Here is a 230686-nt window from a genome sequence, read left to right as displayed (position 1 = left end):
CCGCTAGAATACCGCCCCCAACACCACTTTTACCCGGTAAACCCACGGTATATGCCCAATCTCCTGAGCTGCCATACATCCCTTCCATTGTCATTTCAGCTAGAATAAATGAGGTGTTTGACGCTGTCAGAACCTGCTTTTTCGTGACCGGATTAACACCGCTTGCCGCAAAAGTTGCCCCCATCGTTGCCAGTTCAATGGTGTTGAGCAACGTTGAACATTGACGAGTGTAGACGTCACATGCCTCCATCGGATCGCAGTACATTGCTTGCGCAGAATAGAGTAGCCACGCAATGGCGCGATTATGAAAATTAGTAGTTTGCTCTGAATGGTTCACTTCATCCGACATCGAAATTGGTGCGCCCGCGAGTTGCTGTTGGATCTCTAAAATTCGCGCCCAGCGATTTTCCCGATCACTCGCCTTAATCAGACTCACTGTAGACATCGCGCCGGCGTTAACCAGTGGCGACAACGGCTTACCATTATGTAGCTCCAATGCAATAACCGAGTTAAAAGGCAAACCGGTAGGGTCGGCACCAATTTTGTCTTGCACCGCCTGTGGACCAACATCTTCTAGAGCTAAGGCGAGGGAACATACTTTCGAAATCGACTCAAGGGCAAAGCGAAAATCAGCATCGCCTTGCGAGATAATATCGCCATCAACGGTCACAATGGCCACTGCAGCGAGTTGACTGGGAACACTGGCCAGATAGGGAATATAGCTGGCATTTTCCCCTCCGGAGAGGGTGGCATATTGTGAATAAGCATTCTTAACAGCTTGATTTAGATGAGCTAGGCCAATAGTCATAACACTGACTCCACCGCTTAATGTCATTGAGCAGGGAGCCGAAGCCGCCCTGCTTATACAGAGGAAGGAAACTAACTTTTTGGCGTGTTTGCCGCAGGTATTTTAGTTGCAGCCGTTGCCGTCACATCACTGGTATGTGTTGCCGATAAATTTGGGATGCCCGGATGTCCATTCTCGGCTTCCCACGTAAATGGCGCAAAATCACTGTTGGCATCACGCCAGTGAGGTTTACGAACGAGATAAATCAAAAATGGTAATACAACAAAGAACAATGTCGTGGCGATCAAAATGCCCACATATTCCGTAGGACTCCCTACCGAGATTTGGCTGGGTGGAATAAAGCTGAAGACGAAAGCCAGAATCGAGCCAAGTAGCCCCGCACCACCAATAATCCACATCCCGATAGTCCCACCGGGAATATGATACGGACGAGGCCGGTTCGGCTGGCTGTAGCGTAGATAAATAGCGGAGCCAAACATCAGCATGTACATGATGAGATACAAGATAACGGTCAGTTGACTCATTATTTGATACGCAGCTTGCACCGAAGGTAATACGACAAACAGGATTGCCAGTAAAGTCACCAATAATGCCTGAAGCAACAGTATATGTGTCGCCATGCCATTTTGATTAGTATGTTGCCACCAGCGCGGCAAATATCCGGCTTTAGCCACAACCAGTAAACCAGAGGATGGGCCAGCGACCCAAGTCACAACCCCCGCCAATACACCAATCGCCAATGCAAACGCGACAATCGGCCCCAACCACTCTAGTCCAGCCCACTTAAACATGGCGTCATAAGCAACTAACAGACTTTGTGTCAGGCTAATGTCCGACTGCGGGATAATAAAGGCGATAGCTAAAGTCCCTAATACGAAAATAAGCACCGTTCCCACGGCTGAAAACATAATGGCAATCGGGTAATTTCTATTGGGATTATCCACGTCTTTAACATGGATGGCATTCATCTCCATACCGGCATAGAACAAGAAAATACTCGCTGCCAGTACCACGTTATCGAAGTTGGTAAAATCAGGGACCACCTGATCCCAAGCCAATTCAATTTGTGGTGCTCCTCCGCCAAGTAAGTAGGCGAACCCCAATACAATCAAAATAATCGCCGGAATAATGGTGCCAATAATACCGCCCCATTTTGATACTTTGGCGAACGTCGCAACCCCTTTAAAGGCAATAAAGGTCGCGAGCCAATAAATAAATAGCACTATTCCCAAGACAAAGAATTTATTGGCAGATAGAGCCTCATCCCATCGTTGTTCTGGGCCAATGAAAGCCAGTGAAACAGCTGCAAATGTCAGCGCAGTGGGGAACCATACGGTGACCTCAATCCACAACATAAACATGGCAAGAAAGGCTAAACGGGGGCCAAAGGCTTCACCAACCCAACGGAATACCCCTCCTTTTTCAGGCCAACCCGTGGCTAGTTCAGCAGCAACTAATGACACTGGAATTAAGAAAAATACAGCGGCAAAGAGATAATAAAATATTGAACTCAAGCCATATTCAGCTTCAGCGGGTAATCCCCTGAGACTGACAACGGCCACAATATTCATGATCGCAAGCGTAGCAATACCCAGTTTTTTTACCGGAGCGGCTGGCTTGGCAGTACTGGAGACATTATTCGGCATAATTTATCCACCTTATTCGCTGGCATGACGCCACCTTGGTTTAAAGGCTCAAATCAGAATAAGAACTGCCTAGCCTTAGGTATGATTAAAACTATTCTGACTAGCCTCGCCACCTAGGGATGGATGTTCACTCAGGTATTTCAGTGAGGATTTAAAATCGTCTAATAGCAACCCTGCAAAATCCATTTCGAATCCGCGGCGGCACATAATACGCATCACGACCACATCGGACATACCACCGCTGAGTGTAAATGCAGGGACTTGCCAGCCACGTAGCCTCAAACGTTCCGAAAGATCATAGAGGGTATAACCCGGTTTAGCCCCCTCTTTGACACGGAAACAGATAGCAGGAATCCCCTCATACGGGCCGCCACTGCAATAGAATTCATAAGGCCCCAATGGAGCAATCTCTTTCGCCAGAAACTCTGCAACCTGATAACAGGCGCTCTGTACCTTGGTATAGCCTTCACGCCCCAAGCGAATAAACTCATAATATTGGGAAATAACCTGCCCCGCCGGACGCGAGAAGTTGATAGCAAAGGTACCCACTTGGCCACCAAGATAATCGACATTAAATATCAGCTCTTCAGGTAAGGCCGCAGCATCACGCCAAATAACCCAACCACAACCCAATGGAGCCAGCCCGAATTTGTGCCCGGATGTACTGATCGATTTCACTCGAGGCAAACGGAAATCCCACTCAATATCTGGGGCCACAAAAGGCGCTAAGAAACCGCCACTTGCGGCATCGATATGCATGTCTATATCGAGACCTTTTTCTTTGTGCAGCTTATCTAGTGCATCATGCAGCGGTTTAGGAAACTCATAGTTTCCGGTATAAGTCACACCGAAAGTTGGTACTACACCAATGGTATTTTCATCACAGGCATCCACCATCCGTTGTGGATCCATAAATAATTGCCCCGGTGCCATGGGGATTTCACGCATTTCTACATCCCAGTAACGAGCAAATTTATGCCAACACACCTGCACTGGCCCACAAACAAAATTAGGTTTATTCGTCGGTTTACCGGCCGCCTCCATTTTTTTACGCCAACGCCATTTCATGGCCATACCACCGAGCATACAGGCCTCTGAAGAGCCTATCGTATTGGTTCCAACACCTTGCCCATCCTTTGATTTAGGTGCATTCCATAAATCCGCCATCATATTTACACAGCGCATATCTATCGCCGCTGATTGCGGATATTCCTCTTTATCAATCCAGTTTTTATTTATCGAAAGATCCATCAGCTTGTGGACATTATCGTCATCCCACGTCTGACAAAATGTTGCGAGGTTTTGCCGCGCATTTCCATCAAGAAATAGCTCATCGCTAATGATTTGAAAGGCAATATCTTCGCGCATTTCTTCTTGGGGAAAATTTTTATCTTCCGTCATATTACGGATTGCTTGAGAACCAAAGCGGGAATCCAATAATGTCGAACGATAATCATCTGCAGATTTTTTAGTCATTTACGACCCCTATTCTAATTGAGGAGAATTCAATTAAAAGCTTATGAAATCAAAAAACTATAAAATATGATGTTATTATTGAATTTATTTAAAAAATACATCACCAACGAAATATTATAATTTCACGTGATGATAAAAAGTTAGCACCAGATAAAAAATGCGCCACTATAAATACAAATATGTTTTTTAATAGATAGATAATTACCATATTATTTACATTGTATTTTTCATTTATTTGGAAACTTATAAGAATTATTTTTCTATTCAACAATTACAGATCATGGCCATCGAGCATTTCATCAAATGAAATTGAAGTTTTCACACTTGTAAACGCTACCATTAATATCCTGTCAGGCTATTTTTACCGCTGATGTACAGGAAAAATTCCACCGCATAATCAGTTGAATCTCATTAATTTTTTTAATATATATTGTTCGACCTATACTCATGGGAGTTATCGATAACTCAGTTCAGACCTTACAGGAGTCATAGTCATGCTGAATATAGATCGGAAATACCTTATGGATATTGATGAAGGAACGTTGAAAAAACAACGGCTTATTATGCGAATCATTGCAGTCCTGTTGCTATTAGGCGGGATTTTCTGCTTGATTAACCCATTAGCCTCTGGTGCGGCCTTGAGTACTATCATCGGTATTCTACTGCTGCTCAGTGGTATTGCGCTTATCATCGGGATGATAGCTAATCGCTCTCATAACCTCTGGCCGATGGTGACGGGTATTTTAGTGGGTGTGGCATACATAGTGATGGGTTATGTATTTATTACCAATCCTACAATTGGGATGATAAGTCTGGCCATTGTACTCGGCGTGCTGTTTGCTTTTGGTGGGGTGATGCGGCTGATAACTGGTTTTAAAACATGGGGATTGCCTGGCGCATGGCTGCAAATCTTATTAGGTGTGCTTGATCTGTTTATTACCTATCTGCTGGTGAGCGCTGGGCCACTAATGTCTATCACGATGGTGACCACATTGGTCGGGATTGAAATGTTGTTTAGCTCATTTAGCTGTTTTATGGTCGCGGGCTTATTTAAACGTAACTCATAAATTTCCTTCCTCCGCGGTATCGTGAACAGCGATACCGCTATTCTGAAAATAAGACGAAAGGTATATAGTCAATTTTTCTGCTTTGACGAGAGTCACTATGTCCCGTAGTCAGCGCCTACTTGATTTAATTCAAATTTTACGCCGTCATCGCTATCCGATGACTGGGGCAGCGCTGGCAAATGAGCTGGCAATCAGCGTGCGAACACTTTATCGCGATATCGCCACCCTGCAACAACAAGGTGCTGATATTACAGGTGAACCCGGATTAGGCTATGTGCTGCGCCCTGGTTTTATGCTACCGCCATTAATGTTTTCTGAAGAGGAAATTGAAGCGCTGGTACTGGGGTCACGCTGGGTTAGTGATCGTGGCGATACACAGCTTAGGGCGGCAGCTCATAATGCTTTAGCAAAAATTGCGGCCGTTTTACCCGCGGACTTACGCGACGAGCTAGATGCTTCAACGCTGTTGATCGGCCCGGTCGATCATATGCCAGACTGCGAGTTGGCCTTGCCTATATTGCGCCGCGCAATACGTGGTGAGCGAAAAGTCGATATGACTTATCGAGATTTGAAAGGGGCGGAGTCCAGTCGCCGTATCTGGCCGTTTGCTATTGGCTTTTTTGAACAAGTCCGTGTGGTGATTGCTTGGTGTGAGTTACGCCAAACTATCCGTAATTTCCGGGCAGATCGTATCAGCGCGATTGCATTGACCGAACAGCGTTATCCTCAACGTCGGCATCTATTATTAAAACAGTGGCGTGAAGCTGAAGGAATCGAAGAACAATCATTGCTATCTACACCGCCCAGAAAATGACTTTTTCTCTCTCTTTGAAATAGATAATCACTACTGACAGAAACTGTCAGTAGGCCCCACTAAGATAGAACTCAGTTAAGCGACATTGAGCTGACACACTGCGTATCCATCTCATTATATTGGGGAAATATTATGACAGATCCAAACTTCATCATTTTATACGTTGATAGCCCGACCCAAAGTGCCGCATTTTACACCGACCTATTGGCGAAAGATCCGGTGGAGTTACATCCTACTTTTGCCATGTTTGCACTGGATTCGGGTGTCATGCTGGGATTATGGTCAAAACATGATGTTGAGCCAGCAGCGACCGCTACAGGAGGTGGCGCTGAAGTGGCTTTTGCTCTGGCAGACAAAGCGGCAGTGCAATCTTTATATGATGACTGGCAGCAGCGTGGTCTACCGATTTTGCAAATGCCTTTGCAAATGGATTTTGGTTATACTTTTGTGGCATTAGACCCTGATGGTCACCGCCTGCGGGTCTTTGGTGATTAACTGGCAATCATATTGATAAATGAAGGGAATATGCTCTACCCGCATCATCCCTTCATTTGATACTTATCTCCCAACCAATGTCATATTCATGACGGCTATCACAATCAGCACATTGTAATTTCCCAAGCCGCATTGCACCGTCTAAATTTGATTAAAAAATCTCATCCGACCACTTGGTTTAATTCCACCATGGCGGTAGAGAAATAACGATATTGGAGACTGCAATGTTAGCTTACCCTCACCTGCTCGCGCCCCTTGATCTCGGCTTTACTACCTTGAAGAATCGCGTATTAATGGGATCGATGCATACCGGACTAGAAGAGTTACCCGATGGGCCACAGCGTCTGGCGGCGTTCTACGCCGAACGTGCTGCCGGAGGAGTCGGTCTGATTGTCACTGGCGGCATTGCCCCCAATAAAAAAGGTGTCGTGTATCAAGGCGCATCCGTACTAAACGACGAGATGGATGTACCACACCATCAGATAGTCACTGACGCCGTACATCGGGCGGGGGGAAAGATCGCGCTGCAAATTCTTCATGCAGGCCGTTACAGTTATCAAAAGCAGCCTGTCGCCCCATCAGCATTACAAGCCCCCATTAATCCTTTTGCCCCACAAGCATTAAGTGGTGATGAAGTGCGGCAAACTATTGCTGATTTCGCCCATTGCGCCCAACTTGCCAAATGTGCTGGTTACGATGGTGTCGAAGTCATGGGTTCCGAGGGCTATTTAATTAATCAGTTTTTGGCTGCCAGAACCAATCAGCGCGATGACGAATGGGGCGGCAACTTCACTCACCGTATGCGCTTTGCCGTTGAAATTGTCCGCGCAGTTCGGCTGGCAACCGGGCCTGATTTCATCCTGATTTATCGCCTTTCTATGCTCGATTTGGTGGAAGAAGGCTCCAGTTGGGATGAAATTGAACAGTTGGCGCTGGCGATAGAACAGGCTGGAGCCACTTTGATTAACACCGGTATTGGTTGGCATGAGGCACGTATTCCCACAATCGCCACCATGGTACCGCGCGCCGGATTCAGTTGGGTCACCCGCAAATTGATGGGGAAAGTCCGCATTCCACTGATCACCACCAATCGGATTAATGCTCCTGACGTGGCGGAGCAAGTGCTCGCTGACGGCTGTGCGGATATGGTGTCAATGGCCCGCCCGTTTCTCGCCGATGCCGCTTTTGTTCACAAGGCTGCGCAAAATCGGGCCGATGAAATCAATACTTGCATTGGTTGTAACCAGGCCTGTCTGGACCAAATTTTCGAGGGCAAGCTGACGTCGTGCCTGGTTAATCCGCGCGCCTGTCGTGAAACTGAAATGCCCATCATACCGACTGAAACACCAAAACGATTAGCGGTGGTTGGTTCTGGGCCTGCCGGATTGGCTTTTGCCGTGACCGCTGCCAGCCGTGGTCATCAGGTGACGCTTTTTGATGCCGCAGCGGACATTGGCGGGCAATTTAATATCGCCAAGCAGATCCCCGGCAAAGAAGAGTTCTACGAAACATTGCGCTATTTCCGCCGTCAGTTAGTTCTTCATGGCGTCATCCAGCAGCTCAATACTCAAGTAACCGCACAGCAACTAACTGATTTTGATGAAGTGATCCTCGCTTGCGGTATTCAGCCGCGCTTGCCCACCATCCCGGGTATTGACCACCCCAAAGTGTTGACTTATCTGGATGTGCTGCGCGATAAAAAGCCGGTTGGTGAGCGAGTCGCTATTATTGGTGCTGGCGGAATTGGGTTTGATACGGCGGAATATCTCAGCCAGTCGGGCGATTCTAGCAGTCTGGATTGCCGTGCATTCAGTCGTGAATGGGGCATTGATCAAGACCTCACTCATCGTGGCGGTTTATCCCCACAGGGGCCTATAGTTCATCCTTCACCACGACAAATTTTTCTATTACAGCGAAAAACCAGCAAAGTGGGCGAAGGCTTGGGTAAAACCACCGGCTGGATCCACCGCACCAGTCTGGCTATGCGCGGTGTCACGATGCTCAACAGTGTCAGCTATGAACATATCGATGATGAGGGCTTGCACATCACCCGTGGCGAACAGGCTAGTTGTCTACCGGTAGATACCATTATTATTTGTGCAGGTCAGGAACCACGCAGAGAACTCCACCAACCCTTAATGGCGATGGGCAAAGCAGTACATTTGATTGGCGGAGCTGATGTTGCTGTCGAGCTAGATGCTCGCCGGGCGATTGATCAAGGAACACGTCTGGCGCTGGCTATATAGCCGGTAACAAAAAACAGGGGTGGCCTAAGCCCCCCTGTTAGGCATTGATGTTGCAGCAAGGTCTATGCTGCAACGTCACAGCCAAAAGGTCATTAGAAATCGCTGTACGACATATCCAAACTCCCCGAACCACCGCCTTCTGAACGGGATGATGCTGTTTTAACCGCTTTCAGCACCATGAATTTCTGATTGGAATCCAGCGTCTCGCAGTTACCAAACAGGCGTTTCAGTTTGTGGAAATAATCCAAATGACGGTTACCCACGATCATCAGTTCCCCGCCCACTTGCAGGCAACGCTTGGCATCGCAGAACATTTGCCAAGCCACATGATCACTGACGGCATGCTGCTGATGGAATGGCGGATTGCATAGCACCAGTTGCAGGCTCTCACGTTCCACACCGGCCAGACCATGGCTGACCATAAACTCACAACGCGATAAATCTTGCGGGCGGTTGTACGTGATATTCAACTCGCTGGATGCCACAGCCATATATGATTCGTCGACAAACAGCATTTCCGCCAACGGGTTTTGCTCAAGTGCAATTAAACCCACAACCCCGTTACCACAGCCCAGATCCGCTATTCTACCGGTCACATCGTAAGGCAGGATTTCCATAAAGAAACGCGCGCCAATATCCAGATTATTACGGGAGAAAACATTCGCGTGGTTATGGATGACATACTCGGTATTTGCCAGCGGCCAATCCGTTGTCTCTGGTACATCTTCCTGCGGAATATCGGCCACTTCACAGTGAATCAAGCGTGCTTTTTTCCAGGCCAATGTGGTTTTCGTTGGCCCCAGAATTTTTTCAAATAATTGCAGGGTTGAGTTATGTACATCACGGGATTTCGCCCCCGCAATAATGACTGTGTCAGGTGCCACGACGCGGCGCAAAGCACGCAATTGATGCTCTAACAACGCCAATGCTTTAGGGATCTTTATCACTACCAACTTAGGCGCTGGCGGTAACGCATCCATACTACTTAGCAAGGTGACCGCGTCTTCATCAAGATGGTTTAAGCGCAAATTATGCGCCGTTGCCAGTTGGCTCATGTAGGAGTCACTAACACTAAATGGACGATAAGCGTGTAAAGCGCAGGCCAGCGTTCCAAACTGATCATTAAATACCAGTACCGGACGACCATCAATTTGGCTTAAGTCAATGTTTTGTAGCAGATATTCATCCGCTGCTTCCCACGCCTGTAAGGTATTGGAATTTTCTTGTGGGGGGAAACGCTCAAGCTCAAGGCTTTGTGTCCCCAGTAAGAGTTGGCTCATCACCGCTCCTGAATAATAAATTTGGGCTGTTTATCCCCTAAAACGGGCCTTCAGTAAAATGTTTTTTTACTTAAATGCCGTTTTATCTAAACCAAAGCCGATAAAACGTGAGGCATGCCTGAGGCATAACAGAGAGGCCCTCTGGCATACAGCTTAAGGCAGCGTAATGAATTGTCCCATACTTTACGATATCAATCATTACCAAGTCTTATTTTTGTGTTGATTCATTATCAATAACCTCTATTTCTGCTGACTCAACATAAAATAGCTCGCCAGATAAATATCTGCATTAATCTATTATTCTTATGCATTCGTGAAACAAATAAAATATAGATAATTTGTTATTTGTATTTTAATCATAAATGCCAAAGTCACCAATATATTATATTGATATCAAATCTGTATTTTATCGCTGGAAGCAATCATCCCCAGTAAATTTAAATACAAAAGATATAAAGCTTGGATATCAATTACCAGGAAGGTAAACCAACAATGTCTATATCATATTTTATTCAGCGCCCCATTAATTCATGTTCATTACCTTATCGTATAGCACCTTGCGCCAAAGCGATTAGCGCACTGTTGTTGGTATTCAGTAGCACTGCTGTGTGGGCAGAGACTCATAGTCTGAAGCAATTCTATGAGGACATAAGCCAACCAAAACGACAAATATCCGAAGAGTCACATATTCCGGTAACTGATTTTGGTGTCCCCACAATAGTCACTACCCTGTCCGAGACATTACCCATAGTTTCAAGCCATCTAAATGAACTAAAAATAGAAAAACAGAAACATCAGAAGGAGAAACAGCAGCAGGACCAGCAAATATTTAATAGAAAGTATGTAGGGAACTATTTAAAAGATATGCTGGATGGCAAGCCACCAGCAGACTATAAAACAGCTTATGAGGCTTATAAGGAAAATAGACCCAAAGCCGATATTGTCACTGAAATCGATGCTGCGGCTACAGAAGTTGGTCATGTTACTAACGCAATCTACTCTACAATAACCAATATTATCTCCCCAGCACCTGAGAATACGGATAAGACAATAACTGAAGATCCGGAACCAGAAAATACCCAAACGGCCACCGCCGCACCGGAGCCTCAAAAGGTTAAAAAAGCCCTCGCTAGCACTCAAAAAGTCGCTGCTCCATCGACACCAAAGCCAGCGCCTAAACAGATCATTAAATACGCACCGATCACGGGTCATAATCCGCAAGTGGGCAGCTATATTGCAAACCAGCTCGCCGCTCAACAGATGTTTATTGCTGATGACTTGCAATATCGCCATGGGGAAAGACTTTATACTGATACCACCACCGGAGAAACAGAAGTCACTAGCATGTGGCTCAATACTACTGGCTCAAAAAGCCGTTTTAACTCAGGACAAGGTCAATTGCATACAAAAAGTGACCGCTACGCTATCCAGCTTGGGGGGACATTGGGCACATGGAGCAGCGGTGGCAATGGTCAGGGGCTTTTGGGGTTAACAACGGGGTTAGGTAAATCCACTAACCATAGTCGCTCCACATTATCTCATCATCAGGCCCAAGGTTCTGTTGATGGCTATAACTTGGGTTTATACAGCATCTGGTATGCCGATAACCAAACTAAACTCGGGCCTTATATTGACTTACTGGCACAACATAGCTGGTTCAATAATCAGATTAAAGCCGCAGATATCGTCACGAGCGCAAATTACCGATCTTATCTGTTTACGACAGCATTAGAGAGTGGCTACAAAGTACAAGTATTCGAAAAAACTGGCTCTCGGTTCTTCGTACAACCCAAGGCAAAAGTATTATGGCAGCGTACCAGCGGGCTATTACATGTTGAACCAAACGGTACACAGGTTAGAGTTGAGGAAAACAGCGGAGTCACCACCAAACTGGGGGTGCGAACAGCAATGGAATTCGATATTGACACCTTATCTTCGACTCGAACGCTGCAAATCAGCCCCTCCTTTGAAGCAAATTGGATTCATAGCCGAATGAATCAAGGAGTACAATTATCAAACGTGTACATCATCAAGAGGCCGCTACAAAATCAGACAGAGTTAACAAGTATCAATGTGATGCCGCAAGGGAATAGCAATATTGCAGACCTTAAAGTGGGCATTGAAGCAAACGTTAACAACAACCTGCGGCTGTGGACACATTTAGGTCATCAATTTGGTGGCCACAATTACAGTGATACTCAAGCCAGTGTGGGCGCCAATTATCGCTTCTAACTTGATGATAAATTCCGTTTTTCTCCCCCATTAAGTCAAAGCTCGCTGTTGGTAACAATACCGGCAGTGGGCTTTGTTTGAATCCCTATATATCTTCAAGTACGATAATCAATTTACTTAGGGCAAATACCTACTATGGCGGAACTGACCTATCTACAAGGTTATCCCGAACACTTACAGTCTCAGGTACATCAGTTGATTACCGAGCAGCGATTGGGGAATGTATTGCGTCAGCGCTATCCACAACCTCATGATTACAATACAGATAAAATGCTGTATCAATATACGGTTGATTTAAAAAACCAATATCTGCGCAATGCCCAACCATTAAGTAAAGTCGCCTACGACAGTAAAATTCAGGTGATGAAACATGCACTCGGCCTGCACACTGCGATTTCCAGAGTGCAAGGCGGTAAATTGAAAGCCAAAGCAGAAATTCGGGTTGCTACCGTGTTTAAAAACGCCCCGGAAGCCTTCCTAAAAATGATTGTGGTGCATGAATTGGCTCATTTGAAAGAGAAAGATCACAACAAAGCATTCTACAGTTTGTGCTGTCATATGGAGCCGCAATATCATCAGTTAGAGTTTGATACACGTCTCTACCTGACACATTTGGATCTGTTTGGCAGTATCTATTAGCTTTTGATTTATAACTAACCGCATCTAGTCACTGAAGTATTCATTCGCCAAGAAATTCAGCCGTGGTTCTGCGGGCCATGATAATCTGGCGGTTCAACGTGTTTTTCTTCTAGTCGGAATGGAGTTCACTATGATTCGCTTCGCTGTCATTGGCACCAATTGGATCACCGCGCGCTTTGTTGATGCTGCCCACGAGAGTGGCAAAATGAAACTGGTGGCTGTTTACTCTCGCAAATTGGAACAAGCTAAGCAGTTTGGTGAGGATTATAACGTTACCGAATGCTTTGATAATCTGGAAGCAATGGCAACAAGTGAACTGATCGATGCTGTCTATATCGCCAGCCCGAACGCCTTACATTATCCTCAAACTAAGCTGTTTCTCAGCCACAAAAAACACGTTATTTGCGAAAAATCACTGGCCTCTAACTTTGCCGAAGCCGAAGACTTGGTTGCCTGCGCCCGCGAGCACCAAGTGGTGCTATTCGAAGCCTTTAAAACAGCCTATCTCCCTAATTTTATTCAAATAAAACAGTCTCTACCGCGAGTGGGTAAATTACGTAAGGCTTTTATTAATTTCTGCCAATATTCCTCACGTTATCAACGTTATCTGAATGGTGAAAATCCCAATACATTTAATCCGGCATTTTCTAATGGCTCGATTATGGATATTGGTTACTACTGCCTAGCTAGCGCCTTAGCCCTGTGGGGGGAACCCAAATCAGTGCTTGCCAGTGCCAGTTTACTGCCAAGTGGTGTTGATGCGCACGGCACGGTTTGCTTAAATTATGGCGATTTTGATGTGGTTATCATCCATTCCAAAGTCAGCCAATCCGATATTCCCAGCGAGATTCAGGGAGAAGATGGTTCACTGGTGATTGAAAGTATCTCTGAATGTCTATCCGTCGCCTTTACCCCACGAGGCAGCCACTCGCAAGATCTCACGCAACCTCAACATATTAATACTATGCTGTATGAAGCTGAGGTTTTTGCCAATCTGGTGGAAAATAAACAGGTGGAACATGATGGCTTGCAGTTGTCATTGCTCACATCGCGTATACAAACGGAGATTCGTCGTCAAACTGGTGTTATCTTCCCGGCAGACTCCCAGCCGCCAGCGATATAACTCAAATCATTGGCATTGCAGGTAGGTGGCAAGTCAGCAAATCCGGATGAACTTATTCGAGCATCATCAGCATTGCCAGCTCCCTGCATCTTCAATAATAAAGGGTATCATTAATATTTTGTTTCAATGATTGACCCGCAGTCCATTTTCAATTATTTTTGCGCGGCAAAGGGGAGTAACTTCATTGCCGGTTTGCCGTCATTACGGTGCGAAAGCACCCGGTTACCGGGCAACCTCATTAATGTATTGAGTACCCACTTGGGCTTTTACATTAATAGAGTTGTAAGTGAGACCTTGCCGGAAGGCGAGGTTTGCTTGCAGCTCAATCATAGCGGCTAGCGTCTTCCGACGTTGGCCGTTTTTGTTTTTATGAGGTTCCTTAATGATGAATACCGTGGGTACTCCTTTACTATGGGGTGGTTTTGCTGTCGTAGTGACCATTATGCTCGCTATCGACTTACTGTTGCAGGGGCGCCGTGGCTCACAAACCATGACACTGCGCCAAGCAGCCTGTTGGTCGCTGGTATGGGTAAGTTTATCTTTGCTATTCAATGCCGGTTTCTGGTGGTATCTGGCCGAAACCGTGGGTCGCGAAATTGCCGATAAGCAAGCGCTGGCCTTCCTCACCGGCTACCTGATTGAAAAAGCCCTCGCTGTTGATAACGTTTTTGTTTGGCTAATGCTCTTTAGCTACTTTGCTGTTCCTGCCAATCTACAGCGTCGGGTACTGATCTATGGTGTGCTGGGCGCGATTGTACTGCGTACTATTATGATCTTCGCCGGCAGTTGGCTGGTATCGCAATTTAGCTGGATCCTGTATTTATTCGGTGCATTTTTACTGTTTACCGGTATCAAAATGGCCATGGCGAAAGACGACAATACGCCCATCGGTGAGAAGCCGCTGGTTCGCTGGATCCGTAATCATCTGCGCATGACAGATGAGTTGCATGGCGACCGCTTTACGGTGCGCAAAAATGGCGTGCTCTATGCCACCCCATTAGTGCTGGTTTTAATTCTGGTTGAATTGAGCGATGTGATTTTCGCCGTTGACAGTATTCCGGCCATTTTTGCCGTGACGACCGATCCCTTTATCGTTCTGACTTCTAACTTATTTGCGATTTTGGGCTTACGTGCCATGTACTTCTTGTTGGCAAACGTGGCAGAACGCTTCTCAATGTTGAAGTACGGTTTATCCGTGATTTTGGTCTTTATCGGTATCAAAATGATGCTCATCGATCTGTTCCATATCCCTATTGGCATTTCATTGGGTGTCGTGGCAGGCATTTTGGCGCTGACGTTGATCATTAATGCTTGGGCAAATCATCGTGCAGACCGTCGTTTAGCAGCAGATAAAACCTCAGACAAAAAGTCAGGTTAACGGGACAATATCGCCTACGGGGTGACTCTCACCCCGTATTTATCCCGCGATTCTGATTATTCACCAAATGTTATTACGATCACACAAATGTAAACAAAATGTTATGCAAATTTGATCCCCATTGGATTTTGCTGATTGTCTCTTTCCAGCTCAATAGATTCCCTTATACTGTCAAAGCAAACACACCCAGTTACAAATAATATAAAGAGCTTATCCCAGTATGCGTCATTGTTGCCGTCAGTTTGAATACGGACAGCGCGCAAGAACCGAAGCGTACACAGTACGTGAGGATTAAGAGCACTGCACAGGTTCAACATGGCAAATAAAGCCTTAGTGGGTAAGCTCCTAGTTACAGGTGTGAGACTAAACACTGAGCCACGTTCCGGCTCTTGTGTTGATCGGCCAAAAAGAAAACAAGTTTAACTTGGGAAGAGGCATCACTGGAAAACTATGGAAAAGACACAATCTGGTTTTATCGGATTTATTATCCGCGGCAGTTTGGTTAAACAAATTCTGGTCGGCTTGATTGCCGGGATTATTTTAGCGTTAGTATCAACTCAAGCCGCATTGGCCGTGGGTTTATTGGGCACACTCTTTGTTGGCGCATTAAAAGCTGTCGCGCCAGTTCTGGTTTTGATGTTAGTGATGTCCTCTATTGCTAACCATAAGCAAGGTCAAAAAACCAATATTCGCCCTATTCTGTTCTTGTATCTGTTGGGGACTTTCTCTGCGGCACTGATTGCGGTGGTTGTCAGCTTTATGTTTCCATCAACCTTGGTATTAGCCACCCTGAATGCAGATATCTCCCCGCCAACCGGGATTGTCGAAGTACTAAAAGGTTTACTAAACAGTGTGGTTGCGAACCCGATTAATGCTCTGCTTAATGCTAACTATATCGGGATTCTGGCTTGGGCTGTCGGCCTCGGTATTGCCCTGCGTCATGCTGCGGATACCACCAAGGCATTGATTAATGACATGTCTGATGCTGTCACTAAAGTCGTTCGTGTAGTTATCCGCTTTGCTCCATTGGGTATTTTTGGTCTGGTGTCATCCACCATGGCTGAAACTGGCTTTGGTGTGTTGCTGGGCTATGCGCAACTGCTGGTGGTACTGATTGGTTGTATGTTATTAGTCGCATTAGTGGTCAACCCACTGATTGTTTATTGGAAAATCCGTCGTAACCCTTATCCGCTGGTATTTGCTTGCCTGCGTGAAAGTGGCGTTACTGCCTTCTTCACCCGCAGTTCAGCCGCTAACATTCCCGTTAATATGGAAATGTGCAAAAAGCTGAACTTACACGAAGATACTTACTCCGTTTCGATTCCATTGGGTGCCACCATTAACATGGCAGGCGCGGCGATTACTATTACGGTGTTAACACTGGCGGCCGTGCATACCCTCGGTATTCCTGTGGACCTGTTAACCGCACTGCTGTTAAGTGTGGTTGCTTCAATCTGCGCTTGTGGCGCATCGGGTGTCGCCGGTGGTTCGCTGCTGTTGATTCCGCTGGCTTGCGGCATGTTTGGTATTCCAAACGAAGTGGCGATGCAAGTCGTTGCCGTTGGCTTTATCATCGGGGTGCTACAAGATTCTGCTGAAACTGCGCTGAACTCTTCAACTGACGTCATCTTTACTGCTGCCGTTTGTCAGGCTGAAGATATCAAGCTGGCCGATCCAGATCCGTTGGCAAGCCGTAAAAACGTCTGAGTTCGGACCTTAAAATGATGATCGGGGGCTATCTAGCCCCCGTTTTTATTGGCTAACATCTTCTTTCACGATTTTCTTTTCAACCCGAAAAGGATCTATCCCTTTCAATTGCAAACGGCGGAAACGAATAATATTAAAGCCGTTGAGCAGCAAGAAACTGCCCTCAATCAATGAACCACCAATAGAACCCAACCAAACATTATGGATAACCCAACATACCGTGGATACCCACATCACACATCGAGTCGTCAGCCCGGTCGTGCGAAAGAGCGCCCAGGTACTGATCACCGTGCCAAATATCGGCAATATCTCTACTGCGTGCTGCATACGCCATAGCCCAAACGCCAGCGTCAGAATGATGAATACCATCATTGCAACATTGCTGCGGGTTTTGGAGGCGACCAGATTACGCAGTGCATTCAGCATGGCGCTGCTGCCGGCAGCACTGGCTCCCATAAGAAAGAAATGGCAGCCAATAATGGCGCTGTAAGCAGAAAGCTGAAGTCTGAAACGCCGCTCATCGCGGTTGAAGAACATGGTGATGCCGACAAAAAATGCCAGTACACCAATAGATTGAGCAAACCAATAGAAAGTCATGGTGGGTGAGTCCTGGTGTGCGGATAGCCGCACTGAGTCTTACATGATTAAAACGTAAACGGTGTTCTATTCATAAAAAATAAAACACCGTTTCATATTAATCAAAAAGCACAGCTTTTACAAGGTTACGCCACTTTTAAAGATTGCCAGTTCACGGAAATCATTCACTTCATTACGTGCTGGTTTGCCATTGGCAATGTCGACTATCAAATCAACAAACTCAGTCAATAATGTGTCCATGGACGTACCGTGAATCAATTTACCAGCATCGAAATCGATCCAATGAGGTTTTTTGGCAGCCAGTTCACTGTTAGTTGCCAGTTTCACTGTCGGCACAAAACCACCATAAGGAGTGCCGCGGCCAGTACTGAACAGCACCATATGGCAACCCGCTCCAGCTAAGGCACTGGTTGCCACCGCGTCATTACCCGGAGCACTGAGCAAATTCAAACCAGGACGTTGTAAGCGTTCACCGTATTTCAGCACATCGACCACTTTGCTCTGACCCGCTTTTTGGGTGCAGCCCAAGGATTTCTCTTCCAGCGTGGTAATACCACCGGCTTTATTACCCGGTGATGGGTTTTCATAGATAGGTTGGTTGTGAGCAATAAAGTACTGTTTGAAATCATTGACCATGCTGACTGTCTTTTCAAACGTAGCTTCATCACGGCAACGGCTCATCAGGATCCTTTCGGCACCAAACATTTCCGGTACTTCAGTCAGAACCGATGTGCCACCATTGGCAATCACATAATCAGAGAAACGCCCCAGTAATGGGTTAGCAGTAATGCCTGATAAACCATCAGAACCACCACATTCCAAACCAAACTTCAGTTCACTCAGCTTGCCCGGAACCCGTTTGTCATTACGCATGGTTTGATAGAGTGCATGCAGATGCTCAAGGCCAGCTTCCACTTCATCATCTTGCTGCTGACAGACCATAAAATGCACACGATCTTCATCAACCTTGCCCAACGTTGTCTGGAAAACATCGACCTGATTATTTTCACATCCTAGCCCAATCACCAGTACCGCACCGGCATTGGGGTGACGCACCATATTTTGTAGCATGGTGCGAGTATTTTCATGATCCTGACCCAGCTGTGAACAACCAAATGGGTGGCTGAACAAATAGACGCCATCAATACCTTCGGCATCTTGTGTTTCCTTCAGAAAACGTTGCTGGATCTGCCGGGCAATGCCATTAACACACCCTACCGTTGGAATGATCCATAATTCATTGCGGATCCCGACATTACCATTCGCACGGCGGTAGATCTGGACTTCACGATCTGCCATTTGCGGCGGTAAATCCATAAACTCCGGCTGATATTCATACTCATCCAGATCACTAAGATTGGTTTTAGCATTTTGCGAATGAATATGCTCGCCGGGCTGGATCAGGGTTAATGCATGCCCGATCGGCAAACCATACTTAACGATCATTTGCCCTGGCTCAATGGCCGTCAGAGCAAATTTATGGCCACGCGCCACGGGTTGCGCCAACTTAACGTGAAACTCCCCGATATCGAGGACATCATCGGCAGCGAGGTCTTGCAATGCGACAGCAACATTATCTAACGGGTGAATTTTTATAATACTTTGCATAGTTAAACCTTTAGCTGTATGCCGCGACAGCAGCTCTCATACCGCGATCAATGATAGTTTGCAGTTGTTCTGTAACTTGATTTGCCAGTTGCGGCACAGCGGTCAGATCCTGTCCCCAGTGGGCGGTATCAGACAGCACGCTGTTAACCAACTCAGCCAACGCGATATCACCGTGTTTGACACCACTCCACAGCATTGAATAACGCTCCAGCCAGTGGGCATCATCCTGTAGTGGATAGGTTTGACCATCACGTTCGCCACGGTAAAAGGCGATAAGCGCGGCCAGTGCAAAAGTCAGACGTGGTGGTAACTTGCCTTGCTGCTGCTGATAAGTCAGCAATTGTGGCAAGATGCGAGTGCGGAATTTTGTCATTCCGTTCAAAGCGATAGACAACAATTGATGCTGAATGAACGGGTTGCGGAACCGGCTCAATACGGCTTGAGAGAATGACAACAACTCATCTTCAGGCAAATCCAATACCGGCACAATTTCTTCGGTAATAGTTTTCTCTACAAAGCTGCTGATTTGCGCGTCGTCCATAGTCTGCCCGACAGTATCTAACCCCGACAGGTAAGCGACCGGTACCAGCGCGGTGTGCGCGCCATTCAAAATGGCGACTTTGCGTTCTTTGTACGGTTTGATGTCATCAACAATGCGCACATTCAGATCTAATTTATCCAGACGAAGTTCTTGTGCCAGTTCTTTTGGCCCTTGGATAACAAACAGATAGAAATATTCAGCAGTATCGAGGAAGCTGTCTTGATAACCCAACTCAGCTTGCAGCGCGGCCACTTCATCACGTGGATAACCAGTCACAATGCGGTCCACTAATGTGGAGCAGAAGGTATTATTTTCAGTCAGCCACTGAGTGAATGCTGCCGGCAATTGCCAATGGCTGGCATAACGCAACACCAATTCACGCAGTGCTTCGCCGTTATAATCAATCAGTTCGCACGGCAGCAGTACCCAGCCTTTATCCGCAGCACCTTTAAAATGCTCAAAACGCTCGAACAGCAAACGCGTCAATTTGGCGGGGAAAGAACTTGGCGGTGCATCATTGAATTGATCCGCTTCATTCCAGGCAATACCGGCTTCGGTGGTATTTGAGAACATAAAGCGAATATTAGGATCACGTGCCAGTGCCAGATATTCATCAAACTGGCGGTAGATATTGATTTCACGATTAACAGAACGGATCAGACGGGATTCCCGCACCGCTTCTCCCTGCTCATTCAAACCACGAATCACCGCAGTGTACAGGCCATCCTGCGTACTGAGTGACGGTGGGAAATCAGTGTCGATCGGGCGGATCACGACGATCCCGGCATTCAGATCAGTATGTTCATTGAGGAGATCAATCTGCCAATCGACGAAAGCACGCAGGAAGTTGCCTTCACCAAATTGAATGATTTTGTCAGGATGGCTACGGCCAGGAAAGTCACGACGGTTCAGGGTTTGCATCAGGGTTCACCTTATAACGCATACAGCCGTGGCCTATCATTACTGACAGTCCTCGCTTGACGGAGAGTTTATCTTCCGCGGCGTAGCCGGGCGCTAAATAATCAATAAGTTATAGTCATAAGGGCCATGGAAACTGGCCCTGTTATTAGCTTAATTTGTGGTTATCTTTGGCTGTAACGATCACAGCTCAATGGCAAAGTACTGTTTCGCATTATCGAAGCAGATGTTTTTCACCATGGATCCCAGCAGTTCAATATCCGCCGGTGCCTCACCATCTTCGACCCAACGGCCAATCATCTGGCACAGAATGCGGCGGAAGTATTCATGGCGGGTATAAGACAAGAAGCTACGGCTATCAGTCAGCATGCCGACGAAACGGCTGAGTAAACCAAGCTGTGCCAACTGAGTCATTTGGCGTTGCATGCCATCTTTTTGGTCGTTGAACCACCAGCCTGAACCGAACTGCATTTTCCCAGCAGCACCTTCACCTTGGAAGTTACCTACCATGGTACCGATCACTTCGTTATCGCGTGGATTCAAGCAGTAAAGGATGGTTTTTGGCAGAGCATTACGCAGGCCCTGTGCATCCAGCAGGCGGGATAGAGGCTGCGCCAGTGGTTGGTCATTAATCGAGTCGAAGCCAATATCCGGCCCAACCAGATTGAACATGCGGCTGTTGTTGTTACGCAGTGCGCCAATGTGATACTGCTGCACCCATTCGCGACGATGATATTCACCAGACAGGAATAACAATACGGCGGTTTTAAACTGAGCAATCTCTTCGGTACTTGGTTGATTACCGGCCAGGCGACGCGCCAGAATAGCATCCAGCGTGGCTTCATCAGCTTCGCCGTAAACCACGACGTCCAACGCATGGTCAGAAACTTTGCAACCATGTGCTGCGAAGTGATCCATACGTTTATTTAGCGCCGTGCAGAGATCAGCAAAGCGGCTGATAGAGGTGTCGGCAGCCGCTTCCAAACGTTGCATATAGTCGTTGAAACCTGCGGCTTCAATATTGAACGCTTTGTCTGGACGCCAGCTTGGCAACACTTTGATATTGAAGCTACCATCAGCGGCGATGGCTTTGTGATGACGCAGGTCGTCGATTGGGTCATCTGTAGTGCCAACCATTTTTACATTCATCTGCTGCATGATGCCACGCGCGGAGAAATTGTCCTGAGCCAGCAATTCATTACCGCGCTGCCAGATTTCTTCTGATGTTGCAGGGGATAGCAGTTTACCTGTAATACCAAATGGGCGACGCAATTCAAGATGCGTCCAGTGGTACAGCGGGTTACCGATAGTATGTGGAACCGTGGCCGCCCAAGCTTCAAACTTTTCGCGATCACTGGCATCGCCAGTACACAGACGTTCTGCAACACCATTAGTGCGCATAGCACGCCATTTATAATGGTCACCTTTCAACCAGATGTCATACAGGTTCTTAAAGCGGTAATTTTCTGCAATCTGTTCTGGTGGTAAATGGCAGTGATAATCAAAGATCGGCTGATCTTTTGCGTAGTCATGATACAGACGACGGGCGAATTCGGTGTCGAGCAAAAAGTCTTCGGTCAAAAACTGCGCCATATTAGGTTCCTCACTTGAGTACATCTTAGAGTACTGCTTTCTGTTATCGCGAAGTTATCACACCAATTTCATCTATCGTCCAGCATTTTTTTATAGATGGAGATCGCAAAAACCTAACAAAAAGAACAAATACTCAACATTTATAGTTTATTTAGTCCCTTGCGGCACTAAGTCTGCCGGGTTCTATTATTCCCTAATTGAAAAGTGGTTTTTGTGATATCACTCAACTTTTAAATCTGTATGACAAGTTATTGTTGCGTCGCCATCAGTCATCTCAACCGCCATGTTCGATTAAATGCGCTGATTTGACCCAAATGGGTACATCAAAGTGAGGCCGTACCAGCACTGCGGCCTCAGATAGCAAGGGTAAGGTCGTCGCTGATGGAACACATCGACAAATATCACTGACTACAAACGGCTTAAGACCGAAGTGATATCGGGCACAGCAATTTTCTGATTACCCCTCTCTGGGAAACAGAATGCTGTGTCACTCGGCCGTAAAGGGAGCATCAGGTACCACCGCATGCACAGCAATGTCGGATTGGACCAAATTGCGCTATGAAACGTAGCGATAAACTGCGTTACATAGCAGTAATCTTAGACTGGGAGAAAGTTATAAATGATGCGTAAAATTAAAGGCTTACGCTGGTACATGATCGCTTTGGTCACTGTCGGTACTATATTGGGTTACTTAACACGTAACGCCATTGCCGTTGCCGCACCGACGCTGCAAGAGCAGTTACATATCACAACACAGCAATATTCTTATATTATCGCCGCTTATTCTGCTGCTTACACCTTGATGCAACCGGTCGCCGGTTATGTTCTGGATGTTATGGGCACGAAAGTGGGCTATGCCATGTTTGCCATTATGTGGGCCATATTCTGTATGAGTACTGCATTGGCCAGTAGCTGGGGTGGTTTAGCTATCGCCCGTGGTGCGGTAGGTATGGCAGAGGCTGCTATGATCCCTGCTGGCCTGAAAGCCAGTAGTGAATGGTTCCCTGCAAAAGAACGTTCTATTGCTGTGGGTTACTTCAATGTCGGTTCCTCTATCGGCGGTATGATTGCCCCCCCATTAGTGGTGTGGGCTATCGTGATGCATAGCTGGCAGATGGCATTTATCATCACCGGTGTGCTCAGTCTGATTTGGGCAATTGCTTGGTTAATCCTCTACAAACACCCGAAAGATCAGAAAAAACTGACGGATGAAGAACGTGAATACATCCTCAGTGGTCAGGAAGCACAGCACTCCACTGCTAACGCTAAAAAGATGTCTGCAATGCAGATTATCCGTAACCGTCAGTTCTGGGGTATTGCAATCCCACGTTTTCTGGCAGAACCGGCTTGGGGGACATTCAACGCGTGGATCCCACTGTTCATGTTTAAAGCCTATGGTTTTAACTTGAAAGAAATTGCTATGTTCGCCTGGATGCCAATGCTGTTTGCCGACTTAGGCTGTATCTTGGGTGGTTATCTGCCGCCATTATTCCAGAAATATTTCAAAGTTAACCTGATTGTTTCCCGTAAGTTAGTGGTAACAATGGGTGGCCTGTTGATGATTGCTCCAGGGACGATTGGCCTGTTCACTAGCCCTTATATTGCGATTGCATTGCTGTGTGTTGGCGGCTTTGCGCACCAATCACTGTCCGGCGCACTGATCACCTTGTCATCCGACGTCTTTGGTCGTAACGAAGTGGCAACCGCCAACGGCTTGACGGGAATGGCGGCTTGGACTGCCAGTACCCTGTTTGCACTGGTGGTCGGGGCTTTGGCAGACACCATGGGCTTCAGCCCACTGTTTGCTGCACTGGCTGTGTTTGACGTGTTGGCCGTCGTGGTTATCTGGACGGTGCTGCAAAACCGCCCGGCAGCCGAACCGGCTATCGACCCGATTCAACAATCTCCGGCCGGGCAGAATTAAGCTAAATTATCACCTTATTCTGTGCCCTATAGATTAGCTTTCAAATTATCGGTAGGTGGAAACTAAATTTCACCCAATAAATTTAGTAAATTCAATATATTGGGTGATTAATTATCGTGTTACCGCCTACCGTTTGAAAGATAACAGGGATATAGCCCGGCAATGATTTGTCGGGCTTTTTTATGCGCCCTTTTTGCACCTTATTAACTGCACGTTTTCCATCACAACTGTGATAGCAATAACTAGAACCTAAAAGGGATAAGTGGTATAACAAGTCCAATTGTATCTCCTTCGGGATATCATGCCTTCCAGACAAAATGAGTCGCTAAATTTGCGGCCTCAATTGATCTCAAGAGCCTTAATCATGGAATTCACAGAAACCAGACGGTTGTACCAGCAGTTAGCCGCAGAGTTAAAGCAGCGCATCGAAGCCGGAGTTTATCCGGTGGGCGATAAATTGCCCGCAGAACGCTACATTTCCGAAGAAATGAATGTCAGCCGAACCGTGGTCCGTGAAGCGATTATCATGTTGGAAGTGGAAGGTTATGTCGAAGTGCGCAAAGGTTCCGGCATCCATGTCATGTCGAATCAGCAAAAGCATTTGGTGATGCCCAACCAAGGCATTGAATTCGCCACAGCAGGTCCTTTTGAGCTGTTACAGGCGCGCCAACTGATCGAAAGTAACATTGCTGAATTCGCGGCCACTCAAGTGACCCGGCAAGATATTGTGCAATTAATTGAGATCCAGAAACATGCGCGGCAAGAAGATCGCTTTCGCGACTCTCAGTGGGATCTGAAATTTCATGTGCAGGTCGCGCTGGCAACGCAAAATACTGCCATGGCAACTATTGTCGAAAAAATGTGGAGCCAGCGGGTGCATAACCCCTACTGGATCAAGCTGCACGAACATATTGATGATAAATCGATCGAAAGCTGGTGCGAAGATCATGACAGGATCCTTGAAGCACTAATGCGCAAAGATCCTTACGCCAGTAAACTCGCTATGTGGCAGCACTTGGAAAACACGAAACAAATGCTGTTCCGTGCTACCACCGACGATTTTGAATTTAATGTGGATCGCTATCTATTTACTGAGAACCCTGTTGTTCATCTCGATATCCCCAAAGAGCTTGGCGTGACAGGGCTAGTATCCAATAAGTGATGCAGTGACAGGGAAGAGAAACTGACGCAATTGTTTCTCTTCCTTGCAAGATTATGTCGCTTTGTGGTCAGTAAATGTCGACTTCTGTCAGCAAACGTCAGTGCTAGACTTGTTTTTAAACTATTGCTTAAAAAACACTCAATTACCCCCCATATTTCCCTGTTTCAAATCCCGCGATTTTGCTAAAGTGACAGCACTTTTTTTACTCGGATGCTTTGGGAGCGAAACGCAAATACATGCGCTGGTTGTTTGCTCTGTTTATTGCAGTATCTTGCTGGACCAGTTCGGTCTCCGGCAGTCTGCTATCGCCCACACATCCCCCATCACGCGTAACCTTATCCACGCTTGATTGCCACTATGCCAGCAATGCAGCGTCATCTGTCAGCGCGCTTTCGCCGTACTTGCATCTGGAAAAGAAAAGCCTGTACTCGCAATTGCGTCTAATGGGCGTCCCAGTCAAAAAAATAGCCATAAAAAATCGACTAGGTACTACCAAATTTACCGGCTCGGCTAATCCTTCATTAGCCAACAATGCTTGGCATGGTACATATCTGGCAATATCCCGCAGTAGTAGAGCGGATGAAATCTACAAACAACCGCGGCAATCCCTGCCGCTAGTAAAGTATTCCGATTGGATATTCCATGTATCGGCACAGCAAAATCGTGTGGGTGGCTGGAAAGAGAGTAATATTCAATATAGCGGGATGCTGACCTACCACCATTTTGACGTGATGACTTCTTTGTCGGCTTAGTTTCTAAAACCACTCAGCAAGAAGTCAATTTACCTCTAGCTATCAGCGAATTGGTTTGTTCTACGTGCCCTTAGGCATATTTATCAAAACCATCGCTTAAACACGAAAACCATCAGATCTCTTTGTTATCGTGTTTATATCCATAACGATGCTTACAACAAACAATGACGTTTTAGGAATACCAGATGGATATCATTAAAGAACTCTTACATGCTTTATGGGCACAAGATTATGAGACACTGGCGAACCCTTCTCTGGTCTGGGCCATCTACATCCTGCTGTTTATGATACTTTTTCTGGAAAATGGTTTGCTTCCAGCGGCCTTTTTACCGGGCGATAGTTTGCTGATTCTGGTGGGTGTCCTGATTGCAAAAGGGGCGATGAGTTTCCCTGTAACACTGGTGGTACTGACCACCGCGGCCAGTTTGGGATGTTGGCTCAGTTATATTCAGGGACGATGGTTGGGGAATACAAAAATTGTACAAGGGTGGCTATCCCACCTGCCCGCCCATTACCACCAGCGCGCCCATAATTTGTTCCACCGCCATGGGTTATCCGCTTTGCTGATTGGTCGCTTCTTGGCATTTGTGCGCACCTTGTTGCCAACCATTGCGGGTCTTTCCGGTCTGAACAATGCCCGTTTTCAATTTTTTAACTGGATGAGTGGTCTGCTTTGGGTCTTGATCCTGACCACCATGGGCTTTGCATTTGGTAAAACGCCGGTATTCCTAAAATACGAAGATGAAGTCATGTTCGTGTTGATGTTGCTGCCTTTAGCACTCTTGGTGATTGGTCTGGTGGGCTCTTTATATGTGCTGTGGCGCAAAAAAAACGCGGCTCCCGTTGCAGATAACAAAGACAAAGGTAAGCCAGAGTGATCAATATCAGGGGCCGTTTTGGCCGCCCGATCTGGCACTATCTTGCCCTGCCAGTGACGGCTTTATTGTTAGCTGCACTGCTGTTTACGCCCATTATTCTGCGCACAGAAAGTGCATTGAAAATTCGGCCTAACCAGCAGGGGTTGTCATTACCTGACGGGTTTTATCTGTATCAACATCTTGATCAACGCGGGATTCGCATCAAAAGTATTACTCCAGAGAATGACAGCCTGGTTGTTAGTCTGGAATCACCAGAACAACAAAAAGAAGCCATTGAAGTTTTGCAGGATATCCTGCCAAGCGGCTATGTCATTGTCTCGAGTGAGTCAAAGAAACGTCAGCGTTTATTGCCCGCATTCAGAAGTAACCTACAAAAAATAGGGTAATTTCTATCACGGGGAGTTATCTCCCCGTCATTATCTTCTCTTTATTACCCTTTAATCCTGCTGATATATGATTAATCTATAAAAAATCCCGTAGTAAACTTGGGTATCGCATCATTCAGCGCTATGCTTAGTCATTCACGGCAACCTATTTCCCCCTGATTCTGCTGTAAAAGGAAGCAATACTATGTTGTTACGTACCGTTTTTTCGCTACGGTCCTCTCTCCTGTTGGTGTTACCTATCATTGCGTTTTGTAGTGCCGCCCAAGCTAATGAATGCGACACCAAAGCCAAAGAAATCCAACAGCAGATTGATTATGCCAAACAGCATGGCAATACTCGCCGCGCCGCAGGTCTGGAAACTGCATTAAAAGAAGTTAAAAGAAACTGCACAGTTGAAGGCCTAGAAGCGGAGCGGCAGGAAAAGATTCAAGAAAAGCAGCACAAAGTTACTGAGCGTAAGCAAGAGCTAAAAGAGGCACAACAAAAAGGTGATGCCAGCAAAATTGCCAAGCAACAGAAGAAATTAGCACAAGCGCAGGCTGAGTTAAAACAAGCTCAGACACAAAAGTAGCGTCGCCAGATTTAAAGACGGTTCAATACAAGCATAGTGAATTATTCGGAATTTATTAGGATTTTTAACCTATCAACTTCCAGAGAAATTCACTAAATTAGATATTCATCTCAGTTATGTTAAGGAGCTATTACATGCCACAAGATAAAACCTCTGAACATTTACGCGCTGAACTTAAGTCACTTGCAGATACTTTGGAAGAAGTGCTGCAATCTTCGACCGATAAGCCGAAAGCTGAGTTAGATAAGCTGCGGGCGAAAGCGGAAAATGCGTTGAAAGATACTCGTGAACGTCTGAGCGAAACGGGCGACCGTATCGCGGCCCAAACCAAAGAAATTGCTGATAAAGCTGACACTTATGTCCATGACAACCCATGGCATGGTGTCGGTATCGGTGCTGCTATCGGCGTGGTGTTAGGCGTGCTGCTGTCTCGTCGCTGATTATGGCTGAACTTCCTCAAACTCAGGGCCCCGGCAAAGGGGTCCTTGATACTGTTCACCGCATTGCCACTATTGTCGTTGGCATGGTTGAAACCCGTGTCCGTCTGGCAGCGATTGAACTGGAAGAAGAAAAAGCGACACTGATTCAGTTGCTAATGATGGCGGGGATCACCCTGCTGTTGACCGCTTTCGGTTTAATGAGTTTGCTGGTATTGGTGATATGGGCTATTGATCCTGCCTATCGTTTAATCGCGTTGGGATCGACGACCGCGGTGTTATTGGCACTGGCAATCATCGGTGTTATCTGGACCCTTGCTAAAGCGCGCCACTCCACACTGTTGGGTTCTACCCGTAAACAGCTGGAAACGGACCGCGAATTATTGGAGAAAGAGCGTTGAATCACCGCCAACTTGCGCAAGAGAAAGCCATATTATTGCGGCAGATCGAGCAGCAACGTTTGGATCTTGCTAACAGCACTGCGCATTGGATTGAAGTCACCGCACCTTATGATCGCGGCTGGGCAAAGATTGTCAGTATGCGAAAATATTTGATGGTTGGCTCTAGTTTAGTGGCGTTATACGGTATCCGGCACCCCAGCAAAATCGTTCGCTGGTCGCGCAGAGCTGTCAGTGTCTGGGGCGCTATCCGATTGTTTCGCAATACTTTTCTACTACGTTGATTTTTCTATAATGGCGATACTTCCATGCCATTATTATCCTACCGCTAAAAAAATCAGACGATAACTCAGCCTGCTGAACGTGGCTTTCCGCCATAGGCAGGCTTTTATCTTCTGTCACTTCAGTTTTTTTGATGAAAAACGACAGTTTTACTTGCTAACAACTTCTCTACTTCTCTACTAACATTCTCTCATCAACTCAGGGCGTTTGCGGAAACCTCGCAGATAACCCAATACCGATGTTCTTTATTATTCATTAACGCCAGCAGATGCCAGGCATTAATACAAACAACTTTTTGGAGAAGTGGTCGATGAACAAATTACAAGATACTGGCCTGTTGGTAGCGCGCATTTTGATGCCGATTCTGTTTATTGTTGCCGGTTACGGCAAAATGGGTGATGCCTATGCGGGCACCCAACAATATATGCAAGCCATGGGTGTCCCTGGTTTCTTCCTGCCACTGACTATTTTGTTAGAGTTTGGCGGCGGCTTGGCAATTTTGTTCGGTTTCCTGACCCGTACCACTGCATTATTCACTGCCGGTTTCACCATTCTGACCGCATTGATCTTCCACACTAACTTTGCGGAAGGCGTGAACCAACTGATGTTTATGAAAAACCTGACCATCGCTGGCGGCTTCATCGTACTGGCAGTAGCAGGTCCCGGTGGTTTCAGTATTGACCGCCTGTTGGGTAAAAAGTGGTAAGTCACTTTATATCGACTATAAATACCCAAAGTCATTGGAATTGCAGCTAGCCAGTCAGCGCTAGCCCGCAGAGTGGGCCTCAAGGATGAGGCTCATTAATTTCGATGAGCCTCATCCAGGTCAGTGATTCGGGTTAGTGAAAGCAGCTAACCGCGCTGCAACTTCAAGTACAAAGGGGATTTTATGGGACAACTCGTTGACGGCATCTGGAAAGACATCTGGTATGACACTAAATCTACCGGCGGTCATTTCAAGCGCAGTACCTCACAGTTTCGCAATTGGGTAACGGCTGACGGTCAGGCTGGTCCGCAGGGCAAAGCAGGTTTTAAAGCTGAAGCTCATCGTTACCATCTGTATGTCTCACTCGCCTGCCCGTGGGCGCACCGTACTTTACTCATGCGTACCCTGAAGGGTCTGGAATCACTGATTTCAGTTTCTGTTGTGCATCCACTGATGTTGGAAAATGGTTGGACGTTCGGCCATGATTTTCCGGCGGCTACCGGCGATTCTCTCTATAACCTCGATTATCTTTACCAACTCTATCTTCGTGCGGATCCCCATTACTGCGGGCGCGTGACGGTCCCAGTATTATGGGATAAGCAACAACAGACAGTGGTTAGCAATGAGTCAGCCGATATCATTCGTATGTTTAATAGTGCTTTTGATGGTGTAGGGGCTAAAGCTGGCGATTATTACCCACCGGCATTGCGCCACGACATTGATGATATTAATGGGTGGGTTTACGACCAAGTGAATAATGGTGTGTATAAAGCGGGTTTTGCGACCACACAAGCCGCCTATGACGAAGCTGTCACGACCTTATTTGATGCCTTGGCTCATTTGGAACAGATTTTGGGACAGCAACGTTATTTGGCTGGCGAGCAACTAACAGAAGCCGATTTGCGTTTATGGACGACATTAGTTCGTTTTGATCCCGTATATGTCACGCATTTCAAATGTGATCGACGCCGGATCAGTGATTACCTCAATTTATCTGGTTTCCTGCGAGATATTTATCAGATGCCCGGCATCGCTGAGACTGTGGATTTTGCACATATCCGCCATCATTATTACCGCAGCCACGGCACAATAAACCCTTACGGGATTATCTCCATCGGCCCGCAACAAAACCTGCTGGAGCCGCATGGTAGAGAAACTCGCTTTGCTCAAAGGCAGTAGCCAGTTACTTATTCATATTGGCAAATAACTTAGGGATCTCGCGCAAACACCACGACTTTGCCTCCCCCATGCTGTCACGACGCCACGCCATAATAATATCGGCCTCACGGCTGTACTCTGGCCCGACAACTCGTAAGCGCCCTGCTTCAATGTCTTCTTCGACCATGTTATAAGGCATGGTCGCCACACCTAAACCGGCCAATAAAGCTCGCCGCTTATCTTCGATGGTACTGACGGTGAGTCGTTGCTGTTTATCCAGCAATTGCACCGTTAATACTGGCCGCTCGCGGGCAGTATCTGCCACGGCGACACCACGGTATTTCACCCGAGTCAACTCTGACAGAGGTTCTGGCTCCAGATGGATGGGGTGGTCAGGGCTGGCAACATAGACACTGGTGACTTTGTACAATTTACGGCTGTTAATCTCCGAAGATGCACGAAAATGCATATCCGGGGCAATGACAATATCAGCCCGCCCCTGCTCCAAACGCTCCCATGCCCCCGCCAAAACCTCAGTGAAAATGGAAACTTGCGTATTGGCTTTCAACGCCAATTTGTCAACTAACGGGAACAACTTCCACGCCGGAGACAGTGCTTCACTCACGATAGTGATATGAGTTTCCCAACCCCGGGCCAGTGCCTCGGCATCCGTGGTCAACTTGTCTGCGGCCTCCAGCAGGACTCGCCCGCGATCCAATAGCATACGACCAACATTGGTAAATTTGGTCCGGTGCCCGGAGCGATCGAATAGCACCACGTCCAGCTCTTCTTCAAGCTTTTGCATGGTGTAACTCAATGCAGAAGGGACTCTCCCCAATTCATCAGCCGCCGCAGCAAAACTGCCACGGCGGTCAATGGCATCCATCACTCTCAATGCTTCTAACGTTAGCGCCCGATCTTTACCCATCTTGTTCTCAATCAGGAAATTTGAATATGGCGACCAGATTAACTGGCTAACAATCTGCCGTCCAGACGCTTACCATTTGTTTACACATTATACTCGTCATACTTCAAGCCACGGGGGCGTTGGCTACGAGTTTTCACCCCTGTCACTTACTCAAGTAAGCTACAGAGGTTCGCTCTCTTACCGCCTACCTGCAACTCGAATTAGTTAGAGTATATATTCACTTATTATATATACCCGATAGATTTCGGGTTGCAGGAGACCATTGTCATGATCACATGCAGAACAGCAAAACAGTGCGGGCAAGCTGACTTTGGTTGGCTTCAAGCGCGTTATACTTTCTCTTTCGGTCACTATTTTGACCCGAAATTATTAGGCTATGCCTCGCTGCGCGTTTTAAATCAGGAAGTGCTGGCCCCCGGCGCATCATTCCAGCCACGTACCTACCCTCGCGTTGATATTCTGAATCTGATTTTACAAGGTGAGGCTGAGTATCGGGACAGCTTGGGCAACCATGTTCGCGGCAAAACCGGCGATGTTCTATTATTTTCGACACAACCGGGAGTCAGCTATAGCGAGCATAATCTAAGTACCGATAAGCCCTTAACCCGTATTCAGTTATGGCTCAATGCGTGTCCAGAACAGGAAAGCCACCCAGCCCAACGTATATCATTGTGCACCCAACCATTGCGGTTGCTGGCTTCTCCCGACGGTGAACAAAACAGCCTGAAATTGCGCCAACAAGTATGGATACATCATTTGGATTTAGCAGCAGGCGAGCAATATACCATTGATTTACACGGACCTAGGGCTTACCTGCAATCCATACACGGGACGATTACCGTGGAAGGCCCACAAGTCAGTGAAGCGCAGCGCCTAACCTGCGGCGATGGTGCATTTGTGCAAGAAGAGCGGCATTTAGTGATTAAAGCAGAAACCCCACTACGGGCATTGTTGATCGACTTACCGGAATGATTAGATGAAGAGAGATAAAATAGATTTTTTTATCTCTCTTCATAATATTAACGTCTTACGCTTTCAACGACGCCATATCAATCACAAAGCGATATTTCACATCGCTTTTCAGCATCCGTTCATATGCTTCGTTAATATCCTGAATATTAATCATCTCTATATCTGAAACAATGCCGTGTTTGGCACAAAAATCCAGCATTTCCTGAGTTTCCGCAATACCACCAATGCAGGAACCCGCCACTGAGCGCCGCGCCAGAATCAGCGGCATGGTGTTGATCATCGGGCTAAGATCCCCAAGATAGCCCACAAATACCAGTGTGCCATTCACATTCAGTGTTGGCATATAGGGATTGATATCATGTACATAAGGCACAGTATCGATGATCAGATCAAACTGCCCTTTCACTGCGGCCATTTGTGCATCATCAGTGGATAATACGATGTGATGCGCTCCTAAACGGCGAGCATCCGCCTCTTTACTCGGTGAGCGAGTAAAGAGTGTCACTTCAGCCCCCAACGCATTCGCCAACTTCAAAGCCATATGACCTAAACCACCCAAGCCGACAACCGCAACTTTGCTCCCTTTCCCCACTTTCCAATGGCGCAGCGGTGACCATGTAGTGATACCCGCACACAGTAGCGGCGCGGCGGCCTTCAAATCCAGACCCGCGGGCATTTTCAACACAAAATCTTGAGAGGCGACAATAGCTTGCGAATAACCGCCGTAGGTTGGCGTATGGTCATGGCGATCAACGCCATTGTAGGTTTGCACATTGCCCTCTTCGCAATACTGCTCCAGGCCTTGTTTACAGGGTTGGCACACGCGACAGGAGTCCACCATGCAGCCAATCCCCGCAAAATCGCCTACTTTAAATTTTGTGACATTTTGACCAACCGCCGTAACTCGACCAATCACTTCATGACCGGGCACCAATGGATACGTGCTGAACCCCCAATCATTTCGAGCCTGATGTAAGTCAGAATGGCAAACACCGCAATAGAGCACCTCCATCACCACATCATCTGGGCGAGGATCCCGACGGGTAAACTCAAGTGGTGCAAGAGGAACTTGTGCTGACTTGGCAGCATAACCGAGAACTTTCATTGTCATGTTGTATCTCCGGCAGTAGTACGTTAAACCCAATAAACCTTAGTGGGTATATTGGGTTTTAAAGAAGAGAGAAGGTAATGCGCTGGAACCTCTGCCATGTGCAGAGCAATAATCAAAGTTCTTGTTTAGTCGGGCGGAATAAGACTTCATTGATATCCACATCCTCCGGCTGGCTGATAGCAAACGCCACAATACTGGCAAAGGCATCAGCAGAAATGGCGACTTCGTCATAAAACTGTTTAATACCTGCGGCAACATCCGTTTCAGTAATGCTGTCCACTAACTCGCTGCTGACTGCGCCGGGAGAAATAATGGTCGTCCGAATATTGTACGGTTTCACTTCCTGACGTAGCCCCTCGGAAATCACCCGAACCGCTGTTTTAGTTGCCGCATATACCGCACTGCCCGGTCTAACCTTGTGGCCCGCAACCGAGGACGTATTGATGATATGTCCACTTTTCTGATCTTTCATATAAGGCAGCGCAGCCGCGATACCATAAAGAACCCCTTTCAGGTTCACGTCAATCATCGCATTCCAATCGCTAATCTTGCAGCGTTCCAGCAGCGAGTGTGGCATCAACCCCGCATTGTTCACCATCACATCAATGCGTCCGTACAGCCTGACGGCGGTATCCACCAGCGCCTGAACTTGCTCTGCCTGCGTGACATCGGTTTTGACGACAGCTGCTTTATTCAATGATAACGCTTCAGCCAATTTCTCCAGCCGGTCAAGGCGGCGAGCGCCCAACACAACATTTGCGCCATCCTTTGCCAAACGGCGAGCCAAGGCTTCACCAAGGCCACTACTGGCTCCGGCGATAACCACCACTTTATTTTCAATACCTTGTGCCATATTCCCTCCAGAATTACTTCTGATACTGCGCATCGCTGACTTTTTCCATCCACTCAACAGGACTGCCGTTGAGGGATTCAGCAATTGCAATGTGAGTCATCGCGGTATCTGGGGTTGCCCCATGCCAGTGCTTAACCCCTTCAGGGATCCAGATGATATCGCCCTGATTCATCTCTTTAATCTCACTGCCCCACTCCTGAATCCAGCCGCGTCCTTGGGTGATAATCAAAGTCTGGCCCAGCGGATGGGTGTGCCACGCAGTACGAGCACCCGGCTCAAAGGTCACACTAGCACCACCGACACGAGCTGGGGAGGTTGCCTGAAAAGGGGCATCAATACGCACTTGACCGGTAAAGTAATTTTCTGGGCCAGGCTGAGAGGGTTGGGAACCACTTTGGATAATTTTCACTTTTTCCTCCACATCGGCGAAAGCCGCCGGACTTAACATGGACAAGATAACTGTAGACGCTGCGAGCAATTTCATCGTTATTCCTTACCTAAGATTTGACGGGCACATCGGCATTTCGCTGCGCAAAAACGCTTTTCACTACAGGTACTGCCGACATGGCATTAGGCCAGCCCACATAAAAAGCCAGATGAGTCACCACCTCTGCGGCCTGTGCCTGTGTTAACCCATTGTCCATCGCTTTATTGAGATGGAAGGTCACTTGGGCTACCTGCCCCGCAGCAATCAGTGCACTAACGGTAATGAGGCTGCGATCCCGTGGCGCCAGTGCCGGGCGTAGCCAAAGATCACGAAATAGCACATCGGTGGTATAGGTCACCAGTCCTGGAAACTGCTGACTTCCAACCGACTGCTCAACTGCATTGAGGCGTAACTGTTCGGCTGTTTGGTTGAGTGGTAGCAACTCGGGTTGTGCTGTCGGTAGTGTAGTGGCTGCGATACCTCGCTGCTGGAAGAGGGTCTGCGCCACAGTCGCCGCAGACATGGCATTACCCCAACCGGAATAAAACGCGAGATGTGTAATAATTTCCGACAACTCACTGGCCTTCACGCCATTATCCAATGCCAAATTGAACTGCTCGGCCATTAATTCCGTCTGGTGGCGGGCAATAATGGCCGCGACGGTAATCATGCTGCGATCACGCGGTGAGAGTGCGGGACGCTGCCAGAGATCATTTTGTAAGGTTTGGCTCTGATAGTGAGCTAATGCCGGTGAAACTTTTTCCAACACGTCAGCGGTAGAGACTTCGCCCGCGCGCGCGGAGCCTATCGGTTCGGCCATCACCGCACCAGACATTGCCATCGATAAAGAAAGTGCCGTCGTCGCTAAATATTTCATTGCTTTCCCCTCCGATCCTTATCGGCTTAGTTTCGATGGGAAAAAATTACCGCCATTTTATGGGGAGAACTAGATAGCTAAATGCGAAAGGAGCTATGAGTAAAATTCATTAATCTAGCCCGTATTGGCGTTGCTTCCTTGGATGTACAGTTCAAAAAGATAGCAAATGCTTCAGCTAAAAATCAGATGGATAAATACGTATGGGTATATGAATTTAAATCATAAATTGAGTTAAACTCCGTGTTATCCACTGTTACGCAATCAGAGAACCATAATGTTAAAAGAGAATTTTAACGATTTAATTTCGTTCCTTGTGGTCGCCAGAGAACGCAGTTTTACCAAAGCCGCAGCGAAACTGGGGGTTTCTCAATCCGCCTTAAGCCACTCTATTCGTGGGTTGGAGGAACGTCTTAAACTGCGCTTATTGACTCGAACCACCCGCAGTGTCGCCCCCACGCAAGCAGGAGAAAGGTTAGCAAATAGCCTTGGACCACGTTTTGCTGAAATTGAAAATGAACTGGATGCGTTAAGTGAAATGCGTGACCGCCCTGCGGGAAATATCCGTATCACCGCCGGTGAACATGCTGTTGATTCCGTGCTTTGGCCAGTACTGAAATCGTTCCTTGCTGAATATTCGGATATCAATGTGGAAATCACCGTTGATAACACCTTAACCGACATTGTCGCAGGCCGCTATGATGCGGGTATCCGTTTAGGAGAGCAGGTTGCCAAAGATATGGTCGCGGTACGCATTGGGCCAGATATGAGTATGGCAGTGGTGGGTTCACCTGATTATTTAGCGAAATACGGTGTACCCACTGCGCCCACAGAGTTACAAAACCATCGTTGCATCAATATGCGTCTGCCAACGATGGGTGGCCTTTATGCATGGGAGTTTGAACAAGAAGGTCGTGAATTAAAAGTACGAGTGGATGGCCAGTTAACATTCAACAGCTTGCGTCAACGTATTGAAGCCGCAACCCTAGGTTTTGGGCTGGCCTACGTACCAGAGGATTCCGTAAGAGATGACATTGCTGGTGGTAACTTGGTGAGAGTGTTAACAGAGTGGTGTGCACCTTTTCCTGGTTATTACCTTTATTACCCAAGCCGCAGGCAGCATACCACCGCGTTTTCACTTTTCATTGAAGCATTACGTTATCGGCATGAGTAATTCTATTTAATAGATTTCAGAGATAGTACGCCAGTAACAATGGGGATAAGGTCGGCTGAACGAATGATGTATTTTATTCGTTCAGCCGATGATGAGAATTTAAAATCTATTGCAGGCAAGTCACCCACGCATTTTTATTAGAGTCATCAGTAGAAGTGCCGTTACCATTGATCAGCCAAATGCTGGAATGGCTGGTCGCACCATATACTGTTGATGAAATATAAGAACCGCTTGTTTGCCAGCCAAAAACCGTCTTAATTTGGTTTGATGGATAAGTATTGTAAAGCGTGACTAAATCAGCACGGACTGGCAAATTCGCCGCACTACCGCAAACCCGACCAGTAGCAGAGGCAAAATCAAAGGTGGACCAAGTCTCATTGTTGATAGTCTGAGTAAAGTCGCCCGCAATTTCTACGTTAAGGCGTGGGCGCTTAAAGGTTTTCCCACCCGCAGTGATGGTTTCGGCCATATGGCCCCACATATTCGCCTGCGGCGTATCTGGGCTAGTAACCACCGTGTAAATCACATCAGTAGAAGCCGTCGCCGTACCCGATACTGCGGTGATGGTTCTCTGAACACCCGTACCTGAAGGATCAGTCACTGGAATGGTTACCGTGCCATCCGCACCAGTGGTGAATTTCCGCGCCGTTGTGATATTCGTGTCATTAAATCGCAAGGTGCCACTACTCACTGTTGTGCCTTGGCGGTTTCTCACATTGCCGATAGTGAATGAGATATCCACTCCAGGAAGAAGATCTCCGTCGGCATCTCTGGCGGTAACCGTCGTCTGAATAGTCTCTCCAATCTTGGTTGTGGATTGGTTCACTGAGATTGCCAACGTCGCGGCGACTGGAGCCACAAAGGTGGTGTTTACTGAGCGACCAAAGTTGTTGTTATTTATTCTCGCAGTCACCGATGAGATTCCTGCTACGGTGTTGGTCAACGTCGCGGTGGCAACACCATCGGCCCCCGTGGTGCCAATCACTGTCGTCAATGAAGCACCATTCGCCGCCCCGAATGTCACGACTTCACCCGCCAGCGGGTTGTTATTACTGTCGGTCACCACAACCCGCACAGCATTGGTCGCGACACCATTGGCAATAGCATTGTTGGATGTCACCACCATATTCGCGGAGGAAATAATTGCATTACTACTGTCAGCGATAAAGTGGGTGTTTACGGACTGATTAGCACTGTTACTTAGTGTCGCCATCACCGCCGTTGTACCTGCTACAGTGTTGGTCAAGGTCGCGGTAGCAATACCATCCGCGCCTGTCGTGCCAATCACCGTGGTCACGATTGCACCATTAGTTGCCGTGAATGTCACTGCTTCATTCGCTAACAGATTGTGATTGCTGTCCGTCACAATCGCTTGTACCGCATTTGTGGCTGCACCATTCGCGATAGCATTGTCAGCTGTCACTGACATATTTGCCGCAATAATGATAGCGCTGCCGCTATTGGCGACAAAGTTAGTGTCGAGGCTGTGACTATTCCCATTAACGGTTGATGTTACGGTGCTAATCCCTGCAACCAAATTGGTTAAGGTTGCCGTAGCAATTCCCTGAGCATCCGTATTAACTGAAGAGGTAATACTTGCACCGTTGCTGGCGATGAAATCCACCGTTTGGTTTGCAACCCCTGCGCCGCTAGCCGATGTCACTTTGACCTGCACGCGGTTAGCATCAAGCCCATCCGCCAGCGCATTATCATTGACTAATGTTAACGCCACTGTTGATGCACGATTAAGAACGGGAGCCACATCAATTGTGGTCACAGCCCGGTTGGATATATTGCCCTGAGCATCACGTGCAACCGCACTGATGACATGGGTATTATTCCCCCCAGTTTGGTAAGGAGGGAAAGTCACTGCAACACCGGTGACCGAGGTTTGAGTCACTACACCTCCAGCCGCAATCAGCGCAGCAGTATCCCAATCCAGTTGGCTAACGCCATATTTGGCCGTCACTTGTGCTGTCAGAGACGTGACTTGACCTTCCTGCCCAGCCAGTTGTGGTGGAAGGCTCAAACTCAGCAATTGCTGTTTTTGATAATCCAACACAATATTATTATTACGTTCAACCAAATCATATCGGCTACCTGCCAACAAGCGGGATTCGGCAACAGTACTGGAGTCAATTTGAGACTGCCAAGAACCGCCCAGACGATAATTCAGTTGGAGATTAATACTGGAATCACTTTTACTGCCTTTCCCTGCACGATGTTCCGCCCCAACGGTCAATAAGGGAATTGGGGTATAATTTAAACCAGCAGTAACGGCGTGAGGGTTTTTCTGTCGATTATCTTTCCCAAATAATGCAACATCGTCCCCTTTATATTGCTCAAACATCAGTTTACCCCCCAACTGTGGGTGTGCGGGTAAATAGGCTTCAGCCCGAATGTCATAACCATTAGCAGGACGTTCATTATAGTCAGCAAAATCCCGAGATTGATGCCAGTCGGTCAGGCCGAAATAACTGTTTGCCGATAATTTCACAAAGTCAGTTGCTATTTCTGCCCCAACCCCAATACGGCGGTTGTTCCCCGTCAAATCATTATCAAAGAAGGTGTTACCACCAAACATCCAATTACCTTGTGTGGTACGAACACCAACTCCAACATTACCTGTATGGCGTTTATCCTGATGACGGAATCCTAATTGCGTAAATAACAAATTCTTATTGTCATCATAAAGAGGAACGAGCAGGTCAACCGCACTCCCATTAAGGCTGCTATTAGAATCCAGATTTAATTGCACACGCGCAGTGCCAAATTGATTCAGCCATTGCTGTGCTGAAGTATTCGCTTCTCCAATAACCTTTGAACGTACCAAACCAGAGGCACTGCTACTCGCATTGCCGCTACTCAGCAACGATCCTGCTATTTTGGCTTGTTCCGCCAGCATTGAACTGTTGTCTTCGCCAAGTTGAGAGGAAGGGGGGATTGCTGCTGTTTTCTGGGCAGCAATAACCGGATTAAAAGCCATACTCAATGGAAAGAAACATTGAAAAATGACTGTTAACCACGTCATGGTCGTTATACGACGAGAAGGCATAATATTGCTCAAATTAGTAATCCTAGGTGAAGTTAAATGTTGAAATAAACAATAAAAAGTTATTTTTTATTTAAAATCGATTAACCTGATATGAGAATGTAATATTTAAGTAAAAAAACATATTTAATCACTGATACTAAAATTATGACTTCTCGCCACTGATGGTATTATTTATTTTTCATATATAAGATTTATTGATCTGTTATTTTTTTGTAAAGCACATAGCGCTTTTAGTCTTCATTGACAAATATAGACAATTCACTGACATAAAATTAAATAAGTTACAGACAGATTATCTTTAATTAGATAGAAATATTTCCTATTTTTAGCACTATACATTTCGATAATTAAAAAAACATAAAAACGTTTATAACGCAAAAATGCGGCATTGGTTGTATCAAGGGTATAACGAGAATACAAACTTGTGTTTTAAAATGATTTTTTCATAACCATCGTTGATATTGAGTATTCATTAACGGTTATTTAAAATTGAACAGAATAAAATTTAAGATTATTCACACGCTGTGAATTTAAAATTCATACAAAAACGTATGAATTTTCCACGAAAAAAAGGTTCTTTTAGAGGAAGTAATGATAATTGCTCGCGATTTCTATCGTACAAAACAAAAAAACCCGCCGAAGCGGGGTTTTTATGGAATGAGTGGAGTTGACCGGTAAGCCGGGTTCTGTCGTGGACAGTCATTCCTCTAGGCCAGCAATCGCTCACTGGCTCAAGCAGCCTACCCGGGTTCAGTACGGGCCGTACCATGTGAACCCCTATTTGGCCTTGCTCCGGGTGGAGTTTACCCTGCCACGGACTGTTGCCAGCCGCGCGGTGCGCTCTTACCGCACCCTTTCACCCTTACCTGATCCCACTTACGCGGGCCATCGGCGGTTTGCTCTCTGTTGCACTTGTCGTAGGCTTGCGCCCCCCAGGCGTTACCTGGCACCCTGCCCTATGGAGCCCGGACTTTCCTCCCCTTCACCTGTCTCCCCCGAAAGGGACGGCAGCGAAGCGGCGACTGTCTAGTCAACTCCGCGGCGGATTATAGTCACATTGTGACTAAATGTCATCTTCCGCTTGCACTTGAGCACCCTCTTGCTGTTCAAGTGCGTACTTATAGAGCGCATTCTTTTTCACGCCGTGAATCTCAGCAGCCAGAGCCGCGGCCTTTTTCAAAGGCAACTCTTTTTGTAGTAGCGACAAGGTACGTAGCGCGGCGGCAGGTAATGCATCATCGGCCTGTACTTTGTGCCCTTCAACAATCAACACCATTTCACCACGGCGGCGGGTTTCTTCTTCTTGCACCCAAGCCAATAACTCCCCCACCGGGGCTCCGTGGATAGACTCCCAGGTTTTGGTTAGCTCTCTGGCCAGTACCACATAGCGTTGCGGGCCAAGTACGGTTACCATGTCCTGTAAACTTTCCAACAAGCGATGTGTTGATTCGTAGAAGATCAGTGTTCGAGGTTCCTCAATCAGCGCTTGCAGAGTATCCTTACGTCCTTTGGTTTTCGCTGGCAGGAAGCCTTCGTAACAAAAACGATCTGAGGCAATACCGGCGGCAGAAAGCGCAGTAATCGCCGCGCAAGCACCCGGCAATGGCACAACTCGGATGCCAGCTTCACGGCAACGGCGCACTAAATGGTAGCCCGGATCGTTAATCAGTGGCGTACCTGCATCAGAAACCAGTGCAATACTCTGGCCTTCTTGCAGTTTTGCCAGCAAATGATCGGCTTTTTGTTGTTCGTTATGGTCATGAAGTGCAAATAGGCGGGCGTTGATCGCGAAATGTTGTAACAGCAACCCTGTATGACGTGTATCTTCTGCCGCAATCAAATCAACGCTTTTCAGTACCTCTAACGCCCGGTGGGTAATATCCCCTAAATTGCCGATTGGGGTAGGTACCACATAAAGCGTAGATGCAGAAATCACTGCTCGATCGTGTTGATTCATTGTTTCATCCGAATTACCGATTTAATATTGAGCATCTTGAAAAAAACATCACTGGATACAGTATGCTTTCCTCAACATTCGTTCGTTCCAAAGCAGGGCTTGTCCCTGTTGTTCTGGCTGCGTTGATACTGGCAGCTTGTTCAGGCAGAGCACCACAGACGCCGCCACCGACCAATATACAGGACGAGGCAAGCGCTAACTCTGACTATTATCTGCAACAGTTGCAACAGAGCGGTGATGATAACAAGGCTGACTGGCAATTACTTGCCATTCGTGCCCTGTTACGTGAAGGGAAAACCCCTCAGGCAGCAGAACAGCTCGGCACACTACCGGCCGAACTGAGCGATGCACAGCGTCAGGAACAGCAATTGCTGACTGCAGAACTGCTCGTTGCGCAGAAAAATAATCCTGCCGCTGCCGATATTCTAGGCAAACTCGACGCAACCCAGCTCTCTGCTAATCAACAGGTTCGCTTCTATCAGGCACAAATTGCCGCCAATCAGGGTAAAGCAACCTTACCCCTGATCCGCGCCTTTATTGCTCAAGAGCCATTACTGAAAGATAAGGCACATCAAGACAATATTGATGGCACTTGGCAAGCACTGGCCCAGCTCACACCACAAGAATTAAATAATATGGTGATTAATGCAGACGAAAATGTTCTGCAAGGCTGGCTTGATTTGCTGCATGTATATCAAGATAACAAGCAAGATCCCGACTTGCTGAAAGCCGGGATTAAAGACTGGCAAAATCGTTATCCACAAAACCCAGCGGCGAAAAACCTGCCAACGGCGTTAACTCAAATTAGTCATTTTAGTCAGGCATCTACGGCGAAAATTGCACTGTTGTTACCATTGAGTGGCCCGGCACAGGTGTTTGCTGATGCTATCCAGCAAGGTTTCACTGCCGCACAGAATGGTTTACCGGTGACACCACCGGCACCTGTAACACCAGATGTGACGGCCAACACAGCAACCGATGGCACTGCAGCCCCTGTCACCGATGTGGCGCCGATTGAGACGCCAACCCCGGTGGTGGCTCCTGCTGCGACCAGTAATGCACAGGTGAAAGTCTATGACACCACCACTCAACCGGTTGCAGCATTACTGGCCCAAGCCCAACAAGATGGCGCGACATTGGTTGTGGGTCCACTGTTGAAACCTGATGTTGAACAACTGAGTGCCACTCCTAGTACACTGAATATTCTGGCGTTGAACCAGCCCGAAGTCAGCACCAACAACCCAAATATCTGTTACTTTGCCCTGTCGCCAGAAGATGAAGCTCGCGATGCAGCTCATCACCTGTGGAGCCAGGAAAAAAGAATGCCGCTGTTACTCACCCCACGTGGTGCTTTTGGTGACCGCGTCGCCAAAGCTTTCGCAGAAGAGTGGCAGAAGCAAGGTGGGCAAACCGTATTGCAGCAAAACTTCGGTTCAACTGCTGAGTTGAAACAAGCCATCAACAGTGGTGCAGGTATCCGCTTGACGGGTCAGCCTGTTGCTGTTTCAGGCACCCCTGCGGCGGCCCCTGCATCAGTGACTATTGCCGGTCTGACCATTCCTGCTCCGCCTGTTGATGCCCCAGTCGTTTCGACCTCTGCCGGCGGTAATATTGATGCGGTGTATATCATTGCAACACCCGCTGAGCTGACACTGATTAAACCCATGATTGATATGGCTACCAGCACCCGTACTAAACCGGCGCTGTTTGCTAGCTCACGTAGCTATCAAGCAGGTGCAGGCCCGGATTACCGTCTGGAGATGGAAGGCATTCAGTTTAGTGATATTCCATTGATGGCAGGCTCAAACCCGGCGCTGATGCAGCAAGCTGCAGCCAAATATTCCAACGACTATTCGCTGGTGCGTTTATATGCCATGGGCATTGATGCTTGGACATTATCAAATCATTTTGCTGAAATGCGCCAAATTCCTGGTTTTCAGGTAAGCGGCACCACGGGCGACTTAACCGCATCGGCTGATTGTGTTATCACCCGTAAATTACCTTGGCTGCAATATCGTCAGGGTATGGTGGTACCAGCGGCGTAAAGTGATTAGGGTGAGTGAATCTCCTGCAACTTCAAGCACGAAGGGCATTTCCAAAGTCATTGGTGTTGCAGGTAGGCAGCAAATGAACACATCCCGATGAGCTTACTCAGGTAAGTGATTCGGGTGAGTGAATGTAGCTAACACCCCTGCAACTTCAAGGACGAAGGAAATATGAGCCGACGGAACACAGGCACACATTACGAAAATCAGGCCCGCAGTTATCTTGAGCGGGCTGGTTTACTTTTTCAGGCGGCCAATGTCACCTATCAAAGTGGCGAAATTGACCTTATCATGCGCGATGGCGCTACTTGGGTTTTTGTTGAGGTTCGCTTTCGGCGTAATGCACTATTTGGTGGCGCTGCCGCCAGTGTCACCTACAGCAAGCAACAACGGTTACTTCGAGCCGCCGCACTTTGGCTGGCGCAGCGGAATGCCAGTTTTGCCACAACACCGTGCCGTTTTGATGTTTTTGCCATCACGGGCAACCAAGAAGAATGGCTGCCAAACGCCTTCAATGCGGATTAATGATTTTCTCCGGTTTGATACCGGATTATTACTGAGTGGGTTAAATCAACGTGCTGGATAGAATCAAAGGCTGCTTTACTGAAAGTATTCAAACCCAGATTGCCGCGGCGGAGGCACTGCCTGATGCCATATCCCGTGCAGCAATGACATTGGTTCAGTCACTGCTTAACGGCAATAAAATTCTCTGCTGCGGTAATGGGACTTCTGCCGCTAACGCGCAGCACTTTGCTGCCAGCATGATAAACCGTTTTGAAACAGAACGGCCTAGCTTGCCCGCTATAGCTTTGAACGCGGATAATGTTGTTCTCACAGCAATTGCCAATGACCGTTTGCATGATGAAGTCTATGCCAAACAGGTACGTGCGCTTGGTCATGCTGGCGATGTTTTGCTCGCTATTTCCACTCGCGGCAATAGCCGTGATATTGTGAAAGCGGTCGAAGCGGCAGTGACCCGAGATATGACCATTGTTGCCCTTACCGGTTATGATGGTGGAGAACTGGCTGGCTTGTTAGGTCAGCAGGATGTTGAAATCCGCATACCTTCGCACCGTAGCGCCCGGGTTCAAGAATTACACATGCTCACAGTGAATTGCTTGTGTGACTTAATTGATAACACTCTATTTCCTCATCAGGACGATTAAAGGAGCACGAATGAAGGTTGGTTATATTTTTGCCATGCTATTCAGCGCCCTGCTATTACAAGGCTGTGTTGGTGCCGTCGTTGTTGGCAGCGCAGCAGTCGCCACTAAATCCGCCACAGACCCACGTTCTGTTGGCACTCAGGTAGACGATGGCACACTCGAAGCCAGAGTCGTCAATGCACTGAGTAAAGATCAGCAAATCAAAAGCCAAACACGTTTTGTGGTCACCGCTTATCAGGGGAAAGTTTTGCTGACGGGGCAATCACCAACGGCTGAGTTGTCGAATCGTGCCAAACAAATTGCAGCGGGTGTTGATGGTGCTTCGGAAGTGTATAACGAGATGCGCTTAGGTAAACCTGTCGATCTCGCTACGGCGTCAATGGATACCTGGATTACCACCAAAGTTCGCTCACAACTGCTGACCGCCGATTCAGTCAAATCCTCCAATGTGAAGGTGACCACCGAAAATGGTGAAGTCTTCCTCTTGGGGCTGGTAACACAACAGGAAGGGCAGTCCGCAGCGCAGATTGCCAGCCAAGTGAGTGGCGTAAAACACGTGACAACCGCGTTTACTATCGTGAAGTAATCTGGCGGTAAAATCAGCCAGATTATGTGCATAGAACCCGATTATTAAGGGCTTAGAGCAATCTAAGCCCTTTTTTAATCGAGGGAATTCTCCTGAATGAACTCTTTCCCACCCAACTGACGCATCTGGCGCAAAATCCACTGTTGGCGGGAAATAACATAACCAGAGGGAGCATTCACCTTGAAACGATGCGGATTAGGCAGCACTGCAGCCAATAAAGCTGCTTCTGAGGCACTCAATTTGCTAGCCGGTTTATTAAAGAAATGGCGAGCTGCCGCTTCTACACCAAAAATACCGTCACCAAACTCAGCAATATTCAGATAAACCGTCAAGATTCGCCGTTTGGTCCATATCAACTCAATACCTGCGGTTAGCCCCACCTCCAACCCTTTACGTACCCAGCTTCGTCCATCCCAAAGGAAGAGATTTTTCGCCGTTTGTTGCGATAGTGTCGATGCACCGCGGATACGATTTTGATTGCGCTGATTATGAGATAAGGCCGACTCAATAGCATCCATATCAAATCCCCAATGGTCTGGGAATTTTTGATCTTCAGCGGCCATCACCGCCAGCGCCATATAAGGGGAGATTTCATCCATTGGCACCCAGTCAGAGTGCGCGACATACGAAAAATCGCCGGTAAACCACGCCCCGAGTTGCCTTTCAAGCATGACCATGGAAAACGGGACTGGCAGAAAAGCAAAAATTAAAATACCGGCCAACCACAGAGCCACAATGCCAAGAGCACACCGTTTTCCCCAATACCAAAGCCAACTTAATCCACGTCTGACAGGTATCATTTGGCTAAATCCAGCACCTTCACCACGAGTTTATCAATGCCTTTTGCGGCTTCAGAAATTGATGTTGCTGTCATGTAAGCGGGTGTGGTAACCACTTTATTTTCAATATCCACAACCACATCATCAGCTGGGCAAATCACATGCTCGCCCCCCATAGTGTCAATTACATCAATGAGATCGGGATCGTTACCAATCGTCAGTCGGATAGGTTTGCCCAATAACTTAGGCAGCATCACCGGAGAAATACACATAAACCCAATTGGTTTACTAGACTTATGCATTGATTGAATTAGCATCATTAAATCTGGATCAATAATACATTCAGAACCCTTAAGCACGAAATCACTGAGGTTCTTTGCAGCACCAAAACCACCAGGAACAATAAGGGCATCCAACTGCTCTGAATTGGCTGAAGAAAGAGGTTTTATTTGCCCACGAGCAATGCGTGCAGACTCCACTAAAACATTCCGCTGCTCGGTTGATTCTTCACCAGTAAAATGATTAATAACATGGAGTTGCGGCTTGTCGGGTGCGAAGAATAAAATATCAACACCTGCGCGATCCAATGCCAGTATTGTTAAGACAGATTCATGTATTTCTGCGCCATCGAAAACACCACATCCACTCAGCACGACACCGACGGTTTTCATCACACCTCTCCTTTTCTCACTCTGTCAATCGCTTAACCTGTTCTAGTGACAAAGACCAATCTCTATCACAAATTTTAATGAATCTTGTAACAAGAGCGCTTACATTTGCTATGTTGTTGCTTGTATGATGTATGGAAGAATCCTTACAACCTGCGAATCCATTCGAAATCGAAATAATACGCAGGTTAACGATTTCCCTGGTGTTGGCGCAGTATTCGCGCACCCCGGCCTCGGTCGGGGTTATTTTTTTTCAGCTTCTGCTGCCCACTCACGCAACACCTGAACATCATTACGCCATTCTGATTTTAATTCATCGACCCAATCTTGCACGTTATCCCACCATGCCGGCAGTGTCGGAGTTTGGATTTGCTGTGCAAGCTGCTGAATATGGCGCAAACCAACGGAACCCGCCGCCCCTTTAATCTTATGTGCCTCTTCAGTAATGCCCTTTTGATCCCGCGCCGTCATATTTGAATCCAATACTGCCAAATAACCTGGCATCATTTGTTCAAACATTTCCAGGCTTTGATGAATCAATTGCGGGCCAACCAAATCGATATATTGTTCCAGCATTGCAGTATCAAGTAACGATTCATGGGTTTGCATCACTTTATATTCCTGTTTTTTAGCGGAGGAAGAGGGCTTCTGATCCCAGAATTGCTTAATCATCGCCGTGAGCGCAGGGACAGATAATGGCTTACTCAGCACGTCATCCATTCCCGCATCTAAATATTCTTTCTTGTCCTTCAGGACGTTAGCGGTCAATGCCACCAATGGCGGCAGTGACTGGTTGTCATAATTGGCCCGAATCTCACGGGCGATATCCAGCCCACTCATATCCGGCAACTGAATATCCAGCAGCACTAAATCAAAATCGTCGGGTTTGAACATTGCTAATGCATCGTGGCCATTCATCGCCACTTCAACGCTGTTACCCAGTTTCTCCAGTACAGAGCGCGCGACAATGACGTTCAACTCAATATCTTCCACCAGCAATACGTGAAGAGCTGGCAGTGGCATATCGTCACCAGAAGGTGCGGTTGAGGTCGCTTGTACTGCCGGTGCTTTGATGGTCAGGGTAAAGCATGAACCCGCGCCTTGGGTGCTTTTCACGGTGATATCGCCCCCCATGCTTTGGGCCAAACGTTTAGAAACCGCTAAACCAATGCCCGTCCCCGTGGCAGGGCGGCCGCCATTGCTGTCTTTGACCTGATAATACATGGCGAAAATCTTGTCCTGCTCATCTTCAGGGATCCCCATTCCTGAGTCTTCCACCTCAAAAATCAAGCGGTCAGTCGCCTCACGCCGTACCCGTACGACAATTTTGCCTTGCTGGGTAAATTTCACCGCGTTACCAATCAAGTTCCACAAAATCTGGCGTAAACGAGTGCCATCGGTAATGATTTTCTCCGGCAACGGCAGTTGCGGTTCCATAATAAATTTCAGCCCTTTTGGCTGGACCAGCAAGCCAGAAAGGTTTTCCAGATCCGCCATAAAACCTGTAAAATCAATCGGTTGATTATCAAGCTGAACTTTCCGTCGCTCCAGTTTATCCATCTCAATGATATCGTTGAAAATATTTCCTAAGGTGATCGCACTGACATGAATAGTTTTCAGGTATTTTAACTGTTCGCTGTCTAATTCAGTATCTAACAGGATACGGCTCAAGCCCACAATGCCATTAAGCGGCGTACGCAGCTCGTGGCTGATAGTTGAGATGAAAGTGGTCTTATCCCTGCTGGCATTTTCCAACGCGTCTTGATAGCGCTTACGCTCCGTTATATCGCGCCCAAAGCCCATCAAACCATGACGCTTACCGACTCGGTCATAAAACGGTACTTTGCGTAATTCAAAGCAGGCTTTTCGACCATCAGGATAGACCAACCATTGTTCATAAGTCAGGGAGACGTTGTGACGGAAGACTTTTTCGTCCGTTTCCATCACTTTTTCTGCGATATCAGGCGCATAGACGTCTTTAGGTGTCAGACCAACTAATTGCTTCTCACTTTTCCCCGTGAGCAATTCCATGGCCCTATTGCAGCCAGAAAATTCATTGGCCTCATTACGGTAATAAACCAGATCTGGTGAGGCATCCAAAAAAGAGCGCAGTAAAGCAGATTGCTGCCCCAATTCGACCTGCGCCTGTTCACGGTGGCCCATCTCTTCTTTCAATTTGTCGACCACTTGCAAATGGGCTTTTTCTGCTTTCTCGCGTTCAACAATTTCCTGATTGAGTTGGGCAATATTTTCAGTCAGTTGCTTATTTAGCTCTAAATCGCGATGACGCATCACTTCGAGCTTATCAACCAAACGCGACAAGCGCTGACGCGACTCTTCCAATTGCTCAACCACAACCGACAGGAAATACACAGCCCATGGAGTTATCAACAAACCAAAGAAAATAGAGCGGACTAAATCGAGGGTTTCAACAGAACCTCTCAATACAAACGTCACCGCCATCTGAACCACCATGGCCAGCAACACCAGCACAGACGCCAGTAACAATGAAAAGCGAATCAGTCCTAACTTAACCATTAAATCGACGTAGTACTGGGCTAATACCCTGATTTGCTTCATAGCAACCCCTGTCTGTGTTTATCTGATAAATCATACCGTAAAACCGCCAAGAGATAAGATGGCTTACTCAGAAGTGTGGAAAAGATTGCAAATCACGGTGTGAGAGTGGGAAAGAAGTATTTTGTGGCAATGATGAGTCAACAGACGATAGATAAAGCTAATACTATCGCCCCAGTATCAATTCTACAGTTTAGTGCGCTACGCCAAACTCAGAGCATATTGCGCGCCGCCACTGACAATGCGGAAGCTTGTCCCCCATGAACCAGCATATAATTATTCAACTCATTCATACCAGTCCATCGGTTCTCGCACCATAATGGCGCAAGCAACGTTGGCCGACGGGCACTTGCCGAGATGCGGTGATAAACAATCTCGGGGGGGGTATGGCGGATCATTTCACCGGCAGTAACAACATATTCATCCAGCGCCAATTCAGGCAAACGCCCTGCTCGCCATGCTTTCGCCATGGTGCTGCCTTCAACAATATGCAGCGGATGCAGTTTCAAGCCGTCAACCCCGGTAGTGACCACTTTTTCCAGCGTTTCCATACTCTGCGCCCTATCCTCTCCGGGTAGGCCAACAATTAAATGGCAGCATACTTTCAAGCCTCTGGCACGCGCACGCCGTGCCGTTTGCTGATAGCAGGCAAAATCATGACCACGGTTGATACGTTTGAGCGTTTTATCATTCGCCGTCTGTAGCCCCAATTCAAGCCAGACTTCATACCCTTGTTGATGATAACCACTGAGTAAATCCAGCACCGCATCGGGCACACAATCAGGCCGAGTACCGACACACAAACCGACAATATCCGCTTCGGCCAGCGCTTGTTCATACATTGCCGCCAATGCATTTACTTCTGCATAAGTACTGGTATAAGCCTGAAAGTAAGCGAGGTAACGTTTGGCTCGATTGGTTTTTTTGGCTTGCGCCGCGAGCTGCTGGGCAATACTTTGCTGCTGCATTTGTTCATCAGCAAAAGAGGCTACCTGACAAAATGTACAACCACCGCGCCCCAAGGTGCCATCACGATTAGGGCAACTGAACCCACCGTGTAGCGTGAGTTTATGAATTTTTTCGCCATAGCGACGCTGTAAATCCGCACCAAACATATTGACTAATTGCTGCAACTGCATAATCTTATCGCTGCCTGTCAAAAAAGAGCTTCAGCCTACCCGCCAACGATATTGTGTGCGATGACAGAGATCAACTCCCAAGCCTGGGTGCAAATTCGCATAACCATTCACTATAAATGCAAATAAAATCACTTGACCGATGATTAAATTTTCTTATTTCTACCAACCTCTTAGCGCTTCTATTACAATTCAGTGAAAAATAGTTTTAAACACCAGAAAATATAATAAACACAGCATGTAACTCCAACATCCCCGCCAGCACTAGCATGGTGCAGAGATTTGTCGATTGCACTATAGTGAGACAGCTCACACTTTGGTATGCATAGCATGGCGTATCCAACAGCGAAAAAATACCGATAAAATTATATTTTTCATATATATAAAGCTCATTATTACCTTAAAGATAGTTCTTAAGCCTATATTTGACCTGAGTATTCTTTCTCGCTAAGTTGGAGGTCCGCTGGAAGCTTTCTAGACGGGCAAACGTCTAGTCATAATTATGCAGTTATTTAAGACACCCTCTTAAAACAAGTCATATACCACTTGTGAGACCCGTCACGAGAGGTCATTGGCGGAGGGCGGAAAAGCAGATTTGCCGCGAAATATGCGCCTGTCAGCCCACCCGTCACCGTGAATTGTCCCTCGCAGTAGGTTGTGAGAGTCACGCAGAGCCTGGGGAGGTTCACTGATATGTTGTACGATAAATCCCAAGAGAAGGACAATTGCGGTTTTGGTCTCATCGCCCACATAGAAGGCGAACCAAGCCATAAAGTTGTGCGTACCGCGATACACGCACTGGCCCGCATGCAGCACCGTGGAGCAATACTCGCCGATGGTAAAACCGGCGATGGTTGTGGTCTACTTTTACAAAAACCGGATCGCTTTTTCCGGATGGTCGCAGAAGAACGCGGATGGCGTTTGGCCAAAAACTACGCCGTAGGCATGATGTTTCTCAGTCAGGATGAAGAACTCGCCAAGGCAAGCCGCCGCATTGTAGAAGAAGAATTGCAAAACGAAACGCTGTCGATCATTGGCTGGCGTGAAGTGCCGACGAATCCTGACGTTCTTGGTGAAATCGCCCTCTCCTCCCTGCCTCGGATTGAACAAATTTTTGTGAACGCCCCTGCGGGCTGGCGTCCACGTGATATGGAACGCCGCCTATTTGTCGCGCGTCGCCGTATCGAGAAGCGCATTTCAAACGACAAAGATTTCTACGTTTGTAGCTTCTCTAACTTGGTCACGATCTATAAAGGCTTATGTATGCCTGCGGATCTGCCACGCTTTTATCTCGATTTAGCTGACTTGCGCCTTGAATCGGCAATCTGCCTGTTCCACCAGCGCTTCTCAACCAACACCGTGCCACGCTGGCCACTGGCTCAGCCGTTCCGCTATTTGGCACATAACGGTGAAATCAATACCATCGCCGGTAACCGCCAATGGGCGCGTGCACGTGCGTATAAATTCAAAACGCCATTAATCCCCGATTTGCAGGATGCAGCTCCTTTCGTCAATGAGACCGGCTCTGACTCCAGTTCACTGGATAATATGCTCGAGCTGTTCCTCAGCGGCGGTATGGACCTGATTCGTGCCATGCGCTTGTTAGTGCCACCAGCTTGGCAGAACAACCCGGATATGGACACCGACCTGCGAGCCTTCTTTGACTTTAACTCCATGCATATGGAACCATGGGATGGCCCTGCCGGGATCGTAATGTCAGATGGTCGTTATGCTGCCTGTAACCTTGACCGTAATGGCCTGCGCCCCGCGCGCTACGTTATCACCAAAGATAAATTGATCACCTGTGCCTCTGAAGTCGGTATCTGGGATTATCAGCCCGATGAAGTGGTAGAAAAAGGCCGTGTCGGGCCGGGCGAGCTGATGGTGATTGACACCCGCAGTGGCAAGATCCTGCACTCAGCCGAAACTGATAACGATTTGAAAAGCCGCCACCCTTATAAAGAGTGGATGGAGAAGAACGTTAAACGCTTGGTGCCGTTCGAAGATCTGCCGGAGGATCAAGTGGGTAGCCGTCAGCTAGACGACTCTCAGTTGGAAACCTATCAGAAGCAGTTCGGCTACAGTAGTGAAGAACTGGATCAAGTTATCCGTGTCTTGGGTGAAATTGGTCAGGAAGCAACCGGTTCAATGGGTGACGATACCCCGTTTGCCGTGCTCTCCAGTGGTCCGCGTATCATTTACGATTACTTCCGCCAGCAATTTGCGCAGGTGACTAACCCGCCAATCGATCCGCTGCGTGAAGCGCATGTCATGTCACTGGCGACCAGTATTGGCCGTGAAATGAACGTGTTCTGCGAAGCTGAAGGTCAGGCACACCGTCTGAGCTTTAAATCCCCTATTTTGCTGTTCTCCGACTTTCAACAGCTCACCACGCTGGAGGGGGAACATTACCGCGCAGATAGGTTGGATCTGACCTTTGATCCAACTGAAATTGATTTGGAGCACGCGGTGCTGGCCCTGTGTGACGAAGCAGAGCGAAAAGTACGTGATGGTGCCGTAATGTTGGTGCTATCAGACCGCGCTATCGCGCCAAATCGTTTACCGGTTCCTGCGCCAATGGCTGTCGGTGCCGTTCAGACCCGTCTGGTGGAAAAAAATCTGCGTTGCGATGCCAACATTATTGTTGAAACGGCCAGCGCCCGTGACCCGCACCACTTCGCTGTGTTGCTCGGTTTTGGTGCTACCGCCATTTACCCTTATTTAGCTTATGAATCATTGGCTAAATTAGTTGATACCCAAGCGATTGATAAAAAGTATCGCGATGTGATGCTGAATTATCGCAACGGTATCAATAAAGGGCTGTACAAGATCATGTCCAAAATGGGCATCTCAACAGTGGCCTCGTACCGTTGCGCTAAATTGTTTGAAGCCGTTGGTCTGCATCGTGACCTGTCTGATCTCTGTTTCCAAGGGGTCGTCAGCCGTATTGGCGGGGCCAGCTTCAGTGATTTCCAACAGGATTTACAGAACCTGTCCAAACGAGCTTGGCTGAAACGCAAACCACTGGATCAGGGCGGTTTACTAAAATTTGTCCATAACGGTGAATATCACGCGTATAACCCGGATGTGGTCAGCACTTTACAGACTGCGGTTCACAGCGGCGAATACAGTGATTATCAGGCTTATGCCAAGCTAGTTAATGAGCGCCCGGTTGCCACTCTGCGTGACTTGCTGGCGATTAAACCGCAAGGTACACCGATCCCGGTGGATCAGGTGGAACCGGCTGAGTCCTTGTTTACCCGCTTTGATACTGCGGCTATGTCTATCGGCGCATTAAGCCCGGAAGCCCATGAATCCTTGGCTATCGCGATGAACAGCCTCGGTGGATTCTCGAACTCCGGTGAAGGTGGCGAAGACCCCGCGCGTTACGGCACCAATAAAGTCTCTCGCATCAAGCAGGTCGCTTCGGGTCGTTTCGGTGTCACACCGGCATATCTGGTCAATGCCGATGTTATTCAGATCAAAGTCGCGCAAGGGGCAAAACCTGGCGAAGGTGGCCAATTACCGGGTGATAAAGTCACGCCGTATATTGCCAAACTGCGTTACTCCGTGCCGGGCGTGACATTGATTTCCCCACCACCGCACCATGATATTTATTCCATCGAAGATTTGGCGCAGCTCATTTTCGACTTGAAGCAAGTTAATCCGAAGGCACTGATTTCGGTGAAACTGGTTTCTGAACCGGGTGTGGGCACCATTGCCACTGGTGTCGCGAAAGCTTACGCTGACTTGATTACCATTGCGGGTTACGACGGCGGTACTGGCGCCAGCCCACTGTCTTCCGTGAAATATGCCGGTTGTCCGTGGGAGCTGGGGCTGGTTGAAACTCAGCAAGCTTTAGTTGCCAACGGTCTGCGCCATAAAATCCGCTTGCAAGTGGATGGTGGCCTGAAAACGGGCGTCGATATTGTTAAAGCCGCTATTCTGGGCGCTGAAAGCTTCGGTTTTGGTACTGGTCCTATGGTGGCGCTCGGTTGTAAATACCTACGTATTTGCCACCTGAATAACTGCGCAACCGGTGTGGCAACTCAGGATGAAAAGCTGCGGCGCGACCATTATCACGGTCTACCTGAACGCGTGGTGAACTACTTCCAGTTCATCGCCCGTGAAACCCGTGAAATTATGGCCGAGTTGGGCGTTAGCCAATTGGTTGATTTGATTGGCCGTACTGACATGCTGATTGAGCTAGACGGTATCTCAGCCAAACAAAACAAACTGGACTTGTCGCCAATGCTGAAAACAGCCACGCCGCATCCGGGTAAAGCGCTGTATTGCACCGAAAGCAACCCTCCGTTCGATAAAGGTTTATTGAACAAAGAGTTACTGACACAAGCTGAACCCCATATTGAAGCAAAACACAGCAAGACGTTTTACTTCGATATCCGCAACACTGACCGTTCAGTAGGGGCAGCGTTGTCCGGTGCCATCGCCACTAAACATGGTGACCAAGGCTTGGCTACCGATCCTATCAAAGCTTACTTCTCCGGTACTGCCGGGCAGAGCTTCGGGGTTTGGAATGCCGGTGGTGTAGAGCTGACGCTGACGGGCGATGCCAATGACTATGTTGGTAAAGGTATGGCCGGTGGCCGCATTGCAGTGCGCCCTCCTGTGGGGTCTAACTTCCGCAGCCACGAAGCCAGCATTGTCGGTAACACCTGCCTGTATGGTGCAACTGGCGGCAAATTATTCGCCGCAGGCCGTGCTGGTGAACGTTTCGCAGTACGTAACTCCGGTGCTATCACGGTAGTTGAAGGTATCGGCGATAACGGTTGTGAATATATGACTGGCGGGATTGTTTGCGTGCTGGGTCGCACTGGGATTAACTTCGGTGCTGGCATGACGGGTGGTTTTGCTTACGTCCTTGATGAAGATGGTGAATTCCGTAAACGTGTTAACCCTGAGCTGGTAGAAGTCTTGGATGTCGATCAACTGGCTATCCATGAAGAGCATCTGCGTGGGCTTATCACTGAACATGTTCAGTTGACAGGTTCTAGCCGTGGCGAAGAAATTCTGGCTAACTGGCCAGAGTGGGTGACCAAGTTTGCTTTGGTTAAACCGAAATCCAGCGATGTGAAAGCACTGTTGGGCCACCGTAGCCGTTCCGCAGCAGAGCTGCGGGTTCAAGCGCAGTAAGGGGTTGAAATGAGTCAGAATGTTTATCAGTTTATCGACCTACAGCGCGTAGATCCGCCGAAAAAGCCGCTGAAGATCCGTAAAATTGAGTTTGTTGAAATTTACGAGCCTTTCTCAGAAACACAGGCGAAAGCACAGGCAGACCGCTGCCTGTCTTGCGGTAACCCTTACTGTGAATGGAAATGCCCGGTACATAACTACATCCCTAACTGGCTGAAACTGGCCAATGAAGGGCGGATTATGGAAGCAGCCGATCTGGCTCACCAGACCAATAGCTTACCGGAAGTGTGTGGCCGCGTGTGCCCGCAAGACCGTCTGTGTGAAGGATCTTGTACCCTGAACGACGAGTTCGGGGCGGTCACCATCGGTAACATTGAGCGCTATATCAGTGACAAAGCCATCGAGATGGGCTGGAAACCTGATATGTCTCATGTTCACCCAACCGGTAAACGTGTTGCGGTCATTGGTGCTGGACCAGCGGGGTTGGCTTGTGCCGACGTCTTAGCCCGTAATGGTGTACAAGCCGTAGTCTTTGACCGCCATCCAGAAATTGGTGGCTTACTGACCTTCGGTATTCCAGCCTTTAAGCTGGAAAAAGAGGTGATGATTAAGCGCCGCAAAATCTTCTCTGAGATGGGCATTGAGTTTCAACTCAATACTGAAATTGGCAAAGACATCCAAATGGATGCGCTGCTCAAAGAGTATGACGCCGTGTTCCTTGGTGTCGGGACTTACCAATCAATGCGCGGTGGGCTGGAAAACGAAGATGCATCCGGCGTGTACGATGCCTTGCCGTTCCTGATCGCTAATACCAAACAGTTGATGGGCTATGAAGCCGCAGCTCACGAGCCTTATATCAGCATGCAAGGCAAACGCGTTGTGGTGCTTGGCGGTGGCGATACGGCAATGGACTGTGTGCGTTCCTCTATCCGTCAGGGGGCAACAGATGTCGTCTGTGCTTACCGTCGTGACGAGGCCAACATGCCAGGCTCTAAACGGGAAGTGAAAAACGCCCGTGAGGAAGGGGTCGAATTTAAATTCAATCTGCAACCCTTGAGCATCGAAGTTAACAGTAACGGTAAAGTTTGTGGTGTGAAGATGGTTCGTACCCAACTGGGTGCGCCTGATGCACAGGGCCGTAGCATAGCAGAGCAGATCCCAGGCTCAGAACATGTTCTGCCAGCAGATGCCGTGGTTATGGCATTTGGTTTCCGTCCGCACAGCATGGAATGGTTAGCAGCTCACGATGTCGCGTTGGATAAGCAAGGTCGCGTGGTTGCACCAGAGCGTACAGATAATGCGTTCCAGACCAGTAATCCAAAAATCTTTGCTGGTGGTGATATTGTCCGTGGCTCTGATTTAGTGGTCACAGCCATCGCTGAAGGCCGTAAAGCCGCAGAAGGTATCATGAATTATCTGGAAGTCTAAAAACCAGAAATGGGAAGGGACTCCACATTACTCAGGGCTGGTTATCCAGCCCTTTTTTATTGCTTCTTTTTCGCCTATCTACGCCCACTCAAAATTTTGTAACAATCTCAATCTGCCTTATTTGCAGCATTTTATACGTGAAGCGCTATAGTAAAGCCCGAGTTCATCTTTACTTATGTTTTTTGGGCCAACTCACATGGCTCCACACAGCGATTTTCTTGCACGTTTATTACGCCTTGTTTTAAAGAAAGGATCATCTGATATGAAATCTCACTTACTTTTCATTGCTGGCGGCTTGCTGGCGATAAGTGGCAGTACATTTGCTATGTCTCTTAACTATCAAGAAGTTGGCTATAACATTGAAGCACGTGGCGCGCGCACAGTCGTCGCAGAGCTGGCTCGAGCTGGGCAACTGCCCGCAGTAGAGAATAATATTAAACTCGGTGATGATAACTGGATTGCTATGGCCCCTAAGCTGGCTGATGGTGGAAATGCGAGTTTCACTGCAGGCATAAAGTCCGCACTCTCTTCCGCGCTAATTTATAACCCTGCCGCAGTACTCAAAGCAGTGAGTGACAGTAAAACACTGACGTTATCAGAAATTTGCACGGCACCCGCCGATGCCAAAGACAGCGCGGCCAAAGCCAGTTTCCAACAACGCGCGACGCATACCCTATCGACTATCAGAAATAGCGACATGATGAACCAGCGTGATAGCTGTCTGGCAGAATTGAAAAAGATTGGTTGATATGGTGAATTAGCTAGAAATGATAAGGGCGGTCAATGCCGCCCTTTGGATATGTACTTTTTTGTCAGAAAAACAGGTCGTTACTTAACAACCCGTAATGCTGGACGACCACCACTGCGCGGCGGCTGCGGTGGCTCGTCATCAGGTGAATGCCCCTCACCCTCAGGTGCCTGAGTGTCATCCGTTACCAGTGTCAGGCTCTCAGTCGGCGCAGTCTCGCTATCTTCTTCTTCGATGCCCACAAAATTGCCATCAGCATCAGAATCGTAAGCTTCTTCAGGCTCAAACATAGTGCCTGAACCATTTTCACGCGCATAGATTGCCATCACCGCCCCCATAGGCACGGTAACCTGACGGGGAACACCACCGAAACGGGCATTGAAGCTGACGCCATCATTGCCCAGTTCCAGATTACCTACAGCGCGCGGTGCCACATTCAAGACAATCTGCCCATCACGAGCAAACTCCATCGGCACCGAAACACCTGGCCGGGTAACATCCACAACCAGATGCGGAGTCAGTTGATTATCAATCAACCACTCATAAAATGCGCGCAACAGGTAAGGGCGGCGCGGAGACATATCAGACATCTCCATAACAATTAACCCCGAGTGCTCAGGTGCATTTCGCGTTCAGCTTCGGTCAGAGAAGCCAAAAATGCATCGCGCTCAAACACACGAGTCATATAGCCTTTCAGCTCTTTAGAACCCGCGCCAGTGAACTCAATGCCCAGTACTGGCAAACGCCACAACAACGGAGCCAGATAGCAATCAACCAGGCTAAACTCTTCGCTCATAAAGAAAGGCATTTCATTAAAAACCGGCGCGATAGACAGCAGTTCTTCACGTAACTGCTTACGGGCAGCATCAGCTTCCTGCGCGTTGCCTTTCTCGATTTTGTTTAGCAAGGAGTACCAGTCCTGCTCAATGCGGTTCATCATCAAACGGCTGCTACCACGTGCAACAGGGTATACCGGCATCAATGGCGGATGTGGGAAACGCTCATCCAAATATTCCATGATGATGCGGGATTCATATAGAGTCAGCTCGCGATCAACCAAAGTAGGGACGGTACGGTAGGGATTGAGGTCAATCAGGTCCTGCGGCAGATTATCAGCTTCAACCTGCTCAATCTCAACACTGACACCTTTTTCCGCCAGTACGATACGTACTTGATGGCTAAAAATGTCGGTCGGGCCGGAAAACAGCGTCATTACCGAACGTTTGTTGGCAGCGACAGCCATGAAAACCTCCAAGTTTATCTAGAAAACAATGCGAATAGCCCACGGTTACGTTGCTATCCTGAGTCGTTTTACCGCCGGTTCGCAATCAAGGCAGCTGCTGCCGTAAATAAGCCTTGGTCGAGAAAATAATTCAGCCAGGGAGATACACGGACGCCAACAGTTCGCCGAACAGGCACAAAAGTGGGTGATAGTTTACCAGATTTTGCATGTTTTGTGGGGACGGAGCAGCGATTTCATAAACAATTGTCTATCAGACAACAGTTTAGCGGTAAAAAAATAATGTATAAAACAGTGAAAGGGTATTTTTTAGGCATAAAAAAACCCGGTGAGACACCGGGTTTTTACCATTAATCTGCTGCCATAAAGGCAAAAAATTAACGTTTGGAGAACTGTGGACGACGACGTGCTTTACGCAGACCCACTTTCTTACGCTCAACTTCACGCGCATCACGCGTTACGAAGCCAGCTTTACGCAGTTCACCACGCAGAGACTCGTCATATTCCATCAGTGCACGGGTGATACCGTGACGGATAGCGCCAGCCTGACCTGAAATACCACCACCTTTAACAGTGATGTACATGTCAAACTTGGTAACCATGTCTACCAGTTCCAACGGTTGGTTAACTACCATGCGGGCAGTTTCACGACCGAAGTAAACTTCGAGGCTACGTTGGTTAATAACGATTTTACCGCTACCCGGCTTAAGAAAAACGCGTGCAGCAGAACTTTTGCGGCGACCAGTGCCGTAGTATTGATTTTCAGCCATTGCCATAATCCCGATTAAATGTCCAGAACTTGCGGTTGCTGCGCCGCATGATTGTGCTCAGTACCTGCGTAAACTTTAAGTTTACGATACATTGCACGGCCCAGCGGACCCTTCGGCAGCATGCCTTTAACCGCGATTTCAATCACACGCTCAGGACTGCGGGCAATCATCTCTTCAAAGGTCGCTTGTTTGATACCACCGATGTGACCGGTGTGACGGTAATAAATCTTGTCTGTACGCTTGTTACCGGTGACGGCAACTTTTTCTGCGTTCAGAACGATGATGTAATCACCAGTATCAACGTGCGGGGTGTATTCCGCTTTATGCTTGCCGCGTAGGCGACTAGCCAGTTCAGTAGCGAGGCGACCAAGGGTCTTACCATTCGCGTCAACAACATACCAGTCGCGTTTTACAGTTTCTGGTTTAGCTGTGAAAGTTTTCATTATAAAAGCTTACCCAATTAATAAGTTACACGTTGGTGAACACCCAAACGTTCAAAAACAGTTGAGGCTCACACGACCATCAGTCCAGCAAACCTACCCCTTCGAATAGCCAATGCTGGCACTATCAAAGTTTTTGGGAAAAAAAAACTTTGTTGTAACGTGGGGTCGCAAGATTATAGAGAAGTCGACGTTAAAGATCGAACTGTTTTTGACGTGAAAGGTATAAATTAAACATGTTAAGTCAGGGCGAAGGATGATCGCCCACGACAGAGTAGCATTTTAGCAGGTAAAAAGTGAATAACAGGCGTGCAGATATCCTTACGGCAGATGCGGTAAAGAGAGATATTCTTCACTCTGCATCTCTTGTAGCCGCGATAAACAGCGCTGATATTCAAACTTAAGGCGCTCACCGCAATAAATCTCGAACATCGATGCTTCTGCGGCAATAATCAATTTTACCCGCCGCTCATAAAACTCATCGACTAGCGCCAGAAAACGCCGAGCTGTATTCTCATCCTTAGTCTCCATCCGATGAACATTATGCAGTAATACCGTGTGATAGAGCTTGGAGAGCGCAATATAATCCAGTTGGCTGCGTGCCTCTTCGCACAACGTGTGGAAATCAACCGCCAGAACGCCCTGTGCTGAACAAATCGCAGGCAAAGGCCGATGATTGACCTCCAGTACAGGAGCCTGTTCACCTTCGTTACCAGCCAGTTTGACGAAGATCTCCTCCATCGTTTGCCCCGTTTGCGCATTCAATGGTGTCAGATAGAGATTTGCCTGAGTCAGGGTTCGTAAGCGGTAGTCAATCCCGGCATCAACATTCATCACATCACAATATTGCTTAATAAGTGCAATGGCAGGCAGGAAGCGAGCGCGCTGTAAACCGTTGTGATACAAATCATCCGGTGGAATATTGGACGTGGCAACCAATGTGATGCCGCGCGCAAATAATGCATCCAATAGCGTTGCCAACAACATGGCGTCAGTGATGTCCGAAACAAAGAATTCATCAAAACACAACACATCTGTCTGCGCTTTAAATCCATCAGCAATGATTTCTAATGGATCTTCATGGCCTTGCAATGTAGTTAGCTCTTGATGTACTCGCAGCATAAAACGGTGAAAATGCAGGCGAAGTTTACGTTCGCTAGGCAAACTGTGGAAAAACATATCCATCAGCCAGGTTTTACCCCGCCCAACACCACCCCACATATAAAGGCCCTGAATTGGGCGTATGGATGCCTGTTCCGCGGTACGCCCCAGTAAACGGCCCAAACGCCCGCGCAAGCCAGCACGCGCTGGCGGAGTATTTTGGCGTTGATTCAGTTCCTGATAAATCGTGTCCAGCCGTGCTACGGTACGCCGCTGCACATCATCAGGTTGGTAATCGCCGGCATCAAGTGCCTGCTGGTAAAGTGCTATAGGTGAACTCGGTCGCATGTTTATCAACAATCCCTGATAAAATAGTTATCTACTTTTTACGGTACTTTCTTGCTGATTTATAGGCTAATCGCAGCATTTACCGACTCTGCCTGTGCGGAAAAAGCCTGATAACCATAGGCAAAGTTGTATCAGGATTCCACTCAGACAAGGTTAACGGTTATAGTGGGTATTATTAAGTGAAAAGTCCTGCTGAACAATGAAGTCAAAAAAGGAGTCATCATGACCTGGGAGTATGCGCTTATTGGGTTGGTTGTTGGTATCGTGATTGGCGCGGTCGCTATGCGCTTTGGCAACCGCAAATTGCGTCAGCAGCAAGTGCTGCAAAACGAGCTGGAGAAGAGCAAAACAGATTTGGAAGAGTACCGCCAGGAACTTGTTGGGCATTTTGCCCGCAGTGCCGAGCTGCTTGATAACATGGCTCGCGATTATCGCCAGCTCTATCAGCATATGGCGAAAAGCTCCAACAACTTATTACCGGACTTACCGTTGCAGGATAATCCGTTCCGTTACCGTCTGACAGAATCTGAAGCGGATAATGATCAAGCACCGGTTAAAATGCCACCTCGCGATTATTCTGAAGGCGCATCAGGTTTGTTACGCCCAGAACATCAGACACGCGACTAAGCACAGACCTATGATGCTGACTACGGTAGAGCCTCCTGCTCTATCGTGTTCAGCACATTTACACTTCTATACTTACCTCTCCTTGAATTGCTTAACTGCGGCCCTTATATCAAGCGATATCTTAGGATGCTTATTTTTAGAACAGCAGTAGCCTTTTGAAATAAGTGAATTTTTTAGCTAACTCAGAGTCTGAATTTACACCGGGCCTGTAACAGCCATCCACCCTATTCATTCACCGTTAGGTATTGAGAGAGTTTAAATCAATGAAGAAAAAGTCATTATTTCTTAGTGCGCTGGCCATGAGTGTCGGCTTAGGTCTCGCTTCTGTTCCTATGGTGAACGCAGCAGCACTCCCAGCAGCCGTGGCAGGGCAATCAGTTCCGAGCCTAGCACCCATGCTGGAAAAAGTATTGCCCGCCGTCGTTAGCGTTCACGTCTCTGGTACGCAGGCACAACAGCAACGTTTGCCGGAAGAGTTTAAGTTCTTCTTCGGCCCGAATGCGCCAACAGGCAAAGAGAGCAATCGTCCATTCGAAGGCTTGGGTTCTGGCGTTATCATTAACGCTGAAAAAGGCTATGTGCTAACAAATAACCATGTGATTAATAACGCAGATAAAATACGTGTCCAGCTCAATGATGGTCGTGAATATGATGCCAAGTTGCTTGGCCGCGATGAGCAGACCGATATCGCGCTATTGCAACTTACTGATGCCAAAAATCTGACCGCAATCAAAATGGCAGACTCCGATAATCTCCGCGTAGGTGACTTTGCCGTTGCGGTGGGTAACCCATTTGGTCTGGGGCAGACAGCAACTTCAGGTATTATTTCAGCCTTAGGTCGTAGTGGCTTGAATCTGGAAGGGTTAGAAAACTTTATTCAGACCGATGCCTCAATTAACCGGGGGAACTCGGGCGGTGCTTTGGTTAACCTGAATGGCGAATTGATCGGAATTAACACCGCGATTCTCGCGCCAGGTGGTGGCAACATTGGTATCGGCTTCGCTATCCCAAGTAACATGGCGCAGAACCTCAGCCAGCAACTGATTGAGTTTGGTGAAGTGAAACGCGGGCTGCTGGGTATTCGTGGCAGCGAAATGACCGCTGATATGGCTAAAGCCTTTAATATTGATGCTCAACGTGGTGCGTTTGTCAGCGAAGTTATGCCAAAATCTGCGGCCTCTAAAGCAGGGATAAAAGCTGGCGATGTGTTAGTTTCCGTTGATGGTAAACCCATTAGCAGCTTTGCGGAGTTGCGCGCGAAAGTTGGGACTACCGGGCCGGGCAAAGCCATTAAAGTTGGCTTGCTGCGTGACGGTAAACCACTTGAAGTTACCGTCACACTGGAAAACAGCAGCCCAACGTCAACCAGCGCGGACACCTTATCTCCATCATTGCAAGGCGCATCCCTGAGCAATGGTGAAATCAAAGGTGGCAGCAAAGGGGTCAAAGTTGAGAGCGTGACAAAAGGTTCACCTGCGGCGCAGTCTGGCTTGCAGAAAGATGATGTGATTATTGCCGTCAACCGTGAGCGAGTCCAGGATATCGCCCAGTTGCGCAAAGCTATCGAAGCTAAGCCGGCTGTCATTGCGCTGAATATTGTGCGCGGTGAAGAGAATATTTACCTGTTAATACGCTAATTTGCAGAAAAATCGGACACAGCACAATGCTGTGTCCGCCAAACTCATGCTATCCTCGCGCTATCTATTCATTCATGTCTTGAACTTCATGTTTCTTAAGCTATTGCGTTCTATTATTTTGGGGCTAATTGTTGCTGGCATCTTGCTGGTCGCAATGCCTATGCTCCGTAATCCGGGTCACTTTTTTTCCGGCAGCGCTAGTAGTGCAGATGAAGAGACACCCGCCAGTTATAACCAAGCCGTGCGCCGGGCCGCTCCAGCGGTTGTTAATGTCTATAACCGTAGCCTTAGCCCGACTCAAGATGGGTTAGCCATTCGGACATTGGGCTCTGGCGTTATCATGAGTGATAAAGGTTATATTCTGACGAATAAACACGTTATCAATAACGCCGAACAGATCATTGTGGCATTACAAAATGGTCGAATATCGGAAGCCCTTCTGGTCGGCTCGGATAATCTGACTGATTTAGCGGTGCTGAAAATCGATGCAGTTAACCTCCCCGTCATTCCCATCAATATTAATCGCACCCCCCATATTGGTGATGTGGTGCTGGCCATCGGCAACCCTTATAACCTTGGGCAGACGGTGACTCAGGGGATTATCAGCGCCACCGGGCGTATTGGTTTAAGTGACTCCGGGCGGCAAAACTTTCTCCAGACTGATGCGTCAATCAACCAAGGAAATTCTGGCGGAGCGTTGGTAAATACGTTGGGCGAGTTGATGGGGATTAATACCCTCTCCTTTGACAAAAGCAGTAACGGCGAAACCCCAGAAGGCATTGGTTTTGCTATCCCGACGGCGCTGGCGACTAAAGTGATGGAAAAACTGATTCGTGATGGCCGAGTCATCCGCGGCTATATTGGCATTACCGGTGAGGAATACCCGCCATTCAATGCCAGTGGTAATGGTGGCGATCGGATTCATGGCATCAAAGTGAATAAAATATCCCCTAACGGCCCGGCAGCGAATGCGGATTTACAAGTGGGTGATATTATTCTGAGCGTCAATAACAAACCTGCGACATCCGTGATAGAGACGATGGATCAGGTGGCTGAAATTCGCCCCGGCACCACGATCCCGGTACTGCTATTGCGTAATGGTCAACAAGTTACAGCGCAAATTACCATCACCGAGTTAGACCAGAATGAAGTCCTTGGTCAGCAGCAACCAGCACCATAATCCCAGCCACTGCTCTCGATAACGCGCTCACTACCCCCATAAAAAATGCCAGCCTGAGAATGTCGGCTGGCATTTTTTGCAGTATATTCAGTGAGTAAAGAAATCTTACTCGCCTTTTACGCGCTCAATCTTGGCACCTAAAGCACGCAATTTATCTTCGATACCTTCATAACCACGATCAATATGGTAGATACGGTCAACAATTGTGACCCCGTCAGCGATACAACCCGCTAATACCAAGCTGGCTGAAGCACGCAGATCAGTTGCCATGACCTGAGCACCGGACAGTTGTTCTACACCATAGCAAATTACGGTATTGCTCTCGATTTCTGCATGTGCGCCCATACGAATCAGTTCAGGCACGTGCATAAAACGGTTTTCAAAGATAGTTTCAGTGATAACCCCCGTACCTTCAGCCACTAAATTCAATAAGCTGAATTGCGCCTGCATATCGGTTGGGAAACCAGGGTGTGGTGCAGTACGGAGTGTCACGGCTTTAGGGCGCTGACCGTGCATGTCCAAACTGATCCAGTCTTCGCCAATCTCAATATCAGCACCGGCTTCACGTAACTTAGCCAGTACAGCATCCAGCGTATCTGGGCGAGTCTGACGGCAAACCACTTTACCGCCAGAAATAGCAGCAGCAACCAAGAATGTGCCGGTTTCAATACGATCAGGCAGCACACGATAAACGCCACCACCTAAACGGGCAACACCCTCGATGGTAATCCGGTCAGTGCCAGCACCCGTGATTTTCGCGCCCAATGTATTCAAGAAATTGGCTGTATCGACAATTTCTGGCTCACGAGCGGCGTTCTCAATGACCGTGGTCCCTTCTGCCAAGGTTGCGGCACTCATGATAGTCACGGTCGCGCCAACGCTGACTTTGTCCATCACGATGTGCGCGGCTTTCAGACGACCATTGACGGAAGCTTTAACGTAGCCTTCTTCCAGTTTGATTTCTGCGCCCAGTTGTTCCAAACCGGTGATATGCAAGTCGACTGGACGGGCACCGATAGCGCAACCACCCGGTAGAGACACCTGCCCTTTACCAAAGCGAGCAACCAGTGGCCCCAATGCCCAAATAGAAGCACGCATGGTTTTCACCAAGTCATAAGGTGCACAGAACTCATCCACACCGCTGGCATCAACAAAAACAGAGCCTGAAGCATCACGCTCAATTTTGGTCCCTAATTGGCTAAGTAATTTAATGGTGGTATCAATGTCTTTTAGCTTTGGGACATTTTGCAACTCTACCGGCTCTTCAGCCAACAACGCCGCGAACAATATAGGCAATGCGGCGTTTTTCGCTCCGGAAATAGTGACTTCACCGCTCAGGCGAGTCCGCCCCTGCACACGAAACTTATCCATTGTGACCACTCTCTGTTGTCAAATTCGAATTCACTGCCCGCTTTAGAAACCGCCTAACAGACCGCTAGACAATTTTGGAGCCAACAGCATTAAAAGCCGTTTAGTTTGCGATCCCGCTGCCACTCTTGTGGCGTATAGGCCTTAATGGATAAGGCATGAATACGGTTATCAGCGATATACTCCATCAAAGGCGCATACACAGCTTGCTGTTTTTTCACCCGGCTCATATCGGCAAATAGCTCACCCACAGCAATCACCTGAAAGTGGCTGCCGTCACCAGTAACATGCGCTTCTTGTAATGCTAATGCTTGCATCAGCACGTCTTTAATTTCGTTGGTATCCATAAGATTCATTCTATTTTAAAGGGATAGTAATCAGCTGAACATATTAGTGGAATACGGCTTTCTCTGAAACTAAAGAAAAGCCCCTGTTTTGCTATTACGCACAGGGGCTTGAAAACTTTAGTTTTTTAAAAAACTGTGTTTTTGCTTCAGAGATTGGCGACACCACAGAGGGCCGCCTTAAATTCAATGACTATACGCTAGCCGATTTCATTGAGTTAACCTCTTCCACCGGTATGACTTGCCGAAGGTTGTACAGATCAATCAAGGTTGATAGCCGGTCACTGACACCAGTAATCGCCAATGAAACACCCTGCTTGCTACGCAATTCACGAAAATGAACAAGCAGCGCCAGACCGGATGAATCGACGCGCTGCAATTGACTGACATCAATACGCGTCTTATCCGCCAACAAGGCTTCACGCTGTTGCCACAACGGTAACAGCGTTTCACGATCTAATTCACCTCGCAGTACCAGCGTTTCTTGCTGCGACTGCCAGCTCAGTGCGTCCGCCATAATATCCATCATTACTGTTTATCTAATGTGATCGGCTGCTTCGCCGCCGCCAGCAGTTGTTGAGTCAAGCCATCAACACCTTTCTGGCGCAGGATGGAAGCCCACTCATTCTGCTTGGTGCTGATCATGCTGACCCCTTCAGCTATCATGTCATAGGCCTGCCAGGCACCTGTTTGGCTATTTTTACGCCACTGGAAATCTAAACGCACTGGTGGGCGGCCATTAGGGTCGAAGATAGTAACGCGAATGGCGACAATATTGGCATCACCCAGCGGTTGATCGGGTGCTACGTCGTAAGTTTGACCGTGATACAACGCCAATGCCTGACCATAGGCTTGCTCCAGATATTGACTGAAGGCATTGAAATACGCTTCGCGCTGCGCTGGTGTGGCACCTTTGTAATAACTTCCCAGCACCAGTGCCCCCGCATATTTAATCTGGACAAACGGCAACAATTCTTCACGCACGATGGTGCGCAGATAGTCAGGGTTCTGCTTAATCTTTGGCTGCTCGGTTTTCAGGCGCGTGAAAGTTCTTTGCGCGGCTTCATCCATCAGACGGTATGGGTTAGTTTGATCGACAGCATTTGCCAACGGAGCAACCACTAACAAGGCGATCATAAGTAAGCGTTTAAACATTCAGATACCCTCTTAAGGATGTTGAGTTGCAGTGGCCGGTGCCGCAACTGTTGGTGTTGCCGGCTCACTTGCTGGTGCGTCAGAATTACCATCACCGCCGCTTTTGTACAAGAACTGGCCGATCAAGTCTTCCAGAACTAATGCCGATTTGGTGTCTTGAATAACGCCGCCATCTTTCAAAATACTCGTCCCCATATCAGGGTCTTCAAAACCGACATTCAACGCCAAAAACTGTTCCCCCAATAACCCGGAAGTACGTACCGCCAATGAACTGGTGTCTGGGATATGGTTATAGCGTTGCTGTATATCTATCGCCACACGCGGGCTGTAATTTTTAGTGTCGAGGGTGATATCTGCCACCCGCCCAACCACCACACCGCCAATTTTGACCGGTGAATTAGTTTTCAGGCCACCAATATTGTCAAAGTTTGCGTAAATTCGGTAAGTTGGCTGGTTGCCCACTGATTTGATATCCGCAACTTTCAGGCAGAGGAATACGATAGCCAGAATAGCAATCAGTATAAACACTCCGACCCAGACTTCACTTTTCTTCGTTTGCATCGACTCAGTTCCCAAACATCAGTGCTGTCAGCACAAAATCTAATCCCAATACCGCCAGTGACGAATGCACCACAGTACGGGTCGTTGCCCGGCTAATCCCTTCAGATGTTGGGACCGCATCATAACCATTGAACAGCGCAATCCAGGTCACGGTAATAGCAAATACCAGACTCTTAATCAGGCAATTCAGTAAATCTGTTCGCCATTCAACGGCACTTTGCATCGCCGACCAGAAGAACCCGCCATCTATCCCTTTCCAGTCAACACCGACTACCGAGCCGCCCCAAATACCCACAGCGACAAAGATAGCCGTCAGCAATGGCATGCTGATAAGACCCGCCCAAAAACGAGGAGCAACAACACGCCGAAGGGGGTCAATTGCCATCATTTCTAAGCTAGAAATCTGTTCAGTGGCTTTCATCAGGCCAATTTCTGCCGTCAAGGCAGACCCGGCTCGACCGGCAAATAGCAGTGCCGTCACGACCGGCCCTAGCTCACGTAACAGTGATAAAGAGACCATCATCCCAAGACTGGCTTCTGCACTGTAGGTCGTGAGAATCAAAAAGCCCTGCAATCCCAGAACCATGCCGATAAACAGGCCGGAAACCACGATGATCAGTAAGGATTGCACCCCAACGCTATACAGTTGCTTGACCAGCAACGGCCACTGTTTCCGCGGTTCAGGTCGCCCAACCAGCGCATTGAACAACATTAAACCTGCGCGACCAAAGGAGGCGCAGACATTAATGCCCCGGCGACCTAAAGACGCTAATGCCTGTACTAACATGAATACTCCATCAACCTAATAGCTCGGTTTTATAATCCCCTGCGGGGAAACGGAAAGGCACCGGCCCGTCGGCAATACCATCGAGGAACTGACGCACTCGCCTATCGTCATTGACTTGTAATTGCTCAGGTGTTCCTTCAGCAATAACATGCTGATCGGCAACAATATATGCATAATCAGCAATACTGAGTACTTCAGGCACATCATGGGAAACCACCACACAGGTGACGCCTAGCGCATGATTTAGCTCATCAATCAGTTTTACCAGCACTCCCATGGTAATAGGATCTTGGCCGACAAAAGGCTCATCAAACATAATGAGTTCAGGATCAAGAGCAATTGCCCGCGCCAAGGCAGCACGACGCGCCATACCACCTGAAAGCTCTGCAGGCATCAAGTTGGCGGCCCCCCGCAACCCCACCGCTTCTAGCTTCATCATCACGGTGCTGTGCAGCAACTCTTCCGGCAAATGACTATGCTCACGTAATGGAAAAGCAACGTTCTCAAATACGGTTAAATCGGTAAATAACGCGCCAGATTGAAACAGCATGCTCATTTTTTTGCGAACATCATACAAACGCTGGCGTGAAAGCGTAGGAATATTATCACCATCGAACCAGATTTCACCGCTATCTGGAGCCAATTGCCCGCCAATCAGGCGCAACAATGTGGTTTTACCGATCCCTGACGGCCCCATAATCGCAGTGACTTTGCCACGGGGGACGGTCATGTTGATATCGGTAAATATCGGACGCTCGCCACGGGTAAAACTCATCCCGCGGATCTCGATTAAATTCGGCGCCAGTTGGTTCATTATCATTTGTCCCTTAGGCCTTTCGTGACTCATATACCCGCCAATGCTACAGCAAATAGCGGCAATGAGCGCAATTGGGAAGTATTTTGGCAACTTATTAACGCTTTTTCGTAGCCAAAGTTGCCATAAGTTTTACTTTTCTGGCACTCACAGTCAAAATTAGGATGTAAACGTAAAGCATTTTCAGTGATTTTTGCCAACGGACCGGGATTATACCTAATAAAGGACTCTGCATGTTTCTTGCGATAACACTATTAATCATTGGATTGGTTCTCCTCGTATACGGCGCTGATCGATTAGTCTATGGCGCGGCTGTGTTATCCCGTTCTCTCGGCATTCCGCCACTGATTATCGGGATGACCATCGTCGGCATTGGCACCTCATTGCCAGAACTGATTGTGTCGGTCACTGCGGCCCTGAATAACCAAACTGATATGGCTGTTGGCAATGTGCTGGGTTCCAATATTACTAATCTGTTATTGATTATTGGCGGCGCGGCCCTGATACGCCCACTGACTGTGCGTTCTGAGATTTTACGTCGTGAGTTACCTTTAATGTTGGTCGTGACGGTGCTGTGTGGTCTTCTGCTGGCAGATAATCATCTCAGTCGTGGAGATGGGGTCATTTTACTGTTTGCCGCGGCGGCTTTTATTATCCTGATGCTAAAAATTGCACGTTTGGCCCATGCGGAGGGGAATGACATTCTGACCCGTGAACAGCTAGCGGAATTACCTCAGGACAGCAGCAATACCGTTGCATTATTGTGGTTGGTACTGGCATTCATTATTTTGCCACTCTCGGCCAAAATGATTATCGACAATGCCACTGTCATTGCCCGAGTCGCGGGTGTCAGTGAATTGGTTATCGGGCTGACCGTGATTGCCATCGGAACCAGTTTGCCAGAATTAGCAACTTTCATTGCCGGCGCAATGAAAGGGGAAAATGATATGGCGGTGGGCAATATCATCGGCTCAAATATTTTTAATATTGTGATTGTGCTTGGTGTTCCCGCACTGCTCTCTCCGGGGGATATCAACCCCGAGGCGTTCCAGCGTGATTACTGGGTCATGCTCGGTGTCAGTGTGATATTTACCGTTCTTTGCCTGGGGCGTAAACATAGAATCGGTCATGTGGCGGGCGCTCTGTTATTATGTGGGTTTATCGCGTATCTGGCGGTACTGTTTTGGGTGCCCTTAAGCGCAGCGTAACCCATGTTGCTTATCAAAATTTAGCATTGAGCGGGAACCAAGTATGTCTTCTTCTAATTTACAGCCGGATGTTAATTCACAATCAGTTGTGGATTCACAACCAAGGGTGGATTTTCAGCAGGCGGGTAAACAAGTACTACAGATTGAGCGCGAAGGTCTGGCACAGCTCGATCAATACATTAATGACGATTTTACCCAAGCCTGCGAGGCAATATTTAATTGCCACGGCAAAGTTGTCGTTATGGGGATGGGAAAGTCGGGCCATATTGGGTGCAAAATTGCCGCAACCTTTGCTAGCACGGGCACGCCGTCATTCTTTGTCCATCCCGGTGAAGCCAGTCATGGCGATTTGGGCATGATCACACCACAAGATATTGTGTTAGCCATTTCCAATTCGGGCGAGTCCAACGAAATTCTCGCCTTGATTCCGGTGCTCAAACGCCAGAAAATCCAGCTTATCTGCATGAGTAATAATCCAGAAAGCACCATGGGCAAAGCCGCCGATATTCATTTGTGTATTAAAGTGCCACAAGAGGCATGCCCGTTAGGACTGGCACCCACTACCAGCACTACCGCCACATTAGTGATGGGTGATGCCCTCGCCGTTGCACTCTTGCAGGCGCGGGGCTTCACTCAAGAAGATTTTGCACTGTCTCATCCCGGTGGTGCACTGGGGCGTAAACTGCTATTACGTATCAGCGATATCATGCACACTGGCGCAGATATTCCACATGTCAGCCCCGATGCCTCATTGCGCGATGCCTTATTGGAGATTACTCGGAAAAATCTGGGTTTAACTGTCATTTGTGACGACTTGATGATGATTAAAGGTATCTTTACCGACGGTGACTTACGCCGGGTATTCGATATGGGTGTGGACTTGAATAATGCGAAAATCGCCGATGTGATGACCAGTGGCGGTATTCGGGTTCGGCCAACAATGTTGGCGGTCGATGCACTTAATCTGATGGAGTCACGTCATATTACCGCGGTGTTAGTCGCCGACGGTGATCAATTGCTGGGCGTGGTGCATATGCACGACATGCTGAGAGCCGGAGTGGTTTAATTAAGGGTAAGTTATGAGCAGTAATGTTTATCAGGACACATGCTATGGGCCAGTAGCGAGCAGCGTCATGCAACGCGCGGAAAATATTCGTCTACTGATTTGTGATGTTGATGGCGTCATGTCTGATGGCCTGATTTATATGGGTAATCAGGGCGAAGAGCTGAAAGCTTTCAACGTGCGTGATGGCTATGGTATCCGCTGCCTGATAACCTCAGGGGTTGAAGTGGCTATTATTACTGGTCGCCGCGCAAAATTAGTAGAAGACCGCGCCAATACCTTAGGGATTACCCACCTTTATCAAGGGCAATCTGATAAGCTGATCGCTTATAAAGAATTATTGAAAACATTAAAATGCTCGCCTGAACAGGTGGCTTATATTGGTGATGACCTGATTGATTGGCCTGTGATGGCGGAAGTTGGGTTATCTGTCGCCGTGGCGGATGCCCATCCACTGCTCATTCCCAAGGCGCATTATGTTACGCAGATCAATGGCGGGCGCGGTGCAGTACGCGAGATATGCGATTTGATATTATTGGCCCAAGGTAAACTCGACGGTGCCAAAGGATTGTCGATATGAGTAAAACAAGACTATGGATAACGATATCCTTAGCACTGATTGCTTTGGCACTCATTGGCTGGAATATGTCTGGCTTTAATCAGCAGAGTAGCCAAATAGTCGCTGATGATAACGAACCTTCTTCACAAAGCCAGCATACGGTGACGGTGGTTTTTAATCCGGTCGGGCAACTAAGCTATAAATTGGTGGCTGAAGAGGTTCAGAACTTTAGTACGCAAGAACTAACATGGTTCACCAGACCCGTCATGACCATGTTTGACGAGAATGCTGTCGCCACTTGGACAGTACGGGCAGACCGCGCCAAGCTGACCAATGATAAGATGCTTTATTTGTATGGTCATGTTGAGGTTGATAGCCTGACCCCAGATGCCCAGTTACAAAAAATTAAAACTGATAACGCCCAGGTTAATTTGATCACTCAGGATGTATCCTCAGACGATGAAGTTACCCTCTTTGGTGTTGGATTTACATCTAACGGCATGAAAATGCGTGGGAACTTGCGGGATAAAACCGCCGAGCTGATTGAAAAGGTTAAAACCTCTTATGAAATCCAAAAATAAAATTCGCCATTTTTTGCTTGCCAGTTCGCTTTTGGCCGCAAGTTTGCCTGCATTGGCTTTGACCGGCGATTCGGACCAGCCTGTTCTGGTCGATTCGGTCAAACAAGCGTTAGATATGGCCGCGAATACCGTCACATTTACTGATAATGTGGTTATCAAGCAAGGCACCATTGAGATTAAAGCTGATAAAGTTGTGGTGACTCGCCCCGGAGGGGATCAAAACAAAATGGTCATCGAAGGTTTCGGTAACCCCGTCACCTTCTATCAGATGCAAGATAGCGGTAAACCTGTCAAAGGCCACGGCCAGAAGCTGCGTTACGAAGTCGCTAACGATCTGGTCATCTTGACCGGTGATGCTTATCTGGAGCAGCTTGATAGCAATATTAAAGGTGATCGCATCACTTATCTGGTGAAAAAACAGCAGATGGAAGCCTTCAGTAATAAAGGCAACCGCGTCACAACCGTGCTATTACCGTCCCAATTACAAGACAAAGGGCCAGCAGCATCAGGCCAAAAAAAGAGTAAGTAATCATTTATGGCAACATTAATCGCAGAAAAACTGGCTAAGGCGTACAAAGGCCGTAAAGTGGTCGAAGACGTTAGCCTGAAAGTGAAGTCCGGTGAAATTGTCGGCCTGCTTGGGCCGAATGGTGCGGGTAAAACCACCACTTTTTATATGGTCGTCGGCATTGTCCAACGTGACGCCGGGCGTATTGTGATTGATGAGGAAGATATCAGCCTCTTGCCACTGCATGAACGCGCCCTGCGCGGGATTGGTTACTTGCCGCAAGAAGCCTCTATCTTCCGCCGCCTGAGTGTGTTTAACAATCTGATGGCGGTACTGGAAATCCGTAAAGACCTTTCGTCTGAGCAACGCCAAGAGCGCGCAGAAGAGTTAATGGAAGAGTTCCATATTACTCATTTACGTGACAGTCTAGGCCAGTCGCTTTCCGGTGGTGAACGTCGCCGTGTAGAAATCGCCCGTGCGCTGGCGGCAAATCCTAAATTTATCTTGTTGGATGAGCCTTTTGCCGGGGTTGATCCGATCTCTGTTATTGATATTAAAAAAATTATTGAGCATCTGCGTGACAGCGGGCTCGGCGTCCTGATTACCGATCATAACGTGCGTGAAACACTAGACGTTTGTGAACGGGCTTATATTGTAAGCCAAGGGCATCTAATTGCTCACGGCACACCACAGGAAATTTTGGCTGACGAACAAGTTAAACGTGTTTATTTGGGTGAAGAGTTCCGGCTCTAATTTTCACTCGAAAGACGTTTCGTCATCCATTAAGGAAAATTGATACCGTATTATGAAGCAAGGTTTGCAACTCAAGTTCAGCCAACAACTGGCAATGACTCCGCAGCTACAGCAGGCAATTCGCTTGCTGCAGCTCTCTACACTTGAACTCCAACAGGAGATTCAGTTAGCGCTGGAGAGCAACCCCCTGCTTGAGCAGACTGATCTTCATGAAGAAATAGATGCTAAAGAAACGGTAGACAGTGAATCGCTTGATACTCGCGAGGCGCTAGAACAAAAAGATATGCCGGAAGAGTTGCCGTTGGATGCCACCTGGGATGAGATTTACACCGCAGGTACGCCATCAGGTATGGGCAATGATTACAGTGATGACGAACTGCCGGTCTATCAGGGGGAAACCACCCAAACGCTGCAAGATTATCTGATGTGGCAAGTGGATTTAACCCCTTTCTCCGAAACAGATGCCGCGATAGCAACCTCTATTGTTGATGCGGTGGATGACACCGGCTATCTCACTGTTCCACTGGAAGATATTCTGGAAAGCATGGGGGATGAGAACGTTGCGCTGGATGAAGTCGAGGCCGTGCTTAAACGGATACAACACTTTGATCCTATTGGTGTTGCTGCTCGTAACCTACGTGAATGTTTGCTGGTTCAGTTATCACAATATACCAAAGACACGCCTTATCTTGCCGAAGCACGCTTAATTATCAGTGAATATCTGGACTTGCTGGGTAACCATGATTTCCGCACGATGATCCGCTTAAGTCGGCTAAAAGAAGATACACTTAAAGAAGCAATCGCCCTGATTCAGTCACTGGACCCGCGCCCAGGTCAATCTATCAATACCGGGGAATCCGAGTATGTCATTCCGGATGTTCTGGTACGTAAAGACAAAGGACACTGGACGGTCGAGCTGAATGCCGATAGCATTCCACGCCTGAAAATTAATCAGCAATATGCAGCAATGGGCAGCAACACCCGTAATGATAGCGATGGGCAGTTTATCCGTAGCAATCTGCAAGAGGCGAAATGGCTGATAAAAAGCCTTGAAAGCCGTAATGAAACGCTGCTGAAAGTAGCGCGTTGCATTGTCGAGCAGCAAGTCGCATTTTTTGAGAATGGGCCTGAATTTATGAAACCTATGGTACTGGCAGACATTGCTCAGGCCGTGGATATGCATGAATCGACAATTTCCCGTGTGACCACGCAGAAGTTCCTGCACAGTCCTCGGGGTATTTTCGAGCTGAAATATTTCTTCTCCAGTCACGTCAACACAGAAAGCGGAGGTGAAGCTTCCTCTACTGCCATTCGTGCACTGGTGAAAAAATTGGTTGCGGCAGAAAACCCTGCCAAACCACTTAGTGACAGCAAGCTGACCACACTATTATGTGAACAAGGCATTATGGTGGCACGGCGAACTGTCGCAAAGTACCGAGAGTCGTTATCCATCCCGCCGTCGAATCAGCGTAAACAGTTGGTTTGACCTGAACTGAGAAGGAAGACACTATGCAGCTCAATATTACCGGACATCATGTCGAAATAACCGAAGCATTACGCGAGTTTGTTACCACTAAATTTGCCAAACTTGAGCAATATTTTGATCGAATTAACCAAGTGTATGTGGTTTTAAGTGTCGAAAAAGTAAAACAAATTGCAGAAGCCACGGTACATGTGAATGGAGGCGAGTTGCACGCTAGTTCAGAGCAGGAGGATATGTACGCTGCCATTGATATTTTGGTTGATAAACTGGCCCGCCAGTTGAACAAACATAAAGATAAATTGAAACAACATTAAGAATCCTTGTAGCTGAAATTCACCAATAAAGGTTCTACACTCGCTACATAGCCTGAGCCAGCGGTGGAGATAAATTCCCCGCTGGCATCAGGTCTAAAACAGCGCTTAAGTGAAAGATGAGATGATCAACGATCCAGCATTGCAATTAAGCTCGGTATTAAATATCGAGTGCACCAAAAGCTCCGTACATTGCTCAAGTAAAAAACGGGCTTTGGAAATTATCAGCGAGTTAGCTGCCAAACAGCTTAACCTGCCCTCACAGATCGTTTTCGATGCTGTATTAACCCGCGAACGTATGGGCAGCACTGGCATTGGCAGTGGTATCGCGATACCTCATGGCAAGTTGGAAGAAGATACATTACGTGCTGTGGGCGTATTTATCCGTCTGGAGCAACCTATTGCTTTCGATGCGATTGATAACCAACCGGTTGACCTATTATTTGCCTTGTTGGTTCCAGCAGATCAATGTAAAACTCACTTACACACTTTATCTTTAGTGGCCAAGAGATTAGCTGATAAAACAGTGTGTCGCCGTCTACGAGCAGCACAAAGTGATGAAGAGCTTTATCAAATAATGACTGAATTACCGCCAGAGACAGCGTAATCGCGTGAAACACCCTGCACTTCAAGTATGCAGGATATTGCCCAAAGTCATTGGAGTCGCGGGTAGGCAGCAAGCAAATGAGTCCCGATGAGCTTACTCAAGTCAGTGATTCGGGTGAAAGAGCACAGCTAACACCCTGCACTTCAAGTACGCAGGGCACATAAGATAGGGGAGTCACTCACATGGTGCTGATGATTGTCAGCGGCCGTTCCGGTTCAGGGAAGTCTGTTGCTTTGCGCGCATTGGAAGATATGGGCTTTTATTGCGTTGATAACTTGCCTGTGGTTTTGTTGCCGCAATTGGCAAGCACACTTGCCGAGAGGAATATCTCCGCCGCAGTGAGCATTGACGTGCGTAATATGCCTGAATCTCCTGAGGTATTTGAACATGCCATGACTCAACTGCCAGAGAGCTTTTCACCACAGTTGCTGTTTTTGGATGCTGATCGCAATACCCTGATTCGTCGCTATAGTGACACCCGTCGCCTGCACCCACTGTCGACCAAAAATCTGTCATTAGAAAGTGCCATTGATGAAGAAAGTGCCCTACTGGAGCCATTGCGCTCACGGGCTGATCTGATTATTGATACGTCAGAAATGTCAGTGCATGAGTTAGCGGAGATGCTGCGAACCCGTCTGCTGGGTAAACGTGAGCGCGAGTTGACTATGGTGTTTGAATCCTTTGGCTTTAAACACGGCATTCCTATTGATGCAGATTATGTATTTGATGTTCGCTTCTTGCCAAACCCACACTGGGACCCGAAATTACGTCCAATGACAGGTTTGGATAAGCCCGTCATCTCCTTCCTTGATCGCCATACTGAAGTCCATAACTTTATTTATCAGACCCGCAGCTATCTGGAATTGTGGTTACCGATGCTGGAAACCAATAACCGCAGTTATCTGACTGTTGCTATTGGCTGTACCGGCGGTAAACACCGCTCAGTCTATGTCGCTGAACAACTGGCCGATTATTTCCGCGCTCGCGGCAAAAACGTCCAGTCACGCCATCGCACCCTGGAAAAGCGTAAATAATGACCGTCAAACAGACCGTTGAGATCAAAAACAAGTTGGGAATGCATGCCAGACCCGCGATGAAATTGTTCGAGCTGGTTCAGAGTTTTGATGCTGAAGTGATGTTACGTAATGACAGTGGTACTGAAGCAGAAGCCAGCAGCGTGATTGCGCTGCTGATGCTTGATTCTGCAAAAGGCCGCCAGATTGAAGTGGAAGCCACCGGGCCTGATGAAATTCAAGCGCTCGCTGCGGTTATTGAGTTGTTCAACTCAGGGTTTGATGAGGATTAAGTCTTGTCGGCAAAGGCGCTGTCGAGCTTGGAGCAAGACAGCCTCTGTAACTGCCGGAGAGCACTGCGAAAGCAGCCATCTTTCGCGCAATCTGTAGGGACACGAGGGCCGGCCTGCCCTTTAGCTCGGTTGAGGCTGCGGGAAACAGGTAATCACAGAACGAATATCAACCGAAACCTGATCCAATATCTAATATCCGGTCTTCCCTCTCTCCTTCATTAAATATATTTAAAATCAAAACATACTAAGTAATCGTTTGCTAATCATAAAAAATGCGGCCTTTTCCCCTTGCAGAGAAATCACACGCGAGTATAATTCGCCACAATTTGCCGGGAGATATGATGAAAAGCCAAGCGCGTTTTGTTGAAAATGACCCTATCGATGGTCGACAAAATGGCCTGCCAGCAGGCAGCCAACTGCCGTTCTTTCTCCTGTTGCTAAACCGATCCTGTAAGGCCCCTCATTGAGGGGCTTTTTTTTGTCTGTTGATCGGTGCCAAATTCAACATCATTACAACTGATTAAAAATTAAGGTGCCCGAGATCACGGGCAGCCGCAGAGGAGAGCGAAAATGGCCAACCCGTTGTATCACAAGCACATCATCTCAATTAACGACTTATGCCGCGAGGAACTGGAACTGGTGCTGCGTACTGCCGCCAGTCTGAAAAGTCATCCGCAACCTGAGTTGTTAAAACATAAAGTGATCGCCAGTTGCTTTTTTGAAGCCTCCACCCGCACTCGTTTGTCGTTTGAAACCTCTATTCACCGGCTCGGTGCCTCAGTCGTCGGCTTTTCTGACAGCAGCAATACTTCGCTGGGGAAAAAAGGGGAAACGCTAGCCGATACCATGTCTGTTATCAGCACTTATGTTGATGCCATCGTCATGCGTCACCCGCAAGAAGGTGCTTCCCGTCTGGCGGCTCAATTCTCTGGCCATGTTCCCGTCGTCAATGCCGGTGACGGCGCAAACCAGCACCCAACTCAAACACTGCTCGATTTATTCACTATCCAAGAAACTCAAGGGCGGCTGGATAACATCAATATCGCCATGGTCGGTGACCTGAAATATGGCCGCACTGTGCATTCGTTAACGCAAGCACTGGCTAAATTCAATGGTAACCGTTTCTTCTTTATTGCCCCAGATGCTCTGGCAATGCCGGCTTATATCCTGCAAATGCTGGAAGAAAAAGGCATTGAATACAGCCTGCACGAAAGCATTGAAGAAGTGGTGCCTGAGTTGGACATTCTCTATATGACCCGCGTACAAAAAGAGCGCCTTGACCCATCAGAGTACGCCAATGTCAAAGCACAGTTCGTCCTACGCGCCGCTGATTTGAATGGAGCGCGAGATAATCTCAAAGTGCTGCATCCGCTACCGCGTATTGATGAAATTACCACGGATGTCGACAAAACCCCTTATGCCTACTATTTCCAACAAGCAGGTAATGGGATTTTTGCACGTCAGGCGCTGTTGGCACTGGTATTAAACGAAGAATTAGCTCTGTAAGGGGGAATTGAACATGACTCAGGATTATAAACTACAGGTTGAAGCGATTAAATGTGGCACTGTGATTGACCATATTCCGGCGCAAATCGGGTTCAAATTGTTATCGTTGTTCAAACTGACCGCAACTGATCAACGCATCACTATTGGGCTAAATTTACCGTCTAAACGCTCAGGCCGTAAAGATTTGATTAAAATAGAAAATACTTTCCTGACAGAGCAGCAAGCCAACCAATTGGCAATGTATGCACCAGATGCGACAGTTAACCGTATCGACAACTATGAAGTTGTGAAAAAGCTAACCCTTAGCCTACCAGAACATATTGATGCGGTACTCACCTGCCCTAACAGTAACTGTATTAGCCATAACGAGCCGGTAGATTCCAGCTTCAAAGTGACTGCCAAGCAGGGTGAGATCTACCTTAAATGCAAATATTGCGAAAAAGAGTTCGATCATCAAGTTGTTCTTCAAGCAGATTAATCCATTGCTCAGATAAATATGGCTGCCCGTCAATATTTACAGTGGCGGGCTAAAGCAAACTGAGTGAGTAGGTTGCTGTAATCCCCCCCATCTTTATAATGGTGGGGATAATTCTTACCCCTACCATTACGTAAACCAGGAGTCTACATGTCACGCATTATCAGCACTGAGCTTGCCCCTGCCGCTATCGGCCCTTATGTTCAGGGTGTCGATCTGGGCAGTATGATCATCACTTCCGGCCAGATCCCGGTTGATCCAAAAACGGGTCTGGTTGCCGATGACGTCTCCGCTCAGGCGCGTCAGTCACTGGAAAATGTGAAAGCCATTGTCGAAGCTGCGGGTCTGAAAGTTGCCGATATCGTAAAAACAACTGTGTTTGTTAAAGATCTGAATGATTTCAGTACCGTAAACGCGACTTACGAAGCTTTCTTTACTGAGCATAATGCGCCATTCCCTGCGCGCTCATGCGTTGAAGTTGCCCGTTTGCCAAAAGATGTCAAAATCGAAATAGAAGCTATCGCAGTACGTCGTTAATCTCGATGTCATATGGCTGGTGATATGATTGCCAGCCATTCAATCCAACTTTCCCCCGCCCTTTCCCTATGCGCTATTGCCGATCATAATACGCAATATGTGGCAATTTTCTGCTCAGTAATAAAGCACCCTGCTCACTTATTGCACCCTAATAGTGCTGAAATCCCTCTAATCCCCCTTATTTTGCCTGCTTTACGAGCTGGCACAGTTTATGCGTAATCTCAAAGACAGTCTGTTCTGTTAGCGAGGTGAGAATGCTGAACATCGACCTTTCCGTATCCAGATTTTTCGATGAAATGTTATTGGCTGAGGGGAAACATCGCGGCCATTACGACGCCTACTGGCAATGGCTGCAACAGGCCGATCAGCTCACCATTGCACGCAAACGCGAAGAAGCTGCGCTGCTGTTTCACCGGGTGGGCATTACCTTTAATGTGTATGGAGACGACGACGGCGCAGAGCGATTAATCCCGTTTGACAGTGTGCCGCGCATTATTCCCGCCAGCGAATGGCAAATGCTTGACCGTGGCATTCGCCAACGTGTTCAGGCGCTCAATGCTTTTCTGCATGATATTTACCACGAACAACATATTCTCAAAGCGGGCATTATTCCGGCAGAACAAGTTTTAGCAAACGACCAATACCAACCCTGCATGCAAGGCGTAAATCTGCACCGAGATATCTACGCTCATATTATTGGTGTCGATATGGTGCGTAATAGCGATGGTCTCTACTACGTGTTGGAGGATAACCTGCGTACCCCATCCGGCGTCTCTTATATGCTGGAGAATCGCAAAATGATGATGCGACTCTACCCGGAACTGTTTGCCGAACAGCGTATTGCACCTGTTGAGCGCTACCCTTCCCACCTGTTGCAAACCTTGCGTGAAAGTACGCCCGTTAACTCGCCTACCGTAGTGGTACTCACCCCCGGTCGTTTTAACAGTGCCTATTTCGAGCACAGTTTTCTGGCACAACAAATGGGCGTCGAACTGGTCGAAAGTGCGGACTTGTTCGTTAAAGAGGGAGCTGTATTCATGCGTACCACCGCCGGCCCCTGCAAGATTGATGTCATCTATCGGCGAGTGGATGATGCCTTTCTTGACCCACTTGCCTTCCGACCAGACTCCATGCTGGGGATTCCTGGCCTGTTATCGGTCTATCGCGCTGGCGGGGTGGTATTGGCTAATGCTATTGGTACTGGTGTGGCAGATGATAAATCTATCTATCCTTATGTACCGGAGATGATTCGTTTTTATCTTTCCGAAGAGCCTATTTTAGCTAATGTTCCCACTTGGCAATGCCGCCAACCTGCTGAACTTTCTTATGTATTAGCCAACCTTGAGAAGATGGTGGTGAAAGAAGTCCATGGTGCCGGAGGCTATGGCATGTTGATTGGCCCTGCGGCAACACAAGCTGAAATAGCTCAATTCCGCCAATTATTGCTGGCTCGACCACAAAACTACATTGCACAAGAGACTCTCGCCCTCTCTACCTGCCCAACCTTTGTTAACAATAGGCTAGCCCCTCGTCACATTGACTTACGCCCTTTCGCCCTATCAGGTGCGGAGATCCGCTTAGTTCCCGGTGGCCTGACACGCGTGGCACTGGGCGCGGGGTCACTCGTGGTGAACTCCTCGCAAGGCGGCGGAACCAAGGACACCTGGGTATTGGAGGATGATGCATGCTAAGTCGAACTGCCAGCGAGCTTTATTGGATGGCCCGCTATCTTGAACGGGCAGAAAACATCACCCGCGTTCTGGATGTCACTAACAGACTATCGATGATGCCCACCAGCACGCGGGTAAATTTTGATTTACTGGTGCCCCTTAGCTTGAGTAATACTCAAACGCTATTTGCCGAGCACTATCCGCAGGTTTCGATGACTCACCTGCTGAATTTTTTTGTATTCGATAGTCATAATCCCAGCAGTATTTTCAGTTGCTTACAAATGGCTTGGAATAACGCCCATGCAGTGCGAGGCAGTTTATCGTCCGAGGTATGGGAAAGCATAAATGCCACTTGGATTGAAATGAAACAGCGGCGTCGCCAAGGGATCAGCGCCGCTGGAATTGATGCCTTTTTTGACTGGGTTAAAGAGCGCTCACACCTGTTTCGTGGTGCAGTCTATGGCACGTTGCTGCGTAGCGATGCGCTCTATTTTATTCGCCTCGGCACCTTGATTGAGCGAGCTGACAGTACCGCCCGCCTGCTTGATGTGAAAAACCAATTATTGGATAACGATGATGACCCGGTGCGCGAATACTACCGAATGGACACCCTGTTGCGAGCAGTCAGTGCTCGCGAGGCATACCACAGCTTGTATAAACAACAACTGAGTCGAGAGGCCATTGCTGAGCTACTGATTTTACGCAATGAAATCCCCCGCTCTCTGTTGGCTTGTATCAATGATATGGAACAGCAGTTGGCATTGATTGGTGGGGCCGCAAACCACCCCCGACGGTTGGTCAGTATTTTGCTTGCCGAGCTGCGTTTTAGCAGCATCACGGATGTGATGGCCGATGGCTTACACGTCTATTTGATGGATTTTTTAGGCAAGATAAATGCTATCGCTGACAGCATTCGTCAAACCTATCTGGAGGTCCAATGAGACTGAATGTCGATCACTGCACCCACTACACCTATGCTCAATTGGTGCAGCACAGCACTCAATATTTACGTCTAACGCCGCAGAACTCGGCTCATCAGCGAATTTTATCTTGGCAACTGACCTTGCCGGAAGACGCCATTTGCACCACCGATGCCTTTGGTAATGTACTGCATGTACTGACATTGGATAAGCCGCATCAGGCCATTACTATTCAGGCCCAAGGGGTAGTCGAGATTGAAGATAACGTGGAAGATGACAGTGGAGATACACTCTCCCCATTGGTTTTTCTACGCCATAGCCCGCTGACGCAACCGGATGCTGCTATTCGCCAATTTGCTTTAAGTTATTATCCGGGGATGAGCTGTGGGGAAACACAATTGGATTGCCTAACCCAAATGATGGGGGAATTGTTGGCTAAAATGCCCTACAGCCCGGGCACTACGACTGTGCAAGACAGTGCTGCTCAAGCTTTTGCTGCCGAACAAGGGGTCTGTCAGGATCACACTCACGTCTTTCTTGCCTGTTGTCGAAGTTTAAATATCCCGGCACGTTACGTCAGCGGCTATCTTTATACAGAGTCCTCAAGCCATGTCGCTACTCACGCTTGGGCGGAAGTGTGGCTAAATGGGCATTGGCAGAGTTTTGACGTCACCAACAATACCTGCAAACCTAATCAGCATTTGAAGCTAGCTGTGGGTATCGATTATCTGGACGCTTGCCCGGTGCGTGGTATTCGCCGTGGTGGTGGCTATGAAGATATGCAAACTATTGCAGCTGTGCATATGTTATCTCGTCCGCGACACGATATGTCGCAATAACTCGGCTCTAAGGATACTGTGTTATGACCTACTGTGTGGCCATGCGACTGTCGTCCGGGTTAGTGTTTGCTTCAGATTCCCGGACCAATGCCGGAGTGGATCATATTTCCACATTCCGAAAATTGCATCTCTTTCAGCAGGATGGCGAACGGACGCTGGTCGTGCAAAGCGCAGGTAATCTGGCCACCACACAGAGCATTATCAGTCTGCTACAGCGCCGCTGTCTGGACCCGGAACAAACGAACCTGATGAATGTACATTCACTGTACGACGCGGCTACTTTATTGGGTGAGACAGTAAGAGAAGTCATTAACCGTGACAGTGGCGCACAGCAAAACAGTGGCGGAACAGATTTTAACTGTAACCTATTGTTAGGTGGTCAGATTAAAGGCGAAGGCTCGCGGCTATTTCATATTTACCCACAAGGTAATTTCATTGAAGCCACACAGGATACGCCCTATTTTCAGATTGGCGAAAGCAAGTATGGTAAGCCAATTATTGATCGCGTATTGGGCTACGATACCCCCTTGGATCAAGCGATGCAGTGCGCGTTGATCTCAATGGATTCGACCTTACGTAGTAATTTGTCGGTCGGGTTACCACTGGATGTGATGATCTACCCAATCAACAGTTTCAGCACCGATCAACAGTATCGGATCACCGAAGATCACCCTTATTTTATGATGATCCGCAAAGGCTGGGGTGAAGGTCTGATCAGTATCTTTTCCCAGCTACCCGCATTGAAACTGGGGGCGTGATTTGGAGGCAAGACCACAAGAGTTTAGTGATGGTAATCAAGTTCGGTTGTTAAAGCATTTCTGTTTACTTAACTTCGCGAGCCACAACCGGTCAAGAGTGTGTGAGCGCACACACCCTTGACAACCCCGCGCTTACGCACATATCGCGAGCTCACTTGGTGGGTAACCCTCGACTCATCGTTTCGCTGACGGACCGGCCCGATTAGCCCGCAAAGAAAGCAAATCCCACATCAATCGAAACCTGATCTGAATTAAACGGAATTAATCGCGAACCCAATAAACCCCCTCATAGGCCCGCAATGTCATCTCTTGTGGCTGGAAAGCGCTTTCACCATAGCTGCTCATCAACAATTGCCAGCAACCATCGCGTTCAATTCCCTCAGGTGACCATTGTTGCGGTTCGCCACTCAAATTCGCTACCACCAGTAACTGCTTATCTTGCCAACGGCGTAAATAGCACCATAAATCAGGATGTTGTGGACAGAGATCCTGATAGTCACCCAAAGTGAATACATCATGTTGTTTACGCAGAGCGATGAGATATTGATAGGCATAAAACACGGAGTCGGCATCTGCCAGCGCGGCATCAACGTTAATCTCACCATAATTACTGCAAGGTTCAATCCACGGTGTTCCTTGGCTAAATCCCGCATTGCGGCTGTGATCCCACTGCATTGGTGTGCGGCCATTATCGCGTGATTTCGTTGCCAAAATGGTGAGTAACTCATCAGCATCACGCCCTTCTGCACTCAACTCTGCAAACATATTCAAACTTTCAACATCGCGATATTGATCAATAGAGCTGAAGTTTGGATTGGTCATCCCAATCTCTTCGCCTTGATAAATATAGGGCGTGCCCTGCATACCGTGCAGCACCATTGCCAGCATCTTGGCCGCAGGCAAGCGCAATCCCCCCTCGTCACCAAAACGCGACACAATGCGCGGCTGGTCATGATTACACCAGAACAACGCATTCCAGGCACGGTTATGCATACCTTGCTGCCACTGCTTAAAAATTTGCTTTAACTCAACACGATCTGGTGGCATCAATGACCACTTTTCGCCATTGAGATAGTCCACTTTCAAATGATGAAAATTAAAGGTCATTGACAGTTCATCGCCCCCTAATGCGGCATAACGCTGACAATGTTCAAGACGGGTAGAGGACATTTCGCCCACCGTCATCAGGCCACGCGGCTGAAACACATCGCGGCTCATTTCTTGTAGAAATTCGTGGATACGTGGGCCATCGGTATAGAACCGGCGGCCATCGCCTTCAAAATCATCGGGGAAATCCTGCTGTTTAGAGACCAGATTTATCACATCCAACCGCAGGCCATCCACACCGATATCCGCCCAAAATTCACACACTTTTTTCAGTTCATCACGTACCGGCTGATGCTCCCAGTTCAGGTCAGCCTGCTCGGTGGCGAATAAATGCAGATAATACTGACCACTGGCGGCGTGCCATTGCCAAGCATTACCGCCAAATTTAGAGCGCCAATTATTAGGTAAATTATCACCCTTGCCATCGCGCCAAATGTAGAACTGGCGATAAGGGCTGCTGCTATCTTGCGATGCTTTAAACCAAGCATGTTCAGTGGATGTATGGTTGAACACCATATCCATCACGATACGAATGCCACGTTGATGAGCTTGTGCCACCAAGTGTTTAAAATCATCCAAAGTGCCATAAGCGGGATCAATAGCACAGTAGTCCGCCACGTCGTAGCCGTTATCCACTTGTGGCGAGACATAAACCGGCGTCAACCAAATCGCATCAACACCCAGCTTTTGCAGATAATCTAGCCGTAGCGTCACCCCCGCCAAGTCACCGTAGCCATTGCCGGTAGTGTCCTGAAAACTCTTCGGGTAAATCTGATAAATGACGCCGTTTTGCCACCAAGGGATAGGATTATTCATAGCTGACTCTTTTTTGTAGAGAAACCGAAAGAATTGAAAAATAAAGCCGCCAGGCACTCGTCGCTGGCGGCGGTTATGGCTTAGACCGGCAGTTCACCGCGACTGTCTTTACGTTTATAAACCAAGATGGTCAGCACCAGTGGCACCACAATGGCCACTAACATTGCCACGGCATAAATCGCCCAGAACTGTGGCTTGATGGACAAAATACCCGGCAGGCCCCCGACACCAATTCCGTTCGCCATCACGCCAGTCAACCCACAAATCAGACCTGCCAGAGCAGAACCAATCATGGCGCACAGCATCGGGAAGCGGTATTTCAAGTTAATACCGTACATGGCAGGCTCCGTCACACCGAGATAAGCCGAAATAGCGGCCGGAACGGAGATTTCACGTTCGTTAACCTTGCGGCTGATGATGATAATGCCCAGTACCGCAGACGCCTGCGCGATGTTCGACAACGCAATCAGGGGCCAAACAGGTGTCCCCCCCATGCTCTGAATCATCTGCATATCAATAGCCAGCGTGGTCTGATGCACCCCGGTAATGACTAACGGCGCATACAGGAAGCCAAACAATGCCGCCCCTATTGGCGCGAAACTGCCCGTCATCACCGCTTTCACCCCCCACGCCACACCGTCACCAATCATACGGCCAAAGGGCCCAATCAGAGTGTGAGCAAGGAATACTGCCAGCAGCAGAGAAACGACCGGCACTATCACCAAATAAAGGTAAGCGGGAATGATTTTTTTCAGATTGGTTTCAATCCAACCCAGTGCTAACCCCGCCAAAATAGAAGGAATGACCTGCGCCTGATAACCCACTTTTTCAATGGTGAACCAGCCAAAATTCCATACTTCAGGAATTTGTTGCCCCAGCAGATAGGAGTTCATTAACTGCGGCGACACCAAGGTGATACCTAATACAATCCCCAACACCGGCGTGCCACCCATTTTCTTCACGGTTGACCAACAGATAGCAACAGGCAGGTAAAAGAAGATGGCTTCGCCCAGTAACCAAAGGAAATCGTAAATGGTTTTCCATGCCGGATACATCTGCGCCAGCGTTTTACCGTCAGACATCGGAATGTCACCGATCACATTACGAAAGCCAAGGATTAACCCCCCGCTTATCAGTGCCGGTAACAGCGGGAAGAAGATCTCGGCAAAGTGAGAAATTCCGCGCTCAAACCACGTCATGTTCTGCCGTGCGGCCAGCTTGGTTTGCTCTTTATCCGCTTCATTCAAGCCAATGGTGGCAATTAATGCTTTGTAGTAATCATCGACTTCCGGCCCGATAACCACTTGAAATTGCCCGGCATTGGTAAAGCAGCCTTTGACCATTGGCAAATTTTCGATCTCTTTCGGTGATGCTTTAGAGGGGTCATTTAATACAAAACGTAGCCGGGTAATACAGTGGCTGACGGTGGCAATATTCTCTCTGCCTCCCACCAGTACGATCAATTGATCGATGTCTTGTTGTTTTACTTTGCTCATTTCAACGTACCTTTCGTAAAGGTGGGATAGCGTGCTGAGTTGTAAGTTTTTTTTGAAACCTGTCCAATCTTTCTTGAATGAAAAAACAAATTAGAAACAATAGCCGATTAAATATTCAGCTCATTAAAGATTAGCTATGTATTTATTTTTATGAAATGGGAACGTTCCCAACTTGAGTTGAAGATCACAATTTGACAATTTTATGTACGTTTTTTCATCACAGAAACGGCAGCGCTGCTCATCGACGCCCCCATCATTTAGGATGAGGCATCAGTTACATCACGCTTAGAAAGGGGAACTAGGCAAGCTGACCAGGAATGATAATTTGTTGAATTTCTTTATTATTATTGAGCTGTCCTAGCAACTGTTGCGCCGCTTGGACTCCGGCACTGCCATACCCCAGCTCAACGGAAAGACTATTGGGGAACAAAAAATGCAGCAGTGGTGTATTACCGATGCCGCAGACCTGAATATGTTGCTGCCCTTGCTGCTGCAAATACTTGCTTACCCCCAGAGCGATGGTGTCGGAGGCACAGACTATCGCCGAGGTATCTGGTTTTATCACTTGCGGTGCAAGCTGAAACCCACTTTGATAGCTCAACTCACCCAGCGCGACTGTCGGTATCAGGCCGTGTTTCTGGCTGTAATCAAGATAAGATTGGTGACGGCGTAGGCCGGTCGTGGCATCGGTTGGTTGCACACCGATATAGCTGATATGGCGATGCCCGGCCTGACGCAGCTTATCCATCAATAAGCGCACTGCTCCTTCATCGTCATAACAAACCGAAGAGAAACCCGTATATTCTCGCGCTAACACCACCATTTTTTCCTGCCACGGTGAAAGCATTTCAGCAGTTAACCCGGTGAAACCAAACAGAATCACACCATCGACATGACGCTGTTGCAGAATATGCAGATGTTCACTGACCAGAGCGGGATCAAACTGGCTCTCCATCAAGATAGGATCGTAACCTTGCTGGTAGAACAGCGGCAACATGGTGCGTACCGCCTGATTTTCAGACGGAGAATCCAAGCGGGAGACGATAATCCCCACCACTTTATCGCTCTGCCCTCGCATCGCACGAGCGGATTTCGACGGGGTAAACCCATGCTGGCGAATAACCGCCTCGACCCGCTCACGCGTCTGCGGGCTGACACTTCCTTCGTTATTCAGTACCCGCGAAACCGTGGATTTTCCAACTCCACTCATGCGGGCAATATCCTTAATGGTCAAACGGTTTTGCATGGTTTACCTAATGTTTAGGTTCAAATACATATAATAAACTGATTATTTATATTTGCGGAAGTTGTGAGTTCTGGGAAGTCTTGCATGTGCAGAATCAGACCCAGCGCATGATATCCCCATGACCAGCAACATATTGTTACCCTAACGGATGATATTGCCGTCAGGGTGATTTCTGTCGTGGTCACTATAGTAATGCGGTTTATAGTTTGTATAGCTGTTTGAGTGTTTTAGCCTCAAACAAATTGTTTTTCACTTACCGGAGGTTAATGACCCAGTGGACCCTGTTCCCATAACCGACACCCTTTGGGTGGACCGGTAAGGTTATTCCCCGTCTGACGTGGTTGCCTTATCGGATAACAATCTGATAGGCAGTCACCCGCACGTTCCTCGCGTTGGTTTCTGCTGATGATGTTTTTGCCATTTCTGCGGCAGGTTTGCCGTGGGCGCAACCTGAAGATCGTTCAATAAACGTTTTCAGGGCATGACAGTAAGGTTTGAACCATGCAAGTTAAAAATTTCACCCGGCAATTGCTCAATGTGTTGAGCCGTAATCTGCCTCGCCGTTTAATCCGTCGGGAAACCATGCTCGATGGGGTGACGACTGGCGTCACGGCTAAAGATATCCCGGCAGATCTGGCCCGGCAGCGTTTGCTATGCGCTAATGAAACCCCACAGCAACTTTACCAACGTTTTCAGAGCCATCCTGAAGGGCTGACAGAACAGGAAGCTGAGACGATTCGCCAGCGCAGTGGCAGTAATCTGATTGAAAATCAGCAAGCTGTCAGTGGGTGGATTCATTTATGGCACTGCTACCGCAACCCGTTTAACTTACTATTGACTATTCTGGCACTGATTTCCTATGCCACCGAAGACCTCACTGCCGCGCTGGTGATTGGTGCTATGGTGCTCATCTCTACTCTGATGCATTTTATTCAGGAAGCGCGCTCCAACCGTGCTGCCGATGCTTTAAAAGCCATGGTCAGCAACACCGCCACTGTAGTTCGCAGCGATGCTCATACCGGAAAAAGCGCACATCTCGAACTGCCCATCTCTCAACTCGTCCCCGGCGACATTATCAAACTCGCGGCGGGAGACATGATCCCGGCGGATTTACGTATTCTGGTCGCCAAAGACCTGTTTATCAGCCAAGCCGCTTTGACGGGTGAATCGCTGCCGGTGGAGAAAGTCGCACAATGTCGTGAGTGTGATGAGCAAAACCCACTTGAGCGAGATACGCTGTGTTTTATGGGCACCAATGTGGTGAGTGGTTCTGCGCTGGCGATGGTCATCGGCACAGGTAACCAAACCTATTTTGGTTTGCTGGCCGAGCGCGTAACTCATCAGGATGAACAACCAAATGCTTTTCAAAGTGGTATCAGTAAAGTTAGTTGGTTGTTGATTCGCTTTATGCTGGTCATGACACCAATTGTGTTATTGATCAACGGGTTTACTAAAGGTGACTGGTGGGAAGCGGCACTCTTCGCGCTCTCTGTCGCTGTGGGTTTAACCCCGGAAATGCTGCCAATGATTGTCACATCGACATTGGCAAAAGGGGCAGTCAAGCTGTCGAAACAAAAGGTTATCGTCAAGCGGCTGGATGCTATCCAAAACTTTGGTGCGATGGATGTACTGTGCACCGATAAGACCGGCACACTGACACAAGACAAGATTGTGTTGGAGAGCCATACCGATGTGTTTGGTGCCAACTGCGAGCGCGTGCTGCGCTATGCTTGGCTTAACAGTTACTACCAAACCGGACTAAAAAATCTGCTGGATGTGGCGGTACTTTCCTCCATGACGGACTCCGCTCTGGCTGAATCTCAGTCCGCTGATACATTGGCGGGTTACCGTAAAATCGATGAAATTCCCTTCGATTTTGAGCGCCGCCGCATGTCGGTCGTCGTCAGCGACAAGTCGGATTATCACGAGCTTATCTGTAAAGGCGCACTGGAAGAGATGCTGTCTATTTGTCGCCATGTCCGCCAAGGAGATGACGTTATTCCAATGACGGAGGCATTGATGGCCCGTATCCGTCGTATTACGGATGAGCAAAATCAGCAAGGGTTACGCGTAGTCGCCGTCGCCACACGTATTTTGCCTGTTTATCAGCGAAATTATGCTGTTATTGATGAATATGACCTCATTCTTGAAGGATATATCGCTTTCCTCGACCCACCGAAAGAGAGCACAGCTCCCGCGCTTTTGGCATTGAAGAACAATGGCGTTAACGTCAAAATCCTGACGGGTGACAATGAGTTAGTGGCACGTAAAGTCTGTAAAGATGTTGGGCTGTCTGTCGAGCAAGTCTTGCGGGGCAGTGACATTGAACAGATGACTGAAGCAGAGCTAACCGAAGCTACTCGCACCACGACCGTGTTCGCCAAGTTGACACCGATGCACAAAGAACGCATCGTGCAAAACATGCGAGAAGCGGGTCATGTAGTCGGTTTTATGGGGGATGGCATCAACGATGCCCCAGCACTGCGAGCGGCTGATATTGGCATTTCTGTCGATTCAGCGGTGGATATCGCCAAAGAAGCTGCCGATATTATTTTATTGGAAAAAAGTCTGATGGTACTGGAACAAGGGGTCATTGAGGGCCGCCGTACCTTTGCCAACATGCTGAAATACATCAAAATGACCGCCAGTTCTAACTTTGGTAATGTCTTTAGCGTACTGATTGCCAGCGCATTTTTACCCTTCCTGCCGATGCTACCACTGCATCTGTTGATCCAGAATTTGCTGTACGATATTTCTCAGATTGCTATCCCATTTGATAATGTCGATGAAGATCAACTGACTAAGCCACAACGTTGGAACGCCGGAGATCTGGGGCGTTTTATGGTGTTCTTTGGCCCGATAAGTTCCATTTTTGATGTTTTAACGTTCTGTTTGATGTGGTGGGTATTTAAGGCTAACACGCCAGAAATGCAGACGTTATTCCAATCTGGTTGGTTCATTGAGGGGCTGCTATCACAGACCTTGATTGTGCATATGATTCGTACCCGCAAGATTCCATTTATCCAAAGCCGCGCCTCATGGCCATTGTGTCTGATGACCTTAGCCGTCGTTATCGTTGGTATCGGGCTGACCTTCTCACCACTGGCCGGGTTCTTACAATTACAAGCGCTACCACTTTCTTACTTCCCATGGTTGATTGTGATTTTGACAGGATACATGGTGACGACACAGCTAGTGAAAGGGTGGTTTGTCAGGAGATATGGATGGCAGTGATTTGAGTTTTATTTCAAATTTACAGGGAGAGATTCAGTTCAGTTATCTGGTTCGGTTGACATAAGATTAGCGACGGCCTCTCCTCCGATACCTCAACCGCCAAAGGGGTCACAAGCGCGTGACCCCTTGTGGAATCCCCGCGCTTGCGCACGCATCGCTAGCCCACTTCGTGGGTGACCCTCGACTCATCGTTTCGTTGATGGACCGCCGTGATTCGCTCCTGCTCAAACACGGCTCGTTCGGTATCCATTGTCAACCGAACCCATCACCATAAAAAAAAACAAAAACCTAAATGCGACTCAAACAATCAATCGCAATAGCCTTAAAACTATCAAAATGTTGACTGCTCAATAAACGGCTCATAGAGCGCTCGCGCACAAAGGTCACGAACAAATCATAAATGGCCATCGCTTCTTCATAATCGGTTTTACTGATAGCCAGCAAGAAAATAACATGGGCTACCTCACCGTCACCCCAAGCGATTCCATTAGGTGCCAGTAAAGTGACGACCACCGTTTTCTTGGCTAATAGACCCAGTGAATGCGGCAGCGCGATCCCCTCACCCAGCATAGTGGAGACAATCGCCTCGCGCTCCACCACTGACGGGTAGAAATCCGCATCGACAAACCCCTCTTCTTCTAACTGAGTACACACTTTCTTGAACAACTGCTCTTGAGTCATCGGTTGGTCGATAATCATAAAGTGATTGCTATCAAAAAACTTTTCCAGCATGTAAGGCCGCGTGCGATCCACCAAGACCAGCTTACCCAATTGCTCCAACTGATATTCCGTCGGGAAGGGTGACATCACCACCACTGGCTTATTTTTTTCCGCTAATCGCGAATTAGAAATAATGAAATCTTCGTCGATATGCTCAAGATTTTCGTAATCACGCAGGGAAATTGTCTGTGTCATCACGATCTGTGGATACTTACGAGAAATTTGCGCCTGAATCATACGAGTAGTGGAATTGCCCGTGTCACACACCAGCATCACCTGTGGATGGCGTTGATAACCGATATTATAATGGCGCTCCAACCCAACCCCAATATGCAGCACCAAATAGCCAATTTCGTTTTCACTCAAGCTATAAGGAGTGTATTTTCCCCAACTGGAAACCGCGGCCAATGTCACATCATAGGCCATGGGATAATGCTGTTTAATATTAGATAACAGTGGGTTAGGAATCGTAATCTGATATTTCACCCGAGTTATCATGGTCTTGATATGGGTCAGTAAATCAATCCGCAGCTGCTTATCACTCTGCAAATTATAGTTATAGTGAGCATTGATATACGAGAGGATGTAGTCCACTAGCGTCTCTTCGTCATCAGCATTGATTTCACTAGGCCGACTGGTGCTAGGCTGACTGGCCTGAACCCGGCGAGCCGCAATATTCACACGAAGATAAGCCTCTTCTGCTGCTGAAATATCTTTACCTGATAACAACTTAAGCTCATTTGCTAAACGGCCTGAGGCCAACTTCACCGCCTCATCCACATCTTCTGCATCAAAATCAGATAATGGATAACCATCAGTGATGCGTTTTATTGCCACTGCGCAGTAGAAAATCAGGTATTGCTCTCCTTCATCAGTCAACCGCACCGCATATTGCGCTAATAATTCATGCAGCAACCCCGTCAATTCCGGCATGGTTTGGATGCTAAGAAACTCATTCTTTAATAATGGGTTATCGGCATCCTGCAATTGTAACTGGAACAATAAATCCGTCAGACAAGTACGGATAGCCAGTTCTGTACCAAACAATTTCATGCCATAACGGGGTTTGGTTTCAATCGTCAGATGATAGCGATTTAGCCTTTCTCTCACCTCAGCCATATCATTTTGCAATGTGCCACGGCTAACAAACCATTCGTCAGCTAAATCTTCCAGCTTTAATGAAAAGGCAGAGGTCAGAAAACGGATTAATAGATAGTGCACCCGCTCATTGGCAGTACGCGGGGTTAGGTGCATTTTACGATTTTGTTGCTGTAGAGCACGAAAGCGCTCGGCATCATCAATCATCAGTCGATAACCAAAGCCACGGTTATGTATAAAATGCGCACCATAATGCTCAAGAATCTCATTCAACGCCGTAATATCTGCCCGTACTGTACGTGTCGAGACCGCAAAACGTTTCGCCAACTCCTCCTGAGGCAGCGTTTCCGATTGCAGCGCATCGAACATATAGGCCAGACGTTGATAGGGAAATCTCACTGCTCCACTCCGTTATTTAGAAGATAGTTATCGAGGCATTCCCCGCCAGCATTACCGACGGGGCGCGCTCCTCACATCACTTTTTCTGTGCTGAAGGTACAAACACCATTTGTGATGGGCTGCCAACCGCGGTATAGCCGGGTACAAAGGTCAATTTGCCACTTTGCGGATCAACTTTAAAGCGAGTTATGTTATCGCTGCGTTGATTCATGGCATACAGGTAGTGACCTGTCGGATCAAGTACCAACGTGCGCGGATAATCTCCCCGCGTCCAGACATCTTCCACAGGCTTAAATTTGCCATCGGCTGTCACAGCAAACTGGCCAATACTGTTATGCAGACGGTTTGCTACGTACAGAAATTTTCCGTCCTTTGAGAGCGTCAAACCCGCAGCGAAGCTCGTGCCACGATAATCTGCCGGTAACGACGACAAGGTATTTAGCGGTTTCAACGTGCCTTTCTGCAAGTCCAACTCATAACTGGTCAAGGTTGAGGCTTCTTCGTTGATTAAGAATAGCGTCTTGCCGTTAGGATGGAATACAAAATGACGTGGGCCTGCTCCCGCAGAGGATGCACTGATGTAGGGGGGATCATTAGGTATCAACTTGCCATTGTCTGCATCAAAGCGGTATTGATAAATTCGATCCAACCCCAAATCAGTAGAAAATACAAATTTACCGCTCGGATCACTGGCAATCATATGTGCATGTGGCCCATTGTGATCACTAATAGCAAAGCTCCCCTCCACTGCGGCCGCCGGTTTAGCCGCGCCCGCGGGGCCTTCATCTTGCTGTACCGAACTGGCATCAGAAAGTTTGCCACCACTTTGCACCGGGAAAACGGCCACCGACCCACTGATATAGTTTGCCACCAGTAAATGGCTGCCAGACGGCGTCAATGAGAGGAACACTGGCCCCGCGCCTTGAGAGTCCACCTGATTTATCAGCGTCAAATTGCCGTCAGCAGAGTTAATGCTGTATGCCGCAATCGCCCCATGTTTACCGCCGTTGTAATCAGCCACTTCGCTGGCGACATACAGCGTTTTACCCTGAGCATCCACCACTAATTGTGCTGGATTAGCCAGTGAACTGACCAAGGTTTTCTCCGTCAACTCACCAGTCTTGGCATCGACTTGTAGGCGATAAACGCCTTCACCGTTCGGATGATAGGTGCCGACATAAGCGAATGATTTATCGGCCATCTGTTCGGCATGCGCCAGCGGGTTTATCAACGTGACCATCGCCAGTGCGATGCCCGCTGACAGGCTTTTTACTGCGGAATGTGTTGGGTTAGGCATATTATTTTTCTCACAGGGAATGGCTATCAGAGGGTATGGAGAGCTATCCAACCTAACATCCAGACTCACAGGTAAAATAGTGCGACACATACCGTTTACCGTCAGGGCATACAGAGCATGGCCCTGACGGTGCTTTCACACTTATTTCAATTTATAGTCAATAAATCAGCCAGTTACGGTACAATCCTCTTCATGATATCCAGTAAAGTGTTCACATCTTCTGGGCGCGTATTACCACTCTGACTATCAATGATTGAGCTATAAATATGCGGAATAATTTTTGTTACACCCGCATCCAACGCGATTTGCAGGATTTCCTCGAAATTCTCCAGATCAATGCCACCAGTGGGTTCCAGCCAGAAACCGGTAGCAGCGCACGCCTCCGCGACACAACGGTATTCTTCGATAGAATCCAGTCCATTCATCGGGAAGAATTTCACCGAGCTGCCGCCCATGTCTTTCAACATGGCAATGGCAGTAGTGACTGGGACAATCGCATCTTCTTGTTGTGAACTGAGCGGGCCAGTCGAAATTTTCACATATCCCACTGTGCCGGTAGGTGAAATCAAGCCGTTGACGACGGTATCTTTTTGGCCCAGCAAGGCACGACTAGTACCAACACCAGTAAATACCTGATTCACATGCTGTGGCTGAACCTGCTGCGAAATCTGGCTGACCATCGCCGATTGCTTCGGACAACCGGCACCCAGCCCGACGGACAGCGCATTATCGATAAGTGCGGCGTACTCACGCATGTCTTTGACTGCACTGTCGACATCCGGATAATTTTTCGATAATACGCCCACCAGCACATGGCCTTCCGCGGCCTGATAAATCTCTTTCGCATTCTCTTTTGAACCGGCCAGCACATTCAGGCATACCCGGTCACGGTAATAATTTGGCGTTAATTTCATGACTTAGGCTCCCTGAACCAAACGGTTAATGCAGGTATAAATGGTTTCAAGCTGTGATGACGTCACACTGCGTACATCGACTTCAATCTTGCCTTCGTTGGCTTTATAAGCGCGGAAATAAATTGCAATATCGCCATTTTTAAGTGCATCGACCAAATCGGGTGTCGAACGGCCAATTTTAGCTTCATCAAAACTGATTTCAGTGCGAGCAATATCGCGCCCAGCCGCATCCCACACCACTTTGGCTGAGACACCATCAATAGTATTCAACTGGCTGATAAATGGTGTCATTTTCGCGACCATCTGTTGGCCAGTCTCTTTCTCCAGCGTCATGTAGCTTTCAATGGCACGGGTCAGACCGAGAATACCCTCTTTGCCGACTTTCATGGCTCGACCAATACCGCTGGATTGCAACTTCACCCATTCAACATAAGTTTTCTTACCCAACACCAAGCCACTGGTTGGCCCTTCAATGGCCTTAGCACCGCTGTATATCACCAAATCAGCACCCATTTGGTAATAACACTGCAAGTCTTCTTCCGCCGCCGCATCAACAATTAATGGCAATTGATGCTTGCGAGCAATGACGACGGCCTGCTCAACAGAGAGAATGCTTTTTTGTACACAATGATGGGATTTTATATACAAGATCGCCGCAGTATTTGATGTGATAGCCGCTTCCAACTGCTCAGGTAAACACTCGTTGGCATAACCGGCCTCCACCACTTTACCGCCACCCAGCGTGACCATGGTATCGACTGGTGCACCAAAGTTAACGTTATGGCCTTTCGGCAGCACAATCTCATGAGGCACGGTACGTGGGGCAGCATGCAAGTTAACCAATAAATTGGCATCGTCTTTGACGATCACTGCCGCAACTGATTGAGCAATACCGGCAGAAGCACAGGCGACAACTACCGCGCTTTCAACATTCAGTAATTTAGCAATGTAAGCGCCGGTTTTATTCACCAGATCTTTCATTTCAAAGTAATGGTTCAGGCCCAGCTCCACAGCATCAACCACATCTTGCCGTGGCGTCGAAACCCCCAGCATCGTCATACGACCTGAAGCATTAATAACCTGCTTTAACTGGTATTTTTCATAGACTGAAGACATCTTTTAACTTCCCTTCGTCAGTTAATACTAAGTCACCGGCAACAAACGCAGCCAGTGGCACCAGATATTGTTCACCAGTAACCGATTTGCCCTCTGAATCACTGAAGACTTGAGGCTGCTGTTTCAGCTCAAAAATGGTCAAGTCAGCGTCATAACCCACACCCAATACCCCTTTATGGGTCAAACGCAGGGCCTGAGCGGCATTTTCTGTCACACAACGAATAACTTGCTCAAGGCTCAAACCGATGGAGAAAAATTTGGACATGACCGTTGCAAGGCTATGTACCGGCCCATTTAGACGGTTGCGACAATAAATATCGGAGCTGATAGTGTGCGGGTAAATGCCTTGTTTGATGGCAAGTTCTGCAACATCAAAACTGAAGCTGGCACTGCCGTGGCCAACGTCAAGTCGCACACCACGTTTAAGTGCACGTTGGATAGACTCACGCAACGTCCCCGCTGGCGTCAGAATCCGATTTGGCTTGCCATTGTAGCAATGGGTAATAATGTCACCCTGTGTTAATAAGTCGGCAATTTCATCCAGATCTGGCGGGTTATTGCCAATATGCACCATAAGAGGTAACTGATTATTTTCTTGTTGAATTTCTTTAGCGCGCACCAGTGGCTTGATGCCATTTTTACCCACCACACTGCTGCTCATACGCGCTTTAATGCCAATAATAAAACCGGGGTTGCGGGCAATTGCCTCACTGACCGCTTGCTTATCGATTTGCGTCATATCCGCTAATTCGTTTTGCGTCACAATGCCGGTTTTCGCAATATTCAAAAATGCGTAAACGTGGGTTTTTGCTGCCCTTGTTAAGCGGTAAAAATCATCCACATCATTGGAGCCGGTACTGCCTGCGTCAACGACCGTAGTGACACCACTGGCAACACCGACCAAATCAGCTTCATCATGATAAATCGGAGACGCTGGGTAACAGTGAACATGAGAGTCAATCCAACCTGCGCTGAGGTAATATTTCCCTGCCAAATCGATGATTTTTTTGGCTAGCTCAGAAGATGACTGAGTCTCATTAACTGACACTATTTTTCCATCATTAATGGCAATATCGACCTGACGGCCATCAACCAACGCTGCTCGTTTGATAATAAAGTCATGCATTATCTTTATTCTCCATTAAACATCTGGGTTAACGAGACGTTATTTGCGAAAATTAGGCAGGGTAAATATCCAGATATTTGGATATTTACCCTGTAGATTAAGAAATGGCGACTGGGAAAATAGATCCTAAAATCATCGCGCCAAGGATCGCGCCACCGGTAATAGGCTTATTCCACAGATAAAACAGTAATGCGCCAGCTAAAGAGCCAATTCCAATTGGAATTGATGCCGTAATGGCTGACAAAATAATCAATGGCCCCAAGAAACGACCAGATGAATTACCTGCGCCCATCATGACATCTGCACCGTAAGTCGAATTACTTTGGTTAATCGTAAATTTACGCGCCAAAATAATCAGATAACCGATGGCTAAACCAATAATCAGGCCAGTCACCAAAGAGGCAGCAAAGTTAGCGACAGGGAATACAAATCCCGCACCCAGTAATAATGCAGGCACACCCAGACCAACCCCCGTCTGAATGGCACCACCGATATCTAAAATACCCACCAGTGAGCCTTCAATAATACGGGCAAATAAGAAACTGGCACCAAACGCAGCCACTGCGCCATAAACACCGGTATCCATTCCCGCCCGTAACATCGAAACAAAGGCCACTTCGTTAAATGCACCGATACCATAAAGATAATACATATGGGTACCAGCAAATACGCCAGAGGATAATAATCCTACAAAGATCGGAAATGACCAGTCGGCATACCAGAAATTATTCTTGGTTTGTTCATCCATCATCAAGCTCCTCTCGCTGTGTTATTTTCCGCTCAATGCGTTATGAATAGTTTCAAGCCATACTGGTGCACTCAGACTGAATGACTCCAGGAATTTCATGTCGAATCCGCGGAAGAAACCACTGAGCACGAATAACAGAACAATGACTGTCATCATGATTTTAGTTACTTTATTCCAGCCGCTTTCTTCAACACCTTTACCAATTAAAATACCCAAAACCAGACCCGGTACGGCGTTGCCCATAATTAACTGTGCCAACCCACCAAAAATAGTGGCCCAGAAACCGGAACGTCGTCCTGCATCAATTGCAGCTAACCAGAAAATAACGGGCATCACGGTGTTAACCAGAATATTTGCCGCGGGGACCAATACTTTAATTGCTGTAACCTGTAATGCAGCTGGAACGGCTGATGCTGTGGTATTTAAGAAGCTGACAACAATGACACCAATAATCCCGCAGGCAATCGCCATTTTTTTCGGGTTATGCATGGTTTCCGCCACATTGCGATTTTTAATCATCAATGCTGCAGCACCCCAGTTAGGAATAATGCGGTGGTCAACGTCCTGAGTAAAAGCACCTGCGGCGACCGAAGAAGCCCAAGCGTTGAAGAAGAATCCAAGCCCAAAGGAGAAGTGCGAAGCGGGATCCCCCTCGCACGAGTTCAACTCGCCCAAGGTACGAAACGCACCCATTCCCTGTATGGTAGGCGCATGGAACATACGGGCGGCCCCAACGCCAACCCCCACGCCAACCAGTCCGCCGATAATAATCGACTTAAAAAGAATGATTAGAAACATCAGTATATCCTTTTCGCTAATCGCATTAACCTAATGTCTTGGTAATGCGGCTTCAAGAATGAAGGTTGCTCTGTTTTTATTTAGAAACGAAATCAACCTTATCTGTATTAATGATTGTCACGCTCACGGTAATATCGAGTTCAACGCTATATGTCTTTCTTTCCCGAGGCAGAAAAAAGAATAAAAACTTTTCATTTTTTACTGATAATTCTGCTTTTAATACTTTGACGTCCTGCGGTTCAATTCGCAGTAAAATATTTTGTGTCGACTTCAACACTGTATTTTGGACATGACCAAGTGCATTGGCGAAAGCTTTAGCTTTAGTATCGCCGTTGCCCTTTACCTGCACCTGGGTGGTATATTGCTCTTTCATTACGGTTGACCATATTTCTTGATATAGGCTTCCACTAATTTCTGCCCTAGCTCTTCTTTATCCATAAATCCGAAGCCCAATACCTTGCAGCCTTCGTTTATTGCTGTCACTCCTTCTTCGATTGAACGCATGCCATATTTTGCTTTGTAACCATATTTATTTTGCGCCGTAATTGCGCCTGCACCACCGCTACCACAGAATGAAATACCGAAGTCTGCCTTTTCGCTATTCATCACATCACCTAACTTCATATCTGCGGCAACACCGGGAATAACCACCACACGGCCACCGGCTAATTCAACACCCTGCCCAACTTTCTGGCCTTTTCCTAAACGGTCACCAATCACAACGGTAATTTGACTCATAGTCTCTTCTCCAGATCAGAATTTTATGGGTTATTATCTTTCGCGACTTCAAAATGCACTGACAGTAAATAAGCTTCCTCAATGGGTAAATTGGCAAACTTATCGACCACTTGTTGCGCCATGTTCATCGAATGAGCTGAAATCTCATCAAATAATGATTTATCCACTTCAGGTAATGGCTCACCCGTTATTGAGCGCAGCACCATGGCCCGAATATGTGATGTCAACATTTGCTGTTGTACGGCATTGGTGAAAATATTTTCGGCATTTAACATCGCGGTAATTTCAGTTAATACCCGCTCGGTGATGATAATGGCCTCTTCCATTCCAGGGTTCTCGGCTGCATTCAATGCGGCTACATCATTCACGCTGGCAATCCTCTATTCCTTGCTGCTACAACTTTCTGACTGCAAAGATAAGTTCGGTAATTTATCTGTCGTCCCTTGCCTCTGCGCTATGACATCACCCTACCTGCTAGTGGAATAGGTGTGTAGCGGCATTTTTTCCAGTTCAAAGTGGAAATGTCATGTGTCAGTGGGATCGCTTTCGCAAAATACCCATGTTAGATAGCTAACTTAATCATTAACAACAAAATAACTTTTATATAAATGTTCCGTGAAAGCCCGCAGTGGAAAAAAGTTCGTGATCCGGATCTCTTTCTTTTCTAGCCGGAAGCGCCTAATATCAGATTAATATTAAGCTATTTTCTAACACCCCCGCTCCTATGGCGCGGGGGTGTTGTTTTTATGTTTTGCTGAAATTGAATTGGAGAGTGGTATGACCAAGCCAACCATCACGATTAACGAGCTGGATGCTGAACGTTTGGATGCGTTACTGGCGCAACCGGCCTTTGCCGGTTCTGTGGTCGCAACAGCGCTCAATGAAGAACTGGATCGGGCAGAAATCCTGCCACCTAACGCCATTCCGGCGGATGTAGTGACAATGAACAGCCGCGTGCGTTTTCGCGATCTAAACAGTCAGGAAGAACACACTCGCACGTTGGTCTACCCTGCGTCGCTGAAAGACAGCAACGAGCAACTCTCCGTCATGGCTCCCTTAGGCGCTGCATTGCTCGGATTGCACGTCAATGACGAGATCAGTTGGAAATTGCCGGGTGGGGATGAAGCCCGCATTATCGTTCTGGAACTGTTATATCAGCCGGAAGCTGCTGGCGAATATCACCGATAAGTCATAAGTAGGAGAGTCACACTCCTATTGATAACTAAGCTAAAAGAGGGTAATCGCGCTTGCTATTACCCTTGATGGCTGGACAGTATTGAAATTAGCGGTATTTCTTATGGTAGGTATCGCGGGTGACTTTAAAGCCCTGCGCCGCTTTTTTAGCCTCATCCAGTTTGCCTTGATCCGCTAATGCTTTCGCCTGATCAATTTCGCCAATCAACAGATCCAAGCCGTGACGAAAGTCTTTCACCTCTGCACTGCCTTCTCCCAGACTTTTTAACTTCGTTGGGATACCTTTCTGCGCGTCCAAAGCAGCCGCACGCATCGCAGCTAAACCTTTATTCATCACATCAGTGGAGTCGGCTTTGAGCACCTTGCCATAATTCTCAGCAATAGTGTCCATGTTATCTGCCACGCTGGCCGCCAGCGCTACAGTACTGGCGCTGAGTAATACTGCTGCCATTAATGCCATCATTTTCTTACCCATGCTCACACTCCTTCCTTATATACCCTTGGTCTTCGACGTTGGGTAACGTTATTGTTATCAGATTATTAGTACATTGCTCATACTTAACATAGGCAATGGACGGCAAAACTGACAACGATTTTTTATTACCATTTGAAAAAAGCAGGAATTGTGAAAATAAGTCAAAGAAGTGAGCGGCTATACACCCGCTATCTTTCAAGACACGGAGTGGTGGGCTACCATCATTCACCCAACTCATTGGGTGAATGAAATTATCGTCACCTGCAACTCGAAACCTATTACGTATAGATAGGCAATAAGCAGCAATTTTTTCTCTGTTCTCCGCGATTAAAATAACACCCCATTGAGTCGTATCAGGATGCTTACTCCCGATTTTATCTTCTGGGATGCTAGTACCATTATAAGGAATTCGATCGCCGCTATAGGGGTAAAACCCACCCACTTCAGAATCCAATATAAATACGGCCAACTTATCTGACCTCCGTGCAATTTTCTGCCACGGCGCCTAACCAGCTTCATATTGTTGATTGTCGCTCATTAAAATTACGCCGCACTTGAGCACGAAAACTTCATAAAATAGTGCGCAAGCCCTGATCACGTTCTTCTCACTCAACCGCCCGTATTTCTACCGGCGGTATATGGAACGAGAATATAACAGGAGGGTTATTATTCGCCTGCAATCTTCATCGCAGGTAATAAAATAGAGCCACATTGAATGTTACTGCGGGTTTCAATATCACTGCCAATACTGACGATATTGCGCAGCATATCTTTCAGGTTACCGGCGATGGTTATTTCACTCACCGGATACTGAATTTCACCGTTTTCAACCCAGAAACCGGCCGCGCCACGCGAATAATCGCCAGTCACGGTGCTCACCCCTTGGCCCATCAGCTCAGTGACCACCAAGCCTTTGTCGAGCTGCTTGAGCATACCCGCAAAATCTTGCCCTTGGCCAGCAATACGCCAGTTATGGATGCCACCGGCGTGCCCGGTACTTTGTAGCCCCAATTTTCGGGCCGAATAACTGGTCAGCAGGTAAGTTTGCAGCACCCCATCCTTCACGATTTCTCGCTGTACGGTGCGCACACCTTCACTGTCAAATGGCGTTGAGGCCAAGCCACGCAGTAGATGTGGATGTTCTTCGATAGTCAGCCACTCTGGTAGAATTTGCTTGCCGAGGTGGTCAAGCAGGAAAGTGGACTTACGGTAGATATTGCCGCCGCTGATAGCCGAAACCAAGTGACCGAACAGACCGGTGGCAACTTCGGCGGCAAACAAAACTGGCGACTGCATGGTCGGTAATTTACGTGGTGACAAGCGGGACAAGGTACGACGAGCGCACTCTTCACCCACCCATTCCGGGCTGGCTAAATCTTCCATACGCCGGCCAATGGTGTAAGCATAATCTCGCTCCATATCACCATTGTGTTCAGCAATGACACTGCTAGAGAGTGAATGGCGGCTTGAGCAGTAGCTTTGCAGCATACCGTGGCTATTACCAAAGACCTTAATGCCATAGTGGCTGTTAAAACTGCCGCCTTCCGTGTTGGTAATCCGCTTATCTGCCTGTAATGCCGCTTGCTCTGCACGCGCAGCCAGCAAAATGCCCTGTTCGGCATCCAAATCGCTCGGATGGAATAAATCCAAATCGGGAGCATCGAAAGCCAACAATGATTTTTCAGCCGGGCCTGCATAAGGATCGGGTGAGGTATAGCGGGCAATATCCAGTGCCGCCTGAACCGTCCGAGCGACCGCATCTGGATTGAGGTCTGTGGTGGAGGCGCTGCCTTTGCGTTGCTGGTGATAAACAGTAATCCCCAGCGCACCATCGCTGTTGAATTCCACGTTTTCCACTTCACCAAAGCGAGTGCTGACACTGATTCCGGTGGTTTTGCTTACGGCAACTTCGGCCGCATCAGAACCCGCGCGGGCCAATTCCAAAGCCTGTGCAACTGCTTGTTCCAGCGTGTTACGCTGTTGTGCAACTTGAGTGACTACTTTCATCAGTCTGCCATAATTAATGAGATAATCGTTCAGGAAAGTGTCGTAATACGACGACTTACACGGATAAAATAGAGGATTCCATAGTTCTGAGTCTATCAGAGATCTTTGTACAATTTCGCAGAAAGCCAACAACCTGCTACGATTAGCCTCTTTTTAAGGAATTTGACCATGAACAAACAGCCCGAAGACTGGCTAGATGAAGTCCCAGAAGATAAAAACGACGATGATGATGAGATTATCTGGGTCAGTAAAAGTGAAATTAAACGTGACGCCGAAGCGCTGAAAGACTTGGGCACCGAGCTGGTTGAGCTAGGTAAAAATGCACTAGAGAAGATCCCATTGGATGAGGATCTGCTCGCGGCTATTGAGCTGGCGCAGAAAATCAAGAAAGAAGGCCGCCGCCGCCAAATTCAGTTAATTGGTAAAATGCTGCGTGCTCGTGATGTGGAACCGATTCAAACAGCATTGGATAAGTTGAAAAACCGCCATAACCAACAAGTTTCGCTGTTCCATAAACTGGAAACACTGCGCGACCGTTTGGTTGAAGAAGGTGATGATGCCATTCCAACCGTACTGGAATTGTATCCAGATGCGGATCGCCAGCAACTGCGTAGTTTGGTGCGTAATGCACAAAAAGAGAAAGCCGCTAACAAGCCGCCGAAATCATTCCGCCAGATCTTCCAGTACCTGCGTGAATTGGCAGAGAAGCAGCAGTAATCGGGCGGGGCCGGGTTTAACTCGGCTCCCGACTCAATAAAGTTCTCATCAGGCAATATTAAATCGTAAGCTACCTGCCAGCTCTTCTTCTGCCTCTTCCAACAACAGCACAATGGCCCCAAAACGGCGTTTCCGGCGGTGATTGAAATGGATAAATTCAATCTCTACCGGTAAAGCTATCTCGCCGGTCACCACATCCCACAACGCATCCAGATTGGCACCAAAACCTTCGTTCAGCGCAAACTGTTGAGAAAATGCGCGGTAAAATGCAGGAAGATCAGGTATATGGTCAAAATCGAATACCACTTTTACCATCTTCTTACTCCATCCGAATGAAATGCTTATAGTGATCCTGAGTCAGGTAAATCAGGCCATCATTGGAGTAAAGCAAACGATCAGTCCCACGATGCCCACAACGGTAATTGACATCTGCTTCACGCCAATTGCGGCCTTTAGCTTCAGGCAATTGGCGCTCACGGTTAGAAAATCTATCCCCACCAATCGCTCTCCCCGGCAAGACTTTGCACAAATTGCCTTCTTTGGGATTCCAACCCTTTTCACGCGCTTGCTGCTTGGTAATGTAAAAATCAGGTAGGCGATGATGTGCCTGCAAGTATTTTACGACTTGCTTGGGCTGGGTAAGTTGCTCAATAGAAACAGGAGCCGATGGCCGCGGGCGCTCCAAATCCGGCGACTGGCCAATATCACGAGCGGTGACACCATCAAAGCCTTGAAATGCTGCCACAGCCAGCAGCAATACCGCGCCCAGAATAGTGATAAGTCGTTTATTCATGGTTCTCCTTAACCCTTAGGCTTTCCATTACGGTTGTGCTGCTCATTGCGATAACCTACGTCGTATCGTCTGATTTATAAATTACCCAGATGCAGAGTTTTAACTTCCATAAACTCATCCAAACCCAGCACTGAACCTTCACGGCCAAGACCAGATTCTTTCACACCGCCAAACGGTGCCAGTTCGGTAGAGACCGAGCTTTCATTGACACCAATCATACCGCTTTCCAGTGCATCTGAAACTCGGAATACCCGTTGTAAGTTCTGAGTATAGAAGTAAGCCGCCAATCCGAATGGAGTGTTATTCGCCCGTTGAATGACCTCATCTTCTGTCTTGAAACGAAAACAAGCTGCCAGCGGGCCAAATGTCTCTTCTGAAGCCACTTTCATTTGCTCTGTTGCATCAGCAATCACCGTCGGTTGGAAGAAATTCCCTCCCAGTTCATGACGGCCACCACCGGCTAGCAACCGGCCACCTTTCTCAAGCGCATCTTTCACGTGGTCTTCCACTTTTTCAAGACCCGCAAGGTTGATTAGTGGCCCCATATTGACGTCTTTATCCATGCCATTGCCGACTTTCAGTTTTTTAACTTCAGCAGCCAGGCGGTTAACAAACTCGTCGTAAATACCATCCTGAATATAGAAGCGGTTGACGCAAACACACACCTGCCCAGCATTGCGGAATTTACACGCCATAGCACCGGCAACTGCGGCATCCAAATCTGCATCATCAAACACGATATAAGGCGCGTTTCCACCCAGTTCCATAGAGATTTTCTTCATGGTAGCGGCGGCATTACGCATCAAGGTTTTACCGACTTCAGTCGAGCCGGTAAAGGAGATTTTACGTACTTCAGGACTGGCCATGATGGCGTCGCTGATAGCATGGGTATCGCCCGCCACACCATTAAGAACACCCGAAGGTACACCGGCCTGTTCTGCCAATGCCAGCAACGCAAAGGCGGATAACGGCGTATTGTTCGCAGGTTTAATCAAACCGGTACAACCGGCTGCCAACGCGGGCCCCAATTTACGGGTGAGCATCGCCAGTGGAAAGTTCCAAGGGGTGATGGCAGCGACGACACCAACCGGCTCGCGGGTTGCCAGAATGCGGGCACCTTCTTTGGCGGGTGGAATGATTTCACCGTTGGCACGTTTAGCTTGCTCACTAAACCATTGAATAAAGCTGGCGGCATAGGCGACTTCGCCTAAAGCTTCTTTCAATGGTTTACCTTGCTCAGACACCATCAGCTCTGCTAATGATTGCTGGTGCTCCATTATCAATAGATACCAACGTTGTAAAATCTCGGCACGCTGTTTGGCTGGGGTTTTACGCCAAGCGGGGAATGCTTCGCTGGCCGCTTTAATGGCGGCTTCTGTTTCCGCTCGGCCGGACTTCGCCACTTTCGCCACCAATGCACCCGTGGCGGGATTATGGACATCAAAAGTATCCTGCGCCTGATGCCAAGCACCGCCGACAAAATAGCCGATATGGTAAACACCGTCGCTGTGTTGCTGAGATTGTAATGGATTGCGTAATGGGTTTTGTGCTGACATCTTGTCGACCTCCTGAGGGAAATGATGCCCCCCATCAATGGAGGGCGAGGAAGGATGGTTCCAGATTTAGTATAGCCCTTGAGAAAGCGATGGGAACAACTTAGCGCCCTTCAGCCCGCGATTATATCAGCGCACTCTGATAACGGTGTAGCATATCCGCCAGCCGTTTCACCGGACGAGTAACGGAATCAGGAGACTGATAATCAATTAGTTTTTGTTGATATTGGTCCAGTTCCTGCAACAGCCGGGCGAAGTAATAGCGCCGCTTCTGCGAATTTTTCGCATTAATTACTCTATCAGCGGTGTAGCGAATTTGCTTATGGAAAGCACTCAATTGCGCATTCTCCGGAATCTCGGTGCCATGGAGTCGTTGATGGGCGATGATTAACGTTAAAGCCAATCGGTACTTATCAATATCACCGGGGAACATCATCAATAACTGATTGAGTTGCTGATATAGAGCCGGTAAATGATTTTCACTGCGTCGAGCTTTATTGGTCGTCAGGGCAGATACAGCGCTGTAAACAAAGCGATTTAGTAGCGTTCTACCCGTTCTGTCCTTGGCATTGTCGCGTATCAGCAGCAACACAATCAGAGACACGAAGCAGCCGACAATTTGGCCTAATGCGCTATCGAGGAATAGGCTGACATTAAATTCCATCGGGTTACTCAGCACCATAATATTGATGGTACTGGCTAACGTCCCAAGAGATCCCAACCGCCGCTTCTGCACTTCAATACCAATAATAAAGGCCAGCAGCCCTAAACTGATACACAGCAGCAACATGCTCTGCTGAGTCGCGGGAATGATAAACATAAAATACAGCGCCCCAATAGGCAGCGCCATAACCACCCCCAGCAAGAAATCTATCGCCACCATTCGCGGATTAGGGGTGCGCATTGCCAGCGAGGTGACCACCGCAATCATCACCATACAACCAGCACCAGAAGTCCAGCCTGTCCACAGCCAAAACAGCCCACCAATTGCGGTAGCAATCCCTGTGCGCAGGCCGTTAATCATCGCGTGATGGCCTTCGGCTGAAACATGTTTAACCGGCACGTCTCCGGCCAGAATATCCTCTTCTATCCGGCTGATGCTGCTGTTGGTATGAATCCCTTTCGACAGTAATAAATAGCGGGTTGCGGCCCCTACCCAACTGCTAATGGTATGGGGAATCGTCTCACTGTGGCTGGCACCAATAAATTGGCGCAGTTTTTTCATCCGCTGATGAATCTCTGTCGGTGTTTGTGCCGGTTCGCTCAGCAGAGCTTTTAATTCAGCAGTTAATATATCGGGGTGATTGACAAGCACCAGATAGGTTTCACACGCCTGGGTTATCAGTGCCAATGACTCGGTATGCAACACCCGTAAACGGCGATTACACCGCTGCCAGCGGGATGACTCCATCATCAAGTAACTGCGCATCCCATTAAGGGCGGTGGTATTTTTGACTAAATCATTCCATGCACGATCGATATCTGTTTTTTCTGCTTGATGTATGCACAGTTGCAAAAGTTTGTATTGATCCACCAAAACCTTGTCGACTAAACGATCAATATCTTGCTTGATAGATCGTGGTGAAAACAGCAGGTCAGCCATGACCGCACAAACGATCCCCAGCACTATCTCACTACAACGCTCTACCGCAAATTGAGGAGTAAGGAGTGGCGTTTCACCGGTTGTCACAATGATGATCAGTGCGGTATACCCAGCCAAACCAAAGGCATAGGAGTTTTCAACGCGCACCAATGATGAGATCCAAGTGCAGACCCCAGCCCATAGACAGCAAAGCATCAGAGTCAACACTGGCGCTCTGATGGTCAGAACAATGATAATCAGACCGCCAATACAACCGATAAATGTCCCGATAATACGCAGCCAGCCACGGTGGCGAATGGCGCCAGAGAACGGTTCACCACCCGCCGCAAACGCTGGACCAGCAGCAACTATCGCCGCGGTTAACACTGACCAACGTGGCGTTTCCAATTGCAAATGAAAGCCCAAAAACAGCGCTGCCACAATGGCAAAACTGAGCTTGAAAGCAAAGCGCAGGCGGATAAAGGTCGGGCTACTCATCTTAGCCAAACTCGCGCAGACGATGCATCAACTTAACAATGGGTGATGCCTGATTCGGATCGCGATCATTCGAGCCAGTGATAACCACAGTGGCGGTAGTCCCTGCTGGATAAGGGTGCTGCTGATCCTCATCATCCAGCCGAATTTTTACCGGCACACGTTGTGCCAGACGTACCCATTCCAAATTATTATCAATGGTTGCCAACCCTTTACTATCAACACTACTGCTGCTATTCGTGACCCCCGCCGAGATACTGTCGACGGTGCCATGCAAAATACGGTTACTACCAAGCGGCGTAATTTCTGCCCTATGCCCCGGTTTTACGCCTTCCAGCTTGGTTTCTTCCAAATAGGCTAAGATATAGAAAGTGTCTTTTTTGACCAGAGCCACCGCCGTGGCTCCCCGGTTAATAAACTCTCCAGCATGGACATTCAGGTTGGTCACCCAACCTTCCGCGGGAGCACGCACGATGGTACGTTCCAGGTCAAGTTTAGCTAAATCGCGCACCGCGATTGCTTTTGCCAGTTGATGACGAACGGTTTGCAGCACATTACTGGATTGGTCAATCTCCTCTTGGGACAGTGCCTGAACCCCCAAACGTTGGCGTCGACCCGATTCGCGCTGTTTCTCAGCTGCCAATGTTTGGTAATAGGCAACATCGGCTTGCGCTTCGGCCAATGCCTGTTCATAGCGCGGTTGGTCGATGACAAATAGAATTTGGCCTTTCTGCACCAGTTGGTTGTCTTTGACGGGAACATCCGTCAGTAGCCCGCTGACGTCCGGTGCAATAGCAACGACATCTGCGGTAAATTTTGCATCACGGGTCCAAGGCGACTCAGTGTAAAAGGCCCAAACCTTGAAAATAGCAACGATAGCCAGTAAAACCACCAATAAGGTGATGCCGATGCGGATTATTTTTAATAAAAAAGTACTCACGGCGACCTCAGGAAAAAAGACGAGATATTAAATAGAAAAGACAACCATACAGTGCGGTATTAAAGAGTGCCGGGTGCCAGACAAACTCGTAAATACCTGTAGGTTGCAACACACGACGCAAGGCAAAAAAAAGTGCCAGAGAGAGAAGCAGCTCAACAAATATCGGTGGAAAAGAGAGGCCAAAAATCACCATCACCGGAAGCAAACTCATTCTTTAAATCCTCTCTGTTATACACTTGAGTGAATAATCTTATCGTTAGCTGAAAGACTTCCAACCACAACAACCACAGCTAAAAGCAGCAGCTATTAGACTGACTTATAGGTTAAACTTGATTGATTAGTATGACTGCGACTTGGACGAGGCGAGGTAACACTTCGGCTACGCGGCTTTCAAACTTCGGATTATTCTCCCGACAGCAGTATATTAGCCTGCTTATTATCAAGTTATCTACAATGTGTGATCTAAATCACTTTTAAGCCAGAGTTAACAATCCACATAGAGCAAACAATGGAAAGATTAAAACGCATGTCAGTGTTTGCCAAAGTCGTTGAGTGCGGCTCCTTTACGGGGGCGGCACGGCAGCTGGCAATGAGTGTTTCGTCGATAAGCCAGACGGTATCAAAACTGGAAACAGAGCTGAATGTTAAGTTGCTTAACCGCAGTACACGGCGTATTGGTTTGACCGAAGCGGGCCGAATTTATTATCAGGGTTGCCGACGAATGTTGCAGGAGGTGCAGGAAGTCCATGAACAGCTCTATGCATTTAACAACACGCCGACGGGAACATTACGAATTGGCTGCTCATCAACGATGGCACAAAACGTACTCGCCACCATGACCGCTGAGATGCTGAAAGAATATCCCGGGCTTTCTGTTAATTTGGTGACGGGAATACCGGCACCTGATCTGATTGCTGATGGGTTGGATGTGGTTATTCGTGTCGGGGCTTTACAAGACTCAGGGCTATTTTCCCGCCGCCTTGGCTCAATGCCAATGGTAGTCTGTGCTGCTAAAAGCTATTTGGCACAGCACGGCACGCCAGAAAAACCGAGTGACATGACTAACTTTTCGTGGCTGGAATACAGTGTCAGACCAGACAGTAATTTTGAATTAATTGCACCGGAAGGTATTACCACACAGATATCCCCGCAGGGCCGTTTTGTGACCAACGACTCTCAAACCATGATCCGTTGGCTCAACGCTAGTGCGGGTATTGCCTATGCACCCTTAATGTGGGTCATTGAGGAGATCAAACGTGGTGAAGTGGAAGTTCTTTTCAAAAAATACCATTCTGACCCACGCCCGGTTTATGCACTGTATACCGAGAAAGACAAAATGCCATTGAAAGTCCAAGTCTGTATCGACTATTTAACGGAGTATTTTAAACGGGTTGCTGAGGTCTATCAGGGTTACCGATAAATTCAACGTACTTATTTGGTGCTCAGTTAGGACTAAACTGAGCACCAAAATGCTGAATCTCTTCTTACGCTGTGCCACCTACGGTCAGGTTATCCAGTTTCAGAGTGGGCTGACCGACACCCACAGGCAGACTTTGACCTTCTTTGCCACAAACACCGACACCTTTATCCAGCGCCAGATCGTTACCGACCATAGAAATCTGCTGCATAGCTTCAATACCAGAGCCAATCAAAGTTGCCCCTTTTACCGCGCTAGTAATTTTGCCTTTCTCGATTAAGTAAGCCTCCGAAGTGGAGAAGACAAACTTACCGGAGGTAATATCCACCTGACCACCACCAAAGTTCGGTGCGTAAAGGCCATATTCCACACTAGCGATTATCTCTTCAGGTGTTGATTTACCCGCTAACATATAGGTATTGGTCATGCGCGGCATCGGTAAATGTGCATAAGACTCACGGCGACCATTACCGGTCGGCGCAACACCCATCAAGCGAGCATTGAGTTTATCCTGCATATAGCCTTTCAGAATACCATTCTCAATCAGCACGTTGTACTGGCCTGGCACCCCTTCATCGTCAATGGCTAATGAGCCTCGGCGACCTTGCATGGTGCCGTCATCCACCACCGTACATAATTCTGAAGCCACCAACTTGCCCATTTGCCCACTGAATACGGAACTGCCACGACGATTGAAATCACCCTCCAACCCGTGTCCCACCGCTTCGTGCAGCAGCACGCCCGGCCAACCTGCACCCAGCACCACCGGCATCGCACCCGCAGGAGCTGCAATGGCGGACAGATTAACTAATGCCATTCTGACGGCTTCATGAGCAAAATTATCGGCGCGCACTTCACCATCAACAATTTCCAAGAAGTAGTCATAACCAAAACGACCACCGCCGCCGCTCGCGCCGCGCTCACGCTTGCCATTCTCTTCAACCAGAACACTGACAGACAGGCGCACCAGTGGACGGACATCTGCCGCCAAAGTACCGTCAGTGGCTGCCACCAAAATCTGCTCATAAACCCCCGTCAGACTGGCGCTCACTTCTTGCACCCGCTTATCAGCAGCACGAGCGACTTTGTCGACTCTATGCAACAAGGCGATTTTGTCTTCCCGAGAGAGACTTTGCAGTGGGTCGAGCAAAGGGTAAAGCGCCCGATGGGAGATTTCGCCCAAGGTATGCACTTTACCGTTGCCAGTGTCGCGCACAATACTGCGCGCGGCGTGGGCACTTTGCTGCAAGGCATTCAGGGTGATTTGGTCTGCATAGGCAAAACCGGTTTTTTCCCCGCTAACCGCACGCACCCCCACACCCTGATCAATATTGTAAGAGCCATCTTTAATGATGCTGTCTTCCAACACCCAGGCCTCATGGTAGCTGGACTGGAAATACAGGTCAGCATAATCGAGGCGGCGCTCGGCCAACTGCCCCAATACTGAGAACAAGTCCTGATGGTTCAGCTTGTTAGCAGCGAGTAACTGCTCACTGACAAACGAGAGGCTCATAGTTTTCACTCTTTATTTAGATGATTATCATGAATTAGATGATAGCTTATTCGATAGCGGCACCAGCGACGACTGGAAGCGATTATGCTGCAATACCGGCATCTGATGACGAATCGTTTTCAATCCTGTGGTACCGATTTTGACTTTTAAAGCCGAAACCGCATCGGGGTTCTGCCCAATAATTTTACCCCAGGCATCAACCGCCATGGTATGGCCCCAAGTCCGGCGGGTAGCGCCGTGACGCCCCACCTGTGCGGCGGCCAATATCACACACTGATTTTCAATTGCTCGTGCGCGCAATAAAATCTCCCAATGCGCTTCACCGGTGACTTTGGTAAAGGCCGAAGGAACAGAAATAATCTCAGCCCCCTGCGCCCGCAAAGCTTGGAACAAGCCGGGGAAACGCAAGTCATAGCAAATTGTCATGCCAAGACGCCCTACCGGGGTATCCACCACCGTCAATTGCTGCCCCGGCTGGTAGGTATCTGACTCTCGGTAGTGGCCATGAAGATCGTTGATATCCACATCAAACATGTGAATTTTATCGTAGCGTGCTTTAAGCTCGCCCTGATCATCGAAAAGCAAGCTACTGGTGGTAATAAGATCCGGAGACTCACGGCTTATCAACGGCATTGATCCTACCTGAATCCACACGCCATATTTACGCGCCATCTCACGGACTTCCTGCTGCAATGGCCCGTCATTGTGCTGCTCTGCATGGTGACGATAGGAGGCAGCATTGGCAAATAGCAATGCATTTTCCGGCGTCATCACCAGTTGAATACCTGAGTTTAACTGTTTGATCTGCTGCTCAATTTGAGCCAGATTATCACGGGTATTTTCACCGCTGCATAACTGTAATAATGCGACATTGGCATTTTTCATGGCGCCTTACTCTCCTTTAGCTGGCGTAATACTTCATGGATGGCCGGTTGATCCAAGCTACCGGTAATTTGATAGCGAATCAGCGAGACCTTGCTCCATAACGGCCCTAAAATCTTGGAGGCCGCAAATACCGCAGCCCCCACCACCGGGTTAATCGCAAAGGCGGTTGCGACACCGACAGTGGCTGAAATTTCTGGAGTGATGACCGCTTCCATGGCTATCTGGCGCTTAACCAAATCAACATTTCCGCTCATGGCAATATCGGCCGCCAACCCATCAATCACTAAATCATTAGTATGCATCACACCGTTTTTGATATTGGCGGTGCCTCGAATAGAATCAAACGCGAAGTCACGACTAAACGTATCACTAAAATCAAGTTGGAGTTTACGTAATAATGCGTCAAAGCTTACCAGACGCAATAACTGGCCCGCTCGCCCTCCGCCCATATCCGTCAGTAGCCCTCGACCCAATCGGCTTTTTATCGTCCCATTCAGGGTATTAATTTGTGGTTGCCATGGAACCCCGCGCCAACTGATGTCTGCACTGATATCAAATGGCGCATCCTTTATCGGCGTCATCAAACCAAAGAATGAATTAGTTTCATCTATTTTGGGTCCACTCAGAGCAATGTTAAGCGACGTTTTATCGCCTAAACTGTCTTGCTGCCACTGCCCCGAAATTTTAGCTCGACCATTACCCGCTTCAATAAGCCCGTTAGAGAGCGTCAGAACCGAGCCTTTAGGCACTAAATCCGCATTCACCCGTCCGATACTCTGCCCTAAAACCCAACACTCTTTGCAGCGCAGTTGCAGGGCTGGCCAGTCATGAAACGATAATGCGCTAGGGCTTTGTGGCTCCTGCAACGCCGCTTTCGCTAATGGATCATTCTTTTCGTTTCCTGCCCATTGCGGATTGTAATAAAGATAATCAATATCAGCATGCCATGGTCCGCTTTCCGCCATTAACAAACTGCCATTCACTTCTTGACCTTTTGCCGTGACTTTGGTGCCCGCCAGCAATGGCTCTAGCTGCAATGTCAGGTCATGCCAAGCTTGGCCACCAATCAAGAGTTGTGGTGTTTGTAATATCAACCGCTGAGGGAGAATGACATTGGATTTGCTCCCTTGCATTTTGGGTTGAGCAGAGGAGGTAAAAGAGGCATTTGCGGCGGAAAACTCAGGTGCCAGTAAAGCCAACCAGCGTTCACCATCGAGATTAGGCAACTTGAGCACTAACCCTTTTTCATCAGGCAGTGGCGGTGTTTTTTTGCTATCGGTTTGCCAGATAGCACGAGCCAGTTCCACTTGATCCTTTTGCAGCAACCATTGGCTATTAAATCTATTGTTACCACCCGTGCTCCCCGACAGAATAAAGCTGTCCAGCCCGCCGACGGCCTTAACCTGCAATGGCAACGATTGACCGCTGGCTTTATCTAGCGGTGGAGGTAAGTGACTGCTCACTTTTTTAAGATCAGCCGTGACATCAATTTTATAATCTGGCTGACCATTTTTAGGTAACTGCACTGCAACTTTGCCTTGCCAGTTCGCGCTACCACTGAGTAATTTCGCCACATCATCCGGTACACCTGGTAATTTGGCCGGCAGCCAGTCCCCTTGTAGGCCAACATTGACCAAAAAGTTCTTAGGTTGCTCTTCAGTTGTGAAATCCACACTCAGTGGCTGCCCGAACCAGTTAGCGGATAACGTATCGCTGTCCAGATTGCCGTCATTGAAACGGAATTTACCGCTGATATTCTCCAACTGGCTTTGCAGTGGTTTAACCAACAGGCTGTTATTCTTCAAGGTCACTTCACCGCTGGCATGGGTGATGCGGTTCTCCTCAAGGGGAATATCTAGGTGTAAGCGCCCACTAACCGCTCCTCCGACCTGAAGTTCTTCAAGCGTTTGAGCCACAGAATCATTAAGAGGAGTGTGGGTGAAGTAGTCATGAACATCGCGCCCTTCACCGGCAACCTCGGCATCGACATACAGTTTTTCTTTCAGATAATCGGGAATAATCGCACGGATATTGCTGCCGGTAACGTTACCCAGCATGGCATGAGGCGCATTCATCCACAGACCTTCATTAAGGAAATCGAGATCGATCGCTAAATTCTCTAATGCAGGCCAATCTGGCTGAAACGCGAAGGTCGCATTACGCAACGGGACATAGACTTGGAATTGGCCCTCTTTATGTTGATAAGGGAAATAATGCGGGTTGCCGTTATAAATCAGCGTAGCATTATCCACCTGCCCGCCCTGTAACGCTTGGGTCAGGTAGTCGGCCAATTTCTTGCCCATTAATGGAACCGGGAAGTAGCGCCAAGCATCGGTTGCATCATACAGACGAATACCTGTCAGAATCTTAAGCCATGGTTGCCCTTTATTCGGCTGCATATAACGGAAACTGCCATTGCCCCACAAGGATTTTGCCCTAATATCTAGCTGATCGCTCCACAACTCCCAACCATTATCATCGGCCTGCCAATTCACGATACCACTGGCCTTGCTGACCTCTAATGGGGCGCGGAACATGTCACCGTAAGGTAATGTGCTGTTGTTAAGATTGATATCCAACCGCCCAAGCTCGGCAGTCCCACTCAGCGCACCAGCAAAATTATTCACTCCCGGAAGCAAATCCCAGTGCTGCCAACTGATATCGTGCCATTTAGCTTGGAAACGCGTTCTTTGTGGTTGGCTGATCGGGATATCTAATGCCAGCGCGTCCACGATCCCTTGTGGTTGTAAATCCGCCCAGCGCTTCATGAGTTCAGGGGTAAAAAGGGATACTGTCGGCAATAACGGTCCGACACGTTCGAGCTGAATATTAGCAGCGCGAATACGTAATTCTTGAGATTGGTCTGGGCCAATAAATTGAGTATTTTCAGGTAACCACAACGCAGACAGACGCCCTTTCGGCCACGCTTGCCCGTCAGTTTTGAGACTCAATTCTGGTGCATCAATTTGCCAACCGCGGCCTTGACGATGGCCTTCCAGAACAAAATTATCCACCGCGAGCTGATGAGATTGCTCACCGACCGTCCAATTGGCTTGCCCCTGACTGAGCAGAACATTGCCGCTGTAGATTTCGCCACTTTTAATGCTCAACCACGCTGCCAGACTAAATTCGGCACTGTCTAACCCGGTATTATTGTGTAACCAGCGGCTAATCCAAGGTTTCAGGTCGATATTATCGGCCTGCATATAAACAGTGCCATTATTTAAAATACCCTGATTATCATGCAGATCCATCCGCACCATCACGACACCATGCTGACCATTAATGGTCGAAAGGCTAATTTGCCCTTCCGCTCGATGCCGGCTGGGGGAGTTGAGCCACGTCAGTTGCGGGATCTCTAATTCGGCACGCGGGCCTGATGGCGTGAGAAATGAAATACGGCTGTTGCGCAGATCGAAATGGTCTAATTGGCGCAGGAAGATATCAGTAATCGTGCTGGCTTCAAGGCTACTGCTGCTGTTCTGCTGCCGATCCAATGTGGTGTGCAAATCTAGCTGCAACTGATAGAACGTCATATCGCGGAACTGCCAGCGCCGATGCAGTAGGGATTGCCAAACATCCAGCGCAAGAGTTACCCGTTGCACCTGCCAATCGGCTTTCGGCAATGTCGCTCGAATATCACGCAACTCCAACGTCGGGCCAAAGGTTTCCCACGTCCCTTGCATGAATCCCACTTCCAGTGGGATACCGCTGATGGACTGAACCTTAGCCACGATTTGTGTACGATAGTCGTTGATGTGAGGCAGCATCATGCGTAGCCCACTGACTAACAGTGCCACCACAACAATAATTGTGGCGCCTGTCGCAAACATTATCCTGGGCAGTCGCCTCACACTTCTCTCCTTGCCATCCCTGTAAGGCCGGGAGGCTCTTACATCATCACCACATCAAACTGTTCTTGGTTATACAGTGGCTCAATCTGAACTTTAACCTGCTTACCAACAAAAATTTCTACTTCCGCTAATGCATGAGACTCTTCACCTTTCAGTGCCTCTCCTACCGCCGGAGAAGCATAGACCAAGAAGCGGTCAGAATCATAAGCATGATGGACACGGACAATTTCACGCAAGATCTCGTAGCACACCGTTTCGACTGATTTGACCGTGCCGCGCCCACGGCAAGTTGGGCATTCATTGCATAGCACATGCTCAATACTTTCCCGCGTACGCTTACGCGTCATTTCTACTAAGCCTAGCTGAGAGAAACCGTTAATACTGGTTTTTACTCGATCTTTACTCAGTGCCTGTTCCAGTGAATGCAATACACGTCGACGATGTTCTTCATTACTCATGTCAATGAAATCAATAATGATAATCCCACCCAGATTCCGCATCCGCAGTTGGCGTGCGATGGCCTGAGTCGCTTCAATATTGGTATTGAAAATCGTCTCATCAAGATTACGATGACCGACAAAAGCGCCAGTATTGATATCCACTGTGGTCATGGCTTCAGTCTGGTCAATAATCAGGTAACCTCCTGATTTTAACTCAACTTTACGCTCCAGAGATCGCTGTATTTCATTTTCGACATCATAGAGGTCGAAAATGGGCTGTTTGCCAGTATACAGCTCCAACTTTTCAGTCATTTCTGGAATATATTCACTGGTAAACTCCACCAGCAAATCATAGGTTAATTTGGAGTCGACACGAATTTTATCCAATGCCGCACCAGCAAAATCACGCAGCACACGTTGTGCCAGAGCCATCTCGCCATATAACTTGCATTTGGTATTGTTGCGTTTTTTCCGCTCCTGAACTTTCGTCCACAAGCGTTTGAGGAAAGCGGCATCAGCAGAAAGTTCCTCTTCACCAATCCCTTCTGCAGCAGTGCGAATAATAAAACCGCCTTGCTCATCACAATAGCCGGTCACGGTTTTTTTCAGCCGTTCGCGTTCAGCTTCACTTTCAATTCGCTGGGAAACACCGACATGAGCAGCCCCTGGCATCAAAACCAGATAGCGCGAAGGTAGGGTGATATCGGTGGTTAAACGTGCGCCTTTAGTACCAAGCGGGTCTTTCACCACCTGCACGATTAAATCCTGCCCCTGGCGCACCAGTTCAGCAATATCGCGCACATTGAAATTTTTCTGCTCATCCCCAGCCACACATTCGGTGTGGGGCATGATGTCGGAAGCATGGAGGAAGGCGGCCTTATCCAGACCAATATCGACGAAAGCCGCTTGCATGCCCGGTAGCACCCGGCTGACACGACCCTTATAGATATTACCGACGATCCCTCTTTTCGCTTCACGTTCGATATGTATTTCTTGCAGGATGCCACCGTCAATGTAGGCAACCCGCGTTTCAGACGGTGTAATATTGACCAGTAATTCAGCTGTCATGTATTCCTCTCACATTACGTAGCGCAATGAAATTACTTAGTAATTCATGGGTTTCTACCAACGGCAGTCCTACAACGGCATGGTAACTGCCGGTAATGGATCTGACGAAACAACCACCTTTCCCCTGAATACCGTACGCGCCCGCTTTGTCCATGGGTTCACCGGTAGCAATATAATCACTGATTTCCAACTGGGATAACACGCGAAATGTCACATCTGTCACAACCATGGCAGATAACAAATCGTGTCGATCAGCCAGCGACACCGCAGTAATCACTTGATGTTGCTGGCCTGACAACGTACTTAATATTTGCTGCGCGTGTGCTTTATCTCGTGGTTTTTCTAATACTTGCCCATTTAATACCACAATAGTATCTGCCCCTAAGACAGGTAAATCTTGTGGTGCGACCTTCACCCCTGCCTGTGCTTTGTCCTGCGCCAAACGCCGGACATATTCTTGTGCACTTTCTTCTGGTCGACGTTGCTCTTCGACCTCTGTTTTGAGCACCTCAAAAGGGACACCAAGCAGAGTTAATAATTCACGGCGACGTGGAGAACCAGAAGCGAGGTACAGGGCGGTCATGAGTCTTAATTCCTTATTGCACCGCAAATTGACGGCGAATTTTGCGCATTAACAAAAATAGCCAAGGCCACAAAATACCGTTGACTACACTACTCCAGAAAACTTCGGGGCGGAATGAGACGTTACTGACTAAAAACTCCGACCAGAACACCACGACATCCATTGTCAGCGAAAGCAGCATCACAATGAGCGCCTGCTGCCACAATGCCATATTGCGAAATAGCTGAAACTTGAATGCCACCAGATAAGCAATAATGCTCAGTGCCAGCGCCCGAACGCCAAGAGTTGAACCTAAAATAAGATCCATAATCAGCCCGAGGATAAAGCCAGTCCCAACATTGACACGATGTGGCAATGCCATTACCCAATAAATAAGGACCAGGGCCAGCCATGAAGGGCGGAACATATAAATCTGTTCTGGCCACGGCATAATTTGCAGCACCATGGCAATCAGGAAAGACAACCAAATCACCCAACGGCCATTACTGCTGTAGCGGTTCATGGTGACACTCCTGGCGCAGTCACTGCTGTTGGTGTCGCAGCAGCAGGTGGTGCCGGTGGCCCCATCTCATCTGCGGCAGGCAATACTTGCGACATCATGGGAGCCAAACGTTCATTTGCGACACGGCGAACTTCATCTGGAGGCAAAGGTATGTCGCCATTACGATCCGCGCCCCACAACAGCAAAAGGTAACGCAAACGCTGCAAATCCGCCGTCGGACGAGCTTGAATCACCGTATAAGCACGCTGGTTATCAACTTTGACTGATGAAACGACAGCAACAGGATATCCTTCAGGGAAACGCCCCCCTAAGCCAGATGTCACTAACACATCACCGACGCGAATATCTGTATTGCTTGGTAAATGCTCTAATAATAAGTCATCAGTGCAACCACTCCCGGCAGCAATAACTCGAATATCATTTCGCAGCACCTGAATAGGGAGAGCGTGTGAGGTATCACAAATCAAGAGCACTCGGCTGGTTAATTTACTCACAGCGACCACCTGACCTACGACACCGCGGTCACTGATGACCGGCTGGCCTTCGTAAACGCCATTGTTAGAACCTTTGTCGATAACCACTTGATCACTATATGGATCTGTCCCACTGGACATCACCTGCGTCACCATTTTCTGTTCATCTTGACGCAGCGGGGAGCCGAGCAATTCACGTAAGCGGTTATTTTCCTGCTTAAATTGCCCAAGTAACTGCAAATCTGTATTTTTCAGCAACAGTTCTTGGCGTAATGCACGATTTTCCAGCTCCAATTGTTGGTGGGTAGCCAGAGTTTCAGAAACGTTATCGAGAACTTTGCGTGGCCCATTGGCCAAAAAATAGAAAGGGCTAACGGCGGTATCCATATAAGTACGTATTTTAACAAATGTACCTAATCGGCTATCCGCTATAACTAAAATAATGGCTGCAAGAACGGCAAAGAACAACCGCAGTTGCAGGGATGGACCCCGGCTAAAAATCGGCTTCATAAATTATGGGTATTCCTTGACGGCATGAAGGAGGAAGCGCCAAATCTGAATCACCCTTTCGTACTTGACGTTACAGCAGCATCCACGGCCTTAACGCATCCGAAGAACTGACCTGAACCAGTTTATTCGAATGCGTTATTGCCTGGCTGCACGCCTATGACGTCTAACCTGGGTAGAGATTTATCTGACCGGCCCTTCTCCTTTTGGCTGACTATTCTTCGCTGAACAAATCGCCGCCATGCATGTCGATCATTTCCAGCGCTTTACCACCACCGCGAGCGACGCAGGTCAATGGATCTTCTGCCACCACCACTGGGATACCGGTTTCTTCCATCAGCAAACGATCCAGATTGCGTAGCAATGCGCCACCACCAGTCAACACCATGCCGCGCTCTGAAATATCAGATGCCAACTCTGGTGGACACTGTTCCAGCGCAACCATAACCGCGCTAACAATACCGGTCAGTGGCTCTTGCAGCGCTTCAAGGATCTCATTGGAGTTCAGTGTAAAGCCACGTGGAACCCCTTCAGCAAGGTTACGGCCACGCACTTCAATTTCCAGAACTTCATCACCCGGATAAGCAGAGCCAATACTGTGCTTGATACGTTCGGCTGTTGCCTCACCAATCAATGAACCGTAGTTACGACGCACATAATTAATGATGGCTTCATCAAAGCGGTCACCACCGATACGAACGGAAGATGAATAAACCACGCCATTCAGAGAGATAACCGCCACTTCGGTAGTACCACCACCAATGTCCACAACCATGGAGCCGGTCGCTTCAGAAACGGGCAGACCTGCGCCAATTGCCGCCGCCATTGGCTCTTCAATTAAGAACACTTCACGCGCACCTGCGCCTTGGGCTGATTCACGGATCGCACGGCGCTCAACCTGAGTTGCCCCGACCGGTACGCACACCAGCACACGCGGACTTGGGCGCATAAAGCTGTTGCTGTGAACTTGCTTGATAAAGTGTTGCAGCATTTTTTCAGTGACAAAGAAGTCGGCGATAACGCCGTCTTTCATCGGGCGAATCGCTGCGATATTGCCAGGGGTACGCCCCAGCATCTGTTTGGCATCATGGCCCACAGCCGCAACGCTCTTCGGTGAACCGGCACGATCCTGACGAATAGCAACCACTGAAGGTTCATTCAGTACAATGCCTTGTCCTTTAACATATATAAGGGTATTGGCGGTACCCAAGTCGATGGACAAGTCGTTGGAAAACATGCCACGAAATTTCTTAAACATAACGAAAGGATAATCCTGCAAGCTGGGGGCGAAAAATAAAATCCGCCTACTTTACCAACCACACGAAGCAGCGACAAGGCGCAAAAACGTCCTGATTCGGTGAAAAAGTAGCTGCGTTATTGACATCTCGCTCCATTCAGACCCCATGTTGTTTGAAAAGGTTGAATAAACCCTTGGCACAACACCGATTCTGCGCAACGACCGGCGTAACACAGCACATAAAATCTAACATTTAACCTGATTCTCGTTGGAAGTAAGTGCCCACCAACGATTTACGGAAATGACTGGCATATTCTACGTTAATTTTTGCTCAACGATCAGGCTAAACATGGCCCTAATACGAATATTTTTTCTTTCCGGGGTTCAAAAGCGTGGGTGGAGCAAAAAAATTGCCCTGTCCACCATAAACACCTTTCTCTTTCAGAGTTTGCCATTCTTCACGGGTAAGGACTTCTGCGGCAAAAACTTTCGCGGGTGTCCCTGCACAAGCACCGATCAGGCTATCAACAAACAGCTGATTTTCGTAACGTAAATTAATACTTCTTACTAACCCCGGGTGAAGCTTGATCATTTCAACCCGTAGAGACTTAATATATGAGGTACTGACCACCGTCAATCCGGCCTGCGACACCATGACCTTACAGCCAACACCAAGCAACAAACGCATCATCGGACGGATTTGGCTGATATATTGACACACATCTGCCTCCGCAAGTTCAAAGATAATTCGCTCTCTATCCGATTTTCTGCACTGTAGCAGTGTATCCCGCAGCCAGCGCTGGAAAGGACGCTGCAATAATGAATCAACGCAGATAGAAAATGCCAGAGTTTCGTCCGGCCATAAAGCTAATAAAGGAATTATCCGATCAATTTTTTGACGATCATAACGTTCGCCTAGGCCGAACAGTTGCACCAGAGGCATAAATTCAGCTGCGCGGAGTTCTTGTTCACCATCATATATACGGCTGATTATCTCACGGTGATGGATTTTCCCATCAACGGTTACCACCGGTTTTTGATAAAGCCTTGGGCCACCATTCGCCAGTGTTTGCTCCAATAACGTGCGCCATTTGACACTTCCGCGCCCTTTTTCTGACACTTGAGTATCGTAGATGTACCACCCATTCCCTCCATACATTGCCGCATTTTTGGTCGCCTGTCCCACATTATCCATAATCTGTTCTGCGGAATCGCCGTTGCGGTACGCCACAATACCAATATGTAGTAATGACTCGCGATCAATAACATGAGGTTTGGGTAATGCTCCCACCGCATTAACCAATTGTGCGGCCATGACATCGGCATCTTTTAAGGTTTTGTGTGGAAGTAATATCGCAATATCACTCTGATGATAACGGGCTAATAATGCTGAAGGGTGACGGGCGACAAAAGTAGAAAGCAGGTTAATTAATGAATGCATCAACTCCTGCACCTGCCGATGGTCATCCGTTTCAATTAAACTATCAAAATCAGGTAGTTGTACCATCATAACAACGCCATGAGCACCTGACTCTTCCAGTTGAGTGGTGAGTTGGTTATCAAAAAACTGACGGTTACCAAAGCCGGTTTTGGCATCTCGGGCCGCAAAAGTACGAATTAATGTATCCACATGATTGCGTTCTTCCCTAACTTCGATCAACTCCGCCAATAAATGATCAATAGCACGGCTGGCGCAAGGTGGCCATTCGTGGCCCTCACTACGAATGGCATGTTCACGCTCGCCATTGAGAATGCGTTTCGCCCGCCATTCTAGTTTCTCTTGCCCTGCCGTCTGTTCACGTAACCAGCGGAAACTCAGCAATAGCGTCATGGCAATCACAATCACGGCCAACGATAAAATGGCGACCGCATAAAGGGAGCGAGCATAACTGCTTAGGGGGTCGATATAGGTAAAGTGCATCGAGGCCCCGGGCTGATGCAGCATGGGTACAGCTAGGCTGCGGTAGCGGCTTTTACTGTTCCATGGCGCATAAATAGCGGGGAGTTTGAGATGATATAGCGTACTACTTTCGTTTTGGATGCTGACTTCCAGCACCCCTAGAGTCCGCATCATAATAGGTAGCCATTCGCGTTCTTTATCAGCAGGTTGCAGCAGTAATGACTGATCGTAAGCAGTCACAATCCCCTGAAGGCGATGCTCCATTTTTTTCTGACACAAATAAAAGAAACTTGCCGTGCTACCGAGTAACACCAGACACATCGCCACGACAATCAGCAGCGTCATAAACACAGATAGTTTGGTTGTAAATCTCATCCCTTAACCTTGCGAAGCGCAATTAGGTGAAAAAAAGGCCTCAGTTCCCTCGAATAAACACTATATGACAAAAGCGAGTCATAACACGGATTTTTTACTTCATAGCGCGACTGGGACACTTTAACCCAGCCTTTTACATTAAAGCTTAGTTTACCTGCTTCAAGGATAGTCAGGGTAAAGTTCAACAGCCCGATTTTTGTTCTTGATCAGGCTAGGAAGTTGATGTTGTCGCTATATTGGCTCACTCTTAACTCTTACTTTCTTTGAATTTTTGGAGTGCCATATGCGAGCGCTTGTCCTTGAGCAAACCGAAGGCCGTACCACTGCAGAAGTGCGTGAAATATCGCCTTCACAGTTGCCTGCCGGTAATGTCACCGTTGATGTCAATTGGTCTAGCCTGAATTATAAAGATGCGCTGGCCATCACAGGCAAAGGGAAAATTATCCGTGAATTCCCGATGGTTCCTGGCATTGATTTTGCGGGCACCGTCCACAGCAGCGAAGATCCGCGTTTTCATGTTGGTCAATCCGTGTTGCTGACAGGTTGGGGGGTCGGTGAAAACCATTGGGGAGGGTTGGCAGAGCAGGCTCGTGTTAATGGCGACTGGTTGGTTCCTATGCCTGAGGGGTTAGAGCCTCGCAAGGCGATGATTATTGGTACGGCAGGCTTCACTGCCATGTTGTGTGTCATGGCATTAGAAGAAGGTGGTGTGACTCCTGACAGTGGCGAAGTAGTTGTAAGTGGGGCCAGTGGGGGGGTGGGTAGCACCGCGATAGCCTTACTTTCGGCACTAGGTTATCAAATTGCGGCTATTTCTGGTCGTGACAGCAACAGTGAATACCTCAAAAGTCTGGGTGCTCACCGGGTGTTATCTCGCAATGAATATCTTGATGCTTCACGCCCATTAGAGAAACAGCTCTGGGCGGGCGCGATTGATACCGTTGGCGATAAATTACTGGCTAAGATTCTGGCACAAATGAATTATAACGGGACCGTCGCAGCCTGCGGCTTGGCGGGGGGTTATACCCTTCCAACAACAGTCATGCCCTTTATTCTGCGCAATGTGCGTTTGCAAGGGGTCGATTCAGTGATGACGCCACAACAAAGACGCCTACAAGCTTGGCAACGGTTGCAGAAAATTTTACCTGAGAGCTTCTACCACCAAGCTTCGCAATCCATCACATTGGCTGATGCACCGGCAATGGCTGAACGCTTGCTCGCTAACGATGTCACGGGTAGAACCTTGGTGAAAGTTCGTTAATACTGGGTTAACGCCTGCTGAAAAACGAAAGCCGGGGAGTATTCATCTTCCCGGCGTCCTACCGTAACAATCAGAAATATCATATTTTCCTTTGTCCCCTCGCACTTATTCCCATAACCCGTCATGATTATTATTACCATTAAGGTCAGTCTGACGGAGTCATGCTATGCGTAACTTTTTCCTGAATACCAAGAGCAATTCTTCCGGCACACACAATGTACCGCGCAAACTGACTGAAGCGGATGTGACGCCTGAGAGCATTTTTTATCAGCGCCGTAAGGTATTGCAAGCATTGGGGATCACTGCCGCCACGTTAGCATTACCTACCAGCGCACAAGCAGATTTACTGGCGTGGTTTAAAGGCAATAACCGCCCGAAAGCACCATCGGGCAAGCCATTAGACTTCACTAAATCAACGGCCTATCACCCCGATTTAGCGATGACGCCAGAGGATAAAGTGACGGGCTACAATAATTTCTACGAATTTGGTCAGGATAAAGCCGATCCTGCAGCCAATGCCGGCACACTAAAAACTGAAGGCTGGCAGATTAAAATTGACGGTGATGTCGCTAAACCGATGACGCTTGATATTGATGATCTGATGAAGCGCTTTCCTTTGGAAGAGCGCATCTATCGCATGCGTTGCGTGGAAGCTTGGTCAATGGTAGTACCGTGGATTGGGTTTGAATTAGGAAAATTACTGAAGTTGGTTGAACCGACCAGTAATGCGCGCTATGTCGCGTTTCAAACACTTTATGCGCCAGATCAGATGCCAGGGCAAGAAGATCGCTTTATTGGCGGTGGCCTGAAATATCCTTATGTCGAAGGGTTAAGACTGGACGAGGCCATGCACCCTCTGGCCTTTATGACGCTAGGTGTCTATGGCAAGGCCCTGCCTCCGCAAAATGGTGCGCCATTGCGCCTCATTACCCCGTGGAAATATGGCTTTAAAGGAATAAAATCCATCGTACATATTCGACTGACTCATGACCAGCCCCCCACCACCTGGAACCTGAGCGCACCCAATGAATACGGTTTTTATGCCAATGTGAACCCACATGTGGACCATCCGCGCTGGTCACAAGCGACTGAACGTTTTATCGGCTCCGGCGGCATCCTTGATGTTCAGCGCCAACCCACTCTGCTGTTTAATGGTTATGCCGATCAAGTCGCTTCACTCTATCGTGGTTTGGATCTTCGGGAGAATTTCTAATGCGGCTGAGTTTACGACAAATTAAATGGCTCAAGGTGGCTATCTGGCTGGCGGCAGCGCTGCCCTTGCTGTGGCTAATTTTGTCTGTTGATCAAGGTTGGTTCAGTGCCGACCCCGCGAAAGATATTCAGCATTTTACCGGCCGGATGACCCTTAAACTGTTATTGGCTACGTTGTTGGTCACGCCACTGGCACGATATGGCAAGCAACCTCTACTGATCCGCTGTCGTCGGCTCTTGGGGTTATGGTGTTTTGCTTGGGGGACACTGCATTTAGTCAGTTACTCGGTGCTGGAATTAGGATTGAGCAATATTGGCCTATTAGGACGTGAATTAGTCACCCGTCCCTACCTGACATTAGGCATTATTAGTTGGTTATTGTTACTGTCACTGGCCGTGACATCTACCTTGTGGGCACAACGAAAAATGGGAGCTAACTGGCAAAAGCTGCATAATTTGGTGTATGTTGTCGCCATTCTTGCGCCAATTCATTATCTTTGGTCGGTGAAAACGTTATCGCCACTGCCCATTATTTACGCAGTGACCGCAGCAATATTATTGGCACTACGTTATAAGAAATTTCGGCAATGGTGCCGCTAAAAGTCTGAACTTATCCACGTTCTCCACTCTTTATACCTAACGTCAGTGGTTCGCGTTAGCGGGCGTAGTTAACCTCTGTGCAACATCATGGGCGGAGGGCATAATAAGGTAGTAAGCGCACAATTCGTATTTTTTTCTATTGAATATCTTCGCTGATAAGACCAGTATTTAGCTGCGAATTGCTACGATATCATTATAATGCTCGACCTTAGTACCGATCGCAGTGTCAAATTCGTCGTAAAAAGGTGACAAATCGGTGACATCAGGTTATTTTTTACGATGATGTACTAATTGCCGGAGATACCAGCATAATGTCGGATAAGTTTCACATTTTGCTTCTGAATGGCCCTAACTTGAATCTGCTTGGAACGCGTGAACCCGAAAAGTACGGATCCACGACGTTGGCTGATATTATCAGCCAGTTAGAGGTTCAAGCTCAGGGAATGGATGTGGTGCTGTCCAATTTGCAGTCAAATGCAGAACATGTGCTGCTCGATAGAATTCACCAGGCACGGGGTAATATCGATTTTATCCTGATCAACCCAGCAGCGTTTACGCACACCAGCGTAGCACTGCGCGATGCGCTGTTAGGTGTGGAGATCCCGTTCATCGAGATCCATTTATCTAATGTGCATGCTCGGGAGCCATTCCGTCATCATTCATATCTCTCTGATATCGCAGTTGGCGTAATCTGTGGACTTGGCGCAGATGGCTACAACTTTGCTTTACAGGCAGCGGTAAATCGCTTGTCACAACCCAACTAGACCCGAAATAATTCGAGTTGTGGGAAGGCGGCAACTGAGCAAATCCCCGTGAGCTTACATCAGTAAGTGACTGGGGTGAACGAAGGCAGCCAACACACATACGACTCGAAGTATGAAGGGTATAATTGCAACACAAAAAGAGTACGGAATCACACTCATGGATATTCGTAAGATTAAGAAACTGATCGAACTGGTTGAAGAGTCCGGCATTTCAGAGCTGGAAATCTCAGAAGGCGAAGAGTCAGTACGTATCAGTCGTGCTCCTGCCGCACCAAACTACCCAATGATGCAACAGCCATATGCTTTTGCTGCACCACAACAGCAGCCAGCACTGGCCGCCGCCGTTGCTCCAGCACCGGCTGCTGAAGCCGCTGCACCAGCAGCCATCAGTGGTCACATCGTGCGCTCCCCAATGGTCGGTACGTTCTATCGCACCCCGAGCCCAGATGCTAAAGCCTTCATTGAAGTAGGTCAGAAAGTTTCTGCTGGTGACACTCTTTGCATCGTTGAAGCGATGAAAATGATGAACCAAATCGAAGCAGATAAATCCGGTACTGTAAAAGCCATTCTGGTTGAAAACGGTCAACCGGTTGAATTCGACGAGCCTCTTGTCGTCATCGAGTAACGAGGCGTTCCATGCTTGATAAAATCGTAATCGCTAACCGCGGTGAGATTGCGCTGCGTATCCTGCGAGCTTGTAAAGAGCTGGGGATCAAAACTGTGGCAGTTCACTCCACAGCGGATCGTGATCTTAAACACGTGTTATTGGCTGACGAGACTGTCTGTATCGGTCCCGCACCTTCTGTTAAAAGCTATCTGAACATCCCAGCAATCATTTCTGCTGCGGAGATCACCGGCGCGGTGGCTATTCACCCCGGCTATGGTTTCCTGTCTGAAAATGCTGATTTTGCCGAACAGGTAGAACGTTCAGGTTTCATCTTTATCGGGCCTCGTGCCGAAACTATTCGCCTGATGGGTGATAAAGTTTCTGCTATCAGCGCGATGAAGAAAGCCGGTGTACCTTGCGTACCAGGCTCTGACGGCCCACTGAGCGACGATACTGCCAAAAACAAAGCCTTTGCCAAACGAATCGGTTATCCGGTCATTATCAAGGCATCTGGTGGTGGCGGTGGTCGTGGTATGCGTGTGGTTCGTCACGACAAAGATCTTGAGCAATCCATCAATATGACCCGTGCGGAAGCTAAAGCGGCTTTCAATAACGACATGGTTTATATGGAAAAATACCTTGAGAACCCACGCCATATCGAAATTCAGATTTTGGCTGATGGTCAAGGTAATGCTATCTATCTGGCAGAGCGCGACTGTTCTATGCAGCGCCGCCACCAGAAAGTCGTCGAAGAAGCACCAGCACCTGGCATCACCAACGAAATGCGCCGTTATATCGGTGAGCGCTGTGCGAAAGCCTGTGTGGAAATTGGCTATCGTGGTGCAGGTACTTTCGAGTTCTTGTATGAAAACGGCGAGTTCTATTTCATCGAAATGAACACCCGAATTCAGGTTGAGCACCCGGTTACCGAAATGATCACCGGTGTCGATTTGATCAAAGAACAGCTACGAATTGCTGCTGGCCAACCGCTCTCCATCAAACAAGATGAAGTGAAAGTTCACGGTCACGCGGTTGAATGCCGTATCAACGCCGAAGACCCAAATACCTTCCTGCCAAGTCCGGGTAAAATTACTCGTTTCCATGCGCCAGGCGGTTTTGGTGTGCGTTGGGAGTCTCATATTTACGCCGGCTATACTGTGCCCCCGTATTATGACTCCATGATTGGCAAGCTGATCACTTACGGTGAAAACCGCGACGTTGCTATTGCCCGTATGAAAAATGCGTTGGCAGAACTTATTATCGATGGCATCAAAACCAACGTTGAGTTGCAGCAACGCATTATGAACGACGAAAACTTCCAGCACGGTGGAACCAATATCCACTATCTGGAGAAAAAACTCGGGTTACAAGAAACCTGATATTGCGTTTTTCATGCTGTTGATTTTTCTATCAAGGCCGGTAAATTACCGGCCTTTTTTATTACCTAATAAATTGAAATAAAAGATATTTTATTTTGATGTGACTGATGATATTTCATTATCTTGAGTGAGTTCATGTCGCGCCGCCTCGGCAAAAAAATGGCTCCTATCGCGATAAATTGATTTTTTATTTCGCACAAAATAATCAATTCGCTTTATTAAAATATCTGGCAGCGCAATATTAATCCGCTGCTGTTTCCCTTCAAACTCAGATAGATCAACATCAATAACAAACCATGTATCGCAAAATGAATATTCAGGATTAGCCGCATAAACCATAAAACCAGCATCCTTGATATCTTCAACCGAGAACTTCCCGCTGAGAATCATATCTTCAACGGTTAGCAAAATAGCTTCTCTAGCCATAACGGCAATATCTTCCTGAACATCAGCAGCTGAGAAACATCCGTATTCATAAGCAGAAAACGCCGGAACAATTATACCGTATGCGGTTTTTTCATCTTTTGGTGTCTCTACACCTACTGAAAATAACATATGAGCCTCCAACGTCGGCGGGGATCAGATCCCCGCCATTTTCTTGATAGACCTAATAGTACCAATGGGTAAATCCTTTTTCGGATGTGGTACAGGAAATGTCTTTCCTGTTATTGGCGACCACCATATTTGGTGGCTTCCTCCATTATGCCGTTTAAGTTCACACCCCGCGGCCATTAGCTCTTTTATCAGGTCAGTCGATTTCATATGTCCTCCTAACCTGATATTTATTCTACACACGCATACACACAAGACAAGAAGAGATCGGCTGAAAGTGTTGCCAGACACCTCGTCATTCTGATTAGGTTAAGCAACTGAATAAATAGGCATACGATATTTCAGCTAAACAATAATCTGTTTATGAAATATCATGCTGACCGGCTTTTTCTTTTGATTGACATAGCTGGCGTTTCAATGGATGCGGCGAACACCGCTACAAAGCCAAATAAGAAGGGGAAAAATGGACACAAGGTTCCTACAGGCAAACAAAGAAGCACGCTGGGCTTTTGGTTTAACGCTGGCGTATCTGGCGGGCTGGATAATAACCGCCTATTTACCGGGCAATATTCCTGGGTTAAGCGGCCTGCCCGCCTGGTTTGAAGCCGCCTGTATTGCACTGCCACTGCTGTTTATTGTGCTGTGCTACTTAATGGTTCGCGTGATATTTCGTGATATCCCATTGGGGGATGACAATGCAAACTGATGTCATCTTGCCGTTAGTGGGTTATCTGGTGATGGTATTCGGCCTATCCGTTTATGCTTATACCCGCCGTCAGACCGGGAATTTTCTCAACGAATACTTCATCGGCAACCGTTCGATGGGGGGATTCGTACTGGCAATGACCCTGACTGCGACGTATATCAGCGCCAGTTCATTTATCGGTGGGCCGGGTGCTGCCTATAAGTATGGGTTGGGCTGGGTATTACTGGCGATGATTCAGTTGCCTGCGGTGTGGTTATCATTGGGGGTATTGGGTAAAAAATTTGCGATTCTGGCGCGTCGCTATAATGCCGTGACCCTTAACGACATGCTGTATGCCCGCTATCAAAGCCGCTTATTGGTGTGGCTGGCCAGTCTCAGCTTACTGGTGGCGTTTGTCGGCGCGATGACTGTACAGTTTATCGGTGGTGCCCGCCTGCTGGAAACTGCCGCCGGGATCCCTTACGACACTGGCTTACTGATCTTCGGCGTCAGTATTGCACTGTATACCTCTTTTGGCGGCTTCAGGGCCAGTGTACTCAACGATGCTCTACAAGGGCTGGTGATGTTAGTCGGCACCATTTTGCTGTTAGTCGCCGTGATTCATGCCGCGGGTGGAATACACAAAGCGGTCGAGACGTTACAGCATATTGATCCCGCATTAGTCTCTCCTCAAGGTGGCGATCAGATCCTCGACTTGCCCTTTATGGCCTCTTTTTGGATCTTGGTGTGCTTTGGGGTTATTGGCCTACCGCATACTGCGGTGCGATGTATTTCGTATCGTGATAGCAAAGCAGTACACCGTGGCATTATCATTGGCACCATTGTCGTCGCCATCTTGATGTTTGGTATGCATTTGGCGGGTGCGCTGGGTCGGGCTATCTTGCCGGATCTGAAGATCCCGGATCAGGTGATCCCCACATTGATGATCACCGTGTTGCCACCTTTTGCCGCCGGGATCTTTCTCGCCGCTCCTATGGCGGCGATTATGTCGACTATCAATGCCCAACTGTTGCAATCGTCAGCCACTATTGTGAAAGATTTATACCTTAATCTGCGACCACAAGAGCTGAAGAATGAACGCAAATTGACGCGTATTTCCAGCATGTCGACACTGATCCTTGGGCTGTTACTGCTGCTTGCCGCCTGGCGCCCACCTGAAATGATTATCTGGCTAAATCTATTAGCCTTTGGTGGTTTGGAAGCGGTATTCCTTTGGCCATTGGTGCTGGGGCTATACTGGGAGCGCGCCAACGCTCACGGTGCGCTTAGTTCAATGATTGTGGGTGCGGTATGCTATACCGTGCTGGCCAGTTTCGATATTAAGATAGCCGGCCTGCACCCGATAGTCCCATCGCTGGTGCTTAATCTGCTGGCGTTTTACATCGGCAATCAGTTTGGTGACCGAGCACGAGCGCGACAACCCGCAGTGGTCAGTGCTGATTAAAACTAATTTAAACGACCCCCTTTATCGCCGCAGGCAGAATGGGGTCATGAGAGAATGACTATGCCTTGGATCCAACTCAAGTTAAACACGACCGGTAATCAGGCCGAATCCCTTGGTGATGCGCTGATAGAAAGCGGTGCTGTCTCGGTAACGTTTCAAGATACCCACGATAATCCGGTATTTGAACCGCTGCCGGGGGAAACTCGTCTGTGGGGCGATACCGATGTGATTGGCCTGTATGATGCCGAGACTGACATGGCGGCAGTGATCGCTATGCTGGAATACAATCCTCAGCTCGGCAAAGGCTTTATCCATAAAATTGAACAGTTGGAAGATAAAGATTGGGAACGTGAATGGATGGATAACTTCCATCCGATGCGTTTTGGTGAGCGTCTGTGGATCTGCCCAAGCTGGCGTGATGTGCCCGACCCAACCGCCGTGAACGTGATGCTAGACCCAGGTTTGGCCTTCGGTACAGGTACCCACCCGACCACAGCATTATGTCTGCAATGGCTCGATGGCCTCGATCTGGAAGGCAAAACCGTTATCGACTTCGGCTGCGGCTCTGGCATCCTGGCAATTGCAGCCTTAAAGCTCGGTGCAGCACACGCTATTGGCATTGATATCGATCCGCAAGCTATTCAGGCCAGTCGTGATAACGCACAGCGTAATGGCGTTTCAGAGCGTTTGGCGCTGTATCTGTCAAAAGACCAGCCAGCCGACCTCTCTGCTGACGTGGTGGTTGCCAATATTCTGGCAGGCCCGTTGCGTGAATTGGCCCCACTGATCAGCGTCTTGCCGGTTGCTGGTGGTCATCTCGGCTTGTCTGGCGTGCTGGCAACACAGGCTGCTGGCGTTGCTCAAGCCTACGAGGATAAATTCATCCTAGACCCTGTGGCTGAGAAAGAAGAGTGGTGTCGTATTACCGGTGTACGTAAAGAGCACTAGCATTTCCCTGCGTCAGGCTGCAATCCATCAGGCACTATTTTTAACCGAAATGAGATGCCTGACGCATTTATATCTATTCTTTATCGTTGATTTGATGAATAAATCAGCATCTTCAACCACTATTATGCTACGCCGGCAGTTGATGATGATGTTGTTTAATAGAAAATACTAAAGCGCACAAATTAACCAATTAACACTAACGCCATGTTATATATGGATAAATAATTAATTAACCAAGATTCGTCCGTAATTTATCGCTCTTTTTTCATCAATTGGTCAAAGTTTGGCCTTTCATCTGAGCGCAAAAATGCGTAATATACGCGCCCTTACGGACACAGTGTGGTCATTCTTTGTCTATGCGTATTGGACACTTCCAGCTTACAAATTGCCTGATTGCCGCCCCGATGGCGGGCATCACAGATCGCCCCTTCAGAGCGCTATGTCATGGCATGGGGGCTGGGATGGCTGTATCTGAAATGCTCTCCTCAAATCCAGAGGTATGGCGTACGGATAAGTCGCGTTTGCGCATGGTTCATAGTGATGAGCCTGGAATTCGTACCGTGCAAATTGCCGGTAACGACCCGGATGATATGGCAGCAGCCGCCAGAATTAATGTGGCGAATGGTGCCCAAATCATTGACATCAATATGGGATGTCCGGCCAAGAAAGTGAACCGCAAACTGGCAGGATCGGCATTATTGCAGCATCCTGATCTGGTCAAACAGATCCTCTCCGCAGTGGTTAATGCGGTAGATGTGCCGGTAACGCTGAAGATCCGGACTGGTTGGTCTGCCGAACACCGTAACTGTATAGAAATTGCCCAACTGGCTGAAAGCTGTGGTATACAAGCCCTGACAATTCATGGCCGAACCCGTTCTTGTCTGTTTAATGGTGAGGCGGAGTACGATAGCATTCGGGCAGTTAAGCAGATTGTTTCCATTCCCGTTATCGCGAATGGAGACATCACTGACCCGCATAAAGCCAGAGCGGTGCTTGACTACACTGGGGCTGATGCCCTGATGATAGGACGTGCCGCTCAGGGAAGACCTTGGATCTTCCGGGAAATCCAGCATTATCTGGACACTGGGGAGCTGCTGCCACCAATGCCACTCGGCGAGGTACAGCGCTTGTTAAACGGGCATATACGGGAATTGCACGACTTTTATGGTCCAGGCAAGGGATTTCGTATTGCACGTAAGCACGTCTCTTGGTATCTCCAGGAGCACGCCCCTAACGACCAGTTTCGGCGCACATTCAACGCCATTGAGGATGCCAGCGAACAGCTGGAGGCGTTGGAGGCATATTTCGAAAATCTTGCGTAAACAGAAAAAAGAGCTGACAGAACTATGTTCGAACAACGCGTAAATTCTGACGTACTGACCGTTGCAACCGTAAATTCACAAGATCAGGTGACTCAAAAGCCTTTGCGTGACTCGGTTAAACAAGCACTGAAGAACTATTTTGCTCAACTGAATGGTCAGGATGTGAGTGACCTGTATGAGTTGGTACTGGCTGAAGTTGAACAGCCATTGTTGGACATGGTGATGCAATACACCCGTGGCAACCAAACCCGCGCTGCCCTGATGATGGGCATCAACCGTGGCACGCTGCGTAAGAAATTGAAAAAATACGGCATGAACTGATACTAGTCAGTTAAGGTGTTGTTTAAAAAGGCGTACTCCACACGGAGCGCGCCTTTTTTATTAGCTAATTTCTACCCGATTACGGCCCTGCTGTTTTGCACGGTATAACGCTTCATCCGCACGCTTTAGCGCATCTTCTGGCATCCCTTCCCCACTCCAGTACGCTACCCCCAATGAAATAGTGATAGGCCGAATATCGGGCATCGCCATCATCTCTACATTGTGGCGCAGCCGGTTGGCGACTTGAATCGCGACATCTGGTGTTGTGGCGGGCAGCAACATCAGGAACTCTTCCCCACCGCTGCGGCACAGGATATCGGTATCACGAGAGCTTTCACGGATCTGTACCGCCAACTGCTTGATCACTTCATCACCGACATCATGACCGTAAGAGTCATTGATCGATTTAAAATGATCAATATCCAATGCGATAACAGAAAAATGCTGTTCAAGTTGTGCGATTGGCTCGAGTGTCGTGGCCAATCCGCGACGGTTATACAGGCCTGTCATCGGGTCGGTTTGTGCTTCAAACCTCAGCTTGCCAATTTTCTTTTGCAACAAACTGATGCCGATCAGTAGCGCCCTTTTCAACTGTGTAGACTCAAAATACCAAGACGGTATCTCTTTGATGCTATTGGCAATATCTGGTTTATCCATATCATTGGCACTGCCTGCGAGCAGCCACAGCGGGCGGGCAATCATCCGAGACAATAGCCAGACTCCCAGCAATGTGAGCAGCGCCAGTGGAGTGATGTGACCCAATCCTTTTAGCATTAGCCCCTCAAGCGGTTTTAAAGTCGACACCTCTGGGCGTAAAGTAATAATTTGCCACCCCGATGGCTCCACCACAGCATAGCCTGCCAACATCGATTCACCGTCAGAGTTAGTCACGATTAAACTGCCATTGGTGGCAGCTTTCGTCATCTCGGTGAGCGCCTTTGGCTCAAGTATCTCCCCGACACGGCTCATATTTCGGTGGTATAGAATGCGCCGCTCACTGTCTAGTACGACGATATAGGAACCATCGCGATAGTAATGCTCGCCCAGTAACGCGTTTAAAATACTTTGCTTACGTAAGTAAATGGTTCCCCCGATGTAACCGCGATAGCGCCCATCAGGCGTGATAATCGGTGTCGAAATATTGATGACCAGATTATTAGCGGCAGACATATAGGGATTACTGATTACTGGACGACGTAGTTTTAGCGCTTCCACTGAACCGGGTGATGTCAAGCTGTGGCCCAATAACTGAAGACTATCAGGTGATGTGGCGCGCACAATGCCGTGAACGTCAGTTATTACAACTGAGTTAAAACTGTCAGTTTGGTATTTTAGTCGGGCTGTTTCCGCTTGCAGAGCGGCCTGATCGTCAAAATGCTTTGCTGCAATCTCGCTGCTGTAGTGCAGTTGCTTCTCGGCACTTTTTAGAAAAATTTCGGTGCTGGATGCCAGCTTAGTGGCATAAACACGATTAGCTTCTAAGGTGTTATCAATGAGTAGCTGCCGCTGTACCCGATAACTGGCATAAAAGCTGTTTGCCAGCGTTACAAAAGCACTCATCACAGCCAAAATAAGGATTAAGCGACCGAGGTCGAGGCGAAAAATCTTGGTAGAAAGAATCGAGCGTGACACGACAACATTCCTGAGGTGAGAGGCCAGCTATATTTGGCACTGACGGTAACACGAAAAGAATGCCGGAACTCGCCTATATTACGTCTGCTCAATATTATCTCTTCAAACGAATCATTATCACGCTATAGTCATTATTAACAGTTATCTATACTCAATGTCGTTGGCATCGACTCGCAGTGCTGCAACATCAAGTAATAAGGGTATGACTAAAGTCTGACTTGTGCTGAACATAGGGGTTTAATATGAATAAACTGATTATTGCTGTAGCGCTCGCCGCTACTGTTTTAAGTGGATGTGCTAACAATAGAACAGCCTCTGGTGATACTTTCACTGCTTCTCAAGCAAGACAGGTGCAGACGGTGACCTATGGCACAGTGGTTTCTGCACGTCCAGTGACTATTCAGGGTGGCGATAAAAATAACGTCGCCGGGGCCATTGGTGGTGCGGTGGTCGGTGGGTTCTTGGGGAATACCATCGGTGGTGGCCGTGGTAATAGTCTAGCAACTGCGGGTGGTGTCGTTGCTGGTGGTATGGCGGGCCAAGGTGTGCAGAGCGCAATGAATCGCAGCGAAGGTGTACAACTGGAAATTCGTCGAGATGATGGCAGCAGTATCGTTGTCGTTCAGGCGCAAGGTCCCACCCGTTTCAGTGCAGGCCAACGAGTGATTATTGCCAGTGATCGCAGCGGTACCGTGACAGTTTCTCCTCGTTAAATTTAAATGCCGGGGGAATTCCTCCGGCTTTGAATGACCCAAGAGATAAAAAATTCAGCTCGGTTTTTATCACTGTAATGGGCTGTTTCATAACAGTAAAAACACGGTAAAAGCCATGCAATTAGATGAAAAAACCATTGATATTGATTATGGGAGTCAAATATTAGGTTGCCACAGGGAATGTGTTGTGGTTAAATAGCTTCATCGGTTTGGAACACAGACCTTATGAAAGCAGTTTTAGTAAAGCAGTCCTCAGTTCAAGCGTTATCCATAGATATCCCTTCTCCGTGAGTCTCCTCCTAAGTGCCTAAGTAAGTTACCCTCTGAAAGACAGACCACGTTCGCTACACAATTGTGGCAAAAAATAATTGAAGGAAGTTTCTCTATGTCTAATAAAATGACTGGTTTAGTAAAATGGTTTGACGCTGGTAAAGGTTTTGGTTTCATCACTCCTGCTGACGGCAGCAAAGATGTGTTCGTGCACTTCTCTGCTATCCAGAGCAATGATTTCAAAACCTTAGATGAAGGCCAAAAAGTTGAGTTCTCTATCGAGAATGGCGCTAAAGGCCCATCAGCGGTAAACGTAATCGCACTGTAATATTGTGTGATTCGGGGGAGCAGGCTGCCAATAGCGATGACGGCCAGACCCGAGCAGAGTAGCTGCTCCCCAAGTAACAAAGTAGTACCGGTTGACAGTAACATTTATGCCAAGCAGTTTTAGTAAAGCAGTTCCCCGTATTAGCGTTATCAGACAGATACCTCTTCTCCGTGAAATTCCTTCTAAGTGCCCCATAAGTTGTGCCCAAGCCTATTCGCTCGCCTATGGCGGCAATCAAAAAATAATTGAAGGAAGTTTCTCTATGTCTAATAAAATGACTGGTTTAGTAAAATGGTTTAACGCTGATAAAGGTTTCGGTTTCATCACTCCTGCTGACGGCAGCAAAGATGTGTTCGTACACTTCTCTGCTATCCAGAGCAATGATTTCAAAACCTTAGATGAAGGCCAAAAAGTTGAGTTCTCTATCGAGAATGGCGCTAAAGGCCCATCAGCGGTAAATGTTATTGCTCTGTAAGAGACAATAATACATACCCAAGTCATTGGTGTTGCAGCCAATATTGTTGCAACTTCAATGTACAGGGTAAATCGGAATAATTTACGATAGCGATGAAGGTGATAGCCCTGAGCAGTTAAATTACGCCGTGAAAAATAACCCGCCTTTGTGCGGGTTTTTTGTTAGTGAAAATATGTTCCTATCAATAATAATATTAAATATTTTCCAAATTCATGTGAGATATTCAATAAGCGGAGTTTATGCGTTATCGATTATTTTTCTTTTATACACTTAACTCACAAGAATTATCCTAACCATATCCTTCCTTTTTATTATCTTGTCTATTGCGGCGAAATCATGCTGTTTTAAAAGATAATATCCCGCTACATATAATTAAAAAAGTAAAGTAATCGCTAAATTTAGTCTGAATCACTCTGTTCAGAACAATATATCTTTCACTCCTCTCATCGACACTCCGTAGAATATAAGAATGACTTTGATCAAAATGAATACGTTATTTTGTCTATACAGTTATTTCATATAATCACTGCCTCAATAATTTAATTATTATCTCCTGTTGACTGGCGATGATTAGCACTGCACATAAAATAGCATCAGGGTAAATAATTATGTCGATACTCAAAACACGTTTAGGAAGAATGCTGCTTATCCTATTTATTGGGGTAGGTATCTGGTTTAGTCCAGTACCGGAATCAGTTGATCCACGCGCCTGGCACCTCATGGCGGTCTTTGCCGCAACGGTCATTGGTCTCATTCTCTCGCCATACCCATTGGGTGCAATGGCCATATTCAGTCTGACCGTCGTCGCCGCAACCGGTTTATTAAGCATTAAAGAAGTGTTGACCGGCTTTGCTGATCCCACTATCTGGATGATCGCATGCGCTTTCTTTATCTCGCGCGGCTTCATTAAAACCGGATTTGGTCGTCGAGTCGGTTATCTGTTTATCAGTAAATTAGGTCACAGTTCGCTGGGTCTGGCTTATGGTTTGGTACTGACCGATTTGTTATTTGCACCGGCAATGCCCTCAACCTCAGCCCGTTGTGGTGGCATTATCACCCCGCTGTTCCGCTCAATATCGGAAGCCTATGAATCAACACCAGAACGTGGAACCGAACGCAAAATCGGGGCTTTTCTGGTGCAATGTATCTTCCAATGCAATGCCATTACTTGTGCGATGTTCCTGACATCAATGGCCGGTAACCCTATGATTGGTAAGCTGGCAGGAGAGATGGGCATCACCATCACCTGGACCAGCTGGGCATTAGCGGCAATTGTTCCCGGATTAATCTCGCTAGCCGTCATCCCTCTACTGCTGTATCGCTTCTATCCGCCGGAACTGAAAAAAACGCCAGAAATGCGTGCACTGGCAATCGAGAAACTGAAAGAAATGGGGCCGATGAGCCGCAATGAGTGGATTGTATTATCCGTCTTCGTCGGTTTGGTGACACTGTGGGTGTGTGGTTCAGCATTGAATATTGATGCCACCATGACCGCCTTTATTGGCTTGGCCATTCTGCTACTAAGCAGCGCGTTGACGTGGGATGACGTGATTGCTGAGAAAGAGGCATGGCATACCGTTATCTGGTTTGCGGTGTTGCTTACTCTCGCCAGCCAACTGAATAAATTAGGCTTTATCTCCTGGTTTGGCTCATCCATCGCAGGCTCGGTGCAGGGTATGAACTGGGTGCCGATGATGGGAATCCTGCTACTGGCTTACTATTACAGTCACTACATGATGGCCAGTGCTATTGCACATATCAGCGCCATGTATGCAATTTTTGTTTCTATTGCTATCGCTGCGGGCGCTCCCCCCATGTTGACAGTGCTGGTGTTCGGTATGTTCAGCAACTTGTATATGGCAACCACTCATTACTCCGGCGGCCCTGCCCCTATTCTGTTTGGTTGTAACTTTATTCCACTGGCCACCTGGTGGAAAATCGGCTTCCTGATGAGTCTGGTGGTCATCCCTATCTGGTTGATTATTGGTAGTGCTTGGTGGAAAGTGCTGGGCTTCTGGTAAACATTCTAGACAGATAAACGTCGTTATACCGCGCTGTGGCATTGGCGCGGTATTGATCTTTTCATTCCATTCACTCCAATTATGATATAATCACAAAAAAGCTAGCCTCGCTTACCCGATCACCCTCCTTTTCGTGACCATTCACTACGCGAACCCCGCTTTTAATGTAAATATTGCGTCAATTATCGTATTCATGAAAACGATAGTTGACCGACGGTGTCTGAAGATATGTACCGCTATCGAGTGATATCCATATGCGTTACACGTTCACACTTAATGCATAACGATAGAGTTCATATGATAAAGCCGCAGAAATTCCACATTTCCCTGCTCCACCCTCGCTATTGGCTGACTTGGTTTGGCCTTGGTGTACTGTTCCTGCTAGTCCAGTTACCCTACCCGGTGCTGAATAAATTAGGGATTTGGCTGGGGCGCACCTCAATGCGCTTCCTCAAACGGCGAGTTTCCATCGCTCGACGTAATCTGGAACTTTGCTTTCCTGAGATGGATAAAGCCATCTTGGAGCGAACGATTGTCGGTAATTTTGAATCTCTGGGTATGGGGTTGCTGGAAACCGGTATGGCATGGTTTTGGCCCGATGCCCGCGTGAAACGCTGGTTTACAGTCTCCGGCCTGAACAATCTGAAAAAAGCACAGGAAGGCAACCGCGGAGTGTTAGTCATTGGCGTACATTTTATGTCGCTGGAACTGGGTGGCCGAGTTATGGGCCAATGCCAACCGATGATGGCGATGTACCGCCCACACAATAATAAAGTGATGGAGTTGGTACAAACGTGGGGTCGTATGCGTTCTAACAAAGCGATGCTGGACCGCAAAGATCTGCGTGGCATGGTACAGGCATTGAAGAAAGGTGAAGCGGTATGGTTCGCCCCAGACCAGGATTACGGCCCACGCGGCAGTGTTTTTGCACCATTATTTGCCGTTAATCAGGCAGCGACCACCAGCGGCACCTTTATGTTAGCGCGCTTGGCAAAACCGGCCTTGCTGCCACTTGTATTACTGCGCAAAACCGATGGCAGTGGCTATGACCTGTTGATTCAACCGGCGCTAGAAGATTATCCCATTGACGATGAGATAGCTGCTGCTCGCTACATGAATAAAGTGATTGAAAAAGAGATCATGCGCGCACCAGAGCAATACCTTTGGTTGCATCGCCGTTTCAAAACCCGCCCTGCGGGGGAATCATCACTTTATTAAGCCGATACAAACCGCAAAAACCCGGTCTATGCCGGGTTTTTTTATTCCTTAAAATCAGTAAACACCCTATTCTATGGCTGCGCATCTGCCTCGACGGTGCTGTCTATCGGCACAGTTTCTACGACGGCAATAGGCTTGCGCCCCAGCAATGTTTTACATATGGCACCACTCGTGGGTGGTGCAGTAGTCGGGTAGCTCTGCTGCGGTAAAACATAGACTTGAGTGGTTGCGACAAACCCATCATTAAATGTCGCCTCCACAAAAGTAGCCTGCCAACCCGCCTCTGGTTCTATAAGCGCCACCTCAAAAGTATTTGCCGGTGCGATTGCCAATGGAAATGCGGTGTATCGCACATCACAGGCATAGCGAAAATCACGGGCACCCGCGTTTATGGCAACCCACTGCACAACTTTCTCTGGAGTCTCAGAGAAATTTACCGTCAATGTTTTCACCTCGCCTTTCATCCCAATATTAGTATCCACTTGTGGCATTGGTGTGGATTGCTGCAGGCGATTAACAAAGGTTATCAGTGATTGTTCGCTGAAAGCGGTAATACCATAATGGCTGGAGTTCGCCGCCACCCTCAAGGCTTTGATACCCGGCAATTTATCGTAATAAAAATCCGCATTATCAGGGACGTAAAAATCATCACCACTGGCATTAATAATATATTTCGGAATGCTGAGCCGAGATTCATATTCTGTGCCCAAATACTGTAAGGGATCGACCACTTGCATCAGCTTGGCAAAACCGGGGGTATCTAATTTTTTATCAATATCGTTCTGATAATAGGGGCCGAACGCGATTGGCCAATTACCCCCATAAGATTGATACATATGATCTAACGCAGCACGGGTATCCAGTAGGTCAAAAACAAAAGGTACAATGGCGCTCACACGGAAGTCAGCAATAGCTGTAAGCCAAGTCACCCAACCACGTTTGGATAGTCCAGTGACAATAAAGCTGTCGAACGATTTTTCCGGCAACGCTTGCTGCACCATGGTCATCGTCTGAGAAACCGCCGCTGACATGGGTACATGCAGGGGTAATATCGCGCGAGTTTCCGGCGCATCCATAAATAAACGCCAGCTACGAGCAACACTGTCATCTTCTTTGCGTTGTTTGCCATCTTGTTGATATTCAAGATACTGATTGGGAATAGTGCTAATAGATATCACCGTGGTCTGGGTTATCTTGGCAATATTTTGCAATGTGTTAATTGAAAAATCTGTCGGGCCAGAAGCCGGAGCGTTCTCTGTTCCGTGGTTGACCCCATTATTAATAACCACCAACCCTTGTGTCGACGTACTACCCTCGGGAATAAAGACTTCAACTTCATGCTGCCAGGCAGCAGGAGAGACTAAATTATCCGGCGCCCAATGTTGAGAAGTCAGTTGATAGCGACGCCATTCTAGTCCCGGCAAATTCTCTTGACTCAGTAAATTGTAAATAAGCGGTTCTGTGGCCAATGTAGCCTTATAACAGGACAAAACCTGAGAAAAATCCGTCTCGTTGCATTTTGCCGATTCAGCCTCTGTCTGTGCCAGACAACTGAGGGTGAATAACCACGGCAACCCAGAAATTAATACCATTAAATAACGAGGCATAATGTCTATCCTTTTAAATGTGTTTAGATGAAAACACTCCCAAGAGGATTAGATAACGGTTCTAGAATTTAAAAAATCCGAAATTCACCGGCATATGCCGTTTTTTATGTTACTCAATCGACGAAATACAGATGACCTCCCCAGTCTAAAGACCTCACCGTGGGTGTCTTAAAAAAACAAGAATTTTCTGCACTAAAAAGCATCAATCCCACCGCAAAAGCCCCATAAAAGTGCGTCCAACCTTACCGAGAGGTACTGATAAAGAGTTAACTCCGAGTAATTATCTAGATGATCAATGAAATGCAATTCTGGCATCCCATTTGCTAATACCAAACTGGCTACACGCCGACAGACAGCGACGGTGCATCACGGGTGCGCTACAAAATTAAAATAGGTTCGACTTTGCCTCACAGGACGCTTTCATGAAAAAAATAATGATTTCTACGCTGGTTGCTGCCGCTTCATTCGTGGCATTAGCGGGTCAAGCCCATGCGGGCACTACTTTGGATGCGGTGAAGAAAAAAGGTTTTGTGCAATGTGGTATCAGTGATGGATTGCCCGGATTCTCTTATGCCGATGCTAGCGGCAAATTCTCGGGCCTTGATGTTGACCTCTGCCGTGGTGTGGCTGCCGCCATCTTTGGTGATGCAGAGAAAGTAAAATACACCCCACTGACAGCGAAAGAACGCTTCACCGCTCTGCAATCAGGCGAAGTTGATATTCTCTCGCGCAATACCACTTGGACATCCTCTCGTGATGCGGGCATGGGAATGCTGTTTACCGGTGTGAACTATTATGACGGCATTGGTTTTCTGACTCACAACAAAGCGGGGCTGAAAAGCGCCAAAGAGCTGGATGGTGCGACCGTGTGTATCCAAGCCGGTACAGACACAGAGCTGAACGTTGCCGACTATTTTAAAGCCAATAAAATGCAATACACCCCAGTCACCTTTGACCGATCAGATGAAAGTGCCAAAGCGCTAGACTCTGGCCGCTGTGACACATTGGCCTCTGACCAATCTCAGCTGTACGCATTGCGTATCAAGCTAGGTAAACCGGATGAATTTATCGTCTTGCCAGAAGTTATATCTAAAGAACCTTTGGGCCCAGTCGTGCGCCGTGGTGATGAAGACTGGTTCGCCATCGTGCGCTGGACACTGTTTGCCATGCTGAATGCCGAAGAGATGGGCGTGACATCGAAAAACGTTGAGGCGCTAGCAGCCAAGCCGACCACACCGGATATGGCGCACTTGTTAGGCCAGGAAGGTAACTACGGCAAAGACTTGAAAGTCCCCAATGATTGGGTAGTTAAAATCGTCAAACAAGTGGGTAACTACGGCGAAAGTTTTGATCGTAACGTCGGTATGGGCAGTGAGCTGAAAATCAAACGCGGCCAAAATGCGCTGTGGAACAATGGTGGCCTCCAGTACGCACCTCCGGTTCGCTGATTAAAGACCACTTTTCCGGCAGGCCAGGCCTGCCGGATGAATGACCCAGACCGAGGCCCACACTATGTCACAACGCCCAACCGTCAAAGGTGCCTTTTCGCTGACTAATCCAGCGGTACGCGCCTGGCTGTATCAAATTATCGCGCTCTTGATACTGGTCGGATGCGGTGCGTATCTCATCCATAACACCATCACCAACCTGTCAACTCGGGGCATCACCTCCGGTTTTGCTTTCCTGAACAACAGTGCTGGTTTTGGCATTGTCCAGCATCTTATCGACTACGAGCAGGGCGATACCTATGGCCGGGTATTTTTAGTTGGATTATTCAACACGTTACTGGTCTCCGTATTGTGCATTTTCTTTGCCTCAATACTGGGTTTCTTTCTCGGACTGGCACGGCTGTCAGATAACTGGCTGTTACGCAAACTGTCAACAATCTACATTGAGACATTCCGTAATATTCCACCGCTCCTGCAAATCTTCTTCTGGTATTTCGCGGTATTACGCAATTTACCGGGGCCAAGACAGAGTCTGGATGCCTTCGGTGTTGCTTTCCTGAGTAACCGCGGGTTGTATCTGCCCTCTCCTGAGTTCGCCAGTGGGTTTCTCCCCGCACTGATTGCCGTGCTACTGGCGGTTGTTTTTATCATTGCATTGTATCGCTATAACCATTTTCGCCAGCGACATACCGGGCAATTTCACCGTACCTGGCCTGTGGGTTTGCTGCTATTGATAGCCCTGCCCACGCTAGCTCACTTACTGTATGGCCCGGCACTGCATTGGAGTCTCCCTGAACTGAAAGGGTTTAACTTTAAAGGTGGACTCGTGCTTATCCCTGAACTGGCGGCCTTAACTCTGGCGCTGTCGGTTTACACCTCGACCTTTATTGCGGAAGTTATTCGCTCTGGTATCCAATCTGTGCCTCATGGACAACATGAAGCCGCACGGTCACTGGCACTACCCAATACCGTAACCTTACGTCAGGTCATTTTACCGCAAGCATTGCGGGTCATCATTCCACCGCTGACCAGCCAATATTTAAATATCGTCAAAAACTCCTCACTGGCAGCTGCCATTGGCTACCCAGATATGGTGTCGCTGTTTGCCGGAACGGTGCTGAACCAAACCGGTCAGGCGATAGAAACCATCGCCATCACCATGTCAGTCTATTTGGTTATCAGCCTGTCCATTTCATTTTTAATGAATCTCTACAACCGGCGTATTGCGCTGGTAGAGCGCTAAGGGAAGCGAATGACGATGATATTAAGCCGCGAGCCCCCCAGCACTGTGCAGCCGGGTAACCCGTTGAGTCGAATGGTGTTCTGGGCTAGAAAAAACCTTTTTTCCAGTTGGACCAATAGCTTACTGACGATTTTGTGCTTATGGCTGATGTGGCAGTTGATCCCGCCGTTACTGAACTGGACTATTTTTAACGCCAACTGGCTAGGGACAACACGCGCTGATTGCACCCGTGAAGGTGCCTGCTGGGTATTTATTCATGCACGCTTTGGCCAGTTTATGTATGGCCTTTATCCCATTGACCAGCGCTGGCGCATCAATACCACCTTAATCATTGGTTTGCTCACGCTCGTCCCACTGTTTTGGCGCGCCATGCCCCGTCGTGGCCGCTATCTTGTGCTGTGGATGGTGGCCTATCCATTATTCGTGTGGGTGATGTTATATGGCGGTTTCTTTGGGCTAACCCGCGTTGAAACACGCCAGTGGGGTGGGCTAACACTGACGCTGATCATTGCCGCCGTCGGGATTGCAGGAGCTTTACCACTGGGCATCTTGCTGGCATTGGCACGCCGTTCAAGTATGCCGGTGGTACGTATTCTCGCCGTGGCATTTATCGAGTTCTGGCGTGGGGTGCCGTTAATCACCGTGCTGTTTATGTCCTCGGTGATGCTGCCGCTGTTTATGACAGAAGGCACCAGCATCGACAAACTGATCCGTGCGTTGGTGGGGGTAGTGCTATTCCAGTCCGCTTATGTCGCAGAAGTGGTGCGCGGGGGTCTACAGGCATTACCCAAAGGCCAAACCGAAGCCGCCGAATCACTGGGGTTAGGCTACTGGAAAACGCAAGGGTTAGTTATTCTGCCGCAAGCCCTGAAGATGGTTATTCCGGGGTTAGTGAACACCATTATCGCGCTATTTAAAGATACCAGTCTGGTGATCATCATTGGTCTATTTGACCTATTCAGCAGTGTACAACAAGCCACCGTCGACCCCGCCTGGTTAGGCATGTCGACCGAGGGCTATGTCTTCGCTGCGGCGGTTTACTGGATTTTCTGTTTCAGCATGTCGCGCTACAGCCAGCATCTGGAGAAGCGCTTTCACACCGGACGTTCCACACATTGAGGCCCCATATGAGCGACAATCAGCTAATTCAAGGCGATAACATGATGATTACGCTGGAAAACGTCAATAAGTGGTACGGGCAGTTCCACGTATTGAAAGATATCAATTTACATGTGCGCCCCGGTGAACGCATCGTGCTATGTGGCCCTTCAGGCTCTGGCAAATCCACCACTATTCGCTGCATCAACCATTTGGAAGAGCATCAGCAGGGGAAAATCACGGTGGACGGTATCGAGCTTAACGACGATTTACGCAATATTGAGCGCGTACGCACGGAGGTGGGCATGGTATTCCAGCATTTCAATCTATTCCCGCACTTAACCGTCATGCAGAACTGTACGTTAGCCCCAAGCTGGGTGCGCAAAATGCCGAAGAAAGAAGCCGATGAGTTGGCGATGCATTATCTGGAACGAGTTCGAATAGCCGAACATGCCCATAAATTCCCCGGACAGCTTTCCGGCGGGCAGCAGCAGCGCGTGGCTATTGCCCGTTCGCTGTGCATGAAACCCAAAATTATGTTATTCGACGAACCCACCTCGGCCCTAGACCCCGAAATGGTCAAAGAAGTGCTCGATACCATGATCAGTCTGGCGCATGAGGGAATGACCATGCTGTGCGTCACTCACGAAATGGGCTTTGCTCGCACTGTCGCGGATCGGGTTATTTTTATGGATCGCGGGGAAATTGTTGAACAAGCACCGCCGGCGGAGTTCTTCTCCAATCCAAAATCTGAACGCACACAGGCGTTTCTGGCACAAGTTATTCACTAACAAGGACTTAAAACGATATTCATTACTTTGGGTATTTTCATTGAGTATTTTTAGGTGGGGTTCTCCCCACCCTTTTTTATATTTTCAAATTTAACCCACTGAAATTTATTTCAGTCCATATCGTTCGCAATATCATCAAACAAAATTCGGTCATGGGTAATATGTGACTCTGGACATAAAAAGACAAATTCAACGTCAGTCTTTGCAGTAAGTTGATGCGCTGTATTAGGATAAATACAAAATACAGCACCTTTATAAAACTTATCGGCACGCTTATTTTTTAACGTTCCGGCAATAACATCAGCGGTCCAAATAGCACCTTCACCAAAGATAATAATATACCACTCTTCATCTTTAACATGGCTGTGGCAACCGACCCGCGTCCCCTGTTTAACGCGAGTTCCATAGGCTCGCAAGCCATTCTTCTTAAACATCTCTGTAAATGCTATACCAACCATATTATCTTCTATCGCATTATTAGTACTAAATTCTGAGAAATTTATCATGCTACGTATCCTTGTAGTAAATAGAGCAAATAATGCTCTAGACGACAGAGGTTAATGTTTATTTAATAAACAAACAACCTTTAAAAAAAACAAAGAAATTTATAGAAAATAAACATAATTAACTAATTAACTAATTAACTAATTAACTAATTAACTAATTAACTAATTAACTAAATCAATACTTTATATTACCCATAAAAATCAAAAAACTATTGCCACTATGACTTTTCAAATACCAAACCATTAAAATTAAAAAGAGATGGAAATAATAAATATCACAAATCATTAGCTTTGCCTGATAAATTTAATATAGAGGGACGATTTTATGGTGAACTCCCCGCATCGAAATCAGAGTTTCAAACTGAATTTCAAGAACATGTTCGTAAAGTTGAACGCCTAAAAGATCGAGTAACATCATTCAAAAAACATACAATAAAGCCGGTGTTTCTAGCAAGAAACAAATTATCGAATTCTGTCATGAAAAAAATATAAACAATTATTTTCCTCAAAGCTTCTTTGAATATTCGGGATCCTTTCCATTCATATCCGAATGGAAAGGATCATAAATTAATATAACAATTGATATAAGATACTTATAACATTGTTTATATTTCTTCTATTTATCACCCCTATTATCACCATAGTAAATGGCCGATTAAAGGTGCGCCAATAACGGTGATAATACCGGCTAGCATCATTACCAAGCTGGATACCACTCCCTCCTGTTGCCCCATCTCGTAGGCTTTAGCAGTACCGGCACCATGAGAAGAGGCCCCTAGCCCCGCGCCTTTTGCCAACCCACTACGCACTGATAGCCGCAGAAACAGTAAATCCCCTACCGCCATACCGAACACCCCGGTAATGACTACGAACAGCGCGACTAAATCAGGCTGCCCACCCAATTGTTTTGCTGCTTCCAGAGCAAAAGGCGTGGTAATTGAGCGCACTGCCAAGCTACGTTGCACTTCTTCCGAGAGTGTTAATAACTTCGCCAGCCATACCGAACTGACCACCGCCACCGTAATGGCTGTGATAACACCCGCGGTGAGGGAGAGCCAATGGCGGCGAATAATCGACAGGTTTTCATAAACGGGTACAGCAAATGCGATGGTTGCTGGCCCTAGTAGCCACAGCAACCAATGCGTCTCGCCAATATAATCTTGGTATGAGATATGGGTGACCACCAGCAGCAACACCAATACCATTGGCGTCAATACCAAGGGCATCAGCAACAATGAGCGGCGACGACGATAGAGCTTTTTATTGGCAAAATAGAGTGCCAACGTCGCCAGAAAGCATGCAATGCTGATAATCAAGTCATTCATGATGATTGGATTTGCGGCGTTGTAGCCACACCTCAAAACGGTAAACCCGGTCAACTACCAAGCCAGTTGCCGCGAGTGTCAGCGTCGTACTCACAGCAATGACGGCGAAAATCTTCCAACCATCTACCATGATTAATTGAGCATAATTCACCACTGCCACCACTGCGGGCACAAAAAACAGTAGCATCTCAGCCAATAACCAACGCGACCCGGCCTGCACCCAACGCACAGGCAAAATACGCAACATAATCATGGCTAACAGCAATAACATACCGACGATATTGGCGGGCAAGGGAAGATGGAAAACACTAACCAACTGATCAGCAATGATAAATAACCCAGCATACAGCGCCACCTGAACCGGCACCTGTAGGCGAGTGAGAACTGACGGCGCGAAACTACGTAACGCCAACAACATGAGGAACCTCGGAGGGAAATTTTGTCAGTGCTCAGTATAGGCCGCGAGCAACCTTGCAAAAAATGAATTAAAATCATCACAATCATGCCTAAATGGCATAGTTTGATGTCTCCCCGCTGACGTCACTCACTGACAGGAAAAAATGATGGATATTAGGACACTACGTTATTTCGTCGAGGTAGTGCGCCAGCAAAGTTTCACTCGGGCGGCAGAGAAACTGTTTGTTACTCAGCCGACCATCAGCAAAATGCTGCGTAATTTGGAAAATGAGTTGGAATGCAGCCTGCTGACCCGCGAGGGTCGCCGCTTACATTTGACCGATAATGGCCAAGTCGTCTATCAGCGCGGGTTGGCGATCCTCGACCAATTTCAGCAGTTGGAAGCAGAGCTAAAAGATATTAGCTCGTTGAAGAAAGGGATGTTGCGACTCGGCATTCCACCTATGGTGGGTACACAAATGGCGGTCCTTATCAGCGAATTCCGCCGCAGTTACCCTGGAGTAGAGTTACAAATTGCCGAGTTTGGCGGTTTAACCGTGCAACAGGCGGTGCTGTCCGGTGAATTGGATTTAGCATTAACCGCTCTCCCCGCCGATGCTGATTTACCCTTAACGTCATTGCCGCTGTTTAGCCATCCGTTGTGTGTCGTGGTGCCACGTACCGCATTTTGGCTTAACCGCACAACCATCAGTATTCCTGAATTAGCTGACCAACCTATCTTGATTTATAACGAAGATTTTGCTCTGTATCGTCAGTTAATGGACGCTTTTACGGCGGGTGGTTTTACACCACAAATCGCCGTTCGCAGCGGACAGTGGGATTTTCTCGCCGCCATGGTGCAAGCCAATATTGGCATCGCTATTTTGCCGGAACCTATCTGCCAACGGCTGGATAAAAATGCCCTGCTATGGCTACCATTGGAACCATTAATGCCGTGGCAGTTGGGGCTAATTTGGCGTCAGGGAAGTTACCTTTCTCACAGTGCACAGGCGTGGATTACCCGCTGCCGTGAATTCTGGCCTAATGGATCGTGAGTGGAGATAAAACCGGCCACTGGGCAGCAGCCGGATGAGGAGAATTAACCTTCTTTTTCTATCAATAGTGCTTCCAGTAAATCCAAATCATGCAGCAGTTTTTGCAGGGTTTCGTTACTGATTTTTTGTGTCGCGCGCAGGTGATACAGCTCACCACGCTCGGCCCGCAGTGCCGTTAAGCGAAAACGTCGCTCCAGATTTTCAATCAATAATGTGTTCTCGATTTCATCTTTACTGCCGGTACGCCGTCGCAGCGTACCAATGACACGCGAGCTAACCTCTTTGAGTAATTCTGGGTCAATATTCTCTTCACTGCTGGCAGCCAGTCGCTCTTCCATCTTGTTCAAACTGACAATCGCCACTTCCGCTGCCGCAGCACGTGCCAAACGAACCTCTTCACGGCTGGCGCTTTTATCTGCCACAACCACACCGCGTAGCAACGGTGGCAATGCAATCACCCCGACAATGACCGACAACAAAATCACGCCAGTGGCGATAAACACCAATTGATAGCGAGATGGGAAAGCTGAACCATCACTGAGGAATAACGGAATAGACAACACACCAGCCAAGGTAATCGCCCCACGCACCCCCGCAAATGAAGCCACCCACAGCTCGCGTGTGGTGTAATTACTAAACTCCAGTGGGCGCTTACTCAGCAAGCGTTTACTGATTTTTTTCATCGACCATAGCCAACCAAAACGCAGTACCAACAGTGCGCCATAAATGATGGCAACATCAGCAAACAGGTTCCAAGTTTGAATGGTTGGATCCAGTTCAGCCTGCACGATCGACGTTTCTAGAATGCCCGGCAATTGCAGGCCCAGCAGGATAAACACCATGCCGTTAAATACGAACTCCAACATCGACCACACGCTATCGGCGCGCAACCGCATGGTCAGAGGAGCATTACGAATAACCCCCGATTGGCTGATGGTCATCCCCGCGGCCACTGCGGCTAAAATACCGGAAACACCAATATGTTCAGCAATCAGATAAGAGGCGAACGGTAACAGTAGCAGCAAGACGATTTGTGTCGCCGGGTCATCACCGCTCCATCGGCTCATTAGGCGCAGTGATTTACTGTATGACCACGTGACAGCCACACCGGCCAGCAAACCGCCAATCGCCACTTTCAGGAATTCCAACGTGGCACCAGAAACCGTGAACACCATAGTGCCCATTGCCACCGCAATAGCGAATTTCAGCGCAACCAGACCAGAGGCATCATTCATCAATGCCTCCCCTTCCAACACACCCATAATCGATTTAGGTATTCGCCCTTTCCCTACGATACCGGACAACGCCACGGCATCGGTTGGCGATAATACCGCCGCCAGTGCAAAAGCAGCGACCAGCGGAATACCCGGTACCATCCAATAAATGAGGTAACCGATGCCCACCACAGTGACCAGCACCAAGGCTAAGGCCAAACCAAATATTTCCCGCCCATGGTGGATAAATTCCCGTGTCGGTGTTTTCCAGCCATCGGCAAAGAGCAGTGGAGGGATAAACAGCACTAAGAATAATTCCGGGTCAAAATCGACATGCAAACCAAAGTGAGGCCAAGCCAGCAAGGCACCACAGACAATCTGCATTAAAGGGAGAGGAACTTGAAACGGTAACATTCTCGTGACGACGCCAGAAAGCGATACCACCAGAATCAGAATGAGGATTGTAAAAAAGATTTCCATGCTTTCCTTAGACTCAACACGACGTACACAACATAAGACCTGACCGCACTCGCCCCTATGCTGGGCGGGTTCACAGCTTTTGATAGTAGATCACTTTTTTATAAAACGGGGAAAAACCTGTTACTGAAAGCAGGAAAATACAAAGAAAGTAGGGATATATAAAAAGTGGCAAGATTAAGGACAGAATAGGGGGCAGAATACCCCCTATTATTGAGATTAAATCGCCCAACCGCCGGCATAGAATGCCACCAGCGCCACGGCAATAATCACCGTGCCAAGATTTAATTTACGCCATTCGCCGGAACAAATACGGCCAATCACCAGTGAGCTAAAGCCCAACATAATACCGGTGACGATATTGCAGGTCAGCACGATAAATACGGCGCAAAGCAAACCCGACATCGCATCAACGAAATCGTCAAAATCCAGTTTGGATACGTTACTCAGCATCAGCAAGCCGACATACATCAGAGCCGGAGCCGTTGCATAAGCCGGAACCAAGTAGGAAAGCGGAGAGAGGAACAAAATCAGCAAGAACAGGATACCGACGACGGTAGCCGTCAGGCCGGTTTTGCCGCCTGCCGCTGTACCGGCAGCAGATTCAATATAGACAGCCGCAGGAGCCGCGCCCACCAAACCAGCAAAAATGCTGCTGACGGAGTCAGAGGTCAGGGCTTTGCCACCATTGATAATCTGGCCATCTTTATCCAGCAAGTTTGCCTGCCCTGCTACCGCACGGATGGTGCCGGTAGCATCAAAGACGGCAGTCATCACCAAAGCCAACACACTTGGCAACACCACAGGTTTTAATGCGCCCATGATATCAAGGCTGAAAATCAATGAGTTACCATTAGCATCTGCCAGACTTGGCATCGCGAACAGCCCTTGGTACGTCACACTTGGGTCAAAAATCAGGCCAATAACCGAGATGGCGATAATCACCAACAGAATCCCACCCGGAACACGCAGTTTTTCCAAACCGAAAATCACCGCCAGACCCAATAATGTCATCATTACCGGGAAAGAGGTGAATGCGCCCAGCGCTACTGGCAAACCCTCGATGGGGTTCTTGATAACCAGACCGACACCATTTGCCGCAATCAGCAGCAGGAACAGGCCGATACCAATGCCGGTGCCGTGTGCCACGCCCATTGGCAAGTTACGCAATATCCATGAACGGATGCCGGTGACAGAAATAATGGTGAACAGCACCCCCATCAGGAATACCGCGCCCAACGCCACAGGAATGCTAATCTGTTGGCCCAACACCAGACTGAATGCGGTAAACGCAGTCAGAGAGATGGCGCAACCAATCGCCATTGGCAAATTCGCCCACAACCCCATCAACAAAGAGCCTAAACCTGCAACCAAACAGGTCGCAACAAATACGGCTGTTGGCGGGAAGCCCGCTTTACCCAGCATGCTAGGCACAACAATGACCGAGTAGACCATGGCCAAAAAGGTCGTCAGACCGGCCAGCACTTCTTGGCGTACATTACTGCCACGTTCACTAAGCTTAAAAAATGCATCAAGCGAACCTTTTGGCTTTGCCGCCGAGTTCGCTTGAGGATTGGTGCTAGACATGGTGATGTCCCCTGTGTGTCATTTTAAATGTAGTCAGCAAGTCACACGCCCTTTCATACGTAATCGTTTCCGTCTCTGCCGATTAACTCGTCAACTCCTCCAACACCGAAGTCACGGAGAAAATAGCAAACGATTAGCTGGAAGTGCGTATGACTGAAAAAAAATCGAAGTTTAGGGCAGATGTCATTTAAGGCAAACGATTATCTAGCTATTTGCAGCGACTAATCAACATCAGAAAGCGACATTTCATGCATTTTCTTACATTAATTTGTCCGGAAGCATCAATTGTAGAGGGAAACGAAAGTGTGAGCGGCCTCACACTCGTTTATCTGAGATATCTAAACCCCGATAATCATTTTTCTAATGTGAAGGCACCGCCCTTTGCAATCGCTTGTTGATAGGCCGGGCGCTGATGAATGCGGACTAAGAAGTCTTTCAGTTTCGGGAACCCGTCAAGGCCACCACGGGTGTTTATTGCTTCGATAGGAAAGCTCATCTGGATATCGGCGGCACTGAAATCCCGGCCCGCAAACCACAGGTTTTGCATTAAATGCTGCTCGAGATAATCACGGTGCGTGGCAATTTGCTTATTTAGATAATTTTTCTGCACTCCATCCCCCAAGGCTTTCGCTACTGGGCGGATAATCCACGGCACTGGCGGCCCACCCAATCGGCTGAAGATAAGCTTCATCACCAGCAGTGGCATCAATGAGCCTTCCGCATAATGCATCCAGTAACGAAATTGCTGGCGATCATAATGGCCAGTAGGCTTGAACTGCCCTTGAGCATCATAGGTTTCTTGCAAATACTCAATGATGGCACCTGATTCAGCCAACGTCAGATCACCATCAGTTATCACTGGTGACTTCCCCAACGGATGGATTTTTTTCAATTCTGGTGGTGCCAACAAACTGCCGGGATCACGCTGATAGCACTTCAACTCATAGGGAACTTGCAACTCTTCCAACATCCACAAGATACGCTGTGAACGTGAATTATTCAGATGGTGAACAATGACCATGATCGAACTCCATATGATGAATATCAGAGTATTGATTATAGTGATAAAAGGATATTTTGGTTTACGGCATAGTGGATGCAGTTTCCGAGAAGCCAAGCATCGATATTAGAGAGGCAGAGCAACAAACCACAGAATTGACGTAAAAAGGTAATAAAAAACCCTGCCGAGACAGGGTATTATTTTTAGCACTATTCGTACTTAGCGAATCCCAGAATCAGAACGGTTCTAATTACCTGATAGTGGAAAACAAAACAAAAAATATAATAATTTCATATTGTTATATGATAATTTATTAACTATGTGAAGTTTATAGTAAAAAATAGCCTTTATTACGACTAAAAACTTTACTTTCCGCTCTTGGTTGTTGCTCACCGCAATCATTCCAATTTTCTGGAATTAGTCTAAAAGAGAATCAGAGCAACTCTTTGCCTATTGGCAGCCTGAAGTCAACTCTGTTGTGAAGATTAACCTCAGAAATGCCCTCAATAAGATTTTCAAGGGAATATTTAACCAGTTCCGCTGGGCCAATAATGATACAGCCATTTTTGACTTCAATATCAATAGCATCGCCGATACTGAAGCCAACTTTTTCCATAATTGCTTCTGGTATTTTGAATACCGGGCTATCTCCGCATTTCTCAATAATTATCTGGATCATTAGAGCTCCCCCGCTAGTACCATCATACATCATTTCTATAACTATGATTATATATCAACAGCTTACATTACATTATTTCAAACCATTTAGTAAGTATCATTGCACTAATCAGTATTAGTAAAAATAATTCAACTATCTTTTATTAATAGATAATTGATACATCCCGCTACAGCACATCGTCCGCATCAAATAGTATCTAATTGATTAGAAATGATTTTAAGTTAAAAAAGATGAAAAAAGTCAGATGTGCTGTAGTGGGAAAATGATTTTTAATGGAGTGGCTTGCATCCTGTTCGATCACCATTTAACAAATGAAAATTTACACAAACTTACAGAAAGGCTCAAAAATTTGTATACGTAGCGCAGTTGAGGTTAGGATAAGCAAAGCTTCCCGCCTCCGGGTTGCTACTTACCAAAAATACCAAAGCGGGGTGCTACCCCCGCTTTTTTTGTAACTGACACTTATTCAGTAACCGTGACTTTCTGGCCCAGTGACGCGCAGTATGCTGAGTTAGCAATAGAGCTTATGCTATCCCAAAAAAAGCCATAGAACCCGACAATACTGATAAGGATTGAGCCCCCCTGAAAACAGGGCCAGTGCCAACTTCTAATTCATCATGCTCACGGTTTTGCCATGTGCAGGGGGAACATCAGAGTCTGTCAAAGATTGATCCTTTGCGCGGAACAAAGATTTTCTCATACATCCGGGTCGCGTACTCGTCCGTCATACCTGAAACATAGTCGCTAATGACCCGCATTTTTTTATCGTCAGCTTTTTCAGCTTCTCTATACTTCTTGCACGTCTCTGCCGGGAGAAAACGTGTGGGGTCGCTTGCCAGCACATTGAACAGCTCTACAATCAACTTCTGGCCTTTGAACTCCAGTAGCTGAACGTTTTCGTGCCGGATAACCTTGTCCTCAACCAGACTGAAAATGGCCTCACGTAAGGCTTCGACTTCAGCAGGTAGTGCCACTTTATAGCGAAGCATTCCGCACTTGAAATCAGGATGCTGCACCTGAAGCGTGACACTTGTGATCATCAGATGAACCAGCGTTCCGATGCATTCCTTGCGAAGGTAGCTTCTGCCGAACAGCTTATCGGCTACGTCTTCAGCGGTCAGGTCAAACGAGCTACGTTGACATGCTTCAAACAGATGCGACTTGTCACTGAAGTAGTCCATCCACATGCTTTTGTCGATCATTCTCAGTGAGATCGCGTCCTCAAGATCATGGAGTGAGTAGGATATCTCATCCGCTAAGTCCATAATCGTTGTGTCCAGCGCTTTATATTTCGTTTTCCTGTGCTCAACCGGCTCGGTGGTCTTTCTTCCGGATCTGAATAACAGCGCATCATCATGATCAAAAGGTTGGAGTGCGAAGCTGACAGTATCCGCTTCGGAGTCCAGATAGCATTTCGGGGGCTTAAAGCCGGAGGATTTAAACAGCCATTCACGGCTTCCTGACTGTAGCTGGCCGTAAGCGCTCTCGTTGACTACCTCAGAGTAGCTTGCCGGGTATTTCAGCACGCCTAGAATAAGCCTGCGCGTCGGATCCAGCCCGTTGGACTCGGTGTACTTATCCAATTGGGTGAGTATACGCAGCGTCTGTCCGTTACCCTCAAAGCCTCCATAGGCTCTCATGCAGTAGTTAAGCGCAACTTCACCACCATGACCGAAGGGGGGATGGCCGATATCGTGGGCAAGGCAGATAGCCTGCATAAGGCTTGGGTGAGGCAGGAATTCCGCCTCAGTCGCTACCCCAACGGGATAGCGTATATTCAGCTGAGACAGGATGCCGCTGCCAATCTGCGCTACCTCCATAGAGTGAGTCAGCCGTGTGCGGTAGAAGTCGCTCTCGCCCAGCCCCAGCACCTGTGTCTTCGACTGTAATCGCCTGAAGGCGGAAGAGTGGATTAGTCGGGAAAGATCACGTTCGTATTCCGACCTTATTTCATCTGGCCTACGGGTATTGTTCCCCTGACGTTCAGACCAGAGCTGTTCTTTGCTGCGTGTCATACAGGCTCCTGTGGGCAGAATATAGCAATCAGCCTGCTTAAGCGCAGACGTGAGAAATGTAAACCCGGGGCTGAGATTCGTCCCTGTTATTCGGAATGAATCCTCTGTGCCAGCAAACTACCCAGGTTTTATCATCGTTAAAGAGTTCCGGGCGAGTGCTCGTCCGTGCTGCACCCTGGAAGTGAAAATGCATCCGTCGCATCCATCATTGAGCAGAATAAATTATCTATCGCATCTATTCCTGTAACGAGACAATATATTTTTTAAATCATCACGTTGCTATGCGTTAGTGCGAACAGCTATGCAATAGAGTTTACAAAAAACGAACTATCAAGTTATTGATTATGTACTTTGTAGTAAAGGAGCGCGTACACCAATACCGATTGTAATTGACATCATCGTCAGAAATGACGATGATTAGCGCATGAGATATCCCGGTGGTAAAGGCAAGTGCTATCAGAGACTCATCAACCTGATGCCAGTGCACGAGACATATATTGAAACCCACCTTGGTGGAGGAGCTGTGATGCGCAACAAACGGCCAGCAGCCCGTAATATTGGAATCGATATTGACCAACAGGTTATTGATGTATGGCGCGGCGGGGATATTCCCTGCGAACTCATTCAGGATGACGCTATAGCGTATCTCAGTACGTTTCCGTATCAGGGTAGTGAACTGGTTTACGCCGACCCACCCTATGTTCATAGCACGCGTAAACGTAGCAAAATCTATCGTCATGAATATTCAGATGACGATCATCGCCGGTTGCTGCAAGTGCTTGCCAGGTTGCCCTGCATGGTCATGATATCCGGTTACGGAAATCCTATCTATGACGAAATGCTCAGCGGATGGCGCTGCGAGCGATTTAACGCCAAGACTCATACGAGCGTGCGTGAAGAATGCGTATGGATGAACTTTGATGTTCCTGACAGGTTGCATGACGCGCGATACATGGGCAGCAGTTATCGGGAAAGACAGACTCTGGCCCGCAGACGCACTCGGCTTTATGATCGCATAGAACGAATGGAACCCGCAGAGCGCAACGAACTGATCAACTGGCTGAACGCAACTTATGGTCTGGAGACTGTATGACGCAGCGCGGAGCGGTCTTCATTGGACCGACAATTATCAATCTTGACTTTCCAGCTCCGGAACAGGATATCCTGCCGGGTGTTCGGTGGGGAAGAATTGAGGCGTTCCCATCGCCAGCGTACTGGGCCTATCAAATACTCGCCCGTCGTCTGGAAGTCAATGCCGTCAATTACAAGCTTGGGCGAACGCTCAAAGAGGAAGTGGGTGCCTGCCTGCTGGGTGGACACGGCATACCAGCTGCGATAGGCCTTGCCGCATTCAATAAGCTGAAGGATTGCGGTGCGTTTGATGCTCAGCCACCATCTGAAGCCACTCTTTACGAATGGCTATCAGAGCCCATTAAAACTGGTAACAAATCAGTGCGTTACCGCTTTGCTCGGCAAAAATCGCGCTATCTCTCGGTTGCACTAAACAGGCTGGATGTAGAGATGCCGCCGACGGATTCGGGCCGTGCTCTCAGAGACTGGCTGACCTCCATTCCCGGTATTGGTCATAAAACGGCATCATGGATAGCACGTAACTGGCTCTGTGCGGATGATGTCGCTATTCTGGACATTCACATCCTTAGGGCGGGATTACTTGCAGGTTTTTTCCCGGGAGACCTTACTGTTGAACGTGACTACCTGAAGCTGGAACAAATATTTCTGGAGTTCAGTGAAGCTATGGGCGTAAAAGCATCCGAGCTGGATGCGCTTATCTGGTATGAAATGCAGGCCTCTTCCAGTACGGTGTTCAGTCTCATCGAAAACATGCGCGGCCAGCCTCTTGCGAAATTGCGCCCTCGTTCATCGCGAGCCAAAAACCGCCAGTCCGGTACCAGCCAGACGACCTTCCAGTTTTAATCCGGAGCACCAGTCATGGCCTGTAATGCCCAGCGGGCAAAAATTGCATTCTAGCGCTTCGGCAACAAGCGCCATCTGCCCAACAAGAACACCAGAATCGCGCCAAACAAGACTATCAGCATCTGAATATTTTGCTGACGTTTTTCCCGGCTCAGCGATAAGTCTGACAATAATTCCGCTCTGGATATCAATTACCGGCAAAAGCTCATCGCGTATTTCGAATCGGGTCTGCTCAGGGATCCGAAGCGGTGCCAGCGCGTGCATGTCAGGCAGATACAGCTGCCACCCATCCCGTTCAGGGAGGGAAAGAATAATGTGAATAGGATGTATGGCCCCAGCGGAGGGCACGGGGCGTTGAGTTAGTGGAAAGCCATAGCTTGAATGTCCCACAGCCATCACTCTGCCGGTTAGCCATAGCCAGTGAGATAGCTGGGCCTGACTGACGTGGCTGAAGTTTCGCTGTGTTCTACGGGTTTCGATCACATCATTCAATCCGGGAAGCACTGCATTCTCCGAAGGAGGCGGCAGAAAAAACGGATCTCCGGCGGGCCAGTTAACGGGTTGATAGCTGAGTGGCTGTTCACGAGGAACAGGACTAGCGGGAACGGTCCAAGTCATATCCGACATCATCCAGAACCTGAAAATACTTATTGCACCCCCGGCAGTTGCCGCATGGGATGTTTGCCTTATGGCAGCTATGGGCCCAAGCGAGGCCACCTGGCGTAACATCTGAAATTCTGATCAACTCAGAGGTTGATAACGTAATTGCCGGAGCTTCGACAACCATGCCTCCTTCCTGAAACGACATAAGCTCACTGATTCTGCTGATAAAGCCTATGGTACCATCTAGATGCGTTTCATCTGACTTCACTGTGCCGATCCACAGGTGCGTGACGCCAAGCGTTATTGCCTTCATGGCCGCCAGCGAGATGAGCATCTGGTTACGATACGGCCACCAATCGCTCGATGGTGCATTCGGATCCATAGTGGTACCAGCCATATCCCCTGATCCCAGCGAACGGCAGTCAATGCGTATAATGTGATGCTCAATTCCAAGGGCCTCACAGGTGGCAGTGGCAGCTTTAATTTCGGCATTGGCGGCTTGCTGACCGTAGTCGAGTGTCAGTGCTATATCCGGGCGCTTCCACCAGGCAATAGCAATGGAGTCCATTCCGCCAGAAAGTAAAAGTGCGGTTTTCATTTTTGAGCGGCCACCCAGAGCGTTTTATAAATTGCTGTGACGTAATCTTTGCTCAAGATACATCCTGATCCTTCCATCATTTTCTGATCCTCTTCCGATTCGTTCTCGGCATAGAACACCACCGGGGTGCCTAGCGCCCGTGCGTAACCGACTTCATAGATGGTGCCGGAGTCGAGTGCATCACCTATTGCAAAAACGATGTCGGCCTGCCGTATCGCATCAAGATCCTTTTCGACTACTTCTTCTGCGGGTCCGTGTCCAACCATGTGGTAGGGGGAAAAAACGTCCAGCCCAAGATCGCTCAGGTTCCGTCGCGCTTGCTCAACAAGCCAGAGCTGTGCCAAGGTAAAGAAGGGGCCAGCCAGATAGACTTTTCTGTTGCCACCCTCAATGAACGCCTGAGAAAGCTTGATGGGGCTGGGACTGAAAGCAGCCAGCCCTTCTGCTGAAGGAAAAAGTCCGCTTTCGCAGTAGCATGCGGTGGCAAGTGAGGCATAATTCGCAGCATCGTGGGCTGTTTTTTTGTTCAGCATCCACTCACGGGAAAAATAGGCTACGAATGCGTCACCAGATCCAATTTTGTTGACCCGACTTGTCTCATAGGCAGGGATATAGGATATTTTCCCTTTATCGCAGATGAGTGCACCGGCTGGGCCCTGCTTGATAATGATGACTTCGGCATGACCACTTTCGTAGAGAAACTCTGCATGCTCTCTGTCGGATAATTCACTCTGGCCACTAAGGGTCTTCGCCTCATAGCGATTAAGGATCAATGCGAGGTGCTTTGCTCTGGATCCGTTTGCTGTGAATGGCTCCGGATTGGTCACATTCTGGGGATCATATACTGCGTATTCCGCGTCGATTACAGCGGATCCCTCCAGCATTCCATAGCGTAGAATACAGGGCGCTTTCACTGTAATGGCCGGGTAAGGGGTGTCCGGGTAATTGAAAATTCGAGGTTCCGCCAGCCCATGCTCATAATGGAATATGACGGATTCACGTACTTCATTCGTATGAAGCGTGAAGTTTTCAAAACAGGCGCGTTCTCGAAGAACCGAATCGACTACTTCATCAGCGTAGGTGTACAAATCAACGTTTACACCGAGCGTTGCCAGTGCTGATGCCGCCCTTCCCGCTGAACCGTAAACCTGGTGATTTCCTGGATAAAGGATAATTTCATGATAGGTACCGCCTGCAATAGTGATGATCTCCGTACTGACCGTTTTGCTGTTGCTCATATCGCGTACACACTGACCCTGACCTGACCACCGTTAATGGCGGTCACTTTAGCAACATAGGTAGTACCATTACTCATACAGTCACGGAGGCGCTGGATGTAGGGAGAAGCGATACCCCCAGCCTGCATACCGTTGTGCATAGCAACCGTTAGCAGAGTCCCATTTGAATTGATTTGCATAATCCCCATAATCACGCCGATTGACAGCTGCGCTACGACATGCGGATCAGGCGAACTTAACTGAGTATCAATCGTAAGTTTTTCACAGGTCACTTCAAAATCATCCTGACCGAACTGGCCGCCAAAGCTACCCCCACCAGAGCCTGACATAGACACCTCATGTTACAATTATTAATATATTTGATATTTGTATATCAATAAATTTTGTCGGTGTATAGAAAAATTGTTTGCTTTATGTGCAGGTATCAGGTGCTATTTTTTTAACTAACATTAGTCATGATTTGTCTTGATAGTCATCTCGGTAGCGTCAGCCTAAGGTCCTTCGAGCAGACCTCGTCGTGAGGACAGAAAGTGTCCATAATTACGGCACCACCTCAATTAACGTATTGAATAAATTACCTATTACAGATAAAACAATCGTTCTTCGGGATAAAACTTCCGTTACCCTAATTAAACATGTATTCTACCCGGCTGGGCTTTTTCCAGCGAAAAAACGCGGAGTTAGCACACATGAAGCGGAAACACAGGGTATTCACCTCCCTTTCGCGCCGTAAACGCCGCGCTAAAACCCGAGAAATCAAAAACCTTATCCACCGTGAACGGCATCGCTGTGGTGGTATATTCTATGACGAGTGCGATATAGATGAGGCATTTGCATGCGGAAACTGGAAGTGGAGCGACATACTTTTCTTGGGAAGAGACTCTGCGATTTTCTGGAATGCGGAGATAATTACGGCCAGTGTAGAATTTAGTGATAGAGTCGAATCAATCGCATTCAATGAAGCATGGTCGATGCTGGATGATGGCGAACGGTTCTGTGATTTGTGCAATAAACCAGCACTCGCCCAATTCGCAGGGCTGACATGGATGGAATATCTTGAGAAGCGAGAACAGGAAATAGCCCGAGAAAACCCACCAATAGTTCACAGTGGTTATCTGTATCCTACCCGGCTATGCAAATGGTATTGGTTTGCAGATTATCGTTGATGTTGATGTTTTGAGCCGTGACATCATTGAATCTGCTATCGCAGATTTCATTACGCGAGGTGAGCGCGAATGGGTCTCGAATGAACCAGCGTACCCCAAGGTATTTCAAGAAACTTTCACTGTAGATTAGAAGGAAAATATTGAGTCTTGAGATAAAAATACCATTACAGATAAAGTAGTTAATTAAATTGTAAGCATCCCGGTAAGCCAACACATAATATGTATATTGAGAGTTTTAACGAAGATTTCGATACGAACATCTGAATGAACGCGGTTCAATGTTATTGTACATAAAATGATTAATGCATGATGACAATTACCGACAACACTCAGCGCTGGATTCTCTGCCCTTCCTTCTAAATTTTCAGCAGTTGGAAGAACATAAAAAGCTTTCGGAACAGCGTGAAAAAATCAGAGCTGCTCTTTACCTGTTGGTAAACCGAAGCTAATTTTTTGGTGAAGATTAACTGCGGAAATTCCCTTCAAGAGAGTATCCAAGGAATATATTTTCAGTTCCGTATGGCCAATGATGATGAAACCATATTGGTCTTTAATATCAATAACATCATTTGCACCTAAGCCAAATTTTTTCATACCAAACTCCGCTCCGGGACTCTAACCACCGGGCTGCTCCTCCATTTTTCAATAATAAGAACCATTATAGCCCCCTCATGGGTATCCGCATACAGAGTTTCGATAATCCTGCAAGTGTAGCAGTGAGCTGAATCACTGGACTAAAAGTCATATAGGATCCCTCTTGAGCGTTTTCTCCGGGCTCAGCGCTGACGGGCAAAGCCTTAAAAATGTCCTAGAAAGTTCGGGGGAAACCAGCTGGTGTGATGTATCACTCAGACTAGGGAAGTCACTATACAAGCAGATAATTCAGGCAGTTACTGTGGCGGCACAGAATTAAACAAAGCATGAGTCGACGTGGAGATTTTTGGGACAATAGCCAAATAGAGCGATTTTCCGCAGCCTGAAATCAGAATGGAGGCCCAGTTGTGGATACGCAAATATTAGCGAAGCAAATCGATCCATAACTGACTACATCATTGGTTATTACAGCCAGCTCAGACCTCAACAATATAATGGTGTCTTAACACCCAATGAATCAGATCGATTATTTTGGGAAGGTTCTAAAACTGCGGCAAATTTTTGTTGACCACTTCAAACTGAAAAGAATGGTGTCTAAGGCACTCTAGGCTCGACAACCCCCTACTACATAGGCCAAAAGCTGTGTAGTAGGGGGCTACCTCAAAGGAAAGACTCAGACGAATCTTGCCAAGTATAATTCCCATGCATAGGGCAATCATACCTGTTAGCGCTGGTGTGTGCGGCTGCCAACAGCCATTAAGGGTGCCTGATGCGCTTCCTCTCAGTATACTGCATTGCTAAGTTTCGCGTCCAGCTCCTTTGCAAAATCAAAGTCATTCCATTTTGTAAACCAATATTTATTTAATGAAATAATTCGTTTCACATCCGATTTTTCAATATCATACCGAGAAAGCAGGGATTTTTTAAAAGAAACAGATATGTATGGGCAAGCAATTAAATCCAACGTTAAGTGAACCAATTCAGACTCATTTAGAAGGGTGTCAACTTTCATGCTATAAATATTTTCGACATGAAGCAAAAGATGCTTCCTGATTCCATCATATCTTTTTTTGTCACTCATATAAAAAATTAGAGAAGTAATGGAAAAGTAATTCAGATTATCATCAAATGAGTAGACACCACCTTCAAATCTAATATTGAAATACTTCATCAAACTTTTTTCACCTAACCAATAATATTTACCAAGTTGCCTAATGAGCACTAACAAATATAAAGTTTCTATCGGTGTTGTTTTATCAATGGAGTATTTATCTAAAATAGAACATGAATTATCGAATACACATTTGAATACAATATGTTGATATTCCTCGCCTATTTTTTGATCTTTGACAAACATAATTACTTGCTGAATTATCCTGCATAATTTTATAGTGCTATTCACTTTAGGAGCAACTGCATATATAAAATATGTGAAATTCACCACCGATACAATAGCATTAATTAGTTGATGCTCGCCACTTTCATCTTTTGAAAGCTCTTTATAATCTTTAAAAAGTGCCTTTATTTTTCTTTCAATGATAGACAATGAATAGTTTAAGATATCCGAATATGTTATACCTGATACAGAAAGTATAGATTTAAAGTCGGTAGATAAACTATTTTGATGTATGTAGACATTCCCTTTCTTAATATCTTCCTCTAGAGAACCATTGTCAGTAATGTTATAAGATATTCTTTCTGATATCAAATTCGCTATTTTTTTCTTGGCTATAGTTATTGGCGTTATTATTGGACGAGAAAACCTCTCTTCTTTATATTTATTCAAACTTAGCTTGAAGGTTTTTAGATTTTTCTGCGTACTTATTCTAATTTTATTGAAAACATCATCATCATTATAAAAAATGAAATAGTCATCGACATAGCGATATACTTGGTAATCCCCACCAAGAACTAAACCATCTATATTAAGATCATTGATAATATTGTTATCCACTGACTGCATTATTATCTCTGCAAAAATCCTGGATAATTCTGGCCCAATTATTATTCCATTTGTCTCGTTGTAGTTCGACCTCTGCATCAATTGATCAAATTTAAATGGGAATGTCGATTGTGTCTTACTCAACTGTTGTTTTGCGTAATTTTTTTGCAAAACAGCCCATGAAATTGAATGGGTGTATATTGAATCAAAACAGTTCGACACATCTAATTTAGAGAGGAAATTAAAACGCTTTTCACACCAATGATGATCTTCAGATTCATAAAATTCAAAAATATTACGATATTTCTTATAAACGAAAAAAGATTTTAAATTTTCATAATCCTGACCTTCAACCTCAATACTTAAATCTTCTTTCTCAAAACTTTCAATAAGAGACTTTGACTCGATGTAAGTACAACCAGCGGTCCTTTTTGCTGATCTGAGGCTAAATGGACTAACATTTGAATAGTATGTTATTAAATCTTTATAATTTCTATAGAAATCAACGCCTAATAACTGTCCTTTAGGATGCATTAGAGACAAGTATCTGTATTCTTTATGTTTATGTGAAATTGGAAAAGTAAAAGCAATGCTAGGTAGTTTAGAATACTTGATATTTGTTTTAGTATAACTAATACCATCATCAAGAATTTCAACTATTTCTGTATTCTGCTCAAGACCCAATAAAATTAAAATCAAACTATTTAAACAGTCATCTTTCTTTAACCATATAAAATTCAACCCATCATGTTTTATTTGATGCTTAACAATAAAATTGTAAAAATGTCTATTTGAAAAAGTAATAGGAACTTCATATGGTAAAAAATCTGAAAGAACTACTCTCTCTATTGGGAAATTTATCGATAACGCTTTTTTAGACATGTGACCATCCCTTAGATATATCGCTAAATTCTATGAAACTAAATTTTCTAAAAATTTTATCTTCAAAACCTTTACTAAAGGAAAACCTACTAATTCTTTTTTTAAGTTTCTGGTCTTGCAAACCATTTATTTTACTCACCAAATAAGAATCCAATCCATTTAAATCAGATAAATCAGTTATAAATCGATTGCTAAAATATATCCCAACAAATGCTTTTGATTTACTATTATAAAGACGGGTGTTTCCGGTGAGAAATTTCATTCTAAGCAAAATATTTTTTTCTGCTCTCTTTGGTGTTTTACTAACACTCTGATTGTATTCATCAAATGCTTTATCAATTCGACTTCTAATTTTTTTAACCTTATTAGAACTCATCTTTATACTGTAATCTCTAGCTGTTATCTGAAATTTATAGCCTAGATATTCAAAATTTTTATTAGATTGTGTAAATAAATCCAACTCTTCTGTTTTATTATTAAGAGACAGGGCTCGGTCATTTATAATTTTAGTGATTTGAGGGAGGTAGCCACAAGTATTCCTCCCTTTATCTGGTGAGAAGATCACTATTAAATCATCTACAAATCGTTCGTAATAAGTAACATCTGGCAAAGCCCTTATTTTATCATCTACAACACTCATATACAACTCAGATAAATAAGAGCTTATGCCTACACCACGAGGCACCCCTTTATCTAGCCCAGTTAAACCCTGGTATTCCCTAATTAACTGAGTAATCACTCGACGTGGCGGAACAGATAACTTAGGTGATGAATGCAACATATCTAATAAAGACTTATGGTTTATGGATTCATAAAAACTTTCAACATCGGCCCTGATTATATATTTTGGACTAACTTCCTTAATCAGGGCGCTTAGGCGACTGATAATCAGATCCCTATTATTTGATTTTATTGTGTATAACGAACTTAAAATAAATTTTATTTGCCTAGACACAAATAATGCTTCAACTGTATTACCAATTGAATATACATTCTTATTCTTCACTTGATGTGGTAATAACGTCAAAGGTAAAGTGTACCCTTTTACACCGACATTCTGTGCAATAATTTTCAACTTGCTATTCACTTCATTATTATATTGTTCCTTTCTAATCTTAATATGTTCATTAATTATATTTTTCCTTTCTTCAAATTTAGTCGTACTAATCTTATCATTTCTCAGCCTTCTTGCAAGCCAATAAATAAAACCTTTTAACATTATTATTTTCTTCCTAATTTTATAAGCATCAGGAAAGTATTCAACTTCTAAAGTACCTTTATTTTTTCTATCTAGGTCGTATATCCTTCTAAAATTTCTCGCTGAAAAAGACTGGTCAATCATTTTCAATCTCCTTTATAAATAATATTACGAAAAATTATACTACCGAGATTATTATCGTTTTTCACCGTCAGAACGCTCTCGGTCAATCTTTGTCAACTGCGCATTAAGTTGATGTTCCTTCATTCCATGTTTGTATGCATTGTATTGCCAGATCACAAACAGTTGTTTGTACATCCGGTTCTCTTCCTTCAGCTCTTCGATTTCGCTCTCAAGATTCACAATCCTAGCGGCTGCAATGTTCAAACTAGCTGGACGCGGATTTTTGGGGCCACGGCCTTTAAGCGCCTCTTTCTTTGTTTGATAGGCAGTCACTATTGCGTCATGTGCACTGAGGGACTGTCTTGACGGCAACTTTCCGACCAATGGTTCTGCCGCCTCACAGATTGCTGACCAGGACAGTTTTGGTTCCTGCCATCCCCGAATTAGATTCACGATGGCGTTAATATCTCTATTGTCAAGATGCTTAGCCAAGGCCACCCCCTAATAAAGTTGTCAAATCATCTAACATCACAGCTTCTTCACTTTCTTTGCCTTTTTGCTCAATGGCCTCAATAGACTTCTTTGCGACAACACGGCGAAGCTGGCTGAAATCATTGCCCCGGAGCTTAATCTGGTCACCATTTTCAATCTCTGGATTCTCTAAAATAGCCACTAGCTCACGAAGCCGGGTAACAGTTTTCTTGTGGTACTGATACCAGCGATCAGTTCCTATCTCGCCGCTTTCCACCGCTGCGTCAGCAAGCAAACACAGTCGCTCCGACTTCTCCAGACGTTTCTTAATGCGATCCAACTTTTCAGTATCATCGCCTTTGATGCAAACCTGTTCGGTACAATTGACGCAATCTCGGAACTTCTCACAAGGACTCATGGTGTAATCATGCACACAGTAGCCATACTCCGTCACATGGACTGCAGCATGTTCTAAGGTATTGAACTCCTGCATAGTCACGGGCAGATGCTTTGCCACCTCGCCAACAGGCCCAAATAGCGCTTTTGTGGGATCGAGGCGTTCAGCCATACCAACCAGCTCGTATTCGGTCATGTGGTTGTAAGTTCGATTCTGTTTCACATCTGCCCGCCCCGACCACTTAGCAATTTCCAGGTTTGACAGGCCGCCGTGCTGGGCAATGGTGTTGAGCAGATGCCGAGCCTGATGCGAGGTCAATTTGACCCGTTCTCCGTTTTCTGCGCGGTAACCATGACGATCAAAGATACTGCTGTGTTTTCCTTCCAGTGTTTCACGAGGTGACAAATCATTGTTGAAGAAATTATTGGTTGGCTTATGCAATTCAACCGGTATACATCCTCGGTTCCCGTGGAGCTGATTTGCATTCAGTGCAAACAAGGCATCGTTGTACTTAATCCCTTTGTCTTTATCAAACCACGGAAAGTCATCGGGCAAACGCGCCATAGTATGCTGCCACAGGCTATTTAGCGTATGCACACCATCTTCTGAGGCTAAACCTCTACTATTAAGACACGACCTGCACGTCTTTGGGGTGTTATGTGCAAAGCCGAGCGCCATGCAGGTCTGCTCCATCGTCAACGGCACATCATCAGCAACATCAGGGCAGTTAGCATGGCGGTAAAATTTATCCGGGTGTTTCTCAATCCACTTGGCCAGTTGTCGAGCATTTTCAGAGAGCACACTAACTCGAGCTACGGCTGTTTTAGCGATGCTGACCATGACGGTGGGTATCCATTTGATATCACCCTCATAGCCTTTCCCCGCAAAAAAACGCCAACCATAGCGCTCTATACCTTCACGATCAGTTTCAAATACCTCGCAATCCACAGGTAGAGCGAACATCTCACTAATGCGTGACGGCGCTGACATCAACATGGCAAATACCGATGTTGTAAATATATCTCGTTCATGAATTGGGTCGTTGGCAAAAATTTCTGCCAACGCATTGAGGGCAATATCACTTGGAAGTTTCTCTTCCCTATTTTTCTTCGCCTCCCTGCCTGTTTTGTTCTTGTCCTCAGCACGCTTAATTGGATTAACCCAATCTTGTACAGCGTTTGATACAAGCTGGTTTTCAACTACAAACTTAGCCAGCCGCTCAATCTCTCGGCCGCAATGATATGCTGAGCTATCTGAGTAGTGCTGCCTTGCCAATTCAGCTGCTTCATCAAGCACAGTAATTGACAGGCCATCAATATTTGCGTTTCCGTTTACTTGAAGCAAAGACGCCTCAACCGCTCGGAGGGCCTTACTTTCATTCTTTGTCCCCGTGGGACGATGCCCCTGCTGGTAACGGAAATAAGCTTTAGCGAAACCGATGAACTCTGGAGCTTGCACCTCTTGGGGTTTTGGTTTGCGAGTAGTAACGCCCAACTTGGCAAACACAGTTATGTTTGGCCACACCGGATCATCCCAATTGAGTTCAGTTCCGAATACAGTCAGTTGATCTCGGCACTTGGCTATGAATGCTCCAAGGTTTTCGGCGGCTGTCAGCATAGACTTTGACTTGAACTTGAAAATCTCAGCCATTGGTAATTAATCTCTGTTGGCTAAGCTCTTCACAACGTGATGCACAACGCATGAGCACGTCTGCCACCGCGATGATGCTACGATCGAGTACAGCAGCAATCTGGATATCACCAGTTATCTCTTTCAGCCGTTCACGCTCATTAAGCAGGCCCTGATAGACATCTTCATGTGGGCCATTCAACCAAGGCTGGAAGTGCATGCAGGTATAACAAGGAATAGGAACATTGGCACCACAAAAGCCATACTCGCCACAAGTGCCAACACCCTGGCCCATTTCGGTCCGAATACGGCTGGTAGGGTCGTCACCTCGATGCGCATCCCTCTCTGAATCTACAAGCACCCCGACAAATGCTTGAGCGTATGGCGCCAATTGAAATCCAACCGCCTCATCCAGCTTTTTCACATGTTCGGGGATATTCTTGATATAAACACCTGCGTTTTGGGTGTCCGAATGGTCAAGCAGTTCCGCTATTACCAACTCGCCAAACCCTTCGCGTGCAGCCCGAGTACCCGTGGTATAACGAAAGCGGCGAGAACTGATATGCAATAGATCACCAGTACGTTCCGAGCGGATATCAGATGCTGCGACGATGAACTGGAGCGTAACAGTGATCTCTGAAGAGGCGATATGAAGTTTGTCGGTAGCAAGAAGTTGGCGAAATTCATAAGGGGATTGGACGGCAGCTAGCACATCAAGATCAGGAAACAGAGGGATCTGCTGCCGATCAGCCTCCGGCAATTCAAACCCTAGACTATTCTCAACCAGAGTAACCGCATTCCTTGCCTGAGCGCTCAGGATTGCCCATAGATCCTGTGTCATCGCGTAGGGCTTGAATTTTGTTCGGAAAGAGCCACTGCGCTGCTTGGCTCGGGGCACATTCAACATATAGAAGGGCTCTCCCCTTTCATTTTTACCACAGAGGACATCGACCACACGAAGCTGTGAGATCTGGATGGAGCGACGCCCCGTATGACTGGTACCAAGAGCCATGGCCAACTCAGCTATGGTAATTAAGCTCTTTTCATAGGCCCGAACAGCTCCCTCGTTGAACGCTGTCAGCTCATTATCCGTCAGAGGCCCATCTTGAGGATCCATGCGCTTAACCGCATCCCCCTTACGCCCCCCCTTTAACCTCCATCCCTCCAGCAAACACGCCACGTTATTGCTAACACCGGGATAGCCCAGCCTGTGCCACTGTCGCAGGAAGGTGCTAACAACACCTAACCGATATTCATGAGCCGCATCCAAAGAAGACCTGTAGCCAATCAACATGATATCGTCGATGCAAGTAGCTTTAGTTGCTCGAACCATTGCTAAGAAACACCAGAAAATACTATGCGTGTGACCAGCAGACATGTTCCTTGCATAGAATGACAGTGTATAAAGAGCCCCCTTCAGAGACTCTGATTCCAGAAGCCCATGTAGCAATCCAACCGGAATAGTGGTGTTTTTATCTAACCGCCATTTTTGATCATGCAGCATAAAATAGTATCCGTTCGCCCTTGCTGGGATTCGCTCGGGAACTAATGCTGGTAAGATGTTATTCGTCATCATTCTTCAAGTCCTCAGGCAAGCGAGTACCGTTAGCTTTTTGTAATGCCAAAGCGGCCTCAAACCCTTTTTGCTGAATGAAACGCTTGTTGTAAGTCGCTGCGGTTCCTGAACCCTCCCTCCAGCCCATTAAGTACGAGCGGACTTGCTCTTGGCGTTCCTCGCTGACTTGCTCATCCATGGCATCCATTCGCTCTGAAAACTTGCGATTCCAAGTGTGACGGAGCGAGTGTCCTGATGCAGCATACAATTGCGGCGAGACGGCTCTGACCACGGAAAATATTTTATGATACCCCGCCTTGGAGATAGGGTTTCCCACAGTTGGCCCACGCTTGTAAGTCACAAACAGGTAGTCATTTTTCTTCGCATTTCGGACATTACGACGATCTTGGGTGATATAACCATGCAGTTCTTGAACTAAGGACTCAGCCAACGGTAATAGCCGCTCTCGAGTTTTAGCATTAGGCTCATTAGTTCTCGAGTCAGCTCGTTCATCTGCTCGCCTCACGATATGGATCCTGTTAGTGCTAAAGTCGATATCCTGTATTCTGATGTTTAACAATTCGCCACCTCGAATACCAAGATAAAACAGAAGCAAGATCATCAGCCGATTACGACGCTGGACATCTATTGAAAAAGGGTTTGACGCTGATCCAGGCTGCATGAGTTCAAATAACGCATCCAATTGAACATCACTCAATGACTTATCTTGCAAATCACCGTTTCTGCCCTGTTTAGACGGTCGGCGCGTCTTTATCTGCTCCGCCATTGCATTGATCTGTTCAACAACGTCCAGCTCAGGCATTTTTAAGATATGCATCGCATACCAGCGTAAATAGTTGGCAAACGTTGTTAAGCGGGAGTGTTGTGTTCCGTTATCCACGATATTGGTCAACTCATCATCCAGCCAAGGGTTGGAGAGCGCTTTTGATGGCATCCTGCCTTGCTTGCGCTGAGCAAAATCTCGCAGATCGTCCAGCTCATGTGGCTTGAAGAAATCCTTGGTCAAAAACCGCTGTTCAAGGTTAATGTCACGACTCTCTAGAAAGCGTAACAACAAGACTAGGTTGTTAGCAGCAGCTAGCGTCGTTGAGAAGGCATTGCCTTTATTGCGGATTTGGGTTGTTAAAAACAAAGTTGGGTAATACATGGGAAGGCCAGAAGCACGATCCACTACCATGCAATAGCGCTCGCCACTATCCATGACAAATGTTGTAACTCTGTAGTTCTTTTCCATGCACCCACACCTCATAAACATTACACAATTACAAGGTACACTATATGTGAAAAATCACCAATTAATACAAGACACTTTTCCTCGGTGCTAGAAATAAAAAACCCCTGTATTAACAGGGGTCTGCGTATAAAATCTTTACATTTTGTTCTAAGGTCAATCTCAGAACGGAATATCGTCGTCAAAATCCATTGGTGGCTCATTGCCGCCTTGTGGCTGTGCTGCAGGGGCTGCTTGCGCAGGACGTGAAGTCTGGCCGCCGCTGAACTGGTTGCCGCCTTGCGGTTGCTGAGGCTGACCCCAACCACCTTGCGCGCCACCATCTTGTTGCGCACCACCTGCTGGAGCACCGCCGCCCTGACGGCCACCCAGCATTTGCATGGTGCCGCCTACGTTAACAACCACTTCAGTGGTGTAACGCTCTTGACCGCTTTGATCTTGCCATTTGCGGGTTTGCAATGCGCCTTCAATATAGACCTGAGAGCCTTTACGCAGATATTCACCCGCCACTTCGGCCAGTTTGCCAAATAGCACCACACGGTGCCATTCCGTCTTTTCTTTCTGCTCGCCGGTTGCTTTATCACGCCAGCTTTCGGAAGTGGCCAGGGTGATGTTGGCAACAGCGCCGCCGTTAGGCATGTAGCGGACTTCCGGGTCTTGGCCCAAATTCCCGACCAAAATCACTTTGTTTACGCCTCTGCTGGCCATGTGAACTCTCCTGATGAAGTAAATTTTGTACAGTATAAACGAGTCAGTTTAACACGCTAACAGCCAAACGGCACAACAGATCATAAGTGCGAAATGCATTACAGATTTATCGTGGCGTCTGCTTTAATTGCACTCAGATACTGGATATCCATTCAGGTTTTTTTGTGTCATAATTATTCGTTTCGTACTGGCTGTGTCCTTTTTCGGTGTTACAAAGTGCACAAATTAGGTTTGTTTTCATGGCAAACTGGCACGGCAACACACAGATAAAACCTAAAAAAGACACGGTGAGAGGCTCAGTTTTAATCCGGGAAGTGTTTGAATGGATAATATCGAAGTTCGGGGCGCTCGCACCCATAATCTTAAGAATATCAACCTGATTATCCCACGCGACAAACTGATAGTTGTCACCGGCCTATCGGGTTCAGGCAAATCCTCACTGGCTTTTGATACCCTGTATGCCGAGGGGCAACGCCGTTATGTTGAGTCTCTCTCCGCCTATGCGCGCCAATTTCTATCACTGATGGAAAAACCGGATGTTGACCATATTGAAGGTCTGTCCCCGGCTATCTCTATCGAGCAAAAATCGACTTCCCATAACCCACGCTCTACCGTGGGGACCATCACTGAAATCCATGATTATCTGCGTTTACTCTTCGCCCGTGTCGGCGAACCGCGCTGCCCAGATCACGGTGTGACGCTGGCGGCCCAAACGGTCAGCCAAATGGTCGATAATGTAATAAGCCAGCCCGAGGGTCGCCGCCTAATGTTATTGGCGCCGGTGGTCAAAGATCGCAAAGGCGAACATACCAAAACCCTAGAAAATCTAGCCATGCAAGGCTATATCAGAGCGCGGATCGACGGCGAAGTCTGCGATCTGTCTGATCCTCCAAAATTAGAATTACAAAAGAAACACACTATTGAAGTGGTCGTCGATCGCTTTAAAGTGCGCGAAGATCTCGCCCAGCGCTTGGCTGAATCATTTGAAACCGCACTGGAGCTATCCGGTGGTACTGCCGTGGTCGCCGATATGGACGATCCGCACGCCGAAGAGCTGCTATTCTCCGCCAACTTTGCCTGCCCGATTTGCGGCTATAGCATGAGTGAATTGGAGCCACGCCTGTTTTCCTTTAACAACCCGGCGGGTGCTTGCCCGACGTGCGACGGTTTGGGCGTGCAGCAATTCTTTGACCCAGAACGCGTGCTACAAAATCCTGAGCTATCACTGGCAGGGGGCGCTATTCGCGGTTGGGATCGCCGCAATTTCTACTATTTCCAGATGCTGCGTTCACTGGCGGATCATTATAAGTTTGATATTGAAGCACCATTTAATTCACTGGATCCCGTCATACAGAAAGCCGTGCTGTACGGTTCCGGCAAAGATACTATTGAATTCAAATATATAAATGATCGCGGTGATACTACCGTTCGCCGCCACCCATTTGAGGGGGTGCTGCACAATATGGAACGCCGTTATAAAGAGACGGAATCCAGTGCGGTGCGCGAAGAGTTAGCCAAATTTATCAGCAATCGTTCCTGTGCATCTTGTGAAGGTACTCGTCTGCGCAAAGAAGCCCGCTATGTCTTTGTACAAGATACCCCTTTACCGAAAATCTCCGATATGAGCATCGGCGATGCTCTTGAATTTTTCCGGAATCTGACATTGACCGGCCAACGAGCGCAAATTGCCGATAAGATTCTAAAAGAGATCGGGGAGCGGCTAACGTTTTTGGTTAACGTCGGCCTGAATTATTTGTCACTGTCCCGATCAGCGGAGACCTTATCCGGTGGCGAGGCACAGCGTATCCGCCTGGCAAGCCAGATTGGTGCCGGTTTGGTCGGCGTCATGTATGTGCTCGACGAACCGTCTATCGGCTTGCATCAGCGTGACAATGAGCGCTTGCTGGAGACCCTGATTCACCTACGTAATCTGGGCAATACTGTTATTGTGGTTGAGCATGATGAAGATGCTATCCGCGCCGCAGATCATGTGATTGATATCGGCCCAGGTGCTGGTGTGCATGGTGGCGAAGTCGTCGCGGAAGGAACTGTCGATGACATTATGGCGACACCAGAGTCATTAACCGGACAGTTCCTCAGCGGCAAGCGGGAAATCTCCATTCCGGCGCAACGTGTCGCAGGTGATCCGAGCAAAGTGTTAAAACTGATGGGGGCCAGTGGCAATAATCTAAAAGACGTCACGCTGACGCTGCCTGTCGGGTTGTTCACCTGTATTACCGGCGTTTCCGGCTCAGGCAAATCAACGCTGATTAACGACACCTTATACCCTATTGCTCAACGCCAACTTAACGGTGCGACGATTACTGAACCAGCGCCTTACCGCGAAATTCAGGGATTAGAACATTTCGATAAAGTGATCGATATTGACCAAAGCCCTATTGGCCGAACGCCCCGTTCGAATCCTGCAACCTATACCGGCATCTTTACCCCTATTCGCGAGCTATTCGCTGGTGTACCGGAGTCACGCGCGCGAGGTTATACACCGGGCCGCTTCAGCTTCAACGTGAAAGGCGGCCGTTGCGAGGCTTGTCAGGGTGATGGGGTTATCAAAGTTGAAATGCACTTCCTGCCTGATATTTACGTTCCTTGCGATCAGTGTAAAGGAAAGCGCTACAACCGCGAGACGTTGGAAGTTAAGTATAAAGGTAAAAGTATTCACGAAGTGCTGGCGATGACCATCGAGGAAGCACGCGAGTTCTTTGATGCTGTCCCGGCATTAGCCCGCAAATTGCAAACACTGATGGATGTCGGCTTGTCCTATATCTGTCTAGGTCAGTCGGCAACCACCTTGTCAGGTGGGGAGGCGCAACGGGTCAAACTGTCGCGCGAGTTGTCAAAACGTGGTACCGGCCAAACATTATATATTCTGGATGAGCCGACTACCGGTCTACACTTCGCAGATATTCAGCAGTTGCTAGCGGTGTTGCATCAGTTGCGGGATCAGGGCAATACCATTGTAGTGATTGAGCATAATCTGGATGTGATTAAGACAGCAGACTGGATTGTCGATTTGGGGCCAGAGGGTGGCAGTGGTGGCGGTGAGATTTTGGTCTCCGGTACACCTGAAACTGTCGCACAGTGCGCAGAATCGCATACCGCTCGGTTCCTAAAACCACTGTTAACGAAACATAAAAACAGTCAATAACATCCTGCGCTGGGGGGCGAGTCCATCACCTCCCAGCTTATTGATGCTGGCTATCAAGCGTGCAGTTCCTGCCGGATTTGATCGGGTAAACCCTGTAATACCAATTGATAAGAGCGGTCAATTAACGAATAGAACTGTGAATTCGGTAATTTGCCATCCAGAAACACCGTGTTCCAGTGCGCTTTATTCAAGTGTTCACTCGGCACGATCTCCGGATGTTGCTCGCGTAGACTTTCAGCCAATTCAGGGCTGGTTTTCAATGAAATAGAGGGGCGTCCCCCCGTCTCACCCACCATAGCAAACATCACATCTGCGACTTTAATTTGATTGGCCTGCCACATTTCATGGTCACTCTGCTCTGCCCCGGGTTTGGACATGCAGTACTCCAGTAATGCCGAATTATTCATGGGGATATCTCCTGTCATGGGCCGGTGCCGTCTTGCGAAAGGGCCTCATAAAGTTTTCATTCCATCAGAACAGCAATATGCTGAAGAACTAGCTTGCGCCTATGGCAACAGATTTACTGTGAGTGATGAATGATCGTTGGGCATGCATCTACTACAGTAATTAGTATATTCTCTAATCGATTTACAGCCATCCGCTTAGGGAAAAACAAGTGGGATATAAGAGTAACTTGCGGAAAATCAGCAGAAAAAAGAAAAAGGCGATATTGTCTATCGCCTCAGATAACTCACCCTGAATTTAAATCAGGTTACTGCACTGCAGCAAAAGCCGCGGCGACACGCTGAACGTTACTGTGATTAACGCCCGCCATGCACATCCTGCCACTGGCAATCAGATACACACCAAACTCTTCACGCAAGCGGTCTACCTGCGCTGCGCTAAAACCGGTGTAACTGAACATCCCACGCTGTTGCAGCAAGTAGTCAAAATTACGATTGGGCAGCGATGCTTTTAAGGCCTGAACTAACGTGCTGCGCATCTCAATAATACGCAGACGCATCTGCTCTACTTCCGCCTGCCATTGTGCTTTTAATTCGCTGTCATGCAGGACTTTCGCGACGACCTGCGCCCCAAAGTTTGGTGGGCTGGAATAGTTACGACGCACCGTAGCTTTCAATTGTCCCAAGACACGGCCCGCAGCGTCTTCACTTTCACAGACCACGGACAAACCGCCGACTCGCTCGTTATACAAGGAGAAGATTTTAGAGAAGGAGTTACTGATAAGGCACGGCAACTCCGCTGCCGCCATTGCTCGAATAGCATAAGCATCTTCGTTCAACCCTGCCCCAAACCCCTGATAGGCGATATCCAAGAACGGAATAAGCTCCCTACCTTTCGCTACCTGAATGACCTGATCCCACTGTGCATTTGTCAGATCAGAACCCGTCGGGTTATGGCAGCAAGGGTGTAATAATACGATGCTTTTGGCCGGTAACTGCTGCAAAGTTGCCAGCATTTGGTCAAATTTCACACCCAGTTTGTCGTTATCAAAATAGGGGTAGGTGTTCACTTTAAAACCTGCGCCACTGAAAATAGCGACATGGTTTTCCCACGTTGGATCACTGACCCAAACCTGTGAATCAGGGAAATAGTGATTTAGGAAATCAGCGCCGACTTTTAATGCACCAGAACCGCCGACGGTTTGAATCGTCGCTACTCGCTGCTGAGTCAGCATCGGATGATCGGCACCAAATAGTAGTTGCTGAATAGCACTACGATAAGATTGCAAACCTTCCATCGGCAAATAAACCGGCGTCCCATGTGGCTGAGTGCTCAATTGTGCTTCAGCAGTTTTGACTGCCTGCATCAATGGGATCTCACCCTGTTCATTGTAATAAAGCCCAATACTCAAGTTTACTTTGTGAGCACGGTTATCAGCTTTAAAACTTTCCATCAGTGACAGGATCGGATCACCTGCGTAGGCATCAACATTTTGGAACACGGCACTGCACTCCTAAATTGATAATAATTGTCTATACCCTGAATACTCCGAATTGCCAACGGTTGACAATTGCAGTACGGCGAGTAGATGAAAATGGGTTACTTATGCAGCTTACCTTATTCCCCAATATATTCCATCGCTACACGGGAGGTCAGCTTAGTAATCAATTCGTAAGCACTGATACCGGTACGGGCCGCGATTTTTTCAACGGGTAATTCAGCGCCCCATAGCAACACTTCGTCACCGACTTTATCCGTGGCATCTGGCCCTAAATCGACTGAAATCATATCCATCGAGACCCGGCCAACAATGCCAACTTCACGACCATTGAGCCACATAGGTGTCCCCGAAGGAGCACTGCGTGGATAGCCGTCACCATAACCAATAGCGACCACCCCCAAACGGGTATCCCGCTCACTCACCCAAGTACCGCCATAGCCTACTGGCTCACCGGCTTTATGTTCACGAACCGCAATCAGGCTGGTCTTCAGCGCCATTGCTGGCCGCAGATCAAAATGGCTACCATAAGGCTCATCCATAGGAGAAACACCATACAATATGATGCCAGGACGAACCCAATCGCGGTGAGCTTCGGGCCACAGCAAAATGCCGCCAGAAGCCGCAATAGATTGCTTGCCGGGTTTGTCTTTCGCGAAAGTATCGAAACAACTGAGTTGTTGGCGAGTGGTATCCACTTGTGGCTCATCTGCACGACTAAAGTGGCTCATGATATTGACCGGCTGGATAACATTGCGGCATGCACTTAAACGCTGATAAAAAGCCTCCGCCTGTTCCGGACGAACACCTAGACGATGCATGCCTGTGTCCAGTTTCATCCAGACATTAATCGGCGCGGAGAGATTGGCAGCTTCCAGCGCTTCGAGTTGCTCGATGCTATGCACCGCTGTTTCTATGCGGTTAGCGACCAGAATGGGCAAATCTTCTGCGGCAAAGAACCCTTCTAATAACAAGATGGGTTTGACTACCCCGCCAGATCGCAACATCAGCGCTTCACCGATCCGCGCGACACCGTAGCAATCAGCATCCTGCAAGGTATGCGCTGTTTCTAATAACCCGTGGCCATAAGCGTTTGCTTTCACAACAGCAATCAGGCGGCTTTGCGGCGCGATGCGCCGTACCTGTTGCAAATTATGTCGCAGAGCGCGGCGGTCGATTACTGCTGTTGCCGCTTTCATTTCTTATCCTTAATTATCAATTTTATACCCAAAGACAGTGGCGTTACCGCAGGGCAACATCACATTCGAAGGGGATATATATTTATTACTCGCTATTCGTCGTCGTATTGCGGGCCAGCGTAGTTATCAAAGCGCGACCATTGACCATTAAATTTCAGCCGAACAGAACCGATCGGGCCGTTACGCTGTTTACCCAAAATAATCTGTGCGATCCCTTTTTCATCACTGTTCTCGTGATAAACCTCATCACGGTAAATAAACATGATCAAATCGGCATCCTGCTCAATAGAACCGGACTCACGTAAGTCGGAGTTTACTGGCCGTTTATCAGCACGTTGTTCCAAGCTACGGTTAAGCTGCGACAGCGCCACTACGGGTACTTGTAGCTCTTTGGCTAAGGCTTTCAGGGAGCGTGAAATTTCAGCGATTTCCAATGTGCGGTTATCCGACAGTGACGGCACCCGCATCAATTGCAGGTAGTCGATCATTATCAGACTCAAACCACCATGCTCACGGAAAATACGCCGCGCACGAGAGCGCACCTCAGTCGGTGTTAGACCAGAGGAGTCATCGATGTACATATTGCGCTTTTCCATCAATATGCCCATGGTGCTGGAGATCCGCGCCCAATCCTCATCATCTAGTTGGCCGGTACGGATGCGAGTTTGGTCGACATGTGACAAAGAGGCCAGCATACGCATCATTATCTGATCGCCAGGCATCTCCAAACTGAAGATTAATACCGGTTTTTCCTGCATCATCGCGGCGTTTTCGCATAAGTTCATCGCAAAGGTAGTTTTACCCATCGATGGGCGCGCTGCCACAATGATCAAATCTGATTTCTGCAATCCTGCGGTCTTTTTATCCAAATCAACAAATCCGGTTGATACACCGGTAACACCATCATGTGGCCGCTGATAAAGCTGCTCAATACGTGCCACTGTCGCTTCGAGGATTTGATCGACACTTTTTGGGCCTTCATCTTTATTGGCCCGGCTTTCTGCTATCTGGAAGACTTTGGATTCCGCGAGATCAAGCAGATCTTCACTGCTGCGACCTTGAGGATCATAACCGGCATCTGCTATCTCGTTAGCAACAGAGATCATCTCTCGCACAACTGCACGTTCGCGCACGATATCAGCATAAGCACCGATATTCGCGGCACTTGGCGTGTTTTTTGATAATTCAGCAAGATAAGCAAAACCACCTACCGACTCCAAATCGCCCTTTTGTTCTAGTGATTCAGACAAGGTGATCAAATCGATCGGCTTGCTGTTTTCCAGCAAACGCTGCATTTCAGTAAAGATCCGCCGATGTGGGCGACTGAAAAAGTCATTGCTGGCAACACGCTCTGACACGTTATCCCAACGTTCATTATCCAGCATCAAACCGCCCAACACGGACTGCTCTGCCTCCAGCGAATGAGGCGGGAGTTTCAGCCCTTCCATCTGGCGGTCTCGTGGCTCTGTCATACTGTTGGTTGGTTTTTTCGCGGCCATGAAAAGTGTTCTTTACCTTTGTTACGAAGAGGAAAATGATGAATAAAAATAGTGTGGCCCAGTATACGCGATGATATCGGAAGGGTAATGAGGAATTCCCTATTACTTATCGGTATTAGCAAAATCTTGGCCCTCCGAGTAGAACGCTGTAGAGTCAAAATACACCAATTGCGAAGGAGCTAACATGGCAAAGCACATTCAATTTAGCACCACTGGCGGGCCAGAAGTGCTGCAATACCTTGACCTTACGCCAGTGGATCCCGCGGCACATGAAGTTCAAGTCGAAAACAAAGCTATCGGTATCAACTACATCGATACTTACATCCGCAGCGGCCTATATCCACCACCTCATTTCCCAAGCGGGCTTGGGACTGAAGCCGCGGGCATTGTCACCAAAGTCGGCTCATCGGTGAATACAATAAAGGTCGGTGACCGAGTGGTTTATGCCCAATCAGCACTTGGCGCATACAGCGAAGTTCATAATGTCGCCGCAGAAAAAATTGCGTTGCTCCCTGAGGCCATCTCCTTCGAACAAGCAGCAGCTTCATTCCTTAAGGGATTGACCGTCCAATATTTATTACGTCAAACCCATGAAATCAAGCCTGGCGAAGTGTTTTTATTCCATGCGGCAGCAGGCGGCGTTGGGCTGATTGCCTGTCAGTGGGCAAAAGCGCTTGGCGCGAAGCTAATTGGCACTGTTGGCTCTGATGAAAAAGCCGAATTGGCAAAAGCTAATGGGGCTTGGGCTACCATTAACTATCGCACGGAAAATATCGCTGAACGCGTCGCTGAACTGACCCATGGCGAAAAGGTGGGTGTAGTGTATGACTCGGTTGGGAAAAGCACATGGCAAGATTCACTCAATAGCCTAAAACGCCGGGGATTAATGGTCAGTTTCGGTAATGCTTCAGGTCCGGTTACTGGGGTTGATCTTGCAATTCTGAACCAAAAAGGCGCGTTGTATGTGACCCGTCCCTCGCTGAATGCTTATGTCACTAATCGACAAGAGCTGGAAAGTGCCAGCCATGAGCTGTTTTCATTAATAGCCAGTGGTGCGATTAAGGTCGATGTCGCAAAAGCCCAGCAATTCCCTCTGCGAGATGCGCGCCGCGCCCATGAAATATTAGAAAGCCGCCAGACAACTGGCTCCAGTTTGCTGATCCCATAAACCACCGCCTCAGCAATATTGATAAAAAACAAAAGGCTCCGATAAGGAGCCTTTTGTTTTAACGCTTTCTTTGATGCACATGTAGGGGTATAGCAGAGTATTCTGTCAGAGGCATATTCACTTAGATGACATTGCCGTTTATACGGCTATTTTCACCTCTGGCAGGGATGAAAATGTGATACCAAATCGTATCGGCTAGCATCCTAGCAAGCTGATTCGGGAAAAAATACGTTTTCTCGACAATTGTCCTGACTAAACTTTCAGCCTGTGATCACTCCCGCAAGAAAACAAAATAATCAGTAACGTCTTACAACTGGTTTTTGCATTGAACGCCAGATCCAGACAATGACCACCGCCAATATCAACCATGGCAATAACTTAATCATCATCACAAATAACCCACCTAGCATCATAAAAGCAGCGGCAACCATTAAAGCGGCGAATATGCCCAACAGAGAAACACCGGTCACCATCAGCATAATAAAAAAGCCGATCACAAAGAGAATTTCGAACATGGCTGGCTCCTTAATCATTGTTTGTTCCCATGCATAAAATCTATCCCCACCATACTTCAAGCTGTATGTGTGTTGGCGTCTCTCAATAATCCGCATCGCTTACCACGGTATGCTCATCGGGATTATCTCGCTGGCCGCCTTCCTGCAACTGAATTATGTTGGATACAAACAGGGGGTTTATTAGGAGTATTACAAGAAACGTGCCAACCTGAAAATAAGATTAACATATTGAATTTAAAGGGTATAAATAAAACACAACCTGCCAGAAAACTGGCAGGCGTGGTCAAATTGACTAACTTATAGTGGGATTTCCTACAACGAATTATGCTGTGGGCGGGTCACTAGAGCTAGCGCCTTTTCTACCACGGAAACATCAGCTCCGGGCTTATGCGCATTTTCACTCAAATAACGGCGCCACTGGCGCGCACCGGGGATCCCTTGGAAAATACCAAGGATATGCCGAGTGATATGGCCCAAATAAGCGCCACGCGACAGCTCCTGTTCAATATAAGGATAAAGCGCTTCTATAGCTTTAACACTGTCGACCACTGGTGCATTTGGATCAAACAGTTCGCGGTCCACTTGCGTTAAAATACTGGGGTTTTGATAGGCTTCACGCCCCATCATCACACCATCGAGATGCTTAAGATGGTCTTTAGCCTCAGCCAAGGTTTTGACACCGCCATTAATAGCGATAGTCAGTGCCGGAAAATCACGTTTAAGCTGATAAACCCGCTCATAATCCAGAGGAGGAACTTCGCGATTTTCTTTTGGGCTTAATCCTGAAAGCCAGGCTTTACGGGCATGGATCGTGAAAATATCACATTCACCACGTTCTGCGACAGTCTGCACGAATTCACACAAGAACTCGTAGCTATCTAATTCGTCAATCCCAATACGGGTTTTCACCGTGACAGGAATAGAAACCACATCACGCATGGCTTTAATACAATCAGCAACCAGATCTGCCTCAGCCATTAGACAAGCGCCAAAACGCCCATTTTGTACCCGATCAGAAGGGCAGCCGACATTCAGATTAATTTCATTGTATCCACGAAGCTCCGCCAATTTAGCGCAATGTGCTAGCGCTTGTGGATCACTGCCCCCAAGCTGTAACGCGACGGGATGATCTTGCTCGCTATAAGCCAGATAGTCTGCTTTGCCATGGATAATCGCACCTGTAGTAACCATTTCGGTATAGAGCAACGTCTGCTTAGTTAACAAACGATGGAAATAGCGGCAATGGCGGTCTGTCCAATCGAGCATCGGCGCGACGGAAAAACGTTGTAGGGGGTATTTGGGCATATCTACCTGAGTGCTGGAAAAAGTCTGAGCTTCGTGCATTTACTGTGATTTCATCGGTTATTACTGCATCAATTACCCATTTTCCTTGCGCATTAAATACGCAAGACAAAGGGATGGAATGCGTGATTATACCATAGAACCTGACGATGACCGCGTGGGGGATAGCTGTGCTATAAAAAGGGATATTTTACTGTACGTTACCAAAATTGTGACACTCCACGGCTTCGCACTTTTTCATCTATCGGCGATTAACCGTAAATATGATAAAATCTGTTCCATTCAAACGCTGCGGGATGAAACCATGAACTCAACCAACCAGGAAAAGCTGCTTGCTCAGGCTGAGAGCCTGTGCCAACAACGTAACGTCCGGCTGACACCGCAACGTCTTGAAGTCTTACGCCTCATGGCGCAACAGCCCGGCGCAATCAGCGCTTATGATTTGTTAGACTTGCTCCGTGTTTCCGAGCCGCAAGCTAAACCGCCAACGGTCTACCGCGCATTAGATTTTTTGCTCGAACAAGGGTTTATTCACCGAGTAGAGTCAGCTAACAGCTATGTGTTGTGCCATCATTTTGAAGAGCCAACTCATACCTCCGCACTCTTTATCTGTGATCGCTGCAAGATTGTGACTGAACGCCCGACTGTAGGTATTGAAGAAGCACTGGCACAGTTAGCAAAACAGTCTGGTTTTACATTGCGCCATAGCGTGGTGGAAGCCCATGGCTTATGCACTAAATGCGGGGAAGTTGAAGCATGTGAAAGCCACGATCATTGTGATCATGACCATTCTATTGTGATGAAAAAAAAATAAATATCTGGCGATAAGGGTCAGCCCGTTATCAATATAGTAATAATACAGTAATAGGTTGAATTAGAATATGCGTTAAAGAACACTGCCATGATAATAAATAGAAGCTACCACAGGACACTTCCTTGTGTCTTATCGATATTAGATTAGGACTAAATAGAATATTTTCATTATTAATATCACTATGTAATAACGTATATTCTATGAAATGAGAGACCCAATATAATTTATATCGACATCAATTAAATTCCTTTTTAAGGCTGTTACCAGCGGTATTTGCTGTGGTCTTCCCAAGCTTTCACTTCTTTCTCGGCTTGCTCTTTCTGATAGCCGTATTTCTCTTGGATCTTACCTACTAGTTGGTCGCGCTTACCTTCAATAACGGTTAGGTCATCGTCAGTCAGTTTGCCCCATTTCTCTTTAATTTTTCCTTTGAACTGCTTCCAGTTACCGTCAGCTTGATCTTTATTCATAATAACTCCGCTATCTTGGAATAAGTTAATTAGGTACGATAAACATTCTTTATAAAACCAATCTTTGCTTAAATTAGTCACTCACAGTCTTAATTTAAATTAAGCATGATTGTTTTATTTACCGTATAAATAACTATAGCAGAGGATATTAATAACTGAAGGAAAACCAATGTTACTGGTCGTAATGAGGACCATAATTGAATAACGAAACCATATTATATTCAGTTAAAACAGCAGGTAATCACGTATTATCGGATTGTTCTCAATATAAAGTGAATTAACAGAACAGAAGGTTATATGAACAATATACCCTCTAAGTAAAGAGGGTATACATCAACAACTAGAATCAGATCCAGTCGCCATTGCGGATGACACCAACGGCCAGTCCTTCAATAGTGAAACTTTGTTCACGCAAATCGACAATAATCGGCTGGAACTCGCTATTTTCAGGAAGAAGTTGCACAATATTACCTTGTTTTTTCAAGCGTTTTACTGTGACTTCATCGTCAATTCGCGCGACAACCACTTGTCCGTTACGCACATCTTGTGTTTTATGCACCGCCAGTAGGTCACCATCCAGAATACCGATATCTCTCATCGACATCCCATTAACCCGCAGTAGGAAATCTGCGCTTGGCTTAAACATGGAAGGATCGACTTTGTAGTGCCCTTCAATATGTTGCTGTGCCAGCAAGGGTTCACCTGCTGCAACTCGGCCAATCAACGGTAGGCCATCTTCTTCTTCCATCAGTAAACGAATACCGCGGGAAGCGCCAGAAACAATCTCAATAACACCCTTGCGGGCCAATGCTTTTAAATGCTCTTCAGCGGCGTTAGGAGAGCGGAATCCCAGACGCTGCGCAATTTCGGCACGGGTCGGCGGCATGCCAGTTTGCGATAGGTGATCGCGCACCAGGTCATAAACCTCTTGCTGTCTGGTCGTAAGTGCTTTCATTTCGCCCCCTGTTTGTTTATACAGTCTTGCTGTGAGTATATACAGGTAAGCCTGTATTGGGAACCAAAGAGTGAATAAAAACAGGGATTAATCACAGCTTATTTTTATTGTGTTGCTCACCGTGCCCAAAGCCACGATATTTCAGCCACGCAACTAGCCCACATGTTGCCAGAGCACCGTTATCCAGATAAAAAGCGCCAGCAGGATAGCGAGAAACACAGCGGCAGACCCCATATCTTTGGCACGGCCTGAAAGTTCATGGAATTCACTGCCGATGCGATCAACTACTGCTTCAATGGCACTATTAATGACTTCAATAATGATCACTAACGCGACACTGCCAATCAATAAAATGCGCGCTAAAGCATCTACATCTAGCCAGAAGGCCAGTATGATAGCGGCGATGGCAGCTACTGATTCTTGGCGAAATGCGGCTTCGTTTTTCCAGGCAGCACTGAGGCCTTTCATCGAATAACCGGCCGCTTTATAGATTCGGGTAAGCCCTGTTGATTGATTCGCCATGTTTTATTGCCTTTATCTTAAGTTAATGATGATCTTTGCCGCTTTCTGTTGTCTTATCACCACAGATCTCAAAACCAGTTTCTGGTATCCTTGCGACGAATTGCTAACAAGAGGCTTCATGTAGTTATGTCAGGTTGGCGTAAAATATATTATAAGTTACTGAATTTACCACTTAAACTGTTGGTAAAAAGCAAGGTTATTCCGGCAGATCCTGTGACTGAGTTAGGGTTAGACCCTTCTCGTCCTATTCTGTACGTTTTGCCTTACAATTCTAAGGCTGATTTGCTGACTTTGCGAGCGCAGTGTCAGGCGCAGGATCTGCCCGACCCATTGATTCCATTGGAAATCGATGGCGTGCAACTGCCGAGTCATGTGTTTATCGATAATGGCCCTCGAGTCTTTCGTTATTACGCACCTAAGCAAGAGTCGGTCAAGCTGTTCCACGATTATCTAGATCTGCACCGCAATAATCCGGAGCTGGACATTCAAATGTTGCCGGTTTCCGTGATGTTTGGTCGTTCGCCAGGGCGTGAAGGCCATGGTACGCCGCATCTGCGTGTGCTGAATGGTGTGCAGAAATTCTTTGCCGTATTGTGGCTGGGCCGCGATAGCTTTGTGCGTTTCTCGACCACAGTTTCATTGCGCCGGATGGCCAGTGAGCATGGCACCGATAAGACGATAGCCCATAAGCTGGCGCGCGTGGCGCGGATGCACTTCTCCCGCCAACGTCTGGCCGCTGTCGGCCCGAGCTTGCCAGATCGCCAAGACCTCTTCAAAAAGCTGTTGGCTTCTAAGGCGATTGAAAAAGCCGTGGCAGATGAAGCACGTACCAAGAAAATCTCCCATGAGAAAGCGCAGCAAAATGCGATTACGCTGATGGAAGAGATCGCCGCAGACTTCTCTTATGAAGCCGTGCGTCTGTCTGACAGGGTATTGAGCTGGACGTGGAACCGTTTGTATCAGGGTATTAACGTCCATAATGCAGAGCGCGTACGCCAGCTAGCGCAAGATGGTCATGAGATAGTCTATGTGCCTTGCCATCGTAGCCATATGGATTACCTGCTGCTCTCTTACGTGCTTTATCATCAAGGGCTTGTACCGCCACATATTGCTGCCGGTATTAACCTTAACTTCTGGCCTGCCGGCCCGATTTTCCGCCGTTTGGGTGCATTCTTTATCCGTCGTACCTTCAAAGGCAACAAACTCTACTCAACTGTGTTCCGCGAATATCTGGGCGAATTATTCACCCGCGGCTATTCCGTAGAGTATTTTGTTGAAGGTGGGCGCTCACGAACCGGCCGCCTGCTAGAACCGAAAACCGGCACGCTGTCGATGACGATTCAAGCCATGTTACGTGGCGGTTCGCGGCCCATCACGCTGGTGCCAATTTATATTGGCTACGAGCATGTGATGGAAGTGGGTACTTACGCCAAAGAGCTGCGAGGAGCCACCAAAGAGAAAGAAAACCTGTTGCAGATGTTGCGTGGCCTGCGCAAGTTGCGCAATCTGGGTCAGGGCTATGTCAACTTTGGTGAGCCAATCCCGCTGACCACTTATCTAAACACCAATGTACCGCAATGGCGGGATGCGATTGACCCCATTGAAGCACAGCGCCCGAGCTGGCTGACTCCGGCAGTAAATGATTTGGCTGGCAAGATTATGGTCAGAATTAACAATGCTGCGGCAGCAAATGCCATGAACCTGTGTTCGACCGCATTGTTGGCTTCACGTCAGCGTTCACTAACCCGTGAGCAACTGTTGGAGCAACTTGAGTGCTACCTGCAACTGATGCGCAATGCGCCTTATGCGAAAGATGTCACGGTACCGGATAAAACACCGGAAGAGCTACTTAATCACGCCTTGAATATGAATAAGTTTGAGGTGGAGAAAGACAATATTGGTGACATTATCATCTTGCCACGGGAACAAGCCGTGCTGATGACTTACTATCGCAATAATATCCAGCACTTGCTGATGTTACCGTCACTGATCGCCAGTATGGTGATGTACCACCGTCGCATTACCCGCGCGGAATTATTGCGCCAAATCAGTATGATTTATCCGATGTTGAAAGCTGAACTATTCCTGCATTACAGCAAGGAGCAGTTGCCACAAACCTTGGATACATTGATAGATGAACTGGCTCGCCAGCAGCTGATTTGCGATAAAGGGGATGAATTGGTGCTGAACCCAGCCCGTATTCGTCCTCTGCAATTACTGGCCGCTGGTGTGCGTGAAACCTTGCAACGCTACGCAATCACACTGTCATTACTCAGTGCTAACCCAAGTATCAACCGTGGTGCATTGGAAAAAGAAAGCCGGATTATGGCGCAGCGTTTGTCTGTATTGCATGGGATTAACGCACCTGAATTCTTCGATAAAGCCGTGTTCTCGACACTGGTCGGCACCTTGCGAGAGGAAGGCTACATCAGCGACAGCGGTGATGCCATTCAGGAACATACGCTGGAAGTTTACAATATGCTGAGTGCGTTGATGACGCCGGAAGTGAAGCTGACAATCGAAAGCGTCAGTATGCCGGCGGAAACCAACAATCAGTTACCCGCCCCTGAGGCCGAGGATGAATCGGAAGATTAATCCTGTAAGAGAAAAATGAAGCACAGAATGGCCGGATTTATCATCTGGCCATTTTTATATGTAACTCACCAAAATGCCGAGAAACAGCACCAGCCCCACATAATTATTATTCAGGAAAGCACGGAAGCAAGGATCGCGTTCACGCTGGGCAATCATCTTCTGTTGATGAACAAACAGCGCTCCTGCCAGCAAAACTGACCAATAAAATGCGCCCCCCAAATTCATCAACCAGCCAATAGTGACCATTAAAATCAACGTGGCCAATTGCAGCAACCCGATGATTAATTTATCGCGCTGACCAAATAAAATGGCTGTGGATTTAACACCAATTTTCAGGTCATCATCACGATCCACCATGGCATATTGCGTGTCATAAGCGACCGTCCAGCAAATATTAGCGAGCAAAAGTAGCCAGCATACCAACGGCAAACTCTCGCTCACGGCGGCAAAACCCATAGGGATTGACCAACCAAATGCGGCCCCCAGTACTACCTGCGGCAAGTGAGTGACCCGTTTCATAAAGGGATATACCCAAGCCAAAGCCAGTGCAGCCAGCGATAGCCAGATGGTCATGCTATTGAGTGTTAATACCAAACCAAATGACATCAGCACCAATACGACAAACAGGATCTTACTTTCTTTCTCGCTGATAAGCCCGCTTGGCAAGGGCCGAGATGCCGTGCGTTTCACAAAGCCATCAATATGTCTGTCAGCATAATCATTGACGACACAACCGGCAGCGCGCATAAAAAAGACACCCAAGACAAAGACAATCAGTATGTGGATATCGGGAATACCGTTCCCTGCCAACCACAATGCCCATAGCGTCGGCCACAACAGTAATAGTGAACCAATGGGTTTATCAATGCGCATCAAACGGCAATAGGCCAACCATTTGCTCTGAACTGTACTTCCCTTCAATTTATCAATCTCCAAAATCTCACCACCACATCAAACCGCCGAAACCTAATGTCCCCGCGCGCTTTCCCATTGCGGGTGTGCTGGCTACGTTCCTCAAGCATAAAGTGGCGAGGCAGGTAAAAATACCTCTGTTAATAACAATGGCTTACCAGATAAGCGGAGCAAAGAACGGCGCGCCCAAAGGGTATCTTGCCGCCCTACTTGAATATAATCCCGAGTCAAATTGTCGCCACCAAATAGATAACGACCCAGGGGTAAGGTCCCTAAATCCACCAGCGCCCTATCCGGGCCAGACAATGTTTCCTCAGGGATAACGGTACGGCCAAGCAGCCATGGTTCATTATCACCACACAGGACAATTTCTCGCAGCCAATAACGTTCACTAGCCGGCAGATGTTCGGCATCTTCTCCCAACTCATTACGCGTGATAAAGCATTCTCGCTGCGGTTCGACATGAACCCGCTGACAATGTTGCTCAAAACGCCGCGTCATCGACCCCAACTCCATCAGCCAGTCAGCGATATCAGCAGGAAGAGCTGGGTGCTCAATGGCACACCATTGGATAGGTTTCAAAATTGATGCATCGCCGGTCAACATACGGCTCGCTCCCTGCCGAGGAGAAAATTTCCATCCTCGCAATTAGTGTTTGATAGTCAGTAAATAGGCCGTCATTGTAGCGCAGAATGGGTAGTGAGCGACATCAGGTTACTTTTTTATTACGTCCCACAACATTCCGCCATAGCTTAATTTTTTTTATATTCTTCAATATGCTCAAGTATGTTGTTAACCCTCATATTAACGCCCCAGAATTGCCTGTCACTATTGAGTTCTCTTGCTGAGTAATATCCATCATAGGCATTATCGAAATCGATAGGGTAAAAGGTGTTGGTTTTTTCATCATACAAGACATTATTAAAATTCAGGTCTTCATGGATGATATTGTAATACCCTAAATCGTCCATCATGCTCAGAAATCGCTCCTTCGCATTAGGTAGGAAAGTAGGACTATCAATCTCTATCAGCACTTTCCCCGGCACTCTGTACATTCGGATATGATATTGATTTTTATTAATAATCAACTCAGCAGAACCTTCCCCATAGTATCGATTGAAAAACTCAACCTCTTTCATATGAACCTCAGTGATAAGCACCCTGCTTTGTGTTTTTAATTTCTTTATGACAAAGTCTGGGTTATTCGCATCAAGGTAGACATCCCCGGATCCTCCGCTGCCAATCTTTTTACCTAATTTAACTTCAGGGTTAAATTCGGGGCGTAAAGCTCGTGATTGGAATGGCCCGCCTCCCAGCAACTTGCCCGGTTTAATAAATTGAGGGCCTTGCTTTAGGACCAGCCCCACGTCTTGACCGGTTGACAAGTCCACTTCCCAATATGCTCCGCTCCCTCCCTGTCTGACCCAAGCCTCACGCACGCCCTCCAAGACAGTGTGGTCTTTGAGTTCAACTCGTTGCACGCTAATCTGTGTTCCATGTCCGTTTTCTATTGACTGCCATGCCAGTTCACCCGTTTCTTCATGTACATTAACGCCCACCCTAGGCTCTTTTATCACGTTGGTTTGATGCGCAATGGCTTCTTCCATTTCAGCCGACAGTGTGGGCGATAGAAGAGAGTCAGCACCCCGAGGGAGATTTTCCACCATCGTTACCCCACGCTCCATTCCTCTAAGCAAATTAACCTCCATCACCATGGCTGTCATACCTGCCGCCATATTCTCCTTTTCATTACGGTAGCGCGGCCCCTCAACTCTGGCGATAGTACACATTGGGTTAGGCAGTGGTAGCTTACACACCCAGTGACTCTCCAATTTTGTCCAAGCATGCCCCCAGAAACGTGTATTCTCTGATTCCGGCTGATAGGCCTGCGCAAAGTCGTCTATTTTATGTTGTAGCACCGTGCCCTGTGGCCGCTGACCATTGTCAATCAACGCCTCAATCGCCTTCGCTCGGATTGCCGGATGAGCTTTGATTTGTGCGTAATACGCCGTTTTTTTTGCATCTAACGTATCAAAAACATTAATCGGCCTGCCATTGTTGCCGAGCATCGACATATTGGCCACAAAGCGATTACTGGCATTCCGACGTCGTTTAAATTCGCCCAAAGGTGAGTCGAATTCTTTCTGTGGCAAGCCAAACTGAGGATCCTGACGGTAGGTGTATCGTCTGGGAATGTCGATGTTCCTGACGCCTTTTTCTTTCAAAATGGCTTTTATCGCCTGATCTTCATTAAATACCGCCGGGGGATGGCGATAAGCCAAGCGCGTATCAAGATAATCGAGTTGCCGCACTATTTTTTCGCGTTCGGTTTTATAGAGTCGGTGCTGGGCGAGCGGGTAGAGTGAAGGCTGATGGCGCTCTATACTTTGCCTCACCGCGTTGAGGTCCAACACAAACCGCTCTTCTTCCACATCAATGGCTGCATCGCCCGTAATATATCCAGCTAATTGTTTTAGTCGATTAATGGTACTTTGTGCGGCCTCAGGGAGACTAGGTACATCCATTGACTCGGCAATACGGCTGAAAGCACTGGCCATTTGTTTGATAGTCAGCGCTTCGGCCCCATTAGATTGACTGAAATGGGACAAGAAGATCACCGTCGGGCTGTACCCCACATCCCCTGTTTGTTGTAATTGTTTTTCTTCTTCAAACAATAAGTTATAGAGCTGCTCAGTATCTTTGCCATCCAATTCATCGAGGGCCTTGCCCTGTAACCGGTAATATAGGTTGAATGTCGCTTTGAGTGAAAATGCCAAGCTACCGACCGGATACTGGAGATCAAGAAATTGCGTGAAATCCTGCTGACTACAAACATCAAACCCAACCACACTGCATCCGGCTAGAATCATCTCCGCGAGTTGTTCGGTGAGATAACTCCCTTGGGCATTTTTAGGTGCAAATCCATTGGCCAGATAAGCCTCATCCGATTGCACTACCGCAGGAATAGCTGTCATTCCCTCATGGAGCACCCTTAATGCTTTCATCGCACGGAAAACCGGCTGTTCCGGGTCATCCAGCTGCGCTATCCCCCAATGAGATAATTCTGTCGCGGAAATATCCGCTATGTCGCCGTAGCGATGCCTATAATGGGAATAGTTATAAAGTATTGCTGCCTGAACTCGGATGACGCTATGTTCAGGACGATAAATGGCGGCAGATAATTCGGCTAATGTCGCGGGCTTCGCTTGATGTAACCACCAAGCCAGCTTCAACGCTGCGAAAGGGGTCAGTTTTTCTTCTGTTGATAGCATCAGCCCTTTTTGAGATAACGCAAAAAGCACATCCCGCGCCAGACTGATAATTCGGGCTTTTTCATAGCCTTGAGCGGGGGTTAATTCAGGCCTTAGGTGTAATAGTCCATCAAGCCCCTGCACATGCTCGATACCTTCTACATCATAAAGTTGCAGGTAAAGATCCACAATTCGGCCCACGCGCGCATCACTGATATCAGGAAATTGCTGTACCCACCGTCTTTGATCCCATGTTCTGGCACTGTCGATTAACTGCATGGCCTGACGAAACGCCGGTTCTGAAGCCGAACGGACATTGGGCAACTCTTCAGCCAGCTTATCCAGCAGCCAATGATCCTTTGCCGTCACCTTTATGGGGAGCCGCTGATTTTTTCGGATATTAATCTGTGGACTGGAGATAGAGGGGGGGGTTAAGGGACGATGTGAATAGTCTTCTTCAGCAAACAGTGCCGATCCTGGCAGCATCGCCATCCATAAACAAAGTTGGGGCTTTTTCAACATCAATCAAATCCTTTAATTGATTAGCTGAACAATAAAGAGCTTGTAGACACGGCTCTTCGGCATCTCGTCCAAGATACCGCTGCCGGTTGTATTCCCCGTCTCGTAGAGTCTTATTTATCTTTTACATCCCTCGCCAAGAAAAAAGGTGCGCCGAGGCGCACCAATCATCCAGCCATATTCGGCAGTGCCGGGATTTACCCCTTGCCTTTTACACTACCAATAAAGGTTTTTCGGGCTGAAGTTGAGCCCAAATGTTCCGCTTCGTTCAACAATTTCAGCGCCTTATCGACATCACCGGATTTCACCGCATCTTTAATCGCTTGGTTGAAGTAGTTTTCCGTCTCACTCAGCATTGGCTCAGTCGCTTTTGCTGGTGCAGGTGCCGCTACCGCAGCAGGTTGCGCGGCACTACCCACAACAACAGGTGCCGGTTGCGGTGTTGACTGAATTAAGCCAATCATCACGTTGCCCATGCCCTGCTCGGCAGTGACTTTAATTTTCAAGTTACCCGTCGGGGTATGTTTCGCTATTGGGTCCGGGATATTTGGCACAGCATTACCTACGCCCATGGCATAAGCCTTGGCCGGGTCCAACAGTGTGGTGGTTTTTGCCAAATCTTCACGTGTGGTATAAACCAGCAGATAAATTTGTTTTTGGCCCAATGCTGGGGTCAATTTCATCACCCCTTGCAGCCGATCATTGACCATGATGCCCGCTTTTTCATAAGTGAAATAGCTAGAGGGGTAATAAGCGGCCGGGCGCATTTGTTCGTCTAGCACCAATACGCTAGGAGCAAACAGTTCGTTATCAGTCACTAAACTACTGAGCGTGATTTCCATTGAGCCACGGTCAGCAGGCAGGGCAAAGGCAGCAACTGCGCCTTCAATATTCCCTTGAGAGATTTGTGGGCTGGCTGCAGTCAGTTTAACGTCCTGCGTCGCCGGTGGGACTAATGGCTGCCACGGCAACTGCTGTAATGTGGCGGTGTTGATAGTGGGTGCGATAGACACATTCGCCGGAGAAACCGTTGATGCAGCAAGGGCGGTCAGAGGAGTAGTTACCCCCAGAGCCAATGCCAGACAGAGTGTCAGCAGATTCTTTTTCATTGTTATACCCTCATACATTGAGCGTCAGCGCTAACTGTGCACAGGCAAGGTCGGCATAGTTAACCAATTCGTCTTGTTAGTCAGCAGAATGCGGACCGCAGCCCGCACACCGATAAAACCGTTATTGAGCAAACATGACAGCCGCCCATGGGCGGCTGAAGAGTGCTGTTACCACCAAGCTTCGAATTGCGCACCGAAAGTCACTTCATTGCTCTTACCACGGCTATCTGTACCGATGGTGCCGTTCTGTGCCATACCGATGTCAGAGCCGTCTTTCACATAGCCCCACTTCTCATCCCAGTTAGCATAAGTTGCGAAGACACGAATTGCCGGACGAGACCAAATGCTATCGCCTGCCTGCCATTGTTGTGCCAATGTCAGTTTGTACTGACCATTACGGTCACCAGTACGTTGTGATTTAACATTGTCGTAGCCCGCTTCTACCAAAGTACTCATGATATTGGTCCATTTGTACATCGGACGGACGCCCACACTGTACCAAGTGGTGCCGTTGTTGTTGTCCCAGTCAGTATCCTGATACAAACCGACGTACATCAGATCCCACTTCTCAGCCAGGTTGATAGCACCGTGGTCAATAACACGCAGCATGTGACCATTGTTATCTACTTTGGTCCCTTGTGAATGGCCGCTGTTATAAGAGGTCATAGAGTCGGTGGCATACTGAACAACAAATTTGTTGAAGCCACCCATCATGCTTTGAGTATGTTCAGCCGTCAGCATCACACCATCTTTAGAAGCATTTGGCGCTAACGCGTAATCGTCCTCAGGGTTGGCGCGACCATAGTCCACACCAAACTCCAGTGTACCGCCTGGGTTCGTTTCCAAACCGGCTAAACGGATATCGTACACATCGTTGACAGTGTGATCGGCATCTTTGCGTTGATTGTCAATCCAAGCACTTGAACCGCCCGCTTCAGAGTTACGCGTTGCGGCGAGGGATAATTTACCAAAGCCCAAATCGATCATTTCGACACCCGCACCTGGGCCAGAAATGTCCCAGTAGTAGAAGTCGATCATATGAACGTCATGACGTTGGTAGAAACGTTTACCTGCCCACATGGTGGAACCTGGCAGCCATTCAACCAAATTTTTACCCTGCACGTTCGCTTCACGGAAAGCCGGTGACGTGGATTCCCAGTCATCACGTTGTGAAACGGAATACGCTACGTTGGTATCTAAGTAGAAGCTCTTATCGCCTTCTTTCCACAGCTCTTGGCCTAACTTAATTTCCGCATAAGTTTCACACTCATTACCCAGACGGTATTTACTTTGAGCACCGGTTGTTTTGAAACATTGTTGCTCGCCACCACTTCCTGTCCAGCCGATACCAGAACGTGCATACCCGTGGAAATCGACAGCCATAGCTTGAGTGGAAAGGACACCAGCGGCAACAGCCAGTGCTATCGGTAACTTGCGCAGAGTAGTCATCAGTAATCTCCTGTTATATTTGCCTATCGGCATGCGTGCTTTACATTTTCCGAAACTCGGCGTCGCGGTAACTAAACGCCCAGCTCTTGGTACAGCCGCTTACACGCCGTGCCATCTTCACGGAACAGATGGCAGCGATATGGCGGCAGACCGATGGCGAATGTTGCACCTTCTTCTACCAGCACCACGTCGTTCTGGCGGTAAACCAGGTTTTGACGTATTGCCGGGATTTGGATGTGAATTTGAGTCTCATTACCCAGTTGCTCTACCACCTGAATCTCGCCTTCCAGCGTGACTTCAGAGGCACTGCTTGGCAGCAGATGTTCCGGGCGAATACCCAAAGACAGATTTGCACCAACCTGAACCCGAGTCCCTTCCACCGGTAACCACACTAACTGGCGATTTGGCAGCTCTATCTGTACTTGGCTCGGTTCAACGGCGGTCACTTTAACCGGTAAAAAATTCATTTTTGGCGAGCCGATAAAGCCCGCGACAAAGCGGTTTGCGGGGTAGTGATACAGTTCCAGTGGCTTGCCGACTTGCGCCACATTGCCTGCATCCAACACCACAATTTTGTCGGCCAAGGTCATGGCTTCGACCTGATCGTGGGTGACGTAAATCATGGTGCGTTCCAGACGCTTATGGAGCCGCGATATCTCGATACGCATCTGTACGCGCAGTGCCGCATCTAGGTTAGAAAGCGGTTCATCGAGCAAAAACACATCTGGCTCTGCGACCAAGGTACGGCCAATTGCAACACGCTGACGTTGACCACCAGATAACGCCTTTGGTCGCCGTTCTAACAGGTGAGCCAGTTGCAGTACTTCAGCTACCTGATTCACCCGTTGGTTAATTTCCGCTTTCTTCACACCGGCCAACTTCAGACCGAAGGACATGTTCTCTGCCACGGAAAGGTGGGGATACAGTGCATATGACTGAAACACCATGCCGATCCCGCGTTCAGACGGCGGCACTTCATTCATCCGCTTACCGCCAATCAACAACTCACCTGAGGTAATATCCTCAAGGCCGGCAATCATCCGCAGTAGCGTTGACTTTCCACACCCAGATGGACCGACAAACACCACAAATTCACCATCATCGATTTCCAAATTGATATCTTTGGAAATCACAGCCTCACCAAAGGCTTTATAAACGCCCTTCAGCGTTACATTAGCCATGTGTTACTCCTTTGCTTACGCAAACAACTTTTCATATGAACCTGACTGAAGAAAAATGGCGGAAGCAAATTCCGGCATGACCCATCGATTACTCCCAGTCCCCTGATGACTCTCTTGCTGCGCGTCGTACCGCCATGCATTCGCAAGGTTGCCCCGGACGACGTCGCGGCCTGAGTATAGGGCTGCGCGTTGGTTAACGCTTCAACGCCTTAATCTGGCTGGGTAATAATTAACCGAACAACACCCTTTTATTGCTAATGCTGCTTCAATGCTGCTGATGCTGTTTCAGTGGTGCTTTTCAATGACGGTGATAGTGCGGGAGTGACACTATTAGGTAATCATCCGTAACAAAGTTTTTCATGGGGGAGGAGATAGGAGGATGAGGGAACGACCAACACAGGGAGAAGTTCCACTGTAAATACAAATACGTGATCTGGCCTGCAAATTTCGACCTGCATTATCGTGCCTGACACCACAGAATAGGCAGCAGTGTTAACTCGGTCACAATAACCTACGGGGGGGCGTAGAGAGGGGGAGGATGATGGGGTATCCCGTTGTGACTCAATATGGCAACGTAAAAATCAGTACCCACAAAATTGGATAAAAGGATTGGATTATGACTAGCAGCTTCACAAAATCCGGCATTGGTAAGACCGCACGTGTTTTGGCCCTTTCAGCGTTGACCACGCTGGTGCTCTCTTCCTCTGCTTTTGCCAAAATTGAAGAAGGCAAACTGGTTATCTGGATCAATGGTGATAAAGGCTATAACGGGCTGGCGGAAGTCGGTAAGAAATTTGAAAAAGACACCGGCATTAAAGTCACTATCGAGCATCCAGATAAACTGGAAGAAAAATTCCCGCAAGTGGCGGCAACCGGTGATGGTCCAGACATTATCTTCTGGGCGCATGACCGCTTTGGCGGCTATGCTCAATCGGGCTTATTGGCTGAAATCAGTCCATCAAAAGCTTTCCAGGAAAAACTGTTCCCGTTCACATGGGATGCTGTTCGCTTTAATGGCAAGTTGATTGGCTATCCGGTGGCGGTCGAAGCACTGTCTCTGATTTATAACAAAGACCTACTGAAAGAAGCACCGAAGACTTGGGAAGAAATTCCAGCACTGGATAAAACTCTGCGTGCCAATGGCAAAAGCGCCATCATGTGGAACCTGCAAGAACCCTACTTCACTTGGCCTGTTATCGCCGCAGATGGCGGTTATGCCTTCAAATTCGAAAACGGTGTTTATGATGTGAAAAACGTCGGCGTGAACAATGCCGGTGCGCAAGCGGGTCTACAATTTATTGTCGATCTGGTGAAAAACAAACACATCAATGCTGATACCGATTATTCCATCGCAGAAGCTGCCTTTAACAAAGGCGAAACGGCGATGACTATCAATGGTCCGTGGGCATGGAGCAATATTGATAAGAGCAAAATCAATTATGGCGTGACCCTGCTGCCAACCTTCCATGGCCATCCGTCTAAACCGTTCGTTGGGGTACTGACTGCCGGTATTAACGCCGCTAGTCCAAACAAAGAACTGGCGACCGAGTTTTTGGAAAACTACCTGCTGACCGATCAAGGTCTGGCTGAAGTGAATAAAGACAAGCCTCTGGGCGCAGTTGCACTGAAATCTTACCAAGAGCAACTGGCAAAAGATCCACGTATTGCGGCAACCATGGAAAACGCCACCAATGGTGAAATCATGCCAAATATTCCACAAATGGCCGCCTTCTGGTACGCAACCCGCAGTGCGGTGCTGAATGCCATCAGTGGTCGTCAAACTGTGGAAGCCGCGCTGAACGACGCAGCAGCACGTATCGTCAAATAATAGATTTACCTGCTAAGGGGCGCGGTTCGCCGTGCCCTGACCAATTTATAGCCATGCAGCAATCATTCTCAAAGCACGAAACGTATACAAAAGGGACCATTATGCAGTTATCCCACACCGAATTCCAAAGTCGTAAAAAGAAGATTGCCTGGTGGCAAAGTGATGCACTTAAATGGCTGATTATCGGCGCATTAAGTCTATTCACCTGCTATTTGATCATGTTGATGTATGCTCAGGGTGAATATCTTTTTGCCATCGTGACGCTGATTCTGGTGAGTCTGGGGCTGTATGTTTTTGCCAATCGCCGTGCTTATGCCTGGCGCTATGTGTATCCCGGTGTTGCAGGGATGGGGCTGTTTGTTCTGTTCCCCTTGATTTGCACCATCGCAATTGCTTTTACCAACTACAGCAGTACCAACCAATTAACCTTTGAACGCGCCCAATCCGTCTTACTGGACAGACAATTCCAGACCGGTAAAACTTTTTCCTTTGGTCTGTACCCCAGTGATGATCAATGGCGCTTACAGCTCACCGCACCGGAGGCTAATACTCTACTGATTTCAGAGCCTTTCAGCCTCAATGATGTGGCGGGACAAAAGATAAATGTCGTGCCGACTAACACGGAACAGACCGGTGAGCGAGCCTCACTGCGTATCATTACCCAAAATCGTCAGGCACTGAGCGGTCTGGTCGCCATCCTGCCCAATGGTGGTGAGTTGCGCATGAGTTCACTGCGCCAATTCGCCGAAACCAGCCCTCTTTATAAACTGGGCGACGATGGCAATGAATTAATTAATAAGCAAACTGGCGTCATTTATCGGCCAAACCTTGATGTTGGTTTTTATCAGGCTGTTAATGCTAATGGCCAGTGGGAAAATGAGAAACTCAGCCCCGGCTTTACTATTACTATCGGCTGGAAAAACTTCCTGCGCGTACTGCAAGACGAGGGTATCCAGAAACCGTTTGTCTCCATCTTTATTTGGACCATCATCTTCTCCGTCATGAGCGTCATTCTGACGGTGGCTGTTGGTATGGTATTGGCCTGCGTGGTGCAATGGGATGCACTGAAAGGTAAAGCTATCTATCGGGTACTGCTGATTCTGCCTTATGCCGTGCCATCGTTTATCTCGATATTGATTTTCAAAGGATTATTTAACCAAAGTTTTGGCGAAATCAACTTGATGCTCAATCAGCTATTTGGCATCAAACCTGAGTGGTTCAGTGATCCTCTTACCGCCAAAAGCATGATTTTGATTGTGAATACGTGGCTCGGCTACCCCTACATGATGATTTTGTGCATGGGGCTACTGAAAGCCATTCCAGATGATTTATATGAAGCATCAGCGATGGATGGCGCAGGACCATTCCAGAACTTTTTCCGTATTACGTTCCCACTACTGATTAAGCCACTGACGCCGTTAATGATTGCCAGTTTTGCTTTTAACTTTAATAACTTCGTATTGATTCAGTTATTGACCCGAGGCGGCCCGGATATGATTGGCACCAGCACCCCTGCGGGATATACCGATTTACTGGTCAACTACACCTACCGTGTCGCCTTTGAAGGGGGCGGTGGGCAAGACTTTGGCTTGGCAGCAGCCATTGCCACACTGATTTTCATTCTGGTAGGCGCACTCGCGATACTGAATTTGAAAGCCAGCAAAATGAATTTTGATTAAGGAGGAGATGCAGATGGCCATGGTTCAACCTAAATCCCAGCGTTTGCGTCTATTGGGCACTCATTTTTTGATGTTGTGTTTTATCGCGCTGATTATGTTCCCGCTGCTAATGGTCATTACCATTTCGCTGCGGCCCGGTAACTTCGCCACCGGTAGCCTTATTCCAGATCAAATATCCTGGGAGCATTGGAGGCTGGCACTGGGCATGAGTGTGACGCATGCCGATGGCTCAGTAACACCGCCGCCATTCCCGGTGATGTTGTGGTTATGGAACTCAATTAAAATCGCGGTGATCACTGCCATTGGTATTGTTTCGCTGTCCACAACGTGTGCTTACGCCTTTGCCCGCATGCGTTTTCGTGGCAAAAATACTTTGCTGAAAGGGATGCTGATTTTCCAGATGTTCCCTGCGGTGCTATCACTGGTGGCACTCTACGCGTTGTTCGACCGTCTTGGACAATATATGCCGTTTATTGGCTTAAACACCCATGGCGGGGTGATTTTTGCCTACATGGGCGGAATTGCGCTGCACGTCTGGACCATCAAAGGCTATTTCGAAACCATTGATAACTCACTGGAAGAAGCCGCCGCCTTGGACGGAGCCACCCCATGGCAAGCGTTCAGATTGGTGTTGTTGCCGCTGTCGGTGCCTATTTTAGCCGTCGTATTTATTCTGTCGTTTATTGCTGCCATCACCGAAGTGCCAGTCGCCTCATTGTTATTGCGCGATGTGGAAAGCTACACCCTCGCCGTCGGTATGCAACAGTATCTGAACCCGCAAAACTACCTGTGGGGTGATTTTGCCGCAGCAGCCGTGCTGTCTGCGATCCCTATCACCACGGTCTTCTTGCTGGCACAACGCTGGTTGGTGGGAGGTTTAACGGCCGGTGGTGTGAAAGGCTAACGATTTCTCGTTCGTTTATGTCGTTGATATTGATTATGCCGCTGCTCTACTTGCTGTATTTTCCCTCTGGTACTGTGTCTTTAGGGCGGCCTTAATGGCCGCCATTTTTCTTTCTAAACTACCGCATTATTCGCGTTTTAACCTTTCGGTATTGGCTAAGTACAAAGTCACCACCAGCAACAAGATAGATGCGGAATAGATCAAGGTATCAATTGGATTTTCATGATCTACAATAATCAGTCGGATAATCGCGGTGATCCCGATATAGATAAAATAGCGTAACGGGAAGTGATAACCTGACTCAAAGTACTTAACAATCAAGGCAATAAATTCGAAATACAGAAAATAAATCACAATGCCTTCAATCAGCATGTAGGAAGACGTTTCCTGATTATTCACGAATAACACCTGCCCCAAATGGATGGTTTCTTTTACCAGAAAGACCACCAAGATAGCCGCTAATATAATCAATCCCACATTCAATAAACGCTGCAGATTTTTAGCGACCCACTGAGAACGTGAATTTTTGGCCATAAATACCCCATAAAAAGTAGGTGAAACAGCCCGAGACTAGCACAGCAATGCTGCGGTCGAACCCAAAAAAAGCCCCTTACTAAAAGTAAGAGGCTAATAAGCACGGATCAAGGAGCTTAAGCGCGTAAGCTTAGCGCCAGTTCTTGAAACGGTTAATCAACGCATTGGTTGAACTGTCATGGCTGGTCACGGCTTTGTCATCCGCCAACTCTGGCAAGATACGGTTAGCCAGCTGTTTACCCAGCTCAACACCCCATTGGTCGAAGGTGTAGATATTCAGGATAATCCCTTGCGTGAAGATTTTGTGCTCATACAGCGCAATCAAGGCACCTAGGCTGAACGGGGTAATTTCGCGCAGCAAGATGGAGTTGGTTGGGCGATTACCTTCGAATACTTTAAACGGCGCAACGTGAGCCACTTGCTCAGGGGTTTTACCCGCCGCGGCAAATTCAGCTTCCACTTCTGCCAGTGACTTACCAAAGGCCAGCGCTTCAGTTTGAGCGAAAAAGTTCGACAACAGTTTCGCGTGGTGATCGCTCAACGGGTTATGACTAATTGCAGGAGCAATAAAGTCACAAGGAACCAATTTTGTCCCCTGATGAATCAACTGATAGAACGCATGCTGCCCGTTGGTGCCAGGCTCACCCCAAATGATCGGGCCAGTTTGGTAATCAACAGGATTACCGTTGCGATCAACATATTTACCGTTGGACTCCATGTTGCCCTGCTGGAAGTAAGCGGGGAAACGGTGCATATATTGGTCATAAGGCAGGATAGCTTCGGTTTCGGCACCAAAGAAGTTGTTGTACCAAATACCAATCAATGCCAATAGGATAGGCAGGTTCTGCTCCGCCGGAGTATTAGCAAAGTGTTTATCCATGGCATGCGCGCCACTGAGCAACTGCTCGAAATGCTCAAAGCCAACAGACAGTGCGATAGACAAACCAATAGCTGACCACAGGGAGTAGCGGCCACCGACCCAATCCCAGAACTCAAACATATTGTCGGTATCAATACCAAACTCGCCCACCGCTTTCGCATTGGTCGACAGCGCCGCAAAGTGTTTAGCCACATGAGCGGGATCTTGTGCCGTCGCCAAGAACCAATCACGCGCACTGTGGGCGTTGGTCATGGTTTCTTGGGTCGTAAAGGTTTTTGAGGCGACCAGAACCAGCGTGGTCTCTGGATTCAATGATTTCAACGCTTCAGCAATATGGGTGCCGTCAACGTTAGAAACAAAATGCATATTCAGATGGTTTTTATAAGGACGCAGTGCTTCGGTCACCATGTAAGGGCCGAGGTCTGAACCGCCGATACCGATATTCACAACATCTGTAATCGCTTTGCCGGTATAGCCTTTCCAGTCACCGCTGATTACGCGGTCGCAGAACTGTTTCATTTTGGCCAGTACCGCATTCACTTCTGGCATCACATCTTTGCCATCGACCACAATTGGCGTGTTACTGCGGTTACGTAAAGCAATATGTAACACTGCGCGGTCTTCGGTACGGTTGATTTTTTCACCGGAGAACATGGATTTGATCGCGCCTGCCAGGAAGGTTTCTTTGGCTAGAGCTTGCAGTTTTTCCATGGTTTCGCTGGTGATGCGGTTTTTAGAAAAATCCACCAGCATTTGATCATCAAAAGTCGCGGAGAACTTGTCAAAACGCTGATCGTCCTTGGCAAACAGACTGCTGATGGTGACGTCTTTCATCTGTTCAAAGTGTTGCTGTAACGCTTTCCAGGCAGCGGTTTGACTAGGATTAATATTTTTCATAGCGGCGCTCTTCTAGGCTTAAGGATTAATGAAACGAATACATTGATTGTATCCTGTTACCCTGTGATTGAGATCTCTTTTCTTGCGATAGGTGATATCTCTCGAAACAACCTTTGATCTGCTTCCTGTTTTCCTTCCTTTCCTTTATTTGCGGCCCTTCCAATGGGGAAAATGCCAGAATGTCAGCCGATATCCAGTTAAATTAGTTATATGAAGTGACAATTTATTAAATATGAAAATACCTCATGGTCATATCGTTGACAGAAAGCCGATAACCCGTTATTCCTAAAGGCCTACTTGCGCACCCGGTGCGTAAGCCAGAAGAGGTGCGTCGCCCAGGTAAAGTGTCGGAGGAGCCGTGATCCGCAGAAGACATTCGAGGGGGAGCGACGCCGAGACACGCTGATTTCGGCCATCAACGTGTCGACTGCAGGGGCTGAATCCCCTGGGTTGTCACCAGTGCCGTTCTTTTAGGGCGGTCAACAAGGTGGAGCGCTTCTGGGTGTAACGTAGTGTTGTTTCTACGCCTGCCCCCTGACTTACCGCTCTTCCCTTGTGCCAAGGCTAATACCGATGACCACCCAAAGATGGCATCCCTGACACGAGGTTTTTTACATGATTCAAGTAGCATCCCAGCAGAGCCGCAACGCGCCTTCCCCGACTGTCGTCGCCAAATTTGGCGGCACTAGCGTGGCAGACTTTGAAGCCATGAGTCGCAGCGCTGATGTGGTTTTATCGAACCCGGACGTTCGTTTGGTCATTCTGTCAGCTTCAGCTGGCATTACCAATCTGTTGGTCGCCCTAGCCGAGGGTTGCGAATTAGAAATACGCAACCAGCACTTAGATGCCATTCGCCGCATCCAATACAATATTCTCGCTAAATTGTCCGATCCGGTGGTTATCCGCGAAGAAATTGATCGCATGCTGGAGAACATTGCCATGTTGTCTGAAGCCGCCAGTTTGGCGACTTCCGCAGCCCTGACGGATGAATTGGTCAGCCACGGCGAATTGATGTCAACCTTGCTATTTGTCGAACTGCTGCGTCAGCGCCAAGTGGCGGTGGAATGGTTTGATGTCCGTAAAATTATGCGCACTAATGACCGTTTTGGCCGAGCCGAGCCAGATACCCTCGCCTTATCTGAACTGGCCCAAACTCAGTTAGCACCGCGCATCCAGCATGCCATTGTGATAACACAAGGTTTTATCGGCAGTGAAAGCAAAGGCCGCACGACAACTTTGGGCCGTGGTGGCAGTGATTACACCGCAGCCCTACTGGGTGAAGCTCTTAATGTCAGCCGCATTGATATCTGGACAGATGTTCCGGGTATTTACACCACGGACCCACGGGTCGTTCCGGGTGCAAAACGTATTGATAAAATAGCCTTTGAAGAAGCGGCTGAAATGGCAACCTTTGGTGCTAAGGTACTGCATCCCGCCACCTTATTACCGGCGGTGCGCAGTGATATTCCAGTGTTTGTCGGCTCAAGTAAAGATCCCGCCGCCGGTGGCACATTGGTGTGCAATGAAACCGAAAATCCACCGCTTTTCCGCGCATTGGCATTACGCCGCAAACAAACACTGGTCACTCTGCATAGCCTGAATATGTTGCATGCCCGCGGATTCCTGGCCGAGGTGTTTAACATCTTGGCACGCCACAATATTTCCGTTGATTTGATCACCACCTCAGAAGTGAGTGTGGCACTGACCCTAGATACCACCGGTTCCACATCAACCGGTGATAGCTTGTTGACGACTTCGCTACTGACAGAGCTTTCTTCGCTGTGCCGAGTGGAAGTGGAAGAGAATCTGGCCTTGGTGGCGATTATCGGTAATAACTTATCTCAAGCCTGTGGCGTCGGCAAAGAGGTGTTCGGTGTGCTCGACCCATTCAATATTCGTATGATTTGTTACGGGGCCAGCAGCCATAACCTGTGTTTCCTGATCCCTGGTGATGACGCAGAGAAAGTGGTGCAAACCCTGCACCACAATTTATTTGAGTAATACCGTCTGAAACACAACAAAACCTGCAAAATAATTTACTAACAAGCCGGGCGTTATCGTCCGGTTTTTCATATATCTGGCACTGACGATTAAGGATTCTCGCCTCATGTTAGTCAAAATCACCCGCCTGTTCCCCGTATGGGCACTGCTGCTCTCTGTTGCGGCATACTTTCGCCCAGCAACCTTTACCGGTATCAGCCCCTATGTTGCTCCGCTATTGATGCTGATTATGTTTGCCATGGGCGTCACCTTAAGACTCGATGACTTCAAACGGGTGCTCTCTCGCCCCGCCCCCGTGGCTGCGGCAACGTTCCTGCATTATCTGATTATGCCGCTCACCGCATGGATTCTGGCTATGCTATTCCGCATGCCACCGGATTTATCTGCGGGCATGGTGCTGGTTGGCAGTGTTGCTAGCGGGACAGCATCCAACGTCATGATTTATTTAGCAAAAGGAGATGTGGCGTTGTCGGTCACTATCTCAGCGGTGTCTACGCTAGTCGGTGTATTTGCCACCCCACTACTGACCCGATTATATGTTGATGCCACTATCAGTGTGGATGTGGTGGGAATGCTAAAAAGTATTCTGCAAATCGTGGTTATTCCAATCACCGCAGGGTTGATTATTCATCATACTTTCACCAAAACGGTGAAACGCATTGAACCTTACCTACCCGCCATGTCGATGATCTGTATTTTAGCCATCATCAGTGCCGTGGTAGCAGGCAGCCAAAGTCATATTGCCTCTGTCGGTTTTGTGGTGATCATTGCCGTGATTCTGCATAACGGTATCGGTTTGTTGAGTGGTTATTGGGGTGGAAAGCTATTTGGTTTTGATGAGTCAACCTGCCGCACATTAGCCATTGAAGTCGGGATGCAAAACTCTGGGCTGGCGGCCACCTTGGGTAAAATTTACTTCTCGCCATTAGCAGCACTGCCGGGCGCCCTATTCTCTGTGTGGCATAACCTCTCGGGTTCACTGCTGGCTGGTTACTGGTCAGGTAAGCCGGTGAAAAAAGAGCACGAATAATTCAGACTATCTGCCCTGCCCGGCTTATCCGGGCATTTCCTTCCCCATAATGCCTCCCCTCTATTAAATTAAATAACATCCACTATTAGCCTGAATACTTTTTAATTAACGCTGAATAAAGATTAAAAATTTATTATATCGCCCCTATTTCTGAATATTCCTTAATTCCTGATATTCCCTGCCGTTTTTACTCTTCAGGGACGGTAATAGTGCTGCCCGAATTTGGTTCAAGGAGGCGAGATTTGGCCCGTGCATTTCTCAATCAAACATTATGATCCCAAAACGCACTGCATTATGGTTTTTATTAAGTACTGGCGCTCATGCCAGCTCAACACCAGGAATGGATATCCCTTCTCCGATTAATGAATCTCGTCAAAATTTACAGAATAGCAGTAATGAAATTAATCATTTTATAGAAGAGCGCCGCCCCTCCCCCTTGAGACCCCGTGAATTACAGCCAGAAACCAAGAGTCACGCACCTGAACTCAAAAACACTTCGCAGTGTCTGCCTATTAGTGGGGTTTATGTTCAGGGTATCACCTTATTAAGCATTAAAGAATTAGATGGCCTGAGCACGATTCCTGAGCAATGTATTCGCAGTGATGATGTTAATTTACTTGCGCGCGAATTAACGCAGATTTATTTATCCAAAGGTTATATCACAGCACGGATTCAGTTTATTCCACCTGATGCCGATGGTGAGCTCGGTCTAGATGTCACTGAAGGGTTTATCGAAAAAATTGAAAGTGAGGACCCTCAATTAAACGCCGAAAGTATCTTTCCTAATTTAACAGGGAAACCACTCAATATTACCCAACTTGACCAAGGACTAGATCAAGCTAATCGCTTACCCTCAAATCACATTACTGTGGATATTCTACCCGGCACCCAGCCCGGCGGTTCAATTCTTAAACTCAGTAATATCCGTTCGAAACCTTGGCACCTAACAACCTCTCTGGATAACTTCGGTAATAAAAGCACGGGAAAATGGTTAAGTCGCAATACCTTTTCTTTCGATAATCCCTTTGGATTATCAGATTCTATGAGCATTAATATTTCCAGCACCATCGACAACGCGAAGAAAAACTATAGCCGCGCCTATTCACTCTTTTATTCTGTGCCCTATGGTGCATTAACTTTTAGTGGTTTTGGTAGCTATTCTGAATATCTTTATCCAGTAAAATTACAATTTAATCACATCGAACTTCGTGGGAAAACACAGCAACATGGTTTGCGCACTGATTATATTGTCTATCGTGATCAAAACCAAATTAATGGTGTAAGCGCACAACTGACCTACAAACAGGCAGAAAATTATCTTAATGACCAAAAAATTGCGGTCAGTAGCCCCACACTCACTGTATTTGAATTAGGGGTTAATCACCTACATCTTCTGCAAAATGGCTTATTCAATGTGAATTTTAGCATTGAACAAGGGCTACCGTGGCTAGGTGCTGATCAAGGCTATTCCGCTCGCCACCAAGACAGCCAATTTACTAAAGCCAAAACAGCCATTACCGCTAAACACTATTTCAGATTATTGGATGATGCTTATTTGTTGAGTCATCAATTCTACGGTCAATATAGTCGCGACCGCCTACCCGGTACTGAATGGCTCAGTATTACGGATAACAACGCCATTCGCGGTTTTAGCCGCAATACATTATCGGCAGATAATGGCTGGTATCTACAAAACACCGTATCGCGCAACGTCACTCTTGGCAATACCACGATAACGCCACGACTCGGGGCTGATGTTGGCCGCATTCAGCAAGCCTCGCAAAATTGGAGCAGCGCCATGGGGTTCAGCGCCGGAATGAATATCAGCTATGGCGACGCCAAACTGGATATTGAAGCCAGTCGTGGTCACCTGTTATCAGGAAAGTCCGAGATTAAGGATCCCATTAATATTCTGGCGCGCTTCTCCTATTCCTTTTAGTTCACTCCTTCCAGTGAGCACCCATTTTTATCAACACCAAGAAATATGACAAATAGATGGAGAAGTAAAAATGAAGCAAAATAAGTTCAAGCTCTCCCCAGCAGGAAAGCTGGTGGCAGCCGTAGCCATTATTTCAGTCTCAATCGCTACCTGTTATGCCACCGGCATCGTCAGTGCTGGCGATAGCGCTCACAAACCCGATGTACATTCAGTTAATGGTACGTCAGTCATTGACATCGTCCCCCCTTCAGCCTCAGGTCTATCACATAACCAATATGAGAGCTTCAACGTCGGAAATTCGGGGGCCGTGCTGAATAATGCGACAAGTGCAGGCCACTCTCAACTTGCGGGTCAATTAAGTGCCAACCAGAATTTAAATGGTCAAGCTGCCAATATTATTCTGAATGAAGTGATTAGCCGTAACCCGTCATTACTTTTGGGTAAACAAGAAGTTTTTGGCATGGCCGCTGATTATATTCTGGCGAACCCTAATGGTATTACCTGCAATAGCTGTGGTTTTATTAATACTAACCGAACATCTTTAGTGGTAGGGAATCCGTTGGTCGACCAGGGAATTTTACAAGGCTTCGATACCAGAAATAACACCAACCTATTAGAAATAGGTAAAGGCTATACTATCGTTGGTGGGCCTCTGGACTTGATTGCTCCAAGAATTAATATATTAGGAGTGGTTGACTCAAGAGAAGATATCAATATCTTACTAGGGCAGAATGAAATCAGTGCCGATGGTAAAATATTAAAGTCAGCCAGTTACATTGGGTCAGCATATGACAGTAAAATATTTGGCGGTATGTCGGCGAATAGGATTCGGATCATTAATACCGCTGAAGGTAATGGCGTCAATATGTCTAGCCACCATGAAGGACGGAAATCAATAGAGATTTCAACACCAGGAAAATTGAATCTTGACGTTGATTCCGACTCTAGCCTTAATTATAACCCAACACCAGCCAACTTAACGGGTCACGATATAAAAATTAGCGCCGGTGATATTTTGACTTCCGGTGATATTATTGAAACTTCGTCTGGTGGTTCAACAAAACAGACACTGGAACGCACCAAAATAAAAGGGGCGAATATTTCTCTCCTTGCCAAGAAGAAAAATAACCTTGATGCTGCCATCATTGATGGCAAAAACATTATTATGCAGGGTAGCAATATTCATCTGGGTACAGAAAAACTCACGGATACAAATAGCAGTTACTCAGAAGATGGGGGGGAAGGATTTTTAGGAATAGGAAAATGGAATAAATCATCCTCTAATCGAGAGCAGAAACAAAAAAACATTGGCACAGTAATAAATGCAGAAAATAATATCTCCATTCAATCAACCAAAGGGGATATAAAACTATCAGGCTCTTCTATTAAGGCAGGAAATAACCTTTCTGTTAAGGCAAAAAATGACTTAAAACTGGAGGGGATCATTGATCAGGAATCGACACATAATAAAGGCCATGATTATGCACACACAATTAAGGATAAAAAGTGGGATAACAAAACCACCACACAAACACTGAATAAAACAACTCTTGAAGCGGGTGGAAATTTAGGGTTAACCGCAGAAGGCAAAATGGCCGCCAGTGGAGTTAAAGCCTCCGCCAAAGGTGATTTATTCATTAATGCTAATGAAGTCAAAATTGATGTAGGAAAAACAAAAAATCAGACAACCACCAACGGTAAGAATGAACAAAATCTAGGGTTAGGCGGTATCGATCACAATAGAAATGATAAGAATGCAGAAACCAGTCATCGTTCTGAAATTACGGCTGGTGGGACGATTTTTGTCAGTGGTCATAACGGCGTTTCTATTACCGGCAGTAAAGTTAAAGGTGCCAGCGACGGTTATGTCCAATCCGACCATGGCGGTATTAAAATTGATAATGCCATCAGCACCACAACCACCAAAATTGATGAACGTACCGGTGTTGCTTTTAATATTACTGGCAGCTCACACAAAGCCAATAATCGTGATGAGAAGGTGACTGGCAGTGAGTTGGTGTCTGACGCCAATCTTAAGATAATCAGTAAAGATAATGTTGATGTGATTGGCAGTCTGGTCAAAAGTGCCGGGGAACTCGGAATTGAAACGCTGGGTGACATTAATGTTAAGGCAGCGGTAGAACAACAGAAGATAGACGAGCAAAAAACCCAATTAACTATTGGCGGTTTCACCAGTGATAATGGTGAAGATCAGTATAAAGCTGGGCTGAAGCTGGAGCACACCAGTGAAAGTGAAAAAATCGATAGTATTAAAAACCACAGTGCAACCCTTGAGGGGGGGTCGATCAAACTTGATGCCCAAAAAGACATCACGTTCACCGGCTCTCACCTTACGACAACCCAAGGAGACGCTGATATTAAAGGTGAAAATATCTCCTTTGTTGCCGCCAACGACACCACATCCAGCCTAAAAGAGAAAGAAACCGTGGGTGTTGATGTTCATTACACCGGGGGGATGGATAAAGCGGGTAGCGGGGCCAATGTCAGTTATGAAGACACTCAAACAAACAGTGATAAATCCACTGCGGTGGTTTCAAACTCCCAAATTGCAGGCAGTCTGAACATGACCGCATCCAAGGATATGACAAACCAAGGAAGCAATCATAACGTCAATGGCTCCTATCAGGTCAATGCTGAGAGTGTGCATAATCTGGCTGCCGAGAACAGCGAGAAAACCGTCACTAAAACCACCACCGTTGATGTCGGTATTGGTGCCAACATTGATTACAGTGAGGTTAGCCGTCCGATAAAAGAGATCGTCGAAAAGGCCAAAGACCTTGATATGGGCGGCATGCTTGATGCCGTCGATAGTATCGGTACACCTAATGTGGGAATAGACCTTCATGTCCAAGGAGGGACGAAAGAAACCAGCAGCGCCCATACTCAATCTACCGTAACCTCAATTAATGCCGGCGATATTACCCTCAATGCAAATGGTGCCGTCAACGATAAAGGGACTGACTATCAAGCAGATAAGGGAGCCATTACATTGAATGCCACCAGCCATATATCCGAGGCGGCAGTAGATAGTACTGACCAGCGAACACAAGAAACATCTGGTGGCGCTGATATTCGAATTTATACTTCGACAGGCAAAGATATTAACGTTGATGGTAAAGGCAACGGCGGCTCGACGGATAAGCACACAACTGCAGACGTCGCGCAGGTTGGTAACATGAATGCAGCGAATGGCATCAATATTAATGTAAAAGAAGACGCTATTTATCAAGGCACAAATATCAATGCAGGTGATGGAAAAATCACGGTCAATGCGGGGGGTAACATTCACTTTGATCAGGCTACCCATCATGTTAGTGAAAAACATAACAATGTGGATGCCAATGCCAAATTAAATTTCGGCACCAACGCCAACAGTAAAGCGTTTGGGGGCGGATTAGGCGGCGGGCATAGCAAGGGCGAGACGAACTCCTCACTTGCCCAAGTCAGCACCCTTGACGGCCAAAAAGGTATTGAGCTAAACGCAGGGAAAGATTTAACCCTCACCGGTACAGCCTTTGGTAGCGAAGAGAAACCTACGGGCGATATTCTGCTCATCGCTGACGGTAAAGTGAATATGCAAGCGGCGAAATCTGAAGGGTCAACACAAGATATGACCTGGTCAGCCAGCGCCAATGCCGGCATCAGTAAAAACAAAGATAAAAGTGGTAATGGGGTCAACGCAGATATCGAGATAAAGGTCGCTAAAACTGATGAATCTGCTGTCACTCATCAGGGCGGCGCGATCAACAGTCATGGGCACGTTATCGTTCAAGCCGGCAGCCACGATAACGACGCTATCCACATGCAAAATTCCACTATTAATAGTCAGAAAACGACACTGACAGCGAATAACGGCGGTATTTTATTGGAATCCGCTCAGGACAAAGAGCATAAGAATAATTGGGGTTTTGAAGTCGCCGCGAATGGCAACTCAGATACTAAGTTTAATAAAGATGACAAAGGGGTTCTTGATAAGCAAAGCAGTGAAAAAACTCACGATGTGGGAGCTGAGCTTGATGTGACGGTGAATAAATTGAATTCCGTCACACAACAAAATACTCATATCAACAGCGACAACATGACTCTAAACACAGCCAAAGATATGGTGCTAGCAGGCGCTAAACTGGAGGCTGATAATATCAATGGCAATATTGGCGGCAATCTGAAAGTCCAAAGCCGAGTAGATGAGTTACATAGCGTTGATATTGCTACCCACTTTGGCGCTAGCCACAGTAACGAAAAACAAGACAGTCTGATTAATCAGGTGGCCGATGCCAGCCCACTGCGTTCAGACAAGATCAAGAAAAAGCTCGATAGCAACTCCAACAAGCTATTCGATAAAATCAAAAAACAGTATGACCAAATATCCAGCAGATTGACCACCAAAGAAGAGGATAATGTCAAAGTCCTTAGTTACACCAAAGACGGTAAAAAAATGACGCTGGATGAAGCAAAAGACGAGAAAGACGAGAAGGAAACCAAGGATAAATGGTGGCAGAAAGGCGCGAAATTTGTAGGCAGTAAGGTCAAAAATAAAGTGCAAACTGACTCAGTGAAAGGCGGCAATGGGAATGCCAAGGTCGAAGTTGACGTCGTCAATAATCGCGCCGTCGAAGAGCAATCAGGCATTATTGGCAAGCAAAGCGTTACCCTGAATGTGAAGGGGAAAACTGAACTGACGGGCGGGAAGATTGCTAATCAGGGAGGGAAAGTCGAGTTACACACCAACGGCCTTGAACTTCAGGATATTAGCGGAAAACACACCGAAGGAGGGGCTAGAGTGAGTGGCGCATCATCCGTCATCAAGACCTTGGGCAATGGCGCCCGTGATCTCATGGAAGGCGACACTCCGCTGATAGGTGCCCATGGCGGCTCAGAGCAGAAAAACGCAGTGGCGGGAATTGCCCACGGCCAGTCCCGATAGTCAGTTAAAAGTCATTGATGTTGCAGAGAGCAGCGCCTGCTCCCTGCAACATTAAGAACGAAGGGAGAATTAATCCGCATCGTAGCCCAGATTGGGCGCTAACCAGCGCTCAACCTCAGCGACTGGCATCCCTTTGCGAGCGGCATAATCCTCAACTTGATCACGTTGAATCTGCGCCACTGCAAAATATTTGCTCTCTGGATGACTAAAATACCAGCCCGACACTGATGCACCCGGCCACATGGCGTAGGACTCGGTTAGCTTCATCCCTGTGTGAGTTTCCACATCCAGTAACTGCCAGATTTGGCCTTTTTCTGTGTGTTCTGGGCACGCCGGATACCCCGGAGCTGGTCGAATTCCTTGATAGTTCTCGCGCACCAGCTCTTCGTTACTCAGATTTTCATTCGGCGCAAAGCCCCAATACACCTTGCGCACCCGCTCATGCAGATATTCAGCAAAGGCTTCAGCCAGACGATCGGACAGCGCCTTAATCATGATTTTATTGTAATCATCATGCTGGGCATCGTAGGCATCAGCCAGCGCATCCTCCTCCAGCCCGCCAGTAACCGCAAAAGCACCATAATAATCTGCTTTCCCGCTAGATTTAGGCGCTACATAATCTGCCAGACAATAGTTCGGAAAATCAGTTTTTTCAGTTTGCTGACGTAGATGATGGCTGACCGCCAGCACCTCGTCTCGCCGCTCATCACGATAAATTTCGATATCATCCCCGACACTGTTTGCCGGGAACAAACCGACCACCCCTTTCGGATGTAATAACCCCTCAGTCGACAGCTTATCCAGCATGTCATTGGCATCAGCAAACAGGCGCTTGGCCTCTTCGCCAACCACTTCATCTTCCAGAATCCGTGGATATTTTCCCGCCAATGACCACGTCATAAAGAAGGGAGTCCAGTCGATGTAGTTGCGCAGTGTTTCAATGCTGGCCTCTACCGCTTGCACTCCCAGTTTATGCGCCACTGGCGGCGTATAATTTTCCCAGTCAATGACTGTTTGGTTTTCCCGAGCGGTTTGCAAGCTGACTGGCGGAGTGCGTGGTTTCTTGCGAGCATGTTGGATACGAACGGTTTCATATTCTTTACGCGTTTTGGCTATAAACTCATCGCGCTGTGTATCCGATAACAGAGCTGAAACTACCCCCACACTACGCGATGCATTCGAGACATAAGTGGTAGAGCCACTGTAGTTTTGCTCGATCTTTACCGCAGTATGGGCTTTGGATGTTGTAGCACCGCCAATCAGCAACGGCAAAGTAAAGCCCTGCCGTTCCATCTCTTTGGCGACATTAACCATTTCATCCAGCGACGGAGTAATCAGGCCAGATAAACCGATAATATCCACCTTTTCTTCCCGCGCAGTGCGCAGGATTTTTTCGGTTGGCACCATCACGCCCAAGTCGATGATTTCGTAGTTATTGCACTGCAATACCACACCCACAATATTTTTGCCGATATCGTGCACATCACCTTTAACCGTCGCCAGCAGGATCTTACCCGCAGTGCTACCTTTCTGTTTGCTGGCCTCAATATAAGGTTCGAGATAGGCGACTGCCTGTTTCATTACCCGTGCGGATTTCACCACCTGCGGCAGAAACATTTTCCCTTCGCCAAATAGGTCGCCAACCACATTCATCCCCGCCATCAGCGGCCCTTCGATAACCTCAATAGGCCGGTCAGCTTCCTGACGGGCTTCTTCCGTATCCAGTTCGATGAACTCGGTAATCCCTTTAACCAGCGAATACTCCAGCCGCTTCACCACTGGCCAACCACGCCATTCAGCTTGCTGAACCGCGACCTCATCACTCTTGCTGCCTCGGTATTTTTCAGCCAGCTCCAACAAGCGCTCAGTGCTATCATCACGACGGTTAAGAATGACATCTTCCACCGCTTCACGAAGCTCATCCGACAGATCGTCATAGATAGCCAATTGCCCGGCGTTGACAATACCCATGTCCATTCCATTACGAATCGCGTAATAGAGGAACACTGCGTGAATAGCTTCACGCACCGGATCATTGCCACGGAAAGAGAAAGAGACGTTAGAGACACCGCCAGAAATCATGGCGTAAGGCAGTTCAGCTTTGATATCAGCACAGGCTTCAATAAAGTCGACTGCATAGTTGTTATGCTCTTCGATCCCAGTGGCGACGGCAAAAATATTCGGGTCGAAAATAATATCTTCTGGTGGGAAGCCGACAGTTTCCGTCAGAATTTTATACGCACGACGGCAAATTTCGATTTTACGCGCGCGGGTATCAGCCTGCCCTTGCTCATCAAAGGCCATCACCACCATGGCTGCACCATAACGACGAACCAGTTTGGCATGATGAATGAAGGCGTCGACGCCCTCTTTCATCGAAATGGAGTTCACAATGCCTTTGCCCTGAATGCATTTAAGGCCCTTCTCGATGACATCCCACTTTGAGGAGTCAATCATAATTGGCACGCGGGCGATATCCGGTTCACCGGCAATCAGGTTGAGGAAGCGCACCATGGCAGCCTCGGCGTCGAGCATGCCCTCATCCATATTGATATCGATGATCTGCGCGCCACTCTCAACCTGTTGGCGAGCCACATCCAACGCTTCACCGTATTTCTCTTCTTTTATCAGCCGTTTGAAACGGGCTGAACCCGTCACGTTCGTGCGCTCACCGACGTTCACAAACAGCGTGTTGGCATCAATTGTCAATGGCTCCAGCCCCGCCAAACGGCAAGCCACCGGAATATCCGGCAGTGGGCGAGGTGCCACGCCAGCAACGGCTTTGACCATCGCAGCGATATGCCGTGGTGTCGTGCCGCAGCACCCACCGACAATATTCAAAAATCCCGCTCGCGCCCACTCACCAATCTGCTCGGCCATCTCTTTGGCGTCCAGATCATATTCACCGAAGGCATTCGGTAAACCGGCATTCGGGTGTGCACTGACATAATATTCAGAGATACGTGATAACTCAGCGACATATTGACGCAACTCATCTGGTCCCAAAGCACAGTTCAGACCAAAAGAGAGCGGTTTAACATGACGTAGCGAGTTATAAAAAGCTTCTGTCGTTTGACCAGACAGCGTGCGGCCCGAAGCATCAGTAATGGTGCCGGAAATCATCACCGGCAGTAGCACGCCCATGGCTTCGAATTCAGATTCAACAGCGAATGTCGCCGCTTTGGCATTGAGGGTATCGAAGACCGTTTCAATCATAATCAGATCAACACCGCCCTCAATCAACGCGCGGGTTGATTCCCGGTAAGCCTCAACCAATTGATCAAAACTGACGTTACGAAATGCAGGATCGTTTACTTTCGGCGAGATAGAGGCAGTACGGTTGGTCGGGCCAAGCACCCCGGCAACATAACGTGGTTTCTCCGGCGTGCGGGCGGTCCATTCATCAGCACAGAGACGAGCCAGACGAGCGGCTTCATAGTTAATTTCCGCTGACAACGACTCCATCTGATAGTCCGCCATGGCAATGGTGGTGGAGTTGAATGTGTTGGTTTCGAGAATATCAGCACCCGCCTCGAGGTAGGCATTGTGAATGGCGGTAATGACCTCCGGCTTGGAAAGCACCAGCAAGTCATTGTTGCCTTTCAGATCACTGGGCCAATCGGCAAAGCGAGCGCCCCGGTAATCAGCCTCTTCCAATCGATAGCTCTGAATCATGGTGCCCATACCACCATCCAACACTAAGATCCGTTGTGCTAGCTGCTGGTGTAATTCCTTAATTTTATTATTTGTTACTGTATCCACCACTGTCGCCTCTTCGCCCTATTGCCTTGCCATCGCCCGACGTATTTTTTGTATTTTATTAGTATCAGATATGCTGAAAAATAATCCATTCACAAATCAGTCTGTCATCCTAGCACAAGTTACCGACGTAATGAGTCCGCTCCCAGTTGAGACTTTTTCAGGTAGAGATGTTGACTCATCGGATGAGCATTTTTTACCGTTTGCATGCATAATTGAAAAACGAAAATGAATTCCATAAAAATAACTGAGAGGCTGATTTATGGCGTTACCTATTCCGATTAAACGGGGAAAGAAACCCAAGGCAGCCGCACAATCAACACCTGCGGCAACCGGTCAGGTTCAATCATTAACTCGCGGACTTAAATTACTGGAATATATTTCCGAAGCTCAAGGCAGTGTTGCTCTGACTGATTTAGCGCAACAGGCGGGTTTACCAAACTCTACCACTCATCGCCTGTTGACCACGATGCAACAGCAAGGTTTTGTTCGCCAAGTGGGGGATTTAGGTCTTTGGACGATGGGCGCTCACGCCTTTATTGTTGGCAGCAGCTTTTTGCAAAGCCGCAATCTGCTGGCTATGGTTCACCCGATGTTACGTCGCTTAATGGATGAATCTGGCGAAACGGTCAATTTGGCCGTACTTGACCACAGTGATTATCAAGCCATTATTATTGACCAGGTACAATGTACTGCACTGATGCGTATGTCTGCACCGATTGGCGGCAAGTTGCCGATGCATGCTTCTGGCGCGGGTAAAGCCTTCCTCTCTACTTTGTCAGACGAACAGTTAGTGCAACTTTTACATAAAAAGGGGCTGCATGCTTATACCCAGCACACCCGCACTAACCCCGCCAGCTTGAAAGAGAATCTGGCGTTGATCCGCAAGCAAGGCTACTCCTTCGACGATGAAGAACATGCCCTCGGTCTGCGTTGTATTGCCGCGTGTTTATTCGATGAGCATCACGAAGCCTTTGCAGCGATCTCCATCTCCGGCCCGGTTTCGCGTATTACCGACGATCGTGTCACTGAACTGGGTGCGCTAGTTATTCATGCAGCGAAAGAAATTACGCAATCTTATGGTGGTGGCAATCGTAATTAGTTGAGTCATAGGGGTTCAAGGGGCAGCGGATTTTGAGATGCTTGAGCACAGCCTAAGCCCAAAATCCGCCTGCGCAGTCGCCATCAACCAATCACCCTCTGAGAGAAACGCTGCTTACGCCGATAGGCGAAAACATCCTCCACATGCCCGTTCCGGATACGCTGCTGCAAACCCCGCCAATAACTGGCATGGAAAAGATCACTGTGCATCTCTTCAAAAAAATGTCGGACCTTTCGGTCGCTGCATAAGAAATGCCGGAACTCTTCCGGAAAGACATCATTAGGGGAAACGCTATACCACGGCTCGCTGGCCATCTCATCTTCCGGATAGCGCGGAGGGGGGATGTCGCGGAAATTTACCTCAGTCATATAACAAATCTCGTCGTAATCGTAGAACACCACACGCCCATGCCGGGTCACGCCGAAATTCTTAAATAACATGTCACCTGGGAAAATATTGGCCGCGGCTAATTGCTTAATGGCATTGCCGTACTCCTCAATGGCATCTTTCAGTTGCTGATCATCTGCCTGCTCCATGTAGAGGTTTAGTGGTGTCATCCTCCGTTCTATATACAGGTGCTTAATGATGATTTGATCACCTAAATCTTCCAATTTTTCAGGTACTTCCTGTTGTAACTCCATCAACAGTTCAGGGCTAATACGGTGCTTATCAATGACAAAATTCTCATATTCTTGAGTATCCGCCATCCGACCGACGCGGTCGTGCTCTTTAACTAATTGATAGCATTCTAAAACCCGCGCCTGACTAACCTCTTTTTGCGGTGCAAATTGGTCCTTAATCACCTTAAAAACACGATCAAATGACGGCAAAGTAAACACCAGCATCACCATGCCTTTGACGCCCGGCGCAATAATAAATTGTTCGCTAGATTGATGAACAAAGGTTAGGTATTCACGATAGCTTTCCGTTTTACCGTGTTTCTGGCAACCAATTGCCATATACAACTCAGCGGTCGATTTACCCGGTAAAATCTCCCGCAACCACTCGACCATCGCCGCTGGCAGGGGGGCATAAACCATAAAATAAGAGCGGGCAAAGCCGAATACGATGCTGGCCTCGGCCTTGCTGGTAAGGCAGGTATCAATAAATAGCGCATCGGATTCATTATGATGAATAGGCAATAAGAATGGATAGACTTCCTCCGCCAACCGCAGCTTCCCTACTAGCCAAGCCGCTTTGTTGCGATAAAACAGCTCATTTGCAATTTGAAACTGTGCATCCGCGAGTTGGCTGTCGGTAAAGTTTTGCCGCAGTGCCGCCACAATATAATCAATGTCGCGCGGAAGATTTTCCCAAGGTAAGCGCAGCGGTAAATCATTGAGCACCACCTGCAACATGCCACTCAGATTCCCTTTAGGGGAAAAATCACGTGCTAAGGGGCGTGGGATTTCGCGAAAACGCCGCTCAGGCTGAGAACTAAAGACAAACAATTTATCGGGTGTTAAATCACGATGTTTAAACAGCCGACAATAAACCGAGTTAAAAAAGCTTTCGGCGATTTCAAAGCGCGGATAATCCGGTAACAATCCGGTATAAATTTCTTTCACTCGCGCTAAGAACGCCACATCAAAGCAACGCTGATCTGTGATGTGCTGGAGTTGCTCAACCACCAAACCGACATGGTGATCATAGAGATGAATACGCTTTTTCATCGCCTGCTGAACAGCTTGCCAGTCCGCCTGTTCAAAGCGATGTTGAGCACCAGCAGTGACCTCTAGAAAGCGGCCATATTGCGCATCGAATCCCTGCAAAATTGTCTGAGCGATTAATTGTTCCAGCTTTCCCACCATGCTGCCCCCCAACCATACGGAACAGAGCCTGCATAAGCAGGCTCTTGATAACTTGATATTTTTACTCAGTCAGCAGACTAAAACTGCTGTTCTTCCGTCGAGCCAGTCAACGCGGTGACAGATGACTCACCGCCCTGAATGATATTGGTCACTTTATCAAAGTAGCCAGTTCCCACTTCTTGCTGATGGGAGGCAAAAGTGTAGCCGCGCTCAACAGAGGCAAACTCTGGTTGCTGTACTTTCTCAACATAGTGCTTCATGCCCTCGCCCTGTGCATAAGCATGGGCTAGATCGAACATGTTGAACCACATGCTATGGATGCCAGCCAGTGTAATAAACTGATATTTGTAGCCCATCTTTGACAGCTCATCCTGGAAACTGGCGATTTGCGCATCGCTGAGATTTTTTTTCCAGTTGAACGATGGCGAACAGTTGTAGGCCAATAATTTCCCGGGGAATTTTTCGTGAATCGCATCAGCGAAACGCTTGGCCAAAGTCAGGTCTGGCGTAGAGGTTTCGCACCACACCAAATCCGCATAAGGGGCATAAGCCAGACCTCGGCTGATGGCTTGCTCAATGCCGGCATGAGTGCGGAAAAAACCTTCCGCAGTGCGCTCGCCAGTGATGAATTCGCTATCATAAGGGTCACAATCGGAGGTCAGCAAATCAGCAGCATCTGCATCAGTACGGGCAATCAGCAACGTTGGTACTCCCAGAACGTCAGCAGCTAAACGAGCGGCAACCAGCTTTTGAATCGCTTCTTGGGTTGGAACCAATACTTTACCGCCCATGTGACCGCATTTCTTCACGGCGGCCAACTGGTCTTCAAAGTGCACACCAGCAGCCCCTGCCTCGATCATGGCCTTCATCAATTCAAACGCATTTAACACCCCACCAAAACCGGCTTCAGCATCCGCTACAATTGGCAGGAAATAGTCGGTGTAGCCTTTGCTACCCGGCTCAATATTATTTGACCACTGAATCTGATCTGCACGACGGAAACTGTTATTAATGCGTTTAACCACCGCAGGAACGGAGTCGACCGGGTACAGAGACTGATCCGGGTACATGCTTGACGCCGTATTGGCATCTGCCGCTACCTGCCAGCCCGACAGATAGATAGCCTCAACTCCGGCTTTCGCCTGCTGCAATGCCTGCCCCCCCGTTAAAGCCCCCAGACAGTTGATATAGCCTTTACGCGATTCGCCGTGCAGCAACTCCCATAATCTTTTAGCCCCGTGCTGCGCCAATGTGCATTCCGGATTAACAGAACCGCGTAATTTGATCACTTCTTCTGCACTATAGGGACGAGTAATCCCCTCCCAACGCGGTGATTTCCATTCTTGTTCTAACTGCTGAATTTGTTGAGTACGAGAGGTCGTCATGGCGATATTCCTTGTTATTCAATTTTGTAGGGTTTAATAGGGTGTCGACTCAGGCCAGTAATGCGTAGCCTGGTAACGTCAGGAAGTCGATAAGCTCGTCTTGTGTTGTAATACGCTCCATCAAGCGAGCCGCTTCTTCAAACCGCCCACCATCAAAGCGCTCTGCGCCAAGTTCAAGCTTCACTACCTGCATTTCTTCACTCAACATGCTGCGGAACAGTTCTTTCGTCACCGTCTGACCATTGCTCAGGCTTTTCTGGTGATGTATCCATTGCCAAATCGAAGTACGGGAAATCTCTGCCGTCGCGGCATCTTCCATCAAGCCGTAAATCGGTACACAACCATTACCTGATATCCAAGCCTCAATGTATTGCACGGCAACCCGGATATTGGCTCGCATTCCTTCTTCGGTACGCTCGCCGGTGCAAGGTTCCAGTAACTCAGCGGCAGTAATAGGTTTGTCCTGCTCACGAGTCACTTCTAATTGATTAGGTCGGTCGCCCAAAACCTTGTTAAAGACCGCCATCACGGTATCCGCCAAACCTGGGTGAGCAACCCATGTGCCATCATGACCATTGCTGGCTTCTAACTCTTTGTCAGCACGAACTTTGTCGAGTACTTGTGCATTTTGGACTGGGTCTTTATTGGGAATAAATGCAGCCATGCCACCCATCGCCAAAGCGCCGCGCTTGTGACAGGTTTTGATCAGTAAGCGAGAATAGGCACTCAGGAATGGCTTCGTCATGGTGACTGACTGGCGATCGGGTAGGACACGATCCCCATGGTTTTTCAATGTCTTGATATAGCTGAAGATATAGTCCCAACGGCCACAATTCAGACCAACAATATGATGGCGCAGGTGGTACAGAATTTCGTCCATCTGGAATACTGCAGGCAAGGTTTCGATTAACACAGTGGCTTTAATGGTGCCTTGTGGCAAATCGAAACGCTGCTCGGTAAAACTGAACACGTCACTCCACCAAGCGGCCTCCTGATAAGACTGCATTTTTGGTAAATAGAAATAGGGGCCGCTGCCATTGGCAAGTAATTGCTTATAGTTATGATAGAAATACAAAGCGAAATCGAACAAGCCGCCGGGGATCGCCTCTCCCTGCCATTTCACGTGTTTTTCTGGTAAATGCAGACCACGAACCCGCGCTATCAATACCGCTGGATTCGGTTTCAACTGATAAATTTTACCGGACTCATTGGTATATGAAATCGTGCCTTTGACCGCGTCATGCAGATTAATCTGGCCATCAATCACTTTATCCCAGCTAGGTGCCAGTGAATCCTCAAAATCTGCCATGAAGACTTTTACATTGGCATTGAGCGCGTTAATGACCATTTTGCGCTCAACAGGCCCAGTAATCTCGACTCGACGATCGCGTAAATCTGCCGGAATCCCCTGAATTCTCCAATCGCCTTCACGAATGGAATTGGTTTCCGAAATAAAATTAGGCAATGCACCTTGATCAATAGCCTGCTGCCAGGATGCACGCGCAGCAAGGAGTTCGCCACGCGACTCTGCAAATTTCGCCACTAATTCTGTGAGGAATTCGACAGCTTCATCTGGCAAAACCTGTCGCTCTGCAGCAGTAAAATGCTGGGTGAAAACTAACTCCGTGCCGACTAACTGTTGTGTCATTGTCCTTCCCCTTCCCAATCTCACGACTTTCACATCAACGCTAATGTAGCGTCACTCTTGGATTCGTATCGGGTACTGCATTCCAACCGGAAATTGAAGGTCAGATTTTACGGTCACTTTTCACCCCGACAGGACTAAGAATAATCAATTAATTATTAAAATCAAAAACGATTTCCATTTTTAGTTAAAATAATTTTTTAATCTTTATTTATCATATTGTTAACATTGATGGGTGATTTTGATAGATAGGAATCGGCTTCCATTATCTTTATTTTTTCAAGGTAACCTATTGTTTAATAAAGAGATCAGACCAGTTCAATTGACAAATAATGGGGTATCTAAGAGGAAAAAATAGATAGGCGGCCTCGATTCAGCCGCCTTTATTAACATTTGAAGGGAGAAAAATCAGTCGAGCGTTGGGTTCATGTGGCGCAAATCAAATGGCGTGATTTGGTAAACATAATAGTTCAACCAGTTGGCAAACAGCAGATGCCCATGGCTTCGCCAGGATGCTTTTGGTGGTAAAGAAGCATCATCATTTGGAAAGTAATTAAGAGGAACTTGTGGATTAAGACCGGCCGCCAGATCACGCTGATATTCTCCCGCCAGAGTGTCGACATCATATTCAGGGTGGCCTGTCACAAAGGCTACACGCTTATCTTTACTGGCAAACAGGTAGGCTCCCGCTTCTTCAGATGAAACCAAAATATCCAAATCGGTGTATTGCTCAAGCACCTCGATAGGGAAATCTGCATAACGAGAGTGGGGGGCCAAGAATGTTTCATCAAAGCCACGCGTCAATAGCGCCAGAGGCTTTTCTGTTTGGTGCTGATAAATACCAGAGAGTTTGGTCTCGCGCGTCATTTTGGGGATGCCATACAAGATATTTAAGGCTGCCTGTACCGCCCAGCATACAAATAAGGTTGAAGTGACGTGATCTTTGGCCCACGCGATAATACGTTCAATCTGTGGCCAATAGGCAACGTCACAGAAATCAACCAAGCCCAGCGGGGCTCCTGTCACAATCAATCCATCAAAATTTTGCTCTTGAATATCTTCAAAGTCGCAATAGAAGTTGTTCAGATGCTCAGCTGGCGTATTTTTTGACTCGCGGCTATCAATCCGTAGCAGTTGGATATCAATCTGCAATGGTGAATTAGAGAGTAAACGTAGGAATTGATTTTCCGTCTCAATTTTTTTAGGCATTAGATTCAAAACCAACACCTTCAGGGGCCGAATTTCCTGAGTTTTCGCACGTGATGAGGTCATAACAAAAACATTCTCATTACGTAAGAAACTCACTGCTGGTAACTCATCAGGAACCCGAATCGGCATGCCTATATCCTCAATATATCCATTTATACGTTTAGACTTCTAGATGCCCGAAGATAGCGGTTTTTTGGTAAAAAGTCGAGCGATCTGCAACAACCTGAAAATGTTTCATTGTTGAAATTTTGGCATATACCGTATAGAAAGTAGTCGCTATTGATTTTTATACAGTAAAAATACAAAAACCCTCTGTGAAGACACAGAGGGTTTGTCAGAGATTCAATCTCATTTTACTGAATCGTTGAAAAGCAAAAACCCCACGCTTTTGGCATGGGGTCTTTACTTGATTTGATACCTGGCAGTGTCCTACTCTCGCATGAGGAGACCCCACACTACCATCGGCGCTACGGCGTTTCACTTCTGAGTTCGGCATGGGGTCAGGTGGGACCACCGCGCTATTGCCGCCAGGTAAATTCTTTTCTACAACTACCGAACTTTAACCCATGTAACTGGTGCTGATACCCAGAGTCGAACTGGGGACCTCACCCTTACCAAGGGTGCGCTCTACCAACTGAGCCATATCAGCCACGCTAAATTTGATGCCTGGCAGTGTCCTACTCTCGCATGGGGAGACCCCACACTACCATCGGCGCTACGGCGTTTCACTTCTGAGTTCGGCATGGGATCAGGTGGGACCACCGCGCTATGGCCGCCAGGCAAATTCTGTTTTAATCAACCCGCTACACAATCACTCTCATGCAG

At 47.6% G+C, this 230686-nt stretch carries 198 protein-coding genes, 1 tRNA gene, 2 rRNA genes, 1 other RNA gene, 3 pseudogenes and 1 riboswitch (1 of these 206 cut by a window edge); of the genes and pseudogenes, 92 read left to right on the top strand and 113 right to left on the bottom strand.

The window, feature by feature from the left end; all coding sequences use genetic code 11:
* The 3 genes from glsA to HUZ92_RS01000 form a co-directional block, all read right to left on the bottom strand.
* A protein-coding gene (gene glsA, locus HUZ92_RS01010; protein ID WP_050100735.1) for a glutaminase A crosses the window boundary here: on the bottom strand, positions 1 to 808 show its 5' portion. The gene continues 131 nt to the left of window position 1, outside the view; 808 of the gene's 939 nt are visible here — the first part of the coding sequence; the start codon lies at positions 806 to 808; its stop codon lies off the left edge, out of view.
* 71 nt (positions 809 to 879) lie between these two features.
* Positions 880 to 2454: a putative glutamine/gamma-aminobutyrate antiporter GadC gene (gene gadC, locus HUZ92_RS01005; protein ID WP_050100733.1), complete on the bottom strand. Its 1575-nt coding sequence runs from the start codon at positions 2452 to 2454 to the stop codon at positions 880 to 882.
* Between the two features lie 75 nt (positions 2455 to 2529).
* A complete protein-coding gene (locus HUZ92_RS01000; RefSeq protein WP_145580110.1) occupies positions 2530 to 3930 on the bottom strand; it encodes a glutamate decarboxylase in 1401 nt (466 codons plus the stop codon).
* Positions 3931 to 4424: 494 nt separating this feature from the next.
* Between HUZ92_RS01000 and HUZ92_RS00995 the strand changes: the two genes are divergently transcribed.
* The 4 genes from HUZ92_RS00995 (at position 4425) to HUZ92_RS00980 (ending at position 8552) form a co-directional block, all read left to right on the top strand.
* Positions 4425 to 4997 (top strand): HdeD family acid-resistance protein, encoded by a 573-nt coding sequence (locus HUZ92_RS00995; RefSeq protein WP_050100729.1) that lies wholly within the window; start codon positions 4425 to 4427, stop codon positions 4995 to 4997.
* Positions 4998 to 5094: 97 nt separating this feature from the next.
* Entirely contained in the window at positions 5095 to 5811 is a 717-nt protein-coding gene (locus HUZ92_RS00990) for a helix-turn-helix transcriptional regulator (RefSeq protein WP_050100727.1), read from the top strand.
* 132 nt (positions 5812 to 5943) lie between these two features.
* Positions 5944 to 6306, top strand: coding sequence for a VOC family protein (locus HUZ92_RS00985; RefSeq protein WP_050100725.1), 363 nt, complete (start codon positions 5944 to 5946; stop codon positions 6304 to 6306).
* Between the two features lie 224 nt (positions 6307 to 6530).
* Positions 6531 to 8552, top strand: coding sequence for an NADPH-dependent 2,4-dienoyl-CoA reductase (locus tag HUZ92_RS00980; RefSeq protein WP_145524395.1), 2022 nt, complete (start codon positions 6531 to 6533; stop codon positions 8550 to 8552).
* Between the two features lie 92 nt (positions 8553 to 8644).
* Here the strand turns inward: HUZ92_RS00980 and rlmG are convergent, their stop codons facing one another.
* A complete protein-coding gene (gene rlmG / locus HUZ92_RS00975) occupies positions 8645 to 9832 on the bottom strand; it encodes a 23S rRNA (guanine(1835)-N(2))-methyltransferase RlmG (RefSeq protein ID WP_050100722.1) in 1188 nt (395 codons plus the stop codon).
* A gap of 492 nt (positions 9833 to 10324) precedes the next feature.
* Here rlmG and HUZ92_RS00970 point away from each other — a divergent pair, with 492 nt between their 5' ends.
* From HUZ92_RS00970 to sstT, 5 genes are all read left to right on the top strand, one after another.
* A complete protein-coding gene (locus HUZ92_RS00970) occupies positions 10325 to 12064 on the top strand; it encodes an autotransporter outer membrane beta-barrel domain-containing protein (protein ID WP_235897011.1) in 1740 nt (579 codons plus the stop codon).
* A gap of 135 nt (positions 12065 to 12199) precedes the next feature.
* Positions 12200 to 12703: a M48 metallopeptidase family protein gene (locus HUZ92_RS00965; RefSeq protein WP_050100720.1), complete on the top strand. Its 504-nt coding sequence runs from the start codon at positions 12200 to 12202 to the stop codon at positions 12701 to 12703.
* A gap of 130 nt (positions 12704 to 12833) precedes the next feature.
* Positions 12834 to 13826 (top strand): Gfo/Idh/MocA family protein, encoded by a 993-nt coding sequence (locus HUZ92_RS00960; protein WP_128451196.1) that lies wholly within the window; start codon positions 12834 to 12836, stop codon positions 13824 to 13826.
* Positions 13827 to 14208: 382 nt separating this feature from the next.
* Positions 14209 to 15204 (top strand): TerC family protein, encoded by a 996-nt coding sequence (locus HUZ92_RS00955; protein WP_050100718.1) that lies wholly within the window; start codon positions 14209 to 14211, stop codon positions 15202 to 15204.
* Positions 15205 to 15654: 450 nt separating this feature from the next.
* Positions 15655 to 16911, top strand: coding sequence for a serine/threonine transporter SstT (gene sstT, locus HUZ92_RS00950; RefSeq protein WP_050140187.1), 1257 nt, complete (start codon positions 15655 to 15657; stop codon positions 16909 to 16911).
* A 45-nt stretch (positions 16912 to 16956) separates the two neighbouring features.
* Here the strand turns inward: sstT and HUZ92_RS00945 are convergent, their stop codons facing one another.
* From HUZ92_RS00945 to uxaC, 4 genes are all read right to left on the bottom strand, one after another.
* Positions 16957 to 17508 carry a YgjV family protein gene (locus HUZ92_RS00945; RefSeq protein ID WP_050100712.1) on the bottom strand — a complete coding sequence of 184 codons (552 nt, stop codon included), beginning with the start codon at positions 17506 to 17508 and terminating at the stop codon, positions 16957 to 16959.
* 117 nt (positions 17509 to 17625) lie between these two features.
* Entirely contained in the window at positions 17626 to 19116 is a 1491-nt protein-coding gene (locus HUZ92_RS00940; protein ID WP_050100710.1) for a UxaA family hydrolase, read from the bottom strand.
* 10 nt (positions 19117 to 19126) lie between these two features.
* Positions 19127 to 20578 (bottom strand): tagaturonate reductase, encoded by a 1452-nt coding sequence (locus HUZ92_RS00935; RefSeq protein WP_050100708.1) that lies wholly within the window; start codon positions 20576 to 20578, stop codon positions 19127 to 19129.
* Positions 20579 to 20758: 180 nt separating this feature from the next.
* Positions 20759 to 22168, bottom strand: a complete 1410-nt coding sequence (gene uxaC / locus HUZ92_RS00930; protein WP_050100706.1) for a glucuronate isomerase — start codon at positions 22166 to 22168, stop codon at positions 20759 to 20761.
* A 619-nt stretch (positions 22169 to 22787) separates the two neighbouring features.
* Here uxaC and HUZ92_RS00925 point away from each other — a divergent pair.
* From HUZ92_RS00925 to HUZ92_RS00875, 11 genes are all read left to right on the top strand, one after another.
* The gene (locus HUZ92_RS00925) at positions 22788 to 24092 is read left to right on the top strand and encodes an MFS transporter (RefSeq protein WP_050100704.1); all 1305 of its coding nucleotides are present in this window, start codon (positions 22788 to 22790) and stop codon (positions 24090 to 24092) included.
* A 364-nt stretch (positions 24093 to 24456) separates the two neighbouring features.
* Positions 24457 to 25254, top strand: coding sequence for a transcriptional regulator ExuR (gene exuR, locus HUZ92_RS00920; protein ID WP_050100702.1), 798 nt, complete (start codon positions 24457 to 24459; stop codon positions 25252 to 25254).
* A gap of 236 nt (positions 25255 to 25490) precedes the next feature.
* Complete coding sequence (locus HUZ92_RS00915; RefSeq protein WP_050140188.1) at positions 25491 to 26006, top strand: hypothetical protein; 516 nt, start codon at positions 25491 to 25493, stop codon at positions 26004 to 26006.
* Between the two features lie 185 nt (positions 26007 to 26191).
* A complete protein-coding gene (locus tag HUZ92_RS00910) occupies positions 26192 to 26884 on the top strand; it encodes a DedA family protein (protein WP_050100697.1) in 693 nt (230 codons plus the stop codon).
* Positions 26881 to 27270: an EnvZ/OmpR regulon moderator MzrA gene (gene mzrA / locus HUZ92_RS00905; protein WP_050100695.1), complete on the top strand. Its 390-nt coding sequence runs from the start codon at positions 26881 to 26883 to the stop codon at positions 27268 to 27270. The genes HUZ92_RS00910 and mzrA overlap by 4 nt, the downstream gene beginning before the upstream one ends.
* Positions 27271 to 27454: 184 nt before the next feature.
* Complete coding sequence (locus tag HUZ92_RS00900; RefSeq protein ID WP_050100693.1) at positions 27455 to 27841, top strand: DUF1090 domain-containing protein; 387 nt, start codon at positions 27455 to 27457, stop codon at positions 27839 to 27841.
* A gap of 134 nt (positions 27842 to 27975) precedes the next feature.
* Complete coding sequence (locus HUZ92_RS00895) at positions 27976 to 28281, top strand: DUF883 family protein (protein WP_050100691.1); 306 nt, start codon at positions 27976 to 27978, stop codon at positions 28279 to 28281.
* 2 nt (positions 28282 to 28283) lie between these two features.
* Positions 28284 to 28679 (top strand): phage holin family protein, encoded by a 396-nt coding sequence (locus tag HUZ92_RS00890; RefSeq protein ID WP_050100689.1) that lies wholly within the window; start codon positions 28284 to 28286, stop codon positions 28677 to 28679.
* Positions 28676 to 28960 carry a YqjK-like family protein gene (locus tag HUZ92_RS00885; RefSeq protein ID WP_050100687.1) on the top strand — a complete coding sequence of 95 codons (285 nt, stop codon included), beginning with the start codon at positions 28676 to 28678 and terminating at the stop codon, positions 28958 to 28960. The genes HUZ92_RS00890 and HUZ92_RS00885 overlap by 4 nt, the downstream gene beginning before the upstream one ends.
* A gap of 308 nt (positions 28961 to 29268) precedes the next feature.
* Complete coding sequence (locus HUZ92_RS00880; RefSeq protein ID WP_004714887.1) at positions 29269 to 29664, top strand: DoxX family protein; 396 nt, start codon at positions 29269 to 29271, stop codon at positions 29662 to 29664.
* Between the two features lie 183 nt (positions 29665 to 29847).
* Positions 29848 to 30843, top strand: a complete 996-nt coding sequence (locus HUZ92_RS00875; RefSeq protein WP_145580111.1) for a glutathione S-transferase family protein — start codon at positions 29848 to 29850, stop codon at positions 30841 to 30843.
* Between the two features lie 4 nt (positions 30844 to 30847).
* On the opposite strand, the gene HUZ92_RS00870 is transcribed toward HUZ92_RS00875, so the two are convergent.
* Positions 30848 to 31750 (bottom strand): LysR family transcriptional regulator, encoded by a 903-nt coding sequence (locus HUZ92_RS00870; RefSeq protein WP_050100684.1) that lies wholly within the window; start codon positions 31748 to 31750, stop codon positions 30848 to 30850.
* Between the two features lie 267 nt (positions 31751 to 32017).
* On the opposite strand from HUZ92_RS00870, the gene HUZ92_RS00865 reads away from it, so the two are divergent.
* A complete protein-coding gene (locus HUZ92_RS00865; protein ID WP_145524403.1) occupies positions 32018 to 32722 on the top strand; it encodes a pirin family protein in 705 nt (234 codons plus the stop codon).
* 55 nt (positions 32723 to 32777) lie between these two features.
* On the opposite strand, the gene HUZ92_RS00860 is transcribed toward HUZ92_RS00865, so the two are convergent.
* From HUZ92_RS00860 to HUZ92_RS00845, 4 genes are all read right to left on the bottom strand, one after another.
* Positions 32778 to 33833 (bottom strand): NAD(P)-dependent alcohol dehydrogenase, encoded by a 1056-nt coding sequence (locus HUZ92_RS00860; RefSeq protein ID WP_050100680.1) that lies wholly within the window; start codon positions 33831 to 33833, stop codon positions 32778 to 32780.
* 112 nt (positions 33834 to 33945) lie between these two features.
* Positions 33946 to 34686: an SDR family oxidoreductase gene (locus HUZ92_RS00855; RefSeq protein ID WP_050100679.1), complete on the bottom strand. Its 741-nt coding sequence runs from the start codon at positions 34684 to 34686 to the stop codon at positions 33946 to 33948.
* A gap of 13 nt (positions 34687 to 34699) precedes the next feature.
* Entirely contained in the window at positions 34700 to 35170 is a 471-nt protein-coding gene (locus tag HUZ92_RS00850; RefSeq protein ID WP_230678383.1) for a (R)-mandelonitrile lyase, read from the bottom strand.
* A gap of 13 nt (positions 35171 to 35183) precedes the next feature.
* A complete protein-coding gene (locus tag HUZ92_RS00845; protein ID WP_128451192.1) occupies positions 35184 to 35990 on the bottom strand; it encodes a carboxymuconolactone decarboxylase family protein in 807 nt (268 codons plus the stop codon).
* Positions 35991 to 36264: 274 nt separating this feature from the next.
* Here HUZ92_RS00845 and HUZ92_RS00840 point away from each other — a divergent pair, with 274 nt between their 5' ends.
* The gene (locus HUZ92_RS00840; protein WP_145580112.1) at positions 36265 to 37161 is read left to right on the top strand and encodes a LysR family transcriptional regulator; all 897 of its coding nucleotides are present in this window, start codon (positions 36265 to 36267) and stop codon (positions 37159 to 37161) included.
* Between the two features lie 106 nt (positions 37162 to 37267).
* Here HUZ92_RS00840 and HUZ92_RS00835 read toward each other — a convergent pair whose 3' ends face one another.
* The 3 genes from HUZ92_RS00835 to rsmI form a co-directional block, all read right to left on the bottom strand.
* Positions 37268 to 40066, bottom strand: coding sequence for an inverse autotransporter beta domain-containing protein (locus HUZ92_RS00835; RefSeq protein WP_457853266.1), 2799 nt, complete (start codon positions 40064 to 40066; stop codon positions 37268 to 37270).
* A gap of 809 nt (positions 40067 to 40875) precedes the next feature.
* An RNA gene (gene rnpB / locus HUZ92_RS00830) (RNase P RNA component class A) lies at positions 40876 to 41254 on the bottom strand.
* A 25-nt stretch (positions 41255 to 41279) separates the two neighbouring features.
* Positions 41280 to 42173, bottom strand: coding sequence for a 16S rRNA (cytidine(1402)-2'-O)-methyltransferase (rsmI, locus tag HUZ92_RS00825; protein WP_050100671.1), 894 nt, complete (start codon positions 42171 to 42173; stop codon positions 41280 to 41282).
* A gap of 62 nt (positions 42174 to 42235) precedes the next feature.
* Between rsmI and HUZ92_RS00820 the strand changes: the two genes are divergently transcribed.
* The 4 genes from HUZ92_RS00820 to dolP all read left to right on the top strand — a co-directional run bounded on the left by HUZ92_RS00820 (position 42236) and on the right by dolP (position 45970).
* A complete protein-coding gene (locus HUZ92_RS00820; protein ID WP_050100669.1) occupies positions 42236 to 44218 on the top strand; it encodes a penicillin-binding protein activator in 1983 nt (660 codons plus the stop codon).
* A gap of 171 nt (positions 44219 to 44389) precedes the next feature.
* Complete coding sequence (locus tag HUZ92_RS00815) at positions 44390 to 44743, top strand: YraN family protein (RefSeq protein ID WP_050100668.1); 354 nt, start codon at positions 44390 to 44392, stop codon at positions 44741 to 44743.
* A 50-nt stretch (positions 44744 to 44793) separates the two neighbouring features.
* Positions 44794 to 45384: a DnaA initiator-associating protein DiaA gene (gene diaA / locus HUZ92_RS00810; RefSeq protein ID WP_004710884.1), complete on the top strand. Its 591-nt coding sequence runs from the start codon at positions 44794 to 44796 to the stop codon at positions 45382 to 45384.
* Positions 45385 to 45394: 10 nt separating this feature from the next.
* Positions 45395 to 45970, top strand: a complete 576-nt coding sequence (gene dolP, locus HUZ92_RS00805; protein ID WP_050100666.1) for a division/outer membrane stress-associated lipid-binding lipoprotein — start codon at positions 45395 to 45397, stop codon at positions 45968 to 45970.
* A 74-nt stretch (positions 45971 to 46044) separates the two neighbouring features.
* Here the strand turns inward: dolP and mtgA are convergent, their stop codons facing one another.
* The 4 genes from mtgA to HUZ92_RS00785 all read right to left on the bottom strand — a co-directional run bounded on the left by mtgA (position 46045) and on the right by HUZ92_RS00785 (position 51133).
* A complete protein-coding gene (mtgA, locus tag HUZ92_RS00800; RefSeq protein WP_050100665.1) occupies positions 46045 to 46770 on the bottom strand; it encodes a monofunctional biosynthetic peptidoglycan transglycosylase in 726 nt (241 codons plus the stop codon).
* Positions 46767 to 47420 carry an isoprenoid biosynthesis glyoxalase ElbB gene (gene elbB, locus HUZ92_RS00795; RefSeq protein WP_050100664.1) on the bottom strand — a complete coding sequence of 218 codons (654 nt, stop codon included), beginning with the start codon at positions 47418 to 47420 and terminating at the stop codon, positions 46767 to 46769. The genes mtgA and elbB overlap by 4 nt, the downstream gene beginning before the upstream one ends.
* Before the next feature lie 240 nt (positions 47421 to 47660).
* Positions 47661 to 49997, bottom strand: coding sequence for an aerobic respiration two-component sensor histidine kinase ArcB (gene arcB, locus HUZ92_RS00790; protein ID WP_050296215.1), 2337 nt, complete (start codon positions 49995 to 49997; stop codon positions 47661 to 47663).
* A gap of 209 nt (positions 49998 to 50206) precedes the next feature.
* The gene (locus tag HUZ92_RS00785; protein ID WP_050100662.1) at positions 50207 to 51133 is read right to left on the bottom strand and encodes a TIGR01212 family radical SAM protein; all 927 of its coding nucleotides are present in this window, start codon (positions 51131 to 51133) and stop codon (positions 50207 to 50209) included.
* 690 nt (positions 51134 to 51823) lie between these two features.
* Between HUZ92_RS00785 and gltB the strand changes: the two genes are divergently transcribed.
* The 3 genes from gltB (at position 51824) to HUZ92_RS00770 (ending at position 58460) form a co-directional block, all read left to right on the top strand.
* Positions 51824 to 56284: a glutamate synthase large subunit gene (gltB, locus tag HUZ92_RS00780; RefSeq protein ID WP_050140197.1), complete on the top strand. Its 4461-nt coding sequence runs from the start codon at positions 51824 to 51826 to the stop codon at positions 56282 to 56284.
* Positions 56285 to 56293: 9 nt separating this feature from the next.
* Positions 56294 to 57712 (top strand): glutamate synthase small subunit, encoded by a 1419-nt coding sequence (locus tag HUZ92_RS00775; protein ID WP_050100659.1) that lies wholly within the window; start codon positions 56294 to 56296, stop codon positions 57710 to 57712.
* Positions 57713 to 57974: 262 nt separating this feature from the next.
* Positions 57975 to 58460, top strand: coding sequence for a hypothetical protein (locus tag HUZ92_RS00770; RefSeq protein WP_145580114.1), 486 nt, complete (start codon positions 57975 to 57977; stop codon positions 58458 to 58460).
* A gap of 80 nt (positions 58461 to 58540) precedes the next feature.
* On the opposite strand, the gene sspB is transcribed toward HUZ92_RS00770, so the two are convergent.
* The 5 genes from sspB to zapE form a co-directional block, all read right to left on the bottom strand.
* Entirely contained in the window at positions 58541 to 59056 is a 516-nt protein-coding gene (gene sspB / locus HUZ92_RS00765) for a ClpXP protease specificity-enhancing factor (RefSeq protein ID WP_050100657.1), read from the bottom strand.
* 5 nt (positions 59057 to 59061) lie between these two features.
* A complete protein-coding gene (gene sspA / locus HUZ92_RS00760; RefSeq protein ID WP_050100656.1) occupies positions 59062 to 59703 on the bottom strand; it encodes a stringent starvation protein SspA in 642 nt (213 codons plus the stop codon).
* A gap of 374 nt (positions 59704 to 60077) precedes the next feature.
* Complete coding sequence (gene rpsI, locus HUZ92_RS00755) at positions 60078 to 60470, bottom strand: 30S ribosomal protein S9 (RefSeq protein WP_005162424.1); 393 nt, start codon at positions 60468 to 60470, stop codon at positions 60078 to 60080.
* Positions 60471 to 60484: 14 nt separating this feature from the next.
* Positions 60485 to 60913, bottom strand: coding sequence for a 50S ribosomal protein L13 (rplM, locus tag HUZ92_RS00750; protein ID WP_004710905.1), 429 nt, complete (start codon positions 60911 to 60913; stop codon positions 60485 to 60487).
* Between the two features lie 318 nt (positions 60914 to 61231).
* Positions 61232 to 62359: a cell division protein ZapE gene (zapE, locus tag HUZ92_RS00745; protein ID WP_145580115.1), complete on the bottom strand. Its 1128-nt coding sequence runs from the start codon at positions 62357 to 62359 to the stop codon at positions 61232 to 61234.
* Positions 62360 to 62581: 222 nt separating this feature from the next.
* Between zapE and zapG the strand changes: the two genes are divergently transcribed.
* The 3 genes from zapG to degS all read left to right on the top strand — a co-directional run bounded on the left by zapG (position 62582) and on the right by degS (position 65803).
* Positions 62582 to 62986, top strand: coding sequence for a Z-ring associated protein ZapG (gene zapG / locus HUZ92_RS00740; RefSeq protein WP_004714934.1), 405 nt, complete (start codon positions 62582 to 62584; stop codon positions 62984 to 62986).
* Between the two features lie 263 nt (positions 62987 to 63249).
* Positions 63250 to 64623, top strand: a complete 1374-nt coding sequence (gene degQ / locus HUZ92_RS00735) for a serine endoprotease DegQ (RefSeq protein WP_050100653.1) — start codon at positions 63250 to 63252, stop codon at positions 64621 to 64623.
* 88 nt (positions 64624 to 64711) lie between these two features.
* Positions 64712 to 65803: an outer membrane-stress sensor serine endopeptidase DegS gene (degS, locus tag HUZ92_RS00730; RefSeq protein WP_050100652.1), complete on the top strand. Its 1092-nt coding sequence runs from the start codon at positions 64712 to 64714 to the stop codon at positions 65801 to 65803.
* A 105-nt stretch (positions 65804 to 65908) separates the two neighbouring features.
* On the opposite strand, the gene murA is transcribed toward degS, so the two are convergent.
* The 7 genes from murA to mlaF form a co-directional block, all read right to left on the bottom strand.
* Positions 65909 to 67174 (bottom strand): UDP-N-acetylglucosamine 1-carboxyvinyltransferase, encoded by a 1266-nt coding sequence (gene murA, locus HUZ92_RS00725; protein ID WP_050100651.1) that lies wholly within the window; start codon positions 67172 to 67174, stop codon positions 65909 to 65911.
* 89 nt (positions 67175 to 67263) lie between these two features.
* Complete coding sequence (ibaG, locus tag HUZ92_RS00720) at positions 67264 to 67518, bottom strand: BolA family iron metabolism protein IbaG (RefSeq protein WP_004710915.1); 255 nt, start codon at positions 67516 to 67518, stop codon at positions 67264 to 67266.
* Positions 67519 to 67708: 190 nt separating this feature from the next.
* Positions 67709 to 68032: a lipid asymmetry maintenance protein MlaB gene (gene mlaB / locus HUZ92_RS00715; protein WP_050100761.1), complete on the bottom strand. Its 324-nt coding sequence runs from the start codon at positions 68030 to 68032 to the stop codon at positions 67709 to 67711.
* An 11-nt stretch (positions 68033 to 68043) separates the two neighbouring features.
* Positions 68044 to 68670: a phospholipid-binding protein MlaC gene (gene mlaC, locus HUZ92_RS00710; RefSeq protein ID WP_050100650.1), complete on the bottom strand. Its 627-nt coding sequence runs from the start codon at positions 68668 to 68670 to the stop codon at positions 68044 to 68046.
* Positions 68671 to 68682: 12 nt separating this feature from the next.
* Positions 68683 to 69231, bottom strand: a complete 549-nt coding sequence (gene mlaD / locus HUZ92_RS00705) for an outer membrane lipid asymmetry maintenance protein MlaD (RefSeq protein WP_050100649.1) — start codon at positions 69229 to 69231, stop codon at positions 68683 to 68685.
* Between the two features lie 4 nt (positions 69232 to 69235).
* Positions 69236 to 70018, bottom strand: coding sequence for a lipid asymmetry maintenance ABC transporter permease subunit MlaE (gene mlaE, locus HUZ92_RS00700; protein ID WP_005174247.1), 783 nt, complete (start codon positions 70016 to 70018; stop codon positions 69236 to 69238).
* 10 nt (positions 70019 to 70028) lie between these two features.
* Positions 70029 to 70832 carry a phospholipid ABC transporter ATP-binding protein MlaF gene (mlaF, locus tag HUZ92_RS00695; RefSeq protein ID WP_050100648.1) on the bottom strand — a complete coding sequence of 268 codons (804 nt, stop codon included), beginning with the start codon at positions 70830 to 70832 and terminating at the stop codon, positions 70029 to 70031.
* A gap of 233 nt (positions 70833 to 71065) precedes the next feature.
* On the opposite strand from mlaF, the gene HUZ92_RS00690 reads away from it, so the two are divergent.
* The 19 genes from HUZ92_RS00690 to HUZ92_RS00605 all read left to right on the top strand — a co-directional run bounded on the left by HUZ92_RS00690 (position 71066) and on the right by HUZ92_RS00605 (position 85916).
* The gene (locus tag HUZ92_RS00690; protein WP_050100647.1) at positions 71066 to 72040 is read left to right on the top strand and encodes a calcium/sodium antiporter; all 975 of its coding nucleotides are present in this window, start codon (positions 71066 to 71068) and stop codon (positions 72038 to 72040) included.
* Between the two features lie 43 nt (positions 72041 to 72083).
* Complete coding sequence (gene kdsD, locus HUZ92_RS00685) at positions 72084 to 73106, top strand: arabinose-5-phosphate isomerase KdsD (protein WP_050100645.1); 1023 nt, start codon at positions 72084 to 72086, stop codon at positions 73104 to 73106.
* Between the two features lie 13 nt (positions 73107 to 73119).
* Entirely contained in the window at positions 73120 to 73683 is a 564-nt protein-coding gene (gene kdsC, locus HUZ92_RS00680) for a 3-deoxy-manno-octulosonate-8-phosphatase KdsC (RefSeq protein ID WP_050100644.1), read from the top strand.
* On the top strand, positions 73680 to 74243 hold the full coding sequence (gene lptC / locus HUZ92_RS00675; protein ID WP_050140202.1) for an LPS export ABC transporter periplasmic protein LptC: 564 nt from the start codon (positions 73680 to 73682) through the stop codon (positions 74241 to 74243). The genes kdsC and lptC overlap by 4 nt, the downstream gene beginning before the upstream one ends.
* Complete coding sequence (gene lptA, locus HUZ92_RS00670) at positions 74227 to 74772, top strand: lipopolysaccharide ABC transporter substrate-binding protein LptA (RefSeq protein WP_032817008.1); 546 nt, start codon at positions 74227 to 74229, stop codon at positions 74770 to 74772. The genes lptC and lptA overlap by 17 nt, the downstream gene beginning before the upstream one ends.
* 6 nt (positions 74773 to 74778) lie before the next feature.
* A complete protein-coding gene (lptB, locus tag HUZ92_RS00665) occupies positions 74779 to 75504 on the top strand; it encodes an LPS export ABC transporter ATP-binding protein (protein ID WP_050100639.1) in 726 nt (241 codons plus the stop codon).
* Positions 75505 to 75556: 52 nt separating this feature from the next.
* A complete protein-coding gene (gene rpoN, locus HUZ92_RS00660) occupies positions 75557 to 76990 on the top strand; it encodes an RNA polymerase factor sigma-54 (RefSeq protein WP_050100637.1) in 1434 nt (477 codons plus the stop codon).
* Positions 76991 to 77013: 23 nt separating this feature from the next.
* Complete coding sequence (gene hpf, locus HUZ92_RS00655) at positions 77014 to 77301, top strand: ribosome hibernation promoting factor (protein WP_004392031.1); 288 nt, start codon at positions 77014 to 77016, stop codon at positions 77299 to 77301.
* Between the two features lie 121 nt (positions 77302 to 77422).
* Entirely contained in the window at positions 77423 to 77905 is a 483-nt protein-coding gene (gene ptsN, locus HUZ92_RS00650; protein ID WP_050100635.1) for a PTS IIA-like nitrogen regulatory protein PtsN, read from the top strand.
* 182 nt (positions 77906 to 78087) lie between these two features.
* Entirely contained in the window at positions 78088 to 78939 is an 852-nt protein-coding gene (gene rapZ / locus HUZ92_RS00645; protein ID WP_050100632.1) for an RNase adapter RapZ, read from the top strand.
* The gene (npr, locus tag HUZ92_RS00640; RefSeq protein WP_005162489.1) at positions 78939 to 79211 is read left to right on the top strand and encodes a PTS phosphocarrier protein NPr; all 273 of its coding nucleotides are present in this window, start codon (positions 78939 to 78941) and stop codon (positions 79209 to 79211) included. The genes rapZ and npr overlap by 1 nt, the downstream gene beginning before the upstream one ends.
* 338 nt (positions 79212 to 79549) lie before the next feature.
* Positions 79550 to 79678 (top strand): hypothetical protein, encoded by a 129-nt coding sequence (locus HUZ92_RS20950; protein ID WP_260675798.1) that lies wholly within the window; start codon positions 79550 to 79552, stop codon positions 79676 to 79678.
* A 103-nt stretch (positions 79679 to 79781) separates the two neighbouring features.
* Entirely contained in the window at positions 79782 to 80717 is a 936-nt protein-coding gene (pyrB, locus tag HUZ92_RS00635; RefSeq protein ID WP_050100631.1) for an aspartate carbamoyltransferase, read from the top strand.
* A 13-nt stretch (positions 80718 to 80730) separates the two neighbouring features.
* Entirely contained in the window at positions 80731 to 81195 is a 465-nt protein-coding gene (pyrI, locus tag HUZ92_RS00630) for an aspartate carbamoyltransferase regulatory subunit (RefSeq protein ID WP_050100628.1), read from the top strand.
* A 147-nt stretch (positions 81196 to 81342) separates the two neighbouring features.
* Complete coding sequence (ridA, locus tag HUZ92_RS00625) at positions 81343 to 81729, top strand: 2-iminobutanoate/2-iminopropanoate deaminase (RefSeq protein ID WP_050100626.1); 387 nt, start codon at positions 81343 to 81345, stop codon at positions 81727 to 81729.
* A gap of 254 nt (positions 81730 to 81983) precedes the next feature.
* Positions 81984 to 83420 (top strand): circularly permuted type 2 ATP-grasp protein, encoded by a 1437-nt coding sequence (locus HUZ92_RS00620; RefSeq protein WP_145580116.1) that lies wholly within the window; start codon positions 81984 to 81986, stop codon positions 83418 to 83420.
* Positions 83414 to 84340 carry an alpha-E domain-containing protein gene (locus HUZ92_RS00615; RefSeq protein WP_050100620.1) on the top strand — a complete coding sequence of 309 codons (927 nt, stop codon included), beginning with the start codon at positions 83414 to 83416 and terminating at the stop codon, positions 84338 to 84340. Before HUZ92_RS00620 ends, HUZ92_RS00615 begins: the two co-directional genes overlap by 7 nt.
* Positions 84337 to 85158, top strand: a complete 822-nt coding sequence (locus HUZ92_RS00610) for a transglutaminase family protein (RefSeq protein WP_050100618.1) — start codon at positions 84337 to 84339, stop codon at positions 85156 to 85158. The genes HUZ92_RS00615 and HUZ92_RS00610 overlap by 4 nt, the downstream gene beginning before the upstream one ends.
* A 23-nt stretch (positions 85159 to 85181) precedes the next feature.
* A complete protein-coding gene (locus tag HUZ92_RS00605) occupies positions 85182 to 85916 on the top strand; it encodes a proteasome-type protease (protein ID WP_050100616.1) in 735 nt (244 codons plus the stop codon).
* Positions 85917 to 86177: 261 nt separating this feature from the next.
* Here the strand turns inward: HUZ92_RS00605 and treC are convergent, their stop codons facing one another.
* The 3 genes from treC to treR all read right to left on the bottom strand — a co-directional run bounded on the left by treC (position 86178) and on the right by treR (position 90581).
* Positions 86178 to 87839: an alpha,alpha-phosphotrehalase gene (gene treC, locus HUZ92_RS00600; protein ID WP_145580117.1), complete on the bottom strand. Its 1662-nt coding sequence runs from the start codon at positions 87837 to 87839 to the stop codon at positions 86178 to 86180.
* An 80-nt stretch (positions 87840 to 87919) separates the two neighbouring features.
* Positions 87920 to 89335, bottom strand: a complete 1416-nt coding sequence (gene treB, locus HUZ92_RS00595; RefSeq protein ID WP_050100613.1) for a PTS trehalose transporter subunit IIBC — start codon at positions 89333 to 89335, stop codon at positions 87920 to 87922.
* 298 nt (positions 89336 to 89633) lie between these two features.
* The gene (gene treR / locus HUZ92_RS00590; protein ID WP_050100611.1) at positions 89634 to 90581 is read right to left on the bottom strand and encodes a trehalose operon repressor TreR; all 948 of its coding nucleotides are present in this window, start codon (positions 90579 to 90581) and stop codon (positions 89634 to 89636) included.
* 501 nt (positions 90582 to 91082) lie between these two features.
* On the opposite strand from treR, the gene mgtA reads away from it, so the two are divergent.
* Positions 91083 to 93815 (top strand): magnesium-translocating P-type ATPase, encoded by a 2733-nt coding sequence (mgtA, locus tag HUZ92_RS00585; protein ID WP_050295993.1) that lies wholly within the window; start codon positions 91083 to 91085, stop codon positions 93813 to 93815.
* A gap of 288 nt (positions 93816 to 94103) precedes the next feature.
* On the opposite strand, the gene HUZ92_RS00580 is transcribed toward mgtA, so the two are convergent.
* From HUZ92_RS00580 to HUZ92_RS00535, 10 genes are all read right to left on the bottom strand, one after another.
* On the bottom strand, positions 94104 to 96032 hold the full coding sequence (locus HUZ92_RS00580) for a BglG family transcription antiterminator (RefSeq protein WP_128451185.1): 1929 nt from the start codon (positions 96030 to 96032) through the stop codon (positions 94104 to 94106).
* Between the two features lie 76 nt (positions 96033 to 96108).
* The gene (locus tag HUZ92_RS00575) at positions 96109 to 97329 is read right to left on the bottom strand and encodes a lactonase family protein (protein ID WP_050100758.1); all 1221 of its coding nucleotides are present in this window, start codon (positions 97327 to 97329) and stop codon (positions 96109 to 96111) included.
* Positions 97330 to 97502: 173 nt separating this feature from the next.
* Entirely contained in the window at positions 97503 to 98243 is a 741-nt protein-coding gene (gene dagF, locus HUZ92_RS00570; RefSeq protein ID WP_050295995.1) for a 2-dehydro-3-deoxy-phosphogluconate aldolase, read from the bottom strand.
* 3 nt (positions 98244 to 98246) lie between these two features.
* Positions 98247 to 99359 carry a DgaE family pyridoxal phosphate-dependent ammonia lyase gene (locus HUZ92_RS00565; RefSeq protein ID WP_050295996.1) on the bottom strand — a complete coding sequence of 371 codons (1113 nt, stop codon included), beginning with the start codon at positions 99357 to 99359 and terminating at the stop codon, positions 98247 to 98249.
* Positions 99343 to 100485, bottom strand: coding sequence for an amidohydrolase/deacetylase family metallohydrolase (locus HUZ92_RS00560; RefSeq protein WP_145580118.1), 1143 nt, complete (start codon positions 100483 to 100485; stop codon positions 99343 to 99345). The genes HUZ92_RS00565 and HUZ92_RS00560 overlap by 17 nt, the downstream gene beginning before the upstream one ends.
* Positions 100486 to 100582: 97 nt before the next feature.
* Positions 100583 to 101233, bottom strand: a complete 651-nt coding sequence (locus tag HUZ92_RS00555; protein ID WP_025376851.1) for a DUF4310 family protein — start codon at positions 101231 to 101233, stop codon at positions 100583 to 100585.
* A gap of 21 nt (positions 101234 to 101254) precedes the next feature.
* A complete protein-coding gene (locus tag HUZ92_RS00550; protein WP_004710975.1) occupies positions 101255 to 102031 on the bottom strand; it encodes a DUF4311 domain-containing protein in 777 nt (258 codons plus the stop codon).
* Positions 102032 to 102107: 76 nt separating this feature from the next.
* A complete protein-coding gene (locus HUZ92_RS00545; protein ID WP_050100603.1) occupies positions 102108 to 102404 on the bottom strand; it encodes a DUF4312 family protein in 297 nt (98 codons plus the stop codon).
* On the bottom strand, positions 102404 to 102769 hold the full coding sequence (locus HUZ92_RS00540) for a glycine-rich SFCGS family protein (protein ID WP_050100601.1): 366 nt from the start codon (positions 102767 to 102769) through the stop codon (positions 102404 to 102406). Before HUZ92_RS00540 ends, HUZ92_RS00545 begins: the two co-directional genes overlap by 1 nt.
* 23 nt (positions 102770 to 102792) lie before the next feature.
* A complete protein-coding gene (locus HUZ92_RS00535) occupies positions 102793 to 103137 on the bottom strand; it encodes a glycine dehydrogenase (RefSeq protein WP_050100600.1) in 345 nt (114 codons plus the stop codon).
* Positions 103138 to 103546: 409 nt separating this feature from the next.
* Between HUZ92_RS00535 and rnk the strand changes: the two genes are divergently transcribed.
* Positions 103547 to 103957, top strand: a complete 411-nt coding sequence (rnk, locus tag HUZ92_RS00530) for a nucleoside diphosphate kinase regulator (RefSeq protein WP_050100757.1) — start codon at positions 103547 to 103549, stop codon at positions 103955 to 103957.
* Between the two features lie 94 nt (positions 103958 to 104051).
* Here rnk and cybC read toward each other — a convergent pair whose 3' ends face one another.
* From cybC to pmbA, 3 genes and pseudogenes are all read right to left on the bottom strand, one after another.
* Positions 104052 to 104438: a cytochrome b562 gene (gene cybC / locus HUZ92_RS00525; RefSeq protein WP_050100599.1), complete on the bottom strand. Its 387-nt coding sequence runs from the start codon at positions 104436 to 104438 to the stop codon at positions 104052 to 104054.
* Between the two features lie 292 nt (positions 104439 to 104730).
* A pseudogene (locus tag HUZ92_RS00520) lies at positions 104731 to 105018 on the bottom strand (hypothetical protein); the annotation flags it as partial.
* A gap of 86 nt (positions 105019 to 105104) precedes the next feature.
* A complete protein-coding gene (gene pmbA, locus HUZ92_RS00515; RefSeq protein ID WP_145580119.1) occupies positions 105105 to 106445 on the bottom strand; it encodes a metalloprotease PmbA in 1341 nt (446 codons plus the stop codon).
* Positions 106446 to 106613: 168 nt separating this feature from the next.
* Here pmbA and yjgA point away from each other — a divergent pair, with 168 nt between their 5' ends.
* On the top strand, positions 106614 to 107162 hold the full coding sequence (gene yjgA, locus HUZ92_RS00510) for a ribosome biogenesis factor YjgA (RefSeq protein ID WP_050100592.1): 549 nt from the start codon (positions 106614 to 106616) through the stop codon (positions 107160 to 107162).
* Positions 107163 to 107210: 48 nt separating this feature from the next.
* Here yjgA and HUZ92_RS00505 read toward each other — a convergent pair whose 3' ends face one another.
* From HUZ92_RS00505 to aaeX, 6 genes are all read right to left on the bottom strand, one after another.
* Complete coding sequence (locus tag HUZ92_RS00505) at positions 107211 to 107477, bottom strand: barstar family protein (protein WP_032911556.1); 267 nt, start codon at positions 107475 to 107477, stop codon at positions 107211 to 107213.
* Positions 107478 to 107481: 4 nt separating this feature from the next.
* Positions 107482 to 107955 (bottom strand): ribonuclease, encoded by a 474-nt coding sequence (locus tag HUZ92_RS00500; RefSeq protein WP_050100590.1) that lies wholly within the window; start codon positions 107953 to 107955, stop codon positions 107482 to 107484.
* Between the two features lie 74 nt (positions 107956 to 108029).
* Positions 108030 to 109511, bottom strand: a complete 1482-nt coding sequence (locus HUZ92_RS00495) for an NAD-dependent succinate-semialdehyde dehydrogenase (RefSeq protein ID WP_050100588.1) — start codon at positions 109509 to 109511, stop codon at positions 108030 to 108032.
* 121 nt (positions 109512 to 109632) lie between these two features.
* Positions 109633 to 111588 (bottom strand): p-hydroxybenzoic acid efflux pump subunit AaeB, encoded by a 1956-nt coding sequence (gene aaeB, locus HUZ92_RS00490; protein ID WP_145525246.1) that lies wholly within the window; start codon positions 111586 to 111588, stop codon positions 109633 to 109635.
* Position 111589: 1 nt separating this feature from the next.
* Positions 111590 to 112525, bottom strand: a complete 936-nt coding sequence (gene aaeA / locus HUZ92_RS00485; protein WP_050100583.1) for a p-hydroxybenzoic acid efflux pump subunit AaeA — start codon at positions 112523 to 112525, stop codon at positions 111590 to 111592.
* A gap of 7 nt (positions 112526 to 112532) precedes the next feature.
* Entirely contained in the window at positions 112533 to 112736 is a 204-nt protein-coding gene (aaeX, locus tag HUZ92_RS00480) for a p-hydroxybenzoic acid efflux pump operon protein AaeX (RefSeq protein ID WP_050100582.1), read from the bottom strand.
* Between the two features lie 297 nt (positions 112737 to 113033).
* On the opposite strand from aaeX, the gene aaeR reads away from it, so the two are divergent.
* The gene (gene aaeR, locus HUZ92_RS00475) at positions 113034 to 113945 is read left to right on the top strand and encodes an HTH-type transcriptional activator AaeR (protein WP_145580120.1); all 912 of its coding nucleotides are present in this window, start codon (positions 113034 to 113036) and stop codon (positions 113943 to 113945) included.
* Positions 113946 to 114009: 64 nt separating this feature from the next.
* Here the strand turns inward: aaeR and tldD are convergent, their stop codons facing one another.
* From tldD to csrD, 9 genes are all read right to left on the bottom strand, one after another.
* Positions 114010 to 115455, bottom strand: a complete 1446-nt coding sequence (gene tldD, locus HUZ92_RS00470) for a metalloprotease TldD (protein ID WP_050100577.1) — start codon at positions 115453 to 115455, stop codon at positions 114010 to 114012.
* Positions 115456 to 115482: 27 nt separating this feature from the next.
* Complete coding sequence (gene nit1, locus HUZ92_RS00465) at positions 115483 to 116340, bottom strand: deaminated glutathione amidase (RefSeq protein ID WP_050100574.1); 858 nt, start codon at positions 116338 to 116340, stop codon at positions 115483 to 115485.
* Positions 116337 to 120194 carry an AsmA2 domain-containing protein YhdP gene (gene yhdP / locus HUZ92_RS00460; RefSeq protein WP_145580121.1) on the bottom strand — a complete coding sequence of 1286 codons (3858 nt, stop codon included), beginning with the start codon at positions 120192 to 120194 and terminating at the stop codon, positions 116337 to 116339. Before yhdP ends, nit1 begins: the two co-directional genes overlap by 4 nt.
* Positions 120195 to 120232: 38 nt before the next feature.
* Positions 120233 to 121702, bottom strand: coding sequence for a ribonuclease G (rng, locus tag HUZ92_RS00455; RefSeq protein WP_050100569.1), 1470 nt, complete (start codon positions 121700 to 121702; stop codon positions 120233 to 120235).
* A complete protein-coding gene (locus HUZ92_RS00450; protein ID WP_050100567.1) occupies positions 121692 to 122285 on the bottom strand; it encodes a Maf family protein in 594 nt (197 codons plus the stop codon). The genes rng and HUZ92_RS00450 overlap by 11 nt, the downstream gene beginning before the upstream one ends.
* A gap of 13 nt (positions 122286 to 122298) precedes the next feature.
* Positions 122299 to 122787 (bottom strand): rod shape-determining protein MreD, encoded by a 489-nt coding sequence (mreD, locus tag HUZ92_RS00445; protein WP_032911561.1) that lies wholly within the window; start codon positions 122785 to 122787, stop codon positions 122299 to 122301.
* Complete coding sequence (gene mreC, locus HUZ92_RS00440; protein ID WP_050140217.1) at positions 122784 to 123770, bottom strand: rod shape-determining protein MreC; 987 nt, start codon at positions 123768 to 123770, stop codon at positions 122784 to 122786. Before mreC ends, mreD begins: the two co-directional genes overlap by 4 nt.
* Positions 123771 to 123981: 211 nt before the next feature.
* Complete coding sequence (mreB, locus tag HUZ92_RS00435) at positions 123982 to 125025, bottom strand: rod shape-determining protein MreB (protein ID WP_002228205.1); 1044 nt, start codon at positions 125023 to 125025, stop codon at positions 123982 to 123984.
* 334 nt (positions 125026 to 125359) lie between these two features.
* Positions 125360 to 127279 (bottom strand): RNase E specificity factor CsrD, encoded by a 1920-nt coding sequence (gene csrD, locus HUZ92_RS00430; RefSeq protein WP_050100562.1) that lies wholly within the window; start codon positions 127277 to 127279, stop codon positions 125360 to 125362.
* A 283-nt stretch (positions 127280 to 127562) separates the two neighbouring features.
* Between csrD and acuI the strand changes: the two genes are divergently transcribed.
* From acuI to accC, 6 genes are all read left to right on the top strand, one after another.
* Positions 127563 to 128540 (top strand): acrylyl-CoA reductase (NADPH), encoded by a 978-nt coding sequence (acuI, locus tag HUZ92_RS00425; protein ID WP_050100560.1) that lies wholly within the window; start codon positions 127563 to 127565, stop codon positions 128538 to 128540.
* A gap of 166 nt (positions 128541 to 128706) precedes the next feature.
* On the top strand, positions 128707 to 129753 hold the full coding sequence (gene msrP / locus HUZ92_RS00420; RefSeq protein ID WP_050100558.1) for a protein-methionine-sulfoxide reductase catalytic subunit MsrP: 1047 nt from the start codon (positions 128707 to 128709) through the stop codon (positions 129751 to 129753).
* Complete coding sequence (msrQ, locus tag HUZ92_RS00415; protein ID WP_050100555.1) at positions 129753 to 130352, top strand: protein-methionine-sulfoxide reductase heme-binding subunit MsrQ; 600 nt, start codon at positions 129753 to 129755, stop codon at positions 130350 to 130352. The genes msrP and msrQ overlap by 1 nt, the downstream gene beginning before the upstream one ends.
* A 311-nt stretch (positions 130353 to 130663) precedes the next feature.
* Complete coding sequence (gene aroQ, locus HUZ92_RS00410; protein ID WP_050100554.1) at positions 130664 to 131116, top strand: type II 3-dehydroquinate dehydratase; 453 nt, start codon at positions 130664 to 130666, stop codon at positions 131114 to 131116.
* 157 nt (positions 131117 to 131273) lie between these two features.
* Positions 131274 to 131741, top strand: coding sequence for an acetyl-CoA carboxylase biotin carboxyl carrier protein (gene accB / locus HUZ92_RS00405; RefSeq protein WP_050100552.1), 468 nt, complete (start codon positions 131274 to 131276; stop codon positions 131739 to 131741).
* A gap of 11 nt (positions 131742 to 131752) precedes the next feature.
* Entirely contained in the window at positions 131753 to 133102 is a 1350-nt protein-coding gene (gene accC, locus HUZ92_RS00400; protein WP_050100550.1) for an acetyl-CoA carboxylase biotin carboxylase subunit, read from the top strand.
* A gap of 90 nt (positions 133103 to 133192) precedes the next feature.
* Here accC and HUZ92_RS00395 read toward each other — a convergent pair whose 3' ends face one another.
* Together HUZ92_RS00395 and HUZ92_RS00390 are read right to left on the bottom strand one after the other, a co-directional pair.
* A complete protein-coding gene (locus HUZ92_RS00395; RefSeq protein WP_050100549.1) occupies positions 133193 to 133657 on the bottom strand; it encodes a type II toxin-antitoxin system HicB family antitoxin in 465 nt (154 codons plus the stop codon).
* A gap of 24 nt (positions 133658 to 133681) precedes the next feature.
* A complete protein-coding gene (locus HUZ92_RS00390; RefSeq protein WP_050100546.1) occupies positions 133682 to 133864 on the bottom strand; it encodes a type II toxin-antitoxin system HicA family toxin in 183 nt (60 codons plus the stop codon).
* 253 nt (positions 133865 to 134117) lie between these two features.
* Between HUZ92_RS00390 and HUZ92_RS00385 the strand changes: the two genes are divergently transcribed.
* From HUZ92_RS00385 to fis, 5 genes are all read left to right on the top strand, one after another.
* The gene (locus HUZ92_RS00385) at positions 134118 to 134360 is read left to right on the top strand and encodes a YhdT family protein (RefSeq protein ID WP_050100544.1); all 243 of its coding nucleotides are present in this window, start codon (positions 134118 to 134120) and stop codon (positions 134358 to 134360) included.
* Entirely contained in the window at positions 134350 to 135804 is a 1455-nt protein-coding gene (panF, locus tag HUZ92_RS00380) for a sodium/pantothenate symporter (protein WP_050100543.1), read from the top strand. The genes HUZ92_RS00385 and panF overlap by 11 nt, the downstream gene beginning before the upstream one ends.
* Before the next feature lie 60 nt (positions 135805 to 135864).
* A complete protein-coding gene (gene prmA / locus HUZ92_RS00375) occupies positions 135865 to 136752 on the top strand; it encodes a 50S ribosomal protein L11 methyltransferase (protein WP_050100756.1) in 888 nt (295 codons plus the stop codon).
* Positions 136753 to 137108: 356 nt separating this feature from the next.
* Complete coding sequence (gene dusB / locus HUZ92_RS00370; protein WP_050100541.1) at positions 137109 to 138074, top strand: tRNA dihydrouridine synthase DusB; 966 nt, start codon at positions 137109 to 137111, stop codon at positions 138072 to 138074.
* Between the two features lie 24 nt (positions 138075 to 138098).
* Positions 138099 to 138395, top strand: coding sequence for a DNA-binding transcriptional regulator Fis (gene fis, locus HUZ92_RS00365; protein WP_002210061.1), 297 nt, complete (start codon positions 138099 to 138101; stop codon positions 138393 to 138395).
* A 60-nt stretch (positions 138396 to 138455) separates the two neighbouring features.
* Here the strand turns inward: fis and HUZ92_RS00360 are convergent, their stop codons facing one another.
* Positions 138456 to 140015 carry a GGDEF domain-containing protein gene (locus tag HUZ92_RS00360; protein ID WP_145525261.1) on the bottom strand — a complete coding sequence of 520 codons (1560 nt, stop codon included), beginning with the start codon at positions 140013 to 140015 and terminating at the stop codon, positions 138456 to 138458.
* Positions 140016 to 140269: 254 nt separating this feature from the next.
* Between HUZ92_RS00360 and HUZ92_RS00355 the strand changes: the two genes are divergently transcribed.
* The 5 genes from HUZ92_RS00355 to lpxP all read left to right on the top strand — a co-directional run bounded on the left by HUZ92_RS00355 (position 140270) and on the right by lpxP (position 145052).
* On the top strand, positions 140270 to 140740 hold the full coding sequence (locus HUZ92_RS00355; RefSeq protein WP_005174352.1) for an outer membrane lipoprotein: 471 nt from the start codon (positions 140270 to 140272) through the stop codon (positions 140738 to 140740).
* A 385-nt stretch (positions 140741 to 141125) separates the two neighbouring features.
* Positions 141126 to 141338 carry a transcription antiterminator/RNA stability regulator CspE gene (gene cspE / locus HUZ92_RS00350; RefSeq protein ID WP_005174354.1) on the top strand — a complete coding sequence of 71 codons (213 nt, stop codon included), beginning with the start codon at positions 141126 to 141128 and terminating at the stop codon, positions 141336 to 141338.
* A 262-nt stretch (positions 141339 to 141600) separates the two neighbouring features.
* Positions 141601 to 141813, top strand: a complete 213-nt coding sequence (gene cspG, locus HUZ92_RS00345; RefSeq protein WP_005163087.1) for a cold shock protein CspG — start codon at positions 141601 to 141603, stop codon at positions 141811 to 141813.
* Positions 141814 to 142421: 608 nt separating this feature from the next.
* Positions 142422 to 143834, top strand: a complete 1413-nt coding sequence (locus tag HUZ92_RS00340; protein WP_050101680.1) for an anion permease — start codon at positions 142422 to 142424, stop codon at positions 143832 to 143834.
* Between the two features lie 297 nt (positions 143835 to 144131).
* Complete coding sequence (lpxP, locus tag HUZ92_RS00335) at positions 144132 to 145052, top strand: kdo(2)-lipid IV(A) palmitoleoyltransferase (RefSeq protein ID WP_050101681.1); 921 nt, start codon at positions 144132 to 144134, stop codon at positions 145050 to 145052.
* 71 nt (positions 145053 to 145123) lie between these two features.
* Here the strand turns inward: lpxP and HUZ92_RS00330 are convergent, their stop codons facing one another.
* Positions 145124 to 146659: a PhoPQ-activated pathogenicity-related family protein gene (locus tag HUZ92_RS00330; RefSeq protein WP_145580122.1), complete on the bottom strand. Its 1536-nt coding sequence runs from the start codon at positions 146657 to 146659 to the stop codon at positions 145124 to 145126.
* A 422-nt stretch (positions 146660 to 147081) separates the two neighbouring features.
* On the opposite strand from HUZ92_RS00330, the gene HUZ92_RS00325 reads away from it, so the two are divergent.
* The 4 genes from HUZ92_RS00325 to HUZ92_RS00310 all read left to right on the top strand — a co-directional run bounded on the left by HUZ92_RS00325 (position 147082) and on the right by HUZ92_RS00310 (position 151239).
* Positions 147082 to 148107, top strand: a complete 1026-nt coding sequence (locus HUZ92_RS00325; RefSeq protein ID WP_050101683.1) for an amino acid ABC transporter substrate-binding protein — start codon at positions 147082 to 147084, stop codon at positions 148105 to 148107.
* 64 nt (positions 148108 to 148171) lie between these two features.
* Positions 148172 to 149350, top strand: a complete 1179-nt coding sequence (locus tag HUZ92_RS00320) for an amino acid ABC transporter permease (RefSeq protein WP_050141199.1) — start codon at positions 148172 to 148174, stop codon at positions 149348 to 149350.
* Positions 149351 to 149359: 9 nt separating this feature from the next.
* The gene (locus tag HUZ92_RS00315; RefSeq protein WP_050141198.1) at positions 149360 to 150469 is read left to right on the top strand and encodes an amino acid ABC transporter permease; all 1110 of its coding nucleotides are present in this window, start codon (positions 149360 to 149362) and stop codon (positions 150467 to 150469) included.
* A gap of 8 nt (positions 150470 to 150477) precedes the next feature.
* Positions 150478 to 151239, top strand: a complete 762-nt coding sequence (locus HUZ92_RS00310; protein ID WP_050101686.1) for an amino acid ABC transporter ATP-binding protein — start codon at positions 150478 to 150480, stop codon at positions 151237 to 151239.
* Between the two features lie 110 nt (positions 151240 to 151349).
* Here the strand turns inward: HUZ92_RS00310 and HUZ92_RS00305 are convergent, their stop codons facing one another.
* From HUZ92_RS00305 to HUZ92_RS00295, 3 genes are all read right to left on the bottom strand, one after another.
* Positions 151350 to 151745, bottom strand: a complete 396-nt coding sequence (locus tag HUZ92_RS00305; protein ID WP_145580123.1) for a cupin domain-containing protein — start codon at positions 151743 to 151745, stop codon at positions 151350 to 151352.
* Positions 151746 to 152380: 635 nt separating this feature from the next.
* On the bottom strand, positions 152381 to 153070 hold the full coding sequence (locus tag HUZ92_RS00300; protein WP_050101688.1) for an LrgB family protein: 690 nt from the start codon (positions 153068 to 153070) through the stop codon (positions 152381 to 152383).
* Positions 153063 to 153488 (bottom strand): CidA/LrgA family protein, encoded by a 426-nt coding sequence (locus tag HUZ92_RS00295; RefSeq protein WP_050296002.1) that lies wholly within the window; start codon positions 153486 to 153488, stop codon positions 153063 to 153065. The genes HUZ92_RS00300 and HUZ92_RS00295 overlap by 8 nt, the downstream gene beginning before the upstream one ends.
* A gap of 145 nt (positions 153489 to 153633) precedes the next feature.
* Here HUZ92_RS00295 and HUZ92_RS00290 point away from each other — a divergent pair, with 145 nt between their 5' ends.
* Positions 153634 to 154521 carry a LysR family transcriptional regulator gene (locus HUZ92_RS00290; RefSeq protein ID WP_050101690.1) on the top strand — a complete coding sequence of 296 codons (888 nt, stop codon included), beginning with the start codon at positions 153634 to 153636 and terminating at the stop codon, positions 154519 to 154521.
* Between the two features lie 44 nt (positions 154522 to 154565).
* Here the strand turns inward: HUZ92_RS00290 and HUZ92_RS00285 are convergent, their stop codons facing one another.
* The 5 genes from HUZ92_RS00285 to HUZ92_RS00265 all read right to left on the bottom strand — a co-directional run bounded on the left by HUZ92_RS00285 (position 154566) and on the right by HUZ92_RS00265 (position 161493).
* On the bottom strand, positions 154566 to 156215 hold the full coding sequence (locus HUZ92_RS00285; protein ID WP_050101691.1) for a Na+/H+ antiporter: 1650 nt from the start codon (positions 156213 to 156215) through the stop codon (positions 154566 to 154568).
* 216 nt (positions 156216 to 156431) lie between these two features.
* On the bottom strand, positions 156432 to 157799 hold the full coding sequence (locus HUZ92_RS00280; protein WP_050101692.1) for an NCS2 family permease: 1368 nt from the start codon (positions 157797 to 157799) through the stop codon (positions 156432 to 156434).
* A gap of 352 nt (positions 157800 to 158151) precedes the next feature.
* Positions 158152 to 158820 carry a glutathione S-transferase family protein gene (locus HUZ92_RS00275; protein WP_050101693.1) on the bottom strand — a complete coding sequence of 223 codons (669 nt, stop codon included), beginning with the start codon at positions 158818 to 158820 and terminating at the stop codon, positions 158152 to 158154.
* Positions 158821 to 159232: 412 nt separating this feature from the next.
* Positions 159233 to 159478, bottom strand: coding sequence for an AbrB/MazE/SpoVT family DNA-binding domain-containing protein (locus tag HUZ92_RS00270; RefSeq protein ID WP_001548021.1), 246 nt, complete (start codon positions 159476 to 159478; stop codon positions 159233 to 159235).
* Positions 159479 to 160128: 650 nt separating this feature from the next.
* A complete protein-coding gene (locus HUZ92_RS00265; protein ID WP_106939559.1) occupies positions 160129 to 161493 on the bottom strand; it encodes an anti-phage deoxyguanosine triphosphatase in 1365 nt (454 codons plus the stop codon).
* Between the two features lie 526 nt (positions 161494 to 162019).
* On the opposite strand from HUZ92_RS00265, the gene HUZ92_RS00260 reads away from it, so the two are divergent.
* Entirely contained in the window at positions 162020 to 162586 is a 567-nt protein-coding gene (locus HUZ92_RS00260; protein WP_001514831.1) for a DNA adenine methylase, read from the top strand.
* Positions 162583 to 163428, top strand: coding sequence for an 8-oxoguanine DNA glycosylase (locus tag HUZ92_RS00255; protein WP_044650562.1), 846 nt, complete (start codon positions 162583 to 162585; stop codon positions 163426 to 163428). The genes HUZ92_RS00260 and HUZ92_RS00255 overlap by 4 nt, the downstream gene beginning before the upstream one ends.
* On the opposite strand, the gene HUZ92_RS00250 is transcribed toward HUZ92_RS00255, so the two are convergent.
* The 4 genes from HUZ92_RS00250 to HUZ92_RS00235 are packed head-to-tail and all read right to left on the bottom strand — an operon-like array spanning position 163372 to position 166196.
* Positions 163372 to 164046 (bottom strand): nitroreductase family protein, encoded by a 675-nt coding sequence (locus HUZ92_RS00250; RefSeq protein ID WP_223371151.1) that lies wholly within the window; start codon positions 164044 to 164046, stop codon positions 163372 to 163374. The two genes, HUZ92_RS00255 and HUZ92_RS00250, sit on opposite strands and share 57 nt — an antisense overlap.
* Positions 164024 to 164629 carry a 7-cyano-7-deazaguanine synthase gene (locus HUZ92_RS00245; protein WP_046877730.1) on the bottom strand — a complete coding sequence of 202 codons (606 nt, stop codon included), beginning with the start codon at positions 164627 to 164629 and terminating at the stop codon, positions 164024 to 164026. The genes HUZ92_RS00250 and HUZ92_RS00245 overlap by 23 nt, the downstream gene beginning before the upstream one ends.
* Positions 164626 to 165867 carry a PfkB family carbohydrate kinase gene (locus tag HUZ92_RS00240; RefSeq protein ID WP_077257501.1) on the bottom strand — a complete coding sequence of 414 codons (1242 nt, stop codon included), beginning with the start codon at positions 165865 to 165867 and terminating at the stop codon, positions 164626 to 164628. The genes HUZ92_RS00245 and HUZ92_RS00240 overlap by 4 nt, the downstream gene beginning before the upstream one ends.
* Entirely contained in the window at positions 165864 to 166196 is a 333-nt protein-coding gene (locus HUZ92_RS00235; protein WP_001514826.1) for a hypothetical protein, read from the bottom strand. Before HUZ92_RS00235 ends, HUZ92_RS00240 begins: the two co-directional genes overlap by 4 nt.
* Positions 166197 to 166556: 360 nt before the next feature.
* Here HUZ92_RS00235 and HUZ92_RS00230 point away from each other — a divergent pair, with 360 nt between their 5' ends.
* Positions 166557 to 167033 carry a hypothetical protein gene (locus tag HUZ92_RS00230; protein WP_235897012.1) on the top strand — a complete coding sequence of 159 codons (477 nt, stop codon included), beginning with the start codon at positions 166557 to 166559 and terminating at the stop codon, positions 167031 to 167033.
* A 411-nt stretch (positions 167034 to 167444) separates the two neighbouring features.
* Here HUZ92_RS00230 and HUZ92_RS00225 read toward each other — a convergent pair whose 3' ends face one another.
* Entirely contained in the window at positions 167445 to 167627 is a 183-nt protein-coding gene (locus HUZ92_RS00225; protein WP_235897013.1) for an AbrB/MazE/SpoVT family DNA-binding domain-containing protein, read from the bottom strand.
* 167 nt (positions 167628 to 167794) lie between these two features.
* On the opposite strand from HUZ92_RS00225, the pseudogene HUZ92_RS20795 reads away from it, so the two are divergent.
* Positions 167795 to 168195, top strand: a pseudogene (locus HUZ92_RS20795) (DDE-type integrase/transposase/recombinase); the annotation flags it as partial.
* 213 nt (positions 168196 to 168408) lie between these two features.
* On the opposite strand, the gene drt3b reads toward HUZ92_RS20795, so the two are convergent.
* The 7 genes from drt3b to ssb1 all read right to left on the bottom strand — a co-directional run bounded on the left by drt3b (position 168409) and on the right by ssb1 (position 177784).
* Positions 168409 to 170451 (bottom strand): antiviral reverse transcriptase Drt3b, encoded by a 2043-nt coding sequence (gene drt3b, locus HUZ92_RS00220; RefSeq protein ID WP_145580124.1) that lies wholly within the window; start codon positions 170449 to 170451, stop codon positions 168409 to 168411.
* Positions 170444 to 171793, bottom strand: a complete 1350-nt coding sequence (drt3a, locus tag HUZ92_RS00215) for an antiviral reverse transcriptase Drt3a (protein WP_145580125.1) — start codon at positions 171791 to 171793, stop codon at positions 170444 to 170446. Before drt3a ends, drt3b begins: the two co-directional genes overlap by 8 nt.
* A gap of 51 nt (positions 171794 to 171844) precedes the next feature.
* The gene (locus tag HUZ92_RS00210; RefSeq protein ID WP_409350109.1) at positions 171845 to 172270 is read right to left on the bottom strand and encodes a hypothetical protein; all 426 of its coding nucleotides are present in this window, start codon (positions 172268 to 172270) and stop codon (positions 171845 to 171847) included.
* Positions 172257 to 174290, bottom strand: a complete 2034-nt coding sequence (locus tag HUZ92_RS00205; protein WP_145580126.1) for an integrase — start codon at positions 174288 to 174290, stop codon at positions 172257 to 172259. The genes HUZ92_RS00210 and HUZ92_RS00205 overlap by 14 nt, the downstream gene beginning before the upstream one ends.
* Entirely contained in the window at positions 174283 to 175845 is a 1563-nt protein-coding gene (locus HUZ92_RS00200; protein WP_145580127.1) for a site-specific integrase, read from the bottom strand. Before HUZ92_RS00200 ends, HUZ92_RS00205 begins: the two co-directional genes overlap by 8 nt.
* Positions 175832 to 177079, bottom strand: coding sequence for a tyrosine-type recombinase/integrase (locus HUZ92_RS00195; protein ID WP_145580128.1), 1248 nt, complete (start codon positions 177077 to 177079; stop codon positions 175832 to 175834). Before HUZ92_RS00195 ends, HUZ92_RS00200 begins: the two co-directional genes overlap by 14 nt.
* Before the next feature lie 159 nt (positions 177080 to 177238).
* The gene (gene ssb1, locus HUZ92_RS00190; RefSeq protein ID WP_050101694.1) at positions 177239 to 177784 is read right to left on the bottom strand and encodes a single-stranded DNA-binding protein SSB1; all 546 of its coding nucleotides are present in this window, start codon (positions 177782 to 177784) and stop codon (positions 177239 to 177241) included.
* 322 nt (positions 177785 to 178106) lie between these two features.
* Here ssb1 and uvrA point away from each other — a divergent pair, with 322 nt between their 5' ends.
* Entirely contained in the window at positions 178107 to 180950 is a 2844-nt protein-coding gene (gene uvrA, locus HUZ92_RS00185) for an excinuclease ABC subunit UvrA (RefSeq protein ID WP_145580129.1), read from the top strand.
* Between the two features lie 53 nt (positions 180951 to 181003).
* On the opposite strand, the gene HUZ92_RS00180 is transcribed toward uvrA, so the two are convergent.
* The 4 genes from HUZ92_RS00180 to dnaB all read right to left on the bottom strand — a co-directional run bounded on the left by HUZ92_RS00180 (position 181004) and on the right by dnaB (position 185551).
* On the bottom strand, positions 181004 to 181357 hold the full coding sequence (locus HUZ92_RS00180) for an MmcQ/YjbR family DNA-binding protein (RefSeq protein WP_050101696.1): 354 nt from the start codon (positions 181355 to 181357) through the stop codon (positions 181004 to 181006).
* 305 nt (positions 181358 to 181662) lie between these two features.
* The gene (locus HUZ92_RS00175; protein ID WP_145580130.1) at positions 181663 to 182856 is read right to left on the bottom strand and encodes an amino acid aminotransferase; all 1194 of its coding nucleotides are present in this window, start codon (positions 182854 to 182856) and stop codon (positions 181663 to 181665) included.
* Positions 182857 to 182972: 116 nt separating this feature from the next.
* Positions 182973 to 184052: an alanine racemase gene (gene alr / locus HUZ92_RS00170; protein WP_050101698.1), complete on the bottom strand. Its 1080-nt coding sequence runs from the start codon at positions 184050 to 184052 to the stop codon at positions 182973 to 182975.
* Between the two features lie 92 nt (positions 184053 to 184144).
* Positions 184145 to 185551 (bottom strand): replicative DNA helicase, encoded by a 1407-nt coding sequence (gene dnaB / locus HUZ92_RS00165; protein WP_050101699.1) that lies wholly within the window; start codon positions 185549 to 185551, stop codon positions 184145 to 184147.
* A gap of 184 nt (positions 185552 to 185735) precedes the next feature.
* Here dnaB and HUZ92_RS00160 point away from each other — a divergent pair, with 184 nt between their 5' ends.
* Entirely contained in the window at positions 185736 to 186719 is a 984-nt protein-coding gene (locus tag HUZ92_RS00160; protein ID WP_050101700.1) for a quinone oxidoreductase, read from the top strand.
* 296 nt (positions 186720 to 187015) lie between these two features.
* Here the strand turns inward: HUZ92_RS00160 and pspG are convergent, their stop codons facing one another.
* Both pspG and dusA read right to left on the bottom strand, forming a co-directional pair.
* Positions 187016 to 187234: an envelope stress response protein PspG gene (pspG, locus tag HUZ92_RS00155; RefSeq protein WP_050101701.1), complete on the bottom strand. Its 219-nt coding sequence runs from the start codon at positions 187232 to 187234 to the stop codon at positions 187016 to 187018.
* A 312-nt stretch (positions 187235 to 187546) separates the two neighbouring features.
* Positions 187547 to 188578, bottom strand: coding sequence for a tRNA dihydrouridine(20/20a) synthase DusA (gene dusA / locus HUZ92_RS00150; RefSeq protein WP_050101702.1), 1032 nt, complete (start codon positions 188576 to 188578; stop codon positions 187547 to 187549).
* A gap of 262 nt (positions 188579 to 188840) precedes the next feature.
* On the opposite strand from dusA, the gene zur reads away from it, so the two are divergent.
* On the top strand, positions 188841 to 189350 hold the full coding sequence (gene zur, locus HUZ92_RS00145; RefSeq protein WP_050101724.1) for a zinc uptake transcriptional repressor Zur: 510 nt from the start codon (positions 188841 to 188843) through the stop codon (positions 189348 to 189350).
* Between the two features lie 260 nt (positions 189351 to 189610).
* On the opposite strand, the gene HUZ92_RS00140 is transcribed toward zur, so the two are convergent.
* The 3 genes from HUZ92_RS00140 to HUZ92_RS00130 form a co-directional block, all read right to left on the bottom strand.
* Positions 189611 to 189820 (bottom strand): CsbD family protein, encoded by a 210-nt coding sequence (locus HUZ92_RS00140; protein ID WP_004715824.1) that lies wholly within the window; start codon positions 189818 to 189820, stop codon positions 189611 to 189613.
* Positions 189821 to 190166: 346 nt separating this feature from the next.
* Positions 190167 to 190775, bottom strand: a complete 609-nt coding sequence (gene lexA, locus HUZ92_RS00135) for a transcriptional repressor LexA (protein ID WP_025376726.1) — start codon at positions 190773 to 190775, stop codon at positions 190167 to 190169.
* A gap of 153 nt (positions 190776 to 190928) precedes the next feature.
* Positions 190929 to 191297, bottom strand: coding sequence for a diacylglycerol kinase (locus HUZ92_RS00130; protein ID WP_050101703.1), 369 nt, complete (start codon positions 191295 to 191297; stop codon positions 190929 to 190931).
* Positions 191298 to 191423: 126 nt separating this feature from the next.
* On the opposite strand from HUZ92_RS00130, the gene plsB reads away from it, so the two are divergent.
* Positions 191424 to 193892 carry a glycerol-3-phosphate 1-O-acyltransferase PlsB gene (plsB, locus tag HUZ92_RS00125; protein WP_050101704.1) on the top strand — a complete coding sequence of 823 codons (2469 nt, stop codon included), beginning with the start codon at positions 191424 to 191426 and terminating at the stop codon, positions 193890 to 193892.
* 54 nt (positions 193893 to 193946) lie between these two features.
* On the opposite strand, the gene ubiA is transcribed toward plsB, so the two are convergent.
* The 7 genes and pseudogenes from ubiA to HUZ92_RS20790 form a co-directional block, all read right to left on the bottom strand.
* Positions 193947 to 194813, bottom strand: a complete 867-nt coding sequence (gene ubiA / locus HUZ92_RS00120; protein WP_050101725.1) for a 4-hydroxybenzoate octaprenyltransferase — start codon at positions 194811 to 194813, stop codon at positions 193947 to 193949.
* 93 nt (positions 194814 to 194906) lie between these two features.
* On the bottom strand, positions 194907 to 195410 hold the full coding sequence (ubiC, locus tag HUZ92_RS00115; RefSeq protein ID WP_128451121.1) for a chorismate lyase: 504 nt from the start codon (positions 195408 to 195410) through the stop codon (positions 194907 to 194909).
* A gap of 146 nt (positions 195411 to 195556) precedes the next feature.
* The gene (locus HUZ92_RS00110) at positions 195557 to 198577 is read right to left on the bottom strand and encodes an OspG family effector kinase (RefSeq protein WP_145580131.1); all 3021 of its coding nucleotides are present in this window, start codon (positions 198575 to 198577) and stop codon (positions 195557 to 195559) included.
* Positions 198578 to 198771: 194 nt separating this feature from the next.
* Positions 198772 to 199683, bottom strand: coding sequence for a maltose operon protein MalM (malM, locus tag HUZ92_RS00105; protein WP_050101707.1), 912 nt, complete (start codon positions 199681 to 199683; stop codon positions 198772 to 198774).
* Between the two features lie 168 nt (positions 199684 to 199851).
* On the bottom strand, positions 199852 to 201132 hold the full coding sequence (locus HUZ92_RS00100) for a maltoporin (RefSeq protein ID WP_050101708.1): 1281 nt from the start codon (positions 201130 to 201132) through the stop codon (positions 199852 to 199854).
* A gap of 71 nt (positions 201133 to 201203) precedes the next feature.
* Complete coding sequence (gene malK, locus HUZ92_RS00095; RefSeq protein WP_050101709.1) at positions 201204 to 202313, bottom strand: maltose/maltodextrin ABC transporter ATP-binding protein MalK; 1110 nt, start codon at positions 202311 to 202313, stop codon at positions 201204 to 201206.
* Between the two features lie 15 nt (positions 202314 to 202328).
* Positions 202329 to 202543, bottom strand: a pseudogene (locus HUZ92_RS20790) (hypothetical protein).
* A 386-nt stretch (positions 202544 to 202929) separates the two neighbouring features.
* Here HUZ92_RS20790 and malE point away from each other — a divergent pair.
* From malE to malG, 3 genes are all read left to right on the top strand, one after another.
* The gene (gene malE, locus HUZ92_RS00090; RefSeq protein WP_050101710.1) at positions 202930 to 204141 is read left to right on the top strand and encodes a maltose/maltodextrin ABC transporter substrate-binding protein MalE; all 1212 of its coding nucleotides are present in this window, start codon (positions 202930 to 202932) and stop codon (positions 204139 to 204141) included.
* Between the two features lie 101 nt (positions 204142 to 204242).
* The gene (gene malF, locus HUZ92_RS00085) at positions 204243 to 205820 is read left to right on the top strand and encodes a maltose ABC transporter permease MalF (RefSeq protein WP_050101711.1); all 1578 of its coding nucleotides are present in this window, start codon (positions 204243 to 204245) and stop codon (positions 205818 to 205820) included.
* A gap of 13 nt (positions 205821 to 205833) precedes the next feature.
* Positions 205834 to 206724: a maltose ABC transporter permease MalG gene (gene malG, locus HUZ92_RS00080; protein WP_050101726.1), complete on the top strand. Its 891-nt coding sequence runs from the start codon at positions 205834 to 205836 to the stop codon at positions 206722 to 206724.
* Positions 206725 to 206850: 126 nt separating this feature from the next.
* Here the strand turns inward: malG and psiE are convergent, their stop codons facing one another.
* Together psiE and pgi are read right to left on the bottom strand one after the other, a co-directional pair.
* Entirely contained in the window at positions 206851 to 207258 is a 408-nt protein-coding gene (gene psiE / locus HUZ92_RS00075) for a phosphate-starvation-inducible protein PsiE (protein WP_050101712.1), read from the bottom strand.
* Positions 207259 to 207388: 130 nt separating this feature from the next.
* Complete coding sequence (pgi, locus tag HUZ92_RS00070; RefSeq protein WP_050101713.1) at positions 207389 to 209035, bottom strand: glucose-6-phosphate isomerase; 1647 nt, start codon at positions 209033 to 209035, stop codon at positions 207389 to 207391.
* A gap of 313 nt (positions 209036 to 209348) precedes the next feature.
* Positions 209349 to 209541, top strand: a riboswitch (Lysine riboswitch).
* 109 nt (positions 209542 to 209650) lie between these two features.
* Between pgi and lysC the strand changes: the two genes are divergently transcribed.
* From lysC to HUZ92_RS00050, 4 genes are all read left to right on the top strand, one after another.
* Entirely contained in the window at positions 209651 to 211036 is a 1386-nt protein-coding gene (lysC, locus tag HUZ92_RS00065; RefSeq protein WP_050141188.1) for a lysine-sensitive aspartokinase 3, read from the top strand.
* Positions 211037 to 211142: 106 nt separating this feature from the next.
* Positions 211143 to 212066, top strand: a complete 924-nt coding sequence (gene panS, locus HUZ92_RS00060) for a ketopantoate/pantoate/pantothenate transporter PanS (RefSeq protein WP_050101715.1) — start codon at positions 211143 to 211145, stop codon at positions 212064 to 212066.
* Between the two features lie 271 nt (positions 212067 to 212337).
* Positions 212338 to 214005: a ShlB/FhaC/HecB family hemolysin secretion/activation protein gene (locus HUZ92_RS00055; protein WP_050101716.1), complete on the top strand. Its 1668-nt coding sequence runs from the start codon at positions 212338 to 212340 to the stop codon at positions 214003 to 214005.
* A 70-nt stretch (positions 214006 to 214075) separates the two neighbouring features.
* Positions 214076 to 218950: a hemagglutinin repeat-containing protein gene (locus tag HUZ92_RS00050; protein ID WP_145580132.1), complete on the top strand. Its 4875-nt coding sequence runs from the start codon at positions 214076 to 214078 to the stop codon at positions 218948 to 218950.
* 69 nt (positions 218951 to 219019) lie between these two features.
* Here the strand turns inward: HUZ92_RS00050 and metH are convergent, their stop codons facing one another.
* The gene (gene metH, locus HUZ92_RS00045; protein ID WP_128451114.1) at positions 219020 to 222715 is read right to left on the bottom strand and encodes a methionine synthase; all 3696 of its coding nucleotides are present in this window, start codon (positions 222713 to 222715) and stop codon (positions 219020 to 219022) included.
* A 256-nt stretch (positions 222716 to 222971) separates the two neighbouring features.
* Here metH and iclR point away from each other — a divergent pair, with 256 nt between their 5' ends.
* Positions 222972 to 223811, top strand: a complete 840-nt coding sequence (gene iclR, locus HUZ92_RS00040; RefSeq protein WP_050101719.1) for a glyoxylate bypass operon transcriptional repressor IclR — start codon at positions 222972 to 222974, stop codon at positions 223809 to 223811.
* An 83-nt stretch (positions 223812 to 223894) separates the two neighbouring features.
* On the opposite strand, the gene aceK is transcribed toward iclR, so the two are convergent.
* The 7 genes from aceK to rrf (HUZ92_RS00005) all read right to left on the bottom strand — a co-directional run bounded on the left by aceK (position 223895) and on the right by rrf (HUZ92_RS00005) (position 230641).
* A complete protein-coding gene (aceK, locus tag HUZ92_RS00035; RefSeq protein WP_050101720.1) occupies positions 223895 to 225622 on the bottom strand; it encodes a bifunctional isocitrate dehydrogenase kinase/phosphatase in 1728 nt (575 codons plus the stop codon).
* Between the two features lie 77 nt (positions 225623 to 225699).
* Entirely contained in the window at positions 225700 to 227007 is a 1308-nt protein-coding gene (gene aceA, locus HUZ92_RS00030) for an isocitrate lyase (protein WP_145580133.1), read from the bottom strand.
* 49 nt (positions 227008 to 227056) lie between these two features.
* Positions 227057 to 228655, bottom strand: coding sequence for a malate synthase A (gene aceB, locus HUZ92_RS00025; RefSeq protein ID WP_050141183.1), 1599 nt, complete (start codon positions 228653 to 228655; stop codon positions 227057 to 227059).
* A gap of 405 nt (positions 228656 to 229060) precedes the next feature.
* On the bottom strand, positions 229061 to 229990 hold the full coding sequence (metA, locus tag HUZ92_RS00020) for a homoserine O-acetyltransferase MetA (RefSeq protein ID WP_050101723.1): 930 nt from the start codon (positions 229988 to 229990) through the stop codon (positions 229061 to 229063).
* A 287-nt stretch (positions 229991 to 230277) separates the two neighbouring features.
* Positions 230278 to 230393: ribosomal RNA gene (rrf, locus tag HUZ92_RS00015) — 5S ribosomal RNA — on the bottom strand.
* Between the two features lie 41 nt (positions 230394 to 230434).
* Positions 230435 to 230510, bottom strand: a tRNA-Thr gene (locus HUZ92_RS00010).
* 15 nt (positions 230511 to 230525) lie between these two features.
* Positions 230526 to 230641 (bottom strand): 5S ribosomal RNA (gene rrf / locus HUZ92_RS00005).
* Positions 230642 to 230686: the final 45 nt, after the last annotated feature.

The organism is Yersinia vastinensis (assembly GCF_902726565.1).
In the GTDB taxonomy this organism is placed as follows: Bacteria; Pseudomonadota; Gammaproteobacteria; order Enterobacterales; family Enterobacteriaceae; genus Yersinia; species Yersinia vastinensis.
The sequence above is the reverse complement of the archived record's forward strand: the minus strand, read 5'-3'. Positions and strand labels throughout refer to the sequence as shown.

Excerpts from the sequence above, each read along its gene's own strand:
- gadC (WP_050100733.1), bottom strand. The coding sequence starts at position 2,454 with ATGCCGAATAATGTCTCCAGTACTGCCAAGCCAGCCGCTCCGGTAAAA.
- HUZ92_RS01000 (WP_145580110.1), bottom strand. The coding sequence starts at position 3,930 with ATGACTAAAAAATCTGCAGATGATTATCGTTCGACATTATTGGATTCC.
- HUZ92_RS00995 (WP_050100729.1), top strand. The coding sequence starts at position 4,425 with ATGCTGAATATAGATCGGAAATACCTTATGGATATTGATGAAGGAACG.
- HUZ92_RS00990 (WP_050100727.1), top strand. The coding sequence starts at position 5,095 with ATGTCCCGTAGTCAGCGCCTACTTGATTTAATTCAAATTTTACGCCGT.
- HUZ92_RS00985 (WP_050100725.1), top strand. The coding sequence starts at position 5,944 with ATGACAGATCCAAACTTCATCATTTTATACGTTGATAGCCCGACCCAA.
- HUZ92_RS00980 (WP_145524395.1), top strand. The coding sequence starts at position 6,531 with ATGTTAGCTTACCCTCACCTGCTCGCGCCCCTTGATCTCGGCTTTACT.
- rlmG (WP_050100722.1), bottom strand. The coding sequence starts at position 9,832 with ATGAGCCAACTCTTACTGGGGACACAAAGCCTTGAGCTTGAGCGTTTC.
- HUZ92_RS00970 (WP_235897011.1), top strand. The coding sequence starts at position 10,325 with ATGTCTATATCATATTTTATTCAGCGCCCCATTAATTCATGTTCATTA.
- HUZ92_RS00965 (WP_050100720.1), top strand. The coding sequence starts at position 12,200 with ATGGCGGAACTGACCTATCTACAAGGTTATCCCGAACACTTACAGTCT.
- HUZ92_RS00960 (WP_128451196.1), top strand. The coding sequence starts at position 12,834 with ATGATTCGCTTCGCTGTCATTGGCACCAATTGGATCACCGCGCGCTTT.
- HUZ92_RS00955 (WP_050100718.1), top strand. The coding sequence starts at position 14,209 with ATGATGAATACCGTGGGTACTCCTTTACTATGGGGTGGTTTTGCTGTC.
- sstT (WP_050140187.1), top strand. The coding sequence starts at position 15,655 with ATGGAAAAGACACAATCTGGTTTTATCGGATTTATTATCCGCGGCAGT.
- HUZ92_RS00945 (WP_050100712.1), bottom strand. The coding sequence starts at position 17,508 with ATGACTTTCTATTGGTTTGCTCAATCTATTGGTGTACTGGCATTTTTT.
- HUZ92_RS00940 (WP_050100710.1), bottom strand. The coding sequence starts at position 19,116 with ATGCAAAGTATTATAAAAATTCACCCGTTAGATAATGTTGCTGTCGCA.
- HUZ92_RS00935 (WP_050100708.1), bottom strand. The coding sequence starts at position 20,578 with ATGCAAACCCTGAACCGTCGTGACTTTCCTGGCCGTAGCCATCCTGAC.
- uxaC (WP_050100706.1), bottom strand. The coding sequence starts at position 22,168 with ATGGCGCAGTTTTTGACCGAAGACTTTTTGCTCGACACCGAATTCGCC.
- HUZ92_RS00925 (WP_050100704.1), top strand. The coding sequence starts at position 22,788 with ATGATGCGTAAAATTAAAGGCTTACGCTGGTACATGATCGCTTTGGTC.
- exuR (WP_050100702.1), top strand. The coding sequence starts at position 24,457 with ATGGAATTCACAGAAACCAGACGGTTGTACCAGCAGTTAGCCGCAGAG.
- HUZ92_RS00915 (WP_050140188.1), top strand. The coding sequence starts at position 25,491 with ATGCGCTGGTTGTTTGCTCTGTTTATTGCAGTATCTTGCTGGACCAGT.
- HUZ92_RS00910 (WP_050100697.1), top strand. The coding sequence starts at position 26,192 with ATGGATATCATTAAAGAACTCTTACATGCTTTATGGGCACAAGATTAT.
- HUZ92_RS00900 (WP_050100693.1), top strand. The coding sequence starts at position 27,455 with ATGTTGTTACGTACCGTTTTTTCGCTACGGTCCTCTCTCCTGTTGGTG.
- HUZ92_RS00895 (WP_050100691.1), top strand. The coding sequence starts at position 27,976 with ATGCCACAAGATAAAACCTCTGAACATTTACGCGCTGAACTTAAGTCA.
- HUZ92_RS00890 (WP_050100689.1), top strand. The coding sequence starts at position 28,284 with ATGGCTGAACTTCCTCAAACTCAGGGCCCCGGCAAAGGGGTCCTTGAT.
- HUZ92_RS00880 (WP_004714887.1), top strand. The coding sequence starts at position 29,269 with ATGAACAAATTACAAGATACTGGCCTGTTGGTAGCGCGCATTTTGATG.
- HUZ92_RS00875 (WP_145580111.1), top strand. The coding sequence starts at position 29,848 with ATGGGACAACTCGTTGACGGCATCTGGAAAGACATCTGGTATGACACT.
- HUZ92_RS00870 (WP_050100684.1), bottom strand. The coding sequence starts at position 31,750 with ATGGGTAAAGATCGGGCGCTAACGTTAGAAGCATTGAGAGTGATGGAT.
- HUZ92_RS00865 (WP_145524403.1), top strand. The coding sequence starts at position 32,018 with ATGATCACATGCAGAACAGCAAAACAGTGCGGGCAAGCTGACTTTGGT.
- HUZ92_RS00860 (WP_050100680.1), bottom strand. The coding sequence starts at position 33,833 with ATGACAATGAAAGTTCTCGGTTATGCTGCCAAGTCAGCACAAGTTCCT.
- HUZ92_RS00855 (WP_050100679.1), bottom strand. The coding sequence starts at position 34,686 with ATGGCACAAGGTATTGAAAATAAAGTGGTGGTTATCGCCGGAGCCAGT.
- HUZ92_RS00850 (WP_230678383.1), bottom strand. The coding sequence starts at position 35,170 with ATGAAATTGCTCGCAGCGTCTACAGTTATCTTGTCCATGTTAAGTCCG.
- HUZ92_RS00845 (WP_128451192.1), bottom strand. The coding sequence starts at position 35,990 with ATGAAATATTTAGCGACGACGGCACTTTCTTTATCGATGGCAATGTCT.
- HUZ92_RS00840 (WP_145580112.1), top strand. The coding sequence starts at position 36,265 with ATGTTAAAAGAGAATTTTAACGATTTAATTTCGTTCCTTGTGGTCGCC.
- HUZ92_RS00835 (WP_457853266.1), bottom strand. The coding sequence starts at position 40,066 with ATGCTGGCGGAACAAGCCAAAATAGCAGGATCGTTGCTGAGTAGCGGC.
- rsmI (WP_050100671.1), bottom strand. The coding sequence starts at position 42,173 with ATGAATCAACACGATCGAGCAGTGATTTCTGCATCTACGCTTTATGTG.
- HUZ92_RS00820 (WP_050100669.1), top strand. The coding sequence starts at position 42,236 with ATGCTTTCCTCAACATTCGTTCGTTCCAAAGCAGGGCTTGTCCCTGTT.
- HUZ92_RS00815 (WP_050100668.1), top strand. The coding sequence starts at position 44,390 with ATGAGCCGACGGAACACAGGCACACATTACGAAAATCAGGCCCGCAGT.
- dolP (WP_050100666.1), top strand. The coding sequence starts at position 45,395 with ATGAAGGTTGGTTATATTTTTGCCATGCTATTCAGCGCCCTGCTATTA.
- mtgA (WP_050100665.1), bottom strand. The coding sequence starts at position 46,770 with ATGATACCTGTCAGACGTGGATTAAGTTGGCTTTGGTATTGGGGAAAA.
- elbB (WP_050100664.1), bottom strand. The coding sequence starts at position 47,420 with ATGAAAACCGTCGGTGTCGTGCTGAGTGGATGTGGTGTTTTCGATGGC.
- arcB (WP_050296215.1), bottom strand. The coding sequence starts at position 49,997 with ATGAAGCAAATCAGGGTATTAGCCCAGTACTACGTCGATTTAATGGTT.
- HUZ92_RS00785 (WP_050100662.1), bottom strand. The coding sequence starts at position 51,133 with ATGCAGTTGCAGCAATTAGTCAATATGTTTGGTGCGGATTTACAGCGT.
- gltB (WP_050140197.1), top strand. The coding sequence starts at position 51,824 with ATGTTGTACGATAAATCCCAAGAGAAGGACAATTGCGGTTTTGGTCTC.
- HUZ92_RS00775 (WP_050100659.1), top strand. The coding sequence starts at position 56,294 with ATGAGTCAGAATGTTTATCAGTTTATCGACCTACAGCGCGTAGATCCG.
- HUZ92_RS00770 (WP_145580114.1), top strand. The coding sequence starts at position 57,975 with ATGAAATCTCACTTACTTTTCATTGCTGGCGGCTTGCTGGCGATAAGT.
- sspB (WP_050100657.1), bottom strand. The coding sequence starts at position 59,056 with ATGGAGATGTCTGATATGTCTCCGCGCCGCCCTTACCTGTTGCGCGCA.
- sspA (WP_050100656.1), bottom strand. The coding sequence starts at position 59,703 with ATGGCTGTCGCTGCCAACAAACGTTCGGTAATGACGCTGTTTTCCGGC.
- rpsI (WP_005162424.1), bottom strand. The coding sequence starts at position 60,470 with ATGGCTGAAAATCAATACTACGGCACTGGTCGCCGCAAAAGTTCTGCT.
- rplM (WP_004710905.1), bottom strand. The coding sequence starts at position 60,913 with ATGAAAACTTTCACAGCTAAACCAGAAACTGTAAAACGCGACTGGTAT.
- zapE (WP_145580115.1), bottom strand. The coding sequence starts at position 62,359 with ATGCGACCGAGTTCACCTATAGCACTTTACCAGCAGGCACTTGATGCC.
- zapG (WP_004714934.1), top strand. The coding sequence starts at position 62,582 with ATGACCTGGGAGTATGCGCTTATTGGGTTGGTTGTTGGTATCGTGATT.
- degQ (WP_050100653.1), top strand. The coding sequence starts at position 63,250 with ATGAAGAAAAAGTCATTATTTCTTAGTGCGCTGGCCATGAGTGTCGGC.
- degS (WP_050100652.1), top strand. The coding sequence starts at position 64,712 with ATGTTTCTTAAGCTATTGCGTTCTATTATTTTGGGGCTAATTGTTGCT.
- murA (WP_050100651.1), bottom strand. The coding sequence starts at position 67,174 with ATGGATAAGTTTCGTGTGCAGGGGCGGACTCGCCTGAGCGGTGAAGTC.
- ibaG (WP_004710915.1), bottom strand. The coding sequence starts at position 67,518 with ATGGATACCAACGAAATTAAAGACGTGCTGATGCAAGCATTAGCATTA.
- mlaB (WP_050100761.1), bottom strand. The coding sequence starts at position 68,032 with ATGGCGGACGCACTGAGCTGGCAGTCGCAGCAAGAAACGCTGGTACTG.
- mlaC (WP_050100650.1), bottom strand. The coding sequence starts at position 68,670 with ATGTTTAAACGCTTACTTATGATCGCCTTGTTAGTGGTTGCTCCGTTG.
- mlaD (WP_050100649.1), bottom strand. The coding sequence starts at position 69,231 with ATGCAAACGAAGAAAAGTGAAGTCTGGGTCGGAGTGTTTATACTGATT.
- mlaE (WP_005174247.1), bottom strand. The coding sequence starts at position 70,018 with ATGTTAGTACAGGCATTAGCGTCTTTAGGTCGCCGGGGCATTAATGTC.
- mlaF (WP_050100648.1), bottom strand. The coding sequence starts at position 70,832 with ATGAACCAACTGGCGCCGAATTTAATCGAGATCCGCGGGATGAGTTTT.
- HUZ92_RS00690 (WP_050100647.1), top strand. The coding sequence starts at position 71,066 with ATGTTTCTTGCGATAACACTATTAATCATTGGATTGGTTCTCCTCGTA.
- kdsD (WP_050100645.1), top strand. The coding sequence starts at position 72,084 with ATGTCTTCTTCTAATTTACAGCCGGATGTTAATTCACAATCAGTTGTG.
- kdsC (WP_050100644.1), top strand. The coding sequence starts at position 73,120 with ATGAGCAGTAATGTTTATCAGGACACATGCTATGGGCCAGTAGCGAGC.
- lptC (WP_050140202.1), top strand. The coding sequence starts at position 73,680 with ATGAGTAAAACAAGACTATGGATAACGATATCCTTAGCACTGATTGCT.
- lptA (WP_032817008.1), top strand. The coding sequence starts at position 74,227 with ATGAAATCCAAAAATAAAATTCGCCATTTTTTGCTTGCCAGTTCGCTT.
- lptB (WP_050100639.1), top strand. The coding sequence starts at position 74,779 with ATGGCAACATTAATCGCAGAAAAACTGGCTAAGGCGTACAAAGGCCGT.
- rpoN (WP_050100637.1), top strand. The coding sequence starts at position 75,557 with ATGAAGCAAGGTTTGCAACTCAAGTTCAGCCAACAACTGGCAATGACT.
- hpf (WP_004392031.1), top strand. The coding sequence starts at position 77,014 with ATGCAGCTCAATATTACCGGACATCATGTCGAAATAACCGAAGCATTA.
- ptsN (WP_050100635.1), top strand. The coding sequence starts at position 77,423 with ATGATCAACGATCCAGCATTGCAATTAAGCTCGGTATTAAATATCGAG.
- rapZ (WP_050100632.1), top strand. The coding sequence starts at position 78,088 with ATGGTGCTGATGATTGTCAGCGGCCGTTCCGGTTCAGGGAAGTCTGTT.
- npr (WP_005162489.1), top strand. The coding sequence starts at position 78,939 with ATGACCGTCAAACAGACCGTTGAGATCAAAAACAAGTTGGGAATGCAT.
- HUZ92_RS20950 (WP_260675798.1), top strand. The coding sequence starts at position 79,550 with ATGATGAAAAGCCAAGCGCGTTTTGTTGAAAATGACCCTATCGATGGT.
- pyrB (WP_050100631.1), top strand. The coding sequence starts at position 79,782 with ATGGCCAACCCGTTGTATCACAAGCACATCATCTCAATTAACGACTTA.
- pyrI (WP_050100628.1), top strand. The coding sequence starts at position 80,731 with ATGACTCAGGATTATAAACTACAGGTTGAAGCGATTAAATGTGGCACT.
- ridA (WP_050100626.1), top strand. The coding sequence starts at position 81,343 with ATGTCACGCATTATCAGCACTGAGCTTGCCCCTGCCGCTATCGGCCCT.
- HUZ92_RS00620 (WP_145580116.1), top strand. The coding sequence starts at position 81,984 with ATGCTGAACATCGACCTTTCCGTATCCAGATTTTTCGATGAAATGTTA.
- HUZ92_RS00615 (WP_050100620.1), top strand. The coding sequence starts at position 83,414 with ATGCTAAGTCGAACTGCCAGCGAGCTTTATTGGATGGCCCGCTATCTT.
- HUZ92_RS00610 (WP_050100618.1), top strand. The coding sequence starts at position 84,337 with ATGAGACTGAATGTCGATCACTGCACCCACTACACCTATGCTCAATTG.
- HUZ92_RS00605 (WP_050100616.1), top strand. The coding sequence starts at position 85,182 with ATGACCTACTGTGTGGCCATGCGACTGTCGTCCGGGTTAGTGTTTGCT.
- treC (WP_145580117.1), bottom strand. The coding sequence starts at position 87,839 with ATGAATAATCCTATCCCTTGGTGGCAAAACGGCGTCATTTATCAGATT.
- treB (WP_050100613.1), bottom strand. The coding sequence starts at position 89,335 with ATGAGCAAAGTAAAACAACAAGACATCGATCAATTGATCGTACTGGTG.
- treR (WP_050100611.1), bottom strand. The coding sequence starts at position 90,581 with ATGCAAAACCGTTTGACCATTAAGGATATTGCCCGCATGAGTGGAGTT.
- mgtA (WP_050295993.1), top strand. The coding sequence starts at position 91,083 with ATGCAAGTTAAAAATTTCACCCGGCAATTGCTCAATGTGTTGAGCCGT.
- HUZ92_RS00575 (WP_050100758.1), bottom strand. The coding sequence starts at position 97,329 with ATGCCTAACCCAACACATTCCGCAGTAAAAAGCCTGTCAGCGGGCATC.
- dagF (WP_050295995.1), bottom strand. The coding sequence starts at position 98,243 with ATGAAATTAACGCCAAATTATTACCGTGACCGGGTATGCCTGAATGTG.
- HUZ92_RS00565 (WP_050295996.1), bottom strand. The coding sequence starts at position 99,359 with ATGTCTTCAGTCTATGAAAAATACCAGTTAAAGCAGGTTATTAATGCT.
- HUZ92_RS00560 (WP_145580118.1), bottom strand. The coding sequence starts at position 100,485 with ATGCATGACTTTATTATCAAACGAGCAGCGTTGGTTGATGGCCGTCAG.
- HUZ92_RS00555 (WP_025376851.1), bottom strand. The coding sequence starts at position 101,233 with ATGGATGAACAAACCAAGAATAATTTCTGGTATGCCGACTGGTCATTT.
- HUZ92_RS00550 (WP_004710975.1), bottom strand. The coding sequence starts at position 102,031 with ATGTTTCTAATCATTCTTTTTAAGTCGATTATTATCGGCGGACTGGTT.
- HUZ92_RS00545 (WP_050100603.1), bottom strand. The coding sequence starts at position 102,404 with ATGAAAGAGCAATATACCACCCAGGTGCAGGTAAAGGGCAACGGCGAT.
- HUZ92_RS00540 (WP_050100601.1), bottom strand. The coding sequence starts at position 102,769 with ATGAGTCAAATTACCGTTGTGATTGGTGACCGTTTAGGAAAAGGCCAG.
- rnk (WP_050100757.1), top strand. The coding sequence starts at position 103,547 with ATGACCAAGCCAACCATCACGATTAACGAGCTGGATGCTGAACGTTTG.
- cybC (WP_050100599.1), bottom strand. The coding sequence starts at position 104,438 with ATGGGTAAGAAAATGATGGCATTAATGGCAGCAGTATTACTCAGCGCC.
- pmbA (WP_145580119.1), bottom strand. The coding sequence starts at position 106,445 with ATGAAAGTAGTCACTCAAGTTGCACAACAGCGTAACACGCTGGAACAA.
- yjgA (WP_050100592.1), top strand. The coding sequence starts at position 106,614 with ATGAACAAACAGCCCGAAGACTGGCTAGATGAAGTCCCAGAAGATAAA.
- HUZ92_RS00505 (WP_032911556.1), bottom strand. The coding sequence starts at position 107,477 with ATGGTAAAAGTGGTATTCGATTTTGACCATATACCTGATCTTCCTGCA.
- HUZ92_RS00500 (WP_050100590.1), bottom strand. The coding sequence starts at position 107,955 with ATGAATAAACGACTTATCACTATTCTGGGCGCGGTATTGCTGCTGGCT.
- HUZ92_RS00495 (WP_050100588.1), bottom strand. The coding sequence starts at position 109,511 with ATGTCAGCACAAAACCCATTACGCAATCCATTACAATCTCAGCAACAC.
- aaeB (WP_145525246.1), bottom strand. The coding sequence starts at position 111,588 with ATGAGTAGCCCGACCTTTATCCGCCTGCGCTTTGCTTTCAAGCTCAGT.
- aaeX (WP_050100582.1), bottom strand. The coding sequence starts at position 112,736 with ATGAGTTTGCTTCCGGTGATGGTGATTTTTGGCCTCTCTTTTCCACCG.
- aaeR (WP_145580120.1), top strand. The coding sequence starts at position 113,034 with ATGGAAAGATTAAAACGCATGTCAGTGTTTGCCAAAGTCGTTGAGTGC.
- tldD (WP_050100577.1), bottom strand. The coding sequence starts at position 115,455 with ATGAGCCTCTCGTTTGTCAGTGAGCAGTTACTCGCTGCTAACAAGCTG.
- nit1 (WP_050100574.1), bottom strand. The coding sequence starts at position 116,340 with ATGAAAAATGCCAATGTCGCATTATTACAGTTATGCAGCGGTGAAAAT.
- rng (WP_050100569.1), bottom strand. The coding sequence starts at position 121,702 with ATGACAGCTGAATTACTGGTCAATATTACACCGTCTGAAACGCGGGTT.
- HUZ92_RS00450 (WP_050100567.1), bottom strand. The coding sequence starts at position 122,285 with ATGACCGCCCTGTACCTCGCTTCTGGTTCTCCACGTCGCCGTGAATTA.
- mreD (WP_032911561.1), bottom strand. The coding sequence starts at position 122,787 with ATGAACCGCTACAGCAGTAATGGCCGTTGGGTGATTTGGTTGTCTTTC.
- mreC (WP_050140217.1), bottom strand. The coding sequence starts at position 123,770 with ATGAAGCCGATTTTTAGCCGGGGTCCATCCCTGCAACTGCGGTTGTTC.
- mreB (WP_002228205.1), bottom strand. The coding sequence starts at position 125,025 with ATGTTTAAGAAATTTCGTGGCATGTTTTCCAACGACTTGTCCATCGAC.
- csrD (WP_050100562.1), bottom strand. The coding sequence starts at position 127,279 with ATGAGATTTACAACCAAACTATCTGTGTTTATGACGCTGCTGATTGTC.
- acuI (WP_050100560.1), top strand. The coding sequence starts at position 127,563 with ATGCGAGCGCTTGTCCTTGAGCAAACCGAAGGCCGTACCACTGCAGAA.
- msrP (WP_050100558.1), top strand. The coding sequence starts at position 128,707 with ATGCGTAACTTTTTCCTGAATACCAAGAGCAATTCTTCCGGCACACAC.
- msrQ (WP_050100555.1), top strand. The coding sequence starts at position 129,753 with ATGCGGCTGAGTTTACGACAAATTAAATGGCTCAAGGTGGCTATCTGG.
- aroQ (WP_050100554.1), top strand. The coding sequence starts at position 130,664 with ATGTCGGATAAGTTTCACATTTTGCTTCTGAATGGCCCTAACTTGAAT.
- accB (WP_050100552.1), top strand. The coding sequence starts at position 131,274 with ATGGATATTCGTAAGATTAAGAAACTGATCGAACTGGTTGAAGAGTCC.
- accC (WP_050100550.1), top strand. The coding sequence starts at position 131,753 with ATGCTTGATAAAATCGTAATCGCTAACCGCGGTGAGATTGCGCTGCGT.
- HUZ92_RS00395 (WP_050100549.1), bottom strand. The coding sequence starts at position 133,657 with ATGTTATTTTCAGTAGGTGTAGAGACACCAAAAGATGAAAAAACCGCA.
- HUZ92_RS00390 (WP_050100546.1), bottom strand. The coding sequence starts at position 133,864 with ATGAAATCGACTGACCTGATAAAAGAGCTAATGGCCGCGGGGTGTGAA.
- HUZ92_RS00385 (WP_050100544.1), top strand. The coding sequence starts at position 134,118 with ATGGACACAAGGTTCCTACAGGCAAACAAAGAAGCACGCTGGGCTTTT.
- panF (WP_050100543.1), top strand. The coding sequence starts at position 134,350 with ATGCAAACTGATGTCATCTTGCCGTTAGTGGGTTATCTGGTGATGGTA.
- prmA (WP_050100756.1), top strand. The coding sequence starts at position 135,865 with ATGCCTTGGATCCAACTCAAGTTAAACACGACCGGTAATCAGGCCGAA.
- dusB (WP_050100541.1), top strand. The coding sequence starts at position 137,109 with ATGCGTATTGGACACTTCCAGCTTACAAATTGCCTGATTGCCGCCCCG.
- fis (WP_002210061.1), top strand. The coding sequence starts at position 138,099 with ATGTTCGAACAACGCGTAAATTCTGACGTACTGACCGTTGCAACCGTA.
- HUZ92_RS00355 (WP_005174352.1), top strand. The coding sequence starts at position 140,270 with ATGAATAAACTGATTATTGCTGTAGCGCTCGCCGCTACTGTTTTAAGT.
- cspE (WP_005174354.1), top strand. The coding sequence starts at position 141,126 with ATGTCTAATAAAATGACTGGTTTAGTAAAATGGTTTGACGCTGGTAAA.
- cspG (WP_005163087.1), top strand. The coding sequence starts at position 141,601 with ATGTCTAATAAAATGACTGGTTTAGTAAAATGGTTTAACGCTGATAAA.
- HUZ92_RS00340 (WP_050101680.1), top strand. The coding sequence starts at position 142,422 with ATGTCGATACTCAAAACACGTTTAGGAAGAATGCTGCTTATCCTATTT.
- lpxP (WP_050101681.1), top strand. The coding sequence starts at position 144,132 with ATGATAAAGCCGCAGAAATTCCACATTTCCCTGCTCCACCCTCGCTAT.
- HUZ92_RS00330 (WP_145580122.1), bottom strand. The coding sequence starts at position 146,659 with ATGCCTCGTTATTTAATGGTATTAATTTCTGGGTTGCCGTGGTTATTC.
- HUZ92_RS00325 (WP_050101683.1), top strand. The coding sequence starts at position 147,082 with ATGAAAAAAATAATGATTTCTACGCTGGTTGCTGCCGCTTCATTCGTG.
- HUZ92_RS00320 (WP_050141199.1), top strand. The coding sequence starts at position 148,172 with ATGTCACAACGCCCAACCGTCAAAGGTGCCTTTTCGCTGACTAATCCA.
- HUZ92_RS00315 (WP_050141198.1), top strand. The coding sequence starts at position 149,360 with ATGACGATGATATTAAGCCGCGAGCCCCCCAGCACTGTGCAGCCGGGT.
- HUZ92_RS00310 (WP_050101686.1), top strand. The coding sequence starts at position 150,478 with ATGAGCGACAATCAGCTAATTCAAGGCGATAACATGATGATTACGCTG.
- HUZ92_RS00305 (WP_145580123.1), bottom strand. The coding sequence starts at position 151,745 with ATGATAAATTTCTCAGAATTTAGTACTAATAATGCGATAGAAGATAAT.
- HUZ92_RS00300 (WP_050101688.1), bottom strand. The coding sequence starts at position 153,070 with ATGAATGACTTGATTATCAGCATTGCATGCTTTCTGGCGACGTTGGCA.
- HUZ92_RS00295 (WP_050296002.1), bottom strand. The coding sequence starts at position 153,488 with ATGTTGTTGGCGTTACGTAGTTTCGCGCCGTCAGTTCTCACTCGCCTA.
- HUZ92_RS00290 (WP_050101690.1), top strand. The coding sequence starts at position 153,634 with ATGGATATTAGGACACTACGTTATTTCGTCGAGGTAGTGCGCCAGCAA.
- HUZ92_RS00285 (WP_050101691.1), bottom strand. The coding sequence starts at position 156,215 with ATGGAAATCTTTTTTACAATCCTCATTCTGATTCTGGTGGTATCGCTT.
- HUZ92_RS00280 (WP_050101692.1), bottom strand. The coding sequence starts at position 157,799 with ATGTCTAGCACCAATCCTCAAGCGAACTCGGCGGCAAAGCCAAAAGGT.
- HUZ92_RS00275 (WP_050101693.1), bottom strand. The coding sequence starts at position 158,820 with ATGGTCATTGTTCACCATCTGAATAATTCACGTTCACAGCGTATCTTG.
- HUZ92_RS00270 (WP_001548021.1), bottom strand. The coding sequence starts at position 159,478 with ATGATCCAGATAATTATTGAGAAATGCGGAGATAGCCCGGTATTCAAA.
- HUZ92_RS00265 (WP_106939559.1), bottom strand. The coding sequence starts at position 161,493 with ATGACACGCAGCAAAGAACAGCTCTGGTCTGAACGTCAGGGGAACAAT.
- HUZ92_RS00260 (WP_001514831.1), top strand. The coding sequence starts at position 162,020 with ATGCGCAACAAACGGCCAGCAGCCCGTAATATTGGAATCGATATTGAC.
- HUZ92_RS00255 (WP_044650562.1), top strand. The coding sequence starts at position 162,583 with ATGACGCAGCGCGGAGCGGTCTTCATTGGACCGACAATTATCAATCTT.
- HUZ92_RS00250 (WP_223371151.1), bottom strand. The coding sequence starts at position 164,046 with ATGACTTGGACCGTTCCCGCTAGTCCTGTTCCTCGTGAACAGCCACTC.
- HUZ92_RS00245 (WP_046877730.1), bottom strand. The coding sequence starts at position 164,629 with ATGAAAACCGCACTTTTACTTTCTGGCGGAATGGACTCCATTGCTATT.
- HUZ92_RS00240 (WP_077257501.1), bottom strand. The coding sequence starts at position 165,867 with ATGAGCAACAGCAAAACGGTCAGTACGGAGATCATCACTATTGCAGGC.
- HUZ92_RS00235 (WP_001514826.1), bottom strand. The coding sequence starts at position 166,196 with ATGTCAGGCTCTGGTGGGGGTAGCTTTGGCGGCCAGTTCGGTCAGGAT.
- HUZ92_RS00230 (WP_235897012.1), top strand. The coding sequence starts at position 166,557 with ATGAAGCGGAAACACAGGGTATTCACCTCCCTTTCGCGCCGTAAACGC.
- HUZ92_RS00225 (WP_235897013.1), bottom strand. The coding sequence starts at position 167,627 with ATGAAAAAATTTGGCTTAGGTGCAAATGATGTTATTGATATTAAAGAC.
- drt3b (WP_145580124.1), bottom strand. The coding sequence starts at position 170,451 with ATGTCTAAAAAAGCGTTATCGATAAATTTCCCAATAGAGAGAGTAGTT.
- drt3a (WP_145580125.1), bottom strand. The coding sequence starts at position 171,793 with ATGATTGACCAGTCTTTTTCAGCGAGAAATTTTAGAAGGATATACGAC.
- HUZ92_RS00205 (WP_145580126.1), bottom strand. The coding sequence starts at position 174,290 with ATGGCTGAGATTTTCAAGTTCAAGTCAAAGTCTATGCTGACAGCCGCC.
- HUZ92_RS00200 (WP_145580127.1), bottom strand. The coding sequence starts at position 175,845 with ATGATGACGAATAACATCTTACCAGCATTAGTTCCCGAGCGAATCCCA.
- HUZ92_RS00195 (WP_145580128.1), bottom strand. The coding sequence starts at position 177,079 with ATGGAAAAGAACTACAGAGTTACAACATTTGTCATGGATAGTGGCGAG.
- ssb1 (WP_050101694.1), bottom strand. The coding sequence starts at position 177,784 with ATGGCCAGCAGAGGCGTAAACAAAGTGATTTTGGTCGGGAATTTGGGC.
- uvrA (WP_145580129.1), top strand. The coding sequence starts at position 178,107 with ATGGATAATATCGAAGTTCGGGGCGCTCGCACCCATAATCTTAAGAAT.
- HUZ92_RS00180 (WP_050101696.1), bottom strand. The coding sequence starts at position 181,357 with ATGAATAATTCGGCATTACTGGAGTACTGCATGTCCAAACCCGGGGCA.
- alr (WP_050101698.1), bottom strand. The coding sequence starts at position 184,052 with ATGAAAGCGGCAACAGCAGTAATCGACCGCCGCGCTCTGCGACATAAT.
- dnaB (WP_050101699.1), bottom strand. The coding sequence starts at position 185,551 with ATGGCCGCGAAAAAACCAACCAACAGTATGACAGAGCCACGAGACCGC.
- HUZ92_RS00160 (WP_050101700.1), top strand. The coding sequence starts at position 185,736 with ATGGCAAAGCACATTCAATTTAGCACCACTGGCGGGCCAGAAGTGCTG.
- pspG (WP_050101701.1), bottom strand. The coding sequence starts at position 187,234 with ATGTTCGAAATTCTCTTTGTGATCGGCTTTTTTATTATGCTGATGGTG.
- dusA (WP_050101702.1), bottom strand. The coding sequence starts at position 188,578 with ATGCACGAAGCTCAGACTTTTTCCAGCACTCAGGTAGATATGCCCAAA.
- zur (WP_050101724.1), top strand. The coding sequence starts at position 188,841 with ATGAACTCAACCAACCAGGAAAAGCTGCTTGCTCAGGCTGAGAGCCTG.
- HUZ92_RS00140 (WP_004715824.1), bottom strand. The coding sequence starts at position 189,820 with ATGAATAAAGATCAAGCTGACGGTAACTGGAAGCAGTTCAAAGGAAAA.
- lexA (WP_025376726.1), bottom strand. The coding sequence starts at position 190,775 with ATGAAAGCACTTACGACCAGACAGCAAGAGGTTTATGACCTGGTGCGC.
- HUZ92_RS00130 (WP_050101703.1), bottom strand. The coding sequence starts at position 191,297 with ATGGCGAATCAATCAACAGGGCTTACCCGAATCTATAAAGCGGCCGGT.
- plsB (WP_050101704.1), top strand. The coding sequence starts at position 191,424 with ATGTCAGGTTGGCGTAAAATATATTATAAGTTACTGAATTTACCACTT.
- ubiC (WP_128451121.1), bottom strand. The coding sequence starts at position 195,410 with ATGTTGACCGGCGATGCATCAATTTTGAAACCTATCCAATGGTGTGCC.
- HUZ92_RS00110 (WP_145580131.1), bottom strand. The coding sequence starts at position 198,577 with ATGTTGAAAAAGCCCCAACTTTGTTTATGGATGGCGATGCTGCCAGGA.
- malM (WP_050101707.1), bottom strand. The coding sequence starts at position 199,683 with ATGAAAAAGAATCTGCTGACACTCTGTCTGGCATTGGCTCTGGGGGTA.
- HUZ92_RS00100 (WP_050101708.1), bottom strand. The coding sequence starts at position 201,132 with ATGACTACTCTGCGCAAGTTACCGATAGCACTGGCTGTTGCCGCTGGT.
- malK (WP_050101709.1), bottom strand. The coding sequence starts at position 202,313 with ATGGCTAATGTAACGCTGAAGGGCGTTTATAAAGCCTTTGGTGAGGCT.
- malE (WP_050101710.1), top strand. The coding sequence starts at position 202,930 with ATGACTAGCAGCTTCACAAAATCCGGCATTGGTAAGACCGCACGTGTT.
- malF (WP_050101711.1), top strand. The coding sequence starts at position 204,243 with ATGCAGTTATCCCACACCGAATTCCAAAGTCGTAAAAAGAAGATTGCC.
- malG (WP_050101726.1), top strand. The coding sequence starts at position 205,834 with ATGGCCATGGTTCAACCTAAATCCCAGCGTTTGCGTCTATTGGGCACT.
- psiE (WP_050101712.1), bottom strand. The coding sequence starts at position 207,258 with ATGGCCAAAAATTCACGTTCTCAGTGGGTCGCTAAAAATCTGCAGCGT.
- pgi (WP_050101713.1), bottom strand. The coding sequence starts at position 209,035 with ATGAAAAATATTAATCCTAGTCAAACCGCTGCCTGGAAAGCGTTACAG.
- lysC (WP_050141188.1), top strand. The coding sequence starts at position 209,651 with ATGATTCAAGTAGCATCCCAGCAGAGCCGCAACGCGCCTTCCCCGACT.
- panS (WP_050101715.1), top strand. The coding sequence starts at position 211,143 with ATGTTAGTCAAAATCACCCGCCTGTTCCCCGTATGGGCACTGCTGCTC.
- HUZ92_RS00055 (WP_050101716.1), top strand. The coding sequence starts at position 212,338 with ATGATCCCAAAACGCACTGCATTATGGTTTTTATTAAGTACTGGCGCT.
- HUZ92_RS00050 (WP_145580132.1), top strand. The coding sequence starts at position 214,076 with ATGAAGCAAAATAAGTTCAAGCTCTCCCCAGCAGGAAAGCTGGTGGCA.
- iclR (WP_050101719.1), top strand. The coding sequence starts at position 222,972 with ATGGCGTTACCTATTCCGATTAAACGGGGAAAGAAACCCAAGGCAGCC.
- aceK (WP_050101720.1), bottom strand. The coding sequence starts at position 225,622 with ATGGTGGGAAAGCTGGAACAATTAATCGCTCAGACAATTTTGCAGGGA.
- aceA (WP_145580133.1), bottom strand. The coding sequence starts at position 227,007 with ATGACGACCTCTCGTACTCAACAAATTCAGCAGTTAGAACAAGAATGG.
- aceB (WP_050141183.1), bottom strand. The coding sequence starts at position 228,655 with ATGACACAACAGTTAGTCGGCACGGAGTTAGTTTTCACCCAGCATTTT.
- metA (WP_050101723.1), bottom strand. The coding sequence starts at position 229,990 with ATGCCGATTCGGGTTCCTGATGAGTTACCAGCAGTGAGTTTCTTACGT.